214 protein-coding genes, 1 tRNA gene, 1 other RNA gene and 4 pseudogenes (2 of these 220 only partly in view) are annotated in these 226,465 nt (G+C 63.2%); 107 read left to right on the top strand and 113 right to left on the bottom strand.

The features are described from left to right. Both ACNQOP_RS03780 and ACNQOP_RS03785 read left to right on the top strand, forming a co-directional pair. Positions 1-228 carry the end of a tripartite tricarboxylate transporter permease gene (locus ACNQOP_RS03780; protein WP_257370479.1) on the top strand. The gene continues 1,383 nt to the left of window position 1, outside the view, so 228 of the gene's 1,611 nt are visible here — the last part of the coding sequence; the start codon falls outside the window, past its left edge; the stop codon is at positions 226-228. Next, positions 225-617, top strand: a complete 393-nt coding sequence (locus ACNQOP_RS03785) for a universal stress protein (protein ID WP_211713924.1) — start codon at positions 225-227, stop codon at positions 615-617. Before ACNQOP_RS03780 ends, ACNQOP_RS03785 begins: the two co-directional genes overlap by 4 nt. A gap of 70 nt (positions 618-687) precedes the next feature. Here ACNQOP_RS03785 and ACNQOP_RS03790 read toward each other — a convergent pair whose 3' ends face one another. Further along, on the bottom strand, positions 688-1,995 hold the full coding sequence (locus ACNQOP_RS03790) for a NosD domain-containing protein (protein ID WP_416403606.1): 1,308 nt from the start codon (positions 1,993-1,995) through the stop codon (positions 688-690). A gap of 353 nt (positions 1,996-2,348) precedes the next feature. Between ACNQOP_RS03790 and ACNQOP_RS03795 the strand changes: the two genes are divergently transcribed. The 8 genes from ACNQOP_RS03795 to ACNQOP_RS03830 all read left to right on the top strand — a co-directional run bounded on the left by ACNQOP_RS03795 (position 2,349) and on the right by ACNQOP_RS03830 (position 11,181). Next, positions 2,349-3,635, top strand: a complete 1,287-nt coding sequence (locus ACNQOP_RS03795; RefSeq protein WP_284985313.1) for an ABC transporter substrate-binding protein — start codon at positions 2,349-2,351, stop codon at positions 3,633-3,635. A gap of 74 nt (positions 3,636-3,709) precedes the next feature. Then, positions 3,710-4,597 (top strand): carbohydrate ABC transporter permease, encoded by an 888-nt coding sequence (locus ACNQOP_RS03800; RefSeq protein ID WP_257370482.1) that lies wholly within the window; start codon positions 3,710-3,712, stop codon positions 4,595-4,597. Beyond that, complete coding sequence (locus ACNQOP_RS03805) at positions 4,597-5,523, top strand: carbohydrate ABC transporter permease (protein ID WP_257370483.1); 927 nt, start codon at positions 4,597-4,599, stop codon at positions 5,521-5,523. Before ACNQOP_RS03800 ends, ACNQOP_RS03805 begins: the two co-directional genes overlap by 1 nt. Positions 5,524-5,594: 71 nt before the next feature. After that, positions 5,595-6,635 (top strand): LacI family DNA-binding transcriptional regulator, encoded by a 1,041-nt coding sequence (locus ACNQOP_RS03810; RefSeq protein ID WP_284985311.1) that lies wholly within the window; start codon positions 5,595-5,597, stop codon positions 6,633-6,635. Between the two features lie 42 nt (positions 6,636-6,677). Next, positions 6,678-8,246 carry a glycoside hydrolase family 32 protein gene (locus ACNQOP_RS03815; RefSeq protein WP_416403381.1) on the top strand — a complete coding sequence of 523 codons (1,569 nt, stop codon included), beginning with the start codon at positions 6,678-6,680 and terminating at the stop codon, positions 8,244-8,246. Between the two features lie 13 nt (positions 8,247-8,259). Continuing rightward, positions 8,260-9,201: a carbohydrate kinase family protein gene (locus ACNQOP_RS03820; protein WP_416403382.1), complete on the top strand. Its 942-nt coding sequence runs from the start codon at positions 8,260-8,262 to the stop codon at positions 9,199-9,201. 31 nt (positions 9,202-9,232) lie between these two features. Then, complete coding sequence (locus ACNQOP_RS03825; protein ID WP_416403383.1) at positions 9,233-10,567, top strand: right-handed parallel beta-helix repeat-containing protein; 1,335 nt, start codon at positions 9,233-9,235, stop codon at positions 10,565-10,567. 83 nt (positions 10,568-10,650) lie between these two features. Continuing rightward, on the top strand, positions 10,651-11,181 hold the full coding sequence (locus ACNQOP_RS03830) for a GNAT family N-acetyltransferase (protein ID WP_416403384.1): 531 nt from the start codon (positions 10,651-10,653) through the stop codon (positions 11,179-11,181). Here ACNQOP_RS03830 and ACNQOP_RS03835 read toward each other — a convergent pair. Together ACNQOP_RS03835 and ACNQOP_RS03840 are read right to left on the bottom strand one after the other, a co-directional pair. Further along, positions 11,178-13,313 carry a glycogen debranching N-terminal domain-containing protein gene (locus ACNQOP_RS03835; protein ID WP_416403385.1) on the bottom strand — a complete coding sequence of 712 codons (2,136 nt, stop codon included), beginning with the start codon at positions 13,311-13,313 and terminating at the stop codon, positions 11,178-11,180. The two genes, ACNQOP_RS03830 and ACNQOP_RS03835, sit on opposite strands and share 4 nt — an antisense overlap. A 23-nt stretch (positions 13,314-13,336) precedes the next feature. Then, positions 13,337-14,419 carry a glycosyltransferase family 4 protein gene (locus ACNQOP_RS03840; protein ID WP_416403386.1) on the bottom strand — a complete coding sequence of 361 codons (1,083 nt, stop codon included), beginning with the start codon at positions 14,417-14,419 and terminating at the stop codon, positions 13,337-13,339. Between the two features lie 159 nt (positions 14,420-14,578). Here ACNQOP_RS03840 and ACNQOP_RS03845 point away from each other — a divergent pair, with 159 nt between their 5' ends. Next, entirely contained in the window at positions 14,579-15,277 is a 699-nt protein-coding gene (locus ACNQOP_RS03845) for a DsbA family oxidoreductase (protein ID WP_416403607.1), read from the top strand. Between the two features lie 84 nt (positions 15,278-15,361). Here the strand turns inward: ACNQOP_RS03845 and ACNQOP_RS03850 are convergent, their stop codons facing one another. The 5 genes and pseudogenes from ACNQOP_RS03850 to ACNQOP_RS03870 form a co-directional block, all read right to left on the bottom strand. Beyond that, entirely contained in the window at positions 15,362-16,900 is a 1,539-nt protein-coding gene (locus tag ACNQOP_RS03850; RefSeq protein WP_416403387.1) for an alpha-N-arabinofuranosidase, read from the bottom strand. Between the two features lie 51 nt (positions 16,901-16,951). Then, positions 16,952-17,854 carry a carbohydrate ABC transporter permease gene (locus ACNQOP_RS03855; protein ID WP_235519795.1) on the bottom strand — a complete coding sequence of 301 codons (903 nt, stop codon included), beginning with the start codon at positions 17,852-17,854 and terminating at the stop codon, positions 16,952-16,954. Positions 17,855-17,856: 2 nt separating this feature from the next. Beyond that, a complete protein-coding gene (locus ACNQOP_RS03860) occupies positions 17,857-18,777 on the bottom strand; it encodes a carbohydrate ABC transporter permease (protein WP_416403388.1) in 921 nt (306 codons plus the stop codon). A gap of 36 nt (positions 18,778-18,813) precedes the next feature. Beyond that, positions 18,814-20,155 (bottom strand): annotated as a pseudogene (locus ACNQOP_RS03865) (extracellular solute-binding protein). Positions 20,156-20,340: 185 nt separating this feature from the next. Next, entirely contained in the window at positions 20,341-21,342 is a 1,002-nt protein-coding gene (locus ACNQOP_RS03870; RefSeq protein ID WP_235519792.1) for a LacI family DNA-binding transcriptional regulator, read from the bottom strand. Positions 21,343-21,472: 130 nt separating this feature from the next. Between ACNQOP_RS03870 and ACNQOP_RS03875 the strand changes: the two genes are divergently transcribed. Continuing rightward, positions 21,473-22,204, top strand: a complete 732-nt coding sequence (locus tag ACNQOP_RS03875) for a TetR/AcrR family transcriptional regulator (protein WP_416403389.1) — start codon at positions 21,473-21,475, stop codon at positions 22,202-22,204. Here ACNQOP_RS03875 and ACNQOP_RS03880 read toward each other — a convergent pair. Both ACNQOP_RS03880 and ACNQOP_RS03885 read right to left on the bottom strand, forming a co-directional pair. Next, positions 22,182-22,829 (bottom strand): LytR C-terminal domain-containing protein, encoded by a 648-nt coding sequence (locus tag ACNQOP_RS03880; RefSeq protein ID WP_257370495.1) that lies wholly within the window; start codon positions 22,827-22,829, stop codon positions 22,182-22,184. The genes ACNQOP_RS03875 and ACNQOP_RS03880 overlap by 23 nt on opposite strands. A 58-nt stretch (positions 22,830-22,887) precedes the next feature. Then, a complete protein-coding gene (locus ACNQOP_RS03885) occupies positions 22,888-23,187 on the bottom strand; it encodes a type II toxin-antitoxin system VapB family antitoxin (RefSeq protein ID WP_018778077.1) in 300 nt (99 codons plus the stop codon). A 136-nt stretch (positions 23,188-23,323) separates the two neighbouring features. On the opposite strand from ACNQOP_RS03885, the gene ACNQOP_RS03890 reads away from it, so the two are divergent. Both ACNQOP_RS03890 and ACNQOP_RS03895 read left to right on the top strand, forming a co-directional pair. Next, a complete protein-coding gene (locus ACNQOP_RS03890; RefSeq protein WP_349470687.1) occupies positions 23,324-24,244 on the top strand; it encodes a hypothetical protein in 921 nt (306 codons plus the stop codon). A 29-nt stretch (positions 24,245-24,273) separates the two neighbouring features. Next, complete coding sequence (locus ACNQOP_RS03895) at positions 24,274-25,863, top strand: stealth family protein (protein WP_374111536.1); 1,590 nt, start codon at positions 24,274-24,276, stop codon at positions 25,861-25,863. Here ACNQOP_RS03895 and ACNQOP_RS03900 read toward each other — a convergent pair. The 3 genes from ACNQOP_RS03900 to ACNQOP_RS03910 all read right to left on the bottom strand — a co-directional run bounded on the left by ACNQOP_RS03900 (position 25,841) and on the right by ACNQOP_RS03910 (position 28,997). After that, a complete protein-coding gene (locus ACNQOP_RS03900) occupies positions 25,841-26,806 on the bottom strand; it encodes a phosphodiesterase (protein ID WP_416403390.1) in 966 nt (321 codons plus the stop codon). The genes ACNQOP_RS03895 and ACNQOP_RS03900 overlap by 23 nt on opposite strands. Before the next feature lie 141 nt (positions 26,807-26,947). Continuing rightward, positions 26,948-27,430: a glutathione peroxidase gene (locus ACNQOP_RS03905; protein ID WP_257370498.1), complete on the bottom strand. Its 483-nt coding sequence runs from the start codon at positions 27,428-27,430 to the stop codon at positions 26,948-26,950. 76 nt (positions 27,431-27,506) lie between these two features. Further along, entirely contained in the window at positions 27,507-28,997 is a 1,491-nt protein-coding gene (locus ACNQOP_RS03910; protein WP_416403392.1) for a M23 family metallopeptidase, read from the bottom strand. 263 nt (positions 28,998-29,260) lie between these two features. On the opposite strand from ACNQOP_RS03910, the gene ACNQOP_RS03915 reads away from it, so the two are divergent. Beyond that, positions 29,261-29,467, top strand: a complete 207-nt coding sequence (locus ACNQOP_RS03915; RefSeq protein WP_284985299.1) for a hypothetical protein — start codon at positions 29,261-29,263, stop codon at positions 29,465-29,467. A gap of 18 nt (positions 29,468-29,485) precedes the next feature. Here ACNQOP_RS03915 and ACNQOP_RS03920 read toward each other — a convergent pair whose 3' ends face one another. Next, positions 29,486-30,043, bottom strand: coding sequence for a TetR family transcriptional regulator (locus ACNQOP_RS03920; RefSeq protein ID WP_416403393.1), 558 nt, complete (start codon positions 30,041-30,043; stop codon positions 29,486-29,488). A 95-nt stretch (positions 30,044-30,138) separates the two neighbouring features. On the opposite strand from ACNQOP_RS03920, the gene ACNQOP_RS03925 reads away from it, so the two are divergent. Continuing rightward, the gene (locus tag ACNQOP_RS03925) at positions 30,139-31,569 is read left to right on the top strand and encodes an MFS transporter (RefSeq protein WP_416403394.1); all 1,431 of its coding nucleotides are present in this window, start codon (positions 30,139-30,141) and stop codon (positions 31,567-31,569) included. On the opposite strand, the gene ACNQOP_RS03930 is transcribed toward ACNQOP_RS03925, so the two are convergent. Continuing rightward, a complete protein-coding gene (locus ACNQOP_RS03930) occupies positions 31,552-33,204 on the bottom strand; it encodes an ABC-F family ATP-binding cassette domain-containing protein (protein WP_416403395.1) in 1,653 nt (550 codons plus the stop codon). The two genes, ACNQOP_RS03925 and ACNQOP_RS03930, sit on opposite strands and share 18 nt — an antisense overlap. Before the next feature lie 288 nt (positions 33,205-33,492). Continuing rightward, positions 33,493-33,870: a MarR family winged helix-turn-helix transcriptional regulator gene (locus ACNQOP_RS03935; RefSeq protein WP_257370504.1), complete on the bottom strand. Its 378-nt coding sequence runs from the start codon at positions 33,868-33,870 to the stop codon at positions 33,493-33,495. Positions 33,871-33,955: 85 nt separating this feature from the next. Between ACNQOP_RS03935 and ACNQOP_RS03940 the strand changes: the two genes are divergently transcribed. Then, positions 33,956-35,395, top strand: coding sequence for an MFS transporter (locus ACNQOP_RS03940; RefSeq protein ID WP_416403396.1), 1,440 nt, complete (start codon positions 33,956-33,958; stop codon positions 35,393-35,395). 63 nt (positions 35,396-35,458) lie between these two features. Further along, positions 35,459-36,373, top strand: coding sequence for an oxygenase MpaB family protein (locus tag ACNQOP_RS03945; protein WP_416403397.1), 915 nt, complete (start codon positions 35,459-35,461; stop codon positions 36,371-36,373). A 164-nt stretch (positions 36,374-36,537) separates the two neighbouring features. Here ACNQOP_RS03945 and ACNQOP_RS03950 read toward each other — a convergent pair whose 3' ends face one another. Beyond that, positions 36,538-40,011 carry a bifunctional proline dehydrogenase/L-glutamate gamma-semialdehyde dehydrogenase gene (locus ACNQOP_RS03950; protein WP_416403398.1) on the bottom strand — a complete coding sequence of 1,158 codons (3,474 nt, stop codon included), beginning with the start codon at positions 40,009-40,011 and terminating at the stop codon, positions 36,538-36,540. A gap of 123 nt (positions 40,012-40,134) precedes the next feature. Between ACNQOP_RS03950 and ACNQOP_RS03955 the strand changes: the two genes are divergently transcribed. Next, the gene (locus ACNQOP_RS03955) at positions 40,135-41,064 is read left to right on the top strand and encodes a LysR substrate-binding domain-containing protein (protein ID WP_416403399.1); all 930 of its coding nucleotides are present in this window, start codon (positions 40,135-40,137) and stop codon (positions 41,062-41,064) included. Between the two features lie 46 nt (positions 41,065-41,110). On the opposite strand, the gene ACNQOP_RS03960 is transcribed toward ACNQOP_RS03955, so the two are convergent. Beyond that, positions 41,111-41,195, bottom strand: a tRNA-Ser gene (locus ACNQOP_RS03960). 302 nt (positions 41,196-41,497) lie between these two features. Between ACNQOP_RS03960 and ACNQOP_RS03965 the strand changes: the two genes are divergently transcribed. The 4 genes from ACNQOP_RS03965 (at position 41,498) to recR (ending at position 45,836) form a co-directional block, all read left to right on the top strand. Then, positions 41,498-41,821: a hypothetical protein gene (locus ACNQOP_RS03965; protein WP_235519769.1), complete on the top strand. Its 324-nt coding sequence runs from the start codon at positions 41,498-41,500 to the stop codon at positions 41,819-41,821. Between the two features lie 90 nt (positions 41,822-41,911). After that, an RNA gene (gene ffs, locus ACNQOP_RS03970) (signal recognition particle sRNA small type) lies at positions 41,912-42,008 on the top strand. A 33-nt stretch (positions 42,009-42,041) separates the two neighbouring features. Continuing rightward, a complete protein-coding gene (locus tag ACNQOP_RS03975) occupies positions 42,042-45,203 on the top strand; it encodes a DNA polymerase III subunit gamma and tau (protein ID WP_416403400.1) in 3,162 nt (1,053 codons plus the stop codon). A gap of 33 nt (positions 45,204-45,236) precedes the next feature. Next, positions 45,237-45,836, top strand: a complete 600-nt coding sequence (gene recR, locus ACNQOP_RS03980) for a recombination mediator RecR (RefSeq protein WP_026541824.1) — start codon at positions 45,237-45,239, stop codon at positions 45,834-45,836. A 19-nt stretch (positions 45,837-45,855) separates the two neighbouring features. Here recR and ACNQOP_RS03985 read toward each other — a convergent pair whose 3' ends face one another. The 3 genes from ACNQOP_RS03985 to ACNQOP_RS03995 form a co-directional block, all read right to left on the bottom strand. Further along, on the bottom strand, positions 45,856-46,296 hold the full coding sequence (locus ACNQOP_RS03985) for a hypothetical protein (protein WP_416403401.1): 441 nt from the start codon (positions 46,294-46,296) through the stop codon (positions 45,856-45,858). Positions 46,297-46,520: 224 nt separating this feature from the next. Beyond that, positions 46,521-46,853 (bottom strand): PadR family transcriptional regulator, encoded by a 333-nt coding sequence (locus ACNQOP_RS03990; RefSeq protein ID WP_416403402.1) that lies wholly within the window; start codon positions 46,851-46,853, stop codon positions 46,521-46,523. Between the two features lie 50 nt (positions 46,854-46,903). Beyond that, a complete protein-coding gene (locus ACNQOP_RS03995; RefSeq protein WP_416403403.1) occupies positions 46,904-47,977 on the bottom strand; it encodes a hypothetical protein in 1,074 nt (357 codons plus the stop codon). Positions 47,978-48,063: 86 nt separating this feature from the next. Between ACNQOP_RS03995 and ACNQOP_RS04000 the strand changes: the two genes are divergently transcribed. The 6 genes from ACNQOP_RS04000 (at position 48,064) to ACNQOP_RS04025 (ending at position 54,086) form a co-directional block, all read left to right on the top strand. Continuing rightward, the gene (locus tag ACNQOP_RS04000) at positions 48,064-48,582 is read left to right on the top strand and encodes a DUF427 domain-containing protein (RefSeq protein ID WP_235519764.1); all 519 of its coding nucleotides are present in this window, start codon (positions 48,064-48,066) and stop codon (positions 48,580-48,582) included. A gap of 95 nt (positions 48,583-48,677) precedes the next feature. Beyond that, positions 48,678-50,678 carry an alpha/beta hydrolase gene (locus ACNQOP_RS04005; RefSeq protein ID WP_416403404.1) on the top strand — a complete coding sequence of 667 codons (2,001 nt, stop codon included), beginning with the start codon at positions 48,678-48,680 and terminating at the stop codon, positions 50,676-50,678. 23 nt (positions 50,679-50,701) lie between these two features. Then, positions 50,702-51,307, top strand: a complete 606-nt coding sequence (locus ACNQOP_RS04010) for a hypothetical protein (protein WP_235519762.1) — start codon at positions 50,702-50,704, stop codon at positions 51,305-51,307. 38 nt (positions 51,308-51,345) lie between these two features. Next, positions 51,346-51,951, top strand: coding sequence for a hypothetical protein (locus ACNQOP_RS04015; protein WP_416403405.1), 606 nt, complete (start codon positions 51,346-51,348; stop codon positions 51,949-51,951). 39 nt (positions 51,952-51,990) lie between these two features. After that, the gene (locus ACNQOP_RS04020; RefSeq protein ID WP_257370512.1) at positions 51,991-52,560 is read left to right on the top strand and encodes a hypothetical protein; all 570 of its coding nucleotides are present in this window, start codon (positions 51,991-51,993) and stop codon (positions 52,558-52,560) included. 179 nt (positions 52,561-52,739) lie between these two features. Next, positions 52,740-54,086 carry an aspartate kinase gene (locus tag ACNQOP_RS04025; RefSeq protein WP_235519758.1) on the top strand — a complete coding sequence of 449 codons (1,347 nt, stop codon included), beginning with the start codon at positions 52,740-52,742 and terminating at the stop codon, positions 54,084-54,086. A gap of 78 nt (positions 54,087-54,164) precedes the next feature. Here the strand turns inward: ACNQOP_RS04025 and ACNQOP_RS04030 are convergent, their stop codons facing one another. Continuing rightward, positions 54,165-54,761: a TetR/AcrR family transcriptional regulator gene (locus tag ACNQOP_RS04030; RefSeq protein ID WP_416403406.1), complete on the bottom strand. Its 597-nt coding sequence runs from the start codon at positions 54,759-54,761 to the stop codon at positions 54,165-54,167. Between the two features lie 111 nt (positions 54,762-54,872). Between ACNQOP_RS04030 and ACNQOP_RS04035 the strand changes: the two genes are divergently transcribed. The 3 genes from ACNQOP_RS04035 (at position 54,873) to ACNQOP_RS04045 (ending at position 59,112) form a co-directional block, all read left to right on the top strand. After that, complete coding sequence (locus tag ACNQOP_RS04035) at positions 54,873-56,162, top strand: MFS transporter (RefSeq protein WP_416403407.1); 1,290 nt, start codon at positions 54,873-54,875, stop codon at positions 56,160-56,162. Continuing rightward, positions 56,163-58,658, top strand: coding sequence for a beta-glucosidase family protein (locus tag ACNQOP_RS04040; RefSeq protein ID WP_416403408.1), 2,496 nt, complete (start codon positions 56,163-56,165; stop codon positions 58,656-58,658). It begins immediately after the preceding gene. Positions 58,659-58,812: 154 nt separating this feature from the next. Then, entirely contained in the window at positions 58,813-59,112 is a 300-nt protein-coding gene (locus tag ACNQOP_RS04045; protein ID WP_211713967.1) for a DUF4193 domain-containing protein, read from the top strand. A 110-nt stretch (positions 59,113-59,222) separates the two neighbouring features. Here the strand turns inward: ACNQOP_RS04045 and ACNQOP_RS04050 are convergent, their stop codons facing one another. The 3 genes from ACNQOP_RS04050 to ACNQOP_RS04060 form a co-directional block, all read right to left on the bottom strand. Beyond that, positions 59,223-59,606: a LapA family protein gene (locus ACNQOP_RS04050; RefSeq protein WP_416403409.1), complete on the bottom strand. Its 384-nt coding sequence runs from the start codon at positions 59,604-59,606 to the stop codon at positions 59,223-59,225. A gap of 99 nt (positions 59,607-59,705) precedes the next feature. Further along, on the bottom strand, positions 59,706-59,939 hold the full coding sequence (locus ACNQOP_RS04055) for a hypothetical protein (protein WP_284985528.1): 234 nt from the start codon (positions 59,937-59,939) through the stop codon (positions 59,706-59,708). A gap of 101 nt (positions 59,940-60,040) precedes the next feature. Then, entirely contained in the window at positions 60,041-60,265 is a 225-nt protein-coding gene (locus tag ACNQOP_RS04060; protein ID WP_235521238.1) for a hypothetical protein, read from the bottom strand. Between the two features lie 95 nt (positions 60,266-60,360). On the opposite strand from ACNQOP_RS04060, the gene ACNQOP_RS04065 reads away from it, so the two are divergent. The 4 genes from ACNQOP_RS04065 to ACNQOP_RS04080 all read left to right on the top strand — a co-directional run bounded on the left by ACNQOP_RS04065 (position 60,361) and on the right by ACNQOP_RS04080 (position 62,769). Continuing rightward, positions 60,361-60,822 carry a MarR family winged helix-turn-helix transcriptional regulator gene (locus ACNQOP_RS04065; protein WP_416403410.1) on the top strand — a complete coding sequence of 154 codons (462 nt, stop codon included), beginning with the start codon at positions 60,361-60,363 and terminating at the stop codon, positions 60,820-60,822. A 93-nt stretch (positions 60,823-60,915) separates the two neighbouring features. Further along, positions 60,916-61,410: an SSI family serine proteinase inhibitor gene (locus ACNQOP_RS04070; RefSeq protein WP_416403411.1), complete on the top strand. Its 495-nt coding sequence runs from the start codon at positions 60,916-60,918 to the stop codon at positions 61,408-61,410. Continuing rightward, positions 61,397-62,335 carry a 3-methyladenine DNA glycosylase gene (locus ACNQOP_RS04075; protein WP_416403412.1) on the top strand — a complete coding sequence of 313 codons (939 nt, stop codon included), beginning with the start codon at positions 61,397-61,399 and terminating at the stop codon, positions 62,333-62,335. Before ACNQOP_RS04070 ends, ACNQOP_RS04075 begins: the two co-directional genes overlap by 14 nt. Before the next feature lie 29 nt (positions 62,336-62,364). Further along, the gene (locus ACNQOP_RS04080) at positions 62,365-62,769 is read left to right on the top strand and encodes a serine protease inhibitor (RefSeq protein WP_284985280.1); all 405 of its coding nucleotides are present in this window, start codon (positions 62,365-62,367) and stop codon (positions 62,767-62,769) included. Between the two features lie 99 nt (positions 62,770-62,868). On the opposite strand, the gene ACNQOP_RS04085 is transcribed toward ACNQOP_RS04080, so the two are convergent. Next, positions 62,869-64,257: an MFS transporter gene (locus ACNQOP_RS04085; protein WP_284985527.1), complete on the bottom strand. Its 1,389-nt coding sequence runs from the start codon at positions 64,255-64,257 to the stop codon at positions 62,869-62,871. A gap of 231 nt (positions 64,258-64,488) precedes the next feature. Here ACNQOP_RS04085 and ACNQOP_RS04090 point away from each other — a divergent pair, with 231 nt between their 5' ends. After that, positions 64,489-65,361 carry a helix-turn-helix transcriptional regulator gene (locus ACNQOP_RS04090; RefSeq protein WP_416403413.1) on the top strand — a complete coding sequence of 291 codons (873 nt, stop codon included), beginning with the start codon at positions 64,489-64,491 and terminating at the stop codon, positions 65,359-65,361. Positions 65,362-65,456: 95 nt separating this feature from the next. Here ACNQOP_RS04090 and ACNQOP_RS04095 read toward each other — a convergent pair whose 3' ends face one another. Both ACNQOP_RS04095 and ACNQOP_RS04100 read right to left on the bottom strand, forming a co-directional pair. Next, entirely contained in the window at positions 65,457-68,633 is a 3,177-nt protein-coding gene (locus tag ACNQOP_RS04095) for a S8 family serine peptidase (RefSeq protein WP_416403414.1), read from the bottom strand. A 259-nt stretch (positions 68,634-68,892) separates the two neighbouring features. Further along, the gene (locus tag ACNQOP_RS04100) at positions 68,893-71,784 is read right to left on the bottom strand and encodes an exo-alpha-sialidase (RefSeq protein WP_416403608.1); all 2,892 of its coding nucleotides are present in this window, start codon (positions 71,782-71,784) and stop codon (positions 68,893-68,895) included. Between the two features lie 201 nt (positions 71,785-71,985). On the opposite strand from ACNQOP_RS04100, the gene ACNQOP_RS04105 reads away from it, so the two are divergent. Continuing rightward, a complete protein-coding gene (locus ACNQOP_RS04105; protein WP_416403415.1) occupies positions 71,986-72,954 on the top strand; it encodes an NAD(P)-dependent oxidoreductase in 969 nt (322 codons plus the stop codon). Between the two features lie 48 nt (positions 72,955-73,002). On the opposite strand, the gene ACNQOP_RS04110 is transcribed toward ACNQOP_RS04105, so the two are convergent. Both ACNQOP_RS04110 and ACNQOP_RS04115 read right to left on the bottom strand, forming a co-directional pair. Further along, positions 73,003-73,293: a DUF1540 domain-containing protein gene (locus ACNQOP_RS04110; protein ID WP_211713976.1), complete on the bottom strand. Its 291-nt coding sequence runs from the start codon at positions 73,291-73,293 to the stop codon at positions 73,003-73,005. Between the two features lie 123 nt (positions 73,294-73,416). Then, complete coding sequence (locus ACNQOP_RS04115; protein ID WP_235521253.1) at positions 73,417-73,602, bottom strand: hypothetical protein; 186 nt, start codon at positions 73,600-73,602, stop codon at positions 73,417-73,419. Between the two features lie 374 nt (positions 73,603-73,976). On the opposite strand from ACNQOP_RS04115, the gene purS reads away from it, so the two are divergent. From purS to purL, 3 genes are read left to right on the top strand one after another with little or no spacing between them, the layout of a single operon-like run. Next, positions 73,977-74,228: a phosphoribosylformylglycinamidine synthase subunit PurS gene (gene purS, locus ACNQOP_RS04120; RefSeq protein ID WP_011773385.1), complete on the top strand. Its 252-nt coding sequence runs from the start codon at positions 73,977-73,979 to the stop codon at positions 74,226-74,228. A 1-nt stretch (position 74,229) separates the two neighbouring features. Next, positions 74,230-75,012 carry a phosphoribosylformylglycinamidine synthase subunit PurQ gene (gene purQ, locus ACNQOP_RS04125; RefSeq protein ID WP_257370523.1) on the top strand — a complete coding sequence of 261 codons (783 nt, stop codon included), beginning with the start codon at positions 74,230-74,232 and terminating at the stop codon, positions 75,010-75,012. Beyond that, on the top strand, positions 75,009-77,318 hold the full coding sequence (gene purL, locus ACNQOP_RS04130; protein ID WP_416403416.1) for a phosphoribosylformylglycinamidine synthase subunit PurL: 2,310 nt from the start codon (positions 75,009-75,011) through the stop codon (positions 77,316-77,318). Before purQ ends, purL begins: the two co-directional genes overlap by 4 nt. 85 nt (positions 77,319-77,403) lie before the next feature. On the opposite strand, the gene ACNQOP_RS04135 is transcribed toward purL, so the two are convergent. The 6 genes from ACNQOP_RS04135 to ACNQOP_RS04160 all read right to left on the bottom strand — a co-directional run bounded on the left by ACNQOP_RS04135 (position 77,404) and on the right by ACNQOP_RS04160 (position 86,239). Further along, positions 77,404-78,822, bottom strand: a complete 1,419-nt coding sequence (locus ACNQOP_RS04135; protein ID WP_416403417.1) for a putative bifunctional diguanylate cyclase/phosphodiesterase — start codon at positions 78,820-78,822, stop codon at positions 77,404-77,406. Further along, positions 78,819-79,316, bottom strand: coding sequence for a hypothetical protein (locus ACNQOP_RS04140; RefSeq protein WP_349470713.1), 498 nt, complete (start codon positions 79,314-79,316; stop codon positions 78,819-78,821). Before ACNQOP_RS04140 ends, ACNQOP_RS04135 begins: the two co-directional genes overlap by 4 nt. After that, positions 79,313-80,491, bottom strand: a complete 1,179-nt coding sequence (locus tag ACNQOP_RS04145; protein WP_416403418.1) for a GGDEF domain-containing protein — start codon at positions 80,489-80,491, stop codon at positions 79,313-79,315. Before ACNQOP_RS04145 ends, ACNQOP_RS04140 begins: the two co-directional genes overlap by 4 nt. A gap of 120 nt (positions 80,492-80,611) precedes the next feature. Continuing rightward, entirely contained in the window at positions 80,612-82,570 is a 1,959-nt protein-coding gene (locus ACNQOP_RS04150) for a glycosyltransferase family 2 protein (RefSeq protein WP_416403419.1), read from the bottom strand. Beyond that, positions 82,570-84,258 (bottom strand): ArnT family glycosyltransferase, encoded by a 1,689-nt coding sequence (locus ACNQOP_RS04155; RefSeq protein ID WP_416403420.1) that lies wholly within the window; start codon positions 84,256-84,258, stop codon positions 82,570-82,572. The genes ACNQOP_RS04150 and ACNQOP_RS04155 overlap by 1 nt, the downstream gene beginning before the upstream one ends. Next, positions 84,248-86,239: a hypothetical protein gene (locus ACNQOP_RS04160; protein ID WP_416403421.1), complete on the bottom strand. Its 1,992-nt coding sequence runs from the start codon at positions 86,237-86,239 to the stop codon at positions 84,248-84,250. Before ACNQOP_RS04160 ends, ACNQOP_RS04155 begins: the two co-directional genes overlap by 11 nt. Positions 86,240-86,398: 159 nt before the next feature. Between ACNQOP_RS04160 and ACNQOP_RS04165 the strand changes: the two genes are divergently transcribed. Beyond that, positions 86,399-86,692, top strand: coding sequence for a DUF503 domain-containing protein (locus ACNQOP_RS04165; protein ID WP_416403422.1), 294 nt, complete (start codon positions 86,399-86,401; stop codon positions 86,690-86,692). Here ACNQOP_RS04165 and ACNQOP_RS04170 read toward each other — a convergent pair. Further along, on the bottom strand, positions 86,689-87,330 hold the full coding sequence (locus ACNQOP_RS04170; RefSeq protein WP_284985267.1) for a GntR family transcriptional regulator: 642 nt from the start codon (positions 87,328-87,330) through the stop codon (positions 86,689-86,691). The genes ACNQOP_RS04165 and ACNQOP_RS04170 overlap by 4 nt on opposite strands. A 230-nt stretch (positions 87,331-87,560) precedes the next feature. Between ACNQOP_RS04170 and ACNQOP_RS04175 the strand changes: the two genes are divergently transcribed. Genes ACNQOP_RS04175 through ACNQOP_RS04200 form a run of 6 tightly spaced genes read left to right on the top strand, consistent with a single transcriptional unit; the run spans position 87,561 to position 92,764 of the window. Next, on the top strand, positions 87,561-88,904 hold the full coding sequence (locus ACNQOP_RS04175) for an MFS transporter (RefSeq protein ID WP_284985266.1): 1,344 nt from the start codon (positions 87,561-87,563) through the stop codon (positions 88,902-88,904). Continuing rightward, positions 88,901-89,695, top strand: coding sequence for a carbon-nitrogen family hydrolase (locus ACNQOP_RS04180; protein ID WP_284985265.1), 795 nt, complete (start codon positions 88,901-88,903; stop codon positions 89,693-89,695). The genes ACNQOP_RS04175 and ACNQOP_RS04180 overlap by 4 nt, the downstream gene beginning before the upstream one ends. Before the next feature lie 10 nt (positions 89,696-89,705). Next, a complete protein-coding gene (locus ACNQOP_RS04185) occupies positions 89,706-90,398 on the top strand; it encodes a DUF2848 family protein (RefSeq protein ID WP_284985263.1) in 693 nt (230 codons plus the stop codon). Next, positions 90,398-91,864 (top strand): 4-hydroxyphenylacetate 3-hydroxylase family protein, encoded by a 1,467-nt coding sequence (locus ACNQOP_RS04190; RefSeq protein WP_416403423.1) that lies wholly within the window; start codon positions 90,398-90,400, stop codon positions 91,862-91,864. Before ACNQOP_RS04185 ends, ACNQOP_RS04190 begins: the two co-directional genes overlap by 1 nt. A 2-nt stretch (positions 91,865-91,866) precedes the next feature. Then, entirely contained in the window at positions 91,867-92,238 is a 372-nt protein-coding gene (locus ACNQOP_RS04195; RefSeq protein WP_416403424.1) for a cupin domain-containing protein, read from the top strand. 1 nt (position 92,239) lies between these two features. Further along, entirely contained in the window at positions 92,240-92,764 is a 525-nt protein-coding gene (locus ACNQOP_RS04200; protein ID WP_284985260.1) for a flavin reductase family protein, read from the top strand. 54 nt (positions 92,765-92,818) lie between these two features. Here ACNQOP_RS04200 and ACNQOP_RS04205 read toward each other — a convergent pair whose 3' ends face one another. The 8 genes from ACNQOP_RS04205 to ACNQOP_RS04240 form a co-directional block, all read right to left on the bottom strand. Then, positions 92,819-93,139, bottom strand: coding sequence for a putative quinol monooxygenase (locus ACNQOP_RS04205; RefSeq protein ID WP_416403425.1), 321 nt, complete (start codon positions 93,137-93,139; stop codon positions 92,819-92,821). Positions 93,140-93,257: 118 nt separating this feature from the next. Beyond that, on the bottom strand, positions 93,258-94,151 hold the full coding sequence (locus ACNQOP_RS04210; protein WP_416403426.1) for a carbohydrate ABC transporter permease: 894 nt from the start codon (positions 94,149-94,151) through the stop codon (positions 93,258-93,260). Then, positions 94,151-95,167 (bottom strand): carbohydrate ABC transporter permease, encoded by a 1,017-nt coding sequence (locus ACNQOP_RS04215; RefSeq protein ID WP_235521276.1) that lies wholly within the window; start codon positions 95,165-95,167, stop codon positions 94,151-94,153. Before ACNQOP_RS04215 ends, ACNQOP_RS04210 begins: the two co-directional genes overlap by 1 nt. Positions 95,168-95,172: 5 nt before the next feature. Then, entirely contained in the window at positions 95,173-96,582 is a 1,410-nt protein-coding gene (ngcE, locus tag ACNQOP_RS04220; protein ID WP_284985258.1) for an N-acetylglucosamine/diacetylchitobiose ABC transporter substrate-binding protein, read from the bottom strand. Positions 96,583-96,756: 174 nt separating this feature from the next. Then, entirely contained in the window at positions 96,757-97,215 is a 459-nt protein-coding gene (locus tag ACNQOP_RS04225; RefSeq protein ID WP_416403427.1) for a hypothetical protein, read from the bottom strand. Positions 97,216-97,311: 96 nt separating this feature from the next. Further along, positions 97,312-97,722, bottom strand: coding sequence for an MmcQ/YjbR family DNA-binding protein (locus tag ACNQOP_RS04230; RefSeq protein WP_235521282.1), 411 nt, complete (start codon positions 97,720-97,722; stop codon positions 97,312-97,314). Between the two features lie 73 nt (positions 97,723-97,795). Continuing rightward, the gene (locus ACNQOP_RS04235) at positions 97,796-98,659 is read right to left on the bottom strand and encodes a polysaccharide deacetylase family protein (RefSeq protein ID WP_416403428.1); all 864 of its coding nucleotides are present in this window, start codon (positions 98,657-98,659) and stop codon (positions 97,796-97,798) included. A 62-nt stretch (positions 98,660-98,721) separates the two neighbouring features. Continuing rightward, positions 98,722-99,147: a CoA-binding protein gene (locus ACNQOP_RS04240; protein ID WP_235521288.1), complete on the bottom strand. Its 426-nt coding sequence runs from the start codon at positions 99,145-99,147 to the stop codon at positions 98,722-98,724. Positions 99,148-99,371: 224 nt separating this feature from the next. On the opposite strand from ACNQOP_RS04240, the gene acs reads away from it, so the two are divergent. The 4 genes from acs to ACNQOP_RS04260 are packed head-to-tail and all read left to right on the top strand — an operon-like array spanning position 99,372 to position 104,465. Then, positions 99,372-101,465, top strand: coding sequence for an acetate--CoA ligase (gene acs / locus ACNQOP_RS04245; RefSeq protein WP_416403429.1), 2,094 nt, complete (start codon positions 99,372-99,374; stop codon positions 101,463-101,465). Further along, positions 101,462-102,652, top strand: a complete 1,191-nt coding sequence (gene sfnG, locus ACNQOP_RS04250) for a dimethylsulfone monooxygenase SfnG (RefSeq protein ID WP_416403430.1) — start codon at positions 101,462-101,464, stop codon at positions 102,650-102,652. The genes acs and sfnG overlap by 4 nt, the downstream gene beginning before the upstream one ends. Beyond that, a complete protein-coding gene (locus ACNQOP_RS04255) occupies positions 102,652-103,974 on the top strand; it encodes an O-acetylhomoserine aminocarboxypropyltransferase/cysteine synthase family protein (protein ID WP_416403431.1) in 1,323 nt (440 codons plus the stop codon). Before sfnG ends, ACNQOP_RS04255 begins: the two co-directional genes overlap by 1 nt. Next, positions 103,971-104,465, top strand: a complete 495-nt coding sequence (locus ACNQOP_RS04260; RefSeq protein WP_416403432.1) for a CoA-binding protein — start codon at positions 103,971-103,973, stop codon at positions 104,463-104,465. Before ACNQOP_RS04255 ends, ACNQOP_RS04260 begins: the two co-directional genes overlap by 4 nt. A 26-nt stretch (positions 104,466-104,491) precedes the next feature. On the opposite strand, the gene ACNQOP_RS04265 is transcribed toward ACNQOP_RS04260, so the two are convergent. Further along, positions 104,492-105,331, bottom strand: a complete 840-nt coding sequence (locus ACNQOP_RS04265; RefSeq protein ID WP_416403433.1) for a hypothetical protein — start codon at positions 105,329-105,331, stop codon at positions 104,492-104,494. Beyond that, a complete protein-coding gene (locus ACNQOP_RS04270) occupies positions 105,328-105,882 on the bottom strand; it encodes an RNA polymerase sigma factor (protein WP_284985250.1) in 555 nt (184 codons plus the stop codon). Before ACNQOP_RS04270 ends, ACNQOP_RS04265 begins: the two co-directional genes overlap by 4 nt. Positions 105,883-106,640: 758 nt before the next feature. Here ACNQOP_RS04270 and ACNQOP_RS04275 point away from each other — a divergent pair. Beyond that, positions 106,641-107,081 carry a hypothetical protein gene (locus ACNQOP_RS04275; RefSeq protein ID WP_416403434.1) on the top strand — a complete coding sequence of 147 codons (441 nt, stop codon included), beginning with the start codon at positions 106,641-106,643 and terminating at the stop codon, positions 107,079-107,081. A gap of 15 nt (positions 107,082-107,096) precedes the next feature. Here the strand turns inward: ACNQOP_RS04275 and ACNQOP_RS04280 are convergent, their stop codons facing one another. Both ACNQOP_RS04280 and ACNQOP_RS04285 read right to left on the bottom strand, forming a co-directional pair. Next, entirely contained in the window at positions 107,097-107,723 is a 627-nt protein-coding gene (locus ACNQOP_RS04280; RefSeq protein ID WP_416403435.1) for a TetR/AcrR family transcriptional regulator, read from the bottom strand. Next, a complete protein-coding gene (locus tag ACNQOP_RS04285) occupies positions 107,720-108,766 on the bottom strand; it encodes a saccharopine dehydrogenase (protein WP_416403436.1) in 1,047 nt (348 codons plus the stop codon). The genes ACNQOP_RS04280 and ACNQOP_RS04285 overlap by 4 nt, the downstream gene beginning before the upstream one ends. Positions 108,767-108,889: 123 nt before the next feature. Between ACNQOP_RS04285 and ACNQOP_RS04290 the strand changes: the two genes are divergently transcribed. Next, entirely contained in the window at positions 108,890-109,078 is a 189-nt protein-coding gene (locus tag ACNQOP_RS04290) for a hypothetical protein (protein ID WP_416403437.1), read from the top strand. Positions 109,079-109,151: 73 nt separating this feature from the next. Here ACNQOP_RS04290 and ACNQOP_RS04295 read toward each other — a convergent pair whose 3' ends face one another. Further along, a complete protein-coding gene (locus ACNQOP_RS04295) occupies positions 109,152-109,607 on the bottom strand; it encodes an iron chaperone (RefSeq protein WP_416403438.1) in 456 nt (151 codons plus the stop codon). 258 nt (positions 109,608-109,865) lie between these two features. On the opposite strand from ACNQOP_RS04295, the gene ACNQOP_RS04300 reads away from it, so the two are divergent. Together ACNQOP_RS04300 and ACNQOP_RS04305 are read left to right on the top strand one after the other, a co-directional pair. Then, the gene (locus ACNQOP_RS04300; RefSeq protein WP_416403439.1) at positions 109,866-110,300 is read left to right on the top strand and encodes a SipW-dependent-type signal peptide-containing protein; all 435 of its coding nucleotides are present in this window, start codon (positions 109,866-109,868) and stop codon (positions 110,298-110,300) included. A gap of 111 nt (positions 110,301-110,411) precedes the next feature. Next, positions 110,412-112,136 carry a PHP domain-containing protein gene (locus tag ACNQOP_RS04305; protein ID WP_416403440.1) on the top strand — a complete coding sequence of 575 codons (1,725 nt, stop codon included), beginning with the start codon at positions 110,412-110,414 and terminating at the stop codon, positions 112,134-112,136. Here the strand turns inward: ACNQOP_RS04305 and ACNQOP_RS04310 are convergent. Further along, on the bottom strand, positions 112,133-113,269 hold the full coding sequence (locus tag ACNQOP_RS04310) for an App1 family protein (RefSeq protein WP_416403441.1): 1,137 nt from the start codon (positions 113,267-113,269) through the stop codon (positions 112,133-112,135). The genes ACNQOP_RS04305 and ACNQOP_RS04310 overlap by 4 nt on opposite strands. Before the next feature lie 138 nt (positions 113,270-113,407). Between ACNQOP_RS04310 and ACNQOP_RS04315 the strand changes: the two genes are divergently transcribed. Continuing rightward, positions 113,408-114,757, top strand: a complete 1,350-nt coding sequence (locus ACNQOP_RS04315) for an MFS transporter (RefSeq protein WP_416403609.1) — start codon at positions 113,408-113,410, stop codon at positions 114,755-114,757. 24 nt (positions 114,758-114,781) lie between these two features. Here ACNQOP_RS04315 and ACNQOP_RS04320 read toward each other — a convergent pair whose 3' ends face one another. Then, positions 114,782-115,351, bottom strand: a complete 570-nt coding sequence (locus ACNQOP_RS04320; RefSeq protein WP_416403442.1) for a TetR/AcrR family transcriptional regulator — start codon at positions 115,349-115,351, stop codon at positions 114,782-114,784. Positions 115,352-115,446: 95 nt separating this feature from the next. Here ACNQOP_RS04320 and ACNQOP_RS04325 point away from each other — a divergent pair, with 95 nt between their 5' ends. Then, on the top strand, positions 115,447-116,280 hold the full coding sequence (locus ACNQOP_RS04325; protein ID WP_416403443.1) for an alpha/beta fold hydrolase: 834 nt from the start codon (positions 115,447-115,449) through the stop codon (positions 116,278-116,280). A 109-nt stretch (positions 116,281-116,389) separates the two neighbouring features. On the opposite strand, the gene ACNQOP_RS04330 is transcribed toward ACNQOP_RS04325, so the two are convergent. From ACNQOP_RS04330 to ACNQOP_RS04345, 4 genes are all read right to left on the bottom strand, one after another. Next, a complete protein-coding gene (locus tag ACNQOP_RS04330; protein ID WP_416403444.1) occupies positions 116,390-117,310 on the bottom strand; it encodes an NADP-dependent oxidoreductase in 921 nt (306 codons plus the stop codon). A gap of 39 nt (positions 117,311-117,349) precedes the next feature. Beyond that, complete coding sequence (locus ACNQOP_RS04335; RefSeq protein WP_416403445.1) at positions 117,350-117,583, bottom strand: DUF6480 family protein; 234 nt, start codon at positions 117,581-117,583, stop codon at positions 117,350-117,352. A 91-nt stretch (positions 117,584-117,674) separates the two neighbouring features. After that, positions 117,675-118,565 (bottom strand): SMP-30/gluconolactonase/LRE family protein, encoded by an 891-nt coding sequence (locus ACNQOP_RS04340; RefSeq protein ID WP_416403446.1) that lies wholly within the window; start codon positions 118,563-118,565, stop codon positions 117,675-117,677. 10 nt (positions 118,566-118,575) lie between these two features. After that, complete coding sequence (locus ACNQOP_RS04345; RefSeq protein WP_416403447.1) at positions 118,576-120,033, bottom strand: MFS transporter; 1,458 nt, start codon at positions 120,031-120,033, stop codon at positions 118,576-118,578. Positions 120,034-120,370: 337 nt separating this feature from the next. Here ACNQOP_RS04345 and ACNQOP_RS04350 point away from each other — a divergent pair, with 337 nt between their 5' ends. Next, positions 120,371-121,702, top strand: coding sequence for an MFS transporter (locus tag ACNQOP_RS04350; RefSeq protein WP_416403448.1), 1,332 nt, complete (start codon positions 120,371-120,373; stop codon positions 121,700-121,702). Positions 121,703-121,858: 156 nt separating this feature from the next. On the opposite strand, the gene ACNQOP_RS04355 is transcribed toward ACNQOP_RS04350, so the two are convergent. From ACNQOP_RS04355 to ACNQOP_RS04380, 6 genes are all read right to left on the bottom strand, one after another. Beyond that, on the bottom strand, positions 121,859-123,148 hold the full coding sequence (locus tag ACNQOP_RS04355) for an adenylosuccinate synthase (protein ID WP_416403449.1): 1,290 nt from the start codon (positions 123,146-123,148) through the stop codon (positions 121,859-121,861). A 228-nt stretch (positions 123,149-123,376) separates the two neighbouring features. Then, entirely contained in the window at positions 123,377-123,916 is a 540-nt protein-coding gene (locus ACNQOP_RS04360) for a hypothetical protein (RefSeq protein ID WP_416403450.1), read from the bottom strand. Continuing rightward, positions 123,913-124,620 (bottom strand): hypothetical protein, encoded by a 708-nt coding sequence (locus ACNQOP_RS04365; protein ID WP_416403451.1) that lies wholly within the window; start codon positions 124,618-124,620, stop codon positions 123,913-123,915. Before ACNQOP_RS04365 ends, ACNQOP_RS04360 begins: the two co-directional genes overlap by 4 nt. Further along, positions 124,607-125,128 (bottom strand): signal peptidase I, encoded by a 522-nt coding sequence (locus ACNQOP_RS04370; protein ID WP_416403452.1) that lies wholly within the window; start codon positions 125,126-125,128, stop codon positions 124,607-124,609. The genes ACNQOP_RS04365 and ACNQOP_RS04370 overlap by 14 nt, the downstream gene beginning before the upstream one ends. Next, entirely contained in the window at positions 125,125-125,784 is a 660-nt protein-coding gene (locus ACNQOP_RS04375) for a SipW-dependent-type signal peptide-containing protein (RefSeq protein ID WP_416403453.1), read from the bottom strand. Before ACNQOP_RS04375 ends, ACNQOP_RS04370 begins: the two co-directional genes overlap by 4 nt. 3 nt (positions 125,785-125,787) lie before the next feature. After that, positions 125,788-126,450, bottom strand: a complete 663-nt coding sequence (locus tag ACNQOP_RS04380) for a SipW-dependent-type signal peptide-containing protein (RefSeq protein ID WP_416403454.1) — start codon at positions 126,448-126,450, stop codon at positions 125,788-125,790. A 268-nt stretch (positions 126,451-126,718) separates the two neighbouring features. Between ACNQOP_RS04380 and ACNQOP_RS04385 the strand changes: the two genes are divergently transcribed. Beyond that, positions 126,719-127,351: a uracil-DNA glycosylase gene (locus ACNQOP_RS04385; RefSeq protein WP_284985231.1), complete on the top strand. Its 633-nt coding sequence runs from the start codon at positions 126,719-126,721 to the stop codon at positions 127,349-127,351. 212 nt (positions 127,352-127,563) lie between these two features. Here ACNQOP_RS04385 and ACNQOP_RS04390 read toward each other — a convergent pair whose 3' ends face one another. The 4 genes from ACNQOP_RS04390 to ACNQOP_RS04405 all read right to left on the bottom strand — a co-directional run bounded on the left by ACNQOP_RS04390 (position 127,564) and on the right by ACNQOP_RS04405 (position 131,024). Further along, positions 127,564-127,986, bottom strand: a complete 423-nt coding sequence (locus tag ACNQOP_RS04390) for a DUF3151 domain-containing protein (protein ID WP_039239501.1) — start codon at positions 127,984-127,986, stop codon at positions 127,564-127,566. Continuing rightward, entirely contained in the window at positions 127,986-129,005 is a 1,020-nt protein-coding gene (gene fbaA, locus ACNQOP_RS04395) for a class II fructose-bisphosphate aldolase (protein ID WP_416403455.1), read from the bottom strand. The genes ACNQOP_RS04390 and fbaA overlap by 1 nt, the downstream gene beginning before the upstream one ends. 136 nt (positions 129,006-129,141) lie before the next feature. After that, complete coding sequence (locus ACNQOP_RS04400; protein ID WP_416403456.1) at positions 129,142-129,840, bottom strand: TrmH family RNA methyltransferase; 699 nt, start codon at positions 129,838-129,840, stop codon at positions 129,142-129,144. Between the two features lie 41 nt (positions 129,841-129,881). Then, the gene (locus ACNQOP_RS04405; protein WP_416403457.1) at positions 129,882-131,024 is read right to left on the bottom strand and encodes a hypothetical protein; all 1,143 of its coding nucleotides are present in this window, start codon (positions 131,022-131,024) and stop codon (positions 129,882-129,884) included. Positions 131,025-131,328: 304 nt separating this feature from the next. On the opposite strand from ACNQOP_RS04405, the gene ACNQOP_RS04410 reads away from it, so the two are divergent. Together ACNQOP_RS04410 and ACNQOP_RS04415 are read left to right on the top strand one after the other, a co-directional pair. Continuing rightward, complete coding sequence (locus tag ACNQOP_RS04410) at positions 131,329-132,159, top strand: HAD-IIA family hydrolase (protein ID WP_090826227.1); 831 nt, start codon at positions 131,329-131,331, stop codon at positions 132,157-132,159. Positions 132,160-132,174: 15 nt separating this feature from the next. Further along, positions 132,175-132,936, top strand: coding sequence for a tyrosine-protein phosphatase (locus tag ACNQOP_RS04415; protein ID WP_416403458.1), 762 nt, complete (start codon positions 132,175-132,177; stop codon positions 132,934-132,936). Positions 132,937-132,939: 3 nt separating this feature from the next. On the opposite strand, the gene ACNQOP_RS04420 is transcribed toward ACNQOP_RS04415, so the two are convergent. The 6 genes from ACNQOP_RS04420 to chvE form a co-directional block, all read right to left on the bottom strand. Beyond that, on the bottom strand, positions 132,940-134,064 hold the full coding sequence (locus ACNQOP_RS04420) for a thioesterase domain-containing protein (protein ID WP_416403459.1): 1,125 nt from the start codon (positions 134,062-134,064) through the stop codon (positions 132,940-132,942). Between the two features lie 104 nt (positions 134,065-134,168). Next, positions 134,169-134,741, bottom strand: a complete 573-nt coding sequence (gene pyrE / locus ACNQOP_RS04425) for an orotate phosphoribosyltransferase (protein WP_159735654.1) — start codon at positions 134,739-134,741, stop codon at positions 134,169-134,171. Positions 134,742-134,746: 5 nt separating this feature from the next. Beyond that, on the bottom strand, positions 134,747-135,778 hold the full coding sequence (locus tag ACNQOP_RS04430; RefSeq protein ID WP_284985522.1) for a LacI family DNA-binding transcriptional regulator: 1,032 nt from the start codon (positions 135,776-135,778) through the stop codon (positions 134,747-134,749). Between the two features lie 127 nt (positions 135,779-135,905). Further along, positions 135,906-137,189, bottom strand: a complete 1,284-nt coding sequence (gene mmsB, locus ACNQOP_RS04435) for a multiple monosaccharide ABC transporter permease (protein ID WP_284985225.1) — start codon at positions 137,187-137,189, stop codon at positions 135,906-135,908. A 5-nt stretch (positions 137,190-137,194) separates the two neighbouring features. Further along, positions 137,195-138,724: a multiple monosaccharide ABC transporter ATP-binding protein gene (gene mmsA, locus ACNQOP_RS04440; protein ID WP_235521356.1), complete on the bottom strand. Its 1,530-nt coding sequence runs from the start codon at positions 138,722-138,724 to the stop codon at positions 137,195-137,197. 107 nt (positions 138,725-138,831) lie between these two features. Continuing rightward, positions 138,832-139,956, bottom strand: a complete 1,125-nt coding sequence (chvE, locus tag ACNQOP_RS04445) for a multiple monosaccharide ABC transporter substrate-binding protein (protein WP_416403460.1) — start codon at positions 139,954-139,956, stop codon at positions 138,832-138,834. 626 nt (positions 139,957-140,582) lie between these two features. Here chvE and ACNQOP_RS04450 point away from each other — a divergent pair. Next, positions 140,583-140,708 (top strand): annotated as a pseudogene (locus ACNQOP_RS04450) (hypothetical protein); the annotation flags it as partial. A gap of 25 nt (positions 140,709-140,733) precedes the next feature. Here the strand turns inward: ACNQOP_RS04450 and ACNQOP_RS04455 are convergent. Beyond that, on the bottom strand, positions 140,734-141,237 hold the full coding sequence (locus tag ACNQOP_RS04455) for a hypothetical protein (protein WP_416403461.1): 504 nt from the start codon (positions 141,235-141,237) through the stop codon (positions 140,734-140,736). 58 nt (positions 141,238-141,295) lie between these two features. Here ACNQOP_RS04455 and ACNQOP_RS04460 point away from each other — a divergent pair, with 58 nt between their 5' ends. Next, the gene (locus tag ACNQOP_RS04460; protein ID WP_416403610.1) at positions 141,296-141,523 is read left to right on the top strand and encodes a helix-turn-helix domain-containing protein; all 228 of its coding nucleotides are present in this window, start codon (positions 141,296-141,298) and stop codon (positions 141,521-141,523) included. A gap of 6 nt (positions 141,524-141,529) precedes the next feature. On the opposite strand, the gene ACNQOP_RS04465 is transcribed toward ACNQOP_RS04460, so the two are convergent. The 3 genes from ACNQOP_RS04465 to ACNQOP_RS04475 form a co-directional block, all read right to left on the bottom strand. Next, complete coding sequence (locus tag ACNQOP_RS04465) at positions 141,530-142,051, bottom strand: hypothetical protein (protein ID WP_416403462.1); 522 nt, start codon at positions 142,049-142,051, stop codon at positions 141,530-141,532. Between the two features lie 11 nt (positions 142,052-142,062). Continuing rightward, the gene (locus ACNQOP_RS04470) at positions 142,063-142,566 is read right to left on the bottom strand and encodes an ImmA/IrrE family metallo-endopeptidase (protein ID WP_416403463.1); all 504 of its coding nucleotides are present in this window, start codon (positions 142,564-142,566) and stop codon (positions 142,063-142,065) included. Positions 142,567-142,680: 114 nt separating this feature from the next. After that, entirely contained in the window at positions 142,681-142,908 is a 228-nt protein-coding gene (locus ACNQOP_RS04475; protein WP_416403464.1) for a hypothetical protein, read from the bottom strand. A 215-nt stretch (positions 142,909-143,123) separates the two neighbouring features. Here ACNQOP_RS04475 and ACNQOP_RS04480 point away from each other — a divergent pair, with 215 nt between their 5' ends. Continuing rightward, positions 143,124-143,624, top strand: coding sequence for a hypothetical protein (locus ACNQOP_RS04480; protein WP_416403465.1), 501 nt, complete (start codon positions 143,124-143,126; stop codon positions 143,622-143,624). 73 nt (positions 143,625-143,697) lie between these two features. Next, a complete protein-coding gene (locus ACNQOP_RS04485) occupies positions 143,698-143,931 on the top strand; it encodes a hypothetical protein (protein WP_416403466.1) in 234 nt (77 codons plus the stop codon). 445 nt (positions 143,932-144,376) lie between these two features. Here ACNQOP_RS04485 and ACNQOP_RS04490 read toward each other — a convergent pair whose 3' ends face one another. Then, positions 144,377-144,499: a hypothetical protein gene (locus tag ACNQOP_RS04490; RefSeq protein ID WP_416403467.1), complete on the bottom strand. Its 123-nt coding sequence runs from the start codon at positions 144,497-144,499 to the stop codon at positions 144,377-144,379. Here ACNQOP_RS04490 and ACNQOP_RS04495 point away from each other — a divergent pair, their 5' ends adjacent. Then, complete coding sequence (locus ACNQOP_RS04495) at positions 144,500-144,748, top strand: tyrosine-type recombinase/integrase (protein ID WP_416403468.1); 249 nt, start codon at positions 144,500-144,502, stop codon at positions 144,746-144,748. Positions 144,749-144,775: 27 nt separating this feature from the next. Here ACNQOP_RS04495 and ACNQOP_RS04500 read toward each other — a convergent pair whose 3' ends face one another. From ACNQOP_RS04500 to ACNQOP_RS04545, 10 genes are read right to left on the bottom strand one after another with little or no spacing between them, the layout of a single operon-like run. After that, positions 144,776-147,040: a gluconokinase, GntK/IdnK-type gene (locus tag ACNQOP_RS04500; protein WP_416403469.1), complete on the bottom strand. Its 2,265-nt coding sequence runs from the start codon at positions 147,038-147,040 to the stop codon at positions 144,776-144,778. Then, positions 147,030-148,259 carry a D-mannonate dehydratase ManD gene (gene manD, locus ACNQOP_RS04505; protein ID WP_416403470.1) on the bottom strand — a complete coding sequence of 410 codons (1,230 nt, stop codon included), beginning with the start codon at positions 148,257-148,259 and terminating at the stop codon, positions 147,030-147,032. Before manD ends, ACNQOP_RS04500 begins: the two co-directional genes overlap by 11 nt. A 22-nt stretch (positions 148,260-148,281) precedes the next feature. Continuing rightward, positions 148,282-149,610: a mannitol dehydrogenase family protein gene (locus ACNQOP_RS04510; RefSeq protein ID WP_416403471.1), complete on the bottom strand. Its 1,329-nt coding sequence runs from the start codon at positions 149,608-149,610 to the stop codon at positions 148,282-148,284. Continuing rightward, entirely contained in the window at positions 149,607-151,001 is a 1,395-nt protein-coding gene (gene uxaC, locus ACNQOP_RS04515) for a glucuronate isomerase (protein WP_416403472.1), read from the bottom strand. The genes ACNQOP_RS04510 and uxaC overlap by 4 nt, the downstream gene beginning before the upstream one ends. Positions 151,002-151,005: 4 nt before the next feature. Beyond that, positions 151,006-151,956, bottom strand: a complete 951-nt coding sequence (locus ACNQOP_RS04520; protein ID WP_416403473.1) for a sugar phosphate isomerase/epimerase family protein — start codon at positions 151,954-151,956, stop codon at positions 151,006-151,008. After that, positions 151,953-153,149: a Gfo/Idh/MocA family protein gene (locus ACNQOP_RS04525; RefSeq protein ID WP_284985219.1), complete on the bottom strand. Its 1,197-nt coding sequence runs from the start codon at positions 153,147-153,149 to the stop codon at positions 151,953-151,955. Before ACNQOP_RS04525 ends, ACNQOP_RS04520 begins: the two co-directional genes overlap by 4 nt. Next, a complete protein-coding gene (locus ACNQOP_RS04530) occupies positions 153,146-153,994 on the bottom strand; it encodes a sugar phosphate isomerase/epimerase family protein (protein WP_416403474.1) in 849 nt (282 codons plus the stop codon). Before ACNQOP_RS04530 ends, ACNQOP_RS04525 begins: the two co-directional genes overlap by 4 nt. Positions 153,995-153,996: 2 nt before the next feature. Beyond that, positions 153,997-154,932, bottom strand: a complete 936-nt coding sequence (locus tag ACNQOP_RS04535) for a carbohydrate ABC transporter permease (protein ID WP_416403475.1) — start codon at positions 154,930-154,932, stop codon at positions 153,997-153,999. Continuing rightward, positions 154,929-155,990, bottom strand: coding sequence for a carbohydrate ABC transporter permease (locus ACNQOP_RS04540; protein WP_416403476.1), 1,062 nt, complete (start codon positions 155,988-155,990; stop codon positions 154,929-154,931). The genes ACNQOP_RS04535 and ACNQOP_RS04540 overlap by 4 nt, the downstream gene beginning before the upstream one ends. A 12-nt stretch (positions 155,991-156,002) precedes the next feature. Next, positions 156,003-157,364, bottom strand: a complete 1,362-nt coding sequence (locus ACNQOP_RS04545) for an ABC transporter substrate-binding protein (RefSeq protein WP_416403477.1) — start codon at positions 157,362-157,364, stop codon at positions 156,003-156,005. 129 nt (positions 157,365-157,493) lie between these two features. On the opposite strand from ACNQOP_RS04545, the gene ACNQOP_RS04550 reads away from it, so the two are divergent. Both ACNQOP_RS04550 and nadE read left to right on the top strand, forming a co-directional pair. After that, positions 157,494-158,510, top strand: a complete 1,017-nt coding sequence (locus ACNQOP_RS04550; protein WP_416403478.1) for a LacI family DNA-binding transcriptional regulator — start codon at positions 157,494-157,496, stop codon at positions 158,508-158,510. Between the two features lie 59 nt (positions 158,511-158,569). Further along, positions 158,570-159,391: an ammonia-dependent NAD(+) synthetase gene (nadE, locus tag ACNQOP_RS04555; RefSeq protein WP_416403479.1), complete on the top strand. Its 822-nt coding sequence runs from the start codon at positions 158,570-158,572 to the stop codon at positions 159,389-159,391. A gap of 17 nt (positions 159,392-159,408) precedes the next feature. On the opposite strand, the gene ACNQOP_RS04560 is transcribed toward nadE, so the two are convergent. Continuing rightward, a complete protein-coding gene (locus ACNQOP_RS04560) occupies positions 159,409-160,125 on the bottom strand; it encodes a FadR/GntR family transcriptional regulator (RefSeq protein WP_416403480.1) in 717 nt (238 codons plus the stop codon). 264 nt (positions 160,126-160,389) lie between these two features. On the opposite strand from ACNQOP_RS04560, the gene eat reads away from it, so the two are divergent. The 8 genes from eat (at position 160,390) to ACNQOP_RS04600 (ending at position 168,522) form a co-directional block, all read left to right on the top strand. Beyond that, a complete protein-coding gene (eat, locus tag ACNQOP_RS04565) occupies positions 160,390-161,820 on the top strand; it encodes an ethanolamine permease (RefSeq protein ID WP_416403481.1) in 1,431 nt (476 codons plus the stop codon). A gap of 51 nt (positions 161,821-161,871) precedes the next feature. After that, the gene (locus ACNQOP_RS04570) at positions 161,872-163,254 is read left to right on the top strand and encodes a glutamine synthetase family protein (RefSeq protein ID WP_416403482.1); all 1,383 of its coding nucleotides are present in this window, start codon (positions 161,872-161,874) and stop codon (positions 163,252-163,254) included. Next, the gene (locus ACNQOP_RS04575) at positions 163,235-164,005 is read left to right on the top strand and encodes a gamma-glutamyl-gamma-aminobutyrate hydrolase family protein (protein ID WP_416403483.1); all 771 of its coding nucleotides are present in this window, start codon (positions 163,235-163,237) and stop codon (positions 164,003-164,005) included. Before ACNQOP_RS04570 ends, ACNQOP_RS04575 begins: the two co-directional genes overlap by 20 nt. After that, positions 164,002-165,372, top strand: coding sequence for an aldehyde dehydrogenase family protein (locus ACNQOP_RS04580; protein ID WP_416403484.1), 1,371 nt, complete (start codon positions 164,002-164,004; stop codon positions 165,370-165,372). Before ACNQOP_RS04575 ends, ACNQOP_RS04580 begins: the two co-directional genes overlap by 4 nt. A gap of 28 nt (positions 165,373-165,400) precedes the next feature. Then, a complete protein-coding gene (locus tag ACNQOP_RS04585; protein ID WP_216922177.1) occupies positions 165,401-166,183 on the top strand; it encodes a 3-oxoacyl-ACP reductase in 783 nt (260 codons plus the stop codon). A 215-nt stretch (positions 166,184-166,398) separates the two neighbouring features. After that, the gene (locus ACNQOP_RS04590; protein ID WP_416403485.1) at positions 166,399-167,052 is read left to right on the top strand and encodes a PadR family transcriptional regulator; all 654 of its coding nucleotides are present in this window, start codon (positions 166,399-166,401) and stop codon (positions 167,050-167,052) included. A 76-nt stretch (positions 167,053-167,128) separates the two neighbouring features. Further along, positions 167,129-167,887, top strand: coding sequence for a MerR family transcriptional regulator (locus ACNQOP_RS04595; RefSeq protein ID WP_416403486.1), 759 nt, complete (start codon positions 167,129-167,131; stop codon positions 167,885-167,887). Between the two features lie 44 nt (positions 167,888-167,931). Continuing rightward, positions 167,932-168,522 carry a TetR/AcrR family transcriptional regulator gene (locus tag ACNQOP_RS04600; RefSeq protein WP_235521376.1) on the top strand — a complete coding sequence of 197 codons (591 nt, stop codon included), beginning with the start codon at positions 167,932-167,934 and terminating at the stop codon, positions 168,520-168,522. 6 nt (positions 168,523-168,528) lie between these two features. On the opposite strand, the gene ACNQOP_RS04605 is transcribed toward ACNQOP_RS04600, so the two are convergent. The 3 genes from ACNQOP_RS04605 to ACNQOP_RS04615 all read right to left on the bottom strand — a co-directional run bounded on the left by ACNQOP_RS04605 (position 168,529) and on the right by ACNQOP_RS04615 (position 170,869). Continuing rightward, positions 168,529-168,819 (bottom strand): helix-turn-helix domain-containing protein, encoded by a 291-nt coding sequence (locus ACNQOP_RS04605; RefSeq protein ID WP_349471047.1) that lies wholly within the window; start codon positions 168,817-168,819, stop codon positions 168,529-168,531. Continuing rightward, on the bottom strand, positions 168,816-169,220 hold the full coding sequence (locus tag ACNQOP_RS04610) for a VOC family protein (RefSeq protein WP_416403487.1): 405 nt from the start codon (positions 169,218-169,220) through the stop codon (positions 168,816-168,818). The genes ACNQOP_RS04605 and ACNQOP_RS04610 overlap by 4 nt, the downstream gene beginning before the upstream one ends. 62 nt (positions 169,221-169,282) lie before the next feature. Beyond that, positions 169,283-170,869 carry a molybdopterin-dependent oxidoreductase gene (locus ACNQOP_RS04615; protein WP_284985209.1) on the bottom strand — a complete coding sequence of 529 codons (1,587 nt, stop codon included), beginning with the start codon at positions 170,867-170,869 and terminating at the stop codon, positions 169,283-169,285. A gap of 121 nt (positions 170,870-170,990) precedes the next feature. Between ACNQOP_RS04615 and ACNQOP_RS04620 the strand changes: the two genes are divergently transcribed. The 4 genes from ACNQOP_RS04620 (at position 170,991) to ACNQOP_RS04635 (ending at position 176,721) form a co-directional block, all read left to right on the top strand. Continuing rightward, positions 170,991-171,746 carry a hypothetical protein gene (locus tag ACNQOP_RS04620; RefSeq protein WP_416403488.1) on the top strand — a complete coding sequence of 252 codons (756 nt, stop codon included), beginning with the start codon at positions 170,991-170,993 and terminating at the stop codon, positions 171,744-171,746. Between the two features lie 68 nt (positions 171,747-171,814). Beyond that, positions 171,815-173,326 carry an aldehyde dehydrogenase family protein gene (locus ACNQOP_RS04625; protein ID WP_416403489.1) on the top strand — a complete coding sequence of 504 codons (1,512 nt, stop codon included), beginning with the start codon at positions 171,815-171,817 and terminating at the stop codon, positions 173,324-173,326. Then, complete coding sequence (locus ACNQOP_RS04630) at positions 173,327-174,982, top strand: GMC family oxidoreductase (protein ID WP_416403490.1); 1,656 nt, start codon at positions 173,327-173,329, stop codon at positions 174,980-174,982. A gap of 143 nt (positions 174,983-175,125) precedes the next feature. Beyond that, complete coding sequence (locus ACNQOP_RS04635; protein WP_416403491.1) at positions 175,126-176,721, top strand: APC family permease; 1,596 nt, start codon at positions 175,126-175,128, stop codon at positions 176,719-176,721. A 9-nt stretch (positions 176,722-176,730) separates the two neighbouring features. On the opposite strand, the gene ACNQOP_RS04640 is transcribed toward ACNQOP_RS04635, so the two are convergent. Beyond that, the gene (locus ACNQOP_RS04640; RefSeq protein WP_416403492.1) at positions 176,731-177,948 is read right to left on the bottom strand and encodes an acyl-CoA dehydrogenase family protein; all 1,218 of its coding nucleotides are present in this window, start codon (positions 177,946-177,948) and stop codon (positions 176,731-176,733) included. A gap of 133 nt (positions 177,949-178,081) precedes the next feature. Between ACNQOP_RS04640 and ACNQOP_RS04645 the strand changes: the two genes are divergently transcribed. Next, positions 178,082-179,800: an AMP-binding protein gene (locus tag ACNQOP_RS04645; protein WP_416403493.1), complete on the top strand. Its 1,719-nt coding sequence runs from the start codon at positions 178,082-178,084 to the stop codon at positions 179,798-179,800. A 25-nt stretch (positions 179,801-179,825) separates the two neighbouring features. After that, on the top strand, positions 179,826-180,335 hold the full coding sequence (locus ACNQOP_RS04650) for a MarR family winged helix-turn-helix transcriptional regulator (protein WP_416403494.1): 510 nt from the start codon (positions 179,826-179,828) through the stop codon (positions 180,333-180,335). A 14-nt stretch (positions 180,336-180,349) separates the two neighbouring features. Here the strand turns inward: ACNQOP_RS04650 and ACNQOP_RS04655 are convergent, their stop codons facing one another. Continuing rightward, on the bottom strand, positions 180,350-181,654 hold the full coding sequence (locus ACNQOP_RS04655; protein ID WP_416403495.1) for an HNH endonuclease: 1,305 nt from the start codon (positions 181,652-181,654) through the stop codon (positions 180,350-180,352). A 112-nt stretch (positions 181,655-181,766) separates the two neighbouring features. On the opposite strand from ACNQOP_RS04655, the gene ACNQOP_RS04660 reads away from it, so the two are divergent. Continuing rightward, positions 181,767-182,972, top strand: coding sequence for an MFS transporter (locus ACNQOP_RS04660; protein ID WP_416403496.1), 1,206 nt, complete (start codon positions 181,767-181,769; stop codon positions 182,970-182,972). Next, positions 182,935-183,090, top strand: coding sequence for an ANTAR domain-containing protein (locus ACNQOP_RS04665; RefSeq protein ID WP_374111532.1), 156 nt, complete (start codon positions 182,935-182,937; stop codon positions 183,088-183,090). Before ACNQOP_RS04660 ends, ACNQOP_RS04665 begins: the two co-directional genes overlap by 38 nt. Positions 183,091-183,096: 6 nt before the next feature. Here the strand turns inward: ACNQOP_RS04665 and ACNQOP_RS04670 are convergent, their stop codons facing one another. Continuing rightward, entirely contained in the window at positions 183,097-183,987 is an 891-nt protein-coding gene (locus ACNQOP_RS04670; RefSeq protein WP_235521389.1) for a helix-turn-helix transcriptional regulator, read from the bottom strand. Between the two features lie 218 nt (positions 183,988-184,205). On the opposite strand from ACNQOP_RS04670, the gene ACNQOP_RS04675 reads away from it, so the two are divergent. Next, the gene (locus ACNQOP_RS04675) at positions 184,206-184,868 is read left to right on the top strand and encodes a TenA family protein (protein WP_416403497.1); all 663 of its coding nucleotides are present in this window, start codon (positions 184,206-184,208) and stop codon (positions 184,866-184,868) included. A 251-nt stretch (positions 184,869-185,119) separates the two neighbouring features. Here ACNQOP_RS04675 and ACNQOP_RS04680 read toward each other — a convergent pair whose 3' ends face one another. The 7 genes from ACNQOP_RS04680 to ACNQOP_RS04710 form a co-directional block, all read right to left on the bottom strand. Further along, positions 185,120-185,413, bottom strand: a complete 294-nt coding sequence (locus tag ACNQOP_RS04680; RefSeq protein ID WP_416403498.1) for a DUF4190 domain-containing protein — start codon at positions 185,411-185,413, stop codon at positions 185,120-185,122. A 150-nt stretch (positions 185,414-185,563) separates the two neighbouring features. After that, positions 185,564-186,343: an enoyl-CoA hydratase gene (locus ACNQOP_RS04685; protein WP_257370331.1), complete on the bottom strand. Its 780-nt coding sequence runs from the start codon at positions 186,341-186,343 to the stop codon at positions 185,564-185,566. Positions 186,344-186,379: 36 nt separating this feature from the next. Next, positions 186,380-187,303: a 3-hydroxyisobutyrate dehydrogenase gene (gene mmsB, locus ACNQOP_RS04690; RefSeq protein WP_257370102.1), complete on the bottom strand. Its 924-nt coding sequence runs from the start codon at positions 187,301-187,303 to the stop codon at positions 186,380-186,382. Between the two features lie 38 nt (positions 187,304-187,341). After that, entirely contained in the window at positions 187,342-188,406 is a 1,065-nt protein-coding gene (locus tag ACNQOP_RS04695; protein WP_416403499.1) for an enoyl-CoA hydratase/isomerase family protein, read from the bottom strand. Then, on the bottom strand, positions 188,406-189,905 hold the full coding sequence (locus ACNQOP_RS04700; RefSeq protein WP_211713834.1) for a CoA-acylating methylmalonate-semialdehyde dehydrogenase: 1,500 nt from the start codon (positions 189,903-189,905) through the stop codon (positions 188,406-188,408). The genes ACNQOP_RS04695 and ACNQOP_RS04700 overlap by 1 nt, the downstream gene beginning before the upstream one ends. Before the next feature lie 160 nt (positions 189,906-190,065). Beyond that, the gene (locus ACNQOP_RS04705) at positions 190,066-191,457 is read right to left on the bottom strand and encodes a cryptochrome/photolyase family protein (protein WP_416403500.1); all 1,392 of its coding nucleotides are present in this window, start codon (positions 191,455-191,457) and stop codon (positions 190,066-190,068) included. Between the two features lie 92 nt (positions 191,458-191,549). Further along, complete coding sequence (locus ACNQOP_RS04710) at positions 191,550-191,891, bottom strand: hypothetical protein (protein WP_416403501.1); 342 nt, start codon at positions 191,889-191,891, stop codon at positions 191,550-191,552. 270 nt (positions 191,892-192,161) lie between these two features. On the opposite strand from ACNQOP_RS04710, the gene ACNQOP_RS04715 reads away from it, so the two are divergent. Then, a complete protein-coding gene (locus tag ACNQOP_RS04715; protein ID WP_416403502.1) occupies positions 192,162-194,318 on the top strand; it encodes a glycogen debranching N-terminal domain-containing protein in 2,157 nt (718 codons plus the stop codon). Between the two features lie 37 nt (positions 194,319-194,355). Here the strand turns inward: ACNQOP_RS04715 and ACNQOP_RS04720 are convergent, their stop codons facing one another. Both ACNQOP_RS04720 and ACNQOP_RS04725 read right to left on the bottom strand, forming a co-directional pair. Continuing rightward, on the bottom strand, positions 194,356-195,777 hold the full coding sequence (locus ACNQOP_RS04720; protein ID WP_416403503.1) for a ferredoxin reductase: 1,422 nt from the start codon (positions 195,775-195,777) through the stop codon (positions 194,356-194,358). Next, positions 195,774-197,078, bottom strand: coding sequence for an aromatic ring-hydroxylating oxygenase subunit alpha (locus tag ACNQOP_RS04725; protein ID WP_416403504.1), 1,305 nt, complete (start codon positions 197,076-197,078; stop codon positions 195,774-195,776). The genes ACNQOP_RS04720 and ACNQOP_RS04725 overlap by 4 nt, the downstream gene beginning before the upstream one ends. A 168-nt stretch (positions 197,079-197,246) precedes the next feature. Between ACNQOP_RS04725 and ACNQOP_RS04730 the strand changes: the two genes are divergently transcribed. Then, positions 197,247-198,179 carry a LysR family transcriptional regulator gene (locus ACNQOP_RS04730; RefSeq protein WP_416403505.1) on the top strand — a complete coding sequence of 311 codons (933 nt, stop codon included), beginning with the start codon at positions 197,247-197,249 and terminating at the stop codon, positions 198,177-198,179. A 22-nt stretch (positions 198,180-198,201) separates the two neighbouring features. Here the strand turns inward: ACNQOP_RS04730 and ACNQOP_RS04735 are convergent, their stop codons facing one another. Beyond that, positions 198,202-198,426: a hypothetical protein gene (locus ACNQOP_RS04735; protein ID WP_257370109.1), complete on the bottom strand. Its 225-nt coding sequence runs from the start codon at positions 198,424-198,426 to the stop codon at positions 198,202-198,204. 271 nt (positions 198,427-198,697) lie between these two features. Beyond that, positions 198,698-199,378: a GntR family transcriptional regulator gene (locus tag ACNQOP_RS04740; protein WP_416403506.1), complete on the bottom strand. Its 681-nt coding sequence runs from the start codon at positions 199,376-199,378 to the stop codon at positions 198,698-198,700. Positions 199,379-199,510: 132 nt separating this feature from the next. Here ACNQOP_RS04740 and purU point away from each other — a divergent pair, with 132 nt between their 5' ends. The 11 genes and pseudogenes from purU (at position 199,511) to ACNQOP_RS04795 (ending at position 213,313) form a co-directional block, all read left to right on the top strand. Next, the gene (gene purU / locus ACNQOP_RS04745; protein ID WP_235521402.1) at positions 199,511-200,428 is read left to right on the top strand and encodes a formyltetrahydrofolate deformylase; all 918 of its coding nucleotides are present in this window, start codon (positions 199,511-199,513) and stop codon (positions 200,426-200,428) included. A 49-nt stretch (positions 200,429-200,477) separates the two neighbouring features. After that, positions 200,478-202,970, top strand: coding sequence for a GcvT family protein (locus tag ACNQOP_RS04750; protein ID WP_416403507.1), 2,493 nt, complete (start codon positions 200,478-200,480; stop codon positions 202,968-202,970). Between the two features lie 10 nt (positions 202,971-202,980). Further along, the gene (locus tag ACNQOP_RS04755) at positions 202,981-203,607 is read left to right on the top strand and encodes a cyclodeaminase/cyclohydrolase family protein (protein WP_416403508.1); all 627 of its coding nucleotides are present in this window, start codon (positions 202,981-202,983) and stop codon (positions 203,605-203,607) included. After that, positions 203,604-203,879, top strand: a pseudogene (locus ACNQOP_RS04760) (tetrahydrofolate dehydrogenase/cyclohydrolase catalytic domain-containing protein); the annotation flags it as partial. The gene ACNQOP_RS04755 and the pseudogene ACNQOP_RS04760, both read left to right, overlap by 4 nt. Beyond that, entirely contained in the window at positions 203,878-204,603 is a 726-nt protein-coding gene (gene rhlR, locus ACNQOP_RS04765; RefSeq protein WP_347063173.1) for a transcriptional regulator RhlR, read from the top strand. The pseudogene ACNQOP_RS04760 and the gene rhlR, both read left to right, overlap by 2 nt. After that, positions 204,588-205,217: pseudogene (locus ACNQOP_RS04770) on the top strand (bifunctional 5,10-methylenetetrahydrofolate dehydrogenase/5,10-methenyltetrahydrofolate cyclohydrolase); the annotation flags it as partial. The gene rhlR and the pseudogene ACNQOP_RS04770, both read left to right, overlap by 16 nt. Positions 205,218-205,228: 11 nt before the next feature. Then, entirely contained in the window at positions 205,229-207,556 is a 2,328-nt protein-coding gene (locus ACNQOP_RS04775) for an FdhF/YdeP family oxidoreductase (protein ID WP_416403509.1), read from the top strand. A gap of 142 nt (positions 207,557-207,698) precedes the next feature. Then, positions 207,699-208,916, top strand: coding sequence for a formaldehyde dehydrogenase, glutathione-independent (gene fdhA, locus ACNQOP_RS04780; RefSeq protein ID WP_257370116.1), 1,218 nt, complete (start codon positions 207,699-207,701; stop codon positions 208,914-208,916). Positions 208,917-209,020: 104 nt separating this feature from the next. Then, a complete protein-coding gene (locus tag ACNQOP_RS04785) occupies positions 209,021-210,253 on the top strand; it encodes a molybdopterin molybdotransferase MoeA (protein WP_416403510.1) in 1,233 nt (410 codons plus the stop codon). A 240-nt stretch (positions 210,254-210,493) separates the two neighbouring features. Beyond that, positions 210,494-211,096: an SGNH/GDSL hydrolase family protein gene (locus tag ACNQOP_RS04790; RefSeq protein ID WP_416403511.1), complete on the top strand. Its 603-nt coding sequence runs from the start codon at positions 210,494-210,496 to the stop codon at positions 211,094-211,096. A 291-nt stretch (positions 211,097-211,387) separates the two neighbouring features. Beyond that, a complete protein-coding gene (locus tag ACNQOP_RS04795) occupies positions 211,388-213,313 on the top strand; it encodes a BCCT family transporter (protein ID WP_416403512.1) in 1,926 nt (641 codons plus the stop codon). A gap of 74 nt (positions 213,314-213,387) precedes the next feature. On the opposite strand, the gene ACNQOP_RS04800 is transcribed toward ACNQOP_RS04795, so the two are convergent. The 5 genes from ACNQOP_RS04800 to ACNQOP_RS04820 form a co-directional block, all read right to left on the bottom strand. Beyond that, a complete protein-coding gene (locus ACNQOP_RS04800) occupies positions 213,388-214,077 on the bottom strand; it encodes a fasciclin domain-containing protein (RefSeq protein WP_257370120.1) in 690 nt (229 codons plus the stop codon). Positions 214,078-214,434: 357 nt separating this feature from the next. Then, complete coding sequence (locus ACNQOP_RS04805; RefSeq protein ID WP_416403513.1) at positions 214,435-214,800, bottom strand: SOS response-associated peptidase; 366 nt, start codon at positions 214,798-214,800, stop codon at positions 214,435-214,437. A gap of 1,121 nt (positions 214,801-215,921) precedes the next feature. After that, on the bottom strand, positions 215,922-216,542 hold the full coding sequence (locus ACNQOP_RS04810) for a hypothetical protein (RefSeq protein WP_416403514.1): 621 nt from the start codon (positions 216,540-216,542) through the stop codon (positions 215,922-215,924). After that, positions 216,539-216,976 carry a hypothetical protein gene (locus ACNQOP_RS04815; RefSeq protein ID WP_416403515.1) on the bottom strand — a complete coding sequence of 146 codons (438 nt, stop codon included), beginning with the start codon at positions 216,974-216,976 and terminating at the stop codon, positions 216,539-216,541. Before ACNQOP_RS04815 ends, ACNQOP_RS04810 begins: the two co-directional genes overlap by 4 nt. A 244-nt stretch (positions 216,977-217,220) precedes the next feature. Next, a complete protein-coding gene (locus ACNQOP_RS04820; protein ID WP_416403516.1) occupies positions 217,221-217,352 on the bottom strand; it encodes a hypothetical protein in 132 nt (43 codons plus the stop codon). Positions 217,353-217,636: 284 nt separating this feature from the next. Between ACNQOP_RS04820 and ACNQOP_RS04825 the strand changes: the two genes are divergently transcribed. After that, positions 217,637-218,209, top strand: a complete 573-nt coding sequence (locus ACNQOP_RS04825) for a GNAT family N-acetyltransferase (protein ID WP_416403517.1) — start codon at positions 217,637-217,639, stop codon at positions 218,207-218,209. Here the strand turns inward: ACNQOP_RS04825 and ACNQOP_RS04830 are convergent. Further along, positions 218,202-218,969, bottom strand: coding sequence for an IclR family transcriptional regulator (locus tag ACNQOP_RS04830; protein WP_416403518.1), 768 nt, complete (start codon positions 218,967-218,969; stop codon positions 218,202-218,204). The genes ACNQOP_RS04825 and ACNQOP_RS04830 overlap by 8 nt on opposite strands. Positions 218,970-219,144: 175 nt before the next feature. Here ACNQOP_RS04830 and ACNQOP_RS04835 point away from each other — a divergent pair, with 175 nt between their 5' ends. From ACNQOP_RS04835 to ACNQOP_RS04845, 3 genes are read left to right on the top strand one after another with little or no spacing between them, the layout of a single operon-like run. Next, the gene (locus ACNQOP_RS04835; RefSeq protein WP_416403519.1) at positions 219,145-219,861 is read left to right on the top strand and encodes a CoA transferase subunit A; all 717 of its coding nucleotides are present in this window, start codon (positions 219,145-219,147) and stop codon (positions 219,859-219,861) included. 18 nt (positions 219,862-219,879) lie between these two features. Continuing rightward, complete coding sequence (locus ACNQOP_RS04840) at positions 219,880-220,581, top strand: CoA transferase subunit B (protein WP_257370130.1); 702 nt, start codon at positions 219,880-219,882, stop codon at positions 220,579-220,581. After that, positions 220,578-221,792, top strand: a complete 1,215-nt coding sequence (locus ACNQOP_RS04845) for an acetyl-CoA acetyltransferase (protein WP_416403520.1) — start codon at positions 220,578-220,580, stop codon at positions 221,790-221,792. Before ACNQOP_RS04840 ends, ACNQOP_RS04845 begins: the two co-directional genes overlap by 4 nt. Here the strand turns inward: ACNQOP_RS04845 and ACNQOP_RS04850 are convergent. Further along, entirely contained in the window at positions 221,789-222,478 is a 690-nt protein-coding gene (locus ACNQOP_RS04850) for an ankyrin repeat domain-containing protein (RefSeq protein ID WP_416403521.1), read from the bottom strand. The genes ACNQOP_RS04845 and ACNQOP_RS04850 overlap by 4 nt on opposite strands. Before the next feature lie 2 nt (positions 222,479-222,480). After that, complete coding sequence (locus ACNQOP_RS04855) at positions 222,481-223,056, bottom strand: GlcG/HbpS family heme-binding protein (RefSeq protein ID WP_416403522.1); 576 nt, start codon at positions 223,054-223,056, stop codon at positions 222,481-222,483. A gap of 195 nt (positions 223,057-223,251) precedes the next feature. Here ACNQOP_RS04855 and ACNQOP_RS04860 point away from each other — a divergent pair, with 195 nt between their 5' ends. The 4 genes in view from ACNQOP_RS04860 to ACNQOP_RS04875 are tightly spaced (at most 60 nt apart) and all read left to right on the top strand, a layout consistent with a single transcriptional unit that may run on beyond the window. Beyond that, positions 223,252-224,451 (top strand): sensor histidine kinase, encoded by a 1,200-nt coding sequence (locus ACNQOP_RS04860; protein ID WP_416403523.1) that lies wholly within the window; start codon positions 223,252-223,254, stop codon positions 224,449-224,451. Further along, positions 224,448-225,074 (top strand): response regulator, encoded by a 627-nt coding sequence (locus ACNQOP_RS04865; protein ID WP_235520137.1) that lies wholly within the window; start codon positions 224,448-224,450, stop codon positions 225,072-225,074. Before ACNQOP_RS04860 ends, ACNQOP_RS04865 begins: the two co-directional genes overlap by 4 nt. A gap of 27 nt (positions 225,075-225,101) precedes the next feature. Beyond that, positions 225,102-225,668 (top strand): HdeD family acid-resistance protein, encoded by a 567-nt coding sequence (locus ACNQOP_RS04870; RefSeq protein WP_416403524.1) that lies wholly within the window; start codon positions 225,102-225,104, stop codon positions 225,666-225,668. 60 nt (positions 225,669-225,728) lie between these two features. Then, positions 225,729-226,465, top strand: partial view of an exodeoxyribonuclease III gene (locus ACNQOP_RS04875; RefSeq protein ID WP_284985169.1) — the 5' portion only. Its footprint extends 70 nt past the window's final position; the window shows 737 of its 807 coding nt (coding positions 1-737); it begins with the start codon at positions 225,729-225,731; the stop codon falls past the right edge of the window.

Raw genomic sequence — 226,465 nt, forward strand, 5'->3', positions numbered from 1 at the left:
GCCGGGCTCTTCAGCGAGCCGATCGCCGTCGGGATTTACGTGATCATCGGCATCATCCTGGCGTGGCCGCTGGTGCTCAAGGTCATCCGGCGCAGCCGTCCGGCAAAGGCCATGCCCATTGGCTACGACGACGCTGAACCCAGCGCGGACCACGCCGTTGCGTCCGTGCCGCCGTCAACCACCACGGAAGCCACCATCCCAACCCATCGGAAACAGGAGAAACCATGACCATCGTGGTGGGATACGTCCCTACACCGGAAGGCGAAGCGGCCCTGACCCAGGCCATCGCCGAGGCCAAGAAGGGCAACGAAACCCTCCTTGTCATCAACTCCTCCAAGGGCGACGCCCTGGTGGACAATCGCTACGCCCAGGAGCCGGACATCCAGAGCATCGAGGAACGGCTTGCTTCGCAGGGCGTGCAGCACGTCATCAAGCAGCCCATCCGCGGCCACGACGCAGCAGCCGAAGTACTGGACGCAGCTGACGAGCATGACGCCGGGCTGATCGTGATCGGCCTCCGCCGCCGCAGCCCGGTGGGCAAGCTCATCATGGGCAGCGTCTCCCAGCGGATCCTGCTGGAGGCTGACTGCCCCGTGCTGGCGGTCAAGGCGGACTAAGGTTCGGGAAGCACGACGGCGGCTGGTCACCAAGGTGGCCAGCCGCCGTCGTGCTTTATGCGTTTGAGCGTCAGGGGGTGGGCCGGATGGCCGTGTCCTGGCTGTATGAGGTGATGGTGGACGCGGCTCCGCTGTCGAGCACCTTCGAATGGGTAGTCGATCCGTCAAGAACCACGTGCTGGGTGGCAACATTGCTGACCACGTGGTTGGTGGCTATGACGTTGCCGTCCCCTCCTGCGATCAGGATGATGGTCGGCTGGGCACCGGCAGGGACAACCTTGTTCGGCGGGACGTCGTAAGCGAAAAGGTTGTTTGAGATGAGGTTGTTGTCTCCCAGCGTATGGATGACGCCGTAGAGGTCATCGAGTCCGTTGGTGCGGTCGATGAAGGGCGGAAACCCTTCCGCGCCCCGGCGGAAGTGGTTGGAGGTGATGAGGTTTTCTTTGCATCCATTCAGAAGGCGCATTATGCCCGGATAGAAGCCCTGGAACCTGTTTGATGTCACGCTGCAGCGATTGCAGCCTGTGAACTCAAGGAGACTGCGTCCTCTGGGGAAGAAGTTGTTTCCTGTGACCAGGAGACCTTCGTGGTTTTCGGCCAGAAGAGTCACTCCCTCGGGGCCGGCACCCATCAGGTTGTCGCTGACAATCGTTGCCTGACCGGCTCCGGTCAGTTCCACGCAGTTCCCGCATTCTGCGATCATGTTGTCGTGGATCCGCAGGGCGTCGGCGCCCCGGACTACCAGAGCGTGCTCGAGATAGACGAACCCCATCCCCGTGATGTGGATGGAGTCGTTGTCGGATGCGACGTCAATGCCGGTCTTCCCATTTTTGTAGCTGTTCGCGTCCGGGGTGAAAGAAACCCCATCAAGGCAGAAATCCCTGAACACGATCCCGGACAGGCGGGGGCTTCCGTTCCTGCGCACGAGAAATGCCTGGGGCGCCGAAGGTGGCGTCAGGACGCGGATGTGACTGCCGCCCGGCTGCAGGTTTACCCAGCCCGTGGTGTCGACGTTGTCCTTGATGCTTCGGGAGAAGAAGCCATGACCAAAACCGGCGATGGTGAGGTAGTCCACGTCCACCACCACTTGGGTGAGAAGGTCATAGTCCCCCGGAGGAATGATGACAACGGCTCCCGGCCTGGTCTCCGGCGTCGCCTGGCGCTTTTTTATGTCAGCGATGATGTCATTGATGACGGCACCGATATCCGACTCCGCCGTGATCTTGGGCTTTCCTTTGATCTTCCAAGCCGTGACGTCATAGGCGTTCGGCGAGTTGAAGGGACCCCCTTTACTCTCCTCCGCGGCCTCTGCGTTTGGGGATGTTCCAAGGCTCAAGGCCGCAGCCAGCGTGCCCACAGCCCCTGCCCCCACGAGCATTCGGCGGCCCGGGTCGGTCGTTTCAAGCTTCCTGCCAGTTCCCACTGGATCTCCTGTCAGTCCTCGTCCATAGCCCGGCGCCTCGGGGTGGCAGTCAGGCACGGCGTGCCAAATCGTTTATCCAAGGGGGGTTGGGAGAAACACTAAGAGCAGTTGTGAGGGCTGTCAACGCCAAAATCCGGGCCAGTATTTTGGCACGATCCGCTCCGGACCTCCCGCCGATGTGACCCTTGACACCAGAAATATTGGAGGCCTACACTCATGCCAAGTCGTTTTGGCAAAACGATTTGTCACCCAAATGAACCTCAGCACCGTTTTTGCCACTCCGTTCAAGAGAAAGTGAGTCGACAGCGATGTCCACTCGAAACACCATCTCCAAGCTCGTCACCCTCGGCGGGCTGTGCACCGCCGTCGCACTCGTTGCCACCGGTTGTGGCGCCGGAGGCCCGGCGCCCTCATCCGGCGGATCCGGAGGATCCAGTTCCATCAACGTTTTGGTCGAAGCCGGAGGCCACGCCGAACTCACGGGCGTCGCCGAACAGTGCAAGAAGGACGCCGGCGTCGACGTGAACTTCGTCGAACTCCCCTACGACGGAATGTTCAACCGCCTTTCCAGCGAGTTCTCCTCCGGCAACGTGTCCTTCGACGTCGCAGCCCTGGACTCGGTCTGGCTGCCCAGCTTCAAGGACGCCGTCCAACCCATCGACGAGCTCTTTACCGACGACGCCAAGAAGGACATCTTCCCCGCGCTCGTCAAGGAAGCAAACGTAAATGGCCACTTCATCGGCATGCCGGCCTGGACCAACGCCGAGATCATCCTGTACCGCAAGGATCTGTTTGAGGACGCCAAGAACAAGGCCGATTTCCAGGCCAAGTACGGTTACGAGCTCGCTGCGCCCAAGACCTGGAAGCAGTACCAGGACATTTCGGAGTTCTTCACCAAGGACGGCATGTACGGCACGGACGTCAAGGGCGCAGTTGAAACCGAATGGCTGGCCCACGTCCTCCAGGCCGGCTCCCCCATGGTCCTGGACAAGGACAACAATGTGGTCATCGACAACGCCGCCCACAAGGAAGCCCTGGACTTCTACGTGAGCTTGGCAAAGGACGCCCCGAGCGGTGCAGCACAGGTTGACTGGGCGGCAGCACAGAACCTGTTCAACCAAGGCAAGACCGCCATGACCCGATTCTGGGCCCACGCCTACCGCCAGATTCCTGCTGATGCTCCCGTGGCAGGAAAGGTGGGAGCCGCAGCAATGATTGGCGGCAGCGCCGGCGTCGCAGGCGTTCCGGGACCGTGGTACCTCTCCGTTCCCAAGGCAACCAAGAACACTGACGCTGCCAAGAAGTTCGTCAAGTGCGCCTACGACTACAACGACAAGGGAATCGAATCCAAGCTCGGTTTGGCATCGCGGATCAGCGCCTTCCAGAAGTACCAGGACCAGCCCGGTTACGAGAGCTTCAAGCCACTCATCGAGACCCTCAACGGCCAGGCAACGGCCACCCGCCCCGCTACCGCCAAGTGGCAGCAGATCGTTGATACCGTCCTGATCCCGTTGCTGCAGAAGGCCGTGGCCGGTGGCGACACCTCCGCCCTCCTGGCCGATGCCAAGAAGCAGATCCAGGACCTCCTGAAGTAAAGACTCCGCGGCCGGCACCATCAGCACTCAAATGACAGTGCCGGCCGCGGTCCCAACCAGCAGAAAAGAAAACCGTGCGTATCTCCGATCGCCGCTTCGCCCTCTATCTGATGACGCCCGCGGCACTGTTCCTGGCCGTATTCGTGGCCTACCCGCTCTTCCGCCTGGTGGCGGACAGCTTCTTCAAGATCTCCCCCATCGCCGGCGGCCCCCGCGATTTTGTGGGGTTCCAAAACTACGTCACCGCATTCACCTCCGAGGCCTTCACCAGCGCCGGATGGCGGACCTTGGGCTACACCGTGGTGGTAGTAGCACTGGAGTTCACCCTCGGCCTCGGCATGGCGTTGCTCTTCACTGCCCTGGGCAAGAAGTCCCAGATCTGGCGGACAGTGTTCCTCTACCCCCTGATGATCGCCCCGATCGTTGCGGGCCTCCTGTGGAAGTTCCTGATGATCGATAACTTCGGCCTCATCGGAACGCTCCTCCATCAGGCAGGCATCCTGTCGGACCCCAACCAGATCGGGTGGTTGTCCGACCCCAACATTGTGTTGTTCTCGGTGGCCATCCCAGATATCTGGCTCACGACGTCCTTTATGTGTCTGGTGCTCTTCGCCGGCCTCCAGAACATTCCCGGCGACCTGCTCGAGGCCGCCCGCTTGGATGGCGCCCGGGCTCCGGCGCTCCTGTTCCGGATCATCCTTCCGCTGCTGCGCCCCGTGATCGCTGTTGCCTTGGTGGTCCGCGGAATCGACGCTGCGAGGGCCTTTGACACCATCCTCATCCAGACCAACGGCGGACCACAGTCGGCATCGGAAACGATGAGCCTGCTGATCTACCGCACCATGATCCGCTTCGGCGACCCCGGGCTCGCCAGCGCCATGGGCACTATCTACCTCCTCGCCATGCTTGCCATTGCCTTCGTCGCAGTGGCAACCATCTGGCGGCCAGGAAAGGACAACTGATGAGCAACGCGAGCGTAGCCACCATAGCCAGCCCGCCGCCGTCGGGCCTTAGCGAACCACAAGTGCTCCGGCGTCGCGGGGTCAACCGTGAAGGGCTCGAAGCCGGCCGGCGCAGCACGCGGACCATCCTGTGGATCCTGCTGGCGGTAGCAATGGTGCTGTACGGTTTCCCGTTCCTGTACCTGCTGTTCACGTCGTTCAAGACGCCGATCGACACCATCGCCGTCCCGCCCACCATCCTGCCCCGCGAGTGGACGCTGGAGAACTACACCAGCGCACTGGGTCGCAGCGGCGTGGTGGCATCCTTCATCAACAGCATCCAAACAGCGGTCATCAGCACGCTGTTGTCACTGGTCCTGGCAGTGCCGGCCGCCTACGGCATCACCCGGTACAAGACCCCCAGCGGCCGGGTGTTCATCATGGCCGCACTGGTGACCCGCATGGTCCCGCCGGTGGCCATCGGCATTCCGCTGGCGTCCATGATGTCCTCCGCAGGGCTGGCCGACACCCCCATAGCCCTGTCCATTGCGCACACCACCATCTCGCTGCCCCTCTCGATCTGGCTGATGTCCAGCTTCTTCGAGTCAGTCCCCCGGGACCTTGAAGAAGCCGCAACCGTGGACGGATGCAGCAGGCTTGGTGCCCTGTGGCGGGTGGTCATCCCCGTGGTGTCCGGCGGTATCGCCGTCACAGCGATCTTCGCCTTCCTGGCTTCCTGGAACGAATTCCTGTTCGCACTCCTGATGACAGCGATCCGCTCCCAGACAACGCCAGTGGTGATCGCGAACTTCCAAACGCAGTTCGGCCTGGACTGGGGTTCCATGACGGCCCTCGCCGCGGTGTACTCGATCCCGGTCATCCTGCTGACGCTCCTGCTGCAGCGCAAGATCGTGGCGGGCATGACGCTGGGTGCGGTCAAGGGCTAGCGCCACCATCAACGAGTAGCCTACTGATAGCCCCTTCGGGGGCGTCACCAACCATAAGGACGTGGGAGTCAATGAGCAGCAAGAACATCGGTATCAAGGACGTAGCCGTCGCCGCCGGCGTGTCCGTCACCACCGTGTCCCACGTCCTCAACGAGGTTTCCTATGCCCGGATCAGCCCCGAAACGCGGGACAAAGTCAGGATGGCCGCCGAAGAACTCGGTTACGGCCCCAACCGCCTGGCCCAGGCCCTCCGTACGCAAAGGACCGGCATGCTGGGGCTGGTCAGCGAGGAAATCGCCACCACGCCCCACGCGGGCAGGATCATCCTTGGCGCTGATGAGGCCGCCAAAGCCCGGGGGTACAACCTCATGATCATCAACACCCCGGGTTCAGCCAGCCTCGAATCAAGGCAAGCCGACGTGCAGGCACTCTTGGAGCGCCGTGTGGACGGGATCCTTTACGCCACCATGTACCACCGCAACGTGGAACTTCCGGAGAACCTGGCCAGCGTCCCGTCGGTCCTGGTGGACTCCGTTGCCATTGGCGGGAACATCACCGCAGTGGTACCGGACGAGGATGGCGGCGCCCGCGCCGCTGTCGGCGCCCTCCTCGACGCCGGCCACACCCGGGTGGGCTTCATCAACAACACCGATGATGTGCCGGCAACCCGTCAGCGGCTGCAGGCCTTCCGGGCCATGCTCAACGAAGCAGGGCTCGACGGCGATGCGGCACCTGTCGAGTCCGAGGCCTCCGAAGTGCAGGGCGGCTATGAGGCGGCGAAACGCATTCTCTCGCGGACGGAGAGGCCTACGGCACTGTTCTGCTACAACGACCGCATGGCCATGGGTGCCTACCGGGCGGCCGCCGAACTGGGACTCAGCATTCCCCGCGACCTTTCCGTAGTGGGCTTTGACGACCAGGAACTGATCGCCGCCAACCTCCACCCCGGCCTCACCACAGTCGCCCTCCCCCACTACGAGATGGGGGCCTGGGCTACGGAACACCTTATTGACGCCATTGAGGGCAAGGAAGACCTGTCCTTAATGGCACTCCACCCCACCATCCTGGGCTGTCCGTTGGTGACCCGCGATTCCGTCGCAGCTCCCCGCTAACACCCAGCCAGCCACTTCAACGTCCCAAAAGGAACGCACCACATGTCCAGTAGCCTTGATGCCGCACGCCCGGAAACAGCCCCGGACGTAACCCCCCGGTTCCGCCCTGCCATCCACTTCACGGCAAGCGACACGTGGCTGAATGATCCCAACGGCCTGGTGTTCCACGACGGTTTGTACCACCTCTTCTTCCAGAACAACCCTTACGGAAACGTCTGGGGCAACATGTCCTGGGGCCATGCCACGTCCCCCGACCTCATCCACTGGACTGAGCACCCGGTCGCTATTGCCGGCGACGAGGTTGAGGACATCTTCTCCGGAAGCGTCGTTGTGGACCACGGCAACACGTCCGGTTTTGGAACGGTCGACTCCCCAGCCTTGGTGGCTGTCTACACCAGCGCCTTCAAGGCCGGCTCCCCGTACGGCGGCACGCAGGCCCAGTCCCTCGCCTACAGCACCGATGGCGGAATGACGTGGCTCAAATACGATGAAAACCCTGTCCTCACCAGGAATTCAGCGCACTTCCGGGATCCCAAAGTCTTCCGCTACGAGGGCGCAGAAGGGTCCTTCTGGGTGATGGTCGCAGTTGAAGCGCAGCACCAAAAGGTAGTCCTGTACCGTTCCGGGGACCTCAAATCCTGGGACTTCCTCAGCGACTTTGGCCCGGCCAACGCGGACGCCGGTGAATGGGAATGCCCCGATCTGTTCCCGTTGGCGGTGGACGGCGATCCGGACAACACCAAATGGGTGCTGATCGTCAACGTCAACCCGGGTGCCGTGGCCGGCGGTTCGGGCGGCCAGTACTTCGTGGGGGACTTCGACGGCGTCCGTTTCGTCCCGGACGCGGGCTCGCTCGCCGCTCCCGCCGGGTTGTCGTCCTTCCCCGACAAGGATGCGGCTCAGGCGGCGTTGCAGCAATGCCTCTGGCTGGACTGGGGCCGCGACTGCTACGCCTCCGTGTCCTTCAGCAACGTCCCTGCCAACCGGCGCATCACCATCGGCTGGATGAACAACTGGGACTACGCCAACCAATTGCCCACGGCGCCCTGGCGGTCCTCGATGACCTTGGCACGGGAACTCCGGCTCAGTTCAGTAAACGGCTCCCTCCAACTGATCCAGCAACCGGTCCTTCCCGAACAGCGGGTGGAGGAAAACCCAGTGCCCGGTCCCGCGCCGTTCAATCTGGACGGCACTGCCCTTAGGCTGGCCGACGCCGTTCCCGGTACCGCACAGGTCATCGAAGCCGAGATTGTTCCGGGAAGCGCCGAACGCGTTGAGTTCAGCCTGCTTGGCAGCACCGACGGGAGCCAGCGCACGGTGCTGAGCTACAGCACACGCAGTGGGCGGCTCACCCTGGACCGCAGGCAGTCGGGAGACACCCAGTTCCACGGGAAGTTCGCATCAGTGGAATCGGCCCCGGCCGCTTTGGAGGACGGCATCCTTAAACTGCTGATCGTCGTGGACCAATGCTCCGTGGAGGTCTTCGCACAGGACGGCAAAGTGGTCCTGACAGATCTCGTTTTTCCCGAAGCCAACAGCCTCCAAAACTGGCTGTCAGCTGAGGGTGGCACTGCAACCGTCCGCAAGCTCGCCGTCTCATCAATCGCCTAAGGAAAAGCCCGGAATGCAAGAAGCAAAACCTGCCCACCCTGGAACAGACCCCGACGTTGTAGTTGTTGGCGAAGCCCTGGTGGATATTGTCGTCGCCCCCGGCGGTACTGTGGAGCACCCCGGAGGATCCCCGGCAAACGTCGCCTACGGACTTGGCCGGCTGGGCGTCCGCACCGCCTTGATGACGTCGATCGGAGACGACCACCACGGTGCCGCCATCCAGCGGCACCTGGCCAGTGCCGGCGTCGAGCTCCTGGCTGGTCCCGGAAAACGGGACCGAACCGCTACGGCAACCGCCACCCTGGCATCCGACGGTTCAGCCCACTACGACTTCGATATCACCTGGGACCTGCCCTCCACCGCACCGATGACCCTTCCCAAGGTTCTTCACACCGGATCGATCGCCACCTTCCTTGCACCCGGAGCGGCGGCAGTCCGGACACTCCTGGAGCAGTCGTACCGGCGCTGCCTGGTGACCTACGACCCCAACATCCGGCCTGCGCTGCTGGGCAGCCAGGCCGAAGCGAAGGGAATCTTTGAGGACCTCATCCCCTTCACTGAGGTGGTCAAACTCAGCGATGAGGACGCCCGGTGGCTCTATCCGGGGTTGGCGCTGGAAGACATTGCGCAACGCATCCTGCGCCTGGGGGCCGGCCTGGCAGTGGTCACCAAGGGTTCAGACGGATCGCTGCTCTCAACCCGGGGAGGGCAGGTTCTGGTTCCGTCCGTGAAGTCTGTAGTGGTGGACACCATTGGCGCCGGCGACTCCTACATGGCCGCCCTGATCTACGGGCTCATGGCAAGGGAAGCCGAAGGGCTGGGGCCCGGTGCCCTGGAGGCGTTGGGGCGCTTGGCCACCAAGGCCGCGGCCATCACGGTGCGGCGCGCGGGCGCCAATCCGCCGACGTCGGACGAGCTGTTGGCCGAACTGCCCGACCACCAACCCGCCATCTGACCACCTCCCCCACTCCAAGAGGATCCACACCATGTCCAGCAGCAACTACTACGACGTGACCAGCTGGCACGTCGGCAATCCCTCCGAAGATGTCGGCGAGGCCATCAACAGCATCATCGCCGACATCAAGGACCGCCAGAACGTCTCAAACGTGAACGACGGCGGCAAGCCGGGAGCCGTGATTTACCTCCCGCCCGGCGACTACCGCCTGCGGACACAGGTTTTGATTGACATCAGCTTCCTCAGGATCCAGGGCTCGGGACACGGTTTTACGTCCTCAAGCATCCGGTTCAACGTTCCCGAAGACGAATGGCCGGATCTCCACGAGCTGTGGCCCGGGGGAAGCCGGGTCCTGGTTGACCTCCCCGTCGCAGACAGCGCGAACCCAGCGAATGGAGCTGCGTTCCTTGTCGAGCGGGCGGGCAGCCCCCGGATCAGCTCAGTGGAGTTCGCCAACTTCTGCATCGACGGGCTGCATTTCACCCCGGACGGCTCGGACCTGCCCGCGGAAAACAGCTACGTCAATGGCAAGACCGGCATCCACGTAGCCAGCGCCAACGATTCCTTCCGCGTCAATGAGATGGGCTTCATCTACCTTGAACACGCGCTGACCATCCACAACGCGGACGCCCTCTCCATCCACAACAACTTCATCGCGGAGTGCGGAAGCTGCATCGAGCTGCGCGGCTGGGGGCAGGCGTCCAAGATCACCGACAACCTTATCGGGGCCGGTTTCAAAGGCCACTCGATCTACGCCGAGAACCATGGTGGCCTGCTGGTCACTGCCAACAACGTCTTCCCCCGCGGGGCGAGCAGCGTCCGGTTCAGCGGCGTCACCCGCTCGAGCGTCACCAACAACCGCCTGCATTCCTTCTACCCGGGCATGGTGGTCCTTGAAGGCAACAGCTCTGAGAACCTCGTAGCCACCAACCACTTCCTGCGCGACCATGAGCCGTGGACACCGTTCCTGGGGATCGACAACGGGCTGGACGACCTGCACGGGATCCTCACCGTCAGCGGCAGCAACAACTCCGTGATCGGGAACCATTTCTCGCAGATCATCGACTCGGCGAGCATCCGTCCGGAAGGTGCGACGCCGGTCATCGTCCGGCTGCGCGAGGGCGCCGGAAACTTCGTGTCCAACAACCATGTAGTGGCCATGAACGTCCACTCCTCAACAAGCGATGATTGCTTCGAAGCCCAAGTGGATGCCCTCTTGGCCACTGATGACGTAGAGGACCTGGCCGTGACCGCCGTCCAGGTGGATCCCGCTTCAGCGCGCAACACCATCCTCGATTCCGGCAGTGATGCGCAGGTAGTCGCGGACAGGGGCACCAACGCCGTCAGGGCCACCCCTACTTTGTGATCCGGAGTTCTTTGCCCAGCTGATGCCCTTAAGATTCGTTCTTAGGGGCATCAGCTGCCCAAGGAACTCCGAGGGGGAAACACATGACCGAGACCATCCGCACGGCAACCGCACACGACGCCGGGAAACTGGCTGAGCTGGCAGCCGTCACCTTTCCGCTGGCCTGCCCGCCCGGCGCTTCACCGGCGGACATTCAGGCCCACCTTGAGAAGACGCTGAGCGAGTCCAACTTCCTGGACTACTTGGCCGATCCGAAGATCACCATCCTGGTGCTCGACGACGACGGCCAGCTCAACGGTTACACCCTCCTGGTTGCCAAGCCGGCCAGCGATCCCGACGTCGCCTCCGTGCTCTCGTTCCTGCCGTCCACGGAGCTGAGCAAGTGCTATGTCCACCCGGACCACCACGGCCACGGAGCGGCATCAAGGCTGATGCAGGCTTCCCTGGCCCACGCCGCGGACAAGGGCGCGGCGGGTGTATGGCTCGGCGTGAACAGCGAGAACGCCAAAGCCATCCGCTTCTACGAGAAGAGCGGTTTCCAGAAAGTGGGCACCAAGTCCTTCAAACTGGGTAACACCGTAGAGCACGACTTCGTCATGGAGCACGAACTCTAGCCGAACAGCTCTCCGGTAAGGGGCGGCCGCGGATCGGACCTCAGTTCCAGTCCCGCGGGGAGACCGGCAACGCTGCCGGAAGAACCGTTCGCTTCCACCCTGATCCGTGATCGCCCCAGCAGCACGTTGTCGGCCTCAAAGGTGCCCAGGGAAGCCGGCAGGATCGGCGCCAGGTGGAGCACACTGCGGGTGAAGTCGGGATCGAACCGCAGCAGGATCCGGGCGAGTTGGACCGGTGCCGCAGCCGCCCATGCTTGGGGGGAACACGCCGTCGGATAGGGAACCGGGTTGGTGAAGTCGCCGCGGTCAAAGCCACAAAAAAGTTCGGGGAGCTGGCCGCCGAAGTGTTCGGCGGCGTCGAACAATCCACCCGCCACCTTGCTGGCCTCCTCCACGAAGCCGTACCGCATGAGCCCGGTGGCGGCGAGCGCTGTATCGTGCGGCCAGACGGAGCCGTTGTGGTAGCTGACCGGGTTGTAGGCGCCCATGTCGGAGCCCAGGGTGCGGATGCCCCAGCCGGTGAACATCTCCGGTGACATGAGCCGTTCGGCAACCTGCGGCGCTTTGTCTTCGTCCACGATGCCCACCCACAGGCAGTGGCCCATGTTGGAGGTGCACGAGTCCACGGGCCTTTTGTCCTTGTCCAGTGCGAGCGCAAAATACCCGCGGTCCGGGAGCCAGAACCTTTCGTTGAAGGCCGCTTTCAGGGCTTCGGCCCGGTCGGCGCAACGACGCTCGACGGCGGTGTCGCCCGCCGCGCGCGCCAACAGGGACCGGCCCACGTAGGCCGCGTAGGCGTAAGCCTGCACCTCGCAGAGCGCGATCGGGGTCTCAGCCAACGTGCCGTCGGCGAAGTTGATGCCGTCCCAGGAGTCCTTCCACCCTTGGTTCACCAGCCCATGCTTGTTGGGCCGCTGGTACTCGATGAACCCGTCCCCGTCTTTGTCCCCGTACTGTTCCATCCAGTCGATGGCCCGGTCGGCATGGGGAAGGAGGGATTCGATGATGTCCTCGCCCAGGCCCCAGCGGCTGAGTTCGCCAAGCGTGGATACGAAAAGGGGTGTGGCGTCCGCCGTCCCGTAGTACGCCGTGCCGCCCAAGGACAAGCCGGCGCTGGCTCCCAAACGGACTTCGTGGGGCATCCGCCCCGGTTCTTCCTCTGAATCGTTGTCCACTTTGCTGCCCTGCAGGCCGGCCAGGGTTTGGAGGGTTCCCGCGGCCAGGCTGGGGTCGATCATGAGGGACATGTACGAGGCCAGGAGGGAGTCGCGTCCGAACAACGCCATGAACCAGGGTGCCCCGGCGGCGATTGCGGCACGCCCGGGGTGGTTGTCGTCGAAAATGCGGAGGGAGCCGAGGTCGCGTTGGCTCTGGTCCAGCACGTCCGTCACGTTCGGGTCCGTCAGCCGGATGCGCGGTACGTGCTCTTCCCATTGGACGTAGCGTTGGGCGGCCACGCTGTGGCTCAGGGGCGTGCCGGCGATGAACGGGTTGTCGGGTGCTTTGCCGTTGATCAGTGGCAGGGCGATCACGGTGGTGGACCAGTGGCTGCGGGGCGGGATGGTGACCTGGAAGGTGAGCCCGTCCTCGGTAGCAGTAGCTTCCTGGGCTTGGAAGGATACGCCGCGGCGCTGCCCGTCGGCGTGCAGTGACTCGATATGCAGATCGTTCCCGCGGACAGACCTGACGGTCTCCCCGGTTGTACTTGCCCGGCCGCCTTTCACGTCGAAAAGGTCGGCCAGGTCCGCGTCGATCAGCAGTTCCGTGGCGCACGTGGTGGGCTGCGCGGAGTAGTTCCGGATGGTGAGGTCGTCCCGGAGGCCAGAGCCGACGGTGCGCTGGTGTTGCACCAGCAGCGGGCTCTCGAACCGGCCATCTTCCGTGCACGCGCGTCCCACGTATTCGGCCTGGAAGGCCGTGGGATTGCGGGCCACCAGGGGTTCGCGGGGCTCGCCATTGATGCGCAGCACCCACCGCGAAACCACGCGGGTGTCCTGGTAGTACGCGCCCTGAGAGCCGCCTCCGTGAACATCACCTGAGTGCGAGGAGATACAGAAGGATGAACCTTCGACGACGGTCACGGCTCCGAGCTCGGACGCTCCGGCCTCGGTGTCTTCGTTCCAAGCGGTCACACGTCCTTCTTCCTGGGTGTCGATCACAGGTTGATGGGAGCTTGCCTCTGATTCTCTTGCAAGTTCCGGCCGACGGGAAGCCCTGTACCCCCGAATTGTTCGATCACCCTGGCGTAGAGCTCCAGATGGTCCGCCGCCATCCTTGCCGCGCTGAAGGATTCCTCGACTTCGTGGCGGCAGGCTGCGCGGCTCAAGGACCCAATCGACCCCATGAAGCCCGCCAGCTCATTTGCCGGCGCCACGTAGCCGGTGACACCGTGGCTCACGATTTCCGGCGCGGCACCCATGGGCGTGGTCAGTACGGGAGTGCCGGTGGCCAACGATTCAATCATGACCAGGCCGAAGGGTTCTGCCCATTGGATGGGGTTCAGGAGGACAGTCGCATCGCCCATGAGTTGGTATTTTTCCGGGTCGGACAATTCGCCAAGGAATTCTTCGTCAGTGCCCAGTGCGGGCTGCACCACGTCACGGAAGTATTCCTGCTCGTCGGGAGCCTGCATCTTGGCCGCTATGCGGAGCGGCACCCCGGCTTCCCGGGCGATCCCCACCGCTTCCATGAGTCCTTTGTCCGGGCACATCCTTCCAACAAAGCAGGCATAACCGCCGGTTCCCTTACCGACAGCCACTGCGGAGAGGTCGATGCCGTGGTGGATCACGGCTGATACCGGGAGGTCCTGGACGCGGCTGCATTGGTCGCGGGAAATCGCGATGATGTCGGTGTCCTGGGCCATGTCCCGGTAGAGGCCCTCGGATCGTGGAGTCAGTTGGCCATGGATGGTGGTCACCACGGGGATGTTCGTGGGCCGATGCGCGTAGAGCGGGCCGGCAAGGGTGTGGTCGTGGATGATATCCACGCCCTGAAGGCCCTTGTAAGCCTTGATGACATGGGCCAGTTCGCTCAAGCTGAGGCCAACATCCTCGGGCTCGCTGGGGCCGAATCCCGGAAGCTGGGGCACAGGGCAGGTGCTGTCAGATGATGTTGCCAGCAGGACGTCGTGGCCAGCATCCGAGAGTGCACAGGCCAAGGCGTCAACGACGCGTTCAGTTCCGCCATATTTCTCGGGCGGGACGGTAAACCAGGGTCCAACAATGAGTCCGATTCGCACGAGATCTTCTTCGCATATGCCCCCGGTGACAAAGGCTGGCTGCTCAACCTCCTCTAAACATATTCCTGGGAGGGACCTCCGGCAACACTCTTGGCCTGAGTGAGGAAACTAACAGCACGCTCCCGGAATGCCGTTTCCCGCTTGGGCGTTACAGCCATCATGAAGATTGAGATCTGGTCAGACGTCGCGTGTCCTTGGTGCTACATCGGCAAGCGCCGTTTCGAGACAGCGCTGGCGCAATTCCCGCACCGTGATTCGGTGGATGTTGAGTGGAAGAGCTACCAGCTGGATCCGTCCATTCCCGAGCACTACGACGGCACCGAACTGGACTACCTGAGCAAGCGCAAGGGCATGGCACCGGAGCAGGTCAAGCAGATGTTCGGCCACGTCACGGAGACTGCCAAGGGCGAGGGCCTGGATTACCAGTTCGACAAAGTTGTAGTGGCCAACAGCTTCACGGCGCACCGGCTGATCCACCTCGCCGCTGCCCACGGCCGGCAGGACGCCGCCAAGGAGCAACTGCTGAGCGACCACTTCGAGCACGGCAAGGACATCGGCAACAAGGAATACCTCACCGGGCTTGGCGCCGCGCTTGAACTGCCGGCCGAGGAAGTGGCCGAACTGTTCACGTCCGACAAGTACACGGACGAGGTCAACCAGGACATCAACGAAGCCCGCACCATCGGAGTCACCGGCGTCCCGTTCTTCGTCATCGACCGCAAGTACGGCATCTCGGGCGCCCAGCCCGCCGAACTTTTCAGCCAGGCATTGAACCAGGCGTGGCAGGAAGCCAACCCCCTTATCCCGGTGGGCGCTTCGGACGCCGAGGCCTGCGGCCCAGACGGCTGCGCCGTCTAGCACAAACGCGGGGTCACTTACGGCCCATAAATCCCTTCCGGATGGGCCGTAAGTGACCCCGCGTTGCTTCTTTTACGGCGAGCTCTAGGCTTTCACAACCTCAAGCTCGACGACGGCCCAGGACAATGCGGGCAGCGTCAGGCGCAGCTCCGAGCCGGTTGCCTTCACCCCATCGAGTGCCGTGAGGCCCACCCGGCCCGGCTGTTCCTGGCTGTTGATGGTGAAACGATCGCCGCCCTCAGGGATTTCCAGGACCTCGGCGCGGAGTACCTGGCGGGCGTCGAAACCGCGAAGCGATACCTCGACGTCGGCCGCTTCTTCCAAGCCGCGGTTCGCGAAGAACAGTGCCACTCGCCCTGTTTCCTCGTTCCAGGTGGCGCTGACGTCCACCAGGTCCGTGTCACCGAATCGATCATTCGAGTACTTGTCCGAGTTCACGGAGAGCCGAAGGATCTGGCCCTTGGCAAGCTCAGCCATGCGCGAGAACGGGTGGAAGATGGTCTGTTTCCAGGCCGGGCCGTTCTCCTCCGACAGGATCGGCGCAATCACGTTGACCAGCTGCGCCTGATTGGCGATCTTGACGCGATCGCCGTGCCGCAGCAGCGAGTTCAGCAGGGTCCCAACCACCACGGCATCGGTCACGTTGTACTTGTCCTCGATGACGCGCGGGTGCTCACGCCAACCGGCCTTGATGACGTTGTGGGGCTGGTCCTCGGTATCCAGGCCGCGCTGGTACCAGACGTTCCACTCATCGAAGGACAGGTTGATGTGCTTCTTGTGCTTGCCCTTGGCCCGCACCGCATCCGCGGTGGCGATCACCGACTCAATGAAGTAGTCGGTGTCGACGGCGGATGCCAGGAAGCTGCCCACGTCGCCTTCGTGCTCCTGGTAGTAGGCGTGGAGGGACACGTAGTCCACCTCATCGTAGGTGTGGGTGAGGACGGTCTGCTCCCAGGCACCGAACGTGGGCATCGAGGAGCTGGAACTGCCGCAGGCCACAAGCTCCAGCGAGGGGTCCACGAACCGCATGGCCTTCGCTGCTTCCTGCGCCAGCCGGCCGTATTCGTCGGCGGTCTTGTGGCCGATCTGCCACGGCCCGTCCAGCTCGTTGCCCAGGCACCAGAGCTTGATGTTGAACGGGTCCTTGTGTCCATTCTTGGCCCTGAGGTCCGAGAGGTAGGTGCCGCCGGGGTGGTTGGCGTATTCCACGATTTCCCGGGCTGCGTCCACTCCCCTGGTGCCCAGGTTGATGGCTTCCATGATTTCGGTGCCGGCCTGCTTTGACCAGTCCACGAATTCGTGCAGGCCGAAGGCGTTGGTCTCTACGGTGTGCCAGGCGCCGTCCAGGCGGCGCGGCCGGTTTTCGACGGGGCCAACGCCGTCTTCCCAGTTGTACCCGGAAACGAAGTTGCCGCCCGGGTAGCGGATCACGGTGGCGCCGAGCTCCTTCACGAGCTTCAGGACGTCCTGGCGGAAGCCGTACTGGTCGGCTTCAGGGTGGCCGGGTTCGTAAATCCCGGTGTAGACACAGCGGCCCATGTGCTCCACGAAGGAGCCGAAGAGTCGTCGAGGGACCTCGCCAATGGTGAAGTCGCGGTCGAGGGTGATGCGTGCGCGGGACATGGATCTCCTTGGTTGGTTTCAGGTCTGGGTGTGGGGTCTGAAAGGTGCCGGTCAGGTTCCGGCGAGTCCCGTCGTCGCAACGCCTTTGATGATCTGGCGCTGGAAGAACAGGAAGACGAGGATCAGCGGCAGCGCAGCGAGCAATGCGGAAGCCATGTTCTGCGCGTACTGGATGCCGTAGGCGCTCTTGATGGTCTGCAGGCCGACCGGAAGCGTCAGCAGTCCGCCGTCGTTGGTGGCGATGAACGGCCACAGGAAGTTGTTCCACGCACCGATGAACACGAAGATTGCGACGGCGGCCAGGATGGGCCGGGACAGCGGCAGGATGATTTGGGTGAAGATCCGCAAGCGGCTGGCACCGTCCATCACGGCCGCTTCCTCGAGTTCCCGCGGGATCTGGTCGAAGAACTTTTTCAGCACGAACACCATGGCCGGGTGGATGACCTGCGGGAGGATGATGGCCCAGGACGTATCGACCAGGTTCAATGCCAGCATTTGGTAGAACAACGGGATGATCAGCACGGGCGGCGGGATGATGATCGAGGCAATGATCACCGTCATCAGCACTTTTTTGCCCTTGAAGTCGATCCTCGACAGGGCGTAGGCAACCAGGGCCGAGATCACCAGGGTGATGGCCGTGATGGCCGCCGAGGTGTACAGCGAGTTCCACGTCCAGAGCGGGATGTTGCCGTCCTGGAACACCTTGACGAACGCGTCAGGTGTAAAGCCCGACGGCGGCACCCACGTGACGTCCGGAGCCGCGGCATCCGTTTCGCTCTTGAAAGCGGTGACCGTGGCCCAGGCGAAGGGAATCAGCCACAGCACCGCGATGAACCCGGCGACGACGATTGCCGCGATCCTGCCGATCGTCAGTTTCCTGCGGGGCTGGCGGAACCCGGATTTCCTGGCTTGGGTGGTTTGTGGTGCGGGACGGGTGATTGTAGCTGTGGCCATGGTTATGCACTCCTGCGGCCGGTGATGACGAACTGCATGACCGAAACAACGACGATCAGTCCGAAGAAGATGTAGGAGATGGCTGCGGAATAGCCCAGCCGGTAGCCGGTGAACCCGGTTTCGAAGACGTACTGCACCACGGGCCTGGTGGATCCTGCAGGGCCGCCGGCGGTCATTTGGTACACCTGGTCAAAGATTTTCAGGGATGCCAGGATCTGGAGCAGCACGATCATCACCGTGGTGGGAGTGAGCTGCGGAAGCGTGATGGAGAAGAACTGGCGCCAGGCTCCGGCTCCATCCAGGGACGCTGCCTCGTAATGCTGGGCCGGAATGTTCTGCATCGCGGCCAGGTAGAGCAGGAAATTGAAACCCACCGTCCACCACAGCGTAGCGATGACGATCGCCCACATGGCAACGTTGGGATCATTGAGCCAGGCAACCCTGGGCAGTCCGATGCCCGTGAGGAACTCGTTGATCAGGCCCAGCTGCGGGTTGTACATCCAGGTGAAGAAAAGGCTCACCACCGTTGATGCCAGCAGGTACGGGGCAAAATAGCTCAGGCGCCACAGCCACTGGGCCGGCAGCCCGACGTTGAGCAGCGCGGCCATCACCAGGGCGACCAAGACCAACGGAACAGTGCTGATCACCGTGAAGTACAGGGTGTTGCCCAGGGAATGCCACATGTCCGCATCCGCCAGGGCTTCTGCATAGTTGGCGAATCCGATCAGGCTGTCGTTGGCGCCGGTGAGGGACTTGCCCGTCAGGCTCATGTAGAAGCCATAGAGGATGGGCCAAACAAGGAAGACGAGGAAGAACACCAGGAATGGCGTAGCAAAGGCCCAACCACTCAGGTTGTTGTTGCTGCGGTTCAGTGATGTGCGCAGATTCTCCGGCCTGGGCCGGGACAGGGTAGAGGTACTCATGAAGGACTCCTTTGTCGCGCGGTGCGTAGGGCCGGGCTAAACCGGGTTGGGGCGGGAGAGCAGGGTGTTGGTGCGTTGTTCAAAGGCATCCCAACCTGCAGCTGCCTTGTCCCTTCCCAGAAGTACGTTCTGCACGTTCTCCGCGAAGTAGGTCTGCCAATCCGAGCCGGAGCCGCTGAACCAGGCCTCGGGGTCGTAGGCAATGATGTCCGCCGCGTTGGCGTAGTGGATCTGCGGAGTGAGATCGCGGTAGGCCTGTGACTGGACCACCGGCTGGTATCCGGGGATGTGCCCCGCTTCCGCCCAGGACAAAGATCCCTTGAGGACGTCGGTGACGAATTTGTAGACGTCCCTCCGTTTGTCCTCGTTGTGGTTCAACTGCCGCGGGAGGACGAACGAGTGCGAGTCCGCATAGGAGGCAGGAGGCAGGGGTCCCGTAGAGGGTGGGAATGGTGGCCGCATCCACGGGAATGCCGGCTTTCTTCATGGTGGGGAGTTCCCAGACACCGCTGAACAGCATCCCCGAGCTGCCGCGGGCGAATTCCGCGATGCCCGTGCTGATGTCGCCCGCCTGCGCCGCGATGGTGTCGTCAAAGAGGGAGGCCATGAACTCCAAGGACTCGATGGCAGCATCCCGGTCAACCTTCATCGGCTGCCCGGGAGTCAGTTCCATGTCGGCGCCATGCTGCTTATAGAGGGTGTAGAAGAGGCGCCACATCTGCGAACCGCTGCCCAGGTAGCCAAAGGACAAGCCGTGGGCCTTGGTGACCTTCTGCATTTCCAATGCCATGGCCTTGAACTCCTGCGGGGAGCTGACTTCCCCCAGCTGTCCGTTGCTTCCCAGGACGCCGGCTTTGGCTGCAACATCCGTGTTGTAGAACATGATGAACGGGTGGGAATCCAGCGCAATGGAGAACACCTTGCCGTCTTGTTGGCTCTTCTCCCAGATCCTCGGCGCAAAATCCGCGGCAGTGACTCCGTTTTCCGCCAGCAGATCCAGGTCCCACGGCTCAATCAGTCCACCGGGCGCGTACCCGGGCACCCGGCTGGCGTGCATGATCGCCACCTCCGGCGGCCTGCCACCCGCTGAGGCCATGGCCAATTTGGTGTAATACGGCGGGCCCCAGGCGAGCACCGTGGGGTGCACCATGAAACCGGGGTTGGCTTGGTTGGCGGCGTTGATCATGGCCTGCATCTTGATTCCATCACCACCTGAGAGCAGGTGCCAGAAGTCGATGTCCTGCACCGGAGCAGCCTGCGCCGCTCCCCCGCAGCCTGTGAGCGTAGCGGCCATGAGCCCGCCGCCAACAAGGGCTGATCCTGCCAATAGCTGTCTCCGGGATAACTGTTTCCCGGTCAAAGATTCAAACTGCTTCACCCGTCACTCCTTTGGATGGGTCCGCTGAAAGGTCATTGCTTCGCTGCGCAAAATCCGGCTCCGGCGCGTCCCCACTCTCGGGTAAAGGTTGGCCCGGGGGTGACGCAGGTCTCACATTACATCGATGTAATAGGGAGGGCAAGAGAAAATTGTTAGCGCACACAATTTAGGGGAGAGCTATCATTTCAGGACTTGCTGCTGTCCCGCTCCTCAATGGTGTAGCCGATCTCAACCAGCTTCTGCCCGTGGTTCCTGTCGGACATACGCTCCGTCAGCAAACGGAGCGCCTGCGTGGCTATGGCCCGCTTGTCAAAGGACACGGTGGTCAGGGACGGCACGGCATAACGCCCATCATTCACGTCATCGAAGCCGGCCACGGCAATGTCATCCGGGACCCGCACGCCCCGCTTCCACAGCGTGTTCAAAGCGCCAAGTGCCATGGAGTCGGTGAAGCAGAAGAGGGCGTCGGGCAGGGGGTTGGCGTCCAGGTATTCCGCGAGGGACGCAGCGGCGGAGGCGGGCGTCCAACTGTCGCAGGAAATCATCAGCGACTCGTCCTTGGGTATGCCCAGGATCTGCAGCGCAGCCTCGTACCCGCCGGCCCGCTGGATGGCGGTCGCAGAATGCCGGCCCCGATTGACACCCAGGACAGCGATCCGCCGGCGTCCAGGCTTGGCCAGCGCCAATGTCATGTCCCGGGCAGCAGCAAAACTGTCTACGAACACCCGGTCCGCCAACTGCTGCGTCACCTCACCAAGCAGGACAACCGGCGGCAGTGCGACACCCATTTGCACGGCACTTTCCTTGAGCACCACGGGGTTGAGGATCAAGCCATCGATGAGGTTGGCCCGGGCGCGGGTCATCAATTCATGTTCCCGGTGGGGATCGGAACCGGTCTCTTCGATTTGCACGCTGAAGCCTTGTGCGTGGGCAACCTCCACGATGCTTTGGGTAAGCTCTGCCGAGAACGGGGTGGCAAGGTCAGGCAAGGCCAAGCCGATCACTCCGGAGCGCCCATTACGGAGGCCCCGCGCCGAAAGATTGGGAACATAGTCCAGCTCGGCCATGGCCTGCTCCACCCTGAGGCGCGTGGGGGCAGCTACGGGTACAACGCCGTTCATGACGTTGGAGACAGTTTTGGGTGAAACCCCGGCGCGGCGCGCCACGTCTTTGACCGTTGCGCGCACGATCCACCCCTTACTTGTTGCCTGTTTTCACGATGCTACGCGAATTTTTACCCCACCTTACGCAGCCCTGCAGGGATGTGGATGTCCCCTCTCAAGCCGACTTGCTGACAGATCGCGGTAAAGTGTCTATATGCCCAGGATCACGGCCCCCACCAACGCTGCCCAACGCGCCGAGACCCAACGCCGGATTCTCACCGCCTTTGGGGAGCTCCTCTTCACCCACGGCCTCCCTGGACTGACCATGACGGACGTGGCCCGGCACGCCGGGGTGGGGCGGACGGCCGTCTACAACTACTACGCGGACATGGAACAGCTCCTGATCGCCTACGCACTGGATGAGACCGAGCGCTTCATTGTCGACCTGCGGGACTCGCTGGCCGCGCTGGAAAACCCAGTGGACCGGCTCGCCCTGTACGTCCGGGCGCAGGTTGAGGACCTCAGCCGCCGGCACCTGCCGCCAGGTCCTGCCATGGCCGCTGTCCTCTCGCCCGGCTCCTTCGCCAAGCTCGCAGATCACGTGGGTGACCTCAACGTCCTTCTCCAGGACATCCTCCGGGACGGCGTCCAACAGGGCTACCTCCCGGACATTGATGTCGCCCAGCTGGCACGGCTGATCCACGGAACGCTTTCGGCCAGCGCCGCACGACGCAACCGAACGCCCGACGGCGACACTTCCGCACCGGCCCCAGCCCCCGACGTCGAGCTGCTCGCCGCGCAGGAAGCACACACCGAACAGACGGTTCGCTTCATCCAGCTGGGAGCCGGAGCGCGCTTTGACGAGGCCGGCAACCCGGTGCGGCTCGACCGGCCGATCCTCAACGTCCTTGCCGGACAGGCAGCTACTGCCCTGCCGGCAGGGTAGGCACCACAGGCCACTTGGATTTGTCAGCAATCCGCAGGTCCTCACGCGGGCACAGGAGCTTGCCGGGAGTCTGGTCCACCAGCTGCGGTTCCACCAGTCCCTCATAGCCGGGTGTGAGGATCACGTCCACGGAGCCGTCTTCACGATTGTCCTGGAAGTAGTCCGTTCCGGCCAGGTTCCGCTGGACGTTGAAGGCCGCCGCTTGTCCCTTGACTCCGGAGACAACCACGCCCACACCCGAGTACGCGGTGTCGCTGTTGGCCACGGAGCCCACCTTGAAGCCGCGGGCGGTGAATTCGGCGGCAACCGTGCCCGCCAGTCCACCCCGGGAGGTGGCGTTGAAGACGTTCAGGTTCACGGTTTCGTTCGGCACGTAGTCGAACGTGGTGGTCGGGCACAGGCTGGTGGGGGCTTTGCTGGCGACAGCCGTGGGTACCTTGATGACGCCGTTCATGATCGCCCAGGCTCCCACCGCGCCGGCCGCAATGATTCCGACCAGCAGGACCAACACAATGCCGTGGAACAGCCGGCGGCCGAAGCTGCCCCGGCGAACCGTGGGATCGTCGGCGAACGTTGCCCGAAGTTCCGATCCGGTCACCACGTGGTGGCCGTGCAGTTGCGTCACATCCTTGGGACGCTTAGGTTTTTTTGGCCGCTGGGTGTCCTGCTCCGTGGCGGCCGGCCTAGCCATCGATCACCAATACGCGGGCGTGGATGGCCGTCCTTTGGTGGAGCGCGGTACGGACTGCCCTGTGCAGGCCATCCTCAAGGTACATGACCCCCTGGTATTGGACGACGTGCGGGAACAGATCGCCAAAGAACGTGGAATCCTCTGCCAACAACGCCTCCAGGTCCAAGGTCCGTTTGGTGGTCACCAGGTCATCAAGGCGCACCGGGCGCGGAGGCAGGGCAGCCCAGTCGCGCGGCGCGGAATATCCATGGTCAGGGTACGGGCGTCCCTCGCCCACAGCTTTGAAGATCACCCTGCAAGCCTATGGAAGTTACCGCGCTAACGGAACTTGTGACCCCCGGCACAGGCAGGTTGTGGCCAAAAGGTGACTATCCTTCGTGGGACGTCACAGCTGTGAGGGTTCCCGCAGGGACTGACAGAATAGGGGCATGACTCAACCGCTCCAAGGGACTGACCGGACCGCCGCCCAAGCCACGCCTCGCCTGGCGCTGCTCCTGGACGTTGACGGCCCCATTGCCAGCCCGGTGACGCGCGACGTCAAGCCTGACATCATCGCCGACCTGGTGGCCCTTGCCTCGGCAGGAATCCCCGTCATCTTCAACACGGGCCGCTCGGACGCGTTCATCAGTGAACAGGTCATGAAACCCATGATTGCCGCCGGGATGCCGGCACACACCGTTATCCACGCCATTTGCGAGAAGGGCGCCGTGTGGTTCAGCTACACGGCGAACGGCCCCGGGACCATCCACGTGGACCACGAGCTCACCGTGCCCAAAGCCTACGGTGACGATATCCGCAGGCTCGTTGCCGAGGACTATTCCGCCCACATGTTCTTCGACGAAACCAAGCGGGCCATGGTTTCTGTGGAACAGCACCTGGAAGTATCCAACGAGGACTACCTGGCGGAACAGAAACTTTTCGACGCCGATGCCCTGGACATCATGGGACGCCATGGCCTGAGCGCCGCGATTTTGGACCACCACGCCCCGGAATCCGACGACGCTGTGGACTACCGCCTGGACCCCACCATCATCTCCACTGACATTGAGTCGGTGCGGCTGGGCAAGGACCTGGGAGCGAGCCGCGCCGTCGAACTTCTGGCAGCCCAAGGCATCACTCCCCTGTCATGGCGCACCGTGGGCGATTCCCGCACGGACTATGCCATGGCAGACTGGCTTCACCACAACGATCACGACGTAAAACACGTGGATGTCCGCCCCGCAGACGGCGTACCGGTGAAGCCCTACACCATCCTGACGGCCGCTGACCTTGAACTGGCGGACGACGTGATCCACGACGACGCCGGCGGCGCTTTCCTCCGCAGCTGGCGCGAAGCACTTTCCATCTAGCTCCACCCCGACGATTCCGGAGAACAGCCATCACACAAGCACAGGTCGATCCGATCTACCACGGCAGCCCTTCCATTGAAGAAGACACGATCGCCGAGGCGGTCTCGCCTGCCGTCGTCGCGCACCTGAAGCACAGGTCCGACGTCGTCCGTCACCGCGGGCGGTACGCCCTGGTCAACAGCGACCTCACCCCGCAACAGGCCATGGTGTCCGACCTCCTGGCCGTACGGGCTGCCTTGGACGCCGCAGGCATCGACTTCATCCTGGTGCGCGGCAACGACGAACGGCCTGTCATCGCCGTCGATTGGGAGTCCCGCAAGGTGGTCCGGGAGGCGCTGGTTGCGGCGTTCCGCAATGAGCCGTTCTATTCCATGACCGTGGACGCCAAGAAAAAGACCTCGGTGCTGGTGGCCGATGGCGAGTTGACCACCAACAGGAAATCCCGCATCTTCCGGTTGTACAGGCCCCGGGTCGAGACCGGCGGCGGCCTCTGGTACGGTCCCGCATTGGGTGTGCAGCTCGAGCTGTGGAGGTTCGAAGGCGATCATCTGGAGCTTCCGGTGGAGAACTCCCTGACCCGCCGGACCATGCTGCGGCAGGACGCCGTGCGGGGTACCGTCCAACGGCATGGCCTGACCTGGCCCACCATCGAAAACATGTTCGCGGACCACGCCAGCGACATCGCCTTCGACATCGACATTGTTTTTTCCTGGGTTGACGGCAGCGACCCCGAGTACATTGCCCGGCGTCGCGCCCTGCAGGCAGACGCCGTACTCGGGGAGGGCGATGACAGCGAAGCCCGCTTCCGCCAGATCAACGAACTGAAGTACGCGCTGCGCTCTGTGCACATGTTCGCGCCGTGGATCAGACGGATCTTCATCGCCACCGATTCGCCCACCCCTTCATGGCTGGCAGATCACCCGGCGGTGACAGTGGTGCGCAGCGAGGAGTTCTTCGCCGACCCCTCAGTCCTTCCTACCCACAATTCGCAGGCCGTGGAGTGCCAGCTCCACCACATCGAGGGTTTGTCCGAGCACTTCCTCTACTCCAACGACGACATGTTCTTTGGCCGTCCCGTGGGTCCGGACATGTTCTTCACTCCCGGCGGCATCACCAAGTTCATCGAAGCCGACACCCGCATTGGCCTGGGCGAGAACGATGCCGAGCGGAGCGGTTTCGAGAACGCAGCCCGCGTTAACCGCAAACTGCTCTGGGAGCGCTTCGGCCGGATCACCACCCGGCACCTGGAGCACACAGCCGCCCCGCTGCGCCGCAGCGTCGTGGCCCGGATGGAAAAAGAGTTCCCTGCGGAATTCGCCAAGACCGCCGGCAGCCGCTTCCGTGCTGCGGACAACATCTCCGTGACCAACTCGTTCTACCACTACTACGCCCTGCTCACGGGCCGCGCTGTGACGCAAACCAATGCCAAGGTCAGGTACGTGGACACCACCATGTGGGCGGGACTTCACTACCTGCCCAAGCTGTTGGCGAAGCGCCACATGGACTTCTTCTGCCTGAACGACGGCAGCTTCCCGGAGGTCGCGGCAGAGGAACGTGCGGAACTCGTGACGGATTTCCTGGAAAAGTACTTCCCGGTCAAGGCACCCTGGGAGAAATAAGCGGCAGCGACGAGGTCAGCGTCCCAGGGGAAGTGTGCGCCCCTACCCGGGACTCATGCGGGATGCGGATGCCGGCTTCGGCCAGCCTCCGCTGAACCTCTGCGGCATCCACGGGTTCGCCAACGGTCACTCCCCCGGACATCGGAACCACAGAGTGGACAATCGTGTGCTCGTAGACATGGATCATGTTGTACGACTGCGCCCCGTCGCGGCCACGCTGTCCGCCAGCACGCACCGCCAGGTCCTGGGTGTAACAGGTGGCCGAGGCGACGGACACCGGGATGCCGGCGAAGCCCGCCGTCGTGGAGTAATGCAGGTGGCCACCCAGGATGGTGCGAACGTCCGAATTGCGGACGACGGCGGCCAGTGCGGCTTGGCCGCGCAGCTCCACCAACACCGCAAGGTCCTGGACGCAGGGAACCGGGGGGTGGTGCAGGGCCAGGATGGTGCCGTCCGGGGCCGGAGTGGCCAGTTCGGCAGCCAGCCACTCAAGCTGGGCCTCGGACAGCTCGCCGTAGTGATGGCCGGGCACTGTGGTGTCCAAGGTGATGATGCGGAGACCGTTCACGAAGTAGCTGCGGTCAACCGGGTCCTGGGGTCTGCTGGTCTCGGACGCGTCCTCGAAGGCAGCACGGAAGTTCGCCCGGTTATCGTGGTTGCCCATGGCCCAGATGGCCTTGGCCCCGAGCGCGTCGCAGACGGGTTCAATCATTTCGCGGAGCCGCTCGTAAGCGTGGAGCTCGCCCTTGTCCGCCAGGTCTCCGGTGAAAATGATGGCCTCAGGCCGGATCCTGGACGCGATGATCTGATCGCAGATTTCCTGGAGCCTGGCTGCACTGTCCACGGAACCGTGGAGCGTGTTTGGACCACCCACCAGGTGAAGATCACTCAGGTGCAAAAGCACATGACCTGGTTTGGGATATTCAGCCTCGATGAGCTCCATAGCTTGCCTTAGCGTTCAGTGGGAGGCGGCGCCTCCCGTGTCAATCCAGTAGGGCCAATCCAACCAGACAACAAGCCAACATCTGGCTAATTTCCGGCGGAATGTTGGAAAATTACTTTCCCTCCCTTCCGAATTGATGGCTTATGCCAACGCTTCTTCCACTGCTTTCATCAGGTCTTCGGAGTCGGGCTCCACTGCGGATGGGAATCGTGCCACGAGTTTTCCGTCGCGGTTGATGACGAACTTCTCGAAGTTCCACTTCACTTTGACCGGCTCGCCGTCGGCGCCGCGGGTCAGTTCGGTGAAGAGGGGGTGCTGTTCCTTGCCCAGCACGTTTGCCTTGCTGGTCAAGGGGAAGGAGACGCCAAAGTTACGCTCGCAGAACTCCGCGATCTCGTGGTCCGCGCCCGGTTCCTGTCCACCGAACTGGTTGCACGGCACACCCAGGATCTCCAGGCCTTGATCCCGGTATTTGCCGTACAACTCCTCCAGGCCCGCGTACTGCCGTGTGAAGCCGCATTCGGAAGCGACGTTGACCACCAACACCGCCTTCCCCTCGAAGCGGCCGAAGTCAGCGTCGGAGCCGTCGTTGAAGGTGAGGGGAATGCTGTACAGGCTGGTCATGGGATTCGCTTCCTGACGTCGTCGGCCGGCTGGATCGCCGCCATCGAGCTTACGGGAGCTTGCCGTGCGGCGAAACCTAGGGCGTCGGGATGACCAGCGCGGACAACGGCACGATCACACCGTCCGGACGCTGGACCTTGTCCGTACCGATCAGGATGTATCCGGGCGGAAGGACCACCGCCGGGAGCGTTGTGGGAAGTACGGCTGCCGGCGACGGCACCGGCGCGACGGGAGCAGCTGGTGCCGGTGCTGGCGCCACTGGAGCAGCAGCAGGTGGCGTGGCCGCTGGTGCGGGCACTGCGGGAGGTACGACGACGGCCGGTGCCGGTGCGACGGGGACCGTCACCGTCGGAGCCACAGGAGTCGTGGACGGCGCAGTTGTTGTCGGCTTCGGTGTGGGAGCCGGCGTGACCGTGGGCGTCGGTGTGACGGTGGGTGTCGGCGTGACGGTGGGTGTCGGCGTGACGGTGGGTGTCGGTGTGACGGTCGGCGTCGGCGTGACGGTGGGTGTCGGCGTGACGGTGGGCGTCGGTGTGGGCGTCGGCTTCGCGGTTACGGACGGTGCCGGGGTCTGCGTGGCTGGCGGGTTGCTGGTGCCTGGGGCGCTGGGCGCTGCCGGGGTTGAGGAAACCGGTGGAACCACGACTGGCAATGCCACGGGTTCTTCGTGTTCGCCGCCGATGACTGCGCGGTTGGTGCCATCGGCCACAGGTACGGCCCACTGCGGGGTGGCCGTGGTGCCCGTTCCAACGCCTGGCTCGTAGCTCACCATGGTGATGGGCTGCAACGGATCAACCTGCTTGATGGGCAAGTAGATCCAGCCGTTCGGATTGGTGTGCAGTCCGTTGACGATCGTCTCGAAGTGGAGGTGGCAGCCTGTGGACCAGCCCGTGGTACCCACCTGGGCAATGACTTCGCCCACCCGCACAGATTGGCCCTTGGTGACGCCGATCGCCTGCAGGTGGTTGTAGGTGGTCACCAGGCCGTTGCCGTGCTCGATTTCCACACGGTTGCCGCCGCCCCAAATGTGCCACCCAACCGCCCGGACGATACCGGCGTCGGCGGCGTAGACCCGGGTGCCGCATGCTGCAGCGTAGTCCTGGCCCCAGTGGAACTCACCGGGGAGGCCAGTCAAGGGACTGTAGCGGTAGCCGTAGGGCGAGCTCGGATTGAGGACCTCAAGAGGCGCGTACAAGCTCCCCGCGGGCGGGCGTGGCATACCCGCAGAGGCAACTGTCAGGCCAGTGGATCCATCCTTGCTGACGGTCCTGACCACGGCCCGGTCGAAGTGGACCATAGGCGTTCCGGCTTGTTGTGCCGGGGGCTCGGGGGTGGGATCAATGACCGTGGTCTCGGCCTCCGGCGCCACCAAGGTGCCCAACGCCGTCGGTTCAACAACGCCCTGCGCCAGGGAACCACCGATGCTGCCGGCGGGCACTGAGGTGAGTGGCTGGAAGCCAAATGCGATGAACGCCAGAATGGCGAGGCTTCCAGCGATCAGGATGCGGTGGAAACCTATGGCACGGATCAGTTTTACTGCCCGGTTTGAATCATGATGCTTGCCCACAAAACACTCCCCAAAGCCAGCGGCACCAAACCCCAGCCTGGCGTGCAAGCACCATTGTTGCGGGAATCACAGCAGAAATAAAGGCTTCCCGGGCCCTTGCCAAGGAAAGGTTTCATCAGTTTTGGCTCAAGATGCCTTGAGCTTTGCCTCAGGCAGTCGTGGCCCGTGCAATCGGGGGCTCCGAGCCCTGTACGGTGGACGCTAAGCAGGCGGATTATTTCATGCCGCGCAAGAGAGCGCCTCGATAGCACTGGGATGTCACCATGGATGATCCACAGCGGACCGCACGCATCCTTTTAGAGAAGAATGCCGTGACCCTCTACCGATTGTGGGCCGGATACTGGGGTCGGGGAGGAAACGCCACCGCTTTCGAGTTCGACGCCTACGTGCACGAAGCACTGGTGGCGTCCCCTGTCGATCTCCGGCTGATGGCCTCGGCCGTAGATGGCCTTTACGAAGGAAAGCCCTGATTCGGACCTAGTATCGGACTAGCTGACGAGTCTGCGTACGTTCTCCACGATGGTTTCGCGGCGCCGCTTGAGGCTCGGAAGCTTGGACCGTGCCATCTCGGGAGTGAGCGTGTGCCAGGTCATGGCCAAGGCCCGCACGCTTGCCAGCAGCTCGATGGGTGTGAGATCAGAGCGAAGGTTGCCGGCTTTCTGGGCGCTTTCGATCCGGGAAAGCTTTTCCTGGTGTGAGGCCACCAAGGTTTCAAGGTCCGCCGCCTGGCCGCGTTCAAGGATGTACCAGTTGGTGAGCCTGAGGACATTGGGGTCCTTCTGGTAGAGGTCACAAGCACGGGCCGCGTACGCCGGCAAGTCCAGTGCGTCGAATTCGGTCTCCTCCACTACTGCGACCACCCGCCGGGAGAAGACCTCGTCGAACAACTGCTCCTTGCTGCCGAAATACCGGTACAGCATCGCCTTGTTGGCCAGTGCCTCGTCAGCAATACGGTCCACCCGCGCCCCGGCTATGCCATGGCTGGCAAACTCCTCCTCTGCCGCCTTCAGGATCCGCTGCCTGGTTGCTTCTGCGTCTCTCGCCATGTCCCCACCATAGCAAGTAACTGGTTAGTTGACATCGATGCATTTCACGCGCATGGTTAAAAACCAACCAGTTAGTTACTTAGAAAGGGTCCGACATGTCAGCAACGCAGATGGAAACAACCCCTGCCACGCGATTGTCCAGAACCATAACCTTGGCGGTCATCTTGGGCTGCCAGTTGATGATGGTGTTGGACACGTCCATCGTGACCACGGCACTGCCGCACCTTGAACGCGAACTTGGCTTCAACAGCACCACCCTCTCGTGGGTCCAGAACAGCTATGCGCTGGCTTTCGGAGGGCTGTTGTTGCTGGGCGCCCGCGTCGGAGACCTTCTGGGCAGGCGCCGGGTCTTCATGGTCGGCGTAGGAGTTTTCACGTTGGCATCCCTGCTGGCCGGGGTCGCCTTCAACACCGAGGTCATGATCGGGGCCCGCGTACTCCAAGGTGCCGCATCGGCCTTCGCCATTCCGGCAACCCTGGCGCTCCTGGTGCAGACTTTCCCCGAGCCCGGGGAACGGTCCCAAGCGATCAGCATCTACAGTGCCGTGATCGGGGCAGGGGGCAGCGTGGGCATCATCGTGGGCGGTGTCTTCACAGACCTGCTGTCGTGGCGATGGGGCTTGCTGATCAATGTTCCGATCGGAATTGCCGTCTTGCTGCTGAGCCCACGTTGCCTGCCGGAAACCGGAAGGGTCAAAGGCAGTGTAGACATCCCGGGCGCGTTGACAGTTACAGCGGGAATGTCCGCCTTGGTCTATGGACTCGTGAACGCGGGCGAGGCTGGGTGGGGGAACCTGACGACCATCGTTTCACTCGCGGCAGCCGTGCTCCTGCTTCTGGCTTTCGTGCTCGTCGAGCGTCATGCCGAGCGGCCCATCACTCCCCTGCGCCTCTTCAAAGACATGACCCGGTCGGGCGCCTACATCATCCGGATTCTGATCGTGGGGGCCATGTTCTCCACCTTCTATTTCCTCAGCCAGTACCTCCAGAATGTGCTGGGATTCAGCGCCTTCGCCGCCGGCATCGCCTACATTCCGCTCACGCTCCTGTTCTTCCTCATGGTCTACGTGATCAAACCCCTCAGCGCCTTACTGGGTAAGCCCGCGCTGCTGGTGGCCTCGTTGGTCATCGCCGGCCTGGGCATGCTGTGGCTCAGCTCCATAGGCCCGGGCACCGCGTATTTTCCGGACGTCCTGCTTCCGCTGATCGTGCTCGGAATCGGCCAAGGAACAGCAATCATCCTGTTGACCGAGTTTGGCATGTCCAGGGTGGCACCAGCGGACAACGGCGCCGCCTCCGGATTGGTCAACACGGCACATCAACTCGGCGGGTCCATTGGGCTGGCGCTGTTGACCGTGGTGTTCGCGGGCTCCGGCGGAACAGCCGAAGGAACGGCAGGAGCCGAAGCCTACGGAGCAGTCTTCACCTCGGCCACATGGTTTTACACGCTTGCCGTCCCCTGCGCAGCACTGATCTACCTCGCGCAACGCAGGGCGGCGGGAAACGCGTCAGCTTCCCGACCGTGACCCAACGGGCAGAGACGGCAGCTCGGTGAGTGACCCGTCATGGTCCAGGCTCAGCACCAGATCCAGATCGAGACGGGCCAGGAAGCCGTCGTCGTGGCTGACCAGGATGACGGCACCGCGGTAGGCATTCAACGCTTCCACGAGTTGGTCCACACTCTGTATGTCGAGGTTGTTTGTTGGCTCGTCGAGAATCAGTACCTGTGGCGGCGGATCGGCAAAGAGAAGCTTGGCCAAGGAAACCCTGAACCGTTCCCCACCGGAGAGAGTCCCAACGGGACGGTAGACGCTATCGCCCCGCAACAAGAACCGGGCCAACTGGTTGCGGATTTCCCCGACAGGGACACGTGGCGCTGCCGCCTGAACATTTTCCAAGGTTGTCGCGGCCTCGTCCAGGCCATCGAGCCGCTGCCGCAGATAGCCGGACCGCCCGGTCAGGAGCTGACCACCTGCGGTGCCGGATTCGACGTCGTCATCATCGTCTGTCAACGGTTCCCCGCTGACCAGGCGTTCGAGCAAGGTGGTTTTTCCCACCCCGTTGGCGCCGATGATGGCCACCCGTTCCGGTCCTTCCACCACAAAGGCACGATTGGTTCCCCGCAGCTCGGCGATCCGCCGGCTGCGGGGAACGTCCGGATCCGGAAGGTTCACGCTGATCCGTTCGTCTTCCCTGATTTTGGAGGAAGCCACATCCAGCGCAGCCTGGGCAGCGTCCACCTTGTCATCCGATCCTGATCGCAGCTTGCCCGCTGACACCTGCGCATCGGAGGCCCGCTGATTCATAAGGATCTTGGAGCCCTTCTTGTTGTCATAGCTGGTTTGACCGGTGCGGGCACGCTGCGCCAGCTTCATCTCAGCTTCCTGGCGCTGGCGCTTCTCAGTCTTCACGGCCTGCTTGGCAGCTTGGGCAGCCTGAACCGCTGCGGCCTGCCGCTCATCCACATACGACCGCCAAGCACTGTACGGACCCCCGAACACTTCGAGTTCTCCACCATGCAGTTCCGCCGTGTTGTCCATCAACTCCAGCAGTGCCAGGTCGTGGCTGACCACCACCAGCGTCCCCGGCCACGTGGAGAGGAGGGCGGACAGTTTGGTTCGCGCCTGCCTGTCCAGGTTGTTCGTTGGCTCGTCCAAGAGAGTGATTGCTGTCCGCTGAAGCCGGAGCCCTGTGATGGCAACAAGCATGGCTTCGCCTCCCGAAATTTCGCCTACGTTCCGCTCCAGGTCCGCCCCCGTAAAGCCGATGTGGCGCAAGGATTTGTCCGCCCTGGCTTCGATATCCCAGTCATCGCCCACCGCATCGAAGTTCTCCACCGAAACATCGCCGGCTTCGATGGCCCGCAGTGCTTTCAACTTCTGGCCGATACCCAGCAGGTCTGCCACCGTTGAGTCGGTCGCGAGGGTGAGTGTCTGCGGAAGGTACCCGACATCACCGTTGGTCGTAATACTGCCGCTCGTAGGGGCAAGACTCCCGGCTATGAGGCGCAGCAAGGTTGATTTTCCGGCACCGTTGGATCCCACAAGGCCTGTACGGCCCGATCCGAATGTTCCGGAGATCCCGGCAAGGGCGACGGTACCGTCGGGCCACTGAAGGCGCACGTCGGTCAGGGTGATGGACGGGTTTTTTGTTGTAGACATGATGCTCCGAAGGCTCCAGTGGTTTCAGCGAATGCGCTGCAACCACGGGCCGGCAAGGGCATCAGGGCAAGGTCAGCGCACGGTTGGCGTCGTGAAACCTGTAATGCCCGTCAAAACATCGGCCTAACACTGGGGAATAGAGGCTTACAGTCTCGCAAAAGCCTCCAACGAAGGCAACTTGCCGCCAATGGCCTTCTGGCGGGAGGGACCGGGGACTGACGCCGTCCCACGCCGCCCGGCATTGCCGCCCCCCGTCATCGGACATGCGAAGAAGTCCTCCCGCCCGCTTCAGCCCAGGTTTTCCTTAAGCAACGCGCGGTGCTCGACGGCGGCAGTTGAGTGGAGGGCGCGGCCCGCCGCAGTCAGTTCCAGGAACAACGAGCGGCGGTCGTCGGCGCAGGTCTGGCGCGTCACGAGGCCGGCTTTTTCGAGCCGGTCCACCACCTTGGAGACCGCACTTTGAGTCATGGGCGTCCGCTCCCCCAACGACTTCATCCGGCACGAAGACTCTTCGCTGTCGGCTACGAGATCGAGGATTTCGAACTCATTCAGGCCGATATCGAATTTGGCTTCCAGGGCACGGTCGATCGCCGCTGCGGTACGGAAGTAGGAGTCCTGGATGCTTCGCCACTGCTCAACAAGTTGGCGGTCACGCGTCGTTGCCATGTCCTGATTCTAGTTCATGACGCAGTTAGAATCCACGTCATAATATTCCTTGTCATTGAATGACGCGTCATATAGATTGTTGCTCATGACATCACCCACCACCCTCAAAAAGCCTGCCGAGCCCCTGGCTGCAGCCGTCCGCTGGACGCGGGCACAGTGGCTGCTCCTGATGGTCGTATGCACTGTCCTGGCCCTGGACGGGCTGGACGTCTCCATGGTCGGCGTTGCATTGCCCTCGATCGGACATGAACTCAACCTGGGGACCGACTCCCTGCAATGGATCGTTTCCGCCTACGTCCTTGGCTACGGGAGCCTGCTGATCCTCGGCGGCCGACTCGCGGACCTGCTGGGCCGCCGTCGAATCTTCCTCATTGCCCTGACCGTATTCGCGGCAGCGTCGCTCCTTGGCGGATTGGTTGACGATCCCGCCATCTTGATCGCCACCCGGTTCGTCAAGGGCCTCGCTGCCGCCTTCACCGCCCCCACCGGCTTCTCCATCATCACCACCAACTTTGCGGAGGGACGCGAGCGCAACAAGGCGCTGTCCATCTTCACCACCTTCGGTGCCAGTGGCTTCTCGCTGGGCCTGGTGGTTGGCGGCCTGATGACCAGCCTGAGCTGGCGCTGGACATTCCTTGTCTCGGTGCCGATCGCCGTGATCGTGGTCCTGCTGGGCATGAAGTTCATTCCCAAGGACAAGCCGTCGGTGGAAGACAGCGGGCACGATATCTGGGGTGCCGTGACGCTCGCTTTGGGCATGCTCGGCCTCGTCTACACCTTGGTTTCAGCACCTGAACAGGGCTGGGGATCTGTGGCAACAATCGCCGGGTTCGCAGTTTCTGCCGCCGTGCTGGTGGCCTTCGCCATCATCGAGCGCAAGGTCAAGCACCCGCTGATCCGCTTCGGTATCCTCAAGGAAGGTTGGGTGGCCCGGGCAAACCTGAGCGCAGTGGGCCTCTTCGGTTCCTACCTGAGCTTCCAGTTCATCGTCACCATGTTCCTGCAGTCCGTGCTGGGTTGGACGCCGCTGGGGATGGCACTCGCTTTGCTGCCCGCGGGTTTACTGGTGGCCACCAGCGCACCGTTCGCGGACCGTCTCATCGAGAAGTTCGGGGCCACGCAGCTCATCCTCACCGGCCTGACGGCCCTCGGCTTGGGCTACGTCCTGTTCCTGCGGGTGGGAACCACGCCCAACTACGCGCTGGACATCCTTCCGTCGGTGGTCCTGCTGGGCATTGGTTTCGCGTTGGCCTTCCCGTCCATCAATGTCCAGGCCACTGCCGGCATCCGCGACTCTGAGCAAGGGCTTGCAGCCGGTCTGATCCAGACCAGCACCCAGGTCGGCGCCGCACTGGTACTGGCCGTCACCACGGCCTTGGTGAGCGGCCACGGACACTCTGCGGGTACCGTCAGCGCCCAGGCCATGCTGGAACAGTACCGTCCGGGACTGATCCTGAGTGCCGCCGTCGCCATTGCCGCTTTGCTGGTGGCAGCAGCGCCTTCCCGACGCCGGGTCGCCTCCTGACCGCTGCGCTTTTGCACAAAAAGTGCCCCTATACACGGGGGTCATTCCGAGGTCGAATGGACCATGAGGAATTACCTCACCGAGTACAGGCACGAACTCCAGCGCACGTTCACAGGGACGTCGGGGACGCCGCCTGAGTGGGTACCGCGTCTGGCGGAAGGGCACGACGCCGGATATCACCTGCCGGGGTCGGCAGTCTGGTCGGTTCACGGTCACGTGGCAACGATCGTCGCCGGGATCAGGGTCCTGCTGATGCAGGCCCTGCATCCCGGCGCGCTGGCTGGCGTGTACGAGCACTCCGGGTTCCAGAAGGATCCGTTCGGCCGCCTGGCGAACACCATCAGGTGGATCTTCACGGTGACCTACGGATCAACTGAGGACGCCCAGGCCGCCACCACGCGGGTCCGGAAAATCCATGAGCGCGTCCGCGGGACGTACGTTGACGGCAAAGGAATTCAGCGCGACTACGCGGCCAACGATCCCGAACTCCTCCGCTGGGTACACATCACCTACGCTGACTCCTTCATAACCGCCAACCGCATCTGGGGCCGACCCATCCCCGGCGGAGCGGACGCCTACGTCCGCGAGTGGGCTACAGCCGGCAGGCTCATGGGAATAGAGGATCCTCCACTGACCGAGGCCGAGGTCCGTGGAGAACTGGAGCAGTGGTACGCCTCAGGAATCCTGCGGGCCGACGAACGCCTGGCCGAGACAGTGTGGTTCATTCGCCATCCGCCACTAAGCCCCATGCTCCGTCCTGGCTACCGCATCCTGTTCGCCGCCGCCGTCGCAAGCCTCGAACCCCGCTATCAGGACATGCTGGGGCTCCGGCCGCCCAGGTTTGGCCCCATCCCCTTGCCCGTCATCACCTCGGCCAGGGCTGTGTTGGGCATGGTTCGCCTGGCCCTCGGATCCCACGGGCCCAGCGAACAAGCAGCCCTGAGACGGTTGCAGAGGCTTGGTTACGCGGACGCTTGAGGAGCCCTTCGCCGAGGGGTGAGCTCTCGCCCCTTCGAGGGTGCCCATAACGCCGAAAGCCAACCCCTCGGCGGAACCTCACCTTGTGTGGGGCCCGCCGAGGGGTTGGCTTTCGGGACTTAGGGGCTTGCTTTCCGCCGAGAGCTCACCCCTCGGTGTAGGTCTTAGATCAACTCATCCGACAGGTGGTTCGGGGTACCGAAGCGGTGCGCCGTGATGGACACAGCCTGCTCGCGAAGGAACGGCAGCATCTCGATCCGGCCAGCCTGGGTTACGGCCCCGTGGTAGACCGCGACGTCCGGACGGCCACCCATTGCCGCGCTCAGCGCGGCGAAGTCGCCACCGATCAAGCGAATGCGGCCGGCGTCGAACTTTGCCGCACGGGCCAGCCACGCGGCGTCGTCCTCGACCCGGACGCTGACGCCCAGGTTCGCGAACACGGTCACCACTGCGTCGGGAAGTACGACGGCGGAGCTCACCATGAGCTTCGAGCCCGCCACTGCACCGGCTGCTACGACGCGGAGCAGCTCCGCGAGCCGCTCACCTTCGGAGAGGCGGATTGTCACCGGGAGGGAGCGGTAGCGGAAGACGTTGCGCTCAGCGGTCAGCGCGGAAACGTCCTTGCGTGTGCCGAACTCGGATTCCCAGGCGGCGGCGTCGCTGAAGAGTGCCTGCTGGAGGGTCTGGAGTTCCTTGGCAGTCACGTCAGCGGACTTGGCAGCGGCAAGAATCTGCGAGGCCGCGCCCTGAAGGACGGTGCCGCGCTTGGCCTTTGCCTCGGCAGGGAGCCAGCTGCCCAGGCCGATCAGGTAGTTCGGTCCACCGGCCTTGGTTCCGGCGCCAACGGCCGACTTCTTCCAGCCACCGAACGGCTGGCGCTGGACGATCGCACCGGTGATGCCGCGGTTGACGTACAGGTTGCCGGCCTGGATGGTGTCCAGCCAGACGCCCATCTCGGCGGAGTCCAGGGAGTGCAGGCCGGCGGTGAGGCCGTACTCGATCTCGTTCTGGATGGCGATCGCTTCCTCAAGGGTTTCAGCGGTCATGACACCCAGCACAGGGCCGAAGAACTCGGTCAGGTGGAAGTAGGAGCCGCGCTTGACGCCGGAACGGATGCCCGGGGACCACAAACGGCCGGTCTCGTCGAGGCGTTCGGGCTTGATGGCCCAGGTTTCACCGTCGCCCAGGGTGGTGAGGGCATTGAGGAGCTTGCCGTTTGCCGGTTCAATGATCGGCCCCATCTGCGTGGTGGCATTCTCCGGGTAGCCCACGGTCAGGGACCGTGCGGCGTCGATCAGCTGGTTGTGGAAGCGGGCGCTCTTCGCGACCGAGCCCACCAGGATCACCAAGGACGCGGCGGAGCACTTCTGTCCTGCGTGGCCGAATGCCGAGTAAACGACGTCCTTCGCAGCGAGGTCCAGGTCAGCGCTGGGGGTGACGATGATGGCGTTCTTGCCGGACGTCTCCGCGAGCAACGGCAGGTCCTGGCGGAAGGAACGGAACAATTCAGCCGTTTCGTAGCCACCGGTAAGGATCACGCGGTCAACGCTGGGGTGCGAAACCAGCTGGGTGCCAAGCTCACGCTCTTCGAGCTGGACGAGCGCCAGCACTTCACGCGGAACACCGGCTTCCCACAGCGCATCCACCATGACCGAACCGGAACGGCGGGCCTGCTTTGCAGGCTTGATCACGACGGCGGAGCCTGAGGCGAGCGCTGCGAGGGTCGAGCCTGCGGGGATTGCCACCGGGAAGTTCCACGGCGGGGTCACCACGGTGAGGTTCGCTGGGACGAACGTGGCGCCGTCGACCGTTTCCAGGTCCTTGGCGCGCTCGGCGTAGTAGTGCGCGAAGTCGATTGCTTCGCTGACCTCGGGATCGCCCTGGTCGATAGTCTTGCCGGTTTCGGAAGCCATGACCTCAAGGAGTTCAGCGCGGCGGGCTTCGAGGACTTCACCGGCGCGGTGCAGGATGGCGGCGCGCTCGGCGGCGGGACGGGCACCCCAGGCCTTTCCAGCATCCACTGCGGAGGTGATGATGCGCTCAAGTTCGGCTGCGTCGGAAACCTTGGTGGACTCCACGATCTTGTTGCCGGCGGTGGAACCGGGGATGCGCTTGAGGATGTCACGGCCCCAGGCGCGGTTGGCCGGGAGTGCCGGGTCCGTGTCAGGGGTGTTCCGGAATCCCTCGGTGGGTGCGGGTTCGGCCGGGAGACGGCGGTCCTGCTTGCGATTGGGGCCCGGGACCTCATCCTTCATGTTGGCCAGGGAGGCCAGGAAGCGCTGCTGCTCGCGCTTGAACAAGGCTTCGTTCTCGCTGAGTTCGAAGACTGCGGACATGAAGTTTTCCTGGCTGGCGCCCTCTTCCAGGCGGCGGATCAGGTACGCGATGGCGACGTCGAACTCGCCCGGGTGGACCACCGGTGTGTACAGCAGGAGGCTGCCGACATCCTTACGGACCGCAGTGGCCTGGCCGGTTGCCATGCCCAGGAGCATTTCGAATTCGATGGCTTTCGGTCCCTGCTGGGCAATTCCGCGCTGCTTGGCGAGCAGCCAGGCGAAGGCGACATCGAACAGGTTGTGGCCTGCGACGCCGATGCGCACGGCGTCGATGCGCTCCGGGGTGAGGGCGTAGTTGATGACGTTCTTGTAGCTGGTGTCCGAGTCCTGCTTGCTGCCCCAGGTAGCCAACGGCCAGTCGTGCAGCGAGGCTTCCACCTGTTCCATGGGAAGGTTGGCGCCCTTGACGACGCGGACCTTGATGGGAGCTCCACCTTCGGCGCGACGGGCGGAGGCCCACTCCTGCAGTTCCTGCATGGCACCGAGCGCGTCAGGGAGGTAGGCCTGGAGAACGATGCCGGCTTCCAGGTTCTTGAACTCCGGCATGTCCAGGATGCGCTTGAAGACCGCGATGGTCATGCTGAGGTCCTTGTATTCCTCCATGTCCAGGTTGATGAACTTGGGCTTGGGGAAGGACGCGGCGAGGCGGTAAAGCGGGGTGAGCTTCTCAACAACATGGTCGACGGCTTCGTCGAAGGCCCATGGGGAGTGCGGGGCCACGGTGGAGGATTCCTTGATGGAAACGTAGTCCACGTCTTCGCGGGCAAGGAGTTTGAGGGTGCCTTCGAGGCGACGCTGCGCTTCATGCTCGCCCAGGACGGCTTCGCCCAGAAGGTTCACGTTCAGGTGCACGCCGTCCTGGCGGATCTTCGCAATAGCCGGGCCCAGCTTGGCATCGGTGGCATCGACGATGAGGTGGCCCACCATTTCGCGGAGCACGCGGCGGGCAATGGGAATAACTACCTGCGGGAGGATCGGAGCCATGACGCCACCCACGCGGACAGCGCTGCGCATGTACCAGGGGAGGAACTTAGGGACCTTCGGGGCCAGCTCGGCGAGTTTACGGCCGGCGACGGACAGATCCTCAGGACGGATGACGCCGTCGACGAATCCCACCGTGAAGTCCAAGCCGTTGGGGTCTTTCAAGACGCCGGCAAGGCGCTGGGCGGAGACGTCCACGGGGATCTTGCTGGCTTCGGTCAACCAGTGGCGGACCAAGGCAATGGCTTCCTGGGCAAGATCATCGAACTGTCCGGAATCCTGGGTGCTCGGGGCGGTGGCATCCGGGATGGTGCTGGTCATGGGGGCTCCTTCTGAGGCGGAGAAGTTTGTTTGTTTCCATCAGTATGGATCTACAATCACGTTAGGAAAAGCGATCTTTTCCGACGAATATTCGTTATCCATTCCGATCTTTTGGAGGCCGACTTGCTGGATGTCCGCAGGCTCCGTTTGCTGCACGAGTTAAAGATCCGCGGAACGCTCGCCGAGGTGGCCGACGCGATGCAGTACAGCCCGTCATCGGTGTCGCAGCAGCTGACCCTCCTGGAGAAGGAGGCCGGGGTTGAACTGCTCCGCAAAGCCGGGCGCAGGGTCCAGCTGACCCCGCAGGCGGAGATCCTCGTAGCCCACACCGCGGCACTCCTGGAGACCTTGGAAAAGGCCGAAACCGACTTGGCAGCTTCTCTGTCGATGGTGACGGGAACCGTGCGCCTGGCCGTGTTCCAGTCCGCCGCACTGGCCCTGCTCCCCGGTTTCCTCACCATCATGCGGCAGGAGTACCCGGAGGTGCGCGTCGAAATGACCCAGCGCGAACCCGAAACGGCCCTGTACGAAACCTGGGCGCGGGACTTCGACCTGGTGGTTGCCGAGCAATACCCGGGCCATGCCGCTCCGCACCACAGCGGCCTGGACCGCGTCATCCTCACCAGCGATGCCATCCGGCTTGCCACTCCCCCGGTGGGACTTGGCGGCGAAGCCGTCTCCACCCTGGCCGACACCGCCACGATGCCCTGGGTCATGGAACCCCGCGGCGCAGCCTCCCGGCATTGGGCCGAGCAGGCCTGCCGTTCCGCGGGCTTCGAACCCGACGTCCGGTATGAAACAGCCGACCTCCAAGCACAGATCCGGCTCATTGAATCCGGAAACGCCGTAGCGCTCATGCCCGACCTCGTCTGGACCGGACGCACCCGGACCGTTCAATTGCTGGACCTCCCTGGGCTGCCGAAGCGAACCGTGTTCACCTCCACCCGCACTGCCGGCCGGATCCACCCGGCCACGGCGGCCTGCCGGGAAGTTCTGGAGCGCGTGGCAGCGGCGCAGCAACTGGACGCGGAGCAGCAGGCTGACGCCGGGTAACTCCCGGATACGCAAAAGGCCCCAGTCCGAGGACTGGGGCCAAACGCGGAGAATGGGGGATTTGAACCCCCGAGGGCGTTAACCCAACACGCGTTCCAGGCGTGCGCCATAGGCCGCTAGGCGAATTCTCCTTGCTTCCGATTCGAAAGCAGATACTACTGTACCTGAGAATTTCAGCATCGCGTAATCGGCCCAAACCCGGGCTCTCGGAGGGGGTGACAAAGAGGCGCTTAACGGAAAAATGGACGCCCCCAACGCGCCCATTCTTGCGGTACATCGTTGAGCCACCGGGTCCGGCCCCTCGCCCCCAGGCCCCGCAGCTCACAACCTTGAGATTGCCCCAATCGGTGTACATACCCATGGTCCGCCGCGAACCTCGGATTTGCAATGGTTGAGACCTGTTTGTAGCCGAAGTTGCTGACAAGATGTCTGCATGACGCAGCTTCATGCACTGGTGGTTTACGTACCTGAGACGCATATTGAGGAAGTTCTCCTGGCCATCGGTGATGCCGGCGCGGGACGGATCGGCGACTACTCACACTGTGCCTTCACTTCCCCAGGCACAGGCCGCTTCACACCGTTGCCGGGGGCGCGCCCATTCATTGGCGAGGTGTCGATTGAGCAGCAAGTGCCGGAAATCAGGGTGGAGTGCGTGGTGGAGGAGGAAATTCTCGACGGCGTTGTACTGGCTTTGCGGGCTTCTCACCCTTACGAGGAACCCGCCTTCATGACGTGGCCGGTGAACGGCTGGCGGTAGATCCGCGCAGCCCAGCCACCCGCCGTCGAGCCGTATCCACAGCCGTCGATGGCCGATTCGAACCCCGCCCCGAGTTCGGGTAAGCTTGTCGACGGCCCCTCATGTGGCGTCATCCTGTTGAACTCCCCCAGGACCGGAAGGTAGCAAGGGTAGATGGGCTCTGGCGGGTGCATGAGGGGTCTCTTATTTAAATGTCAGTCCCTATAGGTAGGTTTCACTTGTGACTGTTACAACTGCCCTGTATCGACGGTATCGGCCCGACTCTTTCGCGGACGTTATCGGGCAGGAACACGTCACAGAGCCGCTGATGACGGCGCTCCGCAAGAACCGCGTGAACCACGCCTACCTCTTCTCCGGCCCCCGCGGCTGTGGCAAGACCACGTCAGCGCGCATCCTTGCCCGCTGCCTGAACTGCGCCGAGGGCCCCACTGACACGCCCTGCGGCAAATGCCCCAGCTGCATCGAACTGGCCCGTGGCGGATCCGGGTCGCTGGACGTCATTGAGATTGACGCCGCCAGCCACGGTGGCGTGGACGACGCCCGCGACCTCCGCGAGCGGGCAACCTTCGCCCCGGTCCGTGACCGCTACAAGATCTTCATCATTGACGAGGCCCACATGGTCACGTCCGCCGGCTTCAACGCGCTCCTGAAGATCGTCGAGGAGCCGCCGGAACACATCAAGTTCATCTTCGCCACCACCGAGCCGGACAAGGTCATCGGCACCATCCGCTCCCGCACGCACCACTACCCGTTCCGGCTGGTGCCCCCGGAGCCGCTCATGCAATACCTTGAGCTGCTCTGCCAGCAGGAGAACGTCCCCGTGGCTCCAGGGGTGCTATCCCTGGTGATCCGCGCTGGTGGCGGTTCGGTCCGTGACACCCTTTCCGTGCTGGACCAGCTCATGGCCGGCGCCGGGCCGAACGGCCTGGACTACGAGCTCGCTGTTGCCCTCCTCGGCTACACCCATGCGTCCCTGCTGGACGACATCGTGGATGCCATTGCAGCTTCGGATGCCGCAGTGGTCTTCAAAGCAGTGGACCGCGTCATCCAGACGGGCCACGACCCCCGGCGTTTCGTCGAAGACCTTTTGGAACGCTTCCGCGACCTGATCATTGTTCAGGCGATGCCCGAGAGCGCCCAAGCCATCCTCCGCGGCATGCCCGCCGACCAGATCGCCCGTATGCGCAACCAGGCCACTAACCTTGGCGCAGCGGAACTTTCCCGCGCGGCGGATGTCACCAACACCGCACTGACGGAAATGACCGGCGCTACGTCGCCGCGGCTTCACCTTGAACTCCTGTGCGCTCGAATTCTCCTCCCCAGCTCGGAGCAGACCGAACGGGGTATCGCTGCGCGCATCGACCGCGTGGAACGTCGCCTGAACTACGCGGGCGACGCCGGAATGCCGGCTGTTGCTGCTGCCCCGCCTGCCGCCGTGGCTTCGGTGGAAGCAGCACCGAACGTTCCCGCACCGGTGGTTGCTGCTCCGGAGCCCACCCGGCCGGAACCGACCCCTGTGCAGGAACCTGCAGCACCGTCGGCCTCCCAGCCATCGGCTCCTGCAACTCCTGAGCCGGCCGTCGCCGCAGTCAACCGCGACCCCATCACGGCGCCACGGGTTTCCACCAACGATTGGCCTGTGGAGGAACGGTCGACTGCCGGCCGCGCACCGCAGGCTGTCGCACCTCAACCATCGCCACAGGCGCAGCCTGCGGTTCCTGCACACGCTGCGCCGGCTCCAGCTCAAGCCGCTCCTCCTGCACAGGCTGCGCCTGCTCCCGCCCAAACCCCGGCGCCACAATCGGCACCCGCTCCTGCAGGGGCTGGGGACGTAGAAGCCCTTCGCCGCGCCTGGCCGGACGTCCTCCAGACGTTGACCAAGATCAAGCGCAGCACCTGGGCGCTGGTGGAGCCCAACGCCCAGGTGGCCCAGTTCGACGGCCAACTGCTCACTTTGGCGTTCACTACCGGCGGTTTGGCCGGCGCCTTCGGACGCGCAGACCACTCCGAAAACCTTCGCCAAGCAATCCACAAGACCCTGGGCATTGATTGCCAGATCGTCGCGGTGGCCGGCGGCAACAGCTCAGCGAGCTCTGAGCCAAACCCAAAAGCACCTACTAGCCGGGACACCCCGGCGTCGGCAGGCGGTGGAGCGGCAAGTGTTGCGCCAGTGCCCGACGCAGCAGCACCAGCGGGAGCCTCTCCAGCCGCCGTCTCAGCGGTCGACTCCGCCTGGGGTCTTGCGCCGGCGGGTACTCCCGCGTCGGAGGCATCCCCGATTGCCCCGTCGCCGGAACCTGCCCACATGCCAACGAGCCCGGCTGCGCCCGCTTCGACCCCACGGGCGCTTGCTGATACCGCGGTGAAAACCGAAGCTACGGCGCAGGTTGCATCCGTGTCGCAGGGTGCCTCCGTGTCGCCAGCCGAACGTCCGGCACCGGCTGGATCCGTGGTGCCCGCAGTATCGCAGCCAGCCGAACCCGCACCGCAGCCCTCAACGCAGGGAGCGGCTCAGGCCACCTCCACCTCGGCCGGCGACTACTCCTACCCGGATGACGATTGGGGCCCACCCCTCGACGAGGACGCGCCTCCACTGGATGAGGAGCCCCCTGCGGACTGGGAGCCGCCGTCCGGATACGGCCGTCCTGGCACAAGTACAGGCACAGCACCGTCCCCGGTTGCAGCACCAACTTCGGATGGAGAACCGTCCCCGGCCAAGCCTTCACCAGCCAGGGCACCCAGCACTCCGGGGGCGCCCTCCAGCACCTCCGAGGACCCGTGGTCCAGAGCGGTCGAGAAGGCGCCGGGAACATGGGTAGTTGGCACGGAGTCGAACGTGGGCAGGCAGCCGCAGGCCACGGAGGAGACCGCTGCCGTTGCAGTGGACACCCCGGACTACAAGCCCGCTGCGGCCCAGGTTCCCGAAGCTGCAGCCGGAACGTACGGCCATCCAACCGGACCGGACGCTCCCGCAGGGTCGAGCTGGGACGTCGCTCCGACGTCGAGCTGGCCCGCACCCCAAGCCACGGCAACGCAGGCCACCGGCAGCGCCCCCGCGACATGGCCTTCCTTGGCCGCGCAGCCGGTTGAAGCGCACGGTTCCGTTGCCACGCTCGAGGAGGGTCCGGCGTCGGGCAGTCCCAACGGTCGTCAAAGCCTGTACCAGCGGCTGACCAACAGCCCTGAGGCACAGGCTGGTCGCGTCCAGGCGCCGGCCAGGACCCAGGCAGCCCCCACGGCGACTGCGGAGGACATCCCGAGCCCTGAGGACGAAACCATCGAGGAATCGAGGGTCTTTGGGCGGGCTGCAGTGGAGCGTATTCTGGGCGGAAAGCTGATCGAAGAGCGCGCCTTGGACGGTTCTCCCCTGCACAACCGCTGATTGCAGCATTGATTTCAACCAAATGAGGACATTGTGTACGAAGGTGCAGTTCAGGAGCTGATTGACGAGCTCGGCCGGCTTCCCGGTGTGGGCCCCAAATCAGCGCAGCGCCTGGCGTTCCACATCCTGGAGGCTGATCCAGAGGACATGAAGCGTCTGGTAACGGCCATCACCACGGTTAAGGAACGGGTGAAGTTCTGCTCGGTCTGCTTCAACGTGACCGAGCAGGAGACCTGCAACATTTGCCGGGATCCGCGCAGGGACCCGTCGGTCATCTGCGTGGTTGAGGAGTCCAAGGACGTCCTGGCCGTTGAGCGGACCCGGTCCTTCCGTGGCCGGTACCACGTGCTGGGTGGCGCCATCAATCCGATCGCTGGCATCGGTCCGGAGCAGTTGCGGATCCGCGAGCTCCTGACCCGATTGAATGATGGCGCCATCCAGGAGATCATCATCGCCACCGACCCCAACCTTGAGGGCGAAGCCACGGCTACCTACCTGGCACGTATGTTGAAGTCCATTGGGATCGCGGTGACGCGGCTGGCATCCGGGCTACCCGTGGGTGGCGACCTCGAGTACGCCGACGAAGTCACGCTGGGCCGGGCCTTCGAGGGAAGGCGCAACGCACTGTTGTAGCTTCGGTTGCCCGCAGTAGTCAGCCGACGGTAGTGGTGCCGTCTTCGTGGGTGTAGATTACCCGGCCCTTCTCGTCCACTGGGAAGTCTTCGATCACCTTGTCCGTGGCAGTGTCGATGATGACTATGGAGCTGGCTGGCCACGTTGGGTCTGGCACCACCACGTATGTGGCATCTGCGGCTGTGAGCACTTGTCCGGCTGCGCTCCTCGCCATGTTAGAGTAGTCAACGATCTTCCCGGTGTTGGTGTTGACCGCAACGGTCTCTGCCGGGCCCGCCGGAGTGCCGTCCAAATGCGTTGAATTCCACCAACCTTCGTAACCCCCGATGGGCCGGTCTGCCACCGGCCCCTTGAAGTGTGAAGCGTCATCTTGAACGGTGGTGGCGTTCGCCTGGATTCCGACGGCGACAACTGTCGCTATCGCAACGGCCGCGCCTACTGCACCCAGTACCAGTTTCATGTTTTCCCCCTTGATAATGCGTGACATGATCATGCCGCCACGACGTTTTAACTCGTGAATCCTGGACGTCACCGACGAACTCGCGGCCCCAAAAAGCACTGCAGAAGTGGAAATCCCCATCCCCGGTCCGTCAAGGAGGTCGGCCCTCCATTGCTCTTCCCGTAAGGACCGGAGGTGCGCTGGCGTCAGCGCCAGGCAAACGGTCAGAATCGCCTCGTCCAGCCTCACGTGGCCCTCCAGGAACCCTCGCTGAAAGCCGGGGTCGGACGTGCCGCCGATGCCGCTTTGGACCTTTGGGCCCTGACGAACTCCTGCGCCAGCGGACGTGCCTCAGCAACGAGGCGGTAGTAGCGCCGCCGAGGTCCCTTGCGGTCTTCCGCCGTTTCCCATTCCCCCTGGACCCAGCCAGCGCCTTCGAGTCGCTCCAAAATCGGATAGACCGTGCCGGGCTTTTTGCCGGTGTCTTTGACTATCTGAAGCCCCCACACGCTTTCGGCGGCGAGCAAGGCCTCCAGAACAAGCGCCGTGGCTGGCGTGACCCGCCCCAAACTTTCCATGGCTCTAATCTAGCTATATAGATATAGAAGTCAAGAGGAGCCTGGGGCAGTCAGGAAATGCCCGCCCTCCGCGCCTCCAACCAACGCCCTGAAATGGTGAGTAGCGCAGCAAATGCGGCCTGTCCTGCAAAGCCGGCGAAAGCCACGGGCACCGGCGGCGCGAGCCCGGCACTTGATTCTCCGTCCAGGCAAGGGACTTCGCGGGACGGGCCGTCGGCGGCGTACTGGAGGCCGGCCAACATCCATCCGACGACGTGGTCAGGGGGCACAAACTGGGCTCCAATACTCCCCAGGAGCAGCGCAGGATTCGATGCCGCAAGCCATGCCACGCGTTCCGTATGCACCACCTCCACCTCGTGCAGGCTGCCAACACACTCGTATGCAGTGATCCTCCCCGCGTCGTCCCTCTCCACGTTCACGGGCACTGAGGCGCCGCCCATCTCACTGGTTCCGGCAAGCAGCAACAGAGTGAGCGCGCCATTCCCGAGGCAAAGGAACATCGTCACCACCCCAGCCAGGACGCCCGCCGGAACGGTAGAGGCAAAGCAAGCCCGCGCACCTCCGCCCATGAGGCCGAACAGTCCCACCTCCAGGACAATCACGACGGCGGCCGCCCCAGCCAGCGCTGGCGGCCCACCCGTGTTGAAACCCACGATCAGCAGGACCACACATGACAGCGCAGCGAAAACGACTCCACGGATGGTCGCTGCGAGGAAGCGGACCAGAATGCTCGACCAGGCATGCCGGAAGCCACAGATGACACCCAGTATCGCGGCGGCCAAGGCCAGGAATCCAGCCATAAAGACGTAGGTGGCACCCAAGACGTCCGAGTCGAACCCTTCGAGCGATTGCACCCAGGCAACCATTGCAGCGGCAACGCCACCTGCAAAGGCGATGGCGCAACAGCAGCCCAGCCAAAACCACCAGGAGAACAACGAATTCCGGGCATCCCGCCAAGCCAGTTTCAGGGCAGTTTTGACGACGGCCGCAGGCGGTGGTTCCGAACCACCGCTGGATGAAGTCACCCGCGGCTGATCGTCAACCAATCCACCGCCGATGACCTCGTACTCCGGCTCGTTTGCACCGGCACCCCGCTTGCCCGAACGGTCAGGAACGCCGGCCAAGGCACCACGCAATCCTCATGACGTGGATGGTACGCCTGGGCGTCACGCATCAACAGAGATGCCGGAAGAAGGTGGGACCATAGTTCATGGCCCAACTCCCCCGTTTCCCCAAGCGTCCGCAGCCCGTCACCCCGCTGAGCTGGCAGGAGTCGGTATGGGACTATCCAAGGCCTCCGGTGGTGCAGCACCGCTCGGAAAGGATTGTGGTCCGGCTCGGCGGCCGGATCATTGCGGACACCGTGGATTCGGTCAGGGTCCTCGAAACCAGCCACCCTCCCGTCTACTACCTGCCCTTCGAGGCGTTCCCTGCCGGAGTATTGATCCCGGTGGAAGGCGGAACTTTCTGCGAATTCAAGGGGATGGCGGCTTACTTCGACGTCGTGGCAAACAGTGTGGTCGCATCCCGCGGCGGGTGGACCTACCCGGAACCCACGCAGGGTTTCGAGGCTCTCAGAACACGGGTTGCCCTGTACCCGGGCCGTATGGAGTCATGCGAAATTGACGGCGAACCAGTAACGGCGCAATCTGGCGGTTTCTACGGGGGTTGGATCACTCGGCGCATTGTGGGGCCTTTCAAGGGTGAACCCGGCTCCGCAGGCTGGTGAGATCCCGAACACTGCCCCCCACGAACGCGTCAATGGAGGCCACTCGAGCTGTTATGCTATTCGATGGATAAACCATTCGTTCGGGGGATTCGGTTATGGGGATTGCTTTCGATGACGGCGCGGCCGATGCTCTAATCAGTGCTGCCGATTCCGCGGATGAGGCTCTACGCTCCGAGGGCGCGTTCCTGTCGGGAGCCATTGATCGTGTCATGGAGGATTTCAAAGGGGGCTACGCCCGCTTGTTCCTCCAGGCCTGTGCCGTCAGGGCTGATGACCGTGTCCGCCTTGCCAGTGTTCTCGCCGCGTTGGTGGAGGATGTCCAGGAAGCAAAGCTGCGGGCCGCGCGGGAGAAGTCGCGGCTGAAGAACCTCGCCGACTGGCAGCAACGCGCCGACATCCGTGAACAACAATTTCAGTCTTTCCTGAGTCCGTTGAGTGACCCCATGCCCGCGGAATGGCCGTTGCCCACACCGACGGTTTCAGCAGAATTCTCCCCAAGGGAGCGGACAAGGTTCGCCGGTGGATCGGGAGCCGGGACAAGCGCGGCGGACCCGGGAAAGCTGCGCGACTTCGTGTCCCAATCCCGAACCTCCACAAACATCCTCAGCAGTGAACTCGGACGTGTCCGCCACGCCTGGGGTAGTTTCACCGCTGCTTGTTCCTGGGTGAACAGCGGCAGCGTCACCTTCGTGTCCGGTTTCGAGCAGCTGCTCAGTGAGAACACTGCTGATGCTGGGTGGGTCGAACACATCGCCGCAGCATTTGAAGCAGCTGGCAGCGGCTCCATGGCTGACACCATCCTCAACAGCGTTCTCATTCAGTACGCCCCGCCACGCCAAGTGAGTTTGACCGACATCGGGGCCCTTAACGCTGCGCAACTAAAGGCGTGGCTGGCCACCCCAGCTAACAGGGACCGGCTTCAGGGGCTGCTCGAGCAACCAGGGCTGGACCCTGTGATGATTGCCAAGTGGTGGGCCGGACTCGGCCAGACGGTCGCCAGCGGGACAATCGAACCCGGCGAGGCCCAGCTTTTTCTGATCCAGACCCTTCCCGGAGTCATCGGGAACCTGAACGGTGTCACCGCCACTGCCCGGGACAAGGCCAATCGCATACGCCTCGCCACCGAGGACGAGCGCATCAAAGACGAACTCACCAAAACGCCTCAATTCCTGCCCGCAAGCCAAGGCCTGTCCGTGACCAACCCTGCATGGACACGGCTGCAAACGCAGCAAAAGGCCCTCAATGGCATCGGTGAGGCCTTGACGAACGCCGGGGCCGCGGATGTTGCTGTTTTGCTCGGATTCGATCTTACCCACGGCTCCCCCAAGGCACAGGTCTCTGCTGGCAACCCGGACACGGCTGACAACGTCACCTACGCCGTCTCCGGTATGAACATCACCCCGCAGAGCGGTTTCAACGACTGGGCGTTCAACGCCGCGAACCTTCAGGCGCAACAAAAGTTGCTCTCTAGGGATAAGTCTTTCGCTGTGGTGGCATGGATCAACTACGAACCGCCCACGGTTCCGAGCGTGAACAGTGGCGATGCCGCCCGCGCCGGCGCCGACCGCTTCGTCACAGACCTTCAGGGCTTCAACGCCGTCAGAGAAAGCTTGGGCAACAGGACCCCGGAGACTCTGAACGTGCTGGCTCATTCCTACGGCACCACGGTGACCTCAGACGCCCTTGCCGCCGCGGAATTGAACGTCGCTTCCTTCACGATGCTCGGCTCCGCCGGCATCGAAAAGGAGATCCGAAACGCCGGTGAACTCCACGTGCGTCCCGGGCAGGTCTATGCCAGCCACGCCAGTGGCGATGGGCTGGCCCAAATGGGCCGCTTCCTGCGCCAGGATCCGCGCCTGGAATCCTTCGATGCGAAAGTGTTCTCCTCGGAATCAGCCACGATTGACGGGACCCGCTACCACGGCACCACCGAACACAACACCCTGGTACACAGAAAAGACGGCGACGGATACGGCTACCTGGACAAAGGAACCACCGCCCTGTACGAAGCTGCCCTCACAACGACCGGCCACGGAGACCGTACCCTTCCAGGCGCGCGGCCTGTCTCGCCGCCGGCCGGATTTGCTGGCCGATGAACAAGTCCGAAAGAGTGAACCTCATGTCCTATGAACCCAAGGCCCGTCTCAGGACCCGCTATGTCCTTACCGGCTTGCTAAGCATGCTCTTGGCGCTGAGCGCCTGCACCCCCACCACCACGGAGAAACCGATGACCGGCCCAAACGACCCCAGCGACCCTGCTACCGTCAAAGCCCAGGTCGAAGAACTCAAACAAGCCCTCGCGGATCTCCACGCCTTCAAAACCGAAACCCAACAAGTCATTGGGACCCAAAAATGGGTCGACGAGGGCCTCCGAAATGGCCCCTGCAGCACGTCCGGCGGGGAAGACGGCGTGAACTACATCGTCCTGAGCCAAACCCCCGACCCAGTCGACCTTGAAGCCTCAGTCAGCGCCGTCAAAACGTTCTGGGAATCCAAAGGCTTCACCACCCGCACTGAAACCAACCCCAAAGACCCAGGCCTCATCCGCCTATACGCCGATCAGAACGGCGGACAACTCATGTCCTACTACGCAAACATCAAAGGCTCCGGCCTGGAAATGGACAGCGCCTGCATCGCAGGAGACCAAACCGCGATCTACAAAGAGCTCTATCCCGAAAACTTCGGCCTCCCGTCCAATCCCAGCCCCTCCGATACTGGCAAATAGACCTCCCAGGTAGAAGACGTTGCGGAAAGGTGAAGCTCATGCCCTTTGAACCCAAGGCCCCGGTAAGGGCAAGCCGCATACTCGCCGGACTGTTCTTTGCTGCTATTGCGCTGAGCGCCTGCACGCCCACCACCACGGAGAAACCATTGACCGGCCCAAACAACCCCAGCGACCCTGCCACCGTCAAAGCCCAGGTCGAAGAACTCAAACAAGCCCTCGCCGATGTCCACGCCTTCAAAACCGAAACCCAACACACCATCGGAACCCAAAAATGGGTCGATAAGGGCACTCGAAACATGCACTGCACCACACCAGACGGGCAAGAAGGCGTGAATTACAGCATCATGAGCCAAACAATGGAAACCCTCGACTTGGAAGCCTCGGTCAACGTCGTCAAGACATTTTGGGAATCCCAGGGCTTCACCACCCGCGTCGAATCCAACCCACGGGACCCAGGAGTCATCCGCCTCTACGCCGACGAGAACGGCGGACACCTCATATCCTTCACCGCCAACATCAAAGGCTCCGGCCTGGAAATGGACAGCTCCTGCATCGCAGGAGACCAAACCGCGATCTACAAAGAGCTCTATCCCGAAAACTTCGGTCTCCCTTCCCATCCCAGCCCCTCAACTACCGGCAAATAGAACCCCGAGGTAGAAGTCGTCACGGAAAAGCTGAAGCTCATGCCCTTTGAACCCGAGGCCCCGGTAAGGGCAAGCAGCATACTCGCCGGACTGTTCTGCGCGGCCATTGCGCTGAGCGGCTGCACGCCCACCACCAGGGATTACCCCAGTGACCCTGCAACCGTCAAAGCCCAGGTCCAAGAACTCAAACAAGCCCTCGCAGACCTCAACGCTTTCAAAACCGAAACCCAGAAAGTTATCGGGCCTCAAAAATGGGCCGACACGGACAAACCTGCCAACAGTTCCTGCAGCACACCCGACGGGCAAGACGGAGTGAATTACAGCATCCTGACCCAAACCCCCGACCCCGTCGACCTTGAAGCTTCCGTCAACGCCGTCAAAAAGTTCTGGGAATCCAAAGGCTTCACCACCCGCACCGAAACCAACCCCAAAGACCCGGGACTCATCCGCCTCTACGCCGATCAGAATGGCGGACAACTCATGTCCTACTACGCAAACATCAAAGGCTCCGGCTTGGAAATGGACACTGTCTGCATCGCCGGAGACCAAACTGCGATCTACAAAGAGCTCTATCCCGAAAACTTCGGGGCCTCTCCCACCGCCAAGTAGAACCGCGACCCGACGCCCACAGGATGCTGCTGGTCCAACAAGCCCTGGCCGCCATGTGGTCACAATTCCTGCCAGCACTGCCCGCGGCGATAAACTGGGGAAATAAGCTACGCAGGCGTGTTCCAATGCCACATTGGCAGGCCGCGTTCGAACCCTATTGATGCAGTGAGGGTGCGCGCATGACTATGCCCACTACCGAAGTGAAGATCGACGAGCTCTCCAACGAGGCTGCCATTACCAAGCAGCTGATCGTGCAGAAGTTCGGCGGCTCCTCGGTTGCCGATGCCGATGGCATCAAGCGGGTCGCACAGCGCGTCGTGGATGCGCAGAAGGCCGGCAACGAGGTTGTGGTTGTTGTCTCCGCGATGGGCGACACCACCGATGAACTCCTGGACCTCGCGAGCCAGGTCACGGACTCCGCTCCGGCCCGTGAGATGGACATGCTCCTGTCCGCCGGCGAACGTATTTCCATGGCCCTGCTTGCCATGGCCATCAACAAGTTCGGTGCCTCGGCGCAGTCCTTCACGGGTTCCCAGGCCGGAATGATCACGGACGGCATCCACGGCAAGGCGCGAATTATCGACGTCGACCCGCACCGTATCCGGACGGCTTTGGACAAGGGCCACATCGCCATCGTCGCTGGTTTCCAGGGCATGAGCCGCGCTACCCATGAGATCACCACGTTGGGCCGGGGCGGCTCGGACACCACTGCCGTTGCCCTGGCGGCGGCCCTCGAAGCCGATGTTTGCGAAATCTACACGGATGTGGACGGCATCTACACTGCCGATCCCCGCGTAGTGACCAGCGCCCAGAAGATCGACCGTATTTCCAGTGAAGAAATGCTGGAGTTGGCTGCTTCCGGCGCCAAGATCCTGCACCTCCGTTGCGTGGAGTATGCACGTCGTTTCGGTGTGCCGCTGCACGTCCGTTCGTCATTCAGCCAGAACGAAGGCACGTGGGTCATCCCGGGCGCCGAAGAAAAGTTCACGATTCAAGAGGGAGTTGCCTTGGAGCAGCCAATCATCTCCGGCGTTGCGCACGACCGGTCCGAAGCCAAGGTCACCGTTGTGGGCGTTCCGGACATCCCCGGCAAGGCTGCTGCGATCTTCCAGGTGATCGCCGATGCGCACTCGAACATCGACATGATCGTCCAGAACGTCTCGACGCACGGCACAGGCCGTACGGACATCTCGTTCACGCTCCCCATAGTCGAAGGTGCGGACGCCTTGGCCGCCCTGCGTGCCGCCGAGGGCCAGATCGGCTTCGAAAGCATCGAATACAACGAGCACGTCGGCAAGCTTTCGCTGATTGGCGCGGGCATGCGTTCGCACCCCGGCGTGTCGGCCACGTTCTTCAAGGCCCTTTCCGACGCCGGCATCAACATCGATATGATTTCCACCTCGGAGATCCGCATCTCTGTCGTGACCAGCGCTGATGCGCTGGATGACGCCGTCCGCGCCATCCACAACGCTTTCGAGCTCGACGGCGACGCCGAGGCTACCGTTTACGGCGGCACCGGCCGCTAAGGAAACGCTTCGGGCGACGAGCCCAAGAGAGCAACAGGTAACGCCGTTCTGGTCCTTCAGAACGGCGTTTTCTGTTCCTCAGTCAGATGCTTGCGGGGGCAGCAGCAGCACATCGATGAGCTGCCGCAGGCCTTCGGCCATGTCGACGTCCTTGTCGTAGAGCCACTGCAGCTGGAGTCCATCGAAAGCGGCAACTGTCAGCCGGGCCAGCATGACGGGGTCGACGTCGGTGCGGACTTCGCCGGCAGCCTGGCGCCGCTGAACGTCGGCGGCGATGTCCTGCACCACCGTCTCGTAACGCGCTTTGAAGTAGCCATGCGAGTCGTGTTCCGGGTGGTTGGCCGTGGCTGAGGCAACTGCGTAGAGCGTCGTCAGGCCCGGCTCCCGGCGGTTGCGCTCTGCAATGGTGGCCATGAGGCCCAAACCAACGTCTTCCTGTCCGCTGCCGACCAGGGACCGGCGGTCTCGTTCGGCCAGGACGGCCGTTAGGAGCTCCTGCTTCCCCTTGAAGTAGTGGAACAGGGTGGCTTCCTTCACTCCCACCAGCTCCGCCACGCGCTTGAGGGCCGTACCTTCAAAGCCTTCCGTGGCGAAGACGTCTGTTGCTGTCTGGATGATCTGTTCGCGGCGTTCCGCTCCCTTGGCGTACTGGCCGCGGGCCCTCGAATTAGGCATTGCGTCAGTCTATTTCACCGTCATTTCCATGAAAACCTAGTCACACTAGATTTTTATCGCTACAGTCTTTGCAGAGACCCAACGGTGGGTCGCACATTCACAGGAGGCAATGTGGCCCTCGATATCACCCAGCAGGCTCCGGCCGCCAGCACCAACCCTGCCCCGGAAGCGCCCCGGGCAAACGAAGCGCCCCGAGCAGCTTCGCGCGCCTACGTCATCGGCATGCCGATTGCGAGCGCCGGCCTCTGGATGGCTGTTCTCGCCCCCGCCCTGGTGGTCCTCGCCATCAAGGTTTCAGAAATCACCACGCCGGACACCAGGGCCGGCGCCCTCAGCCTGGTGGCAGGAGTCGGAGCGGCAGTCGCCCTCCTGGCGAACCCGTTCTTCGGGCGCCTCAGCGATCGGACAACTTCCCGCTTCGGCATGCGAAAGCCCTGGATCGTCGGCGGTTCCCTTGTTGGCCTGGCAGCACTGTTCCTGCTGGGTTCGGCCGCAGAAGTGGGCACCGTCCTGGCTGCCTGGGTTGTAGCACAGCTGGGCTTTAACGCCGCGCTGGCAGCCCTTGTAGCCACACTTCCCGACCAGGCCGGCCCCGCCGAGCGCGGGCGCCTCTCCGGGCTCATCGGCATGACACTTCCCATCGGCCTCGTGGCCGCCGCCTTCTTTGCCCAGATGTTCGACAACGCCCTGCAGATGGCCGTCGTCCCGGGAATCGTGGGCACGGCCGTGGCAATAGCTTTCGCTTTCACGTTCAAGGACCGGGTCCTCACTGAGAAGCCGGCTCCGTTGAACTTCAAGGAGATCCTCGGCTCCTTCTACTTCAACCCCAAAACGTACCCCGGACTGGGCTGGGCCTGGCTGACCAAGTTCATGGTCTACGTCGGTTACTGCGCGGGACTGTTGTATCTGCCGTACTTCTTCACGGACCACCTGCACATCGCGGAAAGCCAAGTCACCAGCCTGGTGTTCCAAGCAACGCTGGTGAGCTCAGCAGGCACGGTCATCACCAGCCTCGCCGGCGGCTGGATCAGTGACCGCATCGGCAAGCGAAAGGCCATGGTGATCATGTCCGCGCTGATCATGATGGGTGGCCTCATTGTTATCGCCACCAGCACCGGAGCCGGCCAGGTATTGGTTGGGCAGGGCGTTCTCGGCCTGGGCCTGGGCGTCTTCAGTGCCGTTGATGTAGCCCTCATCACGGACCTCCTGCCCAAAAACCAATCCGAGAACGCCAAGACCTTCGGTGTCTTCAACATCGCCCAAGCCCTCCCACAGTCCCTCGTCCCCGCCATCGCATTTCCTGTCATCGCGCTGGGTGGCTATCCCGCCCTGTTCCTCGGTGGTGCCGTGGTTGGCATCATCGGAGCACTTCTCGTCACCCGCATCAAAGGAGTCAAGTAAATGAACCCCATCCTGTCGGCAGCCGTCACCGTCCCCGCAGCCGGAAGCCCGGACGCAGAAGCCAAGATCCGGGAAATCGCCAGGAGCCTGTCCCTGGAGCAGCAGGTACAACTGCTCACAGGCGCGGATGTGTGGTCCACACACACCATCCCGGAGATCGGCCTGTCACGGGTCGTGATGTCCGACGGCCCTGCCGGCGTCCGCGGCGAGGACTTCGATGAGCGCCACGACTCCGTCTCCCTCCCGTCGTCGTCCGCTTTGTCCGCCACCTGGAGCGTCGAAACTGCCCGCCGCTACGGGCAGGTCCTGGGCCAGGAGGCCCGACGCAAGGGTGTGCACGCCGTACTGGGCCCCACCATCAACCTGCACCGCTCCCCGCTGGGCGGCCGCCACTTCGAATGCATGAGCGAGGACCCCCGGCTCACCGCCACCATGGCCGCAGGATACGTGACCGGCGTGCAGTCCATGGGTGTTGGTGCGACGCCCAAGCACTACCTGGCCAACGAGGCCGAAACCGACCGCTTCACTGCGGACTCTGTGGTGGACGAACGCCCGCTTCGCGAGCTCTACCTGGCAGCCTTCGAGGACGCCATCACCGAGGCCCGCGCCTGGCTGGTCATGAGCTCCTACAACTCCATCAACGGAACCACTGCCAGCGAAAACAAACTGCTGGAAACACCGCTGTCCACCGAGTGGGGCTTCGACGGCGTCGTGGTCTCCGACTGGACGGGCGTGCGCTCCGTGGACGCCGCCAACGCCCACCAGGACCTGGAAATGCCAGGGCCGGTAGGCCACTGGGGACCCAAGCTTCTGGCCGCCGTCAATGACGGACACGTTAGCCGGGACGCCATTGTGGAGAAGGTCACCCGCATCCTTCGCCTGGCGGCCCGCGTGGGCTCACTGGAAGGGTTCACGCCCGCAGTCACCGAGCTGCCTGCGCAACTTGACGGTGCCGCCGTCGCCCGTGAAGTCGCTGTCCGCGGCGCGGTACTGGTCCGCAACAAGGGCCTGCTGCCCCTGGACGCCGCATCGCTCAGCAGCGTGGCCGTGATCGGCCACAACGCCGATGAAGCCCGCACCCAAGGCGGCGGCAGCGCCACCGTCATGCCCAAGTACACCGTTTCGCCGCTGGAGGGGCTCCGCAAGGCACTGCCCGACGGCGTGAAGGTCACCTACGCGCGCGGCGCCAAGGTAGCCGAGGGCATCCAGGCATTCCCCCGCACGTCCCTGCACAACCCCGTGTCCGACGTGCCCGGCATCCGGGTGAGTTTCCTCGCGGCGGACGGCACGGAAATTTCCGGGGAAGACCGCCTTGCCTCGCACCTGATCTGGTTCGGCATCGGAATTCCCGACGGCGCGGCCTCCATCCGCATGGAAGCTGACTGGACAGCCGAAACAGCAGGGATCCACCACCTGGGTGTCGGGACCGTGGGCCGGATCCGCTTTGTCCTGGACGGAACGGAGGTCTTCAACGGTGAACTCGAGGACGAGACCGAGGTCCTTGGCGCGGCACTGTTCGATCCCCCCAAAACCGTCCACGCCATCGAAACCACGCACGGCCAGAGGGTGCGGATTGAGGCCGAATACCAGTTACCCGATGAGCAGGTCATTCCGTTCACGGCAGTCCTGCTGGGTGAAGAAACCGTGGTCGCGGACCCCCAGGCCGAGATCGACGCGGCTGTGGCGGCAGCCCGGGCTTCCGACGTGGCCGTGGTGGTGGTGGGCACCAACGCGGCCATCGAATCGGAGGGGTTCGACCGGAAGGACCTTGACCTCCCCGGCTACCAGAACCAATTGGTTGAGGCTGTCGCGGCAGCCAATCCGCGGACAGTCGTGGTGGTGAATTCCGGCTCGCCGGTACTGATGCCTTGGCTCGAAGTCGTGGACTCGGTCCTGCTGGGCTGGTTCGGCGGCCAGGAGTTCGGCAACGCCATCGCTGACATTCTCCTGGGCCTCGAAGAGCCGGGCGGACGCTTGCCCACCACGTGGCCGGCGGCACTGGAGGACGTCCCTGTACTCAGCACCACTCCCGTGGACGGAAAGGTTACCTACGCCGAAGGGATCCATGTCGGTTACAGGGCGTGGTTGAAGCAGGAAGCAGAGGGCGGAGCGGCTCCTGCCCTGCCGTTCGGTTATGGATTGGGCTACACCACTTTCGAGCTCGGCACCGCCCACGCCCCGCAGGTAGTACAGGCTGGCAACGACGTGGTGGTTCACGTGCCGGTCAAGAACACCGGCACCCGCACCGGGCGGGAAGTGGTGCAGGTTTACCTGGACCGCGACGATTCCGCCGTCGAACGCCCCGTCCGCTGGCTGGCCGGCTACGCCGGAACGCACCTCGCCGCGAACGGAACCGAGAGCGTGGAAATACGCATCCCCGCCAGGGCGTTTGCACATTACGACGGCGGATGGCAGTTTGAGCGGGGTATGTTCCGTATCCTGGTTGGTCGCCACGCCATGGACGACTTCCAGTCGATGGAGATCGAACTCCGGTAATGCGGTGTTGAAAAGCGCTGGGTGACGGCTTTTTTGGGCCGTCAGCCACGTGGTTTTCGCCACAAGCTGTAGAACTGGGGTATGGTATGGAATTTTCGTGGCATGCTGTACGTTGCATACCCGGTAACCCCCTAACACGAAGAGGCATTAAAAAGTGGCAGCCGATTACGACGAACTCCGTACCGATGTAAAAGAGAACCAGGAGCAGTCCCTCCAGGCTCTCCAGTCCGCCAGCGCTCCCACGGCCAAGAGTGTCGTGCTTGAACTGGACGAAACCGATGGCCTCGACGCCAACGGCCCCGGCGGCGAAATCGTCGCCGAAGAGCTGGTTATTCAGGTCATCCCGCAGGCCAGCGATGAGTTCACGTGTAACTCTTGTTTCCTGGTCCGCCACCGTTCGCAGATTGCCCGCGAAAAGGATGGCGTCGCCTACTGCACTGACTGCGAAGGCTAAGACGACCCACCACCCCGGCGGATTGAACGTCGTCAGGGAGTGCCGCCGTCGGGATTAAATTGCGGAAGGACCGGAGCAATTGCTCCGGTCCTTCCGCACTTAAGGCCACGCTACTGTGGCATTCCTGCCCTGCCTACGGTCTTCTGGCGCCGGTGGTTGGATACCCTGAGCTGGAGGATCCGGGCTCCGCCTGCGAGCGCCACAAGGACGCCTCCCCCGACGGCTGCGATGAACAACGTAGTGCCCAGCGCCAGGGTCCCTTCAAGTCCAAAGAACCGGACGGTGATCATGTCCTGGTTTTGGACAAAGAAGACGATCAACATCACAAGGACCACCAGTCCAACTGCCACCGCCACCCACAAGGCAGCCGTACGCGTCGGACGGCTCCGCCCTGACGCAGGAGGTTGAACCACGCGCTGCGCTGGAGGCGTGGTGACCTGCTCCCCCGGCTTGGGGCCGGCAGGAGTTCTTGCTGCATCATCCTGGAAACTCATGGTGGACCCCTACCCGTCGGCTGATGTCGTTCATAAGCATCATAAGCATGCTTATTGATAAGTGGACAAGGGCATGCCTGAAACGGGGCGAGCCAGCGCCTACTTCATTGAGTAGTCGGTGCTGGTTGGACCTGGATCGTTATTGCGGACAGCGTAGTGATGCCCTTCGGAATCGGTCTCGACGTCGAAGTTCTTCAGGTCTTCCTCCGAAGCCGTCTCGAAGTCATCATGCTTGTGCACAATAGGGCTGCCCGTGTCGCCGCGCGTCGCCGGACCAAAGACGTATTGCAGCCGCTCCGTGACGTGTTGGAAACCTTCCAATCTGCGTCCCATCATCTCCACCCCCTTTCCACAGGAGAGAGAAGCGCGGCAGGGCTGATGCGGTGCCGTTCAGTGAACCAATTTTACGCCCGGATCACCCCATGCGAGAGGGCTTAGCGCAGGGACTTGTCGTCCGGGTTGCGGGGCACTACATAGGTGCTGCCGTCGGGACGGCGGAGGGTTTCCCACTGCTGGGTCTCGGCCTGGCGTTGGGCGAGCAGCTGCCGGTTGGCCTCGGTCATCTCGTGGTCAAGGGAACTGCTCTGCGCCGGTCCGAAAATGATCCGGAACTTCCCGGTGGCGCGCATGAACTTCCGGGTCAGGGATTCCTTTGCCACGCTTGATCGACTCCTCTTTTAGACGGTTCAACGCCTTCATAGTACGCTAATTATTAGTACACTAACTAGTCCGCAGGGTGTCGGGAAGGAAAGACATGACCAGCGTCAGCGAGACCACCGAGGAAACCGATGACCTCCTTCTGGAGCGTCAGCTGTGCTTCGCACTGACTGTGGCTTCACGGAGCGTCGTAGGCATCTATAAGCCAGTCCTGGAGAAGCTGGGACTTACCCATCCCCAGTACTTGGTGATGCTGGCCCTCTGGGAACGAAGCCCCCGGACTCTCAAGGACATCAGCGACACCCTCCTACACGAGCCCGCCACCCTCTCCCCCTTGCTGAAGAGGCTCGAAGACGCCGAGCTCATCACCCGCGAGCGCGTGCCCGGCAACGAACGTGCCTTGGCCATCAATCTGACGCAACAAGGCGCAGCCCTGCGTGAACAGGCGACGGCGGTACCGGGGCAGATCCGCGAGCGCCTGCAACTGAGCCGGGAAGAAGTGGCGGAGCTGCATCAGGCCATGATCGGGTTGATAGCCGCTACCCAACGCAACCCCTAGCCAAGGACGGTCAGCGGTGCTCTGCTAGGGAGTGACCACAGGCGTAAAGCACCACAAGTGCCACGTAAAATGGATGCAAACCCAGGAGAACCCATGCGCATGCGATCTATTCGCCCCCTACTGGCGGTACCGGCACTGACCGTGTTGACCGTTGCCGGCCTTGTGGCATGCTCGGGCACCCCCACGCCGGGTTCCTCGGGAAGCGCAACCCAGGCACCGTCGTCGTCCGCTCCTGCAAACAGCGGCAACGGCAACGCCGAACTGTCCATTAAGCTCATGGAAACCCCGGAAGCCGCACCGAAGACCTTCACGCTTGTTTGCGCCGATGGGAAGCCCGCAGCCGAAAGCAAGCATCCCTCCCCCGCTGAAGCCTGCGCCACGATCATGAAAAACCCCGGCATCCTCAGCCCCGCCCCACCCCGGACCGACATGGCCTGCACCATGCAGTATGGCGGTCCGGCAACAGCCAAGGTGACCGGCTCCGTGGATGGCAAGGAAGTGACGGCCGCCTTCAGCCGCACGGACGGTTGCCAGATCGCCATGTGGGACGCCGCCAAGAATATTCTCGGTTCAGATGGCGGCGTCTAACCTGCGGCACCTCCCCCAGGAGCAATGGCTCGGGCTCGAGGCAGCCCATCATGCCCGGGTGGCGCGTTACGCCGACCCGTACCTGGCCCGGCGTTCGGCGGGCAAGAAGCACCCCGTGGAAGATTTCCTTTTCACGTATTACACCCAGAAACCCGGACAGTTGCAGCGCTGGCATCCCGGCCACGCAGTGCTGCTCAGTGGCGATCGTGCCCTTGAACGCGCCAACTGGAAGTTCTACCGGCCAGCCCACGACGACGAACTCGCCGCAGCGGGCCTGCCCGCAGGAACCCCTGCGGTCGCCTTTGACCGCGGCAGTTTCCTGGCCGACCGCGCAGAGGCAGTCCGGTTCGCGGGAATCATCCTTGCCGGAACCGCAAAGCGCCCGGCACAATTCGGATGTTTTGGGCTGCACGAGTGGGCCATGGTCTACAGGCAGGAGAAGTTCGAGCTGCGGCATGAATACCTGAAACTGAGGTTGGGTGGCCAGGGCACGGACACCGTGGTGGAAGAGAACCGGATCCGTTGCTCCCACTTCGATGCCTTCCGTTTCTACACTCCGGACGCCCTGCCCTTGAATGAGCTCACACCCACGCGCGAGAACCAGCGGAGCATGGAACAGCCCGGCTGCCTGCACGCCAACATGGACCTCTACAAGTGGGCATACAAGCTCACGCCCGCGCTGCCGAGTGAGCTGGTGATGGACTGCTTCGAGTTGTCGTGGCGGATCCGGGCCATGGACATGCAGGCCTCACCGTACGATCTCGAAGAATGGGGCTACCCACCCATCAGGATTGAGACACCGCAGGGCAAGGCCGAGTACGTTGAATACCAGCGGGCTTTCGCGGCCGAATCCCAGGAGCTGCGGACCCGCGTGCTCCAGGCAGTAGGACCGCTCTTGGACGAGCTGAGCGGGCTCGCTGCCTGAGCACCCGACGCCACAAGCGAAAGGTCACCATGGTTTCCGATAACACCGTTGACACAGCCAAGAGCGAGTACGACGTCGAGCTGACAGTGACGTTGACAGAGGCACCGGGCGCTGAGGAAAGGACGTTCCACCTCCGGTCCGCGGGCGGCGTCCTCTCACCCGATCCGACGTCAATGGATTCGAACCTCCCGGACGCGCCTGCGGCGCTTGCCGCCGTCGAGCAGTTCGGGGAGGAAATCTTCTTCCCCGAACCACGCCCGGACAGGATCTGCACCCAGCAATACGGTGGCCCGCAGGTTGCCGTTGTTAAAGGCTGGTTCCGCGGACGGAAAGTCCATAGCCACTTCAGCAGGACCGACGGCTGCGAGATCGCGCGCTGGAAAGCGGTGGCGGCGCTGCTGGGCAACACAGGAGGCTCAAGCGGCGCGGTATAGCTTGGGCAGCCCAACGGGCCCAGCCAGTCCTTTGAGGAAATCGCCGGACTGGCTGGGACCTGGCAGCGGCGTTTGCCGCCTCAGCTAGGGTGTGCTGCCTTAGCTAACGGCGGGCGCCGGCTTGCGGAGGAACAACCCCACCACCAGCGCTGTGAGCAGGCACAGTGCCGCATTCACCCAGATGGCCGTGGTGACGCCGCTGAGCACGGCCGGGGCATCGTTGTTCCCGATGGCGAGGATCTGTGCGGTGAAGATCGCGCTCATGATCGGGATACCCATGGTGATGCCGACCTGCTGGCTCATGGTCGCCAACCCGGTGGCAAGGCCTTGCTCGGCGTCAGGCAGGCCGGACGTTGCGGTGACCATGAATCCGACGATAACCACGAGGTTTGCCACGCCCCCAATAAACGTGGCAACCAGCAGCAGTGCGATGGACGCCGGGTCGGCGCTGAGCAGGACCAGGGAACCAGTGGCGATTGCCTGGACGATGAATCCGTAGACGATTGCCTTCTTGTTGCCGATTTTTCCGATGACCTTGGGGCCAAGGACACCACCCAATACGGTTCCGAGACCCAGGACAGCGAAGGCCAAGCCGGCACCGAGCGGGGTGTAGCCGAGGACCTGCTGCAGGTACAGCGTCAACAGGAACACCAAGGACGTTTCGGTGACGAAGGCAAGGATGCCCGCAATGTTTCCCCACGCGACCGTGGAGCGCTTGAGGATTTCCAGTGGTACCAAGGGTGAGGCGGCTTTCCGCTCGACGGCCACGAAAGCAACGAACAAGACCACAGCGGCTGCGAGGCTGCCCAACGTCAGCGGATCAGCCCAGGAGTGTTCTGCGGCGTTCGTCAGACCGAACACCAGGGCCAGAAGGCCGAGTGTCACCGTGATGGCACCCGGTACGTCCAGCCGCAACTTGGTGGTGGGCTTGCTCTCGGCGAGGACAATGGGGGCAATGATGAGCACCGCGATGGCCACCGGAACGTTGATGAAGAACGCCCAGCGCCAGCTGAGCAGGTCGGTCAGCAGGCCGCCGAGGATTGCACCCGTGGTGAACCCGGCAGCCATCAGGGAACCGTTCAGGCCCAGGGCTTTGTCGCGCAAAGGGCCTTCAGGGAAGGACGCCAGCAGCAAGGACAGGGCGGCTGGAACGACGATGGCCGTCGCGATGCCCTGGCCGACGCGGGCGATGAGCAACAGTGCGGGGTCTGCAGCCAGGCCGCCGGCGAGCGAGGCTGCACCCAGCAGGGCCATGCCGATGATGAACATCCGGCGGCGGCCCGCGATGTCCGCGACGCGCCCGAACAAGAGGGTCAACCCGGCGGCGCACAGTGCGAACGCCGTCGCGATCCACTGGAGGTTCTCCAGGCTGAATCCGACGTCGGCACCGATGGCCGGGAGCGCGACGTTGAGGATCGAGAAGTCGACGGCGAGGGTAAAGCTTGCGGCGAGCAGGACGATGAGTGCCAGCCTTTGGCGGCCATTCATCCGTCCCGAAGAGGCAGGCGCCTCGGTTTCCATCAAGGGTGGAACGCCGGGTCCTGTGGTGACATCCGGTTGCGTGGTCATGGGAGTGTTCCTTTTTTGGAGGGGTCGCCGTCCGCGGACGGCATCTTCACAACTCCACATTCACGGAATGCCCGGGGATCAACCACACCCCCTTCTGCCTACCCCTGACAGTGACAGGACATTGCTGCGCAAGACCGGCAGAATGGGCCCATGAGTAATCCAAGTGAACTTGGGGAGTTCCTTCGCGTCCGAAGAGCTGCCTTACAGCCAGAGGACGTTGGCCTTCTGAATTACGGCATCCGCCGTGTACCCGGCCTCCGCAGGGAAGAGCTGGCCATGCTGGCCGGCGTCAGCAATACGTATTACACACGCTTGGAGCAAGGCCTCAGCAACAACGCCTCCGAAGCGGTCATCGATGCAATCGCCCGGGCTCTTAACCTGAACACCGACGAGCGTGCGCACCTTTTCAATCTCGCCCGGCCAGGGACCACCAAAAGGCGCACCCTGACCAAGCCAGAGAAGGTAAGGCCCGGCATGTTGCGCCTCATCCAGTCGATGTCCAACACACCCGCCGTCGTCCTGGGGCGCCGCAGCGAAGTGCTCGCGTGGAACCGGATCGGTCACAGGCTTGTGGCTGGCCACTTGGATTTCGCCGCGCCGGAGACGCCGTCAACGAGGCCCAACATGACGCGGCTCTTGTTCCTGGACCGCCACACCCGGGAGCTTTACAGCCGATGGGTCGAAGAGGCTACACGTGCAGTGTCCTCGCTGCGACTGGTCGCGGGCCGTGCGGCTGATGACGCGGAACTCGCATCGTTGGTTGGCGAGTTGACCATGAACAGCGACGAGTTCGCCAAACTGTGGGCACGCCACCCCGTTGAGAACTGCATGTCCGGACTGAAGTACATGCATCACCCCGAGGTCGGCGACATTGAGCTCAACTTCGAGGTCCTGACCCCTCCCGACGAATCGGGACACCGGATCCTGATGTATACCGCTGACCCCGGCACGCCTGCGGCCGAGGCCCTGCAATTATTGGAGTCCAGCGATGTCAACGTGGTGGAACCCGCTTGGACCTCGTGAACTACCAACGAGTTGCGACAGCTGGAGCATAGGACCTCAGCACAGTGGCCGGTGGGAAATCCCACCGGCCACTGTGCTTATTGGATCAAGCCGGACTAGCTTGCGTTGTTGCTCTGTGTCGGCTCGTCTCCACGGATCTTGCCGTGGTTCTTCTTGTCTTTCTTGTCCTTCTTCGGGTCCTCATCGTCAGGAACCACCACGGTTCCGCCCGGGTTGACCAGGACGGTGACGAAGCTCGGCTCGCTGGTTCCGGCGAAGGTCAGGCGGCCAATGTAGGAACCCGGTTCCAGGTTCTTCCAGTTCAGCGAAATCTGGCCCGTCTTGCCGTTGGCGAGACGGATCGGGTTAGGCGTCACGGTGGCGTTGCCCTGGTTCGCTCCCAGAACGGCGGCGTCAACGGTGGCCTTGGTGGCCTGGTTGTTGGGGCTCGCGTAAAGGTTGGCGAAGACGTAGTAGTCGCCCGGTGCGGGGTTGGGAACGGACAGTGATTCACTGGCGGAGGCTGTCGCTGCCGGCAGCTGCTGGCCCGACGGTGTCAGCACCAGCATGTCGAAGTCCGCGGCGTCGTTGGAGGAGATGACCGAGAACTTGGCCAGGGCGCTGCCCTCACCAACGGTCACCTTCTTCACGAAGTTGGATGCGTTGGTCTCACCGGCGAACGGGCCGGGAACCAGTTCCACTGCCGAGGAATCGGCCTTGGACAGTCCATCAATGGTCACTCCCACCGGAAGGTTGGTGCCGGAGGTGATGTTGATGGCTCCCGAGCCGTTGGGACCCGTTCCCGTGAACGCCAGCGCCTTGTCCGCAATGACGGACTGGGGGCGGACTGCGATCGGCGAGGTGACGGTCTTGTTGGCACCCGTCCAGCTCAGCGAACCCATGGCGAACCTGCCAAGGGCTGCGTTGTTGTTCTCGAACTGGACCTTGAAGGTCTTCTTCTCGCCCGGCGCACCGAAGTTCAGCACTGACGGAGTGACCTTGACGTTGACGCCCGGAACGTTGACCGACGCCCGGTAGAGTCCCGGCGTCAGGGCGGTTACGGTGCGGGTGACCTCGATCTTGCCTGCGAGGTTGCCCAGCGCGAACGACGGAACGTTCATGTCGCGCGCTGCGGTGGTGCCGAGCCCTTCCATGCCCAGGTCCATGCCAGTGCCTTGGATGAACTTCAGGTAGTCCTCGGTGGTTGCGTCGTAGACGAGGCCGGGGCTGAGGACCTTCGCGGGGTCAACCTGGCCGGCGCCGGTGGCGAAGACGTCCTTGTTGACGGTGCCGTTGGCCAGCTTGACCGGTCCAGCGGTGGTCATCATGGCGGACTTGACCGTGGCCGGGGACCACTTCGGGTTCTTGCCCAGGATCAGTGCGCCGAAGCCGGCAACGTGCGGGGAGGCCATGGACGTTCCGGACATGAAGCCGAAGTTGTCCCCGCCGGTTCCGATCGGCGAAACGCCTGCAAGCACGGCCACGCCGGGAGCGGAGACGTCAGGCTTCAACAGGTCCGAGTCGGTGGCGAGCAGCGGACCGCGGGATGAGAAGCCGGCGATCTGGGGCTGGGCTTCGGCAGGCAAGCCCGTGGTATCGCGATTGACCAGGGACACGGTGATGGCCGGGTTGGCGGTGACCTTGTCCTTGATGGCCTGCGTTGCGGGCGGGTTCACGTGGACAGTGGGGACCGCGTGCTTGTCGGTGTCCAGCGAGGAATCGGTCAGGTTCACCAGGATCATGCCGACGCCGCCGCCCCGCAGTACTTCTGCGCTCTTGGCGGTCCGGTCAACCACGCCGCGGTCACAGACAACGACTTTGCCGGCAACCTTGGCCGGGTCCAGCGACCCCGGAGCACACAGCGCTGCATTACCCTGTCCGCTTGCGGCGTTGGTGGAAAGCACGACGCCGGCACCGGTCACCTCACGGTTCATGATGCTCGCTCCGCGGAATTTGCTGCCGTCGGAGAATTGGATCGTGCCCTGCAGCTCCTGGGAGAAGGAGGTGGCAGCAACCGTGGTCAGCCAGGGAGCGCCGTGGTTCACGGTGCTGGCAGTGGGACCGGAGTTACCGGCGGAAGCGGCGACGAAAATGCCGGCCGAAGCGGCGGACAGGAACGCCAGCGAGACAGGATCCGTGGTGCTGGTGGTGGACCCGGAGATGGAGTAGTTGAGTACGTCCACGCCGTCCAGGATGGCTTGCTCGATCGCATCAACGGATGCGGAGCCGTAGCAGCCGCCGGTGGCGGGATCGGTGTCTTCCCAGCAGACCTTGTAGATGGAGAGCTTGGCAGCGGGCGCGATGCCGCTGGTGGTTCCGAAGCTGCGCCCATCCACCACTGCGTCAACGTTGCCGTTACCTGCAGCTGTGCTTGCCGTGTGGGTGCCGTGGCTGGCAACGTCCACCGCGGAGATGACTTCTTCCGGGGCCCGGTTTTCCGGTGGCACGGTGTCAAGGAAGGCGTCTGCGAAGTAGTGGGTGCTGAGGACCTTGGAGTTGCAGGCGCTGCCGTCGTAGTCAGCGCCCGTGCCCGTTCCGGGCTGGCACTCACCGACGAATGTGTCACCGTCGGCCTTGAGCATGGCGATCTTGCCGTCTGCGGTGCGGTAGGGAACGCCCACCTGGGGGTTGCCTACCAGCGGGCCCACGGGCTCGCCGGCGAAGAAGGGATTGGACGGGGTGTAGCCGGTGTCGATGACGCCAACGACAGTTCCCTTACCCGCGTTTTCCTGCCCGCCGTACTGGGTGGCCCAAGTGCCGTTGGGGCCGCTGAGCTTGAGGAAGTCGCTGGTTGAGTAGTCCGGTGCGTACTGCGTGTCTGGTGCAACCATGAGGACTTTGGGGTCCTTGGCAAGGTTGATGGCCTGGTCGGCGGTGAGGTTCGCGCTGAAACCGTTGACGGCAGTGGTGAACTCCCGCTTGATGTTCACGTTTTCCTGCTTGGCAACTTCCTGCTGCTTCTGCTGGAGGTGGGACTGGTATTCCTTTACCTCTGCGCTGTCGGCGTCGAGCTTTTTGCCTTCCTCCGGCTTGGTGGGCGCAAGACCCGCCGTGCCGCCGTCGTAAGTGGCCGCAGGCTTTTCGGCGAGGACCACCATGTAACGGCCGTCCTTGTAGGCGCTGGGGTCAAGGTTCTTCTTGGCCACGCCTGCTACATTCCCGGGCGTCTCCGGGGCGGGAGCGGCCTGGGCCGGCATCGCCACCGACGAGAGCAGCAACGGCAGTCCGACGGCGAGCGCCGCGGCCTTCCGGAGGCTCCCGCTTCTGGCGAAGCTCTTTCCTTGTGGTTTCACGTGTGGTTGCACCTTTCACTGAGGAGGCCCGGGCTCCATCGCCGGGGCCTGTCACCTATGAGTTGGTTGAACCTTTGACAGTTCTTGTCAAACACGCGCAACCAGTCGAGTCACAGAGTACCTAGTGAGAGACGAATATGACATACAGCACATTTAAGGAAATTTGTCTTGTCACGGCGCTGGCGATTCGTCATGGAAAGACAAACAACGGACCGCAGGATCCAACCTGCGGTCCGTCGCGGATCTCCACCCGGTGAGGCTAGCCCTTCGGCGTCACCTGCAGGCGATCAAACGAGACCTGGATACCGTCCTTGTCCAGGACCACAACATCGTCCCGGCCGTTCTTGACGTCCGGGGGAAGGATGAATTCCACGGTGTTGTCAGTGGTGGGGAAAATCCACCCCAGACGATAACCCGTCTTGTTCAGGTACACGTAGTACCACTCTCCGTACTCGAGGCCCTTCAGCACCACCTTCTGACCCGTGCGGTACTTGTCCGCTGTACCAAGATCCGTAGGCGGCGTCCCCAAATCCTGGACGGTCAGAGCCGGCTCGGTGCTGGGTTGCGCAGGCTGCACAGCCAGGACCAGCGCATCGCCTTCAGCTCCGGCGGCAACCTCACGGGAACCATTCATTGCCTTCACCGCAAAAGACGCAGCGGCCAATCTCCCGCCGGCAATGTCCGCTGCTGTCAGTACGTGCTCGCGGGTGGCTGTCACGCTGGAACCGGCTGCGAGCGCAGCTGCCGAGATACCGGCGTCGGGTGCTTCCAATCCGGTCACGGCGACATTGCCCGCGTTGCCCACCGTGTAGGTGTACGTAACGGGATCGCCGGCACTGGCAAACCTGTCACCATCTGCGTCTTCCCACGTGGCGGAAACGGTTGCTTCAAGCTTGGGCTCACGCACCGTAAGATCCACTTCGCCGCCGTCCACTGTGATGGTTTTGGTGCTTTGGCCTGCGGAACTGACCTCCCAGGTGGTCTTCGGAACGAAGAATCCCTGTTCGGCTTCTTCAGCGGTTACGGTGTGCCTTGGGGTGGTGCATTGGTAGCTCTGCCCGGCCGGCAGGACACTGTAGCGGCAGTTGCCTGGCCCTTCCGGAAGGAATGGGCTGAAGTTGCCAGCAGTCGGAACTACCTTCTCGACCAGCGGACTGGTGTTCTTCACTGAGAACGTATAGGGAACCAAGTCACCTGCAGCGTATGGCTGCGTGGCAAGGTCACGTCCGACGTCGGCACGCGCCCCGCTGATGTCTGCCGTTAGCAGTCCATCGCGCAAGGCGACGGCAGCGCCGGTGAATGGAACAGTCTTTGTGAGGGACGGCGTTGAACTTGCGGTGATGCTGAAGCTGGCTTCCGGCACGAAGAAGCCCCGCTCAACGTCTGCTGCCGTAATGATGTGTTTGGCAGTGGTGCAGTTGTAGCTCGCGCCCGCGGCCAGGTTGTTGTAGCGGCAGTTAGGGGCCGACGGCGGCAGGAACCCGGAATCGAACGTCCCGGACAGTGGCACTGAGTTGGCCGTGACGTTCGCTGTGCTCTTGACGTTGAAGGTGTAGCTGAGGGCTTCGCCTACCTGGTAAGGGTTGGCGACGACATCGCGTGTTGGCGCGGTCCCGGTGATGGTCAGGCCGACTTGCGGGGCCGCGGGCACGGTGGCGGTGAAGGTGAACTGCGAAACCCGGCCATCCGTCGTCGTGAAGGCAGCATTAAGGTCCTGCGGGCCGCTCGCGTTGGCGGGCGCGGTGAGGGCTACATTGACGGTGGCTGATGCCCCCGGTTGCAGGGAAGGAACAGGCACTGTGGTGGCCGACCAGCCGCTGGGCGTGTAGACCGTAGCCGTCGCACCGGACAGCGTGGAGGCTTCCTGATTGGTGACGGTCACTGGAACTTGCTGGGTGGTCCCCGAAGCGGTGGTGACGGCAGGAACTGACAACGGAGCGCAGGCATAGTTCAACCACGCGTCGTCGAACTTAGCGAACGGCATGTTGTCCGTGTAGTTGCCTTCGTAGAGGACTCCGAACGTGCCCGCGGCCATCCGGGTGACAGTGGAGTAAGCCGAGAATCCGGAACGGATGGTGCGGACGCCCGGCCAGGTGGCGCCGTCGTCGCAGGAGACGCGCGCGGAGACATTTTCGCGGCCGGTCTTGGAGTTGGCGTTGGTGAAGATCAGCTTTTTGGCGTCGGCAGAGCCTTGGGCGGCGTCCGGGAACATCCGCGATATGGAGCCGTTGTTGGCCGGGTCCGGGAGTTCAGTGTCCTGCGTGACGGGACCGTACGTTGCCCCGCCGTCCGTGGAGATGGCCACCTTGCGGTACCCCTGGTTGGCGTTATCGCGGGAGTTCAGGAGTACGCGGCCGTCGGAGAGTTCAACGGTCTTGTTCTCATCCATCCGGTCACCGACGTTGGCACCCTTCTTCCACGTAGCACCGTGGTCATCGGAATAGATGGAGTAGGCCTGGATCTTGTTGGTGCCGTCAGCCTGGCGGACATCACCGGCGTACTGCTGGATCAGGCGGCCCTTGTACTGGCCGTACTTCAGTTGGATGCCCTCGCCGGAGGATGCGAAGTTGGACCGCACATCGCCTGCCGCGGGGCTGGTCTTGCTGGCTCCGGGCTTGGTGACACTGGTGATGAGCCGCGGCTGGCTCCAGTTGAGGCCGCCGTCGGAGGATTCGATGACGGCGGATGAAATGACGTTCCGGTCGTTGTCATCGTTTCCGAACTGGCTTCCACCGAAACCTTGGTCTTTGGAGTACACGAAGAATGCGAAGACTTTGCCGGCCTCGGCGTCGTAGACATACGAGGGGTCGCTGTATCCGTATTTGGGACCGCTGGAGTCGGCAACATGTCCGGCGGCAATGGTCGTGACGGGCCCCCACGTTTGCCCGCCATCGGTGCTGCGGCGCTGCACTATCGAGTTCGGATTCGGAGCATCCGTGGCCGATCCGGGGCGACCATCCCACGCGGCAAGGACCACGTTGTTGCCCAGGTACGTCAGGGCGGGGATCCGGTAGAAGAAGTTGGCGGCCGTGCGGTCCGCGCCGAGGTTGGCCTCGGCGAAGGTGCCTGGGGCGGCTGTGGGGTTCGCCGGTGGGATGGGTGCGGCGGTGGCGGGTAGGGCCAGCCCGGCCAGAAGGCCCAGGCTCAGCATGCCGGTAACTGCGATATAGGCGGGCGATGGTGATCTCAAATCGAGGTCCTTTCGAGTGGATGCTACGTGCTACGTCGAACGTCCTACCACCATAGGGTGTTCTGGGTCACATAGCCAGCATTAAGGTGGATTCGGTGCTCCGGGGAGGCCAGGCGGTAGCCTCGAGAAAGAACCACCCACCCCCATGACCTTGGAGTTGCCGTGAAGATCCTTGCCCCGGACACCATCGAACTGGACCTCACCGAGCTCACCGATGCCGGGGACGAGGTAGCCACCTACGCCGTGGACCAGCCCATTCCCGGCGATCACCGCGATGCCGAGGTCCTCATTGCGTGGCGCAACACCGCGGAAAACCTGGCGGACGCAGCCCACGGAATGCCAAACCTCAAGCTGGTCCAGACACTGGCCGCCGGGCCCGATTCCGTTCTGGCGGCCGGGTTCGCCCAGCACGTGGCCATCACCTCCGGCCGCTCGCTGCACGACGGTCCCGTCGCCGAGCACGCGCTGGCGCTGGTTCTTGCAGCGGTCCGGCGCCTGGACGTCCTGCAGGAGGCCCAACGGAACACCACCTGGAACACGGAGTTCAACGCCGCGCAGTCCGATCCCGCGACCGAACAGCTTTACACGCTCGACGGCGCCAGCGTCACCATCTGGGGCTTCGGCTCGATCGCCGGACGGCTCGCTCCCCTGCTGGCCGCCCTGGGTGCGAAGGTCACCGGCGTGGCCAACTCCAAAGGTGAGCGCTACGGCTTCCCGGTGGTCTCAACAGAGGAACTCCCCCACGTCCTGGGCACCACCGACGTGCTGATCTCCATCCTTCCCGCCACCCCCGACACCACCGATGCCCTGAACGACGACATCCTCCGGCACCTTCCGGCCAGGGCCGTTTTCGTCAATGTGGGCCGCGGCGCCACCGTTGACGAAGACGCACTGCTGGCCGCCCTGCAGGAGGGACGGCTCCGTGTGGCAGCCTTGGACGTCACCAAGCAGGAACCGCTCCCGGCGTGGTCGGAGCTGTGGGCTGCGCCCAACCTGATCATCACCCCGCACGTGGCCGGTAACCGGCCCAAGGGCTCATCCCAACTGGTCGTTGGCAATGTCACTGCACTCAAGGAAGACCGTCCTTTGACGAACCAGGTTGCCGGCCAGGGGCACGAAGCGGCAACGTAAAAGCGGGCCTGACCTCCGCGGAGGTCAGGCCCGCTTTTGCGGCAACGGTCAGGCGTGCTCGTAGGTCAGGCAGTCAGCCGCTTCACGGCCGGGCCCTACCCTGACGTCGTGTGCTTCGCACATGAGGTTGTTGTTGTGGACGCACTCGGATCGCTGGCACGCACCCACGTGGGCAAGGACCTTGGGAAGGCCACCCATCGCATTGGTGTCGATGAACGTTGCACAGGAGGCGTGATCCTGGGTGCCACCAATGGTGATTCCAAATGCGGTGCAGCCGTCGTGGTTGAAGCCGCAGCTGCCCACGCTACAGGCGGATACTTCGGCAATGTGTTCGGTCATTGTTCCTCCTGGCTGGATCCTGAATGGTATGGGGGCGAACCCCCGCGTGTACCTCCAAGCTACGCCGGAATCACATGGTTGAACCCGAATCATTAGCGCATTTGTGCGTGCGCTATTAGCCGGCTAATTGCGGGGTGTTCGCAGTGCTTCGCTGATCTTTGCCCGCGTTTCCTGGTCCAGCGGTGCCGTGAGGTGCCGCTCCCGCGCAGCCCTGTCGGACAGGATCTTTTGGATGACCATCCGGCCAAGCCCGGCAAAAACGGCCGCAGCCACAACGCCCAGCACCATCGATTTCGGTTTCTCAGCCATGCGGCAATCCTAGTGACGCAAGCCACCCACGGCCAGCGCCGCCGCCGAACCCTGGCAGCGGCGGCCGCCGGGCTTGGCAGCGGCGACCGTCGGGGCTTGGCGGTGCCGCCGTCGGGCCCTCAAACGGGGCATTTTCCGCCGTGACGGCGGGGGGTCCTCGCGGAAACGGGCTGAATAGGGTATGTGCGCTGCTCCCGGTAGAATAGGTGTGCAAGCTCGCGGAGCGCCCCCCATGCCGTTCAAACATTGCAGTTCACAACCGTGTTTAACCCTGTGTTCTAGACGCTGTTTGGATGCGGCTGAACGGCGTGAGACGGCACCTCCGCGGCAGCCTTATTTAAGGTTCACCCAACTCACCGCACAGGAGTTACCGGATGCCCCGGATCGTCGTTGACGTCATGCCCAAGCCCGAGATTCTGGACCCCCAGGGGAAGGCCATTGTGGGTGCCCTGCCCCGCCTCGGCTTCAACAGCTTCAGCGCAGTCCGCCAAGGCAAGCGCTTCGAACTGACGGTCGACGGCGAGGTGACCGACGCTATCCTGGCCCAGGCCCGCGAAGCTGCCGAGACCCTCCTGTCCAACCCGGTGATCGAGGATGTCGTCAACGTCGAGGTCGTCGAGGCCTGATATGACGTCGATTCCCCTGATTGGCGAGGCTGTAGCCGTCGCCGCCGAGCCCAGGCTCGCAGGCGCCAAGGTTGGCGTCGTCACCTTCCCCGGCACCCTGGACGACCGCGACGCCGCTCGCGCAGTACGGCTCGCCGGCGCCACGGCGGTTCCGCTCTGGCACGCCGACTCCGAACTGGGCGACGTTGACGCTGTCATCATCCCCGGCGGATTCTCCTACGGCGACTACCTCCGTGCAGGCGCCATCTCGCGTTTCGCGCCGCTGATGACCAAGATCATCGATGCTGCCAACTCCGAGGCGAAGCTTCCGGTTTTGGGTATCTGCAACGGTTTCCAGATCCTCACCGAGTCGCACCTGCTGCCCGGTTCGATGATCAAGAACGACCACCTGAAGTTCATTTGCCGCGACCAGACGCTGCGCGTGGAAAACGCCAACACTGCCTGGACCGTGGATTACACCGATGGCCAGGAAATCATCGTGCCGTTGAAGAACCAGGACGGCCAGTACATCGCGGACGAGAAGACCCTGGACGCCCTTGAAGCCGAGGGCCGCGTGGTGTTCCGCTACGTTGGCTTCAACCCGAACGGCTCCCGCCGCGACATCGCCGGCATCTCCAACGCCGCGGGCAACGTGGTGGGCCTCATGCCGCACCCCGAGCACGCTGTTGAAGCCGGTTTTGGACCCGAGGCTGGTTTGTCCGGCTCCGCCGGCGCTCCCCGCGACACCGACGGCCTCGGATTCTTCACCTCCGTACTGACCAAGATTGTGGGAGGCGACAAGTGACCACGGAAACCACCAAGAAGTTCAACATCGACACCGTTGAGCACGCTGCCAAGACCCCGGACACGGAACTTCCGTGGTCCGAACTGGGCTTGAAGCAGAACGAATTCGACGAGATCGTCAAGGTCCTTGGCCGTCGCCCCACCGGCGCCGAGCTGGCCATGTACTCCGTCATGTGGAGCGAGCACTGCTCCTACAAATCCTCCAAGAACCACCTTCGCCAGTTCGGCGAGAAGGTCACCGAGGAAATGAAGAAGGACATGCTGGTGGGCATCGGCGAAAACGCCGGCGTCACCAACCTTGGGGACGGCTGGGCCGTGACCTTCAAGATTGAGTCCCACAACTCGCCGTCGTTCGTTGAGCCGTACCAGGGTGCCGCAACCGGCATCGGCGGTATTGTCCGCGACATCATCTCCATGGGCGCCCGCCCGGTCGCCGTGATGGACCCGCTGCGTTTCGGCGCGATCGACCACCCGGACACCGCGCGCGTCATGCACGGTGCCGTTGCCGGCATCGGCGGCTACGGCAACTGCCTGGGCCTGCCGAACATCGGCGGCGAAATGGTCTTCGACTCCGTCTACCAGGGCAACCCGCTGGTGAACGCACTGGCCGTGGGCGTCATGCGCCACGAGGACATCCGCCTGGCCAACGCCTCCGGCAAGGGCAACAAGGTTGTCCTTTTCGGTGCCCGCACGGGTGGCGACGGCATCGGCGGCGCGTCGGTGCTCGCCTCGGAGTCCTTCGACGACACCAAGCCCTCCAAGCGTCCCGCCGTCCAGGTGGGCGACCCGTTCGCTGAGAAGGTCCTGATCGAGTGCTGCCTGGAGCTCTTCAAGGGCTCACTGGTTGAAGGCATCCAGGACCTGGGCGCCGCAGGCATTTCCTGCGCCACGTCCGAGCTCGCCTCCAACGGCGACGGCGGCATGGAAGTTGAACTGACCTCCGTCCTGCTCCGCGATCCCACGCTGACCCCGGGCGAGATCCTCATGTCCGAGTCGCAGGAACGCATGATGGCCGTGGTCACCCCGGAAAACATCGAAGCGTTCGAAGCTGTGATGGACAAGTGGGCCGTGGAGTACTCCTGGTTGGGTGAGGTCACCGACACCGGTCGCCTCATCATCACCTGGGAAGGCGAAGTAATCGTCGACGTCGATCCCCGCACCGTTGCGCACGACGGCCCGGTCTACGACCGTCCGTTCGCCCGCCCGGAGTGGCAGGACTCGGTCCAGGCCAACACCTTCACCGGCTCCGTCGAGGACGCCGGCCGCCCGTCGGCTCCGTCCGAGCTGGCTGCAGCCGTCACCGAGCTCATCGCATCGCCGAACATGTGCAGCAAGTCCTGGATCACCAAGCAGTACGACCGCTACGTCGGCGGCAACACTGCCATGGCGTTCCCGGACGACGCCGGCGTGGTCCGTGTTGACGAGGAAACCGGCCTGGGCGTTGCCCTGGCCACCGACGCCAACGGCCGCTACACCTACCTTGAGCCGTACCAGGGTGCACAGCTGGCATTGGCCGAGGCCTACCGCAACGTTGCTACCTCCGGCGCCGTTCCGATGGCCGTCAGCGACTGCCTGAACTTCGGTTCCCCCGAGGACCCGGACGTCATGTGGCAGCTCGCAGAAGCCATCCGTGGCCTCTCCGACGCCTGCATGGAGCTCGGCATCCCCGTCACCGGTGGCAACGTCTCGCTCTACAACCAGACCGGCGCCACGCCCATCCACCCCTCCCCTGTGGTGGCTGTCCTGGGCAAGCTCGACGACGTCGCCCGCCGCACGCCGTCGGGCTGGCGCGAGGACGGCCAGGCCATCTACCTGCTGGGCACCACCGCAGCAGAGCTGGATGGTTCGGAATGGTCCAACCTGCGCGGGCACCTCGGTGGCCTGCCGCCGAAGGTCGATCTTGCTGCCGAGCGTGAATTGGGCCAGATCCTGATCAACGCTTCCCGCGATGGCATGGTCGACGCTGCCCACGACCTCTCCGAGGGAGGCCTCGCGGCTGCCCTGGTTGAGTCCTCGCTGCGCTACGGTGTTGGCGCCCGCATTGCCCTTGAGGAACTGATGGAGCGTGACGGCGTGGACCTGTTCACGGCCCTCTTCTCCGAATCCCAGGCCCGCGCTATCGTCTCGGTGCCGCGTTCGGAGGAAGTCCGCTTCAAGGACATGTGCACGGCCCGCGGCTTCGCCCACATCCGGATCGGCGTCGTTGACGCTGCCGGTGGAAAGCTGGAGATCAACGGGGTGGACGAGCTCTCCCTGGACGCCCTCAGCGAAGCACACGAAGGTACGCTGCCTAAGTACTTCGGCTAAGACCTCCCCGCTTAAAGCAACGCGGGGTCACTTACGGCCCATAAATCCCCTCGGGATGGGCCGTAAGTGACCCCGCGTTGCTTCTTTAAGCCGGCCAGGCATCCTGTCGGGCCAGCTGGGCCGTGAACTCGGCCTCCGGCAACGGCTTGCCGAAATAGTAGCCCTGGCCGCTGGTGCAGCCAATGCTTAGAAGGGCTTCAGCCTGCTCGGCCGTCTCAATACCCTCCCAGATACCGTCGAGGCCGCAGGAGCGGATCACCTGCTGGATGGCAGCAAGGAAGCCGAGCTGCGTGGAGTCCTTGCCCAGTTCCTTCACGAACTGACGGTCCACTTTCACGCGGTCCACGGGAAGTTTCCGGAGGTAGCCCATGGACGAATAGCCTGCGCCGAAATCGTCGATTTCCAGTCCCACTCCCAGCCTCTGCAAGCTGGCCAAAGTGTAACGGTCCAGTTCGTTGTTGTGGATGATGGCGCTCTCCGTTAGCTCAAGCACCAAAGACTCCGGAGCCAGGGACTCCTCCGCCAGGGCCTCGCTGACGTCGTCCACGAACTCAAGGCTTTGCAGGTCCGCGGCGGAGACGTTGATCCGCATGGAAAAGTCATGGCCCGCGGTGGCCGGATCCTGCCGCCACTCGCGCAGTTGCCGCACAGCCGTCCTGAGGACCCAACGGCCCAGCTCAGCAATGAGGCCCGTGGCTTCGGCCACCGGAATGAACTGGTCCGGCATGATGAGGCCATGCTCGGGGTGGTTCCAGCGGACCAATGCCTCGGTTCCCTCGATCCGACCCGTGGCAAGCTCCACAATCGGCTGGTAATACAAGACCAGTTGCTCCGAACGAATGGCGTCGCGGAGTTCCCCCACGATCTGGCGTTGAAGCTGCCGGGCGTGCAGCGTTCCCGGGTCGAACACCTTGAGCTTGTTCCGGCCCTCGTTTTTCGATTCCTCCATGGCCAGGTCGGCTTCCTGGAGGAGGTCCTCGGCGCTGTGGTGTGCTTCGGCGATCCGCAGGCCCATGCTCGCCCCGCACCGGACGGAGTTGTTTCCCAGGTCGATGTTTGGTTCCAGGGCGGCAAGGATGCGGTTCCCGACGGCGGTGGCCCGGCTTTGCGGGGTGGCCGGCAACAGCACGGCGAACTCGTCGCCGCCCAGGCGGGTGACGACGTCGTTATCGCGGACGGCCGACTTGATGCGCATGGCCACCGTCACCAGGATCTGGTCCGCGGCGGCATGGCCGGCGGAGTTCTTCAGTGCCTTGAACCCGTCCAGGTTCAGGAGGAGCAGCGCTGGCGGTGCGGCACCTTGGGCCGTGGCAGCCTGCGCATCGTTGTAGGCGTTGATCAACACCAGGCGATTGCCCACCCCGGTCAGGGCGTCGGTCAGGGTGTCCCGACGCTGTTCGTAGCGAGCCTGGTGCAGTTCCTCCATCAGGGCCTGGATGTGCCGTTCCAGCCTGCCGATCCTGGGGTCCAGGCCTGCTGGAGAGCCGGACGAAATGCTGGTCACGACTCTTCCAGGCGGCGCAACGTGGTGTCGGCAACTGCCTGTGGTTTGGAAACGGGATTCCTGCGCTCGTCCAGGAAAAGGCGGTAGGATGCGATGTCCAGCCGGCCGTCCGGTTCTGCCTTGTACCCTGCCCGGTAAACGTGGGTGATCCAGGACCCGCCCAGGATGGCTTCGATCCAGGCGTCGCATTCGGCCAACGGCAGGTGGACGCGGCTGCCTGTGTTGCGGCGGTGCCCTGCGATGGACACTGTGATGCAACTGCCCTTGAGACCTTTGTCGGCCGTGAACCGGGCGAGTCCTTCGACGTCGGCCACTATGGTCAGGTTGGCGTTTCCGTCCTCGACCGACTGGACGGGACTCATCCGCACTGACCGGCGGCCGGCATTCAGGGACGGAATTGCCGCCCCTTGGTACGGTGCGCTGGTGATGTCCTGCCTGAAAGCGGACAACTCGTGGTTGTGCTGGATCTGGATCCTGGTGGTGAGTTCATTCATGATCGTGCCTCATCCGCGATAACGGCCGCCTGCAGGCGGTCTGCTCCGACAATCCGGTTTCTTCCTTGTGCTTTGGCGCTGTACAGGGCCGCGTCCGCTACCTCGATCATGAAATTGAGGTCCGCGGCAGCGTTGGGGCTGGACGTGACGCCATAACTGATCGTGGGAAACGTGACACCTTCCGGGACGGCCGTGGCGGCCATGCGGCGACTGATCTCGCCGGCGATGTTCTCGGCCCGTTCCTGGGTGGCCCCCGGGAGGAAGAGGATGAATTCCTCGCCACCGTAACGGGCTATGAGGTCGGTGGACCTGGCAGAGGCAGTGCAGGCAGCTGCGAAGGCTTTAAGGGCGACGTCCCCGGTGCCGTGTCCATGCTCATCGTTGACGGCTTTGAAGTGGTCCAGGTCCGCCAGGATAATCGCGACGTTGGACTCGGTGGCACGCAAGCGTTTGAGTTCGCCAGTGGCGAGGTCCAGGAAGGTTCCACGGTTCAGCAGGCCCGTCAGGTGGTCCCGGGTGGCCCGTTCCTTAAGCCCCTTGATGAGCTGGTCGCTGGTCAGTGCCGTCATGCTGAAGGACACGGTGACCAGCAGGACCATGGACACCAGCCCGGATGGTGCGGGCCCAAAGTATGTGCGGAAAGTAGCGCTGGCGGGACCTTCCATGGCGTAGACGGCCCAGCGGCCCAAGTAGTACAGGGCCAGCAGGCCAGCGGCCAGCGAAAGTGCCTTATGCGCCTGGGAGTGGGAAGACTTGATGAGCCAGAGGTCCCTGGCCGCCAGTGCAATGCCCGCTGTCATCATGGCCAGGTATACGAAGCCCCCGGACCACACATTGGTTCCAGGTTCCTCCAGCAGAGAGGCAACGGCCGTGATGCCGGGGCCCGCTGCCAGCTGCCACGGCGCTGTTTTGAGGTCCCGCAACGACCTCGCTCCGGCCCAGACGCTGAATGCGCCAGCTACCACCAGGACATTCCCCGCCGGGTTGGCCCACTGCTGATGGGTGGTGCCGTTGAGGAGGAACGCCGCGTTGCCCACCATGAATTCCAGCAGGGCAATGCTCCACCAGCCTGCGTAGGGTGAGCGGGTGCGGTAGAAAGATGCGCAGAAAAGCGCGAAGAGCGTCAGTGTGACCACGCCCAAGGCAACCCGTACAGAGAATGCATCGAGAACCATCGCCCAACCCCCTCAGCTGGTAATGCTTCGGCCTTTGAGCCCAGTGTGATGTGGCTCGCTCAACCCAACTGCGGCATTACCTCAAGATTGGCTCAAGATCCCTGGGTTCAGGGCGGATTCTCACCCGGCCCAGTGGCCGTCGTCGTGGAATTCAGCTTCCAGGCCGTGCGGTGTCTTCTCCCACTTGTGGGGACTGGTCAGCATCTGCCACGCGGCCCGCCAAGCGGCCACCGAGTGCAGCACCCAGTAGAAAGGGTTCAACAACGCGAAGATGGCTATCCGCCAGCCGTGGCGCCGCAGCGTGGCGATACCGGAGACGATGATCATCATGGCGTTGCCGAACAGCATGGACACCACGCCACCCACCAGCAGCCATTGGGGCAGTACCAATCCAACGATGTCGTAGCCGATGTACGTGACCACGGTGAACCCGACCACCAGGGGGTAGGCGAGGAATGCCAGCGGTGTTCCCAGGATCAGGCCGAGGAAGCCGATGGTGCCGGCGATCCCTGTGCTCTTGATGTACCGCAGCGAGTTCCTTGTGTTGACGGCGGAGGTCACCATGTAGCCCTTGATCCACCGGGTGCGTTGCTTGATCCAGGCGGGAACCTGCGAGCAGGCTTCTTCCCACGTGGTGGAGTCAATGACGCCCACCCGGTATCCCTCCACGGCGGCACGGAGTCCCAGGTCGGCATCCTCGGTGACGTTCCAGGGGTCCCACGCACCGACTTCCTTGAGCAAGGAGGTGACGAAGTGGTTGGAGGTCCCTCCCAACGGCAGGGGAATCCCGGAGTTGTCCAGCCCGGGAAGCATGGAGTCGAACCAGTGGGTGTATTCGATGGTGAACATGCGGGTGAGGACGTTTTGGTCTGCGTTGAAATAGTTCAAGGCTGCCTGGACACAGATGAGGGGTTTGCGGTCCGGGTTGAGGTGTTGCCGCTCGAACTCGTCCTTCTTGAACGCTGCGATGGATGCCCGCAACTGGCCCGGATCCGGACGGTCCTCGGCGTCGTAGATCACCACGTACTCCCCCCGGGCGAAAGTCAGCCCGTAGTTGCAGGCACGGGGCTTGGTTTGCGGCTCGCCCTTGGGCACGATCAGGATGCGCACGTACTCCGGCGGCCTGGAAGCTTTCGCGGCGGCGATGGTTTCGGCGTCGTCCTCTTCCAGGAGCACAAGGACGTCGAGCTTGGAGCGCGGGTAGTCCAGCTGCCCAAGGTTGACCAGGAGTTTATCGATGATGTTGGCCTCGCGGAACACCGGAACCAGGATGGTGTAGATGGGCAGGTCAGCGTCAGGAACCCGCTCTTCCGCCACGGGTGGGAGTCCACGGCTGGCCCGTTCCTTGTTCCTGGCCTTGGCCACTGCGGCCTCATGCAGGGTGTCGAAGGGCCGGCGGAGGCTCGCCAGTGACTTGAAGCCGATGCTGACCAGGAACACGATGTTGGCCGCTGCAAGCAGCACCACGACGGCGGTCAGCGGGGACACCACGAACGCCGCCACGATGCCTGCCACGAGGACCACCGGCAGGATTCGCTGCCACCGCGTCAGGGCCGTGCGCGCAGATTCCCCCGGACGCTCTTCGGCGAGGCGTTCAGCCGATTCATAGAGAAGGTGCCGACGGAACGATCGCTGGATGGATTGGTTGATGTCCCAGTCGGTGGTGGTGCGGAACTCGACGGCGGCGGCCCCGAACGTCAAGGCTGCTTCATGCGCAATGGCGTCCGTGGGTGCCACTGCAGTGGCTATGGTGAGGACATCGCCTTCCATCCGCCAGGGCAACCAGAACGGTTCGCCGAGCTCGCTGTAACCGAGCATCTCCATGAGTGCGTCATCCGCCGGTTCAGCCACCAGGTCAACCAAGGGAGCCTGCCACTGCTGGGCCAGCACTTCATAAATCCGACGGCGGTCCAGCCCCGCTTCCAGGATCAGGTGCCGGCCGAGCAGCCCACCCTCAGCTGCGGCCCGGTCAAGTGCCCTCTGGAGTTGCTCGGGGGTCACGAGCCCGGCTTCGAGCAGTGTCTGGCCGATCGACTTCCGGTTCAGCCGCTGCTCCGCAACGTGGGATGGAGGTGTCATCAGTGTGAGGACCTTTCATAGATCCGGTGTGTTGGCGTGGAGAAAGCGACTGAGTAGCGCACGTTGAATCCGGGGTCCTTCACCATGGCCTGGTACACCAGGTCGGTGGGGCCGGAATCGCGGGCACCTGAGCCTGCCTCCACATTAACGAAGACCCACTTGGCGTACTTCGCCGGATCCTCCAGAGCAGGGGCAAAGTAGTCGCCGGACGCGCGGTTGTAGATTTCCTTGAGGGGAATTCCCATGACGGGGAGGATCGCATTGCCGCGGGCGCTTTCATCCATGAGGATTCCTCCGGACTCATAATGGGCGTTGAGCCAGCGCGCTGCAGCGGTTGAATTGGTGGTGGATTCCGCGGACATCCGGCCTTCTGCCAGAACTGCCAGGCGAGCAGTCGGGTCCACATTCCACCACAGGTTCTGCCCCACCAGTCCTGCCAGCAAAGCACCGACCACCCAAGGCCTGAACCGCCGGGCCCGCGTGATGTCCTGGACGAACACAGCCACGAGGATCGCCACCAGCGGCAGGGCCGTCAGTGCGAATCGGTTGTTCCACCACGTGGACGGCAACGAATGGTCGTTGTTGATCGCGGTTTGGCCCAGGAACAGGCTCAGCAACGCAAAGGCGTAAGCACTGCCGGTCACCGCCACCAGCAAGGTACTGTTCGCGAATCCCCGCCTGAAGACAAGCACGACGGCGCCGCACGCCGCCATCGCGAGGACCAGGACGCCGGCTGTCTCCAGCAGCGACCAATGGAAAGTAGTCAGCGTCAGTCCCAGGTTGCCCTTGGTAGGCAACAGGCCGCCGTCGGTGATGTTCTTCTGCTGGGCGTAGGCAGAGTATTGCCCGAACATGAACTCCAGCGGGTTGCCGTAGATGGCCCAGTTGTAGGAAATCCACCACAGCACGGCGGCTGCGGGAATCATCACGTAACCACCGGCCATGATGAGTGCCTCGCGCCAGGCGCCAGTGCGGCGTTTGGCGACAATGAGCACGAACAGGGTCCCGGTCATGACCAGCGCCCAGCCTTCGTACCTCGAGAGCACGGCGGCCGCCGACGGGATGCCGGCGAAGACAGCGAGTTCACCAGCGCTCATGCGGCGACGGCTGGTTGCCCAATGCGCCAGGCCTGCCATGCCGCCCACGATGCACATGATCAGCACGGGCTCGGTGAGGGCCGTGGTGTAGACGTACAGGACCGCGGGGTTGGCCAGGACAACCAGAGTGGTGGCCAGTCGGCCGGCCCGCCCCAACCCCAGCCGGGCTGCAATCAGGTACAGGCCCGTTGTGGTGGCTGACAAGGCCAGGATTCCCAGGAGCCCGGCCGCCCAGCCCGTGCTGAACAACCACATGTTCACCACGAATGGCGCCAGCAGCAGGTGCGGCATGGGCAACCAGACCGTTCCCAACTGCTCGAAGCCCGGAGCCTTGCTGTCGAAAATCCGGCGGGCGATGGTCAGGTGGCTCTGGGCGTCGGAATAGTCCAGGTTGGTGCCGTGCCCGATCGTGTACAGGCAGGCGAGGTAACCGACCACGGCCGACAGGAGTGCGACGATCCTGGTCCCCGGAACCTTGCGGCCGGCAACCGGAGCGTCGAGCCGTTCCCATGCCCGGGCGAGCAAACCCAGGGCCGCAGGCACTGCCTCCTTCCGGTGGCCGGCACGACGCGTGGCGAGGCTAGTTGCCATGGCCCGGTTCGGAAGATTTCAGCTCCGCATCCACGTAGGCCTGCGCTTCCTTGGCATGCCTCCTGGCCAGCAGGGTGCGCAGCGCAAACGCGAGCCCGAGGACCAGTACGGCTCCGCCGATCCACCAGGCGTACGGACGGTAGTCATCGGTGACAGCCTTCTGCGGAACAACGACGTTGCTCTCCAACAACACCGGCGTACCGGACGGTTGCGTCACCAGGAGGTTGCGGGACAGTGAACCCCAGCCGCCTTCAACCCCGCCCACATGCGCGGCCAGCGATCCTTGGAGCGTGGCAGCTGCCGCGGCGTCGCCTTCGGGGGCCCATGCACCCAGCAACAGCAGGTTGCGGCCGCCCTGTTCAAAAGCTTCCAACACGCCATAGGGGGCGGACACGCCAACTCCATATTCGACGTCGTCAGGTGAGATCGTGCGGAACTCCGCCAAACGCAGGGGTGCTGAGAGCTTGTTGGCTGCCTCTGCCGTGGCACCCACCACCAGCCCGGATTCACTCGATCCGGCCAATGAATCGATGCCCACCACCCGGGTGTCCAGCAGCGAGGCACTGTCCCGCTGGAGGGCAGCGATCAAGGTGGCGGCGTTGAGGGTGTTCGCCTGGGCGTTCCCGTCGCCGAAAGCTACCGGAACGCTCTGGCCCAAAACCTGCGGGAACCGCGCGAAGCCGGCCTTGGTGGAGTCCCCGCGGACAGCCGTCACGGTGCTGCCCGCCGTATCCACTGTGACTTCCATGGGCATGACGCCTGCCGGTCCAGAACAATCGCCGCCGGCGGGGAGTGCTGCCAGCCGGATCCGCAAGCCGTTCTTCGCCTGGAGCTGGCCGGCTGGAACCTCAGCGTCCACACTGAAGGTGTCGCCGCCGTCGAGGTTCCTGGAACTGAGCAGGTAGTCGTTCCAGAAGACCGAAAGCTGCGCCTGGGCGTTATTTGGCACGGCCGTGTGGGTTCCCTTGAGCTGGACCTTCACCGAGGATACAGGCCCGCCGAACTGTGACTGCGAGACACCAACATACGATTCCGGGGTGCCATAGCCCGAGAGCTTGAGCGTGGTGCTCCCGAGGTCCTTGATGCTCTGGGTCAGGCCCTGCGCGGCGGGCAGCGCCGAGGTCAGGCCGGTGACCGAGGGTGTCACCGCGAGCGCGGTCTTGTCGCTGGCCAGGGCCCTGGCCGCGGTACGGAGCTGTTCCTCGTGGCCGCTAAGGACCAGCTGCGGCAGTCCGGCGGTGGTGGTGAGCTTGGTGCCAACCTCGCCCTGGTCGGCCACGACGCTGAGGATCCGGCTACCCGCGGGCAGGTTTGCCACGCGCGCCGCCAGCTCGCCTTCCGGAACCACAGTGACTGCGGCGTCCGGGTAACGGTGCGACATCGCTGCCGAGGCAGTCATGATGGCCGCCGACACATCGGAGCCCGGATCGGCCGGGACGGGAAGAACGACGGCGGGCACGGACGCCGGGAAGAACTCACCCACTGTGGTGGGTGCCTTGGCGGTCCCGCTGAAGTCCACCACCATGTTGTTCAGGGTTGCCGTGGCGTTGGAGAGCACACACATGGTCTGGGTTGCGGGGACGATCTGCAGGCCCACGGTCAGTTGCTGGTCCAGCACGTCGGCGCTGCTGGCAACAGCATCGAGGGCAATGCTGGCAGCAGCGGCAGTCTCCAGCACAACACGGCCGTTGACCGTTGCACGGACTGTGCCCTCCGGCTTCCCGGACACCACGATTGTTCCCTTGACCCGCGTGGGCTCCAGGCCCGTAGCCACCGGAACCACCAGGACCTGCTCCGACTGCCCGGCGAGGGCAGAAACGCTGGACGATGCCTTCAGGGTTGATCCCTGGGAGTGCGCAGCGACTGCCGTCGGAATGGTGGCCACAGACAGGGCCAAAGCGGCAGCGCACGCGAGCGTTACCGCCGCGGCACGGGACTTGGTATGGGGTCGGGTTCGGGTTCGGGCAGGGGCTAAGGGCACGATGTCAGTCCTGGTAACTAGCAGCGAATGAGTCCGTCAGCCTTTTGGGCCAACCTCATAGACACTGCCAACCCCAACTCAAGGTGCGTTACTGCATTTCCTCAAGATTCCATCAAGTCCTCACGGTTCCATCACGCTGACCTGCGGTGATAATGAACCATGTGGATAGGTTGGATCGAGTTCGACGTCCTCTTGGGCGATGTCCATAGCTTGAAGGAAAAGCGCTCGCTGCTGCGGCCCCTGGTGGCGGAATTGAAACGGCGTTTCGAGGTTTCGGCCGCAGAGACCGGCTTCCAGGACCAGCATCGTCGCGCACTGATCGGCGCGGCGCTGGTGGCTCCGGATCACGCCCACCTTCAGCAAGTGCTCGACGCCGTTGAACGGTTCGTGGCTGCCCGGCCCGAGTTTGAGCTGCTGAGCGCCCGCCAGCGGGAGCTGCACAGCGAGGACTAGTAGCCGATGACGGCCAGTCGCGTGGATTCCAGGTGGGAATCGATGGCCTGGTGCGCTGCGTCGAGGCTCCGGCTGCGCAGGGCGTCCACTATGAGCTGATGCTCGCGGAGCACATCGCCGGCGCGGTCCGTCCCCCGGGAGACGGCTTTGACGCCGATCCTCAGTTGCTTTTGCCGTAGCGAGGCGTAGAAGTCGGCGAGGACGGGGTTGCCACCTGCACGGACCATCAGTGTGTGGAACTCGGTATCCAACTCGATGAACCTCGAGGGATCCTTCTTCGCTTCGCGCTGTTGGTCGATGATGCCCTGGAAGGCGTCGATCTGGGCTTCCGCCATGGATTCGAGCGACTGGACAGCCCACTTCTCCACCACGGACCTGGCCTGCAAAATGGCGCGGACGTCCGGGTCCGAGATCGGTGGGACATAAGCGCCTTTGTGCGGGATGCGCTTGACGAATCCTTCGGCTTCGAGCCGGAGCAGGGCTTCGCGTACCGGGGTGCGGGAGGTGCCCGTGGTCTTGGCCAGGACTCCCTCGTTGAGGAATGTTTCCTCGTCGCGGGGAAGGGCCGCGATATAGCTTTTCATCCACTGGTACGCCACTTCCGGCTGCGATTGTGCAGCTGGGGTCATCTGGATCATGCAGAGCCTTTCTCGCGAAGCCCAGTATACGAGTTGCATTCAGGGCCGTCCCTAATACCTCCAAGAAACTTCTTCCATAAATATAGACAGGTTGTATACAGCCCGTCTACAGTGTTGTTCAGTGACGGTTTCCCAGTGACTCCGCTCACGTACGGAACCCCTCAATTTCCTGGGACCTCCCGGGCTTGTTCCCCAGAGCCCCCTGTCCCAACCGCAAAAGGATCCCCACTATGACCGATTTGAAGAAAGCAGAACTGAGGCAGCAGAAGCATTCCAGCCTGCCCGTCGTGGCTGCTTCGAGCCTGGCCGGTACCGCCGTCGAGTGGTACGACTTCTTTCTCTACGGAACTGCCGCTGCACTGGTATTCAACAAACTCTTTTTCCCCACGGATGATCCCCTGGTGGGCACCATGCTGGCCCTCGGAACGTTTGCGGCGGGCTTCCTGGCCCGGCCTATCGGAGCAATCGTCCTGGGGCACCTCGGCGACAAGTACGGACGCCGCGCCACCCTGGTGGCCAGCCTCATGCTCATGGGCGTAGCCACCACCCTCATCGCCTTCATTCCCTCCTACGCTGCGATCGGCGTGGCCGCTCCACTGCTCCTTCTGCTCCTCCGCCTGATTCAAGGATTTGCCCTCGGTGGCGAATGGGGCGGCGCGGTCCTCCTCGTCTCCGAACACAGCAACGAAAGTGCGCGTCGCGCCTTCTGGGCCTCCTGGCCCAACATGGGACCGCCCCTCGGCAACCTCATGGCAGCCGGTGTCCTGGCCATACTGGCCGCCACCATGCCCGAGAGCGAATTCCTGGCCTGGGGCTGGCGCATCGCCTTCGGATTGTCTGCATTGCTGGTAATCATTGGCCTCGTCCTGAGGCTCTACGTCCAGGAGACTCCGCTGTTCAAGGAAGCACAGCGGAAGCGCGAAGCCGAAGGCAGCCCGGAACGCAAGATGCCGCTGGCCATCCTTTTCCGCCGCAACTGGCGGGAAATCCTCATCGCCACGGGCAGCCGCATGGGCGAGAACGCAGGCTTCTACATCTACTCCCTGTTCATCATCACGTACGTCACCCAGATCATGGGGCTGCAGAGGCAGACAGGCCTCACCGCCGTCATGATCGGCCAGGCCGTGGCAGTGGTCGCCATTCCCATCCTGGCCCTTTACGCGGACAAAGTCGGCCGCAAACCAATCCTGATCGGCGCCTCCATTGCCACCGTGGTCTGGGCTTTCGCCTTCTTCTTCCTGCTGAACACCGGGCAACTGTGGGGCATCATCGCCGCCGCAGTGGGTGGACTGCTGATCTTCGCAGCGTACAGCTCGGTCATCGGAGCCTTTTTCTCCGAGCTCTTCCCCACCGATGTGCGCTACAGCGGTACCTCCGTGTCCTACAACCTTGCCTCGCTGATCGCCGGCTCGTTGTCCCCCATCATCGCCCTGGCCCTGTACAGCGCTTTCGGCACCGGTTACGCGATCGGAATCTACCTCGCCGCCATGGGCTTGATCTCCATGGTCTCTGTGATGTTCGCCAAGGAAACCAAGGGCCTGCGGCTCAGCGACCTGGATGAGGACCGAGCATGAAAATCGCACTGGTCCAGGTAGCCAGCCCCGACTCCGAAACACGTGAAGAGCGGATCGACCGCGTCGAAGCCATCCTGCGGGGCATCAAGGGCGCCGAGCTGATAGTCCTTCCTGAACTTTGGAGCGCCGGCTACTTCCATTTCGATGAATACCAGGCCCTGGCGGAAACACTCACCGGGCCCACGGTGTCCATGTGCGCACGGGTGGCCGCGGACCTGGGCGTCCACCTCCACCTCGGCAGCATCATTGAAGCCCACGAGGACGGCCGGCTCAGCAACACCTCCATCCTGCTGGGACCGGACGGCAGCGTGGTCCACACGTACCGGAAGGTCCACGTCTTCGGTTACAAGTCCAAGGAGGCGAGCCTGCTCACGGCAGGGTCATCACTGCCTGTTGTCCAGCTGCCGTTCGGTGCCGTAGCGGGCATCACCTGCTACGACCTCCGCTTCCCCGGATTGTGGATGGAGCTGAGCACCCGGGGTGCGGAGATCGTCATCGTCCCCGCAGCTTGGCCTGCAGCGCGGCGGGAACACTGGCGCCTGCTCACCACTGCACGGGCCGTGGAGCACCAGATCTTCGTGATTGCCTGCAACGCCGCCGGCAGCCAGGAAGGTGCCGAGCTGGGCGGCCACAGCAGGGTGGTGGACCCCGCAGGCAAAGTTATCGCCGAAGCGGACTCCGGAGAAGCCGTGCTCATGGTGGACATCGACCCGCAGCAAGTGAGCGCAGTCCGCACCGAATTTCCCGTCATCGGCGACCGCCTCGCCGCATACGACACCTTGACTGTCTAGAGGAAAATAAATGCAAACACAGCAAACAACAAGGCAAGTCCCACTCACTTTCAGGGTGGTGGGAACGGAAAAAACAATCACTCTCACGGATTTCCACGGAGTGGTGGCCGGCTACACAGGCCGTGATCCTGAAGCAGTCCAACACCACATCGATGAACTGGCGGCCATCGGAGTAGCACCACCGCCGGAAGTGCCTATGTTCTACCGCATGGACTCTGACCTGTTCGAGACCTCGGGCGAGCATGACGCGTCGGAGAACCTGACCTCCGGTGAGATCGAACCCCTCTACATCCGCCACGAGGGGAAGTTCTACCTGGGCATCGGATCCGACCACACCGACCGTGACATCGAAGCCACGGACATCGGCGATTCCAAGCGAGCGTGCCCCAAGCCGGTCGCCGGTGAGGTGATCGCCGTCGAATCCTTGGAGAACCTCGACCTTGACCAGTGCACTGCACGCTCCTGGGTGGATGGCGAGTTGTACCAGGAAGGCCCGTTGAGCGGCCTGCGGAAGCCGGCGGACGTCGTCGAACGCCTTTTGGCCCGCACGGACATCGGTGAAGCCGACTTCATGTGCCTCGGCGGAACCCTGCCGCTGCTGAACGGAAAGTTTGTTGACGGAACTTCCTGGAAGTTGGAGCTCTCCTTCCCGAATGGGACCACCATTGAACATAACTACAAAATCAAGAAAGGCTCACTCTGATGAGGACCGGAAAAGAGTACCTGAAGTCCCTGAACGACGGCCGGACAGTGATCCTCGACGGCGAGGTGGTCGGCAACGTCCTGGAACACCCGGCCTTCGCGAAGGTTGCCCACACCATGTCCGAGCTGTTCGACATCGCAGCCGATCCCGCCAACGGCATGCAGTTCCACTCCGAAGAAATTGACGGCCCGGCCAACCGCACCTTCGCTGCTCCCCGCACCCAGGAAGAACTGGTGCTGCGCCGCGAGGCCATCGAGAAGTGGGCCAAGCACACCCATGGGTGGGTGGGCCGGAGCCCTGACCACGTTGGCACCTTCTTTGCCGCCTTCGGATCGCACGCGGACGTCTTCAAGAACGAGGAACGCGACTTCGCCGGCAACGTGGAGCGGTACTACAAGAAGATCCTGTCCGAAAACCTGTACCTTTCCTACGCGATCATTCCCCCGCAGGTTTCCCGCGCAACCACAGCGTCCGGTTGGGAAGGCGAGTACCTTCAGGTCGGCGTCGTGCGTGAAACCGACGAAGGCATCATTGTCCGCGGTTCGCAGATGCTCGCCACCGGTGCCGCGATCGCTGATGAAGTCTTCGTCACCTGCATCAAACCGCTGGGCCCGGACGACGTGGACTTCGCCGTCAGTTTCGCCATCCCGGTTGCCACTGACGGCCTCAAGCTGTACTGCCGCCGCCCCTTCGCACCGGCTGCCACCAGCGACTTCGACTACCCGCTGACCAGCCACTACGACGAGCCAGATGCCTTGGTGGTGTTCGACGACGTCCTCATCCCCTGGGACCGCGTCTTCATTAACCGGAACATCGACACCCTGCGCCGCCAGTTCTTCGACACCGGCGCCCACGCCCTAGGCAACTGGCAGGCCCAGATCCGTTTCTCCACCAAGCTGAAGTTCATCGCCTCCGTGGCCCGCAAGGTCACCCGGGTGAACGGCACGGACAAGATTCCCGGCGTTCAGGAGAAGCTCGGCGAGCTGGCCGCGATCGTGCAGTCGGTTGAGTCGGCCGTCCTCGCCTCGGAATACACGGCCACAACGGACGACGCCGGTATGAGGGTCCCGGGAAAGAGTGCACTGTACGGGGCCATGGGCCTGCAGTCCGAAACGTACCCGCGAGTGATTTCGATCCTCCGGGACTTGGTGGGCGGCGGCGTCCTGCAGTTGCCCTCCAGCGTCGCCGACATGACCAGCAGCGTGACCCGGCCGGACATGGAACGCTACGTCCAGTCCCCCGGAGTCAGCAGCGAGGAACGCGTCAAGCTCTTCAAGCTCGCCTGGGACATCATCGGTTCGGAGTTCGCCGGCCGTCACCAACAGTACGAGATGTTCTATGCCGGGGCACCGTTCGTGGTCCGTGGAGCCTACACCTACCGGAACTATGGCTACGACGCACTGGTCGCCGAACTGGACACGTTCCTTGGTTCCTACGGCATCGACTCCGCACCGGAAGGAATCTAACCATGGCAAAGCCCGAATTCGAGTTCACCCCCGTCTCATCGGTGGACTTCGCACCCTGCAACCCGCACATCGAGGGCCTGTCCGAGGCCATCCTGGCGCGGGATTCGGACAACGACAGTGTCACCCGCATCCTGAAGTTCGAGCCCGGAACGGACACTTCCCCCAACGGCGTCCTCACGCATGATTTCTGGGAAGAGGTCTTCATCTTCGAGGGCTCGTTCGTGGACCAGCGCCTCGGCAAGACGTTCAAGGCCGGCGACTGGGCAACCCGTCCCCCGGGAATGGAGCACGGGCCGTGGGTATCCGAGAACGGCGCCAAGATGTTTGAGGTCCGGTACTACACCGATCCGGCACAAACCGAGCGGAGCAACTGACATGAGCCTGGCACCAGCCTTCACCATCCCCGATGCCATGGGGATGCGCCGCGCCATGGGCCGCTTCCTCACCGGCGTCGCCGTGGTCACCACCCAACACGAGGGCGAGCAATACGGGATGACCATCAGTTCGCTGACCTCGATCAGCCTGGAACCACCCATCCTGATGATCTCCCTGAACTTCGGCACCCGGACCGGTGAGGCGCTGATGGGCAGCGGCAAGTTCGCCGTTTCCATCCTCGGCGCAAAGCAGGAGTCGGTGGCCCGGCGTTTCGCTGTACGGGGCGGCGACCGCTTCGGCGACGGCGACTTCGACATCACCGACAACGGCCTTCCGGTCATCAAGGGCGCCCTCGCCCAGGCGGACTGCAGCGTGGTGCAGCAGTACGACGTCGGGGATCACCAGGTCTTCTTCGGCCAGGTCACCACGTGCCGGGACCGGGACGGCGAGGTGCTCGCGTTCAAGGCCGGCCGCTTCGGCTCATTCTCGGACTTCGGCCACGCAGAGATTCCCTGGATGTTCTAGACCCTGTTAACGAAGAGGTGCCCGGCTCGATGAGCCGGGCACCTCTTTGTACGCCTAGTCGATGGTCAGCTCGCCCATGCGGTCCCACCCGCTGCCTTCGAACTGCCGGCTGATGATGTGGGGAGTCTCTACCAGGGCCTGGGGCATGTCCGCCATGGCCTTCTTGAAGTGCTCGCTGTTGACGTGTGCCTCGGCCGCGTCATCCTGGAATGCTTCCACCAGCACGAACTCATTCGGGTTCTCCACACTGCGGGACCAGTCGAACCACAGGTTGCCGGGCTCGGCGCGGGTCGCTTCGGTGAAGTCGGCCACCAGGTCCAGCCAACGCTCGGACCACTCAGGCTTGACGTTGAACTTAACCACAATGAAGATCACGGGCTGCTGCCTTTCGTTGGACTACTGATCCGTTCCAGTCTTTCAGAGTTAACGCCCGACGGCGGCCCCCACCGGAAGGTGGGGACCGCCGTCGAACGCTGTTTTTGGCTTGGTTGAATTACTTGGAGGTGCCCTGCGATACGGAACCCTGCAGCTGGCGCTGGAAGATCACGTAGACAATGAGCACCGGAATGACTGTGACGCTTACGGCCGCGAACAGCGCACCGTAGTCCACCGCGTAGCCCATCTGGCCGGCGAAGGCCGCGAGTTCCTGGGAGAGGACACGCGGACCGGCAGCGTTGATGGACACCGGGATGAGGAACTGGTTCCACAGGCCCAGGAAGTTGAAGATGGCAACCGAGGCGAGGCCCGGCTTGGCCATCGGCAACATGACCTGGAAGAACGTCCGCCACTCCCCTGCTCCATCAAGGGCTGCGGCCTCGGTGATTTCGTGGGGCAGCGACTTGAAGAAGGAGAACAGGAAGAACACGGTGAACGGAAGCGCGAAGCCAACATAGACCAGGATCAGCCCGGGCAGGGTGTTCAGCAAGCCCATGTTCTTCAGGACGAAGAACAACGGCACCATGGCCAGGAAGATCGGGAAGGTAAGGCCGGCAAGCATCAGGTAGTAGATGGCCCTGCTGCCCGGGAAGGTGTAGCGGGCAAGGACGTAGGCGCACATGGCACCCAGAACCATCACGATCACCAAAGCCACGGCCACAACAATCACCGAGTTCAGGAACGCACTGCCGATCCCGGCTTCACTCCAGGCTTTGACGTAGTTGTCCAGCTTCCATTCGGCCGGCAAGGAGAACGGTGATGCGAAGATCTCGCTGGACGTCTTGAAGGAGGACATGAAGGTCCACAGGAGCGGCAGGATGACGATGAGCGTCCAAATGGTCAACGCCGTGTGCGAAACGGCTCCCACCACTTTGTCGCCCGTCGAGGTGGCCGGTGTCCGCGGCTGGAAGTGCAGCGACATCATCTCGGGTGTCGAAACTTTGGTACTCATTACAGGCTCACATCCTTATCGCCGCCGGTGAGCTTGTTGACCGCGAAGACCAGGCCGGAGAAGATCAGGGTCGCGATGGCAAGCACAACGCCCATGGCGCTTGCGAGTCCGAACTGCCCCTTGCTGAAGGCGGTGAAGAACAGTTGCTGCGCCATCACCAGCGTGGAGTTGTCCGGACCACCGCCGGAGTTCAGCGCGGCCATGTAAACGAAGGCATCCAATGCAAGGATGCCCATGTAGATGTAGGCCGTCTGGATGTTGTCGCGGATCAGCGGGATGGTGATGGACACAGCGGTGCGGAACCTACCGGCGCCATCGATCCTCGCGGCTTCGAAAAGCTCGGCGGGGATGCCCTTGATGCCAGCCACGAACAGCACCATGTAGAAGCCCACGAAGCCCCAAACGATCACGAACATGGTGGCAATCATCGCGGTGTTCTTATCGCCCAACCAGGCGAAATCCTTGAACTGGTCCAGGCCCACCCCGGTGAGGATGCCGTTAAGGAGCCCTCCCGAGGGGTCGTAGATCTGCCCCCACATGATGCCGATCGCGATGGCGGGGATGGTGTACGGGAAGAACGAGACCACACGGTAGAAGCTGGAGTTGCGCAGGCCCTTGATCTGGCCCTTGCTGCTGCCGCCAACCGTCACCAGGGACGCAAGTACCAGGCTCAGGATGATGGTGATGATCGGGAGGAAGATGACCAGGAGGATGTTGTTCCCCATGGCCTTCATGAAGATGTCGTCAGTGAAGATCTTGGCGTAGTTCTCAAGGCCGATGAAGTTCTGGTTGGGCGAGAAGCCCGACCAGTCAGTCAATGAGTAGCCAAAAGCCTGGATAAAGGGCCAAATCACGAACAACAGGTAGATCGCCAGCGGCAGTCCGAGGAATACCGCAAAGAAACTGACCTTGTCCCACGTCAACGGCTTCCGCCGCCGCTTGATCACCTGCGGTGGGGCGGTCGCCGGAACGACGGCGGCCAGGCCGTCGCCGTTCCGGCTCTGCTGAGTTTTCACTGAAGTCACTTCACTTCGATCTTCTTGACCGAACTGTCGTTACGGACCTTGTCGGTGATGTTCTGGAGTGCAGAAGTCAGCGTCGCGACGTCGGACTTGCCATCCAGGAAGGTGTTCCAGACAACCAGCTGGTCCTTGTTGGTGCCGTACAGGTCAATGAAGTTCCAGGTGTAGATGTGCTCACCGGCATCGCTGAGCATCTTCGTCTGCGAAACCAGGGCGGTTGAACCAAAGCCATCGGCCGGAACGGTGTCCTTGACGATGGTCGGCGCCAGCTTGGTCTTGGCGAAGTTGGTGGCTGCTTCCTTGGAGAGCATGATGCGGAGCAGTTCCTTGCCGCCGGCAGCGTTCTTGCCCTGCGAGGGGACAATGAACGGTTCGCCTGCAGCGCTGTGAAGTGCAGTCTGCGGCATCTTGGGGCTGGCAGTCACGGACGGAGCGGGTGTGCCCATCATGTTGAAGCCGGCCTTGGTCTGGTCCTTCATTTCGTTTTCGATCCACGAACCCGAGGGGTAGAACACGGCTTCCTGCGCGTTGCTCCACTGTGCCTGGGCGGCAGTGAACTGGGTGCCCGAACCGCCCGGCTTGAAGAAGCCGGCCTTGACGATCTTGTCCAGCGCAGTGAAGACGGACTGGATGGCCGGGTGCGACCAGCAATCGGCCTTGAGGTTCTCCAAGGCGAGGCGGACCTCGTCGCCGCCTTCCTTGATGGCGGACGCGATGGCCAGTTCCTGGTAGTACGTGGCCGCTTCCTTGCCCCAGACAAACAGGTACTTGCCCTTGGCCTTGGCCTGCTCGCCGAGGGCGTACATCTCATCCCAGGTCTTGGGAACGGTCCAACCGTTTTCCTTGAGGAGGGAATCCGAGTACCACACTGCGTAGACGGTGAGCACGTAGTTCAAGGCGGCAAGCTTGCCGTCGAAGGTGCCTGGAGCCAGTACGCCGGTGTACAGGGTGTCCTTGATGACCTTGCCTTCGAGGTTCTTGGCCTCAACAAGGGGCGTGAGGTCCTCGAGCTGGGCGAGGATGGTGCTGAAGCCAATGGCCTTTGCACCGGAGTTGTCGATCAGGTCCGGCGGGTTGCCACCAACAAAGCGCGGCTGCAGTTCCTGGGCGATGTCGGTGGACGGGGCAATCTTGGCCGTGGAACCCGAGTGGTTCTTTTCGAAGAGCTTGCCCGCGAACTCGACGTAGTCGATGCCGTAGCCGCCCTTGAAGATCACGGCGTCCAGGGTGGCCTTGTCAGCCATGCCGAACGGGTTGGTGTCGGAGACCGTTCCTGTAGGACCGGCGGATGTTCCACCGCCGCCCGCAGCACAGGAAGCAATGGTTCCCCCCATAGGAACGAGGACAGCTGCGGCGAGTGCTCCGCGCAGGAATCCACGGCGACCAACGGACTGGTGCTGAACGTTCATTTCTAAACCCTCCAGTGACTCGTAGTGTCGACTGTTGCGGCAGGAACCGTTCAGTCAGACAGTCTGGGTTGGCGCTCTGGCAGCACCAACCTTCTGTGACATAATTCACCACGAATGATCGAAAATCAATATTTCGCGGCAGTTTCGATCAACATTTGTCAAAGCGTGATCTTTCTACGGACCCTCCGCGAGGGCCTTTCCACACTCCGTGATCGCCTCCCGGGCGAGCGCCCTCTGCCGCTCAGTTCCCAGTCTTTCCGCCCATTGTTCGGCCAATTGGAACTCCACCATGGCTTCCGTGAGACGGTTTTTACCGCGCAGAAACGACCCCAAGCCCGCGTGCAAAGCAATCATCCAGCGCTTGGTTCGCTCATCGTGGGCGGAGGACGCATATTCCAAGCCGCTCCGCATCCAGACCTCGGCGTTGCCGGAGTCGGCGATGGAGAGCATGTGGAGCGCGTCAGCTTCCTCAAAACGACCCTGCAACCCGATGGCCCGCCCAAGCTGGGTGGCAAGCTCAGCCCGCTCATCAGCGTCGTACATTTCCTCAACCATGGCGGCACGGAACCTGGCTTCGGAAGCCGCCGGATCGCCAAAGTTCCACAAGTGGTCAAGCGTCTTCTGATCCAGCATCAAACTGCTCCTGACCAGCCCATGGCTGTGGTCTCAAGGTATGCAGTATCAATCTATCCCCATGTCAGCAGCATGGGGAGGGCTGTTATGAGGGTGTTACTTCCCGCGTGGAGCGGCCAGCCTGGCCCACCCCAGCTGTTCCTGTTGCTTGCGGCTGAGGGTGGCCACCACCAGGTCGTAGGAGTCCTCCACCATGTCCCGGACCATGTCGTCCGGGAGGGCGCCGTCCAGCCGGACACCATTCCAATGGGTCTTGTTCATGTGCCAGGCACCAGTGATTTCCGGATGGGCCGCCCTGAGCTGTTCGGCCAGCGCCGGTTCACATTTGAGGCTGACCGACCAGTTGTCCGGGTCCATGTAGGACAGGGCAAACATCTTGGCCTCGTGCCGCGCCCCGCCGGCAACAGCTGAGCGGACCTTGAAGACGGAGGCCTCGGGGCCAAACGGAAAGTCTTCGAAAGCGCCAGGGAAGCCCAGGCAAATCTCGCGCAAACGGGAAACATCCATGGAGTGAGCCTACTGGCGGGACGGCTCCGGTGCGAGCCCTATTGCGACGCTTACCCGACGCCCTACGGGCGCCCTACGCGACGCCCAGGAAATCCTCCAACAACACCACTTCCAGCCCCGCCGCCAGCTGGGCGGCCCGGAATGCAGCGAGGTCCGCTGCAAACTCGGCCCGGAAATGCATCAGGACAATGTCGCCCGGACGCAGCGAGTCCCCCACCTGGTAGTCCATCTTTCCGGCGTTTGCCTTTGCCTCCCACGTGACCACCGCTTTCAGGCCCGCAGCCGCCACGGCCTGCCGCATCGCGTTTGAGTAGGCTCCGCCGGGTGGCCGGAACAGCGTGGGCTTGCGGCCATACTGTTGGACCGCATACTCCTGCATCCCCACTATGTCGTCCAGCTGCTGCTGATAGCCCCACTGCCGCACCATGTTGATGTTGTGCGTCACCGTGTGGTTCTCCACCAGGCTGCCCTGGGCCTTGAAGGCATTGAAGAACGCAGGGTTGTCGGCAATGGTGTTTTTGGTGAGGAACAGTGAGGCCGGGTAGTCGTACTCCGCCATGAGCGTCACGGATTCCGGGGTCTTGATGTTCCCGTCATCGATGGTCAGGAACACGATCGGGTGCTTGGTGGGGATCTTGGTGATCACCGGCGCGAGCCCGCCGACAATCGGCGGCAATTGGTAGTCCGGGATGAAACTCCGCCGGATTCGCTTAGTCGCGGCAAGCGTCGGCGTCGCAGCCGCAGTCGGCGTCGGCGTCGCAGCCGGAACCTCGGGCGACCCGACGGCGGCATCCGGCGTCAGCGCCGTCGTCGTACTTTCTGCCCCTTCAGCGGGAGTGCAAGCCGTGAGCCCGGCCACCACCGAGGCGCCCACAACACCGAGGAGGGCCCGCCTACTGGGCAAGGAAAATGGCATTGCAGAGTGGTCGCCAGTCATGGCTGTCTCCCGGGGCTGAAAGATGAGTCAGCAGCAATCTAGCAGAGTAACCCGTCCCGGGATCACAGGCCGTAATGCCAACCTTCACGTGCCGGGCAGGAGTTCACCACGACGTCCAGTCCTGCGTCCCTGGCACGCTGCGTTGCTTGGTCGTCAAAGACGCCAAGTTGCAGCCAAACAGCCTTGGCGCCGATCGCAATCGCCTGGTCAATCACGGCCCCCACGCGTTGGGAGTTGACGAAGCAATCCACGACGTCGATGGGGTGTTTGGCGGGCGGAATGTCAGCCAAGGTTTTATACCCCTTTTCCCCGTGCACGTCCTCGCCCTTGAGGTTGATGGGGATGATCTCCATGCCCATCGTGTCCCGGACGTACAGCGAAACATCGTAGGCGGAGCGCCACTCATTGCTACTCAAGCCCACGATGGCCCACGTGCCTTTTGTTCGCATCAACCGCTCCACGACGGCGGGATCGTTGACGTGCATCATGCCCTAAGCCTACTCCTGCGCACAACCGGGCAGTTGGCCGAATAATCTGCATTTTCTGTCCATCCTGAGTTGCCTCAATCGAATATTACGCACCAATACCCCCGGGTTTTGAGCCAAATGGACCATCGGCTTAAGTGAAGAGTGACCATCCCCGCGGATGAGGGCGACCATCCCTTTCTTCGCACCCTTAGCACTGCGCCTGCAATTCCGGGCAAGGAGCATCCATGACTTTTGACGTACCCACACACACCACTTCAGGCGCGACGGCCCCTGAAGCAGGGCTGCTTGACGCGCCCGGCTCACTTCACGGCTCTTCGGGATGGTCCTCGAGCGAGCCAACGGGCGGCGCAGTGCACGGCGCCGATACCGGCGAGCGGGCGCGTCACAGCAGTTTTGACCGGAACGGGTCAGCCGTTGGCTTCTGGGAAGAGCAGGCCCGCCGCCTGCACTGGGCAGCCCCTTGGCACACGGCCCACACCTGGACTCCTGTTGACGTTGAAGCCGGCCGCGGCCCGGAGATCTCATGGTTCGACGGCGGCAAGCTGAACGTTGCGTTCAACTGCGTGGACCGGCACGTGCTCGCCGGAAAGGGGGACAAGGTTGCCCTCTACTTCGAGGGCGAACCCGGTGACCGCCGAGCCATCACCTACGCAGAGTTGCAACGCGAGGTGTCCAAGGCCGCGAACGCACTGCTTTTGCTGGGAGTCACCAAAGGCGATCGTGTGGTCATCTACCTCCCGGTGATCCCCGAAACCGTAATCATCACCCTGGCCGTGGCTCGCATCGGAGCGATCCACTCCCTGGTCTTCGGTGGCTTCTCGGCCGAGGCATTGCGGTTCCGGGTAGAGGACACCCAGGCGAAACTTCTGGTCACCACCGACGGCCAGTTCCGCCGCGGGGCTGCAGTGCCGGTCAAGGACAACGCCGACGCCGCCGTCTCCGGTGATAACGCCATTGAGCACGTGCTGGTCATCAACCGGACCACACCAGCCGGCGAACTCGCGAACGTGGCCATGACAGAGGGTCGGGACGTCTGGTGGCACGACGTAGTCGATACTGCCTCCGAGGTCCACGAGCCCAAGGCCTTCGACGCCGAGACTCCGCTGTTCATCATGTACACCTCCGGGACCACGGGGAAGCCAAAGGGCCTGGTCCACACTGCCGGAGGCTATCTGACGCAGGCATCGTGGAGCTTCGAGTACCTGTTCAGTAACCCTGATGCGTCGCTGCGGGACCAGGACGTCCATTGGTGCACCGCGGACCTGGCCTGGGTCACCGCCCACACCTACGAGATCTACGGTCCGCTCTCCAACGGCGCCACCCAGGTGATCTTCGAGGGCACGCCCAACACCCCACACCCCGGCCGGCACTTCGAGATCATTGAACGCTACAAGGTCACCCAGTACTACACGGCGCCCACACTGGTCCGCTCCCTCATGGGATGGTTCCCGGACGGCGTGCCGGACAGCTACGATTTCTCGTCGATCCGGGTGCTGGGTACCGTGGGCGAGGCCGTGAATCCCGAGGCCTGGCGGTGGCTGCGCGACAACATCGGCGGTGGCACGGCACCCATGGTGGACACCTGGTGGCAGTCCGAAACTGGTGCCACCATCATGTCCCCCTCGCCCACGGACACTGAGTTCAAGCCGGGCTGCGCGGCTCGCGCCCTTCCCGGCGTGAGCACACGCGTGGTGGATGAAGCCGGTCGACTCACTGGGCCCGGCGAGCAAGGCTTCATCGTGGTGGACCGCCCCGGCCCCGCCATGGCGCGGACCGTGTGGGGCAACCCGCGGCGCTACTTCGACTCCTACTGGAGCCAGTACGCCGAGCAGGGCTGGTTCCTCGCCGGCGACGGCGCCAAATACGATTCCGACGGCGACATTTGGATCCTTGGGCGCGTGGACGACACCCTCAATGTCTCAGGACATCTGCTGTCCACCATTGAGATCGAGTCCGCGCTGGTCTCGCATCCGGACGTGGTGGAGGCCGGAGTCTGTCCCGTTGCCGATCCCACCACCGGGCACGCCGTCGTCGCGTTTGTCGTTCTCCGAAGCAGCTCAGGCGACCGTGAAGCGGACGTCGCCCACAACCTGCGCAACCACGTTGCCAAGGAGATCGGCCCCATCGCCAAGCCGCGCGACGTCGTCGTGGTGGCAGACGTACCCAAGACCCGCAGCGGCAAGATCATGCGCCGGCTGTTGACCCAACTCTTTGAGGGGACCGCCTTGGGCGACACCACCTCACTCCAAAACGAACCGGCAATCGCCGGAATCCAGGACGTCCTGCGCGAGCGGGCCCTAGTGAAGGAAAATTCATGACCGAGATCAGCAACGTCGCACGACTCTCCGAGCCGCTCAAGTTCGCCTACTGGGTTCCCAACGTTTCCGGCGGCCTGGTGGTGTCCACCATCGAGCAACGCACCGGCTGGGACTTCGACTACAACAAGAAGCTCGCCCGGATCGCGGAGAACTCCGGCTTTGAATACGCCCTCACACAGACCCGTTACGCCGCTTCGTACGGCGCAGACAAGCAGCACGAGGCCACGTCCTTCAGCCTGGCCCTGCTGGCTGCGACAGAGCGACTCAAGGTCATCGCCGCCGTCCACCCGGGCATGTGGCACCCTGGCGTGCTGGCGAAGTACATCATCACGGCTGACCACATCTCCAACGGCCGGGCCGCCGTCAATATCGTCTCCGGCTGGCTCAAGAGTGAGTTCACCAATTTCGGCCTCGAATGGCTGGAGCACGACGAACGCTACGTTCGCACCGAGGAATTCATCAACGTCCTCCGCGGACTGTGGACCGAGCAGGGCTACAGCCAAGGCGGCAAGTACTACAACATCACCGACTTCACCCTGAACCCGGCGCCGGTTGCTGTTCCTGGCCGAACGCACCCGGAGATCTTCTTCGGTGGGAATTCGACGGCAGCCCAGGCCACCGCCGGCCGGGTCGCCGATTGGTACTTCTCCAACGGCAAGGACCTAGAGGGCTTCAAGGAGAACATCGCCGGCGTCGTTGCGGCGGCCGGCGAAACGAAGCGCGGCACCGAAGGCGCCCTTGCTGCGCCGCGGTTCGGCCTCAACGGCTTCGTGATCGCCCGGGATTCAGAGAAAGAAGCCCGTGACACCCTCCGCGAAATCGTCGAGAAAGCACACAAGCCCGCAGTTCAGGGTTTCCGCGACGCCGTGCAGGAAGCGGGCGCCTCCACGAAGGACGGCAAGGGCATGTGGGCCGATTCCACGTTCGAGGACCTGGTCCAGTACAACGATGGCTTCAAAACGCAGCTGATCGGCACTCCGGAGCAGATCGCTGAGCGGATCGTGGAGTACAAGAAGATCGGCGTGAACCTGTTCCTCACCGGCTACCTGCACTTCCAGGAAGAGATCGCGGCCTTCGGTCAGGACATCCTGCCGATCGTCCGCGAACTCGAGGCCGACCTTGCCCGCAAGAACGGTACCGAGCTGGATCTTTCCTCCACACCCGTCGCCGAGTCGGTGGCAGTCTGATGGCTGACCGTACTTTCGGGTTCCGCACCCGGGCCCTGCACGCCGGCGGCACTCCCGACGCCGAGCACGGCGCACGCGCGGTGCCGATCTTCCAGACCACGTCCTTCGTGTTCAAGGACACCGACGACGCCGCCAACCTGTTCGCCCTGCAGAAGTACGGCAACATCTACTCGCGCATCGGCAACCCCACCGTGGCCGCTTTTGAGGAGCGCATCGCTTCCCTCGAGGGCGGCATCGGCGCTGTTGCGACGTCGTCGGGGATGGCTGCCGAGTTCATCACCTTCGCAGCACTGACCCAGTCCGGCGACCACATCGTGGCCGCGTCCCAGCTGTACGGCGGTACGGTCACCCAGTTGGACGTATCGTTGCGCCGCTTCGGTGTGGACACCACGTTCGTACCGGGAACCGACCCTGCGGACTACGCCGCGGCCATCCAGGAAAACACCAAGGCGCTCTTCGTCGAGGTTGTGGCCAACCCGTCGTCGGAAGTCCAGGACCTTGCAGGGCTGGCCAAGGTAGCGCACGACGCCGGTATCCCCTTGGTGGTCGATGCCACCCTGAGCACGCCTTACCTCGTGCGGCCGATCGAGCACGGTGCGGACATCGTGATCCACTCCGCCACCAAGTTCATTGGCGGACACGGCACCACCCTGGGCGGGGTGATCGTGGAGAGCGGCCGGTTCAACTGGGGCAACGGCAAGTTCCCCATGATGACCGACCCCGTGCCCTCCTACGGAAACGTCTCCTGGTGGGGCAACTTCGGCGAATACGGCTTCCTGACCAAGCTGCGCTGCGAGCACCTCCGCGACATCGGCCCGGCACTCTCCCCGCTCTCCGCTTTCCAGCTCCTGCAGGGTGTGGAGACACTCCCCCAACGTTTGGACGAGCATCTGAAGAACGCACAAGCCGTGGCCGAATGGCTCGACGCAGATCCCCGCGTGGCTTACGTGAACTATTCCGGCCTGCCGTCACACCCCCACTTCGAGCGCGCACGGAAGTACCTGCCCAAGGGGCCTGGTTCGGTGTTCTCGTTCGGTGTTGCCGGAGGTCGCGCCGCCGGGCAAAAGTTCATCGAGTCCCTGCAGCTGGCTTCCCACCTGGCCAATGTCGGTGATTCACGGACGCTTGTCATCCACCCAGGCTCCACCACTCACCAGCAGCTCAGCGCCGAACAGCTCGAATCCGCGGGCGTTCCGGAGGACCTGGTCCGGATCTCCGTGGGTTTGGAGGACCTGGATGACATCCTTTGGGACCTTGACCAGGCACTCACCGAGGCGCAAGCAGCTGCTGAAGTCCCATCAGTAGTAGGAGCAAAAGCATGAGCACCACGGAACGAACCTGGCAGGGCCCGTCCGCTCCCGAGCGCTTGTCGCTCCTGCGCCAGGCCAAGTCCATCGCGATCGTTGGCGCCTCGGACAAGCCGTCCCGCGCCAGTTACTTCGTGGCCACCTACCTGCAGTCGTCCACGCGCTACAAGGTGTACTTCGTGAACCCCGTAGTCAAGGAGATCCTGGGCCAGCCGACATACGCTTCGTTGGCCGATCTACCCGAGTCCCCGGACATCGTTGACGTCTTCCGCAAACACGACGACCTCCCCGGGGTCACGGACGAAGCCGTCGCTGCCGGAGCCAAAACCCTGTGGCTTCAGCTGGGTTCGTGGCACGAAGAAGTAGCCCGCGATGCCGAGGCCGCGGGCCTCAATGTGGTCATGGACCGCTGCGTGAAGATCGAGCACGCCCGCTTCCACGGCGGACTCCACCTTGCTGGTTTCGACACTGGAGTCATTTCTTCCAAGCGCCAGGTCCTCGCCTAAGCGGGTCCTCGCCTAAGTACCCGGCGCTAGCGGGTCCAGCTGCCGCCGTGCTTTTTCCACTGCTTCAGTTTGTCCGTGATCTCGTTGACCTGCTCCCCGGACCACTGCTTCGGGTAGGACGGCAGTGCTTGGCCCTTGTTCCCGGGTTTGCCGGGCGTCTGCTTGCCCGGTTTGTCCGCCTCAGCCTTGGACATATCGGGCTTGGGCGCAGCGGGACGCTGCGGCTTGTCCTGGCTCGGGCTGCCCGGGGCCGGCTTTTCCTGCTGGCCTTTCGCGAAGCCGGACTTGGCCTCATCCGCACCAGGGACATGGGGAGGCTGACCTTCGGGGCCGGGGGCCGGGGCTGGCGCTGGCGCGTTGGCCGCGTCCTGCGCTGGCGCGCTTGGCGCGGCTGGCTCAGCCGGCGCTGGTCCGGGGATCGAGGGCGCAGGTGTCGCGGGCGGGAGCGCCGCAGGATCCACCGCGGGCGCTGGCTCGGTGCTGATCTTGGGCGCATCCGGGGCGGGCAGCACAGGCGTGGACGCTGACCAGCGCGGCGCAAAGTTGCCAAGGAGCCCATCGAAGGACGGACTGCGGGTGAAGCCCGAACTGGCGGCGGCTACGCCGCTGACGCCCAGTCCCATCGCCGCCACCACGGCAACACTGACGACGGCGGTGCGGTGCTTGTGGCGCCAACGGCGCTTGGAAAGTTCGTCGTGCGGGCCGGCCAGCATCGCGGCGAGCTCGGCGCCCGGAGCAGGAGCGGGCACGTTGGCGAGTGAACCCAATGACAGGAGCGCGTGCCGCAGGTCCGACGCATCAGGGAGCTCGGCGTCGAGCATGAGCCCGTCCACGATAGCTTCGCGTTCTGTATCCCTGTATGTCATGGCGCCACGTATTCCTTTACTGCCGAGTGCTCACGGAGGGTAATCAGTGCCCGTCGTTGCAGCTGTTTCACTGCCCCAGCGGATTTCCCCATGATGTCGGCCACCTGCTCCACCGTCAGGCCAGCCACGATGCGCAGCGTCAGGACTTCCCGTTGATCCTCGCCGAGGTGGTCCAACAGCGCCATGACCTCGTACGGCGCCAGCCGGTCCAAGGCCTCAGCCTCCGCCGAACTCGATTCACGGGTATCCCGATCGGGCTCGAACTCGTGGTGATCAGGCGCCCGGAGTTTCTTCCGATGCTCGTCGACCATGCGTGCGTGGGCTACCGAGAAAATGAAAGTCCGCAGGCCGTTGACGCCTCCGCTCAAGTCATCCAGTCGAGGCAGGACAGCCAGGAACACATCCTGCGTGACTGCCTCGGGATCGGGCACGCCTTTAGCTGTCAGGTATCCGAGCACCTGGCCCGCATAGGCCTGGTAGATGGCGCTGAACAGTTCCGCGTTATTGTCCTTGAGTGCGTGAAGCGCTTCGTCGGTCAATGCGTCGGTCACAGGATTTGGGACTTTCGATCGGCGGCAGGTCCGTGGTTGTGGAGCCAGGTCTCCCGCCTTTGCTCGACGGGCAACCCCACCAAGGGTAACTGCTCTGCCGGACCATCCGTAGGGAAGACCCGCTTTGCCTGAGGAAAACTCCCCCGGACAAAGAAGAGCCGAGCTGGAACATGATGGGGGACAAATTCCAGCTCGGCCCTTTCAATGACGTAATCGTCAGGGGACAGCAAAGGGTTACGCGGGGTACGAATCTTTTTTGGGAAATTTTTCGGAGGGTCTGCCAGGCCGTATCCGGGCGGCGCGAGGCGTTCAAGTTCCCACGCTGTTCGGGTCCGGAAGGTGGGACAGGCGCTTAAGCCTTCACAGGCCGTCGAACAGCGGCTCCTCGCGTCCGCCCTGCCGGCTGGGCATGATCAACGCCTACGTCGATCGAATCCGAACAAGTACCGGCTTGGTCCGATGGCCATCAAATATGAGTACCGACTACTCGTGTGCACGGCCAATCCAGGGCCTTAAATTGTCATAGCGGGTTCGTGGCAGACGGCGAAAACCCCCAAATCGCCGATCAATGCCTAAGTAATCTGCCGGCAAGGCCGGACGGCGGTATCCAGAAGCCCGTCCGGCTTTCGCCTGTCCTGGCTCAGTTCCTGGTGTTTCCGGGATGCACCTGCTGATCCTTCCATTCGCCATCGGCGGACTTGGCTTTACGCTCCTGATCGGCGGCGTCATCGCGGGTTCCGCGGGAAGAGGGGGAAAATATGAGACTCGTACTAGGAGCACTGGGCACAGCGGTTGTTTTGGCTGGTGTCGTGGCCGCCGGCATCCAAGCAAACGCGACCACCGGACCGAACGAAGGGTCGCTGCTGAAAGTACCGTTGGAGGACCGAACCGTCGGAGGGTATGACGGTTGGTGGAACTCAACTCCTGTGGATGGGAGTCCGGCGGGTCCTGAGGAGACGGTGGCGATTAACACTGCCCGCGGGAAGATCGTGGATTACTACAACCGGTCCAAGGCCGCGGCGGGGCAGTCACTGTCCACCGAAGACACGGACTACAGGGTCGTCCCAGACCCGGCATGGCCAGCCCATTCCGTCGTTATCGTTGTCACTGCCACTGGCAAGGTCATTGAGGACTTCCCTGTCACCGACGAAGGCTGGGTCATCATCTCCGACAAACACAGTAATTCCTATGTTGGCTAGGTCAATGCGAATGATTCAAAAGCCATAGACGACGCCCGTTCCCTGTTCGTGGATCATCCACTGCGCCGCGCGAATGATGGCTTGATCACCGGACTCCGTTCGAAGACCCGCGATGTCCGAGCGTGTGACCGCAGCACCCTCGAAAAGGCTGATGATGGCCGAGGCAACCCCCTCCACCTCTGGCTCCGGGAGGCCTGGCCTGCCTCGCCGCACCACACCCTGGACGTGCCCCGAATACTGCTGGTAGAAGGCCCTGAGGGCAGCGGCTGCCTGCTCGTCCGAAGCAGCGAGGGCCCAGATCTCGAGGTGCATCTTGACGTCTGCCAAACCCGAATGCTCGTGGATCAGTGCCGTCAAAAGACGGTGGGAATCGTCCCGGGTCAGTCCGCCGCCCGCTCCGGGACCGAGATCCAGCCCGGCGACTTCCGTCAGCCGATGCAGCGAGCGTTCAAGTGTCCTCTCAAGGACAGCCCGAATGAGGTCGGCCCGGGTGGGAAAGTAGTGCTGCAGGTGCCCGATGCGTACGCCGGCGGCAGCGGCAAAGTCCCGCATCGCGGCGTTGGCGTTGCCCTTGGTGACCAGGACTTCTTCAGCAGCGTCCAGCAGCGCCGCTTTCCTCAGGGCGCCCTTGCTTTCGGTCATGACCTCAATATTGTCACACCGTGTGCTTCCATTTCCGCCAGGCGAGAGAGAGGATCAGGCGCTGATTCGGGGAAGGAAACACCCTGTCGGGCGCCATCTGCAAGCACCGCCTGCAACCCGAGCAAGCCGCCCAGCGCCGTGAGGTGCGCTTGTCCCTGGGGATCGGAAATGACAGCAGTCCGCATACCATTCGGGCCCTCCACATCCACCCGGATGTGCGCGGTTCCGCCTGCACCGGGCGAGTACAGCAGGGATCGGCGCAGCGGCGTCCACCGCTCATCGCTTCCCCAGCGGAACAGTCCCACCGCACGGGCGGCGAGCAACGCCGTCGTCGATGTGTTTGAACTGAAACCGATCCTGGTAGCCACCGATCCCGCGCCGATGGTCAGCGGCAGGGTGAACTGCTCGGGGGTGTCGAGCCGCGCCACTTTGGTGCGGTGCCCGGCAATGTCCACCCAGCGCGCATCCGTCAACGGGCTGACGACGGCGGCCTGGCCGCGTTTGCGTACTTCGAAGTCGAGTCCCAGCCGGTCCATGAAGTCCACGGAGTCGACTCCGGCTTGGTCGTTGATGTCGTAGCGGATGGCGACATCAATCTGGTCCGCACCGCCGGCCTCCTGCGCCAAGGCTGCGGCGACGATGTTGGTGACTCCGCCCATCCATCCCGAGCTCAGCAATACGGGAGCCGTCGGATGGAGGAGGGTTGCCCGAGTGACTGCCCTGGTGACCCGGCTGGTCCAACGCGTGACATCCACGTAGGGAATCCCGGCAATGATGGCTGCGCGAAGGACCCGGTCGTCGGGGTCATTTACGGTGCTGATCACTGCCCTGACCTTGGCCGCGAAAGGTTCCGGGTGGTTGAGGTCCCACTTCCTGACAGTCACGTTCCCGCTGGCCAGGTGGCTGCCGCGGTCCGGGTTTCTGCCGGTGAGGAGTAGGGGCCATTCTTTCGGGGTAAGCCGGGTCAGCGCTGTGCCGACGGTGCCGTATCCGCCCACGATCAGCACTGGACCGGCGGTATCAAGTTCAAGGAGATCATTCATGAAAATTATTATAGGTCATTTGACCTAGAAGTCTCGTTGGAGTGGGCCTGTGGCCCATGGCCGGGCCGGAGTAGGCTGCACTTATCTGCCGGAGCAATACCCCTGAGTAGGCAAAGGAGAGTCATGACACTTCCTCCGATCCACGAGCCCGAACCGTTTCCCCCGGATCCCGGGCCCGTGCCGCCACCGCCGGATCCCACCACCCCGTTTCCCCCAAGCCCCATCCCGGATCCCAATCCCATACCGGGCCCGACGCCCACTCCCGATCCAGGCCCCGTGCCGCCGCACCCGAACCCGGACCCCACCTTCTGACGCTCCTGGATTAAATACGACGGCGGCTGGTTGCCTGGGAGGGCAACAAGCCGCCGTCGGGGTTTGAGTCGCTTTAGGCGACAGCCCTCTTGATGAGTTCCACGATCTTCGCTTCAACCTCCGGCGTGATCTCCTTGAGGGCAAAAGATGTCGGCCACATGGGTCCGTCATCAAGGGCGGCATTCTCTTCGAAGCCGAGCGTCGCGTAGCGGCTCTTGAATTTGTCCGCGCTCTTGAAGAAGACGATGTTCTTCCCGTCCTTGGCGTAGGCCGGCATGCCGTACCAGGTCTTAGGACTCAGCTCCGGCGCATGCTCCTTGACGATTTCGTGGAGGCGCTTGGCCATGGCCTGGTCCGACTCAGGCATTTCGGCGATCTTCGCCTGGACGTCCGCCTCTCCATCTGCGTTGGACTGCTTTTTCCTGGCGGTCTTCTTCAGTTCCTGCGCGCGCTCCTTCATTGCCGAGCGTTCATCATCGCTGAATCCGTCGTAGGACTTGGTCTTGTCAGCTGTTCCTGTCCCAGCCATTTCGCGGCCCCCTGATCTGTTTGACGTTGTTTGGATACCTCAACGGTAGGTGCGGCTTGCGCCGACTGCTTCTCCGATCCTGCTCGCTTGCCGGTGCGGCAGTCTTGAGGTTTTCCTGAGGAACTGTTGCAGGTTTGCACGAGTGGTTCTTGAGGGTGGCCCGGCAGAGTAGTTACCAAGCCCCGCCGGGTCTGATCGGATTCTTCAACCCCAGCCCGATCAGGCCCGGCGCGAAACACCAGAAGGAGGATGACCACCATGACCACGCAGAACAGCGTCCTGCGCAGCCTGGTGATCGCCGCCGTCGTTATTCTTGGCCTGATCGCGGCACCGACAGCGGCGTTTGCCGCGTTCACCGACACCGAGCACAGTGCCCCGCAGTTCTCCACCGCCAGCCTCGCCGCGCCGGCAACGGCGAACGTGTCCATGAGCTGCTCGTTCGGTATCCGCGCCACGGTAACCGTCAATTCCTTCGGGGCAGTAGCCAACGCGAACTACCACGACATCAAAATCTTCGACCGCTCCGGAAATCTCGAGTTCACCGGCGACCTCAGCAAAGCCAGCGGCAAGACCTACACCTCGGGCTACGAAGTGATCGGAACCTGGACCTACGAAATCCGCGGCTACTACAAGGTCCCGGGCACCACCAATTTCTGGACGGGCAAAGTCCTCAAGGGCACGCTGACCTGCTGACCCGGCGGGCACCCACACACTCCAAGCGTTCCCGCGCGGTTAACCTCCGTGCCATCCTCCTTCCCTACTGTGATTCCGCTGGGGGGATCGGAATCGACAGAGGGAATTGCCATGTGCACCGCAGAGGAACAGACCATCACCCACAGCAGAAGCGTGGAGCTTGCCGATGCCGAACTGAAGACCATGGGGTTGAGCCGCCGGCTTATCCTGCAATCTGCAGGCATCCTGGCCGCAGCCAGCGCAGCTTCAACCGCGCTGGCACGCCCGGCGATGGCGAACCCCGGCGGGAACGACCCCCAGTTGAAGTGGCTTGTGGGCGACCACCACATCCACACCCAATACAGCCACGACGCGAAGTACCTGATCAAACAGCAACTGGACGCAGCCCAGTCCTACGGCGTCGATTGGCTGGCGCTGACGGAGCACAGCAATTTTGGCCACGCCAACAATGGCGGAGCGGTCAATTCCAACAAAGAGATCCAGGTTCAACGTGCAGCACGTCCTGATCTCCTCATCTTCCAGGGGCTGGAGTGGTACATCCCAGGGGCAGAACACGCGACGGTCCTGGTGGCCCCGGGTCCCAATGAAGTGAACCTCCTGCGCACCTTCGAGCTCGTGTGGGACGGCAAGCTGAACCAGTGGGAGAAGCCAACCCCCGGAACGGCCCAGGTGGAGACTTTCGAGCGCAAGGCTGCGGAAGCCATCGCGTGGTTGGCCAACCAAAAACGCTCGGGCTACATCGAGGACGTGGTGGCCCTGGCCAACCACCCTATGCGGCTGGGCATCGATTCCCCGCACGAACTCCGGGCATGGCGCGATGCCGCCCGCGACGTGATGATCGGCATGGAGGGCGCACCCGGAGCGCAGGGGTCCGGAGTCAGCCAGTTCGCTCGGGCGGGCGACCAGCGCGGCGAATACACCAACAACCCCACGCAATACAGCTTCCCCGGCTACCCCGCGGATGCTTTCCGACCCTACGGCGGCTTCGACTGGGCAACGGCGACCGTTGGCGGGGTGTGGGATTCAATGCTCGCCGAAGGCCTCCCGTTCTGGATCACGTCCAACTCGGACAACCACCTAACGGTCAAGGACACGTGGAAGACCGGCGCTTACCCGGCCGAGGAACCTTACCTGAGCCTGCCCAACGAATTTGACCGCTGGTCGGTCACCGGCAAGCGCCCGGACCCCTTCGACACCGGGGAAAAGCAGGGCGGAAGCGACTTCTGGCCCGGACAATTCAGCCGCCTCCACACCGGGGTCACCAAGCACTCCTACACCGGCGTCCTGGAAGCAATGCGCAACGGCCGCATGTGGGTGGATCACGGCCACCTCCTCCACGGCCTTGACGTGCGGGTACGCGAGGTGCGCGGTAACAGCGCAGGCAACAGCAACGGACGTAACGGCGTCACCCTGGGTTCCCGCCTGCAGGTGAGGCGGGGTGCCGACGTCGAAATTTCCATCACCATTACGACGACGGACTACCGCAACTTTGCGGGGATCCTGCCGAAGCTCGCGCACGTGGACGTGATCGGCGGCGCCATCACCGGCACAGCAGGTGACCGCGACACCCTGAGGGCTCCCGGGACAAACGTGTGGAAACAGATCGATGTGTCGGGCCGGACTGGAACGTTTACCATCAGCCACGTCATCAAGGACGTCCAAAAGTCCTGCTATTTCCGCCTCCGGGGCAGTGACGGAAACCGACACGGCGCGGGCTACTACGGCGCTCCCGTGGATCCCGCGGGCCCTGTCCGCCATGGAGACAATCTTGGCGACGCCGATCCGTGGACGGACACCTGGTTCTACGCCAACCCGGTGTTCATTGACGTCGCTTAGGCCTTCTCTCCTGCTACGTCGCCTTCCTCGGGATCGTCCGCGGACCTGACTTCGCACCGGATGATGCCCAACTCCTCGAGTTGCGCGGACATGCCTGCGCCGTCAGGGGCGTAGATCCACGGGACACCGGGGGTGGGCTGGCCGCCGGACTTGGACCGGCCACCGGCGAGGACAGCTTCACCGGGGGAAAGTTGGCGGATGGCGATTGCCTTGACGTTTTCGGGGTGCCGCTGGGCGAACTCGGAGTAGATGGCTTCATCGTGTTGTCCGTCGTCGCCCACCAGCAACCATTTGATGGTGGGAAATTCCTCTGCGAGGCGTTCCAGCGAGTTCTTTTTGTGTTCCTGTCCGCTGCGGAACCACCGGTCCGGGGTGGGACCCCAGTCGGTCAGGAGTTTGGGGCCGGCGGGGTACAGGTTGCGGGAGAGGAACCGGGACAGCGTGGGGGCAACATTCCAGGCACCGGTGGACAGGTACAGCACCGGCGCGGAAGGGGCGGTCCGCGCGATGCGTTCGTAAAGCACAGCCATGCCCGGGGTGGGAGTCCTTGCGTGCTCGTTGAGGACGAACGTGTTCCAGGCCGCCAGGAACGGGCGCGGCAGGGCGGTCACCATGACGGTGTCGTCGATGTCGGACACCACACCGAAGTCTGCGTCGTCTGCCACCACCTCCACAGGAGCTTCCACCGTTCGGGACTCCCCCGACTTCAGGGTGATCGTGTGCCAACCGGCATCCAGAACTACCGGAATACGTGCGTCCACAACGCCGCCGCGGTCGGCAACAACATGGTGCACCTCGCCGGCGACAGTCACTTGCACGGCCGCATTAGCCACCGGCGCGCTGGTGAAGTTGCGCCATCCGCGCATGCTTTCCTGCAAAGGGTTGGCATGTCCGGTCGCATCTCGTGGGTCGCTGCGGACGACGCGTGCGAGGACCCTGATCCAGGAGGTGCTGCCGTAGCCGGTGTAGGGGATGACGGTTTCCACCCGGCCCCTTCGGATGGCCAGCTTCGTCTGGAACCTCAGCCACGCGTCGTCGAGCCGCATTGCGATATGGCGCGCCTGCTCCTTTGACTGCTTCAGGCTTTTGGCCGCGTCGGACTCCGGGCGTGGTCTCACGGTACGGAAAGGCATGCGTCCAGTCTTCCACGGCCCGTACCCACCCAAAGGCCTTTGACGTATTCCACGTCACATCGTATGCTTTATGAATCGATTCAAGTTGCCTATCCCGACACTTGATCTTTGCCAACGACGCCAGAGGAGTACAGCGACGTGACAGTCATGCACCGGAGGGAAACCACCCCCATCACCGACGGCGACGCCGCGCACAAGGACCCGAAGAAGGCCGCGATGAGCGGGTGGATCGGAAGTGCGCTGGAATACTACGACTTCGCCCTGTATTCACTGGCGGCAACGCTCCTGTTTCCCACGATTTTCTTCCCTACCGAGAACCCCACCGTCGGCATCATCGCCTCCTTGGCTACGTACGCCGTCGGATATGTCTCCCGGCCGCTCGGCGCCGTGGTACTGGGTGCCTACGGCGACAGGCATGGGCGCAAGAAGGTCCTCGTTTTCGCGATGCTGCTCATGGGTTTCGCCACCTTCGCAGTCGGACTCCTGCCCACCTACGGACAGGTTGGCCTCCTGGCACCTGTCCTCCTGGTCATCCTCCGGCTGATTCAGGGCTTTGCCGTGGCCGGTGAACTGGGCGGGGCTAGCGCGATGATCGTGGAACACTCCCCCGATGCCCGGCGCGGCTTCTTTGCCAGCTTCAGCCTCCAAGGCACACAGGTGGGCTCGATCCTGGCCACCGCAGTCCTGATTCCACTCGCTGCCCTGCTGCCTGATGAGGAATTCCACTCCTGGGGCTGGCGGCTTCCGTTCCTGCTCAGCGCCGTGGTAATCGTGGCGGGATACGTCATTCGACGCCGGGTGCAGGAGCCTCCCGCCTACCTGGCCCAATCCGAAGGAGCCGAGACCAAGCGACGGTTCCCGCTGATGGACCTCCTGCGAACCCACCCATGGGTACTCGTCCGCTGCATCGCGATGACCTTTACCAACGTCATCGGCATGGCCACCCTGATCTTCGGCGTCTCGTACGCTACCCAGAAGGGCTACGGGATCGGCTTCTCCAGCAGCGAGTTCCTGTGGGTGACCATGGCGGCCAACGTGACGGCCGTGATGACCATCCCGGCCTTCGGCGCCTTGTCCGACCGGATCGGCCGACGGTCACTGATGGTGGCCGGTGGAATCTCCGGTGGCCTGCTGACCATGGCCTACCTTTGGGCCATCCAGCAGGGCAGCCTGCCCCTGGTGTTCGTCTGTGTCGTGATTGTGCAGGGCGTCCTGTTCCAAATGTGGAATGCCACCTTCGCCACCTTCTTCCAGGAACAGTTCCCCATGCGCATGCGCGTGACGGGCTTCGCGGTCTCCCAGAACATCGGACTCATGATCGCCTCGTTCTTCCCCAGCCTTTTCACCGCCATCGCACCCCCGGGATCGGCCAACATCCCGCTGGTCATCGGCATGACCACGTTGGGTATCTGCTTCGTGTCAGTTGTCGCAACCCTGATGTCCGCGGACACCAAGGGCAAGTCGCTCGACGACCTCGAGGCCAGCTAGCCGGGAAGGAACGACGGCGGCCGGTCAGGTCCCGGCCTGGCCCAACGCGGCGGCGATCAGGACTTCGGCCGCCTGCCGCGCCTGTACCGCGGCGTCGGGGGTGCCGGCGATGGCCGCCGTCGTTTGCGCCCCCTCGGCAAGGATGGAAAGCTGCGGGGCCAAGTACGGCGGAGCGCCGGCGTCAGCCGCCAGCGCCGCGACATACTCCTGGAATGACTCCTTGTGCTTCCGCGCATAATCGGCCACTTCGGGGCTGACGGCCCCCAGTTCGGCGAAGCTGTTGATGAAGCCGCAGCCCCGGAACGAGTCCTGGCAGAACCATCCGGCAAGATAATCGAAGATGGCCAGGAGCTTGGCCCGCGGATCCGCCGCCTGGCGAACAGTGGCATCCAGCCCTTCAGTCCAGGACTGGTGCCTGCGTTCCAGCACGGCCATCACGATGCTGCCTTTGGACGGGAATTCCTGGTACAGCTTCTTGAGGGATACCCCTGCAGCCGTCCGCAGCTCATCCATGCCCACGGACTGGATGCCCTTGGCGTTGTAAAGACCGTCGGCTGTGGCGACTATGCGGCTACGGACTTCGGAAATATCCATGTACCCATACTACTTGTATTGAGAACGATCGTTCTATAGTATTTGAACCAGAGAGAGAACGATCGTTCTCTACTTCGAGGAAAGGGAACAGAATCATGGGCTTCATCAAAGTCGGAACTGAAAACACCACGGACATCGAGCTCTACTACGAGGACCACGGCTCGGGCCAGCCGGTTGTCCTGATCCACGGCTATCCCCTCGACGGCGCCTCCTGGGAGAAGCAGACCGCCGCCCTCCTGAACGCCGGCTACCGCGTCATCACCTACGATCGCCGCGGCTTCGGCAAGTCGAGCAAGGTCACCACCGGCTACGACTACGACACGTTCGCGGCAGACCTCAACACAGTCCTCGAAACCCTGGACCTGCAGGATGCCGTGCTGGTCGGATTCTCCATGGGCACCGGCGAAGTTGGCCGCTACATCGGCACTTACGGCGAAGCCCGCGTCGCCAAAGCCGTGTTCCTGGCGTCGCTGGAGCCCTTCCTTCTCCAGACCGACGACAACCCCTCAGGCGTACCGTCTTCGGTGTTCGACGGCATCCGCAACGCCGCCATCGAGGACCGCTACTCGTGGTTCACCAACTTCTACAACGACTTCTACAACACGGACAACTTCCTTGGAAACCGGCTCAGCGAAGAAGCGCTGCGCAACTCCTGGAACGTTGCCGCCGGCTCGTCCTGGTACGCGTCGTTCGCAGTGGTTGATACCTGGCTGACCGATTTCCGCTCCGACATCGAAAAGGTCACCGTCCCGTCCCTGATCGTCCACGGCACCGGCGACCGCATCCTGCCCATCGACTCCACCGGGCGCGAGTTCACCAAGCGACTCCCCTCCGCCGAGTACGTCGAAATCGAGGACGCTCCCCACGGCTTCCTCTGGACGCACGGCGCTGAAATCAACGAGATCCTGCTGCGCTTCCTGGCCAAGTAGTCCAAGCATTAACGCCCGACGGCGGCAACCCACCAACGGTTCCACACGAACCGAAGGCGGGTTGCCGCCGTCGTTGTTTGTTATTTTCCTGGCGGCCGATCCAGCGCCGTCAGCTGACGGTCACCACAACTTTGCCGCGCGTGTGGCCCTCCATGTTGAGGCGGAATGCCTCAGCGGACTGGGCCAGCGGGAAGGTTTGTGCCACCTCCACCTTCAGCTTGTGCTGGTCCACCAGCTCGGACAGCTCCTGAAGCTCTGCCCCGACCGGGGTGACCCACATCCAGGTTCCGCCGTGCTTTTCCACCTCTCCATCCGCGATGGATGCGTGCCTGCCGCCTTCCTTGAGCACGGCCAAGGTGGCTTCGAGGTTTCCGCCGACAAAATCTGCGACGACATCCACGCCGTCGGGCTCCATGGCCCTGACGCGTTCGGCCAGCCCTTCACCGTAGGTGATGGGCTTGGCGCCCAGGGAACGGAGGAATTCGTGGTTCTTTTCCGAGGCGGTGGCAATGACTTTGATGCCGCGCACTGAAGCGATCTGGATCGCCAGGGAACCTACGCCACCCGAGCCGCCATGGATCAACAGCGTTTCACCACTCCTGACGTCCAACCGGGTGAGGACCTGGAAGGCGGTAAGCCCCGTCAGCGGCAGGCCTGCCGTCTCGTTCCAGTCCAACGTGGAGGGCTTGCGCGCCAGGACACGCTCGGGCAGGGCGATGTACTCAGCAAAGCTGCCGCCGTGGACGTAGTCCTTGCGGGCATAGGAGATCACTTCATCGCCGGGCTGGAACTGGTGGGCGTCAATCCCTACGGATTCCACTACGCCGGCCACGTCCCAGCCAGGGATGGCGGGGAACTGGATGTCCATGAGGGGATCCAAGTGCCCGCCCATGATCTTCCAGTCCACCGGGTTAACGGAGGTGGCCTTGATCTTCACCAACACCATGCCCGGGGCGACTTTGGGCATGGGCTGATCGGTGAGTTCCAGGACGTCGGGGTTGCCGTATTCGCTGTAAGTGATTGCCTTCATCCTTCGCACAACCCAAGGAATGGAAGGGCTATTCCGAACCTAGTCGAAGAACCCCACGATGTACCCGATGAAGTAGAGCATCGACGTCAGCACCACCAGGCCGATCATGGACATCCATAAAATCTGGGTGCCTTTCCGCGGTCCGCTTTCATCGTGGCCCTGCGGCCCCGCTGTGGAAGCTTCGCCCGGTGGCGTCTCACCGGGCGGAACTCCGCCACCGGGTTCCAGGCCTGTGATCTTGTCCTCGTATGGATCTGGGTTTGGTCCTGACACGCTCACTCCCCTGTTTGCAGTGGTGATGCTTTGGTCCAGCGTATCGAACCACCACCTCCCAACCAACAGCAACCTTACGAAGTTGCCGCTATCAGCCCCGCCACGCGGCGTCCTGCGCAGAAGTCCGCAGCCGGTACAGGGACGTCGTTGCCGTGAGATAGAGGTCCCGGCCGTCCGGCCCACCGAAACACAGGTTGGACACGCGTTCGGGGACGTCGACGGCGGTCAGCAGACCGCCGTCGGGGGCGTAAACGCGCACGGAAGATCCAGCGGAAGTCCACACCCTTCCTTCGGTGTCCACGCGGAAGCCATCGGACACACTGTCCTCATCAAGCTCAACGAACGTTCCGCCCGCTCCGCACGTACCACCGGCAACCGGGAACACGGCGATGCGGAACGGGACGCCACGGGTAGGACCTGCAGTATCCGAGACATACAACAGGGATTCGTCCGGCGAGAACGCCAGGCCGTTGGGATGGACCAAGTCCGTGATGACGGGGCGCAGCTCGCCCGCCGCAGGATCGAAGCGGAAAACATAGCAGCCGCCGTATTCCTGGTCGCCCTCATGGCCTTCGACGGTGCCCGGCAAAATGCCGTAGGGCGGATCCGTGAACCACACGGTGCCGTCGGCCGCCACCACAACATCGTTGGGCGAGTTGAGCCGATGCTCTCCGAACGCGTCAACGACTACCGTCACCTCGCCGTCGTGATCCCGTTCCATCCGCCGGCGGCCGTGGCTGCACTGGACCACACTGCCGTCCCGGTCCAGGGTGCGGCCGTTGGTGTACTCGACGGCGGTGGCGTACTCGCGTGTGGCGCCGGTGGCGGGGTTGAACTCGAGGATGCGGTTGTTGGGGATATCGCTCCAACGCACGGTCTGCGATTCCGGAACCCAGACGGGGCCCTCAGCCCAGACGGTGCCTTCGAACAGCTTTTCCAGGCTGCCTTCAATGAGCGGGGTGGCGGGGGCTGCTTTGTCCATGGTTTCGAGACTAGTCCTCCACAGCTGCGGCACCTGTCTTTTCCTGGGCCTGGGATTCGCCTGGCTTCTTGTCCGTCGCCGGCATGGCGACCACTGCAATCACAGTCAGCACCGCACCGACCAGGACGGCGAGGAAAACGGCCGAGGACGCTGACACCGTGGTGTGTGGATCCGAGGCGCCGGCACCGTTGGCGTAGATGGCGTTGGCCACCGCGCCGAATACTGCCACGCCGATTGCGCTGCCGATGGAGCGGGCAAAGAGGTTGGTTCCGGTCACCACTCCGCGCTCATTCCACTCCACGCTGGACTGGGCTGCGATGAGGGTGGGCGTCGCCACAAGTCCCAGCCCCAGGCCGACGATGAAACAGGACACGGCAACCAACAACACATTGGGTGCGGAGGCCGTGAGGGCGAGGATCGACGCACCCACCACAGTGATGGAGATCCCGATCAGGGCCGTCCTCCGGAAACCGATCCGAAGGTAGAACCGGCCCGCCTGGGAGGCGCTGATGGGCCACCCGATGGTCAGGGCTGCGAGCGCGAGGCCAGCCAGGATCGGAGAGGTCTTGATGGATCCTTCGAGGAAGGTAGGGACATAGGAAGTCAGGCCCAGCAGGACCGCACCGACTCCGAAGGAAACGAGGGCCGTCGTCGCGAGCAACCTGCGGGACACTACCCACGGCGGAAGGACGGGCTCTGCAGCCTTCCGCTCCACCAGGATGAACACTCCAAACAGGGCCGCGCCTGCAACGAAGACGCCGATGCCGATGGCGGAGTTCCATTCCCAGGCCTGTCCACCCTCCAACGCGCCCAGGATCAGCAGGCTCAGGGACACCGTCAGCAGGGCAGCACCCGCGTAGTCCACGCGGTGCTTGGTTCGTTCAACGTCCTCGTGGAAAGCGCGGACAAGCATCCACCCGGCCAAGAGGCAGAGCGGGATGTTGATGAAGAAAATCCAGCGCCAAATTCCCAGGGAGGAGAAAACACCGCCCAAAGTTGGCCCTACCACCGAGGAGATCGCCCACACACTGGCCAGATAACCCTGGACTTTGGCGCGTTCCGCGAGGGTGTAAATATCACCGGCGATGGTGATGGATACAGGTTGCACTGCCCCTGCTCCCAAACCCTGCAGGACGCGGAACGCGATCAGCGCGGGCATGCTCCACGCCAGGCCACACAGTATGGAGCCGAGCAGGAACAGGCCGATGCCCCAAAGGATGAGCGGCTTGCGTCCCACCATGTCGGACAGTTTGGCGTAGATGGGTACGGACACTGCCTGCGCCAGCAGATAAGCCGAGAACAGCCAGGGGAAGGACGAGAATCCTCCGATGTCTTCCACTATGGAGGGCACTGCCGTGGCAACAATCGTGGAATCGATCGCCACCAACCCCGTGGACAGCATCAACGCGATGAGGATGGGTCCGCGTTTGGAGCGGAATCCGACGCCGTCACTGGTCTCTGTTGTCATCTGGTCCCGTTCCGTCGTCAGCTGTTCGTGTCCCCGCATGGCGTAACCGCGCCAGGTCCCAGATTAGTCCCGAAGCTCTCTTAGCCCTTGACTGTGGCGCATCTCACCCTTAGAGTTCTGATATATGAGTGATATTTCACAGGGCCAGGCCGGTGCTGACTATCGGTCGCCAGAGCTGCAGCTGCCCGCGCGTCGATAAACCGGCGCTCCGCCGCCGCCAGCTTTTTGCGCAGAAGCCAGAAGGGAACACATCTCAATGACCCATCCGCCCAGGACGACGACGTCGCCCGACACATTTTTATCAAAAGACACGAGCTCCACATTCAAGCGCCGCTTCATGGTGCGGCTAGTAGCAGTCTTCATCGGCGGGATGTTCCTGGACGGTTACATCCTTGGAATCATCGGCCCAGTCACCGGGCTCATGCGGTCGGATCTCCAGCTTGACGCACTCTCCCTGGGCCTGATTGCTGCCGGCCCCCTGGTTGGTATCTTCGTAGGCTCCCCCTTGGCGGGCTGGGCTACGGACAAGTTCGGACGCAAGCCGATGTTCCTCGTGGACATGGGCCTGTTCCTGATCGCCTCAGGGGCCCAGTTCTTCGTAACCTCCGGAGATGGGGCCGTTCTCCAGCTGGCCGCAATCCGGTTCCTCATGGGCGTCGCTATCGGCGGCGAGTACTCAATCGGCGGCCCCTTGCTCTCAGAGTTCTCCCCGCCAAAGCTCCGCGGGCGATTGCTCGGGCTGACCCTGATCGCCTGGTACGTAGGTTTCATGATGGCGTTCATCATCGGCACCCTGCTCCACGACGCCGGCACTCCCTGGCGCATTGTCCTCGGTACCAGCACCATACTTGCCTTGATCCTCTTCTTCGCCCGTTGGGGCCTTCCCGAATCGCCGAGCTGGCTCATCACCAAGGGACGCAATGACGAAGCACTCGCAATTGCACGTAAGTACATCGAGTCTCCCCAGATGCGCGACAGCATCACCGAAGAGATCGACCTGAGGATCATCCAGGAGTCCCAGGCCGCAAAGAACAAGACCAAGATCAAGAACGCCTCCTTCGGAATGCTGTTCTCCAAGCAGTACTGGCGCGCTACCCTCTTCACCTCAGGGTTCTGGTTCTGCGCAGTCACCCCGTACTTCGCGATCGCCACCTTCGCTGACGAGGTACTCGACCAATTCGGCCTCGCCGGCGGCTGGGCCGGTGGAGTCGGTCTCTCCGCGCTGGCGGCCGCAGGCGTGGTCACCACAGTTCTCCTCATCGACAAGCTCGGCCGCCGAATTCTCACCGTTCCCGGCCAATGGCTTTGCGCCGGCATCCTCCTGGTCATTGGAGTCTGGGCGAACGCACCAGGGATCATCGTGCTGGTACTGTTCCTCGCCTTCTCCTTCTTCAATGCCGGCTACACCACCATGACTCAGGTCTATCCGGCCGAGGTATTCCCCGGCCACCTGCGCGGCATCGGCACGGGCTTCGCCGCCGCCTTCAGCCGCATCGGCGCTGCACTGGGCACCTTCGCCCTCCCTTGGGCGATCAGCAACATCGGCATGGGCCCGAGCATGGTTGTAGCCGCCGCCGTCGCCCTTCTTGGCGCGGCCCTCTCACAGTGGCTCGCACCCGAGACAAAGGGACGCACTCTGGCGGAAATCTCGCAGGACTTCTCCCACTGACGTTCGGCAGCGAACGGCCACAAAGGCGAACAGCCCCACAAACAGCGAACGGCGGGCCACCCCAACCGTCCCACGGAACAAAGGTTCCCGGGATAGCAGGGGGTGACCCGCCGTCGTCGTACCTGCAACTGGCCGCTTCCGCGGCCACGGCAGTACTTAGTCGTTGATCAAATCGTGAACCACGATCGTCTGGTCGCGGTCCGGGCCAACGCCGATGGCGGAGAAGCGCGTACCGGAAAGCTTCTCCAGTGCCAGCACGTAGTTGCGGGCATTCTCGGGGAGGTCCTCCAGGGTGCGGGCGCCGGTGATGTCCTCGGTCCAGCCATCGAAGTACTCGAAGATCGGCACTGCGTGGTGGAACTCGGTCTGGGTCATGGGCATCTCGTCGTGGCGCACGCCGTCGACGTCGTAGGCAACACAGACCGGGATCTGCTCGATGCCCGTGAGCACGTCCAGCTTGGTGACGAAGTAGTCCGTGAAACCGTTGACGCGGGAAGCGTGGCGGGCCAGGACGGCGTCGTACCAACCGCAGCGACGGGGACGGCCGGTGTTCACACCGAATTCGCCGCCGGTCTTCTGCAGGTAGACACCCATCTCATCGAACAGTTCCGTGGGGAACGGCCCAGCGCCAACACGGGTGGTGTAGGCCTTGATGATGCCGATGGACCGCGAAATGCGGGTGGGGCCGATGCCCGAGCCAACGGACGCACCGCCAGCCGTGGGGTTGGACGAGGTGACGAACGGGTAGGTGCCGTGATCGACGTCCAGGAACGTTGCCTGGCCGCCTTCCATGAGCACAACCTTGCCCTCATCCAGTGCGTTGTTGAGGACCAGTGTGCTGTCAATAACCAGCGGGCGGAGACGCTCAGCGAACGACAGGAAGTACTCCACGATCTCGTCCACCACGATGTCGCGGCGGTTGTAGACCTTGACCAGGAGTTCGTTCTTCTGGCGAAGCGAACCTTCCACCTTCTGGCGGAGGATGGACTCGTCGAAAACGTCCTGGACGCGGATACCCAGGCGGGCAACCTTGTCCATGTATGCCGGCCCGATGCCGCGGCCGGTGGTGCCGATCGCACGGCTGCCGAGGAAGCGCTCGGTCACCTTGTCCAGCACCTGGTGGTAGGGCGCAACGAGGTGGGCGTTGGCCGAAACGCGCAGGCGGGAGGTGTCCGCGCCGCGGGCCTCGAGGCCGTCGATTTCCTGGAACAGTGCCTCCAGGTTCACCACGCAGCCGTTGCCAATAATGGGAATTGCGTTGGGGCTCAGGATGCCCGCGGGAAGGAGCTTCAGCTCATACTTCTCACCGCCAACAACCACGGTGTGCCCGGCGTTGTTACCGCCGTTGGGCTTGACCACGTAGTCAACGCGGCCACCGAGCAGATCGGTTGCTTTGCCTTTGCCTTCGTCGCCCCACTGGGCTCCGACGATCACGATAGCGGGCATGGGATCCTCCCCCATTCTTTCGGGCTGACCCCAGCGGGATGACCGGGGCCTGGCGCCGTACATGAGAATGCCCCGACATAACCGGTGCAGCCCACCGCGGGCGGTGACCAACGCAAGAGTTCGGGGCTCTTACCAGCCAAGTTTAGCGGATGCGGCCTGAAAGTCTGGTGTCAAGGAACGTTCGACGGCGGTCGGGTGAAGTTTTGTGCGCGGCGGCGCCGCACGTGGTCAGGTACCCGGCGGGAGGTTCCGGCAGCTGGCGCCCAACCCGGCGATGGGCCCCGCGTTCGTTGCCACGGACGCCGGCTTGGACACCCAAAGATTCACGGGATCCCGGACGACGATTGCCAGTTGGAGCTCTGTCCCAAGGCCCAGGAGGCCGCCCAGGAGATTGACCGGAACGTCCGTGACGTAACCGGCGGCCGCCGACCCCGTGGTGCTGGAGGTGATGGAGAAGCCCGTCAGCGGCGCAAGCAACGAACCCAATCCACTGGTGGAGGCCTGCATCTCGGCATTGGCCAGGGTGTAGCCCGCCGGCGGTTTCCAAAAAATCCGCACATATGCGCCAATACCCGCGAGGCCCGGGTTGTAGGTGCACGTGCCGTTCAAGGTAGGGGCGGGGATGGTGATGGTGCCGAACGTTCCCGTTCCGTACGTCTCCTGCTGCCACGCCGCTTCCGTCGCGGCAGGCGGGTTGGACACCACCAGCACCACGGCGAGCGGCGCAGCAAGCAGGAACGCCGCCCGGGTCCTCAAGAACAGGTTCATTCTGCGGCACCCCGCACCCGGGCAAGCCCGAATCCCGCGGCTACCGCCACCAACGCCAGGATTGCGAACCCGCCCAGCCGGGCTCCGGTGTCGGCCAGGACGCCCGACGGCGGCCGGGTTGGCATTCCGGGAGGGTGCCCGTTTCCGGCGTTCCCGCCCGAGCCGTCCCCGGCGCCAGCTCCATCTGCGTCGTCCCCGGAACCGTGGACGCCCACCACGATGTGCGTCCTGCTGCCCTGGATGTCCCGGGGCGCGTCCTTGGCCAAGGTTGCGGTTACCAGGACATGGGCGCTTGCAGCCTCCAGGTTCCCGGGGTCCATGAGGTCCATGAGGTCCACGCGCACACCCTCCGCGGTGGCCAGCGCTGCGGGTTCCATCAGGACGCGTTGGGCACCGGAGCAGGTGCTCCCATCCCATTGCAGGGTGCAGGAACGAAGCCCTACGGTCAGGTAATCCCGCAGCGAACCGGTCGGCGCAGGCTCGGATTGCAGCCCGAGGTGGAGTGATTTCGCAGGCTCGCCACGGACCCGGACATCGACTTCCCAATCCGCGCTCCCGCCCGGGGTGAGACGATGCACCTGCCCAGCGGGACCGGCGTCGAGCTCCAACCAGCCGGAAGGCCCGCCATCCGCAACCGCGGGAGCCGGTCCCAACAGGCACGCGCCCGCCAGCACGGACAGCAAAACCACACTACGCCGCAACATGCTGACCGCTTCTGCGCCGCACATCCCGCGGCCACAGTACCCACGTCACCAAAGCCGACACTGCAACAGTGGTGGCACCGAGAACCACCGGGTTGGCGGCCGCGGCCACGGGGCGCGCCAGCCCGGGCACCGACCAAAGAACCAGCCGGACACGTTCCACAACATACGGCGCTGGATCGGGCTCGGAATTGGCATCGCCCTTCATGGTGATGGCCTGCTCGTTCCCGCCGGCGGGAGCCACGCTCTGGACCCGGTGGGTGATGGGCAGCTTGCCGGGCCTGTCCACCGTCACCACATCGCCAACATTGATCTCGCCTGCGGGGATCTCCCGCACCACGGCTACGGAACCAGCCGGGATGGTCGGCGCCATGGATCCCGTCTTGAACATGATGAGGGTGATGTTGAACAGCAGCGCACAGACCACCGCGAGAATGCAGACAGCACCCCCGGCGGCCGCGACATTCAGCACGGTTTCCCGCAGTCGGCTCCGGCACGGGTGGCGGCTCATGAGCTGGACGTTGAGGTGAAGTGCCAGATGGCCGTGGCTGTCTGGCCTTGAAGGGCGTTGTTGGCACCCGCGGGCAGCGTCACTTCAAAGCAGAATTGCGTCGGCGCACCGGGGAGGGTGGCGGTGGCGGCCGCCAAGGAATTCACGACGCCGGCCGCTTGCCCCTGCGTGAACGGCTTGGCTCCGTCGCTGCCCACCACAAAGGTGGGCGTTCCCGTGAAGGACGACGCCTGGCACGTGGCCGAACGGATCACGCGGTAGCGAAGGGCGGCCCCCAAGTCCGCGTTCCCCGTCCCGCTGCTGGTCACAGCCGGCACCCCGAGCACCACTTCACCGGCAACCGACGCGGCCTTGGTCCGGATGGCGAACGGTGCGTAAACCACCGTTCCGGGGCTCATGGCGGATGCGGTGAAAACCAGCGTGGCTCCCGGGGAGATGTCGTTGGCACTCCACGTGCCCTGGACGTCGTACGGCTTGGAGGCATTGGACTCCGTTTGGAATACGCTCGCGCCGAAGGAACCGGCAGCGAAGTCGCTGTCAGTCCAGGAGGCCAGCGTCACGGAGCTGCCCACCCCCAGCACCAATGCCCCTGCGAGGAGCGCACGCAGGCGTAGGTAAGCTGCGCTGGGCTTGCTTGCGGCTTGTCGGCGACCCATGGATCACTGCGATTGCGCCGCGAATTCCCAGGTGGTGCTCCCGGTTTGGGATTGGACCAGGTCCTGATCGGCCGTGATCCGGAAGCATAGGTTGACCGGTGCGCCAGGGTCAGTCCCGGCTCCTTGGGTCAACGCAAAGGTGACGCTGCCCGGCGTCGTACCCAATGATTGGCCGGCCGGAACCAACGTGGCTGTCACCGCTTGGCCGCAGCCGAACGCCGTCGACTGCGTCAAGGCGTAGGTGAGGCCCACGAGGCCGCCTGTGGAGGTTTCCGTGGACACGGTAACTGTGGCGTCGCTGGTTGTGGTGCTGTCCAGCCGGACTGCGAAGGGTGCCGTGACAACGTCGCCAGGAGCCATGTTGGCAGTGTTCGCGGTGAAGCCGAGCGTCGCGGGCGCGGTCACCGGGTTCTCGCCGAAATCGGATCCGTCCGTGCTGCCCTCAAGGTTGAAAGCGCCCGCGTTGAAGGTGCCTTGGGCAAATTCGGAGTCATTCCAGGCTGCCAAGGTGATGGCCGCGCCCACTCCGAGGACCAGTCCACCGGCCAGGATCGCCCTGATTTTCGGCGCTTTACGGAGGCGCTGGCTGGCTTCGGCTGTGGTTGTTTCCTGTGCGAACATGGTTCCCCCAAGATGATCAATGTCGGCGTCGACGGGTATCAACATGGCTGCCTCTTCGAACCCATGATCCACTTGCCTTGGAAACGCTCGGCGAGACCTGCACTTAAGGGTTAATCGATGCCATCGAGACGCCCGACACGTTTCCCGGGCAACACGCCGCGTCTCATTCGGGGGCGCGCCGGAGCAGCACCCGTTCACCCCCATAGTCCGGTAAGGTTAGTTAGCCCCCAACAGCACCCTTTGAGGTTCGGCAGCGGCATGCCCGCGGCCCCTTGGAACGGTGCGCTGTAACACCTAGGAGACCTAACCCCTGATGCAAGAACTGGCGACTGAATCACCCGAAGAAATCCTCTGGAACCGCCGCTACGAACCCCGCATCGCCGAGGTCAACGAGCTCTGCGACGCCATCAAGGAGCAGAAGCCAGGCAGCGAGGTCCTCTACATCGACCCCGCCCACAGCATGGATGACTGCCGCATCGTCAGCCTTTTCTCCAACCAGCGCACCACTTCCGGCGAGGGTTTCATCACCCCCGGCGACGAGGAAGCAGCCACCCGCATGCTCGGCATGCAGTGGCAGCTGGGTCTCCGTCCCGAGCTCATGATGCCGTGGAACGCGTACCCATGGATCGAGCCCAACGAGGAACCGGGCAAGCTCACGCCTGCCAACATCACCGAGGGACTCAAGCCGTTGCTGCGCCTCCTCCAGCTCCTGCCGCGCACCTCCGCGCTGGTGGCGCACGGCAACGAGGCCCACCGCCTCGCCGACCAGCTCATGAAGGCCGCTCCGGCCAGCATCGCCCGCCGTGGCTTCAAGACCTTCAAGGTCCGTTCCCTCGGTGGCCGTTCCTTCGCCGGCACCCCGGCACGCCAGCAGGAATACCTGGACGCCATCCACGGCGCCTACGCAGAGGCGATGGCCCGCACGGGTATCCCGCGCAAGGCCTAGTCACCCCTTTCGTTGTGGGGCCTGCTCTGCGCGTAAAACTCCCGGTTTAGCAAGCAGACCGGGCCTCACAACACACACACTTTCGTTGAGGGGCCTGCTCTGCGCGTAAAACTCCCGGTTTAGCAAGCAGACCGGGCCTCACAACACACACGACGGCGGCCCCCACCTTTTGGTGAGGGCCGCCGTCGTCGTTTTGCTGTGCTTTGGTCCGCTTAGCGGGCTTCGAGCGCTGCCTTGGCCTTCGGGTCCGAGTCGTTCAGGAACTTCTCGATCCGCTCGGGCTCTTCAGCTTCGCCTATGGCGGAGGCTGCACGGCCCAATGCGTAGAGAGCACGCAGGAAGCCCTGGTTGGGCTCGTGCTCCCACGGGATTGGTCCAACGCCGCGCCAGCCGTTGCGGCGCAGGGAGTCCAGGCCGCGGTGGTAGCCGACGCGGGCGTAGGCGTAAGACTCGATGGTCCGGCCTTCCGCCCAGGCTTCCTCGGCCAGGATCGCCCACAAAAGTGAGGACGTCGGGTTCTGGGCGACGAGGTCCAGTGCTTCCTTGCCGAGGGCCAGGTGCTGGTAAATCTCGTTTTCGGCAGGCAGGAGCGTGGGCTCCGGCCCCATCAGGTTCTTGCGGAATTCGTCGGACATTAGAAGGTCTTGCCGACGGATCCGAGCTGCTGGGCGGCTTCGACGATGCGTGCGGCCATGCCTGCTTCGGCCGTAGCACCCCACACGCGGGGGTCGTAGGTCTTCTTGTTGCCCATCTCGCCGTCGACCTTCAGGACGCCGTCGTAGTTGGAGAACATGTGTCCGGCCACCGGGCGCGTGAACGCGTACTGGGTGTCGGTATCGATGTTCATCTTGATCACACCATAGGAAACAGCGTCAGCGATTTCCTGCTCCGTCGAACCCGAACCGCCGTGGAAGACGAGGTCGAACGGGTTCTCCTTGCCGATCTTCGCACCCACCTCGGCCTGGATCTGCTTAAGCAGTTCCGGGCGAAGCTTCACGTTGCCCGGCTTGTACACGCCATGCACGTTACCGAACGTCAACGCCGTCAGGTAACGGCCGTTCTCCCCGGCGCCCAGGGCCTCGATCGTGGCCAGGGCGTCCTCGGTGGTGGTGTAAAGCTTCTCGTTGATCTCGTTCTCCACACCGTCTTCCTCGCCACCAACGGTGCCGATTTCAACCTCGAGGATGATCTTCGCAGCAGCAGCACGCTGCAAAAGTTCCCGGCCGATGCGCAGGTTCTCTTCCAGGGTCTCGTGCGAACCGTCCCACATGTGCGAGTTGAAGATCGGGTCCTTGCCGGCCTTCACCGCTTCCTCGGACGCGGCCAGCAACGGCAGGACAAAGTCCGCCAGCTTATCCTGCGGGCAGTGGTCCGTGTGCAGGGCAATGTTGACGTTGTAGTTCTTCGCAACTTCACGGGCGAACGCGGCGAAACCCAGCGAACCGGCCACCATGTCCTTGACCGAAGCACCGGACCAGTACGCTGCACCACCGGTGGAAACCTGGATGATGCCATCGGATTCGGCCTCAGCGAAACCGCGGATCGCAGCGTTCAGAGTCTGCGACGACGTCACATTCACCGCAGGGAAAGCGAAACCGCCAGCCTTCGCACGGTCAATCATCTCGGAGTAAATCTCTGGGGTTGCAATGGGCATGGTGACTCCTATGCTGAATTCGTCTGTGGGCGGGTAGCCCTGGAGTAGACCGCTTACGGCTAGCACCATCCTAGCGATATCCGCCGGGACGCCGTGTTTCCGGTCACTGGGGCTCTTAACACTTCCGCCGAGTTGGTCAGGACACGGGCTGCTGGAACACGTGCCGGCGGACCCAGGCGTGCATCGCGATCGCCGCGGCCGACGCTGCGTTCATGGAACGTGTGGACCCGAACTGCTCAATGGACAGCGTTGCGACGGCGGCGTCGTGCACCTCGGGTGTGAGGCCGGGGCCTTCCTGTCCGAACACCAGGACACACTTCTTTGGGAGGTCGTAGGTTTCCAGCGGCACGGAATCCGGGAAGATGTCGATGCCGATCACCGCCAGCCCCTCCCCCTCAGCCCACTGGACAAAATCCTCAACGGTGGGGTGGTGGCGGACGTGCTGGTAGCGATCGGTGACCATGGCCCCGCGGCGGTTCCACCGCCGTCGTCCGATGATGTGGACCTCTTTGGCGAGGAACGCGTTGGCGGTCCGCACCACGGTGCCGATGTTGAGGTCGTGCTGCCAGTTCTCAATGGCGATGTGGAATTCGTGGCGCTTGGAATCGAGGTCGGCCACGATTGCCTCGTGCTTCCAGTAGCGGTACTGGTCCACCACGTTGCGGCGGTCGCCGTCCCTCAAAAGGTCCGGGTCCCAGTGCTCACCTTCGGGCAGCTCACCTTCCCAAGGCCCGACGCCGACCTCGGGTTTCGCTTCTGCCTCGCCATCATGCGTCGTCCCGGTGGGGTCCTCGGCAGGGGTGGGCAGGGCAGTGTTGGGGGGAAGGTCAGTCACCCCTCAACTTTAGCCCTGCCCGCGTTGGTGCCTGGCCGGACCTAGCCCATCTTCCACTTGTTGATGCGGTACGAGTTGGCCAGCTGCTCGAACAGTCCCGGGTGGGCATCCCAGTATTCCTTGTGTCCGCTGACACCCAGCATCTGCGGGGTGCCCCACGGCGTCACCGAAAACAAGTTCACTGCCTGGATCGCTTCGCCGCGTGCGTTGTTGCAAGTGAAACCCACCACGACGGCCGCCCCACGGCGGAACTCGCGCGCCTCCGGCATGCTGGTCTTGAAGTCTGACGCGCACTTGTGGCCCACCAGGTTCTGCGGCAACTCCGTAGCGGTCATGTTCTTGTAGCGGGCTTCGATGTCCTTGATTGCCTTCTTGACGTCCTCAGGGTTCTTCCCGAACTTGCCTTCCTCCGACTCCGCAAAGAACGCGTAGGCGAGCGCGATTCCGTCGGCATCGGTCTCTACCGTGCCTTGGGCCCGCTTTTGGATCTCTTCACCTGTGGTGGGGTCCTTGGTGATGCCGAAGGATTCGTCGTGCGTCCATTCGGCCAGATACTGGAAGGAGGATTCGCCAGTGATCCACTTACTGAACAGCGGATCGCCGTCGGCCGGGACGTTCGAAGGTCCGGCGAGCTGTTCCCACACTGCGGGCAGCGGGATGGCACCGGCAGGCATGTCGGTAGACGCCGACGCGTCACCGGACGGCTCAGCTTCCGCGGACGGCTCGGCCGCCGCTTCCGAGGCCTCGTCGGATGAGGTTACCGAGGGCGCCGGAGTGTTCTCCGCGACCGGCTTGGTCATCGATGGAATGAGCCACGTGAAGGCAACCACCAAGGCGATGATAACGACGACGGCGACCCCGCCCAGGATGAGGAACAGGGACTTCTTGTTGTGGTCGCCAGGGCCTTGGTGGGGTCCGCCGGGGTTGCCCGGCTGCCCCGGGTATCCGGGCTGCGCGGGGTACTGCTGGGTGGGGTTGTCCGGCTGTGCGGGGTACTGCTGGGTGGGGAAAGCCTGGGTAGGTGGCTGCTGCGACTGGCCCGGCTGCTGTTCTTCCGGCTGGTAGATCGGCTGGGTTTGCCCCGGCTGGTACTGGCGGTAGGGCTCCTGGCCCGATCCGTAGCGCGGCTGCGGGACGCCGTTGGGGTTGTAGGGAGGCTGGGGTGCCCCGTTGTCGTTGCTCATGGCTGGCCCTTTCAGATGCTGTGGGACACCGGCTGTGTACTGGGAACCGATGGACAATGCGGTAAAAGGGGACCTGCTGTAGCGCTGGCGGCATCCTGGATCCGCCGTGTCGATCCCCCGACCCACGGTGGCAGCACGCCTGCGCCGCACCCAAGCGTAGTTCAGTCGTGGGCGCGCGGCACAAGTCAAGGCCCTTTTCCACATGGGTAGAACTATCCACATACGCGGCAACCCGGGATGTCTGTCTGCCGGATTGATGGAAGACTGGGACGCAGTGCAGGAACAACCCCAGCCGGAGGCAAATATGGCAGAAGAATCCACGCCCCACACGTCCACGTCGGTTTACCGGAACGGTCATGAGATCGAATGCTGGCTCACGGACATGGATGGTGTCCTGGTCCATGAGAACCAGGCGATTCCCGGCGCAGCTGAACTCATCCAGCGCTGGGTCGATACCTCCAAGCGGTTCCTGGTCCTGACCAACAACTCCATCTTCACCCCGCGCGACCTCGCAGCCCGCCTCCGGGCATCGGGGCTTGAAGTACCGGAGGAAAACATCTGGACATCGGCCTTGGCCACAGCCCAGTTCCTCAAGGACCAGGTCCAGTCGTCCGACTCAGGCAATCGCGCGTACACCATCGGCGAGGCCGGCCTTACTACCGCGCTTCATGAGGCCGGGTTCATCCTCACCGATACCGATCCCGATTTCGTGGTCCTCGGCGAGACCCGCACCTACTCCTTCGAAGCGATCACCATGGCTGTTCGCCACATCCTGGCCGGTGCCCGCTTCATTGCGACCAACCCGGACGCTACGGGCCCCTCCAAGGACGGCCCCATGCCGGCAACGGGTGCCATCGCAGCGATGATCACCAAAGCCACCGGGCGTGAACCGTACATTGTGGGCAAGCCCAACCCCATGATGTTCCGCTCGGCGATGAACCAGATCGACGCACACTCTGAGACAACTGCAATGATTGGTGACCGCATGGACACGGACATAGTTGCGGGCATGGAGGCCGGCCTTCACACGGTCCTGGTGCTTAGCGGCATCACGCAGCGGGAAGAAATAGTGTCCTTCCCGTTCCGGCCCAACCAAATCCTGAACTCCGTGGCCGATCTCAAGAGCCAAATCTAAGTAAGGACAACAACAATGGCTGTGCTCAACCTGCGTCCTTTGGCCGGAGGCCGGATACTCAGGGGGAGCCAGCCGTTCGGGCTGGATGCCGCAGCGACGTCCGGTTTTCTGGCGGAGCACGGCATCCAAGCCATCGTGGACCTGCGCAGTGAGCTTGAGCGTTCCTTGGTTCCATGGCTGGTGGGTGATGCCGGAACTGCTTCGGGCAATATCACGTCGCCGGACGTGGCCGGGCCCGACGACGGCGGTGGGATTGCCGCCGTCGTCCCGCCCGACGTCGAGCTCATCAACAATCCACTGGACCCCAATGCCGTGGCCGGATCGCTGCAGGCTGTTGAAACGGCGGAGGACCTTGGGGAGTTGTATCTGGGCTGGGTCCGGTCGCGGCCGGAGTGGGTAGCGGACGCCCTGCGGCCGGTAGCCCGCGGCAAGCGCACCCTGGTGCATTGCTCGTTGGGTAAGGACAGGACAGGAGTGGTGGCGGCCATTGGGCTCCTCGCGACGGGCGGCACCGAGGACCAGGTGGTGGCGGACTACACGGCAACCACCGCCAACCTTCCCGGGGTCCTGGAAATCATGGCCGAAACCTGGCGTCTGAGCGTGCCCTCGACACCCTCCAGTTATTTCAGCCCGGACCTCATGATCCTGCAGAGCCCGGAAGCCGCGATACGGCATTTCCTCGCGGGCTTCACGCACGAGTACGGAGATGTCCACCGTTTCCTGGAACAGGCGGGCCTCACCAAGGTCGAGGTTCAGGCGCTCAGGAACGACCGCTAAAGGCTAAGCGGGCCTGACGACTTTGCCATTCGGTTCCTTGTAGGACGGTATCTCGGGTTCCGGAGGCAGCGGATCGAGTTCGTTCTGGACTTTTTCCAGCAACGGCCGGTAAAGCCCACCGTTCCATTGCGGGCTGGCGTGCGCAGGCCGTGCGCCCTCGGTGCTGAGCGTGGGCAGTGCCATGTTGGCTCCGAACACTTTGCTCCAGCCAGCACGCGCCGTCTCGTAGTTCACGGTGCCGTCGTCGGAGTTGCCCAGGAAAGCCATCCGGGTTCCCCCGATCTTGCCTGCGAACCGCAGCCCGTCAAAGTGGTAAATATAGGCGGACTCCGTCTGGATGAGAACGCTGGACGGCGCGATCGGCGACAACTGTTCCATGGTTTGGTCCAGGATCTGCCGCCAGGTCCGTTCGTCCTTGTGGGCCACGCGTTCCCCCAGTTCGTAGCCACCCCGCAGGACTGACGGAATGCGGAAACCATTCTCGTAAAGGAACACCACACCGTCGAACCAACTCTGGTCCAGCACGTCGGCACGGCTGAACGGGCTCGAGTCAAGAACGATCAGTTGGGTTTCCACACCGTGGAGCTCCAGCAGCCGGGCAGCAACCTGGGTGGCGAGCATACCGCCAAAACTGTGGCCATAGAAGTACAGCTTCTCCAGACCGAGTTCGCGGACATGGAGGATGAGTTCGCGAACGATCTCGTCCACGTCCAGTCCAAGGTTTGAGTACCCGATCGCCGCGAGCCGGCCGCGCTGGTGCAGTGCCGGGCGGAGCGAGTTGAGGATCCATTGGGCCTCTTCCCAGCTGGTCTTGTACCCAGGGAAGAGAATCCAGCTGGCCTTGGGAAAATACAGGTCCGAGTAGGAATCGGGGACGCGAAGGATCTTGGTGGCGCGGCGCTCAGCCTGCACACGGCGGGTGAAGAGCATGTCCCCGGCGAGCGCGGCGGACACCCCGGCCGTCACAAGGAAGTTTCGCCGGGACGTCTTCTTGAGCCTGGCAGCGTAAGGCAGGATCCGGGCCCAGGAGCCCGGATCCTCAACTTTCTCCGGCTGCGGAGCCACCGGCGTCGGGAGGTCTTCGTTCACCTCCGGCGGCGCCGGGAGCTTCCCTACTTGAACGTCCACGCAGCAAGCATAGGCTTCGCGGGGCCGCCTTGCAGCCCTGTGGATTGTGGACAGCCAATACCCTTAAGATGCCCCTACAAAGGCATCGGCCGCACCACCACTCTTTAGTCGAGGCCCAGCTCGTCCTTACCGAAAGCGAAGAGGTACGGAACGCCTGTTTCGGCCTCGATTTTCTCCTTGGCACCGGTGTTGCGGTCCACAATCACCGCGACGGCCACGACGTTGCCGCCTGCTTTGCGGACACCTTCGACGGCGGTCAGCGCGGACCCGCCCGTGGTGGACGTGTCTTCGAGGACAACAACGTTGCGTCCCTCCACCGAGGGGCCTTCCACCTGTCGACCCATGCCGTAGGACTTCTGTGCCTTGCGGACAACGAAGGCGTCCACTGCGCGGCCGGCGTCTGCGGCGGCATGCATGACGGCGGTACCGACGGGGTCGGCGCCCATGGTGAGCCCGCCAGCGCACTCAACTGAAACGCCGGCGTCGTCGATCATTGCCAACATGACCTGTCCCACCAGCTTGGAGGCTTCGTGGTGGAGGGTGATGCGGCGCAGGTCGATGTAGTAGTCGGCTTCCTTTCCGCTGGAAAGGATCACTTTGCCGCGGACAACCGCCAGCTCTTTGATGAGTTCAAGAAGGCGGGCACGGGCAGCGGCAGTGTCAGGCGTGGAAGTCATGGCTCCTAGTTTAGTGGGGACGGAGCGGGGCCGCCGCCGGGGCCCGGCTCCGTGTCTGGGGCGGGGGCAGCCGTGGTGGAACGGACTACCAGCCGGGGGCTGACAATTTGCGCTTCGCTACCGCTTTGGCCGCCGAGCTGTTCCAGCACAGCTTCCATGCATCGCCTGCCGAGTTCTTCGAAGTCCTGCTTGACGGTGGTGAGGGGTGGTATGAAGTACTCCGCCTCGGGCTGGTCGTCGTAGCCCACCACACTGATATCGCCGGGGACCTGGAGTCCGGCTTCCTGGACTGCGCGGAGGACACCCACCGCCATTTGGTCGTTGGCGACGAACACGGCAGTAACGGTGCGGTGTTCCACCAGGGCCAAGCCTGCGCGGTAGCCCGAGGCAGCGTCCCATCCGCCTCGGAGAAGCACAGCGGCGTCGAGGCCCGCACTCTCAAGGGCTTCCTGCCATCCTTTGATGCGCTCGGCGGCGTCGATCCAGTGGGGCGGTCCGGAGATGTGCGCAATACGCCGATGCCCCAGCCCGATCAGATGCTCGACGGCGAGGCGGGCACCCATTCGCTGATCCAGGGAAGCACCAGCCAACTCGGTTCCCGCGCCGGAACCTGCCGCGACGATCGGGACGGGCACGGAAACGTCGCGCATGACGGCGAGGACGTCGGGGTGCGGGACCAGGATGACTATGCCGTCCACCGCTTGGTTGCGGAAGTGTGCGATTGCGTCGTTGATGCTCTCGCTGGTCACTTCGCGGAGGTTGGCGATGCTGACGAAGTAGCCCGCTTCCCTGCCGGCCTGCTCGACTCCGAGGAGGGTGTTCGCTGGCCCGAACTGGCCCGTTTCGCAGGCCAGAACTCCGATGGTCCGGGACCGTCGGGTCACCAGGCTGCGTGCGGCGGTGTTGCGGCGGTAGCCAAGGTGCTCGATGGCGGTTTCCACGCGCTCCTTGGTTTTGCTGCTGACGTTCGGGTGGTTGTTCAGGACCCGGGAGACGGTTTGGTGCGAGACGCCGGCCATCCTGGCAACGTCGCCCATCACGGGAGGTCGGCCGTGCGATGCATGTGAAGACATCCGCACCTCGCTTCTGCGTTGAAGGGGCAGGAACGGCCCACGTTGCGTTCGGTAGTCACGGAACGCAACGCGGGCCACGTGGATGCTGCGCCTATTTGGCGTCGACACCGACCGGTTCGGCCTTGGCCGCCGGCGCGGCTTCGGTGGCCGGCGGTGTGGTCTTCCACTTGAAGCGACGGGCCATGCCGGAGCCTCCCCCGGCCCCGGTCCGGTTCTTGTTGAAGATGTCGAAGCCGACGGCGAGCAGGAGCACCAGGCCCTTGATGAGCTGCTGGTAATCCGTGCCAAGGCCCAGGATGGACATGCCGTTGTTGAGGACGCCCATGATCAGGCCACCGATCATGGCACCGGCCACCGTACCAATACCGCCCTGGACAGCTGCGCCACCGATGAAGGCAGCGGCGATGGAGTCGAGCTCGAAGCCGGTGCCGCCTGCTGGCTGGGCAGAGTTCAAACGTGCTGTGAAGACCAGGCCTGCCAGTGCTGCCAGGACGCCCATGTTGACGAACAGGCGGAAGGTGACCTTCTTGGTTTTGATGCCGGAGAGTTCAGCAGCGTGCAGGTTGCCGCCGATTGCGTACGTGTGCCGGCCGAAGATGCTGTTGTTCATCAGCGCCGAGTAGAGGATCACCAGGACGGCCAGGACAATCAGGACAATCGGGGTTCCACGGTAGCTGGCCAGCAGGAAGGTGATGATGAGCATCAGTACCGCGATGAACCCGTTCTTGACGGCGAACCAGGCCATCGGCTCATTCTCCAGGTTGAACTTGCGGCGTACGCGACGTTCCTTCAAGGCCTGGAACAGGATGGCTGCGGTGCCGCCGACACCCAGGATGACCGTCAGCCATTCAAGGACGGACGTGCCGCCGGAAATGTCCGGGAGGAAGCCACCGCCCAGGGCGCGCAGTTCGCTGGGGAACGGGGTGATCTGCTGGTTTTTCAGGGTGATCAGGGTCAGGCCGCGGAAGATCAGCATGCCTGCCAGCGTGACGATGAAGGCCGGGATGCCCACATAGGCGATCCAGTAACCCTGCCATGCTCCCACCAGTGCACCTACGAGGAGGCAAGCGGGGATGGCAAGCCACCACGCCCAGCCCCATTGCACGATCATCACGCCGGCAACGGCACCGATGAAGCCTGCAATGGAACCAACGGAAAGGTCGATGTGGCCTGCGATGATCACCATGACCATGCCGATGGCAAGGATCAGGATGTAGCTGTTCTGTACTACCAGGTTGGTGACGTTCTGCGGTTCCAGAAGGATGCCGTTGGTCAGGACCTGGAAGAGGATGACGATGAGGATCAGGGCGACGAAGATGCCAACCTGGCGGAGGCGGCTTGTAAGGAAGCCAAGGGATTCTCGTAGGGCGGACATGTTCGCTATTCCTTCTCTTTGGTCATGTAGTGCATGAGGGTTTCCTGGGTGGCTTCGGCGATGGGGACCTCGCCGGTGATGTGGCCGGCCGACAGCGTGTAGATCCTGTCGCAGATGCCCAGGAGCTCCGGAAGCTCAGATGAGATCACGATGACGGCTTTCCCAGCCGCAGCGAGCTGGGCGATGATCGTGTAGATCTCGAACTTGGCGCCCACGTCGATGCCGCGGGTGGGTTCGTCCAGGATCAGGACGTCCGGGTCCGAGAACATCCATTTGCTCAGCACCACCTTCTGCTGGTTGCCACCCGAGAGCTTGCCCGTGATGGCCGCAACGGAAGGTGCTTTGATGTTCATGCTCTTCCGGTACTGGTTGGCAACCGTGGTCTCCTTGTTGCCGTCCACCCAACCTCGTTTGGCCAGCTTGCCCAGCGACGCCATGGAGATGTTCCGCTTGATGTCCTCGATCAGGTTCAAGCCGTAGTGCTTCCGGTCCTCGGTAGCGTAGGCGATCCCGTTATCGATGGCGTCGGACACCGTGGAAGTGTTGATTTCCTTGCCGTACTTGTAGACCTTGCCTGAAACGGCGCGGCCATAGGTTCGGCCGAAGACGCTCATGGCCAGCTCGGTCCGGCCTGCTCCCATGAGTCCTGCCAAGCCAACAACCTCGCCCTTGCGGACATTGAGGTTGGCGTTGTTGACCACCATGCGGGAGTGGTCTTGAGGGTGCTGGACGGTCCAGTCTTCAATGCGGAGGACTTCCTCACCGATGGTGGGGGTCCGGTCCGGGTACAGGCTTTCAAGGTCACGGCCCACCATGCCGCGGATGATGCGTTCCTGGGTGATCTGGCCCTGGTCGAGCCGCAGCGTTTCGATCGACTTGCCGTCGCGGATGATGGTGACGGCGTCCGCCACTTTGCGGATCTCGTTAAGTTTGTGGCTGATGATGATACTGGTGACGCCTTGGCCCTTGAGGTGCAGGATCAGGTCCAGCAGGTGGTCCGAGTCTTCGTCATTCAGGGCCGCCGTGGGCTCGTCAAGGATAAGGAGCTTCACCTCTTTGGAGAGCGCCTTGGCAATTTCAACCAGCTGCTGCTTGCCGACACTGATGTGTTGGATGGGGGTGACCGGGTTTTCACTGAGGCCCACCCGGGCCAGGAGCTTTGCGGCTTCCAGGTTCGTTTTCCGCCAGTCCACCCAGCCGTTGTTGGCCAGCTCGTTGCCGAGGTAGATGTTCTCTGCGATGGACAGGTACGGGCTCAAAGCCAGCTCTTGGTGGATGATCACGATGCCGCGCTTCTCGCTGTCCGTGATGCTGGAGAATTCGCAGGGTTCGTTCTCGAAGAGGATGTCGCCGTCGAAAGTGTTGTGGGCGTAGACGCCGGACAGGACTTTCATGAGGGTGGACTTCCCGGCGCCGTTCTCACCGCAGATGGCGTGGACTTCACCTCTGTTGACGTCCAGGGTGACGTCCTGAAGGGCTTTCACCCCGGGGAAGGTCTTGGTGATTCCTCGCATTTGAAGAATGGGTACGTTCATCGTCAATTCCCGCTGACTTGTTGAAACTTGGCCGGGCCGAGGACTCGACAGGCTCTAGAGGAGGCGTGGCTCCGCCGTGCTGCTGGACGGCGGAGCCACGCAGGGTGCTACTTGACGTCGGATTCCTTGTAATAGCCCGAGTCGATGAGTTCCTTCTGGAAGTTGTCCTTGGTGATGATGACGGACTTCAGGAGGAAGGCCGGGACAACCTTGACCTTGTTGTTGTAGGTCTTGGTGTCGTTGGTTTCCGGCTCGGTTCCCTTGAGGACCGCGTCAACCATCTTCACGGCCTGCGCGCCGAGCTGGCGGGTGTCCTTGAAGATCGTGGAGTACTGCTCACCGGCGATGATGGACTTCACAGAGCCCTTCTCGGCGTCCTGGCCCGTCACTACCGGCAGGCTTCCGGTGGAGTAACCGCCGGTGCTGGTCAGTGCGGAGATGATGCCGATGGACAGACCGTCATAAGGGGACAGAACACCGTTGAGCTTGGTGCCTGAGCTGTAGGCGGAGGTGAGGATGTCTTCCATGCGCTTCTGGGCTACGGGTGCCTGCCAGCGAAGGATGGCTGCCTGTTCGAACTTGGTCTGGCCACTGGGAACCTTCAGCGTGCCTGCGTCCATGTAGGGCTTGAGAGTGTCCATGGCGCCGGTCCAGAAGAAGTTGGCGTTGTTGTCGTCAGGGCTGCCGGCGAAGAGCTCAACGTTGAACGGGCCCTTGCCGTCTACTTTCTTGCCGCTTGCGTCAAGAAGACCCAGGCCGGTCAGCAGGGAGGTAGCCTGCTGGACGCCAACGGTGTAGTTGTCGAAGGTGGTGTAGTAGTCGACGTTGGGCGTTCCGTTGATGAGGCGGTCATAAGCGATGACCTTGACGTTCTGCTCTTTGGCCTTGGCCAGGACATCGGTCAGGGTGGTGCCATCGATCGCGGCGATGATGAGGGCCTTGGCACCCTTCGTCAGCATGTTCTCGATCTGGGAAACCTGGGTGGGAATGTCATCGTTGGCGAACTGAAGGTCGGTCTTGTAACCGAGGTCCTTCAAGGACTTCTCAACGTTGGCACCGTCAGCGATCCAGCGCTCGGACGTCTGCGTCGGCATCGAAATGCCCACCAGCGAATCGGCGGGTTTCGCGGTGCTGCTGGATTCGGCACTGCCTCCACGGCTGCCGCAGCCCGTGGCTCCCACGGTCAAGGTGAGGACAACCGCTACGGCGCCCAGGAGTTTCTTCAATCTCACGTTGCTCTCCTTCCGCGGCAGCATTGCCGCGAACTCTGATGCAGCCGGAGCATCTGCGCGTCCGGCACGGTAACGCTTTGGTGGGCCTGTGGGCTTGGGGGCGGCACATGCCACTTCAAGGTGGTGCGACTGCCATTGTGAACGCTAACAATACCGTCGGTCAAGTGCTGTAGATCACGAAATGGTTGCAAGCTACTGCTGGGTACCCAACCCTTGACTTGAAACGTTGTTAGCGTTCACAATTAGCGTCCGATTCTTCGCGGAACGCCAAAAACCCGGCACCCCCTTGTGGGCGGTACCGGGTTCAGGCGTTCCTCCGTGATGGCACGAGGAACTCTCCCCTGCTGGGAACAGGGAATCAGAGGCGGGTGTCGAACGAATCGCAGAAGACGTTCTGGTTGAACTTATCCGTGGTGGACGACGGTTAACGATGGCTGACGAGATCGTTGTGTTTCCGGGGATTTTGGTGTTGGCAACGGACTGCTAAAGACGGTCTTCTACTGCTCTCTTGCGGACTTTTTGCGGACTGGCTGCCAGACTGGCGCCATGTCTGAATGCTGCCCGTGCCACGGAACTAAGCTCGCGTACACCTATCAGGAGGCTTCCAACTCGGTGGCGTCTCCGTCCGAACCCTTCAGAGGCTCGTTGAACGCGGGGATATTGCCGTCAAGTACATCGGCAGCAAACCAGTAATCCGAGCCGCCGAGTTGGGCGCCTGGCTCGAATCGCTCCCGTCCGACGTCAGCCCCTGAACGGTCGCGTTTGAAATGCGACCGTTCAAGCGAAGGGATCCTTCTCAGCCTCATCCACGGTCCACCACTCGCCCTTCTTGGCTTGCCGATGAGCGACCCATTCCAGGAGCTTTTCGATGTCGGACTCAGAGAGCATGATGCGGTTCTGGCTGAGCCGCGTATGGATCCCTGACTCACGGCAGTAGCGGCGCAGCTCTGTTGGCTTCATCCCGAGCTCGGGGGCAACGTCCTCGGGCTTACGGTAGAGGGGCTTACCGACGACTTCAGCAGTACTGACGTCGTTGGTAACGGTGTCACGACCAGTGACGTCCTTCTCATCGTCTTTGCTCACTGGGCGGTGACCAGCCTTAGGCTCGGCCGGCAGGTCATCTAGCCATTGCGCCAGGTCTTCCACCCGGATGACTCCCTTGGAGTTCGCGTAACGGGCCATGAGTTTGCCAGCGGCCACTTCATACTTCAGCGTGCGGACGCTGTACCCGCAAGCCTCGGCCGCTTCCTCGAAAGTAAGGGCCAGTTTTGGAATCGTCATGCCATCGATCCTAGGTACTCGCTGGCTGAGTAGGATCTGTCGCATGGATGAGCCCCGAATGTTTACGGCTGCGGAGCTGGCAGGCCGTCTAAGCGTCTCCACTGCCACCGTTCGCGCTATGTGCAATTCCGGCAAGTGGCCACATACAAGGATTGGACGGCTATACCGCTTCAGTGAAGAGCATTACCAAGCCATCATTGCAACACCACAACCGCCCGAACCTTGGACGAAAGAACGTCAGAAGGAGGTGGCGATGGCGCTTCGGCGACTGAGTGACCGGTCATGAGACAAGTCATCCATCTTCTTTTTGCTTTTTGCCTTTGCCGCCCTTTGGTTCGTCTGGTGGGGCTTTGAAGAGGGAGTTGGCTACGATTGCAACCAAGCCTATGACTTCCACAACAACGGAGGTGAGGAAGGTGACCATTACGGTATCGCTGACCTCGAAGTTTCTGCCCTCAAGAAACCTGAAGAAGATGTAGTCCACTATGAGGAGCTGCAACACAAGAATGCCCAGGAACGCGATTCCGTAATTCTTCCGGAGTCCTATGGTCGTGTTGCGTTCTTCAGAAGCAGAGTTTGTTTCGGCAATCAAACGGTCTAGCTTTGCCCGTTCCTTTGCGTGTTTTACATCTTCGGCATTTCTAACCGGCACAAGGTCTTTACGGGTTTTTTTCCCGCGCTTCTTACCTTCGGGTGGGAGCTCCGACGGCAGCGGAAAATTCTGGCCCTCGGCGAATTCTTCTACTTCAATTTCAGGCTGAGACTCACCCTCTGAAGGTGGCGGCGTATGTGCTTCACCACCCTCCGAGGGCATGTCATTAGCGCTCAGTTTTGAGGCCTTATACCGAGATTGCGCAGTCTCCACTCCATGGCGGTTGGTGACACCTTGAATCTGCGCGCCAAAGCTTCGAGGGATAGGCCCTCATTTATAAGCTTGACCAAGAATTCCTTTGGCATGAGAAGTGCCGCGGCAAACCTATTGGAGTAGATCTCTTGCGCATCGAGGCCGGCTGCCGCCAAGCCATCACGGTCACACCGAGTCAAGTCGGCTCCGCGATTCTTGTGGTCGACAAAGTGCCCAAGCTCATGAGCGCAGGTGAACCGGATACGGTTCATCGAGTGGTCCCGGTTAAGGATTATGGCTGGTCGGCCGTTCGGACCCACCGGCTCAAGGTAACCGTCCTGCTTAGGCGGCATCTCCGCAGTGAAAACATCGATACCCATGGCGGACGCGATTGAGATGGGGTCGATAGGAAGGTCTAGATCACCGCTGCTGTCAGCCCAGTACTTCCGGTGAGTTTCATATGCGTCCTTGGCTGGCGTGCTCATGCCTACCCCCTCCCTATCCGTTTACGTTTATGAAACGAGCATACAGGTGTCCATATTCCTTCAGGACCGGACATGCCTGGCTGTCGAGACAATGCTTCATCTCTGTGGTCCTGGCTAGCCGACAAACAGGGCAATCATTGTGGCACTGAAGCCCAAAGCGGCGCCTCCGATGCCGAAGGCTGTCCCGCGGTGGGCTTGCCACGCGTTGTCCGGAGTCTCAACCACGAAGAAACCCTCTTCCTTCGGATGTTTCGTCAGTCTTGGTTTGTTGCTCCAGATAATGCCCAGAACGGTAAGAATGGCCGCTACGACGGACAGCGCAACTATCACGATTATTTTCACGCCTTCATACTCGCACGGGGCTCTGACAACGACGAGGCGCTGAGCTTGAGGCATGTGCTGTCCACTGGGATGGACAGATGCCGGCACTACGTTACTCACCCGGGCCGGTCGAGGGGCCAAAATGGCGCACCCCTAAAGTGTCGGACTGGCCAGATAGTCTGAGCGCACCAGTGCCCGGACACTCGTCCAGGCGCGTTATTTCGGGGGCGATGCAATTGACCAAGCAGCTTGTTGACACGATCCATGAACACCTGATGGAAGCAAACCGCAACTGGCCTATGCATGCTTTCAGCCATGCAGAAGGTCAGGCCGTATACCTTGAGCGGAGACTGGCCCGCTGTGTCGGTGAAGCTGAAGTGGAGCACTGCGTTGCAACGGTGAAGGAAAACGCTGACGGCAGTATCGACTACGCGGCAGTGCTCGTTACCAAAGCCTGGGTGGTTACTGGCGAGCTGAAAGCGTCGGCAGAACGGGGAGAGCAGAGAATCCCGGACGGCGCCGTGCATGTGGTTCCGCGTTCTGCTATCAAGGGTCTGACCCTTCATAACGTGGAGTACTTTGGTCACGACGAAAATGAGCAGGGCAAGGACTACGTTGCCTTCACAGCGGCATTCGAGGGTATGTCGCCGGTCATTGTGGCCCCGCCGGGGCGGGGTGCCACCAACGATGGCCGCACGAGCCGGCTGTTTGATGCGTTCAAGGACGACCTTGGATAGTGCTCAAGCAAAAACAGGCACGGGCCGGGGCAGACTGAAAGAGTACGTAAAAACAACATCCTAGGAGGCAACAATGCCAAACATTCAGGAATCCTTCAGTGGCCCAAACCGTCAGGAACGTCGCTACACGATCAAGGCCACGGGTGAGACAGGTTCAGCACTGAGCAGCACCCACGGCGGGACAAACGTGGGACGGTACGCCACCATCGGAAAGGACCTAAACGTGACAGTGATCGATATCTGCCTGGATGAAACCGGTGAGATCCGGACTTACCGCCAAGAGTTCTTGGAAGAGGTCACCGAATGACCTCACCTGAGACCATCCCTGACCAATGCCCCAAATGCGGCGGTGAGGTGCGGCTCCGGCCGCAGATTGAGCCGGTTTTGGGGAGCCGGACCAAGGAATGGCGCTGTGCTAAGGCCTGCATGAGCTGGACTGCCCGCTAAGCGCAACGGCGGCGGCCCCTCAATCTCCAACTACTGGAGGTTCAGGGGCCGCCTTTCGTGGTTATCACACCAATTGAAACTCCGATGCTTCCCACACGGCCGGAACCCGCGCGATCTAGGGGTTTTGCGGCAATTGGTGTGAGGCTGAATTGGTGTGAATTCGTGAAATGGTGTGCAGGAAAAAATGCCCAGACCAGGCGGGAGGTGGGCAGGCTCGGGGGTTTCGGGGGGTACCCCCGGGGTTATTGGTGGCTAGACGGCAACCGGCACAGGCTCTCGTGTCCTGTGCCAGCTGCTGGGCTTGGTTACGGCTCTGTGGTCTTGCTGATCTTGACCAGTGCCTTGTGGTGCGGGAAGCCGAATCCGGCCCGCATGGTGGCCTTGACGGCTGTGCGGTCGGTCTCGAAGTAGCCGCTGGACTTGGTCACGTGAAGCTCCATGACCTGAGACACTTCTACGCCTCAGGTCTCATCGCCGCCGGCTGCGACGTCGTGACCGTCCAAAGAGCTTTGGGGCACGCAAAAGCAACCACAACCCTGGACACGTACTCACACCTCTGGCCCACGGCCGAGGACAAGACGCGGGCCGCTGCGGCAGGTCTATTGGAAGAAGCTCTCACGATTTCTGCGGACTCCCTGCGGACTGAAGACAAGAACTCCGCAGAGAGCCACGCGTGAAATCCCTAAATCTAGGGGGCAAATGCCCTAGAGGCGGGTGTCGAACGAATCGCAGAAGACGTTCTGGTTGAACGTACCTTGGAAACCGGACTTTCCCTGGATCTTCTGGATGGTTGCCCGGATGGCTTCGAGCGAATCCGCGTGCGCATGGATTGCGGTCTTGACCATGGGAACGTCGATCAGATGGTTCGGCTGGTTCAAGGAGACGAACACCGTGGGGACCTCGGTGGCGTACCAAGGAATTTCAGCAGCCATGGGCGAAGACCACTTGATGCGGATAGCCGCCTCCTGTGCAAAGCCCTTGACGTTGGCGAACACGAAAGCAGCGTCGAACCGCTCCGCGTAGTCGCCTGTGGCTTCCTCGGAGAGGACCCGCATGAAGTTCATGCCGGATTCCCCCGCTGCTTCGCGCTGCTCAGCGGTCTTGAATACGCTGACCTCAAAGCCTGCAGCTTCAAGCTCTTCCCGGACCGTGTCCAGATAGCCCAACGGATCGGCGCGGGTAAAGTCCGCGCCACCCGAGACGCCGTAGAGCCGGATACGCTTGTGGGTTTCGGGAGTGAGGGGCAGGTTGCGGGCCGTGTCCTTCACCAGGGTGACGGTCTTGTCAGCCACCTCGGCGGCGACTGCACGATGAGCTTCACTGCCGATGACGGAGAGGGCATCCGCGGAAGGAACCAACGATTCCCGGGAAGCGAGGTGCAGTCCCAGGCTCGCCTTCAGGCCGAGAATCCGCCGAAGTGCATCCTGGAGGCGGGACTCGGAGATCACGCCGGACTTGTAGCCGTCCAGCATGTACTGGAAGTCTTCCTCGGGGTTGCGGAAGAACAGGAACATGTCGCATCCGGCTGCGATGGTTGCAGGCACTAAATCGCGCCGCTTCATGGCCTGCGTGAGGCCGACCATGAGCGAAGCGTCCGTAAGTACCAGCCCGTTGAATCCAAGCTCGCCGCGCAGCAGATCCTGCAGCAGCTCCGGAGCCAGCGTCGCGGGCAGAACCTCAGCGTCAGGCAACCCGGGACGGAAGTGCCTGGACACCTCAGGCGCGCCGATGTGGCCCACCATGATGGACTGCACGCCGTGGCCAATCATTTCGCGGTAGACGTGCCCGTACGTTTTGTCCCACTCGTCGTAGGCGAGCGTGTTGTAGGACGTGACCACGTGCTGGTCGCGCTCATCGATGCCGTCGCCCGGGAAGTGCTTCATGGCGCAGGCAGTGGGTGATTCGCTGATGCCGTCGAAGTACTCCTTGGCCCGCTCCACAACGATCTCCGGAGTGTTGCCGAACGCCCGCGTTGAGATCACGGTGTTCCGCCAGTTGTAGTGGATATCCACGATCGGCGCGAAGGCCCAATTGCAACCTAGTGCAGCAGTTTCGACGCCGGCAACCTGGCCCATGCGGCGCGCGATCGACCTGTCTGGGTGGGACCCTGCTTGCAGGTGCGTGGACACGAAGGTGCCGTCGTCGCAGCTGCCCGCGCCACCCATTTCCGGGTTGGAGGCTATGAGCAGCGGGATGCGGGTCTTGGATTGCGCGTAGCGGATATGTTCCTGAACGGCTGAGGACGGACCTGGCCGGTACCGCATGCCGCCCACATGGAAGTTCTCCAGCACGCCGTCGAGGTACTCCGGGGAGTAATCGTTGTTGTGGTTGATGAACAGCTGGCCGATCTTCTCTTCCAGCGTCATGGAGCCGATGGTGCTCTCCACCCAGGCAACGGCGTCGTCGTCGAGGTTGAACGGCTCCGCTTTGAGGTCCACCAGGAACGGGCCGGAACCTTCCTTCAGCCAGGTGTTGATCTGATCCACCATGTCCTCCACGGGTTGGGCGATGTCCACAACAATCCCTGCTTCATCGGCCTGCAGCGGTTCCAAGGTTGCCAATTGGGAGCCCAGCAGAGATGCCGGCATGAAGTGCCCGGGTCGGGCGTTCATGCGCTGGTTCAGCAGGTCGCGCGTGCCTTGCAGGTATACGAACACCACCGACGGGTCAGCGCTGCGGATGATGTCCCGGTAAGAACGCTTGAGCGCGCTGCACGCGATGATCAAAGAAACGTCCGACGCCGGGAATCGCCTGCCGATTTCCGCCAGCCAAGGTGCGCGGTCGTCGTCGTTCAGCGGAGTACCCGAAGCCATCTTGTCGATGTTCGCCTGGGGGTGCAGGGAATCGCCGTCGAGAAATTCAGCACCGATCCGCTCGGCGAGGGCGGCACCGATGGTGCTCTTGCCACAGCCGGCTACTCCCATCACCACAATGTGGTGGCGAGCGCCGGAGCCCGGTTTACCAATCATGAACCGTACCGTCCACGAGGCGGTTGTACGGCAGGTAGGCCTGCTGGTAGGGAAAGGCTGCCGCGGCTTCCTCGTTGAATTCGACGCCGATGCCGGGGTTGTCTCCGGGGTGCAGATAGCCGTCCTTGAAGGTCATGGACTGCTGGAAGACCTCGTTGGTCTTGTCCGAGTGCTGCATGTATTCCTGGATGCCGTAGTTGTGGATGGCCAGGCCGACGTGCAACTGGGCAGCGAAGCCCACCGGGGAAATGTCGGTGGGTCCGTGGAACCCGGACTTGATTTGGTACTGCGCTGCGAAGTCCATGACCTTCTTCAGCGGCGAGATCCCGCCGAAGTGCGTTGACGCGGCACGGACATAGTCGATCAGCTGTTCCTTGATGAGGGTCTGGAAGTCCCACACGGTATTAAAGATCTCGCCGATGGCCAACGGAGTGGTGGTGTGCTGGCGGACCACGCGCAGGCCCTCCTGGTTTTCGGCCGGTGTGCAGTCCTCGAGCCAGAAGAGATCGTATGGTTCCAGGGCCTTGCCGAGCTTGGCCGCCTGGATGGGGGTCATGCGGTGGTGGCCATCGTGCAGGAGCGGGATTTCGGGGCCGAACTCGTTGCGCACGGCCTCGAAGACGGTGGGCAGGTGGCGCAGGTAGGCGCGCGTGTCCCAGTCCTCTTCGAGCGGGAAGTTGCCGCGGCCGGCGGGCTCGTAGTCGTACCGCTCCCCCGAAGCCTGGGCTTGGGCAGCCACTCCATACACAGCCTTGATACCCGGCACGGCCGTCTGGATGCGAATGGACTTGTAACCCAATTCCAGGTGCTCGCGGACGGAGTCGAACAGGGAGGGGATGTCGGAGCCCGAGGCATGGCCATAAGCCCGGAGCCCGTTCCGGGACGCCCCGCCCAGGAGCTGGTACACCGGCATCCCGGCCAACTTGCCCTTGATGTCCCACAACGCCATGTCGACGGCGGCAATGGCCGCCATGGTGACCGGGCCCCGGCGCCAGTAGGAGCTGCGGTACAGGAACTGCCAGGTGTCCTCGATCCGGTGCGGATCCTTGCCGATGAGCAGCTGGGCCACATGCTCCTTGAGGTAGGCCGCCACAGCGAGTTCACGGCCATTCAGGGTTGCATCGCCGATGCCGGTCACTCCGTCTTCCGTGGTGATGCGAAGGGTGACGAAGTTCCGGGACGGGCTGGTCACAAAGACGTCAGCGGCAGTGATTTTCATGGTTGGCATTCCTTCCAAGGGTCTACGCGTGGGTGCGGGCAGCGTCAATGGCGCTTTGCTGCCGGTGGATGTGGGAAAGCAGGGCAGTGTCTTCGGCCAGGCCCGGGTTGATGAGCGCCAACAGCGCAGCGGTGCGTTGTTCGCCGTCGTGCGTTTTCGCGGTTCTGATGTCCTCTGCAAGGGGGTCCTGGACGTCTTCGGTGGCGGACACATACGCGATCCAGGACGCGATCATGCGTGCAGCTCCGTCTCCGGAACGGCCCTGGGCGCGTTCGGCGGCCAGCACAGGCAAGGCACGCATGCGCAACTTGGTGCTCCCGTCCGTTGCGATCTGGGACAGATGGTGGGCTATCCGCGAGTTACCGAACCTTTCCAGCAAGGCCTGCCGGTACCCCGGAACGTCCAGGGCTTTACCGGACAGGTGGCGGGAAGCCTCATCCCAAAATGCCTCCACTGCGGCCCTGCACACCTCATCGGCCAGGGCTTCGGCAACAGTCGTGTGGCCCCGGACGAGTCCGGCGTACGCAAGGATGGAGTGCGCTCCGTTAAGGAGCCAAAGTTTACGGTTCTCGTAGGGCTCCAGATCGTCCACGAAAACAGCGCCGGCGTCTTCCCAGCGGGGACGCCCGCCCGGGAAATCTCCGCTCAGGACCCAGTTACGGAAAGGCTCCGCCACCACGGCGGCCTCATCCCGGTACCCGCATTGTTCGGCCACTTCCACAAGGTCCGCAGGCGTGGTCCGCGGCGTGATCCGGTCCACGGAAGTGCCGACGAAGCTCACATTGACACGGATCCATTGACCAAGGGCCGGATCAGCGGCTTCCGCAATGGCCTGCACTGCCTTCCGGGCTACCGTGCCGTTCCCCGAAAGGTTGTCGCAACTGACCACGGCGATCGGACCGGCGTCGGCATCCTTGCGGGCCGCGAGCGCTGCGACCAGGCGCGCCAGCGGGGTCTCGTCTCCGGCCGCAGCGTATGCGGCTTCGGTGATGGTCAGGGTGACCACCACGGTGGCAGGAGCTGCTATCAGCTCGGCCAACCGCTTGACGTCTGCGCCGTCCACGGCTTCGACAATGCTGCCGATGACCTCGAAGGAATCGGCTGCACCCGATCGCTCCACCAGCGTGAACACGCCGTCCTGCTCAGCCAGAATATCTGCAGCCCTTGGCCTGCGCCCCGTGAATGCGGCGATGCCCCATTCGGAGGCATCCCCGGCATGGTGGGTGTACCACGCCTGGTGCGAGCGGTGAAACGCCCCCAGGCCAAGATGCACCATGCGCACTGGGGGCGCAGCCTGCCCGGGAAACGCGATGGCCCGGCTGAGGCGCGCCGGCAGCTGCCCGGCACTCATAGTTTGAAGACCCGTCGCGGGGAAGAATCGACGACGTCGACAATCAGCTCATGCGCACGGTCCTCGCTGATGCGGTGCTCGGCAACGAGCCGCGCCAGGAACGAGGCCTCGATCCTGCGCGAGGCGTCATGCCGTGCCGGAATTGAGCAGAACGCCCGGGTGTCATCGATGAACCCGGACGAGCGGGAGAAGCCACTGGTTTCCGTGACAGCCGAGCGGAACCGGAGCATGGCATCGGGGGCATCCAGGAACCACCACGGGGCACCGATGTAGACCGAGGGGTAGAAACCGGCGAGTGGTGCGAGTTCGCGGGAGAAGACGGTTTCGTCCAGGGTGAACAGCACCAGGTGGAAGTTGTCGGCAGTACCGAAGTCCTGGAGGAGGGGCCGGACAGCCTCGGTGTAGTTGATGGCAACGGGAATGTCGTGGCCGGTGTCCGCTCCGAAAGCTTCAAAGGTGGGCTGATGGTGGTTGCGGAAGGAGCCCGGGTGGATGGTCATCACCAAGCCGTCTTCCACGGACATCCTGGCCATCTGGTACATCATGTGGGCTTCAAACGCGTCGCGGTCCTGGGCGCTTGCCTGTCCGGAAAGGGCCCGGGAGAACAGGGCCTCAGCGTCCACCTGGTCCAGTTTGAGGGTGGCCGGGGTGCGGACACCGTGGTCGGCGGACACCGCCCCGTGGTCCACGAAGTAGCGGCGGCGATTCTCCAGGGCGGTGAGGTACCCGTGGTAGCCCGTGCCGCCGTCGGACGCTTCCGCGATGAGCCGTTCCACGTTGCCCGTCCACGCCGGATGCGCAATGTTGATGTACGCGTCCGGGCGGAAGGTGGGCAGCACGCGGCCGTGGAACGACGGATCGGCGGCGAGCGCGCGGTGGCTGTCCAGGCTGTCCAGGGGATCGTCAGTGGTGGCAAGGACCTCGATGTTGAAGTCCTTGAAGAGCTCCCGGGGACGGAATCCGGGCTCCGCGAGCTTGGTCGAAATGGCGTCGAAACTGGCGTCTGCGGTCTCTCCGGTCAGTTCACCCTGCCACCCGAACACCGACTCGAACTGAGTCCGTAGCCAGTACCCGGAAGCGGTGCCATCGAACAACGGCCAGGCCTCGCAGAAAGACCGCCAGATGTTGCGCGCCCCCGCTTGTGGCTGGAGTTTGTCGAGCGGAACTCCTGAAGCGTGGATCAGCCGGGTGACGTAGTGGTCCGGTGTGACCAGCAACGCCGCAGGATCCGGGAAGGGCGTGTTCTGTTCGATCACTGCCGCATCCACGTGGCCGTGCGGAGAAATGATGGGCAGGTCCTGGACCCGCTCCAACAAGGCACGCGCGATGCTGCGCGTCCCCGGATCCGCCGGGAGCAGGCGGTCGGGGTGGGTGGCGAGTGACTGGGACATGGAGTCAGCCTTTCGGGATGGAACCGGCGGGGAGATCCGCACCGGCGGAGAGATCGGCGCTGGCAGGAACTGACAATCCGGCCAGCTCTGCCACCCTGCGCAAGTACTGAAGGTTGCCAGCGGTGCGTTCGGTGAGTGGAAGGGCGGTGGAAAAGTCCTCCACCGTGACCCAGTCGTCGTAACCGACGTCGGCCAGTGCTTTGAAGTAGGCAAGCACGCTCCCCTGCCCTTCGGCGAGCGGCGCCCACTCGTTCTGCCATACCGCCGCCCCGGACTCGTCACGTTCCCCGGTCTGTACCCAGCGTGCGTTCTTCACATGGATGTGCGACAGGTAGGGCCCCAACAGTTCAAGGGCCGGCAGCGGAGACTCCCAGCCTTCGATCAGCAGGTTGCCGAGGTCGTGAATGACGCCGACGTGCCGTGGATCCAAGCCTTCCAGGAGGCGACGGGCGGACGAGGCAGATGCGGTCACCGTTCCGTGATGCAGCTCCACAAGTGCCTTGACACCATGGTGTGCTGCACGGCCGGCCACCCATTCGTAGTGTTCCCGTGTGGCCTCGAAGAGCTCCGGGTAGGACACTCCGCTGGGTTCGCCCCCTCCCATGGTGGAGTTACCCAGCGGCAGCACGTTGACCCGGACCTGCCGTGCTCCCAACGCGGCCGTGGCGGCGAGGACGCGCTCCACGCCGTCGTGGTTATCGCAGCGGGCGTAACCGCCCAGGCCGGAGTACTCCAGGCCGGCGTCCGAGGTGATCCGGGCAATCTCCGGCAGCGATTCCTCCAGGCCGGTCATGGGCCATGTGGCCTTGTTTCCGGCCCAGAACCCGGGTTCCGGAGATTCAGCCTGGTCCGTGACCCGCCATTCGATGCCATCCCAGCCCTGTGCCGCCAGTTCAGTGACTGCTTCCTGCGGTGTCCATTCCGGCGTCGAGGCCGTGAAGACGGAGAATTTCATGCGGAGACCTCCTCGAAGTGCCCGTTGCCGGTGCGCACCTCAACGTCGTTGTACTTGCCGGCAACCACGTCCGCAATGAGCACTGGGCGGCCAAGAGTGGCCGAGACGTACAGTGCGCGTACGGTGGCCAATGCCCGCACGGCGTCCTCGACGGTGACCCCTGCCGGCCGGCCGTTGCGGATGGCTTCCACCACGTCCCGGTATTGGCGGATGTGTCCGGCCGGATAGACGGTGGGGTCCAGGTTGGATTGCGGCGCCGCTTCAGCGAATTTTGCGAGTTCCTCCTCGGCCTGGTTGCCCGCGCCAGGCATTCCCATCGGTCCACCCTGGGTCTCTTCCTCGGAGGACGCCGCATGGAAGAACTGGAGGTTGTCGCTGTCAATCACTGCCGAGCCTTTGCTGCCCATGACCTGAAGCCTGACGCTGAGCCCGGGATAGGCGGCGGTGGTGGCATGGAGTACCGCAAGCGCACCGGATTCGAACGTCACCGTGGCCACCGCGGTGTCCTCGACTTCAACGCCGGTGTGTGCCAGCAGGGCCGTCTTGGCGCTGATCTCCACCGGGGTGCCCAGGAACCACAGCAGGAGATCCACTGTGTGCACGCCTTGGTTCATTACGGCCCCGCCACCGTCCATGGCCCAGGTGCCTCGCCAGGCGCCGGAGTCGTAATAGCCCTGGCTGCGATACCAGCTCACCGAGGCGATGGCCGAGGTCAGCCGGCCGAAGCGTCCGGCCCGTCGGGCTTCGTCCACCACGATGCTCGCGGGATCGAAGCGGTGCTGGCTGATGACGCTGGCCACCAGGCCCTTTCCTTCAGCTGCTTTGGCTGCCGCAAGGATCTCGTCGGTACGGTTCAGGTTCACATCCAGCGGCTTTTCGATCACCACATGCTTGCCGGAGTTGAGCACCTCCAGCGCCTGCTCAATGTGAAGTCCGCTGGGGGTCGCAATGATGACAAGATCGACGGCGGCACCTGCGAACGCTTCGTCCAGGCTCCGGAAGGTGGCCGGCCGGGCGGCACCCTGGTCTTCGATGTGCTGGGCCAAGGCGTCCGCGGCTTCTGCGATTTCGTCCACCAAGGCCGTGACCTGCAGGTCCGCGATCGCGGCAACGGACGCAGCGTGCGTGCGCCCGATGGTGCCGCAACCGGCGATGGCGACGTTGATGATGGGGTTGGACGATTCGGTGCTCATTTGGTTTCCACTCCTGCTTCGTTGACGACTTTGGCAAAGGCTCGGGCAGCCATCCCGAAAGCGGTCGGCCCGGAGAAGCCGCCCAATCCATGGGCCCCCGCCAGATGGGGCTCAAGGCTTGCGAAACCTACGAATCCGTCGGCCTTTAGCGCCTCCACCGTGCGGAGCAGGTCGCCGTCGCCCTCACCGGCAGGAACCACGACGGCGTCCGCGAACCGCGCGTCCTTGACCTGCAGGTATTCCAGGTGGGGACGGAGTTTTGCGTAGCCCTCATCGAAAGGCTTCACCCCCACCTGGACGAAGTTGGCCGGATCCCAGGCGACCTTCAAGGCCGGCGAGTTTACGGACTCGATGATGTCCAGGACGCGGTCGGGGGTATCGCCGAAAATGTCTTTCTCGTTCTCGTGGAGAAGGACCACTCCGGACCCTTCGGCGACGTCGGCCAGGGCACGCATCCGCTCAATGACATCGTCCCGGATGCTGTCCACGGCCACTCCTTCCCCGTAGTAGAAGGAAAAGATGCGGATGTAGCGGGAACCAAGAACCTGGGCGGCGTTGACTGCCCGTTGGAGTCGCTCAACCTCGTGTTCCACCGGCAGCGTGACGTCCACTTTGCCGATTGGCGAAGCGATGGCCGAAACACCCATTCCCGCTGCATCGAGCAGTTTCTTGAGTTCGGTCAACTGCCCGGACGTCAGATCCACGATGTTGGTTCCCCACGCACTGCGGACTTCAATGTAGTTCGCTCCCAGGGCCTGGAGCACCGCGATCTGCAGGACCGGGTCGTCGTCGATCTCGTCTCCGAAGCCCGAAAGCGTCCACTGGACTGTTGCTTGACCGGTCATTGCTACTTAACTCCTCCGGCGGTGAGACCGCCCACTAGGTAACGTTGGAAAATCAGGTAGAGAATCACGACGGGCGCCGCACAAACCAACGAAGCCGCCATCATTTGGCCGTAGAGGGGAATGGCTCCACCCTCCTGCGAAGCGCCGAAGATCTGGAGGGCTACCGCTGCCGTCTGGCTTTCGGGGCGGGTCATCACCGAGGCAAAGAGGACATCGTTCCAGCCCAGCAGGAAAGCAAAGATCCCAGAGACCACGATTCCGGGCCAGCTGAGCGGGAGGATGATCCGGACCAGGACGCCAAGGTTGCTGGCACCGTCGATCCTTGCTGCCTCTTCCAGTTCGCGCGGCAGGCCGCGCAGATAGGTGACCATCACCCACGTGGAGAACGGCATGGCGAACGTCAGGTACGTGACAAAGAGGCCCCATTGCGTACCGATCACCTGGATGCCAAGGTAGCTGGCGGCTGAGGAGAAGAGCACGAATACCGGAAGGACCATCAGGGTACCCGGCACCGATTGCAGGGCCAGCAGGCCACGGAGAATAGTGAGCCGCCCGCGGAACTGGTAGCGGACCAGGACATAGGCGATCGACACGGACATGGCTGCCGACACCACCGCAGTAGCCCCCGCTACCAGGACGCTGTTGGCAAGCCCCTTGGCCAGGCCCACGCTGGACCAGATCTTGGTGTAGTTCTCCAGCGAGAAGCTTGACGGCCAGAATTCACCCTTAGCCACGCCGATGTCGGAATTCACCGAGGCCAAAAAGATGTAGGCCACGGGGATGAGCACTATGGCACTTAGCACCGTCAGGATGATCGCCAGCATTGGACCAGGCAAGAGACGGGTTACTTCGTTCTGCCGCTTGGAACCAGGCCGGAACGTGCTTCCCGCCTGGCCGCCGTGGGCCGTGCCGCGCACTGAGGTGGTTGACGCGCTCACTTCTTGCCTCCAGGCGTCTCGGCGTCGTCAAGCTTGACGGCGCGCAGGTAGATGAACAGCGGAATGGCGATCAGCACCAGGGACACGAAGGCCATGGCCGCACTAAGACCGAAGCGGAAGCTCTGGAAGCTGGTGACGTACGTGAGGATCGGAAGCACTTCGACGTCGGACGGGGCCGGTACGCCGAACAGGACGTACGGGAGCGTGAAGTTATTGATGTGGTGCAGCATGCCGATCAGGAATGCCAGCGACAACGGACCCTTGAGGTAGGGGAAGATGACGTACCGCAACTTGTTCCACCACAAGGCGCCGTCCAGGGCCGAGGCCTCATGGACTTCGTGATCCACTGACTGCAGGCCGGAGAGTGCCAGCAGGTAGATGAACGGCCAGGACGCCCAGATCTGGACCAGGATCAGCGTCCAGTACGTTTGCGGTCCGTTGAGCCACAAGCCACCGTCAATGCCGAACACGCCCAGTGCCGAGTTGACGACTCCGTCGGGCTGGAACATGGTCCGCCATACGGTTGCCACCACGAAGGATGGCAGCACGTACGGGATCAGGAAAATCGAGCGCACCAGCGCGCGGCCTTTGAAGGAATTCTGCGTGGCAACAGCCGCTGCGATGCCCAAAGGCAAGGTCACAAGCATCGCGATCAGTGAGTAGCTCACGCTCAGCCACACCGAGTGCAGCAGCGGCGAGTCGGTCAGGGCCTCCACAAAGTTCCCGACGCCGATGAACGGCGCGCTGATCCACTTGCGCAGCGAGTACTGGTCGAGGTTGAGCGTCGACATGTAGATGCCCAGGAACAGCGGCACCACGATGATGACGAACATCAGCAAACCGCCGGGAATCAGCATCCATAGGGGTCGGTTGCGCTCGCTCAGGCCCTTGCGGCGGACGGGTTTCCGGTCACCGCCGGCCGGCTGGAAGGTTCCGGTGCCTGCGGTCGGCGAGTCACCGGCGTCGAGCGCTGGCTTTGTCGGCCCGGACCGGGCCAGCTGCCCGCGGGCAGCCGGACCGGACACGGGTTTCATTTCCCTGAAGGAATCCGTGGACATGGGAGGCCCTGCCTAGGACTTCGCAGCCCGGTCGAGGGAAGCCTGGCCCTTGGACTGGGCGTCCTTCAAGCGTGACTCCAAGGCGCTCTCGTCAACGGACCCCTTGGCGAGGTCCGGGATGGACTGGACCGTGACGTTCAGGAGCCCCAGCTGGATGTCGCCCCATGCGCCAGTGAAGGGAGTTGCCTTCGACTTGCCGGCAGCATCGGCGATCGGCTTCAGCTTCGGATCGGTCAGGGTGGCGAGTGCCTCGGCGTTTGCGGGGAGCTCACCGAAGATTTTCTGATAGTTCAGCTGCTCGTCCTTGGACGTAATCATCTCGATGTAGGCGAACGCCAGGTCCTTCTGCTGGGAGTAGTCCGCGACCACGACGTTGTCGCCGGAAAGGATGCTGGCGGCCTTGTCACCGTCGCCCTTGGGGGAAGACTCGCCCGGGGCTGTCGTGGGCATGAGGGAGTAGGCGTACTTGCCGGCGATGGCGGACTTGTCCAAGGTAGGAATGGAGCTGGAGGTGGTCATCATCAGGTATCCGGCCTTGCCTGAGGCGAAGGCTGCAACGGCGTTGCTGTTGCTCCAGCCGATCGCTGCCGGATCCACCACCTTGTCCTTGGTGAGCCAGCCGAAGTAGGTTTCGTAGGCCTTCTTGACTGTGGGGTCATCCATCTTCAGCTTGTTGCCGTCCACCAGTGGGTTGCCTGCCTGAACGGACATGGCCCAGATGAACTTCCAGGGATCAAAGTTGTCCTTGTACCCGGTGGCCAGGCCGTAGGTTCCGGTCCCGGCGTTGGTCATCTTCTTTGCCTGGTCTGCGAGCTCGTCCCAGGTGGTCGCAGGCTTCTCGATGCCGGCGGCCGCAAGAAGGTCCTTGTTGTACGCCATGACGAACGGACGGCTGACAAACGGGATGCCCGCCTGATGATCGGAGTCCGGGCCTGAAATGCCAAGGGCGGCCGGGTTGAACCGGTCCTTCCCGCCGACCTTCTTCCAGTCGTCATCGGAAAGTGTCACGAAGGCCTTGGTGGCATAGGCGGTGGGCGTGAACGTGGTGCCCAAGCTGTAGACGTCCGGGCCTTGGCCGGAAACAACGGAAGTTTGGATACGGGTCAGTTCATCGTTGGCTGAGGCAAAGGTTTCGAACTTCACTTCGGCGCCGGTCTTGGCCTTGAACTTGGCGGCAATGTCGCTCTGCCACTTCTTTTGCTCTTCCGGGTATTGATTGTTGACACCGGTCAGGACATTCAGTGTCTTGCCTGCTCCGTCGACGGCACCCCCGGAGCTGGCCGACGTGCTGCTGCCGCTCCCCCCACAGGCTGTCAGTGCCAAAGCGACCGTCAAAGCGACGGCGGCAAGTTTGGCTGATGGTGCAAACCTCATTGTTTCCTCCTTGGATACACAGCCCGATAGTGGTCCACGTCACAGGGGCTTTCGGCTTCGAGTCTAGGAGTGTGGCAATGATGCGGCAAGCGGTTGCCAAAAGTTGCCATGAGATGGTGCAATCTTTTTATGGCTGAGACGAACGGGCGGGGATCCGCACCCACAATCAAGGATGTTGCTGCCTTGGCGGGAGTGGCCACATCCACTGTCTCCAGGGCCCTTTCCAATCCGGACCGCGTGAACAGGGCAACGCGTGAACGCATCGAGAAAGTGGCCGCCGAGCTCAACTACGTCCCCAGCTCACAAGCCCGCGGACTCAGCTCCGGCCGAACTAATGCCATCGCACTCCTGGTCCCCGACGTCACCAACCCGTTCTACTTCGACATCATCCGGGGCACCCAAAACCAGCTCAAGGCCGCCGGCTATACGCAGCTTCTGGTGGATACGGAAGAGTCAGCTGAAATGGAAGCAGACACCCTCCAGAAAATGCAGCGGACCGCCGACGGATTCATCCTCGCCGCATCGCGCCTCACCGACGCCCAGATCCTTGAGGCAGCAACGTCACAGGCAATCGTCACCATTAACCGCTCCTCAGCCAACGCCCCCACGGTGGTCATCGACACCCCCGGAGCCGTGGTCCAGGCCCTTGAACACCTCACGTCGCTGGGCCACACCAGGATCTGCTACGTCGGGGGCCCGGCGTCGTCATGGTCAAACGCCAAACGCTGGAAGACTTTTGAGGAGGAAAGCCGCGATCGGGGACTGACGACCTCCCGGGTAGGACCCTTCACCCCCAAAACAACGTCCGGAGCAGCAGCCGCCGACGCCGCAGCGCGAACCGGGGCAACGGCCTGCATCGTCTTCAACGACCTCCTGGCCATCGGCATGCTTCAGCGCCTCCGGGAGCGCGGGATCCGCGTTCCTGAAGACATGAGCATTGTGGGTTGCGACGACATTTTCGGCGCCGACTTCTGCAATCCACCCCTCACCACCATGGCTTCACCCATTGAGCAGGCAGGGCGGGTGGCCGTGTCCATGCTCCTCGCCCAACTGGATCCCCTTCACGCCGGTTCCAGCCGGCGGCTCGCCGTCATGCCCACCCACCTCACCGTCCGCGGTTCCACCGGCCCGGCGCCCGCCAAATAAGCCGAATCACGGCGCAATATGGTTGAGCCTTTGTGACCGGGCTGACTAGTGTGGAACACATGCGCGAACTCCAGGCCAAGATCATTGAGGAAATGGGCGTCCAGCCCCGGATCGATCCTGCGGAGGAGATCCGCAAGAGGGTCGCCTTCCTGAAGGATTACGTGAAAGCCACCGGCACCAAAGGGTTCGTGCTGGGCATCTCCGGGGGCATCGACTCTTCGCTTGCCGGCCGCCTCGCCCAGTTGGCCGTTGAGGAACTGGAAGCCGAGGGCATAGAGGCGAACTTCGTCGCGGTCCGTCTCCCCTACGGCATCCAGCACGATGAAGACGACGCCCAGGCTGCTTTGGATTTCATCAAGGCAAAGACCGAGTGGACCTACAACATCTCCCAAGCCGTGGACGGTTTCGAGGAAGAGTTCGAAAAGACCACCGGTGCGCCCATCTCGGACTTCCACAAGGGCAACACCAAGGCCCGCGCCCGCATGATCGCCCAGTATGCGCTGGCCGGCGAGCACAACTACCTGGTGATCGGAACGGACCACGGCGCTGAGTCCGTGACGGGCTTTTTCACCAAATTCGGCGACGGCGGCGCGGACATCCTGCCGCTGTTCGGCCTGAACAAACGACAGAACCGCGCACTCCTCGCAGAACTCGGTGCTCCGTCCCGCGTCTGGGAAAAGGTGCCCACCGCCGATCTCCTGGACGACAAACCCGGCCGCACCGACGAGGACGAGCTCGGCATCACCTACGACCAGATCGACGATTACCTTGAGGGGCGCGAGGTACCCGAGGCAGTTGCGGAGATCATCGAGCAGAAGTACCTCCGCACGCGCCACAAGCGCACGGTTCCGGTGACCATCTTCGACACCTGGTGGAAGTAACCCACCCTTAGGCAACGCTAGGCGAGGAACCCGCGCAGGAGCGAGGCAGTGCCTTCCAGGTGTTCCAAGGCAGCCCGCTCGGCCGCAGGGGCATCCCCGCGAAGGATGGCATCGGCGATCTCCGTGTGCTGGCGGTTGGCGTGCTCAAGGTTTGTTCCTAGCAGCGGAATCCGGTCCAGCAAGTCGTTGAGCCTGGCCCGGGTTTCCGCCACGGCAGAAACAAGGCTGGCCGATCCGCACATCTCGGCGATGGCGATATGGAAGCGCGAGTCACGGGGCCGATAGCCTGCTGCCGGCGACGCGCAGACCTCGGACAAGCAAAGCTGCAAATGCCTTCTTGCTGCTGCTGAGAGATCCGCCTTGGCCGCCAACCCTGCGGCGGCAGGTTCGATGATGGAGCGGAACAGAAGGACGTCTTCAACCTCGGCAGGGTCCAGGGGCCTTACGTCGGGCTTCGGCTGCACGGTGTCCGTGGAGACATAGGTTCCCCCGTACCTGCCCCGTTGCACCTCGAGATAGCCTGCGCTCTGCAATTCGCCCAAGGCATCACGCAGGGTTGCCCGGGAGACCCCTAGCTGCTCCGCAAGTTCACGCTCCGGTGGGAGTTTTTCGGCCGGGGCAAAAATGCCCAGCTTGATGGTTTGCAGGATGTGCTCGATGGTTTCCTCGAACGCGTTGCCACCCCGGACGGGGCGCAGCATAGAGAACGACGGGCCAAAGGCTTGGTCAGGCACGGCATCTCCTTTCACCGGAAAGCGCATCACCCCCAGGGAGACGCTGCTGCCTTCATGCTACCCACGCCGCCACCCAAAGGTTGTTCCAGAGACCATTGGCGCGGCTAAAGGGCTTTTTTGGGGCACTTTTGCGGGAAAGTGTTGACGTGCGCCACATCACAGTCCAGACTATGAAGCACGCAATGGACTAAAAACAGTCCTTTAGGATTTCAGGATCCTCCCAATTACTTTCCCACAAGCATTCCTCAAACGTAAGGAACACGCATGGAAACAGTGGAACAACCGTCCGGTGGCGAGGACGAGTATTTGCAGCATCGACGCCTCAAACGAGGGGCGGCTGGCTGGGTCCTGCTCGCTGGCTTGGGCGTGGCCTACGTCATCTCCGGCGATTTCGCGGGCTGGAACCTGGGACTCGCCCAAGGAGGGTGGGGTGGTTTGCTGATCGCCTTCGTCCTCATGGCGGTCATGTATACGTGCATGGTCTTTGGCCTTGCCGAACTTTCCTCAACGCTGCCAACTGCGGGTGCCGGCTATGCCTTCGCCCGCCGGGCCCTTGGGCCACTGGGCGGCTTCGCCACCGGGATGGCCGTGCTGATCGAGTACGCGGTGGCCCCTGCAGCGATCGCTACTTTCATAGGAGGCTACGTGGAAGCGTTGGGCCTCTTCGGCCTGACCAACTCCTGGCCGGTCTACCTTGTCACCTACGTCATTTTCATCGGCATCCATATCCGCGGCGTCGGCGAGGCATTGAAGATCATGTTCGGCATCACGGCCGTGGCAGCCGTCGCCCTGGTGGCGGCAGTGATTGGCCTCCTGCCCAAGTTTGATCCTGCCAGACTCTTCGACATCGTCCCTGATGGATCACCGGGCTCCAGCGCTTTCCTCCCCATGGGAGTCAGCGGGATCCTGGCCGCTTTGGTTTACGGAATCTGGTTCTTCCTTGCGGTGGAAGGGGTCCCCCTGGCAGCCGAAGAGACCTCAAACCCGAAGCGGGACATGCCACGCGGCATCATTGTGGCAGTGATCATCCTGGTGGTCTTCGGAGCACTGATGCTGGTCCTCGTCCCGGGCGCTGCAGGATCCCAGGCGATGAGTGGTTCCGACAACCCCCTCCCCGAGGCCCTGCGGATCGCCTACGGCGGAAACACTTTCCTGGCCGACTTTATCAACTACGCCGGATTGGCCGGTCTGGTGGCCAGCTTCTTTTCGATTATCTATGCCTACTCCCGCCAGTTGTTTGCCCTCTCGCGTGCGGGCTACCTGCCCCGCTGGCTCTCCCTGACGGGCTCCCGCCGGACCCCCTATTGGGCCCTCATTGTTCCGGGCACCATCGGGTTCCTGCTTGCGGCGATCACCCACGACGGCGCGCTCCTGATCAACATCGCAGTCTTCGGTGCCACGGTTTCCTACGTACTCCTCAACCTCTCGCACATCGTCCTGCGTAAGAAGGAACCCAACCTTGAGCGCGGCTACCGGACACCGGGCGGCACCGTCACGACGTCGATCGCCCTGGTTCTTTCCGCCGTGGCAGTCGTGGCGACGTTCGTCGTCGACGTCTTTGCCGCCTCCATCACGGCAGCCATTTTCGCTGCCGCCCTTCTCTACTTCTGGCTTTATAGCCGGCACCGGATCGTGGCGGGCGCCCCCGAAGAAGAGTTCGCCCAACTGGCCATGGCCGAAGCCGAACTGAAGTAACAGCCGGGCCAAGTATCAACAATGTCCAACCACACGAACTGCGGAGACACCATGAACGACCAAAACAAAGAACACTTCCCGGACCAGCAGCTCACCGTCGAGCAACTGCGGGAACTCGTAAGCAGCGGCGAGATAGACACAGTCGTCGTCGCCATCACCGACGCCCTCGGCCGGTTGCAGGGCAAGCGATGCGGAGCACGCTCGTTCCTTGAAGACGTCCTGGGGCACGGGGCGGAAGGCTGCAACTACCTCCTGGCAGTCGATGTTGATATGACAACTGTTGACGGGTACGCCATGTCCTCCTGGGAGACCGGCTACGGAGACATGGTGATGATGCCGGACGTCTCCACGCTGCGCCGGGTCCCTTGGCTGGAAGGCACTGCGATGGTGCAGTGCGATGTCCTGTGGACGGACGGCACCCCGGTTGTCGCTTCACCGCGCCAGATCCTGAAGGCGCAGATTGAACGGCTCGAAAAGCTCGGTTACCGGGCCTGCGCCGGGACCGAGCTGGAGTTCATCATGTTCGACGACTCCTACGCCCAGGCCTGGGAGAAGAACTACAGCGGCCTCACTCCGGCCACCCAGTACAACGTGGACTACTCGCTTCTGGCTACGGCCCGCCTGGAGCCTGTGATCCGCTCCATCCGCAACAACATGGAAGCCGCAGGACTGGTTGTGGAGTCGTCCAAGGGCGAGTGCAACCTGGGGCAGCAGGAAATCACCTTCCGCTTCGACCAGGCCCTGGCCGCCTGCGATAAGCACACGTTCTACAAGAACGGCGCCAAGGAGATCGCAGACCAGCACGGCAAGAGCATCACGTTCATGTCCAAGTTCAACGAACGCGAAGGCAACTCCTGCCACATCCACTTCAGCCTCACCGACTTGGAGGGGAACCCGGTCCTGGCGGGCGACGGCGAACACGGCTTCAGCCCCGTCATGGAACGTTTCGTGGCAGGACAGTTGACGGCGCTGCGCGAACTGACGTATTTCCTGGCACCGAACATCAACTCCTATAAGAGGTACGTGGAAGGCAGCTTCGCGCCGACGGCTGTTGCCTGGGGACTCGACAACCGCAGCTGCGCACTGCGCGTAGTGGGACACGGCAAAGGCCTCCGCACCGAAAACAGGATCGGTGGCGGGGACGTGAACCCCTACCTCGCCGTTGCGGCGATGATTGCCGCGGTCATCCACGGCATCGAAAACGACGTTCCGCTGCCTCCCATCACCAGGGGCAACGCGTACGAATCCGACGCCGAGCGCCTGCCGACAACGCTGCGGGACGCCCGCGACCTCCTCGCCGAGAGCAGCATCGCACGGAAGGCATTCGGCGACGACGTCGTGGACCACTACGTCCATGCCGCCACCGTGGAACTCACCGCCTACGACAGCGCCATCACAGACTGGGAGCGGACCCGTGGCTTTGAACGACTCTAAAAACACCGGCCGGACGTACCGGCCCAGGATTGCGCTGACCAGTTACCTCCAAGAGGCTTCCTGGGGCGTTTGGAACACGACGGCGGCCATCCTCCCCGCGACGTACGTGGAGGCAGTCGTTGCCGCCGGAGCTACACCGCTTCTGCTCCCCCCTCTGGGAACCGACCCGTCGGTGCTGGACCTGGTGGATGGACTGATCGTGGTGGGCGGACCCGACGTCGATCCTTCCCTATACGGGCGGGACCCGCATCCCACTACCCGGCCACAACCATTGCGGGATCATCACGACAGCCAGCTCCTGAAGGGAGCGTTGGAGCGCGGCCTGCCGCTGTTCGCCATCTGCCGGGGCGCCCAGCTCCTGAATGTCGTGCTCGGCGGAACGCTGGTCCAGCACATTCCGGACGTCAATCCGGACGCCAACTGCCAACCGGCCCCCGGCGTTTTCGGGGAAGCCAATTTCACGACGATGCAGGGCAGCATCATCCACGATCTCCTGGGTGACTCAGCGACGTCGCCTTGCTACCACCACCAGGCCCTGGACTCTGTTTCCAACGCACTGCACGTGACGGCACGGTCCGGCGACGGCATGGTCCAGGCCGTTGAAACCACCGACGGCAGTTGGGTGTTGGGCGTCCAGTTCCACCCGGAACAGAACCCCGGCGATCTCCGGCTTTTCCAAGGTTTCGTGGAGGCAGCCGCCCATTACCGAGCCGACCACACCGCAACAATGAAAGCGATGTCCCCAGCATGACCTCATCAGTCTTTGACGTGATCAATCCGGCCACCGAAGAAGTCATCCAGACCGTGCCCCTGGCAGGGTTGGCCGAAACAGATGCAGCCATTGCGAAGGCGGCTGCCGCCTACGAATCCTGGCGGGCAGTTGCCCCCGCCGACCGCGCGTTGCTCCTGCGCAGGTTCGCGGCCGCCGTCGACCATGACCTGGAGAACCTCGCCCAGCTGGAAGTCCGCAACGCCGGGCACACCATCGGCAACGCGCGCTGGGAGGCAGGGAACGTCCGCGACGTCCTCAACTATTACGCCGCAGCTCCCGAACGGCACTTCGGCCGGCAGATCCCCGTGGCCGGCGGCGTCAACATGACGTTCCACGAGCCCTTGGGCGTGGTGGGCGTGATTGTCCCGTGGAACTTCCCGATGCCGATTGCCGGGTGGGGCTTCGCTCCCGCCCTGGCAGCGGGCAACACCGTGGTGCTGAAGCCAGCGGAGGTGACACCGTTGACCGCGATCCGGCTGGGAGAGCTGGCCCTCGAGGCGGGGATTCCCGAAGGCGTCTTCCAGGTCCTTCCCGGCAAGGGCTCCGTGGTGGGGCAGCGGTTCGTCACCCACCCAGCCGTGCGCAAGGTGGTTTTCACCGGATCCACCGGGGTTGGCAAGCAGATCATGGCGGGCTGCGCGGACCAAGTGAAGCGGGTGACTCTGGAGCTTGGCGGAAAGAGTGCCAACATCGTTTTCGACGACGCCGACCTTGAACTCGCCGCCGCAGCCGCACCGGGCGGCGCGTTCGACAACGCCGGCCAGGACTGCTGCGCCCGTTCCCGGATCCTGGTCCAGCGCAATGTCTACGACCGCTTCCTGGAACTGTTGGAACCCGAGGTCCTGGGGATGCGCGTAGGCGATCCCGCGGATCCGGCCACCTCCATGGGGCCGCTCATCTCGGCCCAGCAGCTTGGTACGGTTTCAAGCTTCGTGCCCGACGACGCACCGGTCGCCTTCCGAGGGAAGGCGCCCGAAGGCCCCGGCTTCTGGTTCCCGCCCACCGTTCTGACTCCCGCGCTGGACGCGCCCTCTTTCACGGACGAAATCTTTGGCCCGGTAGTCGCCGTCGTGCCGTTCGACGACGAAGCCGACGCCATCAGGATCGCCAACAACACCGAATACGGACTGTCCGGATCGATTTGGACGTCCAAGGTGGATCGCGCACTCAGGGTGGCCCGCGGCGTCGAGTCAGGCAATCTGTCCGTCAATTCACACTCGTCTGTCCGCTATTCCACTCCCTTCGGCGGCTTCAAACAGTCGGGCTTGGGCCGTGAACTGGGCCCCGATGCACTGGACGCCTTCACCGAAGTCAAGAACGTCTTCATCTCCACCCAATCCGCTTAGTCTTTTCCACCGTCACAAAGGAGCAATCATGCAATCTGTAGTTTCCAACCGCCTCGCAGGCCGCAGCGCAGTCATCACCGGAGGTGCCAGCGGGATCGGCCTGGCCACGGCACGCCGGATGGCTGCCGAGGGCGCCAACGTGGTGATTGCGGACATCGAACCAACCTCCGGCATTGCCGCCGCGAGCGAGGTAGGGGGCCTGTTCGTGAAGGTTGATGTCACCAGCGAGGAAGAAGTCCGCAACCTTTACGCGCAGACGAAAGAGACCTACGGCAGCGTCGATATCGCCTTCAACAACGCAGGCATCTCCCCCGCCGACGACGCGTCCATCCTGGACACCGGCATCGACGCTTGGCGCAGGGTCCAGGAAGTGAACCTGACCTCCGTCTATTACTGCTGCAAGTACGCCATCCCCTACATGCAGGAGCAGGGCAAGGGCTCCATCATCAACACGGCCTCGTTCGTGGCGGTCATGGGTGCTGCGACATCCCAGATTTCGTACAGCGCCTCGAAGGGTGGCGTCCTTTCCATGAGCCGTGAACTTGGCGTCGAATTCGCCCGCCAGGGCATTCGCATCAACGCCCTCTGCCCGGGACCGGTCAACACTCCCCTGTTGAAGGAACTCTTCGCGAAGGATCCGGAGAAGGCGGCCCGCCGCTTGGTCCACGTGCCGTTGGGACGCTTCGCCGAGCCTGAGGAACTTGCTGCAGCCGTGGCATTCCTGGCCAGCGACGACGCCTCGTTCATCACGGCCTCCACCTTCCTGGTGGACGGCGGCATCTCGGGGGCCTACGTCACCCCGCTCTCCTGACTTCTGGAGGAACCTCCCTAAACCACGACGGCGGGTGCCGGCTTCCGTACGGAAGTCCGCACCCGCCGTCGTGCTTAAAGCACCCTCTCTCACATCCCACCCCCTTCCCCCAAACGCTCACTCACAAACCCTTGACGTCGCGATAGATACCGATATATCGTTAACTATCGCCGATACTCCTTCGGCGTAACAACAACCGAAAGGACGATGCTGCTATGAAAGGCATCAACGAACACGACAACAATTTCCCGGATCACGGACATGGACACCCTGAGCACGAACACGGCCGGGGCCGCTTCAATCGCGGCAAGGGTCGTCGCGGTCCGGGCGGCCACGGCGGGGGTGGATTCGGTCCCGGCGGCTTCGTCCCAGGATTCGGCCCAGGTGGTTTCGGACCCGGCTTCGGCCCCAGGGGTTTCGGCCCCGGCGGCTCCCGCCGGGCCAACCGAGGCGACGTCCGCGCGGCTATCCTCTCCCTGCTGGCAGAGGCGCCGTCCAATGGATACGGGCTGATCAAGACCATCGCCGAGAAAACATCCGGAGCCTGGCGCCCCAGCCCGGGTTCGGTCTACCCTACGCTGCAGCAGCTGGTCGATGAGGAACTGATCGTCGCCGTCGGCGAAGGCCGGCGCACCGAATTCACGCTCACTGACGACGGCAAGGCCTACGTCGCCGAGCATGAGGAGGAACTCGCCAACGCCTGGAACACCGAGGCCGATGGAACCGGTGCCGCATTCCACCAAAGCGTCGGAAAGCTCATGGGCGTCATCCACCAGTTCCGGGCAGCGGCCACCGACGAACAGCGCCAGGCTGCAATCGAAAAGCTGGACGAAACCCGCAGGGCGCTCTACCTGATCCTGGCTGACTAGTGATCGCCACAGTCCCCTTGACCTTGACGTAGCGTCAACCTCTACTGTCGAAGAACAAGGCTAGGACGGAGGACTGATGGACTGGTCAATCCAGGAAATCGCAAAGATCGCAGGCACCACCAGCCGCGCGTTGCGTCACTACGACGACATTGGGCTGCTGAAACCAAGCCGGACCGGCCATAACGGCTATCGCTACTATGACGGTCCGGCCTTGGTTCAGCTGCAGCGCATCCTCCTGCTACGGGAGCTGGGTCTCGGCCTGCCGGCGATCGCCGAAGTGCTCCACCGCGAGACGGACACCGTCAAAGCGTTGAGCAGCCACCTGGAATGGCTCGCCCGCGAGCAGGACCGGCTTACCCGGCAGATCGCGTCCGTCCGGCAAACCATCGACACGTTGAAAGGGGATGGAAAGTACATGGCACAGGACATGTTTGACGGCTTCGACCACACTCAGTACAAGGACGAGGTGGAGGAGCGTTGGGGCAAGGACGCCTACGCGGGCGGTGATTCGTGGTGGCGCAGCATGAGCCCCGACGAGAAGCAGCAGTGGAAGGATCGCCTGCAGAAGTTGAGCGCCGACTGGATTGCTGCTGCCGAATCCGGCGTTTCTCCCGGGAGCGCCGAGGCGCAGGACCTCGCCCGACGCCACGTTGAGTGGCTGCGCGGCATGCCGGGAACCCCGACGGCGGCACCCGGCGGAGACGTCAAAGGTTACGTCACGGGACTCGGCGAATTGTACGTGGCGGATCCTCGCTTCGGCGCCAACTATGGCGGGGAGGCAGGGGCGACGTTTGTCAGGGATGCCCTGCGGGTTTACGCGGAAGAGAACCTGTAGACGATCGGGATGCGCCGACATGAGTTAGGCAATAGTCTGGCCGAATGGGTACAAGCACCGCTAAAACCGGCGAACAGGCTGACAGACAGACGCGCATCCTGGAAGCGGCCTTGGAACTGCTGTCCCGCCACGGCATTTCCGGCATCAATATGAGGGCGGTCGCGCGTGAAGCCGGCGTGGCTCTGGGACTGGTGAATTACTACTACGAAGACAAGTCGAGCCTGATCAGGGCGGTGCTGCACCAGATCGAAGAGCACGACCTCCTGCTGGTGGAGCCGGCCCCCACGTCAACCCCGGATGAGCAACTCCGGGAATCACTCCGGCGGGTCGCAGACCCCGGGCTCCTCACCACGCCATATTTGTCACTCCGCCTCCACCTGTGGGCCCTGGCCCAGGCGCACGAGGACTTCGCGCAGATCAACGCCGCGGCCTTTGACAGGTATCTCCAAGGGCTTGCGGCATTGATCGGCAACGCCGTTCCCGGGCTTTCCGTGGATGAATGCAAGGACCGGGCGTCCGACATCGTCGTCGTGCAAAACGGCATGTGGCTCACCTCCCTGCTGGGCATAGACAAGGCAGCCATCGAGCGGGGGATCGCGCGCACGGAAGAGATTGCATTCGCCCCTGGCAGCTAAAGACCCTTAACGGTCCTGGCTACTTTCGTCGCCCCAGCGAGCCAAGGCGTCGATCGCTTCGCTAAGGGCGCGTCCGCGATCGGTCAATGCGTAAGCGCGGGTGTTGTGCCGAAGCGGCAGCCGGACCAGGACCCGGGCGGCCTCGAGCTCCCGCAAGCGGGTAGCCAGCATGTTGGTTGGCACTCCCAGGTCGCGTTGCAGGTCACCGTAGCGCTGTGGCCCCTCGAGGAGGCGTTCCACAATGAGCAGCGCCCACCGTGCTCCGACAATGTCGAGGGCAGCGGCGAGGTTGCTCACGCCGTGGGATCTGCATCCGGCTTCATCCAAAACGGCGAGTAGTGGTAGCCGTCGGGGTCGTCGAATTGGCGTTGGTACATGAAGGGGTAGTCGTCGGTGTCACCGATCCGCCCACCGGCAGCTGCGGCGCGCTCAATGATCTGGTCCACCGCCTTCCGGCTGTCCATGTCGAAGGAAACGGTGACTTTGGAGGGGGTTTCGGGTCCACCGATGATGTCCTCGGTTCCCCCAACGCTCGCGTACATCTCGCGGCTGCCGAGCATGACGTACTGCTCCGGCGCGATCTCGAAGCAGGACACATTGTGGTCGGACATCTTGGTGTTGAGGGTCCAACCGAGAGCGGTGTAGAAGGCGGTGGTGCGTTCGACGTTGTCGACGGGGCAGGTGATGAAAAGGCTCATGCGGCCCATACTTGCAAAATGCAAGTAACCCGTCAACCCCCACCGGGAACCGGATACCCGGACTACTCCACCGTCACCATTACCGACGGCCAGCCCGAGGCTCCATCGGGCACCGGATCGGCGCGCTTTTCCGTCTGGGTTTCACCGGTTCCGTCTGTGGCACGTGCTTTGACGTAGTGGATGCCGGGTGTGGCATCCCATTCGTAGGACCACTGACGCCAAGTCACCGTGGAGGCTTCGGTGGAGAGGGTTGCCTCCACCCATTCGCCGTCGTCGATCTGCACTTCCACCTTGGTGATGCCGCGCGTCTGGGCCCAGGCGGTACCACCCACAGCCACCTTGCCTGGCGGGAACTTCGCGAAGGACTTCGGTACGTCCACACGTGCCATGGTCTTGATGGGCCCACGTTCCGACCATCCGCGCTCAGTCCAGTAAGCCTTGCTGTCCGCGAAGCGGGTGACTTCCAGATCCACCACCCATTTGGTCGCGGAAACGAATCCATACAGGCCCGGGACCACCATGCGTACGGGGTATCCGTGTTCCACCGGCAGGGGCTCACCGTTCATGCCGATGGCCAGCATGGCGTCGCGGTCATCCTGCAGGACATCCAGCGGAGTGGAGGCGCTAAAACCGTCAATGGACTTTGAGAGCACCATGTCCGCGCCCTCCTTCGGCTTGGCCCTTTTCAGGACTTCGCGAATGGGGAAGCCCAACCACTTGGCGTTGCCGGCCAGCTTGCCACCCACAGGGTTGGAGACGCAGGTCAGGGTGACGTGGGATTCGATCAGGTCCGCGTCCAGCAGGTCCTGGAAAGTCAGGGTGACCTCCTGTTCCACCATTCCATGCACCCGGAGTGACCAATCTTTGACGTTGATCTCCGGGACACTCAGGGCCGTGTCAATGCGGTAGAACTCGTTGTTCGGCGTCAGCCAGGGAAAGACTCCCGGAACCGGAGACTGGACCCCGGCGGGCACGGCGGCGGCGGCCTTGACCGGCGCCGGGAGGCGAAGGGCGTCCCGGGCCTGCGCAACATTGTTGCGCGCGGCGCTCAGAAGCCTGCCACCGGTTGCCGCTATTCCTGCCGCGACTGCGGCAACCCCTGCCGCAGCGAAGAAGCGACGGCGGCTGGCGCCGGCGCCCCCAACCCGGCTATCGGCGTCGGCCGCTATGTCAGAAGGAGCTTCCGGCCACGCCTTCAGCCCCCACAGCGGCACCATGAGCCGACGCAGGACGATAAGGCCGGCGATCGTTCCCAGGACGGAAGGGATGGCATCGACGGGCCCCACACCTGCGCGGGTCACGACGGAAGCCACTATTACCGTCCCCATGAACAGCACACCCAGGACCCCGAGGGCCCACTTCCGGTAGGCCACTATGCCCAGGACGCAGGCCAGCAGGGCGATCGTCAGGCCCATGCCTACGAACAGGGCGGCCTTGTCGTTGGTGCCGAACGTAGCGATCGCGAAGTCCTTCATCCACGGGGGCGTGAAGTCGATGAACGTGGAGCCAAGGGCGAACACCGGCGTTGCCCTGGCGGTGAAGAAGGCGCCGATCAGCTCCGCAACGGCGAGTACGACGGCGGCCGACACCACGCCTGCCAGCGCGGCCATGGTTTGGGGGCCTTTATTCCGGAGTCCGAGCTTTTTCATGACAGTGGTTCGTAGCGGGCGGGAGCGGGGATGGGTGACCTGAATGGTCAGTTAATCCAATTGATAGATATCTACTTTCGAAGACCAACGCTTGGCCCGGCACCTTCAGTAGTAAAGGATCATGATGAAGACCAGAAGTTCATCCCGAAAGACATTAGTTGCGGTAGCCGCAGCCATTCTTGTCACCACAGCCCTGGGTAGCTGTGCGTCCGCCGCACCCACCCCCACCGAGGCAGCCGCCCCGAGCTCTATGCCATCACAGAGCCCCGACCGCAGCGACACAGCAGCCTCCCCCCAGGCGGAGGCGACTGCCGGCGACTCTGGCTCCGGCCTCGGCTCGGGCTCCGGGGGAAAGCTCGACCCGGCCACTGAAAATCTCACCTGGGACAACGGCAACAGAATCCTGGGGGATGAAAACGGTGGACACACTCCCGACATTGCCAGTTCCCTGACGGATCCCAGCGCCGGTTGGCAGGCCGACTACAGCCGCATGGCTACGGACGGGATGATGACCTTCACCTCCGATAACACGCGATGCAAAGTGCGAACGCTCCAGGTGCGCAACCAACCCTCCGAACTGGTGCCCGGTGACGACAGGGCATCAACCCTGAAGGTTCTCGCCATCCTCATCCCCGGCAAGAAGGACCTGGCCGCAAACGTCAAGGATGCGAGCCTGGGCTACGGCATGGCGGGCAATCGTGGAGTGGACATGCTGTCGCTGACCTACACATCGGGCGACTCCTACGGCTATACCGCAGTACGAACCTTCAGCAAGCCGGCGGTCACTGTCAAGGTCGAAGCACTTTGCCCTACACTCGAGACCCTCAAATCCACCCTTCCCGAAATCAGCAACAACATCAGCATCAACGCATACTGAAGTCTCACTTTGAACAGATGTTCATATTTTCCTTGAACAGGTGTTCAAGATGCATTAGCCTGCTCCGTATGACCCAAGCCACATTTTCCGATTCCGCCTCCACCCTCTTCATCAACGGCCGGTGGGAGCCGGCAGCGTCCGGCACGGTGCGCGAGATCCATAATCCGGCCGACGGCGAACTGGTCGCCACGGTGTCCGAAGCCGGCCGCGAAGATGCCGAGCGCGCCATCGCCGCAGCCCGGGCTGCCTTCGACTCCGGCGTCTGGTCCTCCGTCCCTGCTCCCGAACGGGGAGCGTTCCTGCTCAAGGTCGCCGCAGAACTGCGCGAACGCCGCGAGAAGTTCGCCCGCGCCGAATCGCTGGACACCGGCAAGCGCATCGTCGAAAGCCGCATCGACATGGATGACATCGCCGCCTGCTTCGAATATTTCGGACGCCTGGCCGGGCAGTCGGCGGGCCGGGTGGTCGATGCTGGGAACCCCGCCGTCGTCAGCAGAATCGTCTACGAACCTGTTGGAGTGTGCGGCCTGATCACGCCGTGGAACTACCCGCTGCTGCAGGCCGCCTGGAAGATCGCTCCTGCGCTGGCCGCCGGCTGCACATTCGTCCTGAAGCCCGCCGAGCTGACCCCGTCCACCGCAATCCTCACCATGCAGTTGCTGAAGGACCTGGGCCTGCCGGACGGCGTCGCCAACCTGCTGACCGGCCCGGGAGTAAAAGCGGGCGCACCCCTTTCTGAGCACCCCGACATTGACCTGGTCTCCTTCACCGGTGGCCTGGAAACCGGCAAGCGCATTGCCGCGGCCGCAGCCGGCACCGTGAAGAAGGTGGCGCTGGAACTCGGCGGCAAGAACCCCAACGTCGTCTTCGCCGACGCTGACTTCGACGCCGCCGTCGACAATGCGCTGAACGGTGCCTTTGTGCACTCAGGCCAGGTCTGCTCCGCCGGGGCGCGGCTGGTGGTGGAGGAATCCATCGCCGAGCGCTTCGTCGATGAGCTGGTCCGGAAGGCCAATGCCATCCGCCTTGGCGGACCGTTCGACGAGTCCGCCGAAACCGGACCCCTGATCTCCGCGGCCCACCGCGAGAAAGTGGACGCTTACGTCAAGCGCGGCGTGGCCGAAGGTGCGCGGCTGCGGTGCGGCGGCGCGGCCCCTGAAGGCGAACAGTTCGACGCCGGTTTCTACTATCAGCCCACCGTCCTGGACCGCGTAACCAGGGGAATGTCCGTTGTAATCGACGAAGCTTTTGGACCGGTAGTAACAGTGGAAACCTTCCGCACCGAGGACGAAGCCGTGGCCACCGCCAACGACACCATCTACGGGTTGGCAGGTGCAGTCTGGACCCAGGATGCCGGCAAGGCCCAGCGCGTAGCGGGCCGCCTGCGGCACGGCACGATCTGGATCAACGACTACCACCCTTACCTTCCGCAGGCCGAATGGGGCGGCTTCGGCCAGTCCGGCGTGGGCCGCGAGCTGGGTCCCACGGGGCTCGCCGAATACCAGGAAGCCAAGCACATCTACCAGAACACCAGCCCCCAGGTGACCGGCTGGTTCGCAGACCACGGCAAGGAGAACTAGATGCACGTCGACAACATAGAGAGCCTGGGCAACCGCGGGTTCGATTACGTCGTCATCGGCGGAGGATCTGCCGGAGCTGCCGTCGCCGCCCGGTTGAGCGAGGACCCCTCCGTCACCGTGGCCCTGGTGGAAGCCGGCCCGGATGACCGCAACATCCCCGAGATCCTGCAGCTGGACCGCTGGATGGAACTGCTGGAATCCGGCTACGACTGGGACTACCCGATCGAACCCCAGGAGAACGGCAACTCCTTCATGCGCCATGCCCGCGCCAAGGTCATGGGGGGCTGCTCCAGCCACAACTCCTGCATCGCTTTCTGGGCTCCCCGCGAGGACCTGGACGAATGGGAGTCAAAGTACGGAGCAACCGGCTGGAATGCTGCTGCCGCCTGGCCTTTGTACCAGCGCCTGGAAAGCAACGAAGACGCCGGACCGGAAGCACCACACCACGGCAACAACGGCCCGGTCCACTTGATGAACGTTCCTCCGAGCGATCCCGCCGGGGTGGCGCTTCTGGATGCCTGCGAGCAGACGGGCATTCCCCGCGCGAAGTTCAATGACGGCAACACTGTGATCAACGGCGCCAACTTCTTCCAGATCAACCGCCGCTCTGACGGGACCCGCTCCTCCAGCTCGGTCTCCTACATCCACCCCATCGTCGATCGTGAAAACTTCACGCTGCTGACCGGCCTGCGGGCCCGCCAGCTGGTGTTCGACGCGGACAAGCGCTGCACCGGCGTCGATGTGGTCGACTCCGCTTTCGGCCGGACGCACAGGCTGGACGCGCGACGCGAAGTCATCCTGTCCACCGGTGCCATTGATTCCCCCAAGCTGCTCATGCTCTCCGGCATCGGCCCGGCAGAACACCTGGCCGCGCATGGCATCGAGGTCCTGGTGGATTCCCCCGGCGTGGGCGAGCACCTGCAGGACCATCCGGAAGGCGTGGTGCAGTATGAGGCCAAGCAGCCCATGGTGCAGACCTCCACGCAGTGGTGGGAGATCGGCATTTTCACACCCACGGAGGAGGGCCTGGACCGCCCCGATCTGATGATGCACTACGGTTCCGTGCCCTTCGACATGAACACCCTGCGCTATGGCTACCCCACCACGGAGAACGGTTTCAGCCTGACTCCCAATGTCACCCATGCACGTTCGCGCGGAACGGTCAGGCTGCGTAGCCGGGATTTCCGAGACAAGCCCATGGTGGACCCCCGCTACTTCACCGATCCGGAGGGCCACGACATGCGCGTCATGGTGGCCGGCATCCGCAAGGCCCGGGAAATCGCGGCGCAACCGGCCATGGCTGAGTGGACCGGACGTGAGCTCTCCCCCGGTGTCGAGGCACAGACGGACGAGGAACTCCAGGACTACATCCGCAAAACCCACAACACCGTCTACCACCCTGTCGGTACCGTCCGGATGGGACCGGTGGAGGACAGGATGTCACCCTTGGATCCTGAACTGCGGGTCAAGGGCGTTACTGGGCTGCGCGTGGCCGACGCCTCCGTCATGCCCGAACACGTCACCGTCAACCCGAACATCACTGTCATGATGATCGGCGAGCGCTGTGCCGATCTCATTAAGTCAGACCTCATCAACGACAACCGGACGGAGGAACCCACGACGGCGGAAGCCGACTTCAGCTTTTCTGTCGCCTGAACAGGCGCCCTGCTTTAAGACCCACGCAACAAACAATGGGGGAACAGCCGGAGGCACAAAGAGGTGCCCGGTTTTGATTTCGACTGCGGCCAACGGCGGCCGCAGGTAATCACCATTCATGCACGTCTGAACTAGGAGTTCGCATGTCAGAACCCAGCAAATCAGGACCCTGCAAGAGCGATGCAAGCGGTATGGACGAGTTTGGCTATGCCCAAACCCTTGACCGCAGCATCGGTAAGTTTGCCAGCTTCGCGGCCGGCGTCAGTTATATCTCCATCCTCACCGGCGTTTTCCAACTGTTCTACTTCGGATTTTCGACGGCGGGGCCCGCCTACGCCTGGTCGTGGCCCATCGTCTTTGTCGGCCAGCTGATGGTCGCCTTGTGTTTCGCCGAACTGGCCGGACGTTATCCGGTGGCAGGATCGGTCTACAACTGGGCCAAGAGGCTCTCCAGCGGAACGTGGGCCTGGTTGGCGGGCTGGTTGCTGCTGCTCTCCTCCATCATGGCCCTGGGCTCCGTTGCCTTGGCCCTCCAAATCACCTTGCCGCAGATCTGGAGCGGCTTCCAATTGGTGGGCGATGGAACCGGCCCTTACGACTTTGCGGTCAACGGGGTGATCCTGGCCAGCATCATGATCGCCATCTCCACGCTCATCAACGCGTTCGGGGTGAAGCTCATGACCATGATCAACAGCGTGGGCGTGTTCGTGGAACTGGTCGCGGCGGTCCTGCTGATCGTGGCCCTTTTGTGGCACGCCGTGCGGGGCCCGGAAGTCCTCCTGGACACGGCCGGGTTCGGCGAAGGGCAACCCCTGGGCTTCTTCGGAGTGTTCCTGATCGCCGCCATGGCTTCGGGTTACGTCATGTACGGATTCGACACGGCGAGCTCACTGGGCGAAGAGACCAAGGACCCCAAGAAGACGGCGCCCAAGGCCATCCTGCGCGCTGTCACGGCGTCCTTCCTTCTTGGCGGGCTGCTCCTGCTGGGCGGAATACTGGCCGCGCCGGACCTCTCCGACCCGAAGATCGGGGCTGCTGACGGCGGGCTGCAGTACATCGTTCTGTCGGTGCTCGGCGGACCCTTCGGCAAGGCGTTCCTGGCGTGCATCGTGGTGGCTGTGATGGTGTGCACGCTGGCCGTCCACGCTGCTGCCATCCGGATGATGTTTGCCATGGCCAGGGACAACAACCTTCCCTTCAGCCGCCAGCTCAGCAAGGTTCACCCCACCCGGAAGACGCCTACCGTGGCGGCCATCGTCATCGGCGTGGTGGCAGTGATTCCCCTGCTGGTCAACATCTCCCAGCCGGCCATCTTCACCATCCTCTCCAGCATCAGCATCGTGCTGATCTACCTCTCCTACCTGCTGGTTACCGTGCCTATGCTGCGGCGCCGGTTCCTCAAGAAGTGGCCCCTGAAGGACGACGGATCGGAACCCGGATTCAGCCTCGGCAAATGGGGACTGCCCGTGAACATCCTCGCGGTGCTCTGGGGCGGCGCCATGACACTGAACCTGGTGTGGCCACGGCCGGAGATCTACAACTCGGTGCCGCCCTTTGAGTGGTACCTGCAATGGGGCGGTGTCATGTTCGTCGCGGCAGTCGTCATCGGCGGAACACTGCTTTACCGCCTCCGCATCAGGCACCGGACTGGCGTGCTGGCCGAACACGCTGCCGCCGCCCCATCGCCGTCCCCATCCCCGGACCCGGACCCCGGGTTGGTGGCCGCCCAAAATTCCTAGCAGTCAACCTCAGACGAACGCCGATTTTCCTGTCACTGCCCGGGCAACAATGAGGGAGTTGATCTCGTAGCTGCCCTCGTACGTGTAGAGGATCTCGGCGTCTCCGAAGAGCTTGCCCATCTCGTAATCCGTGGTGATTCCGTTCCCGCCCAGCAAGGACCGGCCCATGGCTACGGAGGAGCGTGCCAGCCGGGTGGTGGTGGCTTTGCACATGGCGGCCTGGACCATTTCGAGCTTGCCGGCCTGCTGGATCCGGGCCAGTTCCACCATCATGGACAGTGAAGCGTTGGCGTTGCCCAGGATGTCCGCGAGCTGCTGTTGCACCAACTGAAAACGTGCCAGTTCCTTGCCGAACTGCTGTCGTTCCAGCGCGTAGGCGCGGGCAATGTCGAAGGCAGCCAGCTGGATTCCCGCGGCCTGCCAGCCAACCCAGGCCCGGGAATCACGCAAGAGGTCGTTGGCCCGGGAAAATTCCGAGGCCCCGGGAAGGAGATTCGATTCAGGAATGCGGACATCATCCAGCACGATGTCCGCATTCTGCATGATGCGAAGGCCGATCTTGTTCGAGATCTTGGTGGCTGTGAAGCCGGCCCGGTCACTTTCCACGATGAAACCCTTGATGTGCCCATCGCCCTCGTCACGGGCCCAGACCAGAGCGAAGTCCGCAATGGTGCCTGCCCCGATCCAGCGCTTGGCACCGTTGATGACCCATTCGCCGCCCTCGCGCCGCGCCGTCGTCGAGAGTCCTCCGGCAATGTCCGATCCGTGGTCCGGTTCGGTGAGCGCGAAGGCACCCAACTGGGTGAAGGCTTCGAGGCCCGGCAGCCACTTCTGCTTTTGCTCGTCAGAGCCGAGCTCGTTGATCATGCCCACGATGAGTTCGTTGTGGATGCCCACCAGGGCCGAGAGCGATACGTCAGCCCGGGCGATTTCGGTGTACATGAGGCCCTTGAAGAGCTTGGTGGAACCGTCGGTCTGAAGCCCGCCGAGCCCGAACTTGGCCATATCTGCGAGTAACCCGAAGGGGAATTCCTCGCGGTTCCAGTAGTCGATGCTGGCCGAGCGGATGCGCGCCTGCAGGAATTCCCGGATTTCGAGGTACCGCGTGCGCTCCTCCTCGGGCAGGAGATCGATGACGTGCATCAGGTCCGCCTCCGGATAGGGAGGGAGGACGTGTTGTGGTGCCGCGCCATTCGTGGTGGTGCCGGCAGCTTTTTCGTCGAGCATTGGACCCCTTCGTCATGTCCCGTGCAGGCTCTTCCAAACCCTTGGATGTCCTAGTATATTGCAAGGTGATGTGGATCACTAGGCAGGGGCTGTGGCGAGGACGCCAGGCCAACCCCAAGGCGAAAGGCGGACTATGACAGTCACAGAAGACTTCCGTGCGGCCCGCGACCGGCTGCTGGAGCTGCGCGAGGACTACAAACTGGCGCACGCAGAATTCCAGTGGCCACGCTTTGAATACTTCAACTTCGCCCTCGACTGGTTCGACCACATCGCTGCAGATGAGGCCAGGGGCTCCAAGCCGGCATTGGTGATCGTGGAACAGGACGGCAGTTCAACACGGCGCACCTACCGCGATCTGTCGGAGCGGTCCTCCCAGGTCGCCAACTGGCTTCGTAGCCAGGGGGTCAAGCGCGGCGACCATATGATCATCATGCTCGGCAACCAGGTGGAACTCTGGGAAATCATGTTGGCCGGCATCAAGCTGGGCATCGTCATGATTCCCACCACCACCCTCATGGGCGCCCGCGACCTCCAGGACCGGGTGGAGCGCGGCGGGGCGGCTTGGGTCGCCGTCGGAAGCGCCAACATCGGCAAGTTCGATTCCGTGCAGGGTGATTACACCCTGATAGAGGTGGGCACGGTAGGCAGCAACGGGCAGGCCCAACAGTACGCGGACTCGTACGACGCCGGCACCGACTTCACGCCCGACGCCCCCACCCGCGCCGATGAAACGCTGCTCCTCTACTTCACGTCCGGGACCACCTCGCGCGCCAAACTGGTGGAGCACACCCACACCTCTTACCCGGTGGGCCACCTGTCCACCATGTACTGGATCGGCCTTGAACCCGGCGATGTCCACCTCAACGTCGCATCCCCGGGCTGGGCCAAGCATGCCTGGTCCAATGTCTTCACGCCTTGGATCGCCGAGGCCTGCGTCTTCATCTACAACTACGACCGCTTCGACGCTGCCGCCCTCATGAACCAGATGGGCCGCGAGGGCGTCACGAGTTTCTGCGCTCCGCCAACTGTCTGGCGGATGCTCATCCAAGCCGACCTCACGCAGCTCACCAGCCCGCCCAGCAAGGTGGTTTCGGCCGGTGAGCCACTGAACGCCGAGGTAATCGGCCAGGTGGAGAAAGCCTGGGGCGTCACCATCCGTGACGGTTTCGGGCAGACAGAGTCCACGGTCCAGATCGCCAATACGCCCACCCAAGCGGTAAAGATCGGTTCGATGGGACGGCCATTGCCCGGGTACGACGTCGTCCTTGTGGACCCGGTCACCGGGCAGGAAGCCGACGACGGCGAACTCTGCCTGCGTTTGGACCCCCGGCCCGTGGGGCTCATGAAGAGTTACTTCGGCGACGAAGCGAAAACCGCCGAAGCCTTCCGTGACGGCTACTATCACACCGGCGACATGGCCAGCCGGGACGCGGACGGCGTCATCACCTACGTCGGCCGGGACGATGACGTCTTCAAGTCTTCGGACTACCGCCTGTCGCCTTTCGAACTCGAAAGCGTCCTGATCGAGCACCCCGCAGTGGCGGAGGCCGCCGTCGTGCCTTCACCTGACGCGGTGAAGCTGTCGGTGCCCAAGGCCTTCGTGGTACTGGCGGCTGGCTACGAACCCGGTCCCGGCGTCGCTGAGGACATCCTCCGCTACTGCCGCGAACATCTGGCCCCGTTCAAGCGCATCCGACGACTCGAATTCGGTGAGCTGCCCAAAACAATCTCGGGCAAGATCCGCCGTGTGGAGCTGCGTGGGACGGAAGTGGCCCGGCATGGCGACGGTCCGCTGCCGGCAGGTTTGGGCGTGGAGTACACCGAGGAAGAGTTCCCGAATCTGAAAGACTAGCCAACCAAGCAACCGAAGGAGGCCCATGGGCACCCCACTCCCCCGCGATCCCATTGCCGATGCCCAGCGCAACTGGGAACGGCATGGTTGGGGCGATGTCGCCGCGCCCATGGCAGCCATCACCGCGATCATGCGGACCCAGCAAATCCTGTTGGCACGCATCGAGACAGTGCTGAAGCCTTTTGGCCTGACCTTCGCGCGCTACGAGCTGCTGGCACTGCTCAGTTTCGCCCGGAGCGGCGCGCTGCCCATGAACAAAGCAAGCGCGCTCCTGCAGGTCCATCCGACGTCGGTGACCAACGCCGTCGACCGTCTCGAAAAGGCCGCCCTGGTGGCCCGCTCACCGCACCCGACCGACGGCCGCACCACCCTGATCGAGCTCACCGCTGATGGCCGCAGCCTCGCCAAGAAGGCGACGGCGGCGCTGAACGCCGAGGTTTTCGGCAAGTCCGGTTTCGGGGACGACGACGTCGATCACCTCATCCGCGTTCTGGGCACCTTCCGCAGGGATGCCGGGGATTTCAGGGAGGAGTAGCGATTCTCGGCTCTCTACGTTCTTAAGGGGCGGTGCCCAGGCGAGGGTGGGGCTTTCGATCGGTATGTGTGCCCGGTGGGGGTCCTGATTTCCAAGGTATGCGTAGCCCCTTGAATGGTTTGTGTGGTCCAACCGGGGTTTTCCTTGGTGTGGTTGCAGGCTTCGCATAGACCGGCGCCGTTGGTGAGGTTCGTTGTGCCGCCGGAACGCCACGGAACTACATGGTCGATATGCCGGATGGGCGCGTCGCAATACGGCGTCCGGCAGGTGTTGTCCCGGGTCTCGATCAAGTGCCGGAGCCTGCCGCTGAAGAGCCGGGCCTTGGAGTCGGTGGCCAGAAGATCTCCAGTGGCCGGAGCGGTATAGAGCCTGCGAAGCCAGACACTGAGCTCCTGGGCCTGGTCTGACTGCTCCTCGGCGACAACTGTTCTGGCCCATTCTGCCGGCACGATTCCGTAGCCTTTGAGCCGGGCTGGTTCGCTGTCGCCTTGGAACAGGGTGCGGTCGGTCATGACGAGGTCCAGGTTGATCCCCGAAATCCCGCCCGGGGTGCCCGTGATGCGTTCGACCAAGGTATCGGCCATGAGCTGGCCCCGGCCTCGGGCATCCCCGCTGGAACGGGCCGAATCAGCCGCCCGGGTCAGCGCCGCGTACGCCGCTACTCCCTGGGCGACAGGAAGCAAGGCCGTCAGGTATGTCATGGTGTCCGGCGCCGGACGCAGGCTGACGGTCCGTTCAGCGGCGGCACGGCTGGCCCGCCCGGCCACCGAGCGCGGATCCCGACGATACGCGGCAGCCTTCGCAGCGGCAATGATCGCTTTGTCGCCCTTCCCGGCAAAGGTCCCGGCATCGGGGGCGAGTTCCTTGTCCACCGCGCAGCGGTCCTCAACAGACAGGCACGCCGTTTCCTTGACCAGCAACGTGGCACGCCACTCGTTCAACTGCCCCGACGTCAGGGCAGCCAAGGTATGCGGCATCTCCGCGACGAGGGCTTTCGCCAAACCCAGGAGACGTGACCCACGGTTCGGGGACTCACTCCGGGCCAACGCGACCTGCGCTCCCACCCCGTGGCCACGCTCGGACGCAGGGACGCCTGCCTCGGCTTGCTCGGCGCGCTGGACAAGATCAAAAGCCACAGCAACGCGCGCCTGTAGAGCAGAGATGGCCGACTTCATCTCTTCCAGCATCCGGAGCTGCTCGATCAGGTCCCCGCCCACAGTGTGGGCCGGGATGGAGCCCGCCAGAGCCGCTTCCGGCCGAGCGGGAACGAACGCAGGAGACACCACTGCACCCGCTCGACTCTCCCCAATCCGCTCCATGAGCCTACTCTTTCAGCAGGCACCGACAATATGACGTCAGCAAGGGAGTCCCCCGGAGGACCTCCCTTAAGCGGGACTCCCTGGTGCTCTGCAAACCTGATGGTGTGGACATATGACCACCACACTTTCCACAACCAAGAGCCGCCGGTTGCCGATGGTGACCTATGTTTTGGCTGCGGGTGTGTTCCTGATGGGAACCACCGAGTTCATCGTTGCGGGCATCCTGCCGGACATCGCCGGCGACCTGGGTATCTCCGTTGCCGACGCGGGTCTCATGATCACCGTCTTTGCTGTCGGCATGATCGTTGGCACTCCCACGATGGCGATCCTGACGCTCAGGCTGCCACGCCGCCTGACGCTCAGCCTCGCACTGGTGGTGTTCGCGATGGGTCACCTGATGGCGGCGCTTTCCCCGGACTTCACGATCATTCTCGGTGCGCGTTTCCTCACGGCGTTGGCGACGGGCGCTTTTTGGGCGGTAGCCGCCGTCGTGGGTGCAAAAGCCGCAGGCGCTGCGGCGTCCCGCGCGTTGGGCGTTGTTTTGGGCGGCGGCATGCTCGCCAACGTCGCGGGTGTTCCCCTCGGTGCGTTTGCCGGCCAGGTCATTGGCTGGCGGGGACCGTTTTGGGTGCTCGCAGCCTTGGCGCTGGTAGGTGCGGTTGCGGTCTATCGATTGGTTGCCGCGGATCCGCACTCTGGACACACGCCGTCGGTGCGTGCAGAGCTGGCAAGTATGCGCGATTCGAGGGTGTGGCTTGTTCTTGGGGGCTGTGCAATCGTCTGCGGATCATCCTTGGCTGCCTACACCTTCATCTCCCCGTTGCTCACGGAGAACACCGGACTTGCCGCAGCCGCGGTTCCGCTGGTGCTGATGGTTTACGGCGTCGGGGCGTTTATCGGTTCAACCCTGGGTGGCCGCTTCGGCGCCCAGCACCCCTATCCGGCGCTCTTCATCCCGGCAAGCATGACCTTCCTGGTGCTCGGTGCCCTGTTCATGTTCTCCAGCTACGCCTTGGTCACTGTGGTGCTGATCTTCCTGTTGGGTCTCTTCGGCATGGCCACCAATCCAATTCTTATCGGCAAGGCCGTTGGATATGCCGGCCATGCGCCCACTCTGGCTTCGGCGCTCAGCACCTCGGCATTCAACCTGGGCACGGCCATGGGATCGTGGATTGCCGGCTTCGCCCTGGAATCGGCGTTGGGAGCCAGCGGTCCGGTATTGGTGGGCACGGGCATCGCCGCGCTGTACTTCCTGCCCGTCACAGTGCTGATACTGAAGGATCGGAAGCTGCGAAGAAGCCTTCCGTCTTCTCCGTAAAACATCCACCGACCGCAATCAGAAAATCCGTGACCTCGCTCGAACGTTGGTGGACGGCGTCGGCATCTGCCACAAAAGCCAACACTCGCGGAAAGCCCGGGTGGACGTCATCCACTGAGGGTTGTCAGTTGTCCGCACGGCTCTTTTCAGAGGGGGTCTGAGATCCGTATTCGCTGGCAGCCCACGACGCCAGCAGTTGCAGGCGTTCCGCCGACGGCGACCCAGGCTCTGCCGCGTAGATCGTCAATGTGAGCCCAGGTTCGGCCGCCATCTCCAGGCCCTCATAGGCGAGCGTCATCTCACCGACGATCGGGTGGTTAAACGTCTTGAACCCCGTTCCGTGGTGGCGGACGTTGTGCGCGCCCCAGCGTGTGCGGAAGTCATCGCTGCGGGTGCTGAGTTCGCCAATGAGATCGTGAAGGTCTTTGTTGTGCGGGTCCCTGCCGGCCTCAGTGCGAAGGATGGAAACAGTGACCTCGGCGAAGGCATCCCAGTCGGGGTAAAACCCGTAGGCCCGTTCATCCAGGAACGTGAATCGCGCGATGTTGGGCGGCTGGCCCGGCATGTCGTAGCAGTCCTTGTAGAAAGCCCGGGCCAACGGGTTGACGGCCAAGAGATCCATGCGGCCATTGCGGACGAAGGCGGGGCCGGCCGTAATCGCATCGAGCGCCCACTGCAGGCTCTGGTGCGGCACATAGGACTTTGCGTTCCGGCGCCGGGGTGGTCGCGCGACTGGGCTCGCTGCGTGGGCCAGGTCAAAGAGGTAGGCGCGTTCCGCGTCGTCCAAGCACAATGCCCGTGCCAGACTCTCAAGCACTTGGGGCGATGCACCGCTGATGGCACCGCGCTCCAAACGGGTGTAATACTCAACGCTCAGTCCGGCAAGAGTGGCCACCTCACTGCGCCGCAATCCCTTGACCCGCCGATTGGAGCCGGTTGGCAGTCCAACCTGCTCCGGCGCCACGTGTGCTCGCCGGGAGATCAGGAATTCACGTACTTCGGCCCGATTGTCCATGTCTTCACCATAGGTCCGGACCGGCTGCCGAGGGAGTCCCTCCCAGGACCACCTACGGTCGGGACTCCGGCCGGACACCAGCAGAAGGCCAACTCATGAGTCCGCCAAGTCCCCTGGAGCCGGACCAGAGTGCCGGACGCAGCACCTGAGCGTCATGACGGCCGCGAAAACCCAGTACGCTGCTAGGCTCCGATGCTGACACTCCAGGAGGAAACACCGTGGGATTTGCCGAAGAACTCAGGAACCGGTCCGCCGAGGATTGGGACGCCGCCGTCACCCATCCGTTCGTTGACCAACTGCTGGACGGGTCCGTCCCCGATGAGCAGCTGCGCCGCTATCTTGTCCAGGATTACCAGTTCTGCGATGCGTTTACCGCCCTCCTCGGCCAAGCCGTGGCCTCGGCGCCGTCGTTGCCCTCACGGCTGGTCTTTGCCCGCGTCTTGGGCGCTTTCGCGTCGGATGAGAACACTTACTTCCAGGACTCCTTCGATGAGCTGGGCGTGCCGGAACGAGAACGACGGTCCCCCGTCCTTGCTGCCACAACCACGGAATTCGATGCGCTCATGCGCGACGCCCTGGCCACCCGGTCCTATCCAAACGTCCTGGCGGTGCTGCTGGTGGCCGAATGGCTTTACGGCGACTGGGCCGGACGCGCCGGAGAACCCGCCACCTGGCCTGCCGAATCCAAGCACGCCGAATGGATCCGCCTTCACAACAACTCCGAGTACAGCGCGTGGGTGAGCTGGCTGCGGGACGAGTTCGACGCCGTCGAGCCTTCAGAGCCGCAGGAGCGTCAGCGGGTTGCCGCTGTCTTCGCCGAGGCGGTACGGCTGGAGCGGGCGTTCTTCGACGCCGCACTTGCCCCGGCTGCTCTTCGCTAAGCGGCTTCCGGACGGTGCAACTGAGTTCCACCAGGCCTTGCTTCTTCAGGGAAGTCCGCTGCTTCATCGGAGCCCCGGCAGCCCTCGGGAGTCCCCGCCGGATCCATCCAGTGCCAGCTCTCGGGGCAGTCGTCGTTGTCGCAAAATTGCCAGGTCATGGGTCCCTCGTCGTCGCATGTTCTTGTGTCCTCTAAGGAAGAGGCGCGAACAACCGGGAAGTGACGAAGGAAGGACCGTGAGCTGCGCCCTATTTATCCGGCCGAGGTAAAGGCGAAGATCAGCGCCGACGCCAATGACAGGATCCCGATGCCGTAGCCCACAACCAAAGCGCCGATGGCGAACGCACGTCCGCGTTCGCTGCGTTGCTGGATCTGGTTCAAGGCAACGTGCCCTGCCCCAACGACGAACACAGCGATGACTGCCATGCCGGCGAAGAACAGCCCCACCAGAGCGACGACGGCCATCGCGGCTGCCACGAGGGCCTGCCGGTTGATCGGCTGGGTGGACGCTTCAGTGTGGTTAGTCTGAACGATCTCCGTTGACATGTTCTCTCCCCATTCGTAAGTGCCACGAGTCTATCCACGCGGCACCCAAATCCCGGGCTGCCCCGCCTGTGGTGTCCGAGGACGTTGCCGGCCCGCTAATCCGTGGTTGGCCAACGACGGAATAGCGGGCCGGCGACGGGTAGTCGCGGGTTACCTGTGCTTGAACTCAGGTTGGCGCTTCTCGCTGAAGGCGGCCATGCCTTCTTTCTGGTCCTCAGTGGCAAACAGGGAGTGGAACACCCTGCGTTCGAACACGACGCCCTGGGCCAAGCCCATCTCGAAGGCCGCATTGACCGCTTCCTTGGCAACCATCGCAGCGGGCTTCGACTTGGACGCGATGGCTTCGGCCGCCTTCAGGGCCTCGTCCACCACCTCAGCTGCAGGCACGACACGCGAGACCAACCCGGAACGTTCGGCTTCCTCCGCATCCATGAAGCGACCCGTCAGGATCATGTCCATGGCCTTGGCTTTGCCAACGGCCCGTGTCAGCCGCTGGGAGCCACCCATGCCGGGGATTACTCCCAGGTTGATCTCCGGCTGGCCGAACTTGGCATTGTCTCCGGCGATGATGAAGTCAGCCATCATGGCCAGCTCGCATCCCCCGCCCAGGGCAAACCCGGACACAGCGGCGATAACCGGGATCCGCAGCCGGGTGAGGTCCTCCCAGTGCCGGAACCAATCCGCGGCATACATCTCCATGTAGCTCTTGGAGGACATCTCCTTGATGTCGGCTCCGGCAGCGAAGGCCTTGATGGAGCCGGCAATCACCACGGCGCCGATGCCGGGATCGGTATCCATGTCCCGCACCGCGGAAACGAGTTCGTTCATGAGTGCCGTGTTGAGCGCATTCAACGCCGAGGGCCGGTTCAACGTCACCAAACCAACCCGTCCCCGCTGCTCCACCACGATGTTCTGGTACTGCTCCGTCATGCGCTCCCTCTCGCTAATGCTCATCAGGCCAGACTCTCACACGGACTTTTCGCGGATATCGGTGATGATGCCCGAGAAATCCCTGCCAGCACCTTCCCCGGCCGCATAGGCGTCGTAGATCCGGGACGCCAGTGGCCCCATTTCCGCGGCAACGCCCGTGCTCTCCAGCGCGTTGAGTGCCAAGCGCAGGTCCTTGGCCATCAATGCACCGGCAAAACCCGGTTGGTAGTCACGGTTGGCGGGGCTCGTGGGGACAGGGCCGGGAACGGGACAGTTGGTGGTCAGCGCCCAGCACTGCCCGGAAGCGTTGGAGGCGACGTCGAACAACGCCTGGTGTGTGAGCCCCAGCTTCTCGCCCAGCACGAAGGCCTCGGAGACGGCAATCATGGACACCCCCAGAATCATGTTGTTGCAGACCTTCGCGGCCTGTCCGGCGCCGTGGTCACCGCAGTGCACAATCCGTTTGCCCATCAGTTCCAGGATCGGCTTCACAGTTTCGAAGTCCTCCGGCAAGGCCCCCACCATGAACGTCAGCGTTCCAGCTTCGGCACCCACCACACCGCCGGAAACCGGGGCGTCCACTGAACGGTGACCGGCTTCCACCGCGATCGCCGCAGCTTCGCGTGCCTCATCGACGTTGATGGTCGAGCAGTCCAGGAACAGGGTGTCCGGGCGTGCGACAGCCAACAAGCCGGGCCCTCCGACACCCCGGTAAGCGTCCAGGACGTGCTTCCCGCTGGGCAGCATGGTCAACACCACGGATGCCTCCGCCACTGCCTCCGCCGGTGTGGCCGCCATGGGTATGCCGTGTGCTGCAGCTGCCTCTACGGCCGCCGGAACCGGGTCGTAACCGATGACGTCATGCCCGGCCTTGATCAGGTTGGCAGCCATCGGCCCACCCATATGGCCGAGCCCCAGGAAAGCGATGCGTCCCGTTGCCGATTCTGCGTTATCTGTCATGTCGTCTCCTTCAAAATGGCTGCTGGACACACTGCTGCCTACTTCGCTTGGGCCGCCACGCTGGCGAGCCCCAGTTCGCGTTCGCCAAGCGGCGCGAAGTAGCTTTCGACGTCGGACCGCTGGACTTCTGCGAGCGTTGGCGGTTTCCACTGCGGGTTGCGGTCCTTGTCCACCACCTGCGCACGGATGCCTTCGCGGAAGTCGGGTCCGGCCAGGCAGCGAAGCCCCACCCGGTACTCCTGGTCCAGCGCTTCCTCGAGGGACAACCCCCGGACCCGCCGCAGCGACTCGAGCGCCACCTTCACCGACGTCGGCGACTTCGCCTCGATGGTGTCCGCCGCGGCAGCAGCTTCAGCACCCGCAGAGCGCAGGCTCCGCACAATCTCTTCGGCGTCGTCCTGGGCGTAGGCTGCGTCGATCCACTCCTGCTGGGCCGCCAGCGGCGAGTCCGGCGCGGCTTGGGCGAAGCGTTCGACGGCGGCCGCCGCCGTCAAGCTTTCGAGCGCTTCCGCCAGCGCGGGGAGACTGTCGGACGGGACGAAGTGGTCCGCGAGCCCAAGGAACAGGGCGTCCGCACCGGACAGGTGCGCGCCCGTCAGCGCCGCGTGGGTCCCGGTCTCCCCCGGCGATCGTGACAGCAACAGGGTGCCGCCGACGTCGGGCACGAACCCAATGGTGGTTTCGGGCATGCCGGTGCGGGTCCGTTCGGTGACGACACGCACGGAACCGTGCGCCGAGACACCCACACCACCACCGAGTACCAGCCCGTCCATGAAGGCGACATAGGGCTTGGGGTAGTGCGAGATCAGCGCGTTGAGCCGGTATTCGTCGGCCCAGAATTCTGCTGTTTCCGTCCCACCGTGGAGCATGTCCTTGTAGATGGCCACGATGTCGCCGCCGGCGCACAGCCCGCGGTCGCCGGCGCCGCGCACCAAGACTGTGGCGACGGCGTCGTCGTCGGCCCAGTCGGTGAGCTGCTGGAGCATGGCCTTCACCATGCCGGCGTTCAACGCATTGACTGCCTTGGGGCGGTTGAGCGTGACGACGGCGAGGTGTCCGCGGCGTTCGAATACAACCTCTTCTTCTTCCTGCGTGTCCCCCATCAGCTGCCTGCCGGCATCACGAAGCTGGCGCCCTGGCGGATACCGGAAGGCCACCGCGACGTCACGGTCTTGGTCTTGGTGTAGAAGCGGAAAGCGTCGGCGCCGTGCTGGTTGAGGTCGCCGAAGCCGGAAGCCTTCCAGCCGCCGAAGGTGTAGTAGGCAATGGGCACGGGAATGGGGACGTTGATGCCCACCATGCCCACCTCGACGCGGCTGGCGAAGTCGCGCGCGGAGTCGCCGTCGCGGGTGAAAATTGCGACGCCGTTACCGAACTCGTGCTCGCTGCAGAGCCTGAGCGCTTCGTCATAGTCAGCCGCCCGCAGCACGCTGAGAACGGGCCCGAAGATCTCTTCCTTGTAGATCTTCATGTCCTTGGTGACGTTGTCGAAGAGCGTGGGGCCAACCCAGAAACCGCCGTCGTAGCCGTCCACCGTGAGGCCGCGACCATCGGTGACCAAGGTGGCGCCCTCGTCCACGCCGGACTGTATGTAGCCTTCGATCCTCTCCTTCGCGGACGCAGCCACCACGGGCCCAAAGTCCGAGTCCTTGTCCAGGCTGTGGCCAACCTTCAGGTCCTTCACGCGCTCGGTCAGCTTGGCCACCAACGCATCGGCGGTTTCCTGCCCAACCGGCACCGCAACGGAGATCGCCATGCACCGTTCGCCTGCGGAACCGTACCCGGCACCAATGAGGGCGTCGGCTGCCATGTCCAGGTCGGCGTCGGGCATGATCACCATGTGGTTCTTGGCCCCGCCGAAGCACTGTGCCCGCTTGCCGTGCGCCGCGGCCGTGGCGTAGATGTACTGGGCGATCGGCGTGGAGCCCACGAAGCCGATAGCCTTCACGCGGGGATCCTCGAGCAGCGCGTCCACGGCTTCCTTGTCGCCGTTGATCACGTTGAACACGCCGTTGGGCACGCCTGCTTCGCTGTACAGCTCGGCCAGGCGCAGCGGCACGGAAGGATCGCGCTCGGACGGCTTAAGGATGAACGCATTACCGGCTGCGAGCGCCGGGCCGGACTTCCAGAGTGGAATCATTGCCGGGAAGTTGAAGGGGGTGATGCCCGCAACCACACCCAATGGCTGGCGAAGTGAATGGACATCGATCCCTTGGCCGGCGTTGTCCGAGAACTCGCCCTTGAGCAGATGCGGCGCACCTGCCGAGAACTCCACGACCTCGATGCCGCGCTGGATATCGCCCTTGGCGTCCGCGAATGTCTTGCCGTGCTCGGAGGACAGGAGCTTGGCCAGCTCATCCATGTTTTCGTTGACCAGGTCCACGAACTTGAGCAGGATGCGTCCCCGGCGTTGCGGGTTCATGGCCGCCCATTCGAGCTGGCCCTTCTCGGCATTTGCGACGGCGTCGCGGACCTCGTCAGCGCTGGCCAACGGGAGCCGGGCCTGGACTTCGCCCGTGCAGGGATCGTAGACATCGCTGAACCGGCCGGACGTCCCGTCGATCCTCTGGCCGTCTACGTAGTGTGAAAGCTCGCGCACCATGGTGGAATGCTCCTTTGCATCGTGAATGACTGCCGTGCCGCCGGGTCTGGGACCCAGGCGGGGAACACGTGACCAACTGTGATCCAGGTCATCTCTGAACCCGAATATACTCGGACTTCCTACTAATTTCCAGAGGGCCGTTTTCCGGGTGTGGCCGCCCCTAGTCGACTTCCTTCATCCCCTTGTAGGCCTCCAGCGCTTCCGCCCGGGTGGTCTTGAGATCCACGATGCCGTCCGGGTAGTCCGGCGTGCCGAACTCGGGAATCCAGTGGGCGATGTACTTCCCCTGGGGATCGAACTTGACGCGTTGGGCCTCCGGGTTGAAGATCCGGAAGAACGGGGAAGCGTCCGCTCCGGAGCCGGCCACCCACTGCCAGTTGGCGGGGTTCGACGCCGGGTCGGCATCCACCAGGGTGTCCCAGAACCACTGCTCCCCCAGTTGCCAATGGATGCCAAGGTTCTTCACCAGGAAGCTGGCAGCAACCATGCGGACCCTGTTGTGCATCCAGCCGGTGTGCCACAGTTGCCTCTGCCCGGCGTCAACCATGGGGAAACCGGTGCGGCCCTTCTGCCAGGCGCGGAACTCCTCAGGGGCGGACTCGTGGCCCGGGTGCTTGCCGCCGCTGCCGTTGGAGCCGGGCCAGGCCCAAGGGAAGCGGTCAAATTCAGTGCGAAGGTTGGCCGTGGCCAAGTGCGGATTATGGAAGTACTGGTGCCAGCAGAACTCCCGCCAACCCAACTCCGACGCGTAGATCGAAGCACTTTCGGAGCGCCGGGAACCCAGTGCGTGCCACACTTGGAAGGGGCTCAGCTCACCCCAGCGCAGATACGGTGACAGGCAGCTGCTGCCATCGGTATCGGGACGGTTACGGCCCTCGCTGTAGTTGGAAAGTCCCTTGTCCACGAATGCCGCCAGGCGCTTGTGCCCGGCGGCGGCCCCGGGCGTCCACATCTCCGCCAGCCCTCCGGCCCAGTCGGGCTTTTTGGGCAGCAAGGACCACGATTCGAGGTCATCGTAGGCCGGCAGCTCGCCGCCGAAGCCATGGCCCTTCTGGGGAACAGCCAGGGGCTCACGGAATTCCTGCGCGGAAATCGTCCGCCAAAACGGTGTGAAGACCTTGTACTGGCCACCGGTCTTAGTGGTGACCTCCCACGGCTCGTGGAGCAGCGAGGCCTGGAAACTTGAGACGTGCAGTCCGGCCTCGCCCGCCCACGACTTGATGCCGGCGTCGACTGTTCGCTCGGCGGAACCGTAACGGCGGTTCCAGTACAACGCGCCGGCACCTATCGCCGTCGTCGTCTTCCGGACCACCTCGCCGGCCGGTCCGCGGCGCAGCAGCAAAGGAATGCCAAGGGCGGCAAGGTCCTCCTTGAGCGCTGTGAGCGAGTGATGCAGCCACCACCTCGCGGCACCACCGTGGGGGCGGATGCCGGGCGATTCTTCGTCGAGGACGTACAGCGCAACGGCCTCACCGTCGTCGACGGCGGCACGTAACGCCGGGTTGTCGGCCACACGGAGATCGTCACGGAACCAAACGACGGAAGGCTTCACATCTTTCCTCTCAGTGGGCGACCGGAAAATGGGAACAGCCCATGCCCCTATCAAATCCTAGGGGCATGAGCTGTTCGAGCTGTTAAGCCGGGTCAGGCGATGGAAGCGACGTCTTCCTGCTCCATGACTTCCTGCATGGCAATGTCGGTGGCGGTTTCGGTCCACATCGGTACGGAGTTGACCACGTAGTCACGTGCTGCTGCGCCAACCATGCTCATACCCGGGTAGACCCGCTGCCCGTTTTCCTTGACCTGCTTCAGTCCTTCAAGGGCCAGGGCTGTCTTCAATGCGGAGTCGGGAATGGGGACTTTGCGGCCGAGAACGCACCAACTGATGTACAGGCCGTAGAGTGTGTCAAAGTCCAGGCCCTTCTCAGTGTCGTCCTCGAACACCACGGAGTCGCGCAAGAATTGGCTAATTTGGGTGTCGGTCATTTCTTGGGGCCTCTTCTTAGAGAAGTAAGGGCCGCCGGGCTGCATCAGCGAATGTCCTATTTGCCTACTATAGCCCTCTTCCGGCTGCCCGGAAGAGGAAAGCAGATTAACTCTGGATGACGGACCGGCACATCCTTGCGTTGAGAGGTCATAAAGAGCGGCCGGGATCTGGCGCCGCCCCTCGCGTCGGCGTAGCGTCGACTTCATCTCCACAAGCGGCCGGACAGGCGGCAGCGGCGGCAGCTCAAGCGGATCGGTAAGGAGCGTCTCGTGGCTGGATGGAACGCTGACACAGCAGCCGGACCGCTTGGCGCCGGGACAGTGACCTTGGTGGAAGGCTCGTCTTTCTGCATCTCCTCCGCCAACGGAGACATCCATCCTGAATTGCCCCACGGAGTCTTCCATTTGGACACCCGGATCCTGTCGAAATGGGAGCTCACTGTCAACGGACAAGTCATCGAACCCTTGGCGGCAGAAACCAGGGAACCGTACCGGGCGTCGTTTGTCGGCAGGATTCCCCGTCCGGATGGGCACGCCGACAGCCCCTTGCTGGTGGAGCGGCTTCGGGAAGTCGGTAACGGAATCCGCGAAGAAATCACCGTCCGGAATTACTCAAACCAAGCTACGCAATGCCGCATCCTGCTTTCTGCCGAATCGGATTTCGCCGATCTTTTCGAAGTCAAGGAAGCCCGGATTACGCGAGAATGGACCGAAACCCACCTGCCTGACGGCGATTCCCTGGAAATCCGCGGAAAATGGGAGGAAATCCGGAAAAGTGTGGTGATCCGGGCCGATGGTGCCGGTGCAGGTGCCAGGGCATTGGGTTTCACGGCCAAAATTCCCGCGTTCGGGAGCTGGAGTACGCGTGCCAGCGTGGTGCCAAAGCAACAAAGCGCCGGGGCCGCTTTCACCCACCAGGATCCGGTCGGGCTCTCGCCCAGCGATCAGCGCAGGCAGGATTGGGTAGCCCGGATCCCCGTCGTGCAGCTCAGCAACCGGTCAATCGAAGACACCCTCCGCCGCAGCTACGAGGACCTTGGCGCGCTCCGCATCCAGGATCCGGACCACCCCGAAAGGGTGGTGGTGGCCGCCGGCGCCCCATGGTTCATGACGCTGTTCGGCCGGGACTCCTTGTGGGCGTCCGAAATGGCCCTCCCCGTAGACCCCTCCCTGGCCTTGGGCACCCTCCGGACGCTGGCCGACCGCCAGGGCACGGTGGTGGATCCGGCCACCGAAGAAGAACCCGGGAAGATCCTGCACGAGGTCCGGCTGGGGGTCTCCGGGGGCCTGGCCTTGGGCGGCAAATCCGCTTATTACGGCAGCGTGGACGCAACCCCGCTGTTTGTGGTGGTCCTTGGCTCGGTGAGCCGCTGGGGTTTCGGCAAAGACGCGATCTCGGGCCTGCTCCCCCACGCGGACCGTGCCCTGGAGTGGATCCGGACCTACGGCGACCGGGACGGCGACGGTTTCGTGGAGTACGGGCGGCCCAACGAGCACGGACTCATCAACCAGGGCTGGAAAGACTCGTGGGACGGCATCAATTTTGCGGACGGCACCCTGGCTGAACCGCCCCTGGCGCTGTGCGAGGTCCAGGCGTACGTGCATGGCGCCTATGTGGCGCGCGCCTGGATGGCATACGACGACGGCGACCTCACCTTGGCGGAAAGCCTGCGGGAACGCGCGGAGGACCTTAAGAAGCGGTTCAACGAACAGTTCTGGATGCCCGACAAGGGCTACTACGCTGTGGCACTGGACCGCGACAAGCGCCCCGTGGACGCTTGTGCTTCCAATATGGGCCACTGCCTGTGGTTCGGTTTGATTGACGACGACAAGGCCCCCGCCGTGGTGGAGCGGCTGATGTCCCCCGAAATGTTCAGCGGATGGGGTGTCCGAACGCTCGCCAAAAACATGGGCGCCTACAACCCCGCCAGCTATCACAACGGCTCCGTATGGCCGCATGACAATGCGCTGATCGTTTCCGGGCTGCTCCGCTATGGCTTCGTGGAGGAAGCCCAACGGATAGCAACCGCCATGCTGGAAGCCGCCGAGATCTCAGGCGACCGCTTACCCGAGCTCTTCTGCGGATTCGACCGCACGCAATTCCGGGAGCCCGTCCCTTATCCGACGGCCTGCTCGCCGCAGGCGTGGGCCGCCACCACGCCCATCCACCTGGTCATGAGCCTGCTGCGCTACGACACCCACATCTCACTGGGCGGCATCTGGCTGGACCCGGTGCTGCCGCCGTCGTTCGGGGACCTGCACATCCGCAACGCGCCCATGGGCAGCGCGCGGATCACCATTGACGCGGCAGGCACGCAAGCGACGGTCAAGGGCATTCCCGAAGGCCTCACAGTCCATCACGGGCAACGGCCGTGGTTGACCGACCTTGTTGAGCGGGCGCATCACCGGACTCCCGGCAAAACCTAGGCACGGAAGTCTGTTACAGGATGGCTCCGGTAACAGACTAGGCGTCGATCACCATATCGGTGCGTGCCGTGGAGCAGCAGGGCAGGAACTTGCCGGCATCGATTTCCCTTTTCCGGATACCGCCCTGGTGGTTCATCTCGATGTCGCCCGAGAGCTTGACCACCTTGCAGGAACCACACATGCCTTCCTTGCAATTCGCGCCGATCCTGACACCTGCGCGCTGGGCCACCTCAAGGATGTGCTCGGTCGGGTCGATCCGCACGTTGATGCCAGTGCGCATGAAGGACAACGTGAGGCTTCCCGTTCCAACCGTGTCAAAGCTCGAAGCATCAGGTGTTGCAGCCTCGGGCGCGGCACCTGCGGCGGAACCGCCGTCGTCCGCTTCGGAAGCCGCGTCCCCGGTGTCGAGGGTTTCCAGGGTGAGCCCGGACGCTTCCATCGTGCCGTCGGCATCGTATCCGGGCTCGTAGAGACCGAAGGCAGCCGGCTGGCTCTCAAAGTAGTCCTCGGCCGAATCGGCGATCTCATCCGCGATTTCCTCGGCAATGTCAGCCGCAATCGCCAGCTCTGCCTGGTACTCGAGGAGTGTCTGGCGGTCGCCGGTAAAGAATTCCATGTAAATGGACGTGTCATCGACGCCCACCTTGTTCAGGAGCTCCGTGGCTGTATTCAGGTAACCCTCCGGACCACAGGCGTACACCTGCCTGCCGTTGGCATCAGGGGCCACCTGGTCCAGCATGGCCGCCGTCAGCCTCCCGGTGAAGCCTTCCCAGCCTTCGGGCTTGCTGCGGTCGCCCAGGGAGTAGAAAACACGGATCCGCGAGTCCACGGAGGCGATGTAGGCCAGCTCCCGATGGAAGGCGAAGCCGCCGGCTTCAGCCCCGTGGTAAAGGACCACGACGTCGGCATGGCCGGGCAGCGAATGGATGGTCCGGACCATGGACATGATGGGCGTGATGCCTGCGCCGGCCGCCAGCAGCAGGTAACGGGCGCGCCGGTCGGCGTCAGGCAGGTGGAAGGCTCCCACGGGACCGAGCATCTCCAGCACTGTGCCGGGCCTGACGTTTTCATGCACCCACGGCGAAACCAGTCCACCGGCGTCGCGCTTGACGCTGATGCTGAAGGTCCAGGGCTCGGTGGGGGAACTGGACAGCGAGTAACTGCGGTCCACCGGATCCTGGTCCTCGCCGTTCACTGGGAACGCGACGTTGACGTACTGCCCGGCGCGGAATGCCAAGGGCGCACCATCGCAGCGTCGGAAGACGAAGGTCATGAGTCCGCCCGCTTCAGGAACGGTCTCCACGCATTCAGCCATGAACTCCTGCGGATGCCACGGACCCAGCGCACGGGCGGCACGGGCTGGCGCCTCAGCACTTCCCATCACCCTGTTCCACGGCATCTCAAGGCCGCGGATGCGCTGTGGCTCCTGGATGGCCGTCTCAGTAAGGAGTTCCATCACGCCAGGTGCTCCTGGACCCGCTGTACGTACCAGTTGATGAAGGCCTCAACCTGGTACTCGCTCTTCATGTACGGGCCGGGCTCATACGCAGGGCTGCCGGCGCCTGTCTGGCAGAGCTCCACGAACGCCTTGTCCTGCAGGTTCGTCTGCTTCCAGGTGTAGGTCAGTTTGTCCAGGTCATAATCCACGCCTTCTATGGCGTCATCCGCTACCAGCCAGGTGGTGCGGACCAGGGACTGGTGTTCGTTGATCGGGAACACGCCGAACGTGATCACGTGGTCGCCCAGGAAGTGGAACCAGCTGTTGGGCTGCAGGTGCATCGAGCAGCGGCCGAGCCGGAAGTCCGGCAGGTCGCCGAGCAGCTTCTTGGAGAGCCGGCGGCCGTCGGCGGAGAACGATTCGCCCTCGCCGTCCAGGGATTCACGAGATATGCGGATACCGGCAATGCGGGTGTCGAGTTCCTCAACCACCTCGTAGGGAAGGCCGTAACGGCGGCAGCGCTCTTCCAGCGAGGACTGTGCTTCCTTGTTGCGGTCCCACACTTCCTCGAGGTGGGCCGGGATCAATCCCTCGGTCAAACCCCACGTGGGGAACAGCGAGCACGCGAGCTCCGGGTGGCCGTCGCAGTGGTAGCACTCACGGTTGTTCTCCATGACGAGCTTCCAGTTGCCCTCTTCGATGATGTTCTGCTGGTAGGCAATCTTCGTCTTGGACAGATCGTGGGGCGCCAGGTAGGGCTCGAAGATCTTGGCGGTCTCGTCAAAGTCGGTGGGCGGTTCGTCGGCGATGCAAACAAAGATGAGTCCGGCCACTTCGCGGCTGTGGGCGCGTTTGAGGGCGAAACAGTTCTTGTCGAACTTGGCCTCGCCGGGTGCCGATGCGTGGATCAGGTTGCCCTCGGGCGAGTAGGTCCAGGAGTGGTAGCCGCACACCAGGTTTCCCGTGGACCCAGTGGACTCGGTCAGGACGCGGGCACCGCGGTGGCGGCACACGTTGTGCAGGACGTTGACGCCGCCGTCGTCATTGCGCAGGACGATCAGGGAGTAGGGGCCGTAATCCACCGTGATGTAGTCGCCGGGTTCCGGCAGCTCGGCAACGCTACCGGCAAAGATCCAGTGCTGGCCGAAGATGGCTTCCATGTCGATCTTGAAGATCGTGGAGTCCGTGTAGAAGGGGGCGTCCAGGGAGTACCCCGGGCGGCGGAACTCGAACAGCTCCGAGATTTCAGCGAGCTGCTCGGCGGGCAAGGTGGATGCGAGTTTCCCGCGTGATTTGAGGGGTGAGTTCACTGGAGCAGTCATGGGGTTCCTCCCGGGAGGCTAAATAAGTACGTGTTGGGGGATGCCGCCGGTGCTTCTTTGCGCCGGGCGTTGTCGAAGTCTTCGTAGTACGAGATTAGGGACCATCGACCTGCAACAAAAGCGCAACATTTAGGAGATAACTCTGCACATTCGGTGCATGATGGGTGCATGATCGATCCACGGCTGATAACCCTCCGGGTTTTTGCCCGCTGCGGCACAGTTGGGGCCACCGCGGAACTCACCGGCTACTCTCCCTCCGCGGTTTCCGCCCAGCTGCGCGAGCTCCAGCGCATGCTGGGAATGCAACTGCTCACCAAGGACGGCAGGGGCGTGCGCCTGACGGCCACCGGCCGCTTCCTCGTCTCCGGCTCGGACACCCTGATCGCGGATTGGGAGAACCTGCGGGCCGCTGCCATGAAGGCCGGCGACCAGGTCCAGTCCCACTTTGGCCTCGGCGGATTTTCGACGGCGGCAGCCCAGTTGCTCGCGCCGCTGGCCGCCACGCTGCGCTCAACACGGCCCCTCCTGGAGGTGCAGGTGCTGGAGGCCAACCCCTCACGCTGCTTCGACCTGCTGGTGGCGGAGCGGATCGACCTCGCGGTCATTGTTGCCATGCAGTCCGACAACTACGGCGAAGACGATCCCCGCTTCGAGCAAACGGTCCTGCTTGACGATCCCCTGGACGTGATTATTCCGGCAGACCACCCGCTGGCAGCCCGCGCAAAGGTGACTCTGGAAGAACTGGCATCGGAGCCATGGATCACCGAGGCGGCGGGCTCCACGTACCACTCACTGTTCACTGCGGCTTTCACGGCGGTCGGAGTGACACCACGGATCGCCCATGAGGCCGTTGAATGGGAGACCCAGATCGCGTTCGTGGGTGCGGGGCTGGGCGTCGGCCTTTTGCCCCGCCTGGCACCCCTGCACGGTGCCGAAAATGTGGTCCGGCTACGGATCACCGGGAAGGGCAAGCCCGCACGCCGCATCGTCGCTGCGGTACGAAGGGGAAGTATGGGCTCGCCCCTGATCAAGGAGTCGCTGGATATCCTCCAGAAGACGGCGCAGCGCATCCTCATGGCCCGGCCCGAGGATGAGGCCTGAGCCAGGGACCCTCGCTGCAGGGCTAGGCCCACACCTCGTAGCCGGTGGACTGGTCAAAGAGCTTCCGCCGATCAGCTCCGTGCGCTGCGATCCAGAGGACGGAGTCATCAGCCGCCGCCTGCTCCACCACCCCGGTCATTACGCGGTCGCCCGCGAACCACACTTCCACCACATGTCCCGTCAGCTGGGCCCAGTCCTTGCGCAAGGCCCGCCCTTGCACCGTCCGGGCCGGCTTTGTCTGCGGCATCGGGCTCACCGGCCGCGCTCTGCGAGGCGGTGGGGATGGCGGATCTCGTCGAACGTGATGCCGACCATCGCCTCATCGAAAAGTGGTTCTCGTGTATTCATCTGATACTCCGGGAAATTGGGGGACGCCATCACAAGCACCAGAAGGACGCTGGGTAGCTGCCAACGCTCTTCTGATATCCGAGTGATATATTAGTGAAGCAAGTATGCAAGCGGCTTCTCCCTGCGTCAACCATGTCCCGGGAGCCACCGCGGGAATGGGAAGACTGCCCCTAGGCCGCGAACAATGCCTGACGGACGGCGCGCTCGAATCCATTGACGTGGACCCTGGCGAGCTCGGCAGCTTCATCTTCCTTGCCGTCGATCACGGCTTTCAGGAGATCCAAATGCTCGCGGACGTGATGTTCGAGATCCGGCAAGCGGTCCAGCACCATGCACCAGATGCGCGTCGCCAGATTGTCATAACGGATCAGGATGTCTTCCAGGTGCGGGTTCGCAGCCGCCGCGTAGATGCCCTGGTGGACGCTTGCGTCGAGCCGTAACGTCTCCACTACCGAGGCGGCGCTGACATCAAAATCCTCCACAGCCCGCATCACGCTGCGTAGTTGGTCCCGGGTGGCAGCCGACGCGACGCGCGCCGCCCGGGCTGCGGCAAGGGGCTCCAGCTGTGCCCGGATTTCGGAGATGAAAGCAAGATCGGTTACCTCCACACGGGTGGCGAATGTTCCGCGCCGCGGGTAGGTAATCACCAGGCGGTCCAGTTCCAAGCGCTTCAGGGCTTCCCGAACAGGAGTGCGCCCGACTTCCAGTTCCTTGGCGAGGTGCTCATCGTTGAGGATGTCCCCGGGTTTGATTTCGAGCATCAGGAGTCGATCACGAAGCCGTTCATAGGCCACGTCAGCCAGCGATTTCCTGGTGGCGTCGCCGATGCTTGCCAGAGTTCCAGTTGCCAACGCGCCAACTCCTTTTTCAAGAACGGGAAATCTATTGACCTGCCTTGGACACCAGTATACGCTGATTTCCAATCCTAATATATCAGTTCATGTCCCAAGAATATATCTAGGCAAAACATCCCAGGAGGACCCATGACCCTCGTAGCTTCAGACCCCCACCTCAGCACTTTTCCGGCTGAACGCGGCCAGCTCAATGACGAGCAGGCGCAGAAGTTCGTACTCACACTGTCGTGCGTCGAACAGCCCGGCATCGTGCAGGCAGTCACCACCTTCCTCTTCGACCGGGGCTTCAACATCGAAGAACACCAGCAGTTCGACGATAGCCTGCGCCAGACCCTGCACCTCCGCACGGCCTTCTCCGGTGCCAAAACCTTCACACCGGAACAGCTTGAGGACGAGTTCCGCTCCATCGCGGACCGTTTCGACATGAAGTTCAGCTTCCACGGCGAAACCAAGCAGCGGGTCCTGGTGATGGTCTCCAAGTTTGGCCACTGCCTCAACGACCTCATCTTCCGCTGGCGCGGAGGCAGCCTTGGCGGCGAGCTGGTGGCAGTTGTCTCCAACCACGAGACACACCGCGCCATGGCCGAGGCAGCGGGCCTGCCTTTCATCCACGTTCCCGTCACCGCGGACACCAAGGCTGAAGCGGAGCAGAGGCTCCTGGACCTGGTGGACGAATACGAGGCCGACCTCGTGGTCCTGGCCCGCTACATGCAGGTCCTTTCCGACGATCTGTGCCGCAAGCTCGAAGGCCGTGCGATCAACATCCACCACTCCTTCCTGCCTGGCTTCAAGGGTGCCCGCCCCTACCACCAGGCCTATGACCGCGGAGTGAAGCAGGTGGGTGCAACAGCCCACTACGTCACTGCGGAACTGGACGAGGGCCCGATCATCGAGCAGGAAGTCATCCGCGTGGACCACAGCTACGGTCCCAATGCCCTCGCCACCGTGGGCCAGGATGCCGAAGCCCTTGCGCTTTCCCGTGCCGTCCGCTGGCACTGCGAACACCGGGTCCTCCTTGACCAGACCAGCACGGTCGTCTTCCGCTAACCAGCCCGCCCCAGCCCCAGCCCCACGAACCTCAGCAGGAGAATTTTCCATGGCAACCACGCCTCGCATTGTCATCATCGGAGCCGGGATCGTCGGCACCAACCTCGCCGACGAACTCGTCACCCGTGGTTGGAACAACATCACCGTCCTGGACCAGGGACCACTGAACATGCCCGGCGGCTCCACCTCGCACGCGCCGGGCCTGGTCTTCCAGACAAACCCCTCCAAGTCCATGGCACTCTTCGCCAAGTACACGGTGGAAAAGCTCCTGTCCCTCACGGAGGACGGCCAAAGCTGCTTCAACCAGGTGGGCGGCCTTGAAGTTGCCACCACCGAAACCCGCTTGGCGGACCTCAAGCGCAAGCTCGGCTATGCGCAGGCGTGGGGCATCGACGGCAAGATCCTCTCCCGTGAAGAGTGCAAGGAGCTTTACCCGCTCATCAACGAGGAAGACATCCTCGGCGGACTCCATGTACCCACCGACGGCCTGGCCTTGGCCGCCCGCGCCGTCCAGTTGCTCATCAAGCGCACCGAAGCCGCCGGCGTGAAGTACATCGGCAACACCGAGGTGACTGGTATCGAGCAGTCCAACCGCCGCGTCACCGGCGTCGAAACTGCCGACGGCGTGATCCCGGCGGACATTGTGGTGTCCTGCGCCGGCTTCTGGGGCGCCAAGGTGGGCGAGCTGATCGGCATGTCCGTTCCGCTCCTGCCGCTGGCCCACCAGTACGTCAAGACCACGCCGGTCCCCGCACAGAAGGGCAAGAACGAGCTCCCCAACGGCGCCCGGTTGCCCATTCTGCGCCACCAGGACCAGGACCTTTACTACCGCGAACACGGCGAGCGCTACGGCATCGGCTCCTACGCGCACCGCCCCATGCCCGTGGACCTGGACGAACTCGGCAGCTACGAGCCCAGCAGCATCAGCGAACACAACATGCCCTCGCGCCTGGACTTCACCCTGGAAGACTTCCTTCCCGCCTGGGAGGCAACCAAGCAGATCCTTCCGGCATTGCGCGAAAGCGAAATCGAGGACGGCTTCAACGGCATCTTCTCCTTCACCCCGGACGGTGGCTCCCTGGTGGGCGAGTCCAAGGAAGTGGATGGTTTCTTCGTTGCCGAGGCCGTGTGGGTCACCCACTCCGCCGGCATCGCCCGCGCGGTGGCGGAGCTCCTGGTTGACGGAAAGTCCAAGATCGATCTTGGCGATTGCGACATCCACCGCTTCGAAGAGGTCCAGCTCACGCCGGAGTACGTCAGCGAAACGTCCCAGCAGAACTTCGTGGAAATCTACGATGTCCTGCACCCGCTCCAGCCCAAGCTCTCCCCCCGCAACCTCCGCGTCAGCCCCTTCCACGCCCGCCAGAAGCAGCTTGGTGGCTTCTTCCTGGAAGGCGCCGGCTGGGAACGTCCGTACTGGTTCGAGGCGAACGCCGAACTGCTCAAGGAAATGCCGGACGAGTGGCAGCCGCCGGCCCGTGATGCCTGGTCCGGGATGTTCAGCTCACCCATCGCTGCGGCGGAGGCGTGGAAGACACGTACTGCTGTTGCCATGTACGACATGACGCCGCTGAAGCGCCTGGAAGTTTCGGGCCCCGGAGCCCTGAAGCTGCTGCAGGAACTGACCACCGGCGACCTCGCCAAGAAGCCCGGCGCCGTCACCTACACCCTGCTCCTGGACGAAGCCGGCGGCATCCGAAGCGACATCACTGTTGCGCGCCTGGATGAGGAGACGTTCCAGTTGGGCGCCAACGGCAACATCGACACCGCCTACTTTGAGCGCGCGGCCCGCCACCAGACGGCCAGCGGCAGTGCCAGCGACTGGGTCCAGGTCCGCGACACCACCGGCGGCACCTGCTGCATCGGCCTGTGGGGGCCCCTTGCCCGCGACCTCATCAGCACCGTCAGCAGCGACGACTTCACCAATGACGGGTTGAAGTACTTCCGTGCGAAGAAGGTCACCATCGGCGGCGTCACCGTCACCGCCATGCGTTTGTCCTACGTTGGCGAACTTGGCTGGGAGCTCTACACCAGTGCGGACAACGGCCAGCGGCTTTGGGACGCGTTGTGGAAGGCCGGCCAGCCGTTCGGCGTCATTGCGGCAGGCCGCGCAGCCTTCAGCTCCCTGCGACTGGAAAAGGGCTACCGTTCCTGGGGCACGGACATGACCACCGAGCACGACCCCTTCGAAGCCGGCCTCGGTTTCGCCGTGAAGATGGCCAAAGAGAACTTCATCGGCAAGGCGGCCCTGGAAGGACGCACGGAGGAAGGCTCTGCCCGCCGCTTGCGCTGCTTGACGGTCGACGACGGCAGGAGCCTCGTGCTGGGCAAGGAACCGGTGTTCTACAAGGACCAGGCGGTGGGTTACGTGACCAGCGCGGCCTTCGGCTACACGGTCCGCAAGCCGATCGCCTACGCCTACCTGCCTGCGGCCGTCTCGCTGGGTGATTCCGTGGAAATCGAATACTTCGGACGCCGTATCCAGGCGACCGTCACCGAGGACCCGCTGTACGACCCCACCATGAGCCGGCTCCGCGGCTAGAACACGTCCCATGATCAGCTCAGAAACGATTCAGGACTACCTCGCCAGGCTCGCCGCCCGCCAGCCCACACCGGGCGGCGGGGCGGCGGCCGCGCTGCACGCAGCCCAAGGGGCGGCTCTGGTTGCCATGGTGGCCAGATACACCACCGGGGCCAAGTTCGAGCAGCACGCTGCACTCGTCGCACGGGTCACCGCCGCAGCCGACCACTTGGTAGACGAGGCCGTGCGCCTTGCCGACGCCGATGAACACGCCTTCCAGGCGGTCATCGACTCCTACAAACTCCCGTCCGACACGGACGAACTGAAGGCTGCACGCAAGGCAGCCATCCAGGCCGCCCTGGTGCAGGCCGCCCAAACCCCCGCGCAGCTCATCCGGGTTGCCGGCGAAGTAGTGGAACTCGCCACCGACCTCCTGGACGCGGCGAACCCCAATGTCATCAGCGATGTTGCCGCAGCAGCGGATGCAGCCCGCGCCGCAGCCACGACAGCACGCGTCAACATAGACATCAACGTGGTGGCCATCAAGGACCCCGCCGCCCGCGCCCAGCTGGCCGGGGAGACCGACGGGCTTGAAGACAAAGTGGTCCTGGCGGCCGATTCCCTGGTCAAGCGCGTCCGCGAAAGGATTCTCTCGTGAGCACCAATGTGCTTTCCGGCAAGAAACTGGCCACAATCATCCAGCAAAAGGCCCAGGAACAGGCGCGGGGCCTGGAAAACAGCGGGCGCCATCCTGTCCTGGCCGTGGTTGTGGCCACGGACGACGAATCAACGCTCTGGTACGTCCGGTCCATTGAACGCGCGGCTGAACGACTGGGCATTGGATGCAGGATTATCGATCTTGGGCCCGAAGCCACCGAAGACGACCTCGCCAGCGTCCTGCAGGACCTCAGCGCCGAACCGTCGGTCAATGAGGAATGACGGAGGCTTTTTGCTGTGGTGGGACGGTTTGCGTAGCGAGATGCAGCCGATCCACGACAGCCAGGGCGTGTTCGCCGTCCTGGAAAAGGAAGTGCGGCGCCTGGGCTTCGATTACTACGCCTATGGCGTGCGCCACACGATTCCCTTCACCCGGCCGAAGACCGAGGTCCATGGCACCTATCCCAAGGCCTGGCTGGAGCGATACCAGATGCAGAACTACGGGGCCGTGGATCCGGCGATCCTCAACGGCCTGCGCTCCTCGGAAATGGTGGTCTGGAGCGACAGCCTGTTCGACCAGAGCCGGATGCTCTGGAACGAGGCTCGCGATTGGGGCCTCTGTGTCGGCGCGACCCTGCCGATCCGCGCGCCGAACAATTTGCTCAGCGTGCTTTCCGTGGCGCGCGACCAGCAGAACATCTCCAGCTTCGAGCGCGAGGAAATCCGCCTGCGGCTGCGTTGCATGATCGAGTTGCTGACCCAGAAGCTGACCGACCTGGAGCATCCGATGCTGATGTCCAACCCGGTCTGCCTGAGCCATCGCGAACGCGAGATCCTGCAATGGACCGCCGACGGCAAGAGCTCCGGGGAAATCGCCATCATCCTGAGCATTTCCGAGAGCACGGTGAACTTCCACCACAAGAACATCCAGAAGAAGTTCGACGCGCCGAACAAGACGCTGGCTGCCACCTACGCCGCGGCGCTGGGCCTCATCTGAATGGAATCATCCTGCAAACGCCGCTGCCGGCGGGAGTGAAAGCTGATGCCTTGGTAGGGCTCATCGCTCCCGAAAAGGACATCGACGGCGCCAATCCCCTCAGCCTCGGCCGCCTCGCCGTCGGCCAACCCGCCTTCGCCCCGGCAACGGCGCAGGCCGTGGTTGAACTCCTGGAACACTTCCAGGTGCCCATCGCGGGCCGGAACGTGGCCGTCGTCGGGCGTTCCGCAGTGGTGGGCAAGCCGCTGGCGCTGCTGCTGTTGGAGCGGGACGCCACCGTCACCGTCTGCCATTCCAAGTCGGGGCCGCTGGAACGCTACACCCAGCCGGCCGACGTCGTGGTTGTTGCCGCTGGCCGGGCCGGACTTCTGAAAGGCAACCACCTCTCGCCGGAGACGGTAGTGGTCGACGTCGGAACCAACGTCCTGCCCGACGGCTCGCTGGTGGGGGATGTTGATGAAGCGAGCGTCACCGGTGTGGCAGCTGGGTTGACGCCCGTTCCCGGCGGCGTTGGTTCCGTCACCACCGCACTGTTGCTCCTGCATACCGTTGAGGCCGCAGGGCAGCAGAAACCCGCCCAACTGGCCGCCGCGACGTCTGCTGCCCGGACCTGAAGGGAACCCGCATGGCAACGAAAGCCCCCGAAGGAAACATCGACGAGTCGAAGCTGACCGTCACCAAACCCAAGACAAAGGCCGTCGGCATCCCCGCCGTCGCGAACGCGCTGAAGATCTCCCTGGAACAAATGGGCCCGGTTCGCAGCGTCCAAACCCTGCTGGCCGTGAACCAACTGGACGGCTTCGACTGCATGGGCTGCGCGTGGCCCGAGCATGAGAAGCGCAACGCTGCGGAGTTCTGCGAGAACGGCGCGAAAGCCGTGGCCGAGGAAGCCACCCGCCGACGCGTCACTCCGGAATTCTTCGCCAAGTACTCCGTGGAAGAACTGAAAACCCGCGATGACTACTGGCTGGGACAGCAGGGCCGGCTGACCCATCCCATGGTCCTCGAGGAAGGCGCCACCCACTACACGCCGATCAGCTGGGACGACGCTTACGAGCTGATGGCAGCCGAACTCAAGGGCATGGCGTCACCTGACGAGGCTGTTTTCTATACCTCGGGCCGGACCTCGAACGAGGCAGCCTTCGTGTACCAACTCCTGGTCCGAGGCATCGGCACCAACAACCTGCCGGACTGCTCCAACATGTGCCACGAGTCCTCAGGTTCCGCCCTGGTGGAAACCATCGGCATCGGAAAGGGCTCAGTCAGCCTCACTGACCTGGAAACGGCATCGTTGATCTTCGTTGCCGGGCAAAATCCGGGAACCAACCATCCCCGCATGCTCAGCGCATTGGAGAAGGCCAAGAAAAACGGCGCAGTCATCGTGTCCGTGAATCCGCTTCCCGAGGCGGGACTTCTGCACTTCGAGAACCCTCAGCATGTGGCCGGCATGGTGGTGGGCACCCAGCTGACCGATGATTTCCTCCAAATCCGCGCCGGTGGCGACCAGGCCCTTTTCCAGGGCCTGGGCAAGTACCTCCTGGAGGCCGAGACAGCGGGCCGCAACAGCCCGGGACTGGAAACCGTCCTGGACCACGCCTTCATCAATGACCACACGGTGGGCATCGACGACTACCTGCGCTTCCTGGAAAAGGTGGAATGGGAAGACATCGTGGAAGCCACGGGCCTCACCCTTGAGCAGCTCCACGCCACGGGCGAACGGCTGCTGGCCTCCGGCTCCACCATTGTCTGCTGGGCAATGGGCCTCACCCAGCACAAGCACTCAGTGCCAACGCTCAGGGACGTGGTGAACGTCCTGCTCCTCCAGGGAAACATCGGCAAACCCGGCGCCGGTGTTTGTCCCGTTCGAGGACACTCGAACGTGCAGGGCGACCGCACCATGGGCATCTTCGAAAAGATGCCGGAGGCGTTCCACGACCGCCTGGACCAGGAATTCGGGTTCCGCTCCCCCAGGGAACACGGCTATGACACAGTGGCAGCCATCCGCGCCATGCGCGATGGGAAGGTCCGCTTCTTCATGGGCATGGGCGGGAACTTCGTCCGTGCCGCCCCGGATTCGGAGGTGACCGAGCAAGCCCTGGCCAACACCCGGCTCACCGTCCAGATCTCGACCAAGTTGAACCACTCCCACCTGTCCACCGGCCGGCGGGCCCTGATTCTGCCGACCCTTGGACGGACCGAAAAGGACACCCAGCGGACCGGGGACCAGCGGGTCACGGTAGAAGATTCCATGAGTGCCGTCCACGCTTCACGGGGCAGGCTCAAGCCTGCCAGCGAGCACCTCCACTCCGAAGTTGCGATCGTCTGCAACCTCGCGGACAAGCTGTTCACCGATGGCCACCACCGCCTGCCCAACACCCCCAAGGCCTCCTGGCTGGCCATGCGGGATGACTACACCCTCATCAGGAAACACATCGAGGCGGTCTTTGACGGCTTTGAAGACTTCGAAGCCCGGATCCAGCACCCGGGCGGCTTTGTCCTTCCGCACCCACCCCGCGATGCCCGGAAGTTCAATACAGCCTCCGGCAAAGCCCATTTCACGGGCAATGCGTTGGAGTACATCAAGGTGCCGCCGGGCAGGTTGGTCCTGCAGACCCTGCGCTCCCATGACCAGTACAACACCACCATTTACGGCAAGGACGACCGGTACCGCGGCATCCACGGCGGCCGGCGCGTGGTGCTGATCAACGCCGACGACATCAACGAGCTTGGTTTCGCGGACGGGGACATGGTCAACCTGGTCTCCGAGTTCCAAGGCACCGACCGGGTCGCGGAGAACTTCAGGATTGTCTCCTACTCCACCCCGAAGGGTTGCGCGGCCGCGTACTATCCCGAAACCAACGTCCTGGTGCCCCTGGACTCGGTTGCAGACACCAGCGGAACACCGACGTCCAAGTCAGTGATCATCAGGTTGGAACGAGCCGCCAGCCCATAAGCCCAGGACCACCGCTGATCGGTTGCCTGTAAATGGTGCTTCGATGCCTGAAACCTGGGGAGGTATTTCCTCATCGAAGCACCGCTTTCGGGCAACCGGCCAGGCCCACATTTCCGCACCACCAAACACCCTAAGGAGTGTCATGTCAGGAAACAGAGCAGTCGCCTACAAGGAACCCGGTGTCGTAGAAATCATCAATACCGACTACCCCACCTTCGAACTCAAGGACGGGCCAGGCGTCAATCCCGCCAATGTCGGCCGTAAGGTACCCCACGGCGTCATCCTGCGCACCGTGACCACCAACATCTGTGGTTCGGACCAGCACATGGTCCGCGGCCGGACCACCGCACCGAAAGACCTGGTCCTTGGCCACGAAATCACGGGCGAAGTGGTGGAGGTTGGCCCCGACGTCGAGTTCATCAAGGTGGGCGACATCGTCTCGGTGCCGTTCAACATTTCCTGTGGCCGCTGCCGGAACTGCAAGGAACAAAAGACCGGCATCTGCCTCAACGTGAACCCGGACCGGCCGGGCAGCGCCTACGGTTACGTGGACATGGGCGGCTGGGTGGGCGGACAGGCCGAGTACGTCCTGGTCCCTTACGCGGACTGGAACCTGCTGCGCTTCCCGGACCGTGACCAGGCCCTGGAGAAGATCATGGACCTGACCATGCTCTCGGACATCTTCCCCACCGGTTTCCACGGAGCCGTCACTGCCGGTGTGGGCGTTGGTTCCACGGTCTACGTGGCCGGCGCCGGTCCCGTGGGTATCGCCGCCGCCGTCGGCGCCCAACTGCTGGGGGCCGCCGTCGTCATTGTGGGCGATATGAACGAAGACCGCCTGGCCCAGGCACGCTCCTTCGGCTGCGAAACCGTCAACGTCTCCAAGGGCGACCCCAAGGACCAGATCGAACAGCTCCTCGGCGTGCCGGAAGTCGACTGCGGCGTGGATGCCGTGGGCTTCGAGGCCCGCGGACACGGCAAGGACGCATCGCATGAGGCACCGGCCACGGTGCTGAACTCCCTGATGGACATCACGGCGGCCGGAGGCTCCCTGGGTATCCCCGGCCTCTACGTCACCGGTGATCCGGGCGGAATCGACGAGGCCGCCAAGCACGGATCGCTTTCGCTGTCCCTGGGCACCGGTTGGGCCAAGTCCCTCTCCTTCACCACCGGGCAGTGCCCCGTCATGAAGTACAACCGCCAGCTCATGATGGCGATCCTCCATGACAAGGTCCAGATCGCCAAGGCCGTGAACGCCAAGGCGATCCCGCTCGAGGACGCACCCCGCGGCTACGCCGAGTTCGACGCCGGAGCGGCAACAAAGTTCGTACTGAACCCCAACGGCTACGTGAAGAACTAAGTACGCACTCAACGGATGCCGGGGACGGCGCGGCAGTAATTACGGGAAGGCCGAGCAGTCCCCGGCATCCGTGCCCCATGAACGCACCCAGGAATCGGACACCCATGCTTGCACCAGCGGATTCACCAGCCGACCTCACGCGGCACCACGCCACCACGTGGGCCGAAGCACGGCAGTTGGCCTTCAGCTGTGCCACGCCGCTCCCCTCATGGAAGACCGAACTCGGCACGGCAATCGGATGCACCCTGGCCCGTGACGTCATTGCCCGACAGGACCTTCCCCACTACGCGTCGTCCGCCATGGACGGCTGGTCAGTCAACGGCGAAGGCCCCTGGACCATCACGACGGCCGGACGCCGGCTTTCCTCCGGTGAAGCCAGTGTCATCGCAACCGGAGGACTGGTACCCGCCGGTGCTACAGGCGTGCTCCGCAAGGAAAGCGGTCGCATATCCGGAGACGGGCGTCTTTCGCTCACTCCCCATGCAAACCCGGATGAGCTTCTCCCCGGCCGGCACATCCGACCGGCCGGCGAAGAGGCCAGTGCGGGTGATGTCCTCATACCCGCCGGGACCCGGCTCAATCCGGCACACCTTGCCCTCGCTGCAGTGGCCGGACACGATCACGTCCAGGTGCAGCGCAAGCCGCGGGTCGCCGTCGTCATGACGGGCTCGGAAGTGGTCACCTCCGGTGACCCGGCGCCCGGACAGGTGCGCGACGCTTTCGGTCCGCAGCTTGATGCGGTCATCCCGCAGTTGGGCGGGGTCGCGGTAGGGCAGCTGCGGATCGGCGACTCCTACGAGGAGTGGCTGGCTGCGCTCTCTGGCGGTGACGACGGCGGTGCTGACCGCCACCGGGCTGAGGTCACCATTACCACCGGCGGGACCGGCAAGTCCGGAACAGACCACTTCCGTGCTGCCGTCGCGGCGCTTGGTGGGCGGCTGCTGCTGGATGGGGTTGCCATGCGCCCGGGCCATCCTGCGGTGCTGGCGGAGCTACCGGACGGACACTTCATCCTGGGATTGCCGGGAAATCCGTTGGCCGCCATGTTGGCCCTTATGACCCTCGGTGAACCGCTCCTCGCTGCCTTGGGAAAGCAATCCCTCCAAGAGCCCACACCTATGCTCTCCGGCGCCGACATCGAACCCGCCCCGGGAAAAACCCGCCTCATACCGTGCAGCGTCATCCACGGACTGGTGTTTCCTGCCGCCCATGCCGGCCCCGGGATGATGCGCGGGCTTGCCTGGGCCGATGGGTATATGGCCGTCCCACCTGAAGGTGCAGCCGCTGGCGGGCAGGTTCCCGTCCTTCCCCTGCCGTGGACCCGCCTGCCGGGATAGTGCACTCGGCTAGTGTTGCAATCACCGCAAGAACCCAAGGACCGGTAAGCGTTTATCCTTAACGGCATGACACGACGACACGGCTCGACAAGCCGGGGCTTCCGAGTCCCAGGCATTTCCGTGTCCGCCTTATGCGCATCAGCTGTCGCCCTCGTCCTTACCGGCTGCTCCCTCGCTGCCAGCAGTCCCGTGGATTTGAAGTCTCCACAACCGAAACCACCCCAGGATGCGGCGCATCCGGTGCACCGCTCGACTGCACCCGAACGCATCGTCATCATCGGTGATTCTCTCAGCACCGGATATGGGACGAGCCCAGAGGAAGCCTGGCCCCGCCTCCTTCGGCATGAACTCCATGCAGCCTCCGTGCCGGCGAAGATCACTAATGAAGCTCAAAACGGCGCGGGCTACCTTACCCTCGGTGACGAAGACGCCACCTTTGCCTCACAGATCAGCGGATCCGTTAACGCATCGACGGACGTCGTTGTGCTCTTTGGTTCGGACAACGACGCAGGCCAAGACCCTGCAGAGCTACGCGCCGCTCTTATGGATGCCCTCGGGGAAATAACGACGCTGGCTCCCCACGCCAGGCGAATCATGATCGGCCCGCTGACCGGCTTCGACGCCCTCGAATCGGACGTCACCATGATTCGTGATCAGGAACAGGCAGCAGCCCGCGACGCCGGCGCCGAATTTATCGACCCCGTCGCCGAACAATGGGTCGATGGGCCGGACTCCCCACTGTTGGGTCCGGACGGAGAACACCCCAGCAGTGCAGGACAGCAATTCCTGGCCGGGAGAATCAGGACGTTGCTGGACCAGCACCAAGCCTCATCGTTGGGCTAGGCGAGGCCGGGCTGACCATCAGCGCCCGCATGCGTAACACGTCCCGATAGCTGACGCTCTGTAAGCAACACTGCTCATAATAAGCAACGGACTTCGTCAGAGCCAATTGATATATCAATACGCCACAAAAGATGTAAAAGTCTTGACTTTGACGTGTGACGAAGCGCACTCTGTTGCTTACCGCGAACGTTGTTGATTCATGCGGAACCATCCCTCTCCCTCTGGACGCACGCCCACCGGGGCCGTGCATCAACGCAATAACCCATGACTCGCCGAGTAAAGGACCCGCTCATGGCTACAAACAGTGACACAAAATCGTTAGTACCCGAGGATTTACCCGCCAACGCAGCACCCGACCCCGTCCACGTGGAGATCACTGTCTCCCCCGACGCAACAGCCCTCAACGATGAGGACGGAGGCGCAGCAGCTCTCCCGGATTCCGAAGAATACGAACAGATCCTGGTAGAACTGCGCAACGCCAAGACCGAGCAGGCCGTTTCGGCCCGCCGGAACCAGAAACTTACCCTCGACAAAGTCACCTTCGGAATCACGGGCGCCATCGCCGTCGCCTTCGTGATCTGGGGCTTCGTGGGACGCGACAGCCTTTCGGAAACTTCCAAGGGCGCCCTGAACTGGGTCATGGAATACACCGGCTGGCTGTTCATGGTGCTTGCATCATTGTTTGTTGTTTTCGTGCTGTGGCTGGCCCTTGGCAAGTTCGGCAACATCCCGCTGGGCAAGGACGGCGAGAAGCCGGAATTCCGCACGGTCTCTTGGGTGGCCATGATGTTCGCCGCGGGCATGGGCATCGGCCTCATGTTCTACGGTGTCGCCGAGCCGCTCTACCACTACATCTCACCGCCGCCCGGAACTGTGGACGGACGCACCCCCGCCGCCATCCAGACCGCCATGGCCACCTCGATCTTCCACTGGACCCTCCACCCCTGGGCCATGTACGCAGTGGTGGGCATCGCCATGGCCTACGGGACGTACCGCTTGGGCCGCAAGCAACTGGTCTCTGCAGCGTTCACCTCGCTGTTCGGGATCCGGATGGTGGAAGGGCCCGTTGGCAAGTTCATCAACATCCTGGCCATCTTCGCCACGCTGTTCGGAACCGCCGCGTCCCTCGGCCTCGGCGCCCTCCAGATCGGCAGCGGCATGACGTCCAACGGCTGGCTCGGTGAAGTCGGCACTCCCGTGCTGGTGGTCATTGTGGCCATCCTGACCTTCTGTTTCGTCGCATCGGCCGTCTCCGGCATCAGCCGCGGAATCCAGTGGCTGTCGAACATCAACATGGTTCTTGCCGTGGTGCTTGCCCTCATCGTCTTTGTTGCTGGCCCCACCCTTTTCATCCTCAACCTGATCCCTTCCGCCATCGGCGACTACGCCCGCGACCTTGCCGAAATGTCATCCCGGACAGAAGCGGTGGGCGACGACGCATTGCGCAGTTGGATGACCAGCTGGACCATCTTCTACTGGGCCTGGTGGATCTCCTGGACGCCCTTCGTTGGCCTGTTCATCGCGCGCATCAGCCGTGGTCGCACCATCCGCCAGTTCGTCACCGGCGTCCTCCTCGTCCCCAGTGTTGTCAGCGTGATCTGGTTCGGCATCTTCGGCGGAGCCGCGTTCAACATCCAACAGGAAGCGGACAAGGCAGGCACACCCGGGCTGGTAACCACCACCAACGGGGTCCCCTCCGTCAACTTCGACGGCGCTCTCTTCGACCTGGTCAAGAACCTCGGAATGCCCGGATGGGCCACAGCCGCTGTCATTGTCCTGGCCATGGTGCTCGTAGCTATCTTCTTCATCACCGGAGCCGACGCGGCTTCGATCGTCATGGGTTCTCTCAGCTCCAACGGGGCTGAGCACCCGCGACGCGCCGTCGTCATCTTCTGGGGAAGCCTCACTGGCGCTGTTGCCGCCGTCATGCTCTTGGCCGGTGGTGACGAGCCATCGGAGGCTTTGGCCGGGTTGCAAAGAGTCACCATCGTGGCGGCGCTGCCGTTCGTGATCGTCATGCTGTTGCTCTGTTTCGCACTGACCAAGGACCTGAGGCGCGATCCCCTGTCGCTGCACAAGCGTTTGGCCACTTCTGTGGTGGAACGTGCCATCCGCACAGGTGTGGAGCAGCACGGCGGTGTCCAGTTCGACCTCGTCACCAAGCATGAGTGCGCGGAGAGCTGTACCGAGTCGCGGACGGATCACACGCACCAATAGAGTCCTCCTGAAAAAGCAACAAAGCAGGCGCCGGATCCCGGCGCCTGCTTTGTTGTTACCAAAGTCGGTAAGGCCTACTTGGGCATCAGTACCGAATCAACCAGGTAAACCGTTGCGTTGGCGGTGTGAACGCCACCGCAGATCACGTTGGCTCCGTTAACCGTGAGGGCGTCTTTGGTGCCGGCTACGGTCACTTCGCCTCCCTGGACAGTCTTGTGGGTGCCGGCGATCTTGTCCGGGCTCAGCTGGCCGGGGACTACGTGGTAGGTGAGGATCTTGCTCAGCAGGGCATCGTCCGTCTTGAGCGTCTCAATGGTTGCGGGGTCGATCTTGGCGAACGCGTCGTCAACCGGTGCGAACACCGTGAATTCGCTGCCGTTCAGGGTGGAAACCAGGTCCACCTTGGGGTTGAGCTTGCCCGAAACAGCGGCGGTCAGCGTCTTCAGCAGCGGGTTGTTGGACGCAGCTACCGCTACCGGGTCCTGGGCCATGCCCGTAACGGAGCCGGAACCACTCGGTACCTGGGCCGCGTAACCGGCGCAGCCGGGACCAACCAAGTCACGGGCTGGATCCATGGCGGTGCTGGCCATGGCCGAGGACGATGGCGACGGTGCCATCGAAGAAGGAGCCGCGGATGACGGCGCGGCAGCCGACGAAGAAGCGGGGGTGCTGGAGGTGCTTGAACCACCACAGGCCGTGAGTCCGAGAAGGGCGGCTGCAGTGAGGCCAACGAAGGCGAGGGCGGGGCGCTTTGTGGACAACATGTCATTCTCCTTGTTTTTGGAACCAGGGCGTTGGATCCATTCGGTAGTGGGACACGGGCGGCCCGGCGTTGCATCTGCGCCACCGGCTTGTTTGTGTCTCACCAGCTATTCGGAGGTCACGACGGGGTGGATGGGTGCGGATTGAAAAAGTTTTTTAAAGCCGCTCCCGGCCGGTCTTCTCATGGCAGGCGCTGGCTTGGTTAAGGAAGCAGCGTCCGACGCCGGTACTCGCCGCAGGCGCGAAGGCTGCGGCCCGCGGCTGGTTCCGGGTACTTTGAGCTCGCGTGGGTTGCTCAGAAAGCAAAGCAGCTCCTGGGGTTTCGACTGACGAGGCCGGGGAAGACGATTGGATAAAAGTTAGCTCGGGATCTTCTTGCCATCCTCGGTCTTCTGCCACTCAAAGTAACCCTCGGCGGGAACGATGGCCCTTCGTTTGACGGCGGCTGAGCGGAACGAGGGCTTCTCCAGGATCGTCTCGCTGCGGGCGTTGATGAGTTTGGAGCCGATCTTCACATCCTTGGCCCAGGACGGAACCAGACCCCACTTGGCGATGAGCAGGCGCCGGTCAATAGTGCCCTCGTCCAGGCGTTCAGCCACTATCGGAACGTTCTGGGTCGGAGCGACATTCCAGCTCGGCCCCGGAGGGCTGCCCTCGACTTCCTTGGCGTCGAAGTGGCCTAGAAGGTCGCTGGCTGCTTTGGACATCACGTATCTGCCGCACATGTGCCTATTCTTGCCACAAAACAGTCACCCGAAACCCTGACAGCACAGGGCCGTGCCGGGTTTGCCGAGGGCCATGGCAGAGCCGCCTGATGCAGCTCTCCGTTAGGGAGAGGGCGTGAGCAGTAAGCCAATTCATCGCCTCATCACGGGAAGTGAAGAAGCGGGTGGGGCAAGGAAGAGTACGACGTGACATGGCGAAATTTGCGATGACACGATTGACCGGACTTGATCCGAGCAAGGCAATCCTCGACGCAGCACACTTTGTGCTAAACGCGGCCTTGGTTGCCGGGCTATTGACCGGGTACGCGTGATGTCGATCAACATCGGGTACTCAGCACCGTCGGCCAGCCCGTTGATTGCTTGGCAGGCGAGCCTTGTTAGGGATCTCTCTGTTCTGGTGAGTATCGGATGAAGAGGAGCGAGAGGATCATGGAATCGGTTTCCCTCGTAGCTTGCGGCGCAGTCTGTGGGCTTGGACCCGGAGGGGAACTTTCGGTTCAGGGAAGGGGAAATGCCCACTGATACAGCATTTCTGTCCCACGCTTCCCTCATGGCCTTTGGCAATCTGACGTTATCGGGATCCTCATGCACGTGCTGGACAGGTTCAGAGCGGTTTCTCCTCCACCACGATCCACTGGCATCGCGAAAGACGATGGTAGAAGCAGTGCTAGGCGAGCCGTGGTAAGACTGGTTTTGGACGTAAAAAGTCCACCGCTCTTCGGTGTTGGGTTTTATGGATTCCACAATGTAGGCGCAGTTCTCGGAGACGGCATTGCGCCCAGTGTCCGTGAGCTGCACCTTTACCGGCCCGATGAGCTCCTGGCTTCCGTTGTGAACAACTACGGTTTGAACGAGGATCGGCACCTGGGCTTGCACGAAGGATTCTCCGGTGTGCCTTCAGACACGATATCCCCGCACCCTCCGGACGTCGCTATGGGGCCATCCACTCGTTCTGAACGGCATCCTCCACGCGTTCGGAAACATAAGCATCGTCCCCGGGAGGGCAGTATTCTCTTCGGGAGGCGAAATCAGCCTCTTCAGGCTGACTAGGAAGACCAACCTCAACGAATTTCGGACAAATTTTCGCGCTTGTCGTCTGGCAAACCTTCCAGTTCAGCCGCTCAAGCTGGTCCGCTGCCCCGCTCGCGGATACCTTTCCAAAAAGTGGAGAGGTCATTTTCAGTAAGTGGCATCCCCCATCCCTTGGGTGACCTGATGTCATCGAGGTCTAGGTCAGTACCGAACCCTGGGGCCGCAGCATTGAGCCAAGCTCCGTGTTCGTCCTTCGTAAGGAGGACACCAATCTCCCAGTCTCTTTGCGCCCATACAGACCAAGCTCCTGACGGTCCAGTGACCGCCAGAACATCGACTGAGATACCAAGTGAACCCGTTGGATCTCCAGCTGGCTCCCACCATATGGCATTTCCATAATCGCAGAGGACCGACGAGCTGTTCATCTCAAAGGTTGGAAAAAAACAATAGTAGTCGTCGTAAAAGTCTGGACCCGGGGATAGACCGAGCACTGTCAGATGGTCTTCTCGATAGTGCTTAACCAAGGCATCCAAGACTGTTCCGAAGTCGTCGTCCAGGACAGTGTCGTATTCGTAGATTGTTGCAAACCCCGGGGGTGCACGGAACGGCCACTCTGGAAAGCGGGTGTTCAGTGACACGTTGCGTGCCGCTTCAGCCCTCAGATCTGCGTATCGCTGTTGGCTATCAGCATATCCGAATGGGAGGCTCACTCGTCGGCTCCTAGTCTTATCTTCAGTGACGGTTTGTGCTGGCCAGGGGGGTAGTAATCGGGTGTAGGACCCTCCCAAGTTTTGGCCTCTTTCCGAAGAACATATTTGGCGTTTTCCTTCAGAAATATCTCATAACTATCACTATTTCCTTTCTTAGCTAGCCACTCATTGGCTTTCAATGTCTCCGCTACTTCATCGGCAGAGGCATTTGTCGCCCGATTCCTGACTCTCGACTTTTTTGCCGTAACGTCCACATAATTTTTGGCATCTTCGAGGCCTTCGGCGACTTCATCAGCGTATTTTGCACCCTTAATCATGGTGCTAGCGCCCAGGACGGACCTGGCAAGCCAAGCGAAAGGCGCGTCGGTGGGTATCAACATCGCAACATTGAGCACCCCTTCAATGCGTTCTTCCGGGCCGTGATAGGGGATCACACCCGCGGGTTTTCCAGAGATAGTATTGCGGGCTAGGGGCCCAGAATTCTGGGTTCTTGGCGGCGTTCCGTACGTTAGAGCGGCGTCCTCTCCGGACCCGGCCTCAGCGGATGAGGAAGCAGGCAATCGAAAAGAGAAGTCCCAGCACGATACCCACAATTCCCAGGACCTTCCCGGCAGTGGCTTCCACGCCGTACGCCTCTGCCTTTCGAGCAGTCGTTAACGCTATGACCCCGTAGACATCCTAGAAGTACGGTTTGGTGATCAGTTCCAGCGCGTGTCCCGAGGGGTCTTTGAAGTACACCCCGCGGCCGCCGTGTTCGGTGTTCGTCTCGCCCGGCCGGGTCATTTGCGGGTCGGCCCAATGCTCGAACACCGTCACTCACCAGTCGCGCATAGGCACGGTTGAAGTGCGGCTCATCAACAAGAAAGGCGTAGTGCTGCATCTGGATTTCGACCGGCGGGTCGGCAAACTGAAGCATCACCCCCCGGCCAGGGAGAGGTTGGTGAACGGCCCCCAACTGGGAGCGTCAGTTGCTTCGAGGATTGAACGGTAGAACTCGGCTGATACGGTGCGGTCGACTGAGGCGATGATGGCGTGAAAGTCTAGCGCAGCAGTTTCTCTGGCGGAGCAGCCAATCCCGATGGCAGGATGGGCGGATGGCTATCGAAGTTCGCCCCGCCACGGTGTTCGATGACGTCAGGACCATGGTGGGACCCAAGAACCCCGGCTCCAATGTGTGCTGGTGCCTGAGCTACCGCATCCCATCCAAGCTGAACCTGAGCCTGCAACGCGAAGAGCGCGGCGCATACGTTGAGAAGCTGGTCGCCGAGGATCCTCCGCCCGGGGTTCTGGCGTACGACGGCGACGAGGTAGTTGGGTGGGCGGCCGTCCACCCGCGTGCGGACACCAGTTTCGCGACGAACCGGAAGATCCCGCATGTGGACAAGACCGATGTGTGGTCCGTGTGGTGCATCCGGGTGCGGCCCGGGCACCGGGGAAAGGGCATCTCGCACGAACTCCTGCGTGGAGCCATCGACTTCGCCAGGGCCCACGGCGCCCCCGTCCTTGAGGGCTACCCCGTGGACAACAAGGGCGGAAAGGTGGACCTGACTATGGCCTATGTCGGGACAAGGAGGCTGTTCGAGAAGGCCGGCTTCAAGAAAGTCGCAGAAACCACGTCCGTACTCAACGGCTTTCCGAGAGTGTTGATGCGGCTGGAACTCAGCTAGTTCCTTGTAACCGCGCCGTCATCCGGTGTGCTTCCTCGAGCAACAGCTTCCCCAGGTATTCCTGGCGCTCCGGCCGGAAGCGGGGTTCGATCCCGGTCAGGGACAACGCCCAGGCCGGCCGGCCCTGCTGGTCGAAGACTGCAGCACCCATTCCCCAACTGCCTTCGAGGATCAACCCGGGATTCACTGAGTACCCGGCCAGCCTTGTTTGCTCCAGGTTCTCCCGCACCACGTCAGCAGGATGGCCGTCAGAAAAGTCACCTGCGTGCTCTGCCCATTCGGCCAGCAGCGCTTCCTGTTCTTCGGCGGGCAGGAAGGCCAGGATCGCCGTCCCCGCGGAGGCAACGCCCAAGGGAAACCGCACACCTTCATGGAGCACGAACGATCGCACGGGGAACGGGCCCTCCTCGCGCAGCACACAGACAGTTTCGTTGCCGCGCCGGATCGAGAAGAACGCGCTCTCTCCCGTCTCGGTAGCCAGCCTGCGAAGGGATGGGCGGGCGATGTCCTCCATGGGGAAACGGGCAGCTGCGACAGACCCGAGCAGGAAGATCTCGGGTCCGAGCACCCACTTTCCTGAGGACGAATCATGTTCCAGGAAGCCCTCGGCGGCCAGCGACGTCAACAGCCGGTGAACAGTGGGCCGGGTGAGCCCGGATTCGCGGACCAGCCCGGCCAAGGACGTGCCTTCTGGCTTGCGCCCAACCAGGCGGAGCAGTTCCGCGACCCTGCCCACTACCTGTGCTCCCTGCACTGCCACGATGCCTCCTGCATAGAATTCATCCACATTATGGACAGGCCTCAGTGTAGCGTCCACACCGTGAGTAACGCGAAGAGAGCGCTCTTGACCGGCCCGAAGAGCCGAACCTAGGCTCCTACCCAAGAGGTCAACAGTCCACAAAGTGGAAGCCAACCAAACTCAAAGAGGAGTTCCCGTGTCCAAGATCCACGCGAGCGCACCCACAGCGCTCCATGACCTCATGGCAGATGGCCTGACCATCGCCGTCGGAGGTTTTGGCCTGAGCGGTATTCCCGCAGACCTGATCGACGCCGTCCGCGAGTCGGGCGCGAAGGACCTGACCATCGTCTCGAACAACATGGGCGTGGACGGTAAGGGCCTGGGCGTGCTGATCGAGGCCGGGCAGGTCCGGAAAGTCATCGCATCCTATGTTGGCGAGAACAAGCTCTTCGCCGAGCAGTACCTGGCCGGCGAGCTAGAGGTTGAGTTCACCCCGCAGGGCACGCTGGCGGAGCGTCTTCGCGCTGGCGGCGCCGGAATTCCGGCCTTCTACACGCGGACCGGCGTGGGCACCTTGGTTGCCGACGGCAAACCGCTGGAAGAGTTCGACGGCGTCACGTACGTCCGCGAGCGCGCCATCACCGCCGACGTCGCGCTGGTCCACGCCCACACCGCCGATACCGACGGCAACCTGACCTACCGCTACACCGCCCGGAACTTCAACCCGGTGGTTGCCACCGCAGGCGCAGTGACCATCGCCGAGGCGGAGGTGATCGTCCAGCCGGGGCAGCTCGACCCCAACCACATCATCACCCCTGGCGTCTACGTCCAGCGGCTGGTCCAGGCAAGCAACAGAGTCAAGGACATCGAACAGCGCACGGTCCGGCAGCGGCCAGAACCCCTGACGGTCTGAAGCAAAGGAGCACACACCATGGCATGGACACGGGACCAAATGGCCGCGATTGCGGCCGAAGAATTGAACGACGGCGACTACGTCAACCTCGGCATCGGCATCCCCACATTGGTAGCCAACAACCTGCCCGACGGCGTCCGGGTGATCCTCCAGAGCGAGAACGGCCTGCTCGGAATGGGCCCGTTCCCGTACGAGGGCGAGGAAGACGCGGACCTCATCAACGCCGGGAAGCAAACGGTGACCATCACCCCGGGCGGCAGCATTTTCGACTCCGCCACCTCGTTCGGCATGATCCGCGGCGGCCACGTGAAGGTGGCCATCCTGGGTGCCATGCAGGTGTCCGGCGGCGGCGACCTCGCCAACTGGACCATCCCCGGCAAGATGGTCAAGGGCATGGGCGGTGCGATGGACCTGGTTGCAGGGACACCGCGCGTCGTGGTCCTCACCGAGCACAACGCCAAGGACGGCTCGGCCAAGATCGTCACCAACTGCACCCTCCCGCTCACGGGGCTTAACTGCGTGGACAGGATCATCACGGACCTCGCCGTATTCGATATAGCCCCCGAAACAGCAACGCACGACGGCGGCACCCGCCTTGTGTTGACCCGTCTCGCCCCAGGCGTCACCGTGGAAGACATCCGCAGCAAGACGGACGCAGGGTTCACGGTGGCGCTGGACGAAGACGCGCAGGAAAACACCCTCGAAGGAGCCAACGCATGAGCCTGAAAGACCAGTTCGGTAAGGACATCCTGCTCACAGGGTGGGGCCACAGCAAGTTCGGCAAGCTGACGGACGACACCCTGGAATCGCTGATCGTCCACGTGGCAGGCGAAGCCATCCGGAACTCCGGCTTGGACCCCAAGGACATCGACGAAATCTACCTGGGCCAGTTCAACTCGGGCATGCAGCCGCTGGGCTTCACATCGTCCCTGGCCCTCCAACTCTCCCCGGACCTCGCCAACGTCCCCGCGACCCGCACTGAGAACGCCTGCGCTTCCGGCTCTGCCGCGTTCCAGCAGGGAGTCAAGGCCGTGCTCGCCGGAACCGCCCGCAACGTCCTGGTGATCGGCGCCGAAAAGATGACCGACGCCGGAGCCGACGTCGTGGGAGCCGCCCTGCTCGGCGCTTCCTACGAGATGGCCGGCAAGGCATCATCAACCGGTTTCACGGGTCTCTTCGCTGAAGTCGCCAAGCACTACGAGAAGCGCTACGGCACCTCCATTGCCCGCCCCGGATTCGAAGCGGGCCTCGGCGATGTCCTTGGTTCCATCGCCGCCAAGAACCACCGCAACGGCATGGACAACCCCTACGCCCAGATGCACCGGGACTTCGGCGAGGAGTTCTGCCGGACCATTTCGGACAAGAACCCCATGGTGGCCGAACCCTTGCGCCGCACCGACTGTTCGCCGGTCTCCGACGGCGCTGCCGCCGTCGTGCTGTCCACCCAGGCAACCGGAGGTGCAACCGCACCCGTGCGCCTGGCGGGTTTCGGCCACGCGAACGATTTCTTCCCGGCCGAGAAGCGCGATCCCACGGAGTTCGCCGCCACCAGGACGTCCTGGGAGCGCGCGTTCACCATGGCCAGCGTCGGAGTTGATGGCCTGGACTTCGCCGAAGTGCACGACTGCTTCACCATCGCCGAGCTCATCATGTACGAGGCAATGGGCCTGACCCCGCGCGGTGAAGGTTCCCGCGCCATCCAGGAGGGGTGGGTATATAAGGACGGCAAACTTCCCATCAACGTTTCCGGCGGCCTGAAGGCGAAGGGCCACCCCGTAGGCGCCACCGGCGTGTCCCAGCACGTCATCGCCGCCATGCAGCTCACGGGTACCGCTGGCGACATGCAGCTTCCCAACGCCCGGCGGGGAGCCGTGCAGAACATGGGCGGCGTGGGCATCGCGAACTACGTGAGCGTGCTGGAAGCACTCTAACCCCGGATCAACGCCGCGATCTCCGTGAATCCGAACCGCCCTGCGTTCTGCAGGGCGGTTCGGCCTTGGGGGTCGGGGATGTCCGGGTTCGCTCCGGCCTCGAGCAGCTGCCGCACCACGTCCTGCTGGTTGGGGCCGCCGTTGTTGAGCAGGATGGCTTCCTGCACGGCTGTCCATCCCAGGTTGTTGACGTGGTCCACGGGCACGCCGGCGGCGATCAGGATCCGAACGGTTTCCGTGTGCCCGTGTTCGCTCGCCGGAATCAGGGCCGTGCCGCCGTACCGGTTGATGCTGCGCACGTCGGCCCCGGCGGCCAAGGTGAGCTGGAGAACCTCGTTGAAACCCTCGGCCCCTGCGTAGAGGAACGCGGAGTCCTGGATACCGTCCTTGGCGTTGACGTTTCCGCCCGCCGCGATGAGTTCCCGGACCCGCGCAGGGTCGTTGGCTTTCGCGGCGAGGATGAGGAGCCGGTCGGTTTCCATCTGGGCCTCCGGGGACAGTTTGGGCGGCGTTGCCTGGGCAGCAAACGACGACGGGACAGGGCTGGCGCTCGACGGCGACGCGGAAGCGGGGGCTGTCTGCGACGCGCCAGGTGAGGCTGGGCTGGAAGGCGACGTTCCCGCCGTCGTACATCCCGCCAGCAGCCCGACCATCAGCAACCCAACCCCCGCCATCCGCTTTTTCATCGCTACTTCGCTGCCTCGGCCAGGGCATCCGCACCAGCGGTAGCGCAGGCTTCGTCGAGGGCGCCGTCAGGGGCACCGCCGACGCCGATTCCCGCCACCGAGACGCCGTTCACCTTCAGCGGCACGCCGCCGGACAGGAAGAGGGTGCCCGGGAGGTCAGCAATGGAGGGGCCGTTGCCGTTGACGCGCTTGGCAAGCTCACTGGTGGGAGCACCGAACGCGGCAGCCGTGTAGGCCTTCTGTTTGGCGGCCTCGATGGTGTGCTCGGCCGCGTTGTCGCCACGGAGGATGGCCTGGACCGTGCCGAAACGGTCCACCAGTGCGACCGTCACGAACGGCAGCTTGTCCGCCTGGCACTTGGCGAGCGCAGCGTTGACGGCCTTGCTCGAGGCACCCACTGTGATGCGGTTCTGGGCAACCACGTTCTCCGGTGCGGGCTGGACGTCAGCCCGGGCTTTGGCCTCGACGGCGACGGGGGCCGCGGCCGGAGCAACGGCGTTGGCCACAGCCGTGGCGCCACCGGTGAGCAACAATGCTCCAGCAGCGGCAACGGCAATCGTCTTGTTGGACTTCTTCACGGCAATCTCCTTGTAGTCAGCGTCGGTACACCTCCATGCTCCCGGGGCGGGCCCAGGCACCACATCGGCCCGAAGCAGTCCCGGGAGTCATACTTTCCGCGGGCCGTATCAGCCAAAAGGTGGAGAGACCAACACCCCTGTGGGCACTTAGCATGGAAAGAACGCCTCCAAGGGAAACGGGAACCGGAACCGACCATGCCCACTGCCCCTCCACAGCCCGCACCAGGCGGCCGGATCGATGGCCGGATCGATGCCGTGGTCCACCTCGGCTTTGCCGTACTTATGGTGGCGTCCGGGGTCCGCTACGTCATGCGCCACTCCCCCGCGGACAACCTGTGGACGGTGGCTCTGGCGGCCGCGGTTTGCGTGCTGTACGCGGTCACAGCGGTCCTGGCCGGCCCCCAGCTGCCGGGCCACCGCAACAGGCCATGGATGATCGCTCTGTTGGCCGCCTGGGCTGTGTTGGTTATTGTCGCGCCGAGCTTCGCGTGGTGCTCCTTCGCGATCTTCTTCCTGGCCCGCACGGCTTTCCGTGGCTGGGCCGGATATGTGGCAGGCGGCGCAACGGCGGCGGCCACCGCCGTCGGGCTCTTCCGCATGAGCGACTGGACGGACGTCGCAATGCTGCTCGGCCCGCTTGCCGCGGGGGTGCTTTTGACCCTCATCTACGACAAGATCGAGCGCGACGCCGCCCTCCAAAAGAAGCTTTTCGACGACGTCTCACAAGCGCAGGAGCAACTCGCCGCACGTGAACGGGAAGCCGGGATCGCCACGGAACGCCAGCGTGTTTCCCGCGAAATCCACGACACCGTCACCCAAGGGCTCGCCAGCAGCCTGCTGCTCCTGGAAGCGGCCCAGCGATCATGGCCAGCCGAAGCCGCCCAGGACGATGTGCGCCATGCGGCCGGCCTGTTACGGCGGAACCTTGCCGACACCCGCAGCCTGGTCCATGAACTCTCGGTCCCTGGCCTCGAATCCGGGCCCCTTCCCGAAGCCCTCGAACACGCAGCACGCCAATACGTGGACACTATCCGGGTCCAGGTCACCGGCGAGCCACGGCCGCTTCCGAACGAGGTACGTCACGCCCTGCTCCGGGTTACCCAAAGTGCCGCGGCCAACATCAACCTGCATGCCCGGGCCGAGCACGCCAGCGTCACCCTCGGCTACCTTCCGGACGCCGTCACCTTGGACGTGTTCGACGACGGCCGCGGCTTCGATCCCGAAGCGGTACCTCCGCCGTCGCCAACAGGAGGTTACGGGTTGCGGGCCATGAGGCAACGCGTGGAGCAGTTGGGCGGAGAATTGTCCGTGGAAAGCACCCCCGGCGAGGGCACCATCATCGCCGCGCAAATGCCCCTGCCGGCTGCAGGCACCGAGACGAAGGAGCGCCGATGAGCACCATTTCCGTGCTGCTCGTGGATGACCACACAGTTGTCCGGAGCGGGCTCAAGGCGCTGCTGGGCACCCAAGCCGATATCGCCGTCGTCGGTGAAGCGGCATCAGGCGAAGAAGCGCTGGAAGCCGCCCAAGAGCACCAACCCGCGGTGGTCCTCATGGATCTGGCCATGGGCGCCGGGATGGATGGCATCGAGGCAATCAAGCAACTGCGCCAACGCACCCCGCACCAGGCGATCATCGTGTTCACCACCTACGATTCCGACGCCGACATTGTCCGCGCCGTTGATGCCGGAGCGATGGGGTATTTGCTGAAGGACGCGGCACCCGAGGAGATCTTCGCCGCCGTCCGCGGGGCTGTGCAGGGAAAGAGCGTCATGTCAGCTCCCGTCGCCTCTCGGCTGTTTCAACAACTGCGTCATCCGGACGAAATCCTCACCCCGCGCGAAGCGGAACTGCTCAGCCTGTTGACCCAGGGACTCAGCAACCGTGACCTGGGCAAACGCCTCTTCATCTCCGAAGCAACAGTGAAAACCCACCTGGCCCACATCTACGCAAAACTGGGCGTCGAAACCCGTGCGGCGGCCATCGCCACGGCCATCCGGCGCGAGGGGATGCGGTAACCCGCGGTGGTTGGTTACGCTGACCCTATGTCGGACACAGCGGATCGCAGAATGTTCAAGACCCCGGGAACTGCTTTGCTGGTCCGGGGAGCCCTCGCAATCGTTTTTGGCCTGCTGATCCTGGTGTTGCCAAGTGCCACTACGTTCGTGGTGGTGGTCATGTTCGGATTCTTCGCGATCATCGACGGCATCACCAGCGTGGCCCATTACTTCTACGACCCTGCAGGCCGGTCGCGCTGGTCCGTGGCGGGCGGTTTCATCTCCATCGCCGCCGGGATCGTGGCAATCGCCTGGCCCGGGCTGACGGCGGCGGCCATCGGTGTTCTCATCGGTTTGTGGGCTTTGGTGCTGGGAATCTCCCAGATCGTCCTGGCCCTTGCAGCGCGGAACTTCGTGCGGAGCTGGGGAATCTGGTTGCTGATCGGCCTGCTCACCACGGTGTTCGGCATCGTTGTCCTTGCCAATCCTGGGCTCGGATTGCTGGGCCTGGTAGCCATGCTGTCGGCATTCGCCATCGTGACAGGCTTGCTGCTGATCGCTTCCGGCATCGGGCTCCGCAAACTCGCCCACGCGCAACCGCTGTACGGCCACTGATCCGGCGGTAAAAAGCGGTAGGGGGATGCGCTCAGCGCCAAGTTCGGTAAGTTAGTTGCTGTGAAGATAGCTACCTGGAATGTGAACTCCCTCCGTGCCCGCGCCGACCGGGTAGAAGCCTGGCTTGAGCGCAGCGACTGCGATGTCCTGGCAATCCAGGAGACCAAATGCAAGGACGAGAACTTCCCGTGGGAGCTCTTTGAACGCATGGGCTACGAGGTCGCGCACTTCGGCGTGAACCAGTGGAACGGTGTGGCCATCGCCTCCCGCGTCGGTCTGGAGGACGTGGAGCGCACCTTCCTGGACCAGCCGGCGTTTGGCAAGGCCGGCAAGGACCCCGTCCAGGAAGCCCGCGCCATTGCGGCAACCTGCGGCGGTATCCGCATCTGGAGCCTCTACGTTCCCAACGGACGCTCGCTGGATGACGAACACATGCCCTACAAGATCAAGTGGCTTGACGTCCTCCAGGGCCACGCCGCCGAATGGGTCAAGGCCGATCCGACTGCCCAGATCGCCCTCATGGGCGACTGGAACATCGCCCCGTTCGACGACGACGTCTGGGACATCCAGCTGTTCCGCGACAACAACTTCACGCACGTCAGCGAACCCGAGCGCGCCGCGTTCCACGCGTTCGAAGCAGCCGGGTTCACCGACGTCGTCCGTCCTTACACCCCGGGCCCGGGCGTCTACACGTACTGGGATTACACGCAGCTTCGCTTTCCCAAGAAGGAAGGCATGCGCATCGATTTCTGCCTCGCATCACCAGCATTGGCCGCACGGGTCACCGGTGCTTCCAT

Origin of the sequence: Arthrobacter sp. LFS091 (assembly GCF_047977885.1) — a bacterium.
GTDB lineage: Bacteria > Actinomycetota > Actinomycetes > Actinomycetales > Micrococcaceae > Arthrobacter.

Bases quoted from the DNA above. Each gene is read 5' to 3' on its own strand.
- ACNQOP_RS04240 (WP_235521288.1), bottom strand. From the start codon at position 99,147: ATGATGCACGTCAACGATCCCGCCGTCGTGGAGCGGTTGATGCGAACA.
- ACNQOP_RS04775 (WP_416403509.1), top strand. From the start codon at position 205,229: ATGGCAACGAAAGCCCCCGAAGGAAACATCGACGAGTCGAAGCTGACC.
- ACNQOP_RS04155 (WP_416403420.1), bottom strand. From the start codon at position 84,258: ATGGCAACTAGCCTCGCCACGCGTCGTGCCGGCCACCGGAAGGAGGCA.
- ACNQOP_RS04065 (WP_416403410.1), top strand. From the start codon at position 60,361: ATGACCAGCGTCAGCGAGACCACCGAGGAAACCGATGACCTCCTTCTG.
- ACNQOP_RS03875 (WP_416403389.1), top strand. From the start codon at position 21,473: ATGCCCAGGATCACGGCCCCCACCAACGCTGCCCAACGCGCCGAGACC.
- ACNQOP_RS04185 (WP_284985263.1), top strand. From the start codon at position 89,706: ATGCAAACACAGCAAACAACAAGGCAAGTCCCACTCACTTTCAGGGTG.
- ACNQOP_RS04235 (WP_416403428.1), bottom strand. From the start codon at position 98,659: ATGACTGGCGACCACTCTGCAATGCCATTTTCCTTGCCCAGTAGGCGG.
- ACNQOP_RS04275 (WP_416403434.1), top strand. From the start codon at position 106,641: ATGAGACTCGTACTAGGAGCACTGGGCACAGCGGTTGTTTTGGCTGGT.
- ACNQOP_RS04655 (WP_416403495.1), bottom strand. From the start codon at position 181,654: ATGGAGCGGATTGGGGAGAGTCGAGCGGGTGCAGTGGTGTCTCCTGCG.
- ACNQOP_RS03945 (WP_416403397.1), top strand. From the start codon at position 35,459: ATGAGGAATTACCTCACCGAGTACAGGCACGAACTCCAGCGCACGTTC.
- ACNQOP_RS04550 (WP_416403478.1), top strand. From the start codon at position 157,494: ATGGCTGAGACGAACGGGCGGGGATCCGCACCCACAATCAAGGATGTT.
- ACNQOP_RS04680 (WP_416403498.1), bottom strand. From the start codon at position 185,413: ATGTCAACGGAGATCGTTCAGACTAACCACACTGAAGCGTCCACCCAG.
- manD (WP_416403470.1), bottom strand. From the start codon at position 148,259: ATGAAAATCACTGCCGCTGACGTCTTTGTGACCAGCCCGTCCCGGAAC.
- ACNQOP_RS04115 (WP_235521253.1), bottom strand. From the start codon at position 73,602: ATGGCTGAGAAACCGAAATCGATGGTGCTGGGCGTTGTGGCTGCGGCC.
- ACNQOP_RS04000 (WP_235519764.1), top strand. From the start codon at position 48,064: ATGGCCCAACTCCCCCGTTTCCCCAAGCGTCCGCAGCCCGTCACCCCG.
- ACNQOP_RS04500 (WP_416403469.1), bottom strand. From the start codon at position 147,040: ATGATTGGTAAACCGGGCTCCGGCGCTCGCCACCACATTGTGGTGATG.
- ACNQOP_RS04850 (WP_416403521.1), bottom strand. From the start codon at position 222,478: ATGAAAAAGCGGATGGCGGGGGTTGGGTTGCTGATGGTCGGGCTGCTG.
- fbaA (WP_416403455.1), bottom strand. From the start codon at position 129,005: ATGCCCATTGCAACCCCAGAGATTTACTCCGAGATGATTGACCGTGCG.
- ACNQOP_RS03805 (WP_257370483.1), top strand. From the start codon at position 4,597: ATGAGCAACGCGAGCGTAGCCACCATAGCCAGCCCGCCGCCGTCGGGC.
- ACNQOP_RS04280 (WP_416403435.1), bottom strand. From the start codon at position 107,723: ATGACCGAAAGCAAGGGCGCCCTGAGGAAAGCGGCGCTGCTGGACGCT.
- ACNQOP_RS03790 (WP_416403606.1), bottom strand. From the start codon at position 1,995: ATGCTCGTGGGGGCAGGGGCTGTGGGCACGCTGGCTGCGGCCTTGAGC.
- ACNQOP_RS04570 (WP_416403482.1), top strand. From the start codon at position 161,872: ATGAACGACCAAAACAAAGAACACTTCCCGGACCAGCAGCTCACCGTC.
- ACNQOP_RS03850 (WP_416403387.1), bottom strand. From the start codon at position 16,900: ATGTCCCGCGCACGCATCACCCTCGACCGCGACTTCACCATTGGCGAG.
- ACNQOP_RS04615 (WP_284985209.1), bottom strand. From the start codon at position 170,869: ATGAAAAAGCTCGGACTCCGGAATAAAGGCCCCCAAACCATGGCCGCG.
- ACNQOP_RS03785 (WP_211713924.1), top strand. From the start codon at position 225: ATGACCATCGTGGTGGGATACGTCCCTACACCGGAAGGCGAAGCGGCC.
- ACNQOP_RS04260 (WP_416403432.1), top strand. From the start codon at position 103,971: ATGAGCACCACGGAACGAACCTGGCAGGGCCCGTCCGCTCCCGAGCGC.
- ACNQOP_RS03985 (WP_416403401.1), bottom strand. From the start codon at position 46,296: ATGAAACTGGTACTGGGTGCAGTAGGCGCGGCCGTTGCGATAGCGACA.
- pyrE (WP_159735654.1), bottom strand. From the start codon at position 134,741: ATGACTTCCACGCCTGACACTGCCGCTGCCCGTGCCCGCCTTCTTGAA.
- ACNQOP_RS04725 (WP_416403504.1), bottom strand. From the start codon at position 197,078: ATGACTGCTCCAGTGAACTCACCCCTCAAATCACGCGGGAAACTCGCA.
- ACNQOP_RS04685 (WP_257370331.1), bottom strand. From the start codon at position 186,343: ATGACGGAGCAGTACCAGAACATCGTGGTGGAGCAGCGGGGACGGGTT.
- ACNQOP_RS03890 (WP_349470687.1), top strand. From the start codon at position 23,324: ATGACTCAACCGCTCCAAGGGACTGACCGGACCGCCGCCCAAGCCACG.
- ACNQOP_RS04140 (WP_349470713.1), bottom strand. From the start codon at position 79,316: ATGAATGAACTCACCACCAGGATCCAGATCCAGCACAACCACGAGTTG.
- ACNQOP_RS04525 (WP_284985219.1), bottom strand. From the start codon at position 153,149: ATGAGCACCGAATCGTCCAACCCCATCATCAACGTCGCCATCGCCGGT.
- ACNQOP_RS03795 (WP_284985313.1), top strand. From the start codon at position 2,349: ATGTCCACTCGAAACACCATCTCCAAGCTCGTCACCCTCGGCGGGCTG.
- ACNQOP_RS03810 (WP_284985311.1), top strand. From the start codon at position 5,595: ATGAGCAGCAAGAACATCGGTATCAAGGACGTAGCCGTCGCCGCCGGC.
- ACNQOP_RS04580 (WP_416403484.1), top strand. From the start codon at position 164,002: ATGACCTCATCAGTCTTTGACGTGATCAATCCGGCCACCGAAGAAGTC.
- ACNQOP_RS03925 (WP_416403394.1), top strand. From the start codon at position 30,139: ATGTCAGCAACGCAGATGGAAACAACCCCTGCCACGCGATTGTCCAGA.
- ACNQOP_RS04700 (WP_211713834.1), bottom strand. From the start codon at position 189,905: ATGGTGCGCGAGCTTTCACACTACGTAGACGGCCAGAGGATCGACGGG.
- ACNQOP_RS03965 (WP_235519769.1), top strand. From the start codon at position 41,498: ATGACGCAGCTTCATGCACTGGTGGTTTACGTACCTGAGACGCATATT.
- ACNQOP_RS04710 (WP_416403501.1), bottom strand. From the start codon at position 191,891: ATGACCGACACCCAAATTAGCCAATTCTTGCGCGACTCCGTGGTGTTC.
- acs (WP_416403429.1), top strand. From the start codon at position 99,372: ATGACTTTTGACGTACCCACACACACCACTTCAGGCGCGACGGCCCCT.
- ACNQOP_RS04090 (WP_416403413.1), top strand. From the start codon at position 64,489: ATGAGTAATCCAAGTGAACTTGGGGAGTTCCTTCGCGTCCGAAGAGCT.
- ACNQOP_RS04545 (WP_416403477.1), bottom strand. From the start codon at position 157,364: ATGAGGTTTGCACCATCAGCCAAACTTGCCGCCGTCGCTTTGACGGTC.
- ACNQOP_RS04800 (WP_257370120.1), bottom strand. From the start codon at position 214,077: ATGTTGTCCACAAAGCGCCCCGCCCTCGCCTTCGTTGGCCTCACTGCA.
- ACNQOP_RS04285 (WP_416403436.1), bottom strand. From the start codon at position 108,766: ATGAATGATCTCCTTGAACTTGATACCGCCGGTCCAGTGCTGATCGTG.
- ACNQOP_RS04470 (WP_416403463.1), bottom strand. From the start codon at position 142,566: ATGAGCACGCCAGCCAAGGACGCATATGAAACTCACCGGAAGTACTGG.
- ACNQOP_RS04340 (WP_416403446.1), bottom strand. From the start codon at position 118,565: ATGGACAAAGCAGCCCCCGCCACCCCGCTCATTGAAGGCAGCCTGGAA.
- ACNQOP_RS03845 (WP_416403607.1), top strand. From the start codon at position 14,579: ATGAAGATTGAGATCTGGTCAGACGTCGCGTGTCCTTGGTGCTACATC.
- ACNQOP_RS04355 (WP_416403449.1), bottom strand. From the start codon at position 123,148: ATGCCCGCTATCGTGATCGTCGGAGCCCAGTGGGGCGACGAAGGCAAA.
- ACNQOP_RS04595 (WP_416403486.1), top strand. From the start codon at position 167,129: ATGGACTGGTCAATCCAGGAAATCGCAAAGATCGCAGGCACCACCAGC.
- ACNQOP_RS04510 (WP_416403471.1), bottom strand. From the start codon at position 149,610: ATGAGTGCCGGGCAGCTGCCGGCGCGCCTCAGCCGGGCCATCGCGTTT.
- ACNQOP_RS04165 (WP_416403422.1), top strand. From the start codon at position 86,399: ATGTGGATAGGTTGGATCGAGTTCGACGTCCTCTTGGGCGATGTCCAT.
- ACNQOP_RS04195 (WP_416403424.1), top strand. From the start codon at position 91,867: ATGGCAAAGCCCGAATTCGAGTTCACCCCCGTCTCATCGGTGGACTTC.
- ACNQOP_RS04295 (WP_416403438.1), bottom strand. From the start codon at position 109,607: ATGGCTGGGACAGGAACAGCTGACAAGACCAAGTCCTACGACGGATTC.
- ACNQOP_RS04600 (WP_235521376.1), top strand. From the start codon at position 167,932: ATGGGTACAAGCACCGCTAAAACCGGCGAACAGGCTGACAGACAGACG.
- ACNQOP_RS03905 (WP_257370498.1), bottom strand. From the start codon at position 27,430: ATGACCAGCCTGTACAGCATTCCCCTCACCTTCAACGACGGCTCCGAC.
- ACNQOP_RS03915 (WP_284985299.1), top strand. From the start codon at position 29,261: ATGGATGATCCACAGCGGACCGCACGCATCCTTTTAGAGAAGAATGCC.
- ACNQOP_RS04170 (WP_284985267.1), bottom strand. From the start codon at position 87,330: ATGATCCAGATGACCCCAGCTGCACAATCGCAGCCGGAAGTGGCGTAC.
- ACNQOP_RS04210 (WP_416403426.1), bottom strand. From the start codon at position 94,151: ATGAGTACCAAAGTTTCGACACCCGAGATGATGTCGCTGCACTTCCAG.
- ACNQOP_RS03935 (WP_257370504.1), bottom strand. From the start codon at position 33,870: ATGGCAACGACGCGTGACCGCCAACTTGTTGAGCAGTGGCGAAGCATC.
- ACNQOP_RS03815 (WP_416403381.1), top strand. From the start codon at position 6,678: ATGTCCAGTAGCCTTGATGCCGCACGCCCGGAAACAGCCCCGGACGTA.
- ACNQOP_RS04735 (WP_257370109.1), bottom strand. From the start codon at position 198,426: ATGCCGCAGACAAAGCCGGCCCGGACGGTGCAAGGGCGGGCCTTGCGC.
- purU (WP_235521402.1), top strand. From the start codon at position 199,511: ATGACCCTCGTAGCTTCAGACCCCCACCTCAGCACTTTTCCGGCTGAA.
- sfnG (WP_416403430.1), top strand. From the start codon at position 101,462: ATGACCGAGATCAGCAACGTCGCACGACTCTCCGAGCCGCTCAAGTTC.
- ACNQOP_RS04290 (WP_416403437.1), top strand. From the start codon at position 108,890: ATGACACTTCCTCCGATCCACGAGCCCGAACCGTTTCCCCCGGATCCC.
- ACNQOP_RS04005 (WP_416403404.1), top strand. From the start codon at position 48,678: ATGGGGATTGCTTTCGATGACGGCGCGGCCGATGCTCTAATCAGTGCT.
- ACNQOP_RS04300 (WP_416403439.1), top strand. From the start codon at position 109,866: ATGACCACGCAGAACAGCGTCCTGCGCAGCCTGGTGATCGCCGCCGTC.
- ACNQOP_RS04585 (WP_216922177.1), top strand. From the start codon at position 165,401: ATGCAATCTGTAGTTTCCAACCGCCTCGCAGGCCGCAGCGCAGTCATC.
- ACNQOP_RS04175 (WP_284985266.1), top strand. From the start codon at position 87,561: ATGACCGATTTGAAGAAAGCAGAACTGAGGCAGCAGAAGCATTCCAGC.
- ACNQOP_RS04610 (WP_416403487.1), bottom strand. From the start codon at position 169,220: ATGAGCCTTTTCATCACCTGCCCCGTCGACAACGTCGAACGCACCACC.
- ACNQOP_RS04200 (WP_284985260.1), top strand. From the start codon at position 92,240: ATGAGCCTGGCACCAGCCTTCACCATCCCCGATGCCATGGGGATGCGC.
- uxaC (WP_416403472.1), bottom strand. From the start codon at position 151,001: ATGTCCCAGTCACTCGCCACCCACCCCGACCGCCTGCTCCCGGCGGAT.
- ACNQOP_RS04845 (WP_416403520.1), top strand. From the start codon at position 220,578: ATGAGCCTGAAAGACCAGTTCGGTAAGGACATCCTGCTCACAGGGTGG.
- fdhA (WP_257370116.1), top strand. From the start codon at position 207,699: ATGTCAGGAAACAGAGCAGTCGCCTACAAGGAACCCGGTGTCGTAGAA.
- ACNQOP_RS03855 (WP_235519795.1), bottom strand. From the start codon at position 17,854: ATGGCCACAGCTACAATCACCCGTCCCGCACCACAAACCACCCAAGCC.
- ACNQOP_RS04030 (WP_416403406.1), bottom strand. From the start codon at position 54,761: ATGCCTAATTCGAGGGCCCGCGGCCAGTACGCCAAGGGAGCGGAACGC.
- ACNQOP_RS04455 (WP_416403461.1), bottom strand. From the start codon at position 141,237: ATGACGATTCCAAAACTGGCCCTTACTTTCGAGGAAGCGGCCGAGGCT.
- ACNQOP_RS04870 (WP_416403524.1), top strand. From the start codon at position 225,102: ATGTCGGACACAGCGGATCGCAGAATGTTCAAGACCCCGGGAACTGCT.
- ACNQOP_RS04540 (WP_416403476.1), bottom strand. From the start codon at position 155,990: ATGTCCACGGATTCCTTCAGGGAAATGAAACCCGTGTCCGGTCCGGCT.
- ACNQOP_RS03860 (WP_416403388.1), bottom strand. From the start codon at position 18,777: ATGAGTACCTCTACCCTGTCCCGGCCCAGGCCGGAGAATCTGCGCACA.
- ACNQOP_RS04825 (WP_416403517.1), top strand. From the start codon at position 217,637: ATGGCTATCGAAGTTCGCCCCGCCACGGTGTTCGATGACGTCAGGACC.
- ACNQOP_RS04730 (WP_416403505.1), top strand. From the start codon at position 197,247: ATGATCGATCCACGGCTGATAACCCTCCGGGTTTTTGCCCGCTGCGGC.
- ACNQOP_RS04225 (WP_416403427.1), bottom strand. From the start codon at position 97,215: ATGCTGGATCAGAAGACGCTTGACCACTTGTGGAACTTTGGCGATCCG.
- ACNQOP_RS04485 (WP_416403466.1), top strand. From the start codon at position 143,698: ATGCCAAACATTCAGGAATCCTTCAGTGGCCCAAACCGTCAGGAACGT.
- ACNQOP_RS04345 (WP_416403447.1), bottom strand. From the start codon at position 120,033: ATGACAACAGAGACCAGTGACGGCGTCGGATTCCGCTCCAAACGCGGA.
- ACNQOP_RS03940 (WP_416403396.1), top strand. From the start codon at position 33,956: ATGACATCACCCACCACCCTCAAAAAGCCTGCCGAGCCCCTGGCTGCA.
- ACNQOP_RS04085 (WP_284985527.1), bottom strand. From the start codon at position 64,257: ATGAATGGCCGCCAAAGGCTGGCACTCATCGTCCTGCTCGCCGCAAGC.
- ACNQOP_RS04405 (WP_416403457.1), bottom strand. From the start codon at position 131,024: ATGAGCAACGACAACGGGGCACCCCAGCCTCCCTACAACCCCAACGGC.
- ACNQOP_RS03930 (WP_416403395.1), bottom strand. From the start codon at position 33,204: ATGTCTACAACAAAAAACCCGTCCATCACCCTGACCGACGTGCGCCTT.
- ACNQOP_RS04390 (WP_039239501.1), bottom strand. From the start codon at position 127,986: ATGTCCGACGAATTCCGCAAGAACCTGATGGGGCCGGAGCCCACGCTC.
- ACNQOP_RS04040 (WP_416403408.1), top strand. From the start codon at position 56,163: ATGAACCCCATCCTGTCGGCAGCCGTCACCGTCCCCGCAGCCGGAAGC.
- ACNQOP_RS04840 (WP_257370130.1), top strand. From the start codon at position 219,880: ATGGCATGGACACGGGACCAAATGGCCGCGATTGCGGCCGAAGAATTG.
- ACNQOP_RS04310 (WP_416403441.1), bottom strand. From the start codon at position 113,269: ATGCCTTTCCGTACCGTGAGACCACGCCCGGAGTCCGACGCGGCCAAA.
- ACNQOP_RS04385 (WP_284985231.1), top strand. From the start codon at position 126,719: ATGCAAGAACTGGCGACTGAATCACCCGAAGAAATCCTCTGGAACCGC.
- ACNQOP_RS04860 (WP_416403523.1), top strand. From the start codon at position 223,252: ATGCCCACTGCCCCTCCACAGCCCGCACCAGGCGGCCGGATCGATGGC.
- ACNQOP_RS04635 (WP_416403491.1), top strand. From the start codon at position 175,126: ATGTCAGAACCCAGCAAATCAGGACCCTGCAAGAGCGATGCAAGCGGT.
- ACNQOP_RS04375 (WP_416403453.1), bottom strand. From the start codon at position 125,784: ATGGGTCGCCGACAAGCCGCAAGCAAGCCCAGCGCAGCTTACCTACGC.
- ACNQOP_RS04050 (WP_416403409.1), bottom strand. From the start codon at position 59,606: ATGAGTTTCCAGGATGATGCAGCAAGAACTCCTGCCGGCCCCAAGCCG.
- ACNQOP_RS04360 (WP_416403450.1), bottom strand. From the start codon at position 123,916: ATGAACCTGTTCTTGAGGACCCGGGCGGCGTTCCTGCTTGCTGCGCCG.
- ACNQOP_RS04755 (WP_416403508.1), top strand. From the start codon at position 202,981: ATGATCAGCTCAGAAACGATTCAGGACTACCTCGCCAGGCTCGCCGCC.
- ACNQOP_RS04365 (WP_416403451.1), bottom strand. From the start codon at position 124,620: ATGTTGCGGCGTAGTGTGGTTTTGCTGTCCGTGCTGGCGGGCGCGTGC.
- ACNQOP_RS04015 (WP_416403405.1), top strand. From the start codon at position 51,346: ATGCCCTTTGAACCCAAGGCCCCGGTAAGGGCAAGCCGCATACTCGCC.
- ACNQOP_RS04465 (WP_416403462.1), bottom strand. From the start codon at position 142,051: ATGCCCTCGGAGGGTGGTGAAGCACATACGCCGCCACCTTCAGAGGGT.
- ACNQOP_RS04305 (WP_416403440.1), top strand. From the start codon at position 110,412: ATGTGCACCGCAGAGGAACAGACCATCACCCACAGCAGAAGCGTGGAG.
- ACNQOP_RS04230 (WP_235521282.1), bottom strand. From the start codon at position 97,722: ATGGATGTTTCCCGTTTGCGCGAGATTTGCCTGGGCTTCCCTGGCGCT.
- ACNQOP_RS04785 (WP_416403510.1), top strand. From the start codon at position 209,021: ATGCTTGCACCAGCGGATTCACCAGCCGACCTCACGCGGCACCACGCC.
- ACNQOP_RS03900 (WP_416403390.1), bottom strand. From the start codon at position 26,806: ATGGAGCTCATCGAGGCTGAATATCCCAAACCAGGTCATGTGCTTTTG.
- eat (WP_416403481.1), top strand. From the start codon at position 160,390: ATGGAAACAGTGGAACAACCGTCCGGTGGCGAGGACGAGTATTTGCAG.
- ACNQOP_RS04320 (WP_416403442.1), bottom strand. From the start codon at position 115,351: ATGGATATTTCCGAAGTCCGTAGCCGCATAGTCGCCACAGCCGACGGT.
- ACNQOP_RS04325 (WP_416403443.1), top strand. From the start codon at position 115,447: ATGGGCTTCATCAAAGTCGGAACTGAAAACACCACGGACATCGAGCTC.
- nadE (WP_416403479.1), top strand. From the start codon at position 158,570: ATGCGCGAACTCCAGGCCAAGATCATTGAGGAAATGGGCGTCCAGCCC.
- ACNQOP_RS03820 (WP_416403382.1), top strand. From the start codon at position 8,260: ATGCAAGAAGCAAAACCTGCCCACCCTGGAACAGACCCCGACGTTGTA.
- ACNQOP_RS04110 (WP_211713976.1), bottom strand. From the start codon at position 73,293: ATGACCGAACACATTGCCGAAGTATCCGCCTGTAGCGTGGGCAGCTGC.
- ACNQOP_RS04640 (WP_416403492.1), bottom strand. From the start codon at position 177,948: ATGCTCGACGAAAAAGCTGCCGGCACCACCACGAATGGCGCGGCACCA.
- ACNQOP_RS04590 (WP_416403485.1), top strand. From the start codon at position 166,399: ATGAAAGGCATCAACGAACACGACAACAATTTCCCGGATCACGGACAT.
- ACNQOP_RS04460 (WP_416403610.1), top strand. From the start codon at position 141,296: ATGTTTACGGCTGCGGAGCTGGCAGGCCGTCTAAGCGTCTCCACTGCC.
- purS (WP_011773385.1), top strand. From the start codon at position 73,977: ATGCCCCGGATCGTCGTTGACGTCATGCCCAAGCCCGAGATTCTGGAC.
- ACNQOP_RS03990 (WP_416403402.1), bottom strand. From the start codon at position 46,853: ATGGAAAGTTTGGGGCGGGTCACGCCAGCCACGGCGCTTGTTCTGGAG.
- ACNQOP_RS04520 (WP_416403473.1), bottom strand. From the start codon at position 151,956: ATGAAATTCTCCGTCTTCACGGCCTCGACGCCGGAATGGACACCGCAG.
- ACNQOP_RS04650 (WP_416403494.1), top strand. From the start codon at position 179,826: ATGGGCACCCCACTCCCCCGCGATCCCATTGCCGATGCCCAGCGCAAC.
- mmsB (WP_284985225.1), bottom strand. From the start codon at position 137,189: ATGTCCGCCCTACGAGAATCCCTTGGCTTCCTTACAAGCCGCCTCCGC.
- ACNQOP_RS04070 (WP_416403411.1), top strand. From the start codon at position 60,916: ATGCGCATGCGATCTATTCGCCCCCTACTGGCGGTACCGGCACTGACC.
- ACNQOP_RS04795 (WP_416403512.1), top strand. From the start codon at position 211,388: ATGGCTACAAACAGTGACACAAAATCGTTAGTACCCGAGGATTTACCC.
- ACNQOP_RS04330 (WP_416403444.1), bottom strand. From the start codon at position 117,310: ATGAAGGCAATCACTTACAGCGAATACGGCAACCCCGACGTCCTGGAA.
- ACNQOP_RS04025 (WP_235519758.1), top strand. From the start codon at position 52,740: ATGACTATGCCCACTACCGAAGTGAAGATCGACGAGCTCTCCAACGAG.
- ACNQOP_RS04670 (WP_235521389.1), bottom strand. From the start codon at position 183,987: ATGGACAATCGGGCCGAAGTACGTGAATTCCTGATCTCCCGGCGAGCA.
- ACNQOP_RS04150 (WP_416403419.1), bottom strand. From the start codon at position 82,570: ATGACACCTCCATCCCACGTTGCGGAGCAGCGGCTGAACCGGAAGTCG.
- ACNQOP_RS04100 (WP_416403608.1), bottom strand. From the start codon at position 71,784: ATGCTGAGCCTGGGCCTTCTGGCCGGGCTGGCCCTACCCGCCACCGCC.
- ACNQOP_RS04530 (WP_416403474.1), bottom strand. From the start codon at position 153,994: ATGACCGGTCAAGCAACAGTCCAGTGGACGCTTTCGGGCTTCGGAGAC.
- ACNQOP_RS04645 (WP_416403493.1), top strand. From the start codon at position 178,082: ATGACAGTCACAGAAGACTTCCGTGCGGCCCGCGACCGGCTGCTGGAG.
- ACNQOP_RS04255 (WP_416403431.1), top strand. From the start codon at position 102,652: ATGGCTGACCGTACTTTCGGGTTCCGCACCCGGGCCCTGCACGCCGGC.
- ACNQOP_RS03825 (WP_416403383.1), top strand. From the start codon at position 9,233: ATGTCCAGCAGCAACTACTACGACGTGACCAGCTGGCACGTCGGCAAT.
- ACNQOP_RS04805 (WP_416403513.1), bottom strand. From the start codon at position 214,800: ATGTGCGGCAGATACGTGATGTCCAAAGCAGCCAGCGACCTTCTAGGC.
- ACNQOP_RS04265 (WP_416403433.1), bottom strand. From the start codon at position 105,331: ATGACATACAGGGATACAGAACGCGAAGCTATCGTGGACGGGCTCATG.
- purQ (WP_257370523.1), top strand. From the start codon at position 74,230: ATGACGTCGATTCCCCTGATTGGCGAGGCTGTAGCCGTCGCCGCCGAG.
- ACNQOP_RS04055 (WP_284985528.1), bottom strand. From the start codon at position 59,939: ATGGGACGCAGATTGGAAGGTTTCCAACACGTCACGGAGCGGCTGCAA.
- ACNQOP_RS04010 (WP_235519762.1), top strand. From the start codon at position 50,702: ATGTCCTATGAACCCAAGGCCCGTCTCAGGACCCGCTATGTCCTTACC.
- ACNQOP_RS04380 (WP_416403454.1), bottom strand. From the start codon at position 126,450: ATGTTGATACCCGTCGACGCCGACATTGATCATCTTGGGGGAACCATG.
- ACNQOP_RS04145 (WP_416403418.1), bottom strand. From the start codon at position 80,491: ATGGTTCTCGATGCATTCTCTGTACGGGTTGCCTTGGGCGTGGTCACA.
- ACNQOP_RS04660 (WP_416403496.1), top strand. From the start codon at position 181,767: ATGACCACCACACTTTCCACAACCAAGAGCCGCCGGTTGCCGATGGTG.
- mmsA (WP_235521356.1), bottom strand. From the start codon at position 138,724: ATGAACGTACCCATTCTTCAAATGCGAGGAATCACCAAGACCTTCCCC.
- ACNQOP_RS04075 (WP_416403412.1), top strand. From the start codon at position 61,397: ATGGCGGCGTCTAACCTGCGGCACCTCCCCCAGGAGCAATGGCTCGGG.
- ACNQOP_RS04430 (WP_284985522.1), bottom strand. From the start codon at position 135,778: ATGGGCGACGTTGCCAGGATGGCCGGCGTCTCGCACCAAACCGTCTCC.
- ACNQOP_RS04080 (WP_284985280.1), top strand. From the start codon at position 62,365: ATGGTTTCCGATAACACCGTTGACACAGCCAAGAGCGAGTACGACGTC.
- ngcE (WP_284985258.1), bottom strand. From the start codon at position 96,582: ATGAACGTTCAGCACCAGTCCGTTGGTCGCCGTGGATTCCTGCGCGGA.
- ACNQOP_RS04750 (WP_416403507.1), top strand. From the start codon at position 200,478: ATGGCAACCACGCCTCGCATTGTCATCATCGGAGCCGGGATCGTCGGC.
- ACNQOP_RS04180 (WP_284985265.1), top strand. From the start codon at position 88,901: ATGAAAATCGCACTGGTCCAGGTAGCCAGCCCCGACTCCGAAACACGT.
- ACNQOP_RS04625 (WP_416403489.1), top strand. From the start codon at position 171,815: ATGACCCAAGCCACATTTTCCGATTCCGCCTCCACCCTCTTCATCAAC.
- ACNQOP_RS03920 (WP_416403393.1), bottom strand. From the start codon at position 30,043: ATGGCGAGAGACGCAGAAGCAACCAGGCAGCGGATCCTGAAGGCGGCA.
- ACNQOP_RS04350 (WP_416403448.1), top strand. From the start codon at position 120,371: ATGGTGCGGCTAGTAGCAGTCTTCATCGGCGGGATGTTCCTGGACGGT.
- ACNQOP_RS04865 (WP_235520137.1), top strand. From the start codon at position 224,448: ATGAGCACCATTTCCGTGCTGCTCGTGGATGACCACACAGTTGTCCGG.
- ACNQOP_RS04370 (WP_416403452.1), bottom strand. From the start codon at position 125,128: ATGAGCCGCCACCCGTGCCGGAGCCGACTGCGGGAAACCGTGCTGAAT.
- ACNQOP_RS03950 (WP_416403398.1), bottom strand. From the start codon at position 40,011: ATGACCAGCACCATCCCGGATGCCACCGCCCCGAGCACCCAGGATTCC.
- ACNQOP_RS04630 (WP_416403490.1), top strand. From the start codon at position 173,327: ATGCACGTCGACAACATAGAGAGCCTGGGCAACCGCGGGTTCGATTAC.
- ACNQOP_RS04415 (WP_416403458.1), top strand. From the start codon at position 132,175: ATGGCTGTGCTCAACCTGCGTCCTTTGGCCGGAGGCCGGATACTCAGG.
- rhlR (WP_347063173.1), top strand. From the start codon at position 203,878: ATGAGGAATGACGGAGGCTTTTTGCTGTGGTGGGACGGTTTGCGTAGC.
- mmsB (WP_257370102.1), bottom strand. From the start codon at position 187,303: ATGACAGATAACGCAGAATCGGCAACGGGACGCATCGCTTTCCTGGGG.
- ACNQOP_RS04190 (WP_416403423.1), top strand. From the start codon at position 90,398: ATGAGGACCGGAAAAGAGTACCTGAAGTCCCTGAACGACGGCCGGACA.
- ACNQOP_RS04620 (WP_416403488.1), top strand. From the start codon at position 170,991: ATGATGAAGACCAGAAGTTCATCCCGAAAGACATTAGTTGCGGTAGCC.
- ACNQOP_RS04020 (WP_257370512.1), top strand. From the start codon at position 51,991: ATGCCCTTTGAACCCGAGGCCCCGGTAAGGGCAAGCAGCATACTCGCC.
- ACNQOP_RS04695 (WP_416403499.1), bottom strand. From the start codon at position 188,406: ATGGGGGACACGCAGGAAGAAGAAGAGGTTGTATTCGAACGCCGCGGA.
- ACNQOP_RS04410 (WP_090826227.1), top strand. From the start codon at position 131,329: ATGGCAGAAGAATCCACGCCCCACACGTCCACGTCGGTTTACCGGAAC.
- ACNQOP_RS03830 (WP_416403384.1), top strand. From the start codon at position 10,651: ATGACCGAGACCATCCGCACGGCAACCGCACACGACGCCGGGAAACTG.